Genomic DNA, 193,244 nt, shown 5'->3' on the forward strand with positions numbered 1-193,244 from the left:
TTGCACGTGGTTCGGCGCTACATCGAGCAGCAAGACAGGCCGGCGTAAGGGCGCGCAGTTCGCACGCCTCGCTATCCCTCCCCGCACTAAAGTACGGGGTATCTCGCGGAGAAAACCGATGAGCAGCGTGGACTATGCCGAGCTGCATTGCTTGTCCAACTTCAGCTTCCAGCGCGGCGCATCGAGCGCCGACGAGTTGTTTCAACGTGCCCGCGAGCAAGGCTACCAGGCCCTGGCAATCACCGACGAATGCACCCTGGCCGGGATCGTACGGGCCTGGCAGGCAGCCAGGGAGCACGGGCTACGGTTGATCGTCGGCAGCGAGGTGCGCGTGCACGGCGGGGCGAAACTGGTCCTGCTGGTGGAGAACCTGGCCGGCTACCAAAACCTCTGTGCCTTGATCACCCGGGCCCGGCGTCGAGCGGAAAAGGGCGATTACCAATTGCTGGCGGACGACCTGCAAGCACACCATCAAGGCTTGCTGGCGCTGTGGGTCGCCGACCCCGACAGCGATATCAGCGCAGGCCGGTCCTTGCTGACACTGTTCGGCGAGCGCTTGTGGCTGGCCGTGCACATGCACCGCGGCAGTGACGATCCGCAACGCCTGGCACGTGTGCGCATGCTGGCGGCGCAGTTGGGCATCCGCGCCGTCGCCTGTGGCGATGTGCACATGCATGTGCGGGGGCGCCGCGCTCTGCAAGATTGCATGGCTGCCTTGCGCCAGCACTGCGCCGTGGCCGAGGCGGGGCGCTTTCTGTTCGCCAATGGCGAGCGCCATCTGCGCAGCCGCGAGCAACTGGCCGAGCTCTATGCGCCAGACCTGCTGGCCGAGACCCTGGCGATCGCCGAGCGCTGCCAGTTCGACCTCGGCGAGCTGAAATACCAGTACCCCCGCGAACTCGTGCCCGAAGGCCATACGCCGGCCAGCTGGTTGCGCGAACTGTGCCAGCGTGGGTTGCCCATGCGCTGGCCGCAGGGCGCGAGCGACAAGGTGCGTGCGGTACTCGAAAGTGAGCTGACGCTGATCGAGGAACTGGGGTACGAAAGCTATTTCCTAACCGTCCACGATATCGTTGCCTACGCTCGCAGTGAGCATATCCTCTGCCAGGGGCGTGGCTCGGCGGCCAATTCGGTGGTCTGTTTCGTGCTGGGGATCACCGAGCTCGACCCCATGCAACACCGCCTGTTGTTCGAGCGATTCCTGTCCCGTGAGCGCAACGAACCTCCGGACATCGACGTGGACTTCGAGCATGATCGACGCGAACAGGTGATCCAATACGTGTTCCGTCGTTATGGCCGGCATCGCGCCGCGCTCACAGCGGTGGTCAGCACCTATCATGCCGCCGGCGCGGTGCGCGATGTGGCCCGTACCCTGGGGCTGCCTGCCGACCAGGTCGATGCCCTGGCCAAATGTTGCGGGCGTTGGAGCGACCGCATTCCCGATGCAGCGCGGTTGGCAGAGGCCGGTTTCGAGGCCGACAACCCTTCTTTGCGGCGCATCCTGGTGCTGGCAGGGCAGTTGATCGGTTTTCCCCGACACCTCTCCCAGCACCCGGGCGGTTTCGTCATCAGCGAGCAGCCGCTCGACCAACTGGTCCCGGTGGAAAACGCGGCGATGGCCGACCGTACGGTTATCCAGTGGGACAAGGACGATCTCGATATGGTCGGCCTGCTCAAGGTCGATGTGCTGGCCTTGGGCATGCTCAGTGCCTTGCGCCGTTGTTTCGAACTGGTGCAACGCCATCGTGGGCGCAGCCTGACGCTGGCCAGCATTCCCGCCGAGTGCCCGGCCACCTACGCGATGATCGGCCGCGCCGAGACCATGGGCGTGTTCCAGATCGAGTCGCGGGCGCAGATGGCCATGCTGCCACGGCTCAAGCCGCAGACGTTCTATGACCTGGTCATCGAGGTGGCGATCGTGCGTCCTGGGCCGATCCAGGGCGACATGGTTCATCCGTACCTGCGCCGGCGCCTGGGCGAGGAGCCGGTCAGCTATCCGTCGGCGGCGCTCGAAGCCGTATTCGAGCGGACCCTGGGCGTGCCCTTGTTCCAGGAGCAGGTCATGGAGCTGGCCATGGTCGCCGCCGACTACAGCCCCGGTGAAGCCGACCAGTTACGCCGCAGCATGGCCGCCTGGAAGCGTCACGGTGGTCTTGAGCCGCATCGCCTGCGGCTGATCCAGGGCATGTTGCGCAATGGCTATGAACAGGCCTTCGCCGAGCGGATCTTCGAGCAGATCAAGGGGTTCGGCAGCTATGGCTTCCCCGAGTCCCATGCCGCCAGTTTCGCCTTGCTGTGCTATGCCAGCAGTTGGCTGAAGTGCCATGAGCCGGCGATCTTCACCTGTGCGCTGGTCAACAGCTGGCCGATGGGGTTCTACAGCCCCGATCAGTTGTTGCAGGAAGCACGTCGTCAAGGGATCAGGGTGCATCCGGTGGATGTGTTGCACAGCGAGTGGGATTGCACCTTGGAGCCAGACCCAACGGGGGACCTCGCGATCCGCCTGGGGCTGCGGCAGATCCGTGGCTTTGCCGAGGGCGATGCGCGGCGCCTGGAGCAGGCGAGGGCGCAGCGCCCCTGGCGCGATGTCGAGGACCTGTGCCTGCGGGCCGGGCTCGACAGTCGTGCACGCGCTCGTCTGGCCGATGCGGGTGCCTTGCGCGCACTGGCCGGTAATCGCCACCAGGCGCGCTGGCAGGTGGCGGCGGTGCAGACGCAATTGCCGCTGTTCGCGCAGGTGGAACCGACGGCGGAAGTGGCAGTGGCGCTACCACCCCCCACGATCGCCCAAGACCTGTTTGCTGACTACCACACCCTGGGGACCACCCTGGGGCCGCATCCGTTGAAACTGCTGCGCGCCCGCCTGCGTGCACTGGGTTGCCGCAGTTCGGCGGAACTGGCCGGGCTGGAGCATGGCGATGCCATCGCCGTGGCCGGTCTGGTGGTTGGGCGCCAGCGTCCACAGACCGCCAGCGGAGTGACCTTCGTCACCCTCGAAGACGAATTCGGCATGCTCAACGTGGTGGTCTGGCGCGACCTGGCCGAACGGCAACGGCAGGCGCTGGTGGGTTCGCAACTGCTCAAGGTGAGCGGGCGCCTGGAGCAGGAGAACGGCGTGCGCCATTTGATCGCACGCCGGCTCGAGGATATCAGCGCATTACTCCAGGGGCTGGATGTGCGCAGCCGGGATTTTCACTGACGCCACCGATCAGACCATCGCCAGATGCTGCTTGCGCGTCGGCGCCGGAAACGCCCGGTCGATGGCGCGCAGATCCTCGCTGGTCAAGGCCAGAGCACCAGCCGCCGCATTCAGGCGAACGTGTTCCGGGGAAACCGCCTTAGGGATGGCGATCACGTCCTCGTCCCGGGTCACCCAGGCCAGGCTCACCTGCGCCGGGGTGGCCCCGTGGCGCTTGCCGATCTCGGCCAGGACGGGATGGTGCAACAATTGGCCGGCCTGGGCCAGCGGGCAATAGGCCATGGTCGGTATGGCGTGGTTGCGACTCCAGGGCAGCAGGTCGAACTCGATACCGCGCTGCGCCGGGTTGTACAGCACCTGATTGGTGGCGCACGGCAGGTCCTGCAGTTCACGCAAATCATCGGTGTCGAAGTTGGAAACGCCCCAATGGCGAATCTTGCCTTGCTCGCGCAGACGCTCGAAAGCTTCGACGGTTTCTTCCAGCGGATAACGGCCGCGCCAGTGCAGCAAGTACAGGTCGATGCAGTCGGTTCCCAGGCGCTCGAGGCTGCGCTCGCAGGCGGCTGGCACGCCGCGCAGGCTGGCGTTGTGGGGGTAGACCTTGCTGACCAGGAACACTTGGTCACGGCGGCCGGCGATCGCCTGGCCGACGACTTCTTCGGCACCGCCCTCGGCGTACATTTCGGCAGTGTCGATCAAGGTCAGCCCCAGTTCGATCCCCTGTTGCAGGGCCTTGACCTCGGCAGCTCTGTGGTCAGGGTCCTCACCCATGTACCAAGTTCCCTGGCCGATGGCCGGAACCCGCTCTCCTGCCAGTTTCACGTAGCGCATGTCACCTCCGGTATGCGGATATGGGTCAATAGAACTTCCAGCAGCGCCTGTGCTGCAGTGGACAGCGTATGGTCGCTCAGCGCGATGACACCGATGCGCCGTTCGACGATCGGCTCGACCAGCTTCACGCAGCGGGCGCCCAACTCCTGCATCTGGTTGATGCACAGTGCCGGCACCGCGCTGACGCCCAGGCCGCTGGCGACCATGCGGCCGACGGTCGCCAACTGATGGCTCTCGAACGCAACCGTGAGCTTGCCATGGTGTAACCCGACGTTCTGTTCCAGTAGCAGACGCACCGCCGATGGGCGCTGCAGGGCGACGAAATCCTCGGCCAGCAGTTGTGTCCAGGTGATGTGGGGCAGTTGCGCCAGCGGGCAGTCGGCTGGCACCACCGCGACGAAGCGGTCGTTGTACAGCGGATGGAAGTGCAGCCCCTCGGCGTTGTCCGGCTCGAAGCCGATACCCAGTTCGACGCGCCGGTGGCGCACCAGTTCCAGTACCTGCTCGTTGATCACATCGTGGACGGTGACGTTGACCTTGGGATAGCGCTGGCGAAACACCTTGAGCCCATGCGGCAACAGATTGCCGGCGAAGGCCGGCATGGCCGCTACCGACACCCGGCCCAACTGCAGCGTGAAGCGCTGGCGGAGCATTTCTTCGGTGTCGTCCCAGTCGGCCAGCAGCCGTCTGGCCAAAGGCAGCAACACTTCCCCCTCGGTGGTGAGGCTGACGCTACGGGTGGTCCGGGTCAGCAGGGCGCCGCCGAGGTTTTCCTCGAGGGCCTTGATGGTCAGGCTCAGCGCCGGCTGCGAGACATGCAGGTGCTCGCCGGCTTGGGCGAAGCTCTGGTACTTGGCCACGGTGACGAAGGCGCGCAGTTGCTTGACGTTCATGGCAGGCCCAATCGTTGTTTTGTAAAAGTTATTAATCGATGATTAAAACAAAATTAACAAATCAGTCGCCAGCGGTGAAGATGCCTGCACACGCTCGCCGACAGCCTCGTCGGTTAAACAACTACAAAAGGCGGATCAGCATGGCCGGACTGGACAAGCGCGTAGCAACCTATGAAGAGGCCCTCGAGGGCCTGACCGACGATATGACGGTGCTGGCCGGGGGCTTCGGCCTGTGCGGCATCCCAGAGAACCTCATCGCTGAGATCAAGCGGCGTGGCGTTAAGGGCCTGACGGTCGTGTCCAACAACTGCGGCGTCGACGGCTTCGGCCTTGGCGTGCTGCTCGAGGATCGGCAGATCCGCAAGATGATCGCTTCCTACGTGGGTGAAAACGCTGAGTTCGAGCGCCAGTTGCTCAGTGGCGAGCTGGAAGTCGAGCTCACCCCACAGGGCACCCTGGCCGAGAAGATGCGCGCCGGTGGCGCTGGCATCCCAGCCTTCTTCACCGCCACCGGCTACGGCACGCCAGTGGCCGAAGGTAAGGAAGTACGCGAGTTCAAGGGGCGCCAGTACATCCTCGAAGAGTCCATCACCGGTGATTTCGCCATCGTCAAAGGTTGGAAGGCCGATCACTACGGCAATGTCGTGTACCGCAACACCGCTCAGAACTTCAACCCGCTGGCTGCCACCGCCGGCAAGATCACTGTGGTCGAAGTCGAGGAAATCGTCGAGCCCGGCGTGCTGCTGCCCAGCGAGATCCACACCCCTGGCATCTTCGTCGATCGGGTGATCGTCGGTACCTTCGAAAAGCGTATCGAAAAGCGCACTGTCAAGGCCTGAGCGCCATCCATCAGAACAACAAAGAGATCCTGACCATGGCACTGACCCGCGAACAGATGGCTCAACGCGTTGCCCGCGAACTCAAGGACGGTTACTACGTCAACCTCGGCATCGGCATTCCTACCCTGGTGGCCAACTATGTCCCCGCCGACATGGATGTGATGCTGCAGTCGGAAAACGGCTTGCTTGGCATGGGCGAGTTTCCCACCGAAGGGACTATCGATGCCGACATGATCAATGCTGGCAAGCAGACCGTGACCGCGCGCCGCGGCGCCTCGATCTTCGACTCGGCGCAGTCGTTCGCCATGATCCGCGGTGGCCATGTCGATCTGACCGTGCTGGGCGCCTTCGAGGTCGATGTGCACGGCAACATCGCCTCCTGGATGATCCCCGGCAAGCTGGTCAAGGGCATGGGCGGGGCGATGGACCTGGTGGCCGGTGCCGAGAACATCATCGTCACCATGACCCATGCGTCCAAGGACGGTGAGTCCAAGCTGCTGCCCCAGTGCAGCCTGCCGCTGACCGGCGCTGGTTGCATTCGCAAGGTGCTGACCGACCTGGCCTATCTGGAAATCGAAGACGGCGCATTCATCCTGCGCGAGACTGCCCCAGGGGTCAGCGTCGAAGAAATCATCGAAAAGACTGCCGGCAAGCTGATCGTGCCAGACGATGTGAAGGAAATGACCTTCTGATTACACGGGCCGCAGGTTAACCCTGTGGGAGCGGGCTTGCCCGCGAATGCGTCGGTGATTTCACCTCTGCATTCGCGGGCAAGCCCGCTCCCACAGGGTTTTCGTGTTTAGCTTCAATCTGCGTTCAAATCGATAAAATCAATAAAAGGAAGATGTTGTGGCCGCTGAAATTCAAGACAGCCGCTCCGCCCGCTTTGCTCTGCGCTGTTCCAACTGGGCCGAACGCTGGTTCCCCGACTCCTGGGTGTTCGCTGCCTTGGCGGTGCTGCTGGTATGCATCGGTGCCCTGGCCATGGGCGCCAAGCCCCTCGACACTGCCAAGGCATTTGGCGATGGCTTCTGGAGCCTGATCCCCTTCACAATGCAGATGGCCTTCGTGGTCATTGGCGGCTATGTGGTCGCCAGCTCGCCGCCGGCAGCGCGATTGATCGACCGTCTGGCGCGCATACCGCGCAACGGCCGCTCGGCAGTATGCTGGGTGGCGCTGATCTCGATGCTCGCCTCGCTGCTCAATTGGGGCCTGTCGCTGGTCTTCGGCGGGCTGCTGGTGCGTGCCTTGGCGCGTCGTACCGACCTGAAGATGGACTACCGCGCCGCCGGTGCCGCGGCCTACCTGGGCCTGGGTGCGGTATGGGCGTTGGGCTTGTCTTCCTCGGCTGCACAGTTGCAGGCCAACCCGGCCAGCCTGCCACCCTCGATCCTGTCCATCACCGGGGTTATCCCATTCACCGAAACCATATTCCTGTGGCAGTCCGGTGTGATGCTGGCGGCGCTGGTACTGGTCTCGCTGGTCATCGCCTATGCCACCGCTCCAGGGCCGAACAGTGCGCGTAGCGCTCAGGACTGTGGCGTCGACCCGAGCTTCACCGCACCGCCAGCGCCCAAGCGCACCCGTCCAGGCGAATGGTTGGAGCACAGCCCGCTGTTGATCCTGTTGCTGGTGGTGCTCGCTGGCGGCTGGCTGTACCAGGAGTTCGCCACCAAGCCGGCGATCACCGCCATTTCCGGGCTGAACACCTATAACCTGCTGTTCATCATGGCCGGTGCCTTGCTGCACTGGCGTCCGCGCAGCTTCCTCGATGCGGTGGCGCGCGCCGTGCCAACCACCACCGGGGTGCTGATCCAGTTCCCGCTGTATGGTTCCATCGCGGCCATCCTGACTCAGGTCAAAGGCCTCGACGAGCAGACCCTGGCCCACCACATTTCGCTGTTCTTCACCCAGATCGCCACCCACGACACCTATGCCGTGCTGATGGGGGTGTACTCGGCGGTGTTGGGCTTCTTCATTCCCTCCGGTGGCGGCAAGTGGATCATCGAAGCGCCCTACGTGATGTTGGTGGCCAATGACCTGCAGTACCATCTGGGCTGGGCGGTGCAGATCTACAACGCCGCCGAGGCGCTGCCAAACCTGATCAATCCGTTCTACATGCTGCCACTGCTGGGTGTCCTGGGTCTCAAGGCCCGCGACCTGATCGGCTTCTCGTTCGTGCAGTTGTTGGTGCATGTGCCCTTGGTGCTGGTGCTGTTGTGGGCATTGGGGGCGACATTGCAGTATGTGCCACCGGTAATGCCATGAATTGAGAAAGGAGGAGGGCGATGATCGAGGTGTCACGGTTCTGGCGAGACGCGACATTGCCCTTCGTCGAAGCGCGCCGCGTGGGCGATGGACGGCAGGTGTGCTATGCCGCCCACTCCCACGAAAGCTTCTCCATCGGCGTCATAACCGGCGGGCGCAGTACCTATCTGAGCGGCGAACACCAGAGGGAAGTGGGAGCCGGGACCACGGTACTGATGAACCCGGGTGTGGTGCATACCTGCAACCCCCTCGCTGGCCAGGGCTGGTCATATCTGATGCTGTTCGTCGACATGCCCTGGTTGCAGGCGCGGGGTTTCAACCTGCCAGGGCAGACATGGAGCGACTCGGCGCCACTTTACAGTCGCATGCTGCAAATGTTCGCTGACCTGTTCGATGGTGGAATACCGGACAGGCAAGCGCGGTTGGCTGATTTCTTTGCCGAACTGCCTAGCTATCTGCGTCCAAGCCATCGACCCGATCCGGTCGAACACCCGCAGTTGGACGCGGCTGCCGCGTTCATTCGGGCTCACCGAACCGACCCATTGGTCCTGGAAGACATCTGCGCTGCCAGCGGTTTGTCGCGTGCCTACCTGATCCGAGCGTTCAGGCAACGCTTTGGCCTGACTCCGCACTGCTATCTGCTGGATCAGCGCGTGCAGCATGCCAGAGCCTTGCTACGCGGCGGGCTGCCCATCGCCGAGGTGGCATTGGCGTCCGGCTTTGCCGACCAGGCGCATCTGCAGCGGGCTTTCAAACGACATCTGGCAACGACGCCTGGGCATTATCGCGGGGCCACTGCTCGGGCAATGCCGGGACATGCTTCATCCGAGCACCAGATAGACGGTACTCAGCACCAGTAGTCCCGCCAATCCTCGATTCAGCCACCGCAGGTAGCGAGGATCCCTCAGGTAGTGCCGGATGACACTGCCTGCCCAGGCCCAGCAGGTCACCGAAAGGAAGCAGATCGGTGCGTAGATCCAGGTGAACAACCACAACAGCGAGTGTTCACCGCCGGTATAGGCCCCAACGCCCGCCACTGCTGCCAGCCAGGCCTTTGGGCTTAACCACTGCATCGCAGCCCCGTGCCAGGCCGACGGTGCTGGCTGCCGGCCTGTGCTGTCTAGTTCGCCGGTATCGTTGGCCAGCTTCCACGCCATGAACAGCAGAAAGGCCACGCCCCCCCAATGCAGGGCCAACCCGAACACTGGCCACTGCTGGAGTAGGGCATGCAAGCCCAGACCGGACAACACCAGTAGCAGGCAAAACCCCAATGTTGCGCCGGTGACATGCCCAAGACTCTTGCGCAGACCATGGCTGGCACCGCTGGCAAGGGCGACGACATTGACCGGTCCGGGGGAAATGGAGGCGGCCAGTGCAAAGGTGGCCATGGAAAGCGAGAGGCTCATCGAACGATCCTGGGAAGTGAACGGGGGCCACCATCGTGCGGCTGATTCTGGAGACGGTATTGAACAAAAGTCCCTCAAGGGCCTCGCTTACAGGTTTTGTAATAGTTTCCCACTATCGGTAAAAACCACAGTGCTTGTAGGATCAACTTCCCAATTTGCTATCAAGGTCCCTATGAGCACCTTCGCGGAGCCCCCCAGTTTCTGGTCGTCCTGGCCATCCTCCCCCCGTCTTCGTGACGCCGCACACGTGAGTACCCGCTAATGGAATGGCTAGCCGACCCCACGGCCTGGCTGGGCCTGCTGACGCTTATCGTCCTCGAGCTGGTACTGGGTATCGACAACCTGGTGTTCATCGCCATCCTCGCCGACAAGCTGCCGCCTCATCAGCGCGACCGCGCTCGGGTGATTGGTCTGAGCCTGGCATTGATCATGCGCCTTGGCCTGCTGGCCAGCATCTCGTGGATGGTCACGCTGACCGCGCCGTTGTTCGAAGTGTTCGACAAGAGCTTCTCAGGCCGTGACCTGATCATGCTGTTCGGCGGTGTGTTCCTGCTGTTCAAGGCGACAATGGAGTTGCACGAACGCCTCGAAGGGCATATCACCCAAGCCAGCGGTGCAGTGCGCCATGCCGCGTTCTGGCCAATCGTGGCGCAGATCGTCGTGCTCGATGCGGTGTTTTCGCTCGATGCGGTGATTACCGCCGTGGGCATGGTCGAGCACCTGTCGGTGATGATGATCGCCGTGATCTTCTCGATCGGCATCATGATCGTTGCCAGCAAGCCGCTGACCCGCTTCGTCAACGCCCACCCGACGGTGATCATGTTGTGCCTCGGCTTCCTGATGATGATCGGCTTCAGCCTGACCGCCGAAGGCCTGGGCTTCCATATTCCCAAGGGCTACCTGTACGCGGCCATCGGTTTCTCCCTGCTGATCGAGCTGTTCAACCAGTTGGCCCGTGCCCGCCGCAAGCGCAGTCTGCAACAGCACAAGCCGTTGCGGGAACGTACCGCGCACGCCGTGTTGCGTCTGCTCGGCGGGCGCCGGGTAGAGGCCGACGAAGTGGGCGAGGACATCGCTGACCTGGTCGAAGGAGGCGAAGAACAGGTGTTGTTCGACCGCCGTGAGCGCGTGATGATCAGTGGCGTGCTGAACCTGGCCGAGCGGCCAATTCGCACGGTCATGACCACCCGTACCGAAGTCGACGTGATCGAGCTGGCACAACCGCCTGCAGCCATCACCGAGGCCCTGGCCAACTCGCCATACTCGCGCCTGCCGCTGATTCGCGATGGCCGTATCGATGAACCATTGGGCTTCGTGCACAAGAAGGAACTGCTCAAGGAACTCCTGTCGGGCAACCAGCCGGACCTCGAGCGCATGGCACGGGCACCGTTGAACCTGCTGGAAAGCTTCAGCATCCTCAACGCTCTTGAGCAGATGCGCAGTCAGTCGACGCACATCGCCTTCGTGGTCAACGAGTTCGGTGACTTCACTGGCCTGCTGACCATGACCGACATCCTCGAATCGATCGCCGGCGAGTTGCCGGATGCCAGTGAGGTGGAAGGCCCGGCGATCGTCGAGGAAGGTGGAGAATTCGTCGTCAGTGGTGCCTTGAACCTCAGCCAGGTGCAGGCGCGTACCGGGTTCAGCGCCCGGGCCACCGAGGATTACCAGACCCTCGCGGGCCTGGTGATGAGCCTGCTCGACCGCCTGCCGATAGTCGGCGATCGCCTGGCCTGGAACGGTTGGACGCTGACCGTCGTAGCGGTAGAGGAGCGGCGGGTGCGCCAGGTGCGCCTTACACCGAGCGCCGGCGCTGACGCAGCAGGTGCTTGATGCCTTCGAGCACCAGCACCAGCACCGCGGCCCAGATCGGCAGGTAGGTCAGCCACTGATCGGGGCCGATGGTGGCGCCGAGCAGCAGTGACACACCGACCAGCAGCACCGGTTCCACGTAGCTGAGCAGTCCGAACAGACCGAAGGGCAGTTGGCGGCTCGCCAGCACGTAAGCGATCAGGGCCAGTGCGCTGATCGCTCCCAGCAGTGGTATCAGACCGTACAGGCCTGGGTGCGCGGCGAGATCGGCGCTGCCAAGTGGGCCCTGGATCACGAAATACAGGGCCCACGGCAGCAGCAGGCACATGTCGCACCACAGCCCGCCCAGATGGTCGGTACGGCAGCGGCGGCGCAGGACGAAGTAGATCGGATAGCCCGTCATCACCAAAAGGGTTTCCCAGGCAAAGCTGCCATGCTGGTAGAGCTCGTGCCCCACCCCAAGGGCTGCGCAGCAGACTGCCACGGTCTGCAGGCGCGAGAGGCGTTCTCCGTATACCAGCCGTCCGGTCATGACCATCGCCAGCGGTAGCAAAAAGTAACCCATCGACACTTCCAGGCTGCGTCCATGCAGCGGCGCCCATAGAAACAGCCACAGTTGCAGGCCCATCAACCACGAAGTGCCGAGCATGCCGAACACCAGCATGGGCGTCTGACGCACCCGCGCCAGAAGCCCGCCAACCAGCTTCCAGTCCTTGCTGGCCAACATGAACAGGGTCAGACAGGGAAGCGTCAGCAAAATACGCCAACCGAAGATTTCCTCGCCGTCCAATGGGGTGAGCAGGGAGGTATAGCCGTACATCACAGCGAACAAGCAGGACGCCAGGACCGATGAAACAATGCCTTTTGACACGAATGCCTCTAAACCAGGGGGAGCGGGGAAGTCAGTCGCGCATGATCTCAGGGGGCGCGTCGTGCGGCAACCGTGGGGCATCGGCGCGGGCGGCGAGTGCCTGGAGGAACTCCGCCACCGCCATCGGCTTGGCGAACAGATAGCCTTGTTGGAAGTCGACGCCGTGGCGAGCCAGGTAATCGCGTTGCTGCTCGGTTTCGACCCCTTCGGCGACGGTCTGCAGGCCCAGCTTGCCGGAAAGATCGATGACACTGTCGAGGATGTGCACCGACAGCGCATCGCCGCCGATCATGGCGACGAAGCTCTGGTCGATCTTCAGGTAATCCACCTTGAACTGACGCAAGTAGTTCAGGCTCGACTGGCCTGTGCCAAAGTCATCCAGGGCGATCATCACGCCCAGGCCGTGCAGTTTTTCGAACAGTTCCAGTGTCACCGGGGTGGGTTCGAGCAGCTTGCGTTCGGTGAGCTCCAGGGTCAGCACCACACGGCCAGGCGGGAAGTGCTGAAGGAAGGTCTGGCAGTCGTCGAGCAGGCTGAGGTCTCGGCAATGGTCGGCGGTGATGTTGATCGCTACCCGAAAACCTTCTTCCAGGAGCGCCGCATAGGGCGTCAGCGCCTGCGCGGTGTGCAGCAGCAAGGCGCGGGTCATGGCGACGATCTGCCCGCTGTGCTCGGCATAGGGGATGAACAGATCGGGGCGCACCAGGCCTTCGCGCGGGTGGTTCCAACGCATCAATACCTCGATGCCGGCCCAGCGGTAATCACCGGCACGCACCACCGGTTGGAAGTAGGGCAGAAATTCATCGGCTTCCAGGGCCCTGCGCAGTTCGGCACGCGGCGAGGAGGCGCGGCGAATCTGCCAGCGGCAGACCGAGCCTGCCAGGACACCGAGCACCACCAGCAAGCTGATCAGCGCCGGGTATTGGTTGCGCAGCATCCACTCTCCGGCGCCAGCGGCATATCCGCCGTGTACGCTGAACGGGTAGCGAGTCGATCCTTGGGTCGTCGGGGCATTGGCTGCCGGCGCCGGAGTGCCCTCACGAACCACGCCATCCACCCCCATCCAATGCTCGCCGACCTGCAGTTGCTGAATCTGGTGACCACCGATCAGGCGCAAGGCGGTCATCAGGTGTTCCCCGTCCACGGTGGTGATGGCGCCGCGGTCGCCTTCGCTTGCCCGGTAGACCAGCAGTGGATGCCGGGGGGTGATCGAATTGCCATCCATCAGCCAGAGCTTGCCGTCGGTGTAGTCCTCGGCATCGACATGCTCCGCGAAGTCGCCGAACAGCGAGCTGCAATAAAGGTTGTCGTGATCGAACAGATTGGTGGAGCGGACGAAGGCGTTACCGGTCACTTCTCGACGCAGGACCAGTTCGCTGTCCTGACAGGGCTGCCCGGCCAATGGCAGCAGGTTTTCGGCGACCCCGGCCAAGCTGTCGAGGATACGATCGATGTGCTCGACCACCTGCTGCGTGGTGGCCTGGCTGCTGGCCCGCAACTCGTGCTCCACCTGCCAGCGTATGACGGCCAGGCCGCACACCACCGGTAGCACCGCCACTCCCCAGGGCAGCAGGGCACGCCAGCTCCAGCGGGCGGGACGTTTAACCGAAAGGGGCATGCTGACCTAATCTTGTGGTAGGGAACCTGGGCAAGGATAGCCGCTTGTCGCCCGGGGGGGTGAACTAAAACGCGACAAAGCCAATTACGATAGGTAGAATCGATTTACGAATACAACAATAAGGCCCGCGTCGCCGCGGCCACCCACTCGCCGAGAATGCACACGCATGGCCTACCACGGGTTCAAACTCATCATTGGTGACTTCCTCGCCCGCAGTGTCCGAGGTATTCCCTGTTCGCCACCTGTTTCGTCCGATATCCCCAGCAATTAACCATTACCTGGCTGTAGATGAGGACACGAACATGGCAGATCTCTTTGATAACCCAATGGGCCTGATGGGCTTCGAATTCATCGAACTGGCGTCGCCAACCCCTGGTGTGCTGGAACCTGTGTTCCAGATGCTCGGCTTCACCAAGGTGGCCACCCACCGCTCCAAGGATGTGCACCTGTATCGTCAGGGTGGCATCAACCTGATCCTCAACAACGAACCGCGCAGCATCGCCTCCTACTTTGCCGCCGAGCACGGCCCGTCGGTGTGCGGCATGGCGTTTCGCGTCCGCAACTCCCATGAGGCCTATGCCCGTGCCCTGGAACTGGGCGCCCAGCCGGTGGAAATCGAAACCGGTCCGATGGAACTGCGTTTGCCTGCCATCAAAGGCATCGGCGGCGCCCCGCTGTACCTGATCGACCGTCATGAAGAAGGCAGCTCGATCTACGACATCGACTTCAACTTCATCGAAGGTGTCGATCGCCATCCGGTCGGTGCCGGGCTGAAGATCATCGACCACTTGACCCACAACGTCTATCGCGGACGCATGGCCTATTGGGCGGGGTTCTACGAGAAGCTGTTCAACTTCCGCGAGATCCGCTACTTCGACATCAAGGGCGAGTATACCGGCCTGACCTCGCGCGCGATGACTGCGCCGGACGGCATGATCCGCATCCCGCTGAACGAGGAATCCTCCAAGGGCGCCGGTCAGATCGAAGAGTTCCTGATGCAGTTCAACGGCGAAGGCATACAACACGTGGCGTTCCTCACCGATGACCTGCTCAAGACCTGGGACGCGCTCAAAGGGTTGGGCATGCGCTTCATGACACCGCCGCCGCAGACCTACTACGAAATGCTCGAAGAGCGCCTGCCTGGACACGGCGAGCCGGTAGATCAACTGCAGGCCCGCGGTATCCTGCTCGACGGCGCCGCCGACGCCGGCGACCAGCGTCTGCTATTGCAGATCTTCTCGGAAACCCTGCTCGGGCCGGTGTTCTTCGAGTTCATCCAGCGCAAGGGGGACGATGGCTTTGGCGAGGGCAACTTCAAGGCACTGTTCGAATCCATCGAGCGTGATCAGGTGCGCCGTGGCGTGCTGAACGTAGACTGATCCCCTTCAAACGCTGCCCTGAACGGTGCGCAAGCGGCGCGGCGACCTGGTCAGGCCCAGGTAGCCGGTCGCACCGGTCATGATGCTCACCAGCGCCAGCGAGGGTAATACCTGCAACATCGACTGGCGCGCCTGGCGTCCGGTATGCCCAGGGCTGTAACTGCCTTGAACGGTGTAGCCGTGCTTGCTGGAGTGGGCGTGCTGGAGAAACTCGCCGCGATAGGCCGGATGGCGGTCATCGTCGCCACGGTGGCCCCAGATGGCTATGCCGGCCAATTCGACTTGAAGCGTCAGGTCGCTGTTGGCCTGGGTGAGGCTTTGCAGGCGCAGGTCGCGTGCCAGTTCGGCCTGCAGGCCGGCCAGTGCCTCGGCTCCGCGATGGCCGGGCAGGACCAGCGCCTCCAGTCTGTTGACCTGCATCTGGTCGAGCAGTTGGTCGACCGCCTGCAACGTGTGGGCGACTGACTGGCGTACATTCGCTTCCAGCTGCCTGTCCAACTGCAGCGTCATCACCATGAATCCGAACACCAGCGGCAATACACCGATCGCCACGATCAACGCCGGTGCCAGCAAGCCACGGTGCGCCTTCAGCTCGATCGCCATCGGCCTTTGTCCTCGTATCCAATGAGTGCCCGACACGGGCACCGAAGAGAACACGAGCCTACGGTTGCACCTGGGTGGCGACTGTAATCCGTTTGACGCACGCGCCTCGGATTAGGAGCGCCGCCATGTAGGAGTCATTTCGCAGCCAGCGCTTTGAGCACCGCGTCGGCGACCCCGGCGCTTGACGCCGGGTTCTGCCCGGTGATCAGCCGGTCATCGCTGACCACGAAGGCTGCCCAGGGGTCCTCGTGCTTGACGTAGCGACCACCGCGGGCGACCAGTTCGTTTTCGGTGAGAAACGGCACGACCTTGTCCAGCTCCGCGAGCTTTTCTTCGGTATTGGAAAAACCGGTGATCTGTCGGTCGCGAAGCAGCAGGCTGTTGTCGCTTAGCTTGACGTTGAGCAGACCCGCGACGCCGTGGCAAACGGCGGCGACAACACCCTGGTCATCATAGATGCACCGGGCCAGGGCCTGCAGTGCGGCGTCTTCGGGGAAGTCATAGATGACGCCATGGCCGCCGGTGTAGTAGATGGCGCGGTATTGCTCAGCCTTGACCTGGCCGGGAGAAAGGGTTGCGCCCAGGCGGTTCATGAATGCTTTGTCGTCGTACCATTGCCAGTCCAACGCCGGGGCCATCTGCAAACTGTGCGGGTCGATCGGTACATAACCACCCCCGGGACTGACGTAGTCGACGCTGTAACCCGCTTGTTGCACGGTGTCGACAAAATGCACCGCCTCTCCCAGCCATAGCCCTGTGGCGCGGTTCAAACCGGGGTATTTCGCCGTATTGGTCAGTACCACCAGGATCTTCTTGCTCATGATCAGGTTCCCTTCGAATAGCGGGTGAGGGCGTCGTTGCAAGCAAGCGTGCAGGCTTGATGAGCATAGTCGTGGTTTCGCGTGCTGCCAGGGGAGGGTCTGCAACGGAGAAATGGGGGTACCCAGCGACATCGAGGCTTGCAGACCTGGCCATTGGCACCGATGATGCCAGAACTCCACTGGAATCGGACAAGGATCAGGGTTTGGCTGCTACCACTCCTACACCTAGGCCCAACGCCCCAGCCGTGCTGCTGGCACCCAACTCGACCAGCGGCGACCTGCCGGGCAAGTACCTGGCCGGGTTCGACTGGTCACGGACGCCTCTCGGACCACTGCCACGCTGGCCGGCCACGCTGCGCATCGCGGTGGACATGATGCTGGCTTCGCCCTTTCCCAGCGCAGTCGTCTGGGGCGGTGCGATGACCGTGGTGTGTAACGCGGCATACCTGGCGCTAGGCGGCGCTGCGTTCGATGCCTTGGGGCAACGCTTCGACGAGGTCTGGCGCGGTGCTTGGGAAAACATGGGGCCTTGGGTGTTCAAGGTGATGGAGGGGCAGTCGAGCTTCATCGAAGACCAGCCTGTGTGCATCGCGCTGAACGACAAAGGAGACACGGCCTATTTTGCCTTCAGCTATTCACCGGTGCGCGACGAAAACGGTGACGTAGCCGGCTTCCTGCACACCGTGATCGACAGCACCGCCAGCGTTGCCGCCCGTGAGGCCTGGCGCTGCCAGACGCAGAGTTTCGAGGCCCAGATCGCCCGTTACATGGCCGACCGTGAGCACATTTGGGAGCTATCGCGTGACGCGATGGTGATGGTCACTCGCGAACTCAAGTTCCATGCCGCCAACCCGGCGTTGTACCGGATCCTCGGTTGGAGCGAGGAGCAGATGATGGACCTGCCCATTCTCGACATGGTGCACCCGGCCGACCGAACGGAAGTCCAGGTGGCGGTGATCGACGTGGTGCACGGCAAGCTCGATGAGCCGATCGAGACACGCCTGCGGCACCAGGATGGGCATTACCGGCGGTTCCGCTGGACTGCCAAGTTCGATGGCGAGCGCTTCACCGCGGTTGGCCGGGATATCACCGCAGAGCGCGAAGAGGCGATGCGCCAGGCCGAAGCGCTGATTCGCGATAGTCAGCGGCTTGAAGCGGTCGGGCAATTGGCGGGCGGGATGGCCCATGAAATGAACAACCTGCTGTCGGGCATCGGCGGTAGCCTTGAGTTGCTGCAGCGCCGATTGGCGCAGGGCCGTACCGAGGGCCTGGAAAGCTACACCAGCCTGGCGCTCGATTCGGTGCAGCGAGCCATGGGGCTGACCCACCGCCTGCTGGCGTTTTCACGCAAGCAGCCCCTGGCACCCCGGCCTCTGGACATCAATCGGCACTTGTCGGGCGTGGAACCGTTGCTGCGCCAGACGCTCGGCGCCGAGATGCGCTTGCAATGGCAGCTCGATGTGTTGCCGTGGCCAGTCTTTCTGGATACCGGCCAATTGGACAACGCGTTGATCAACCTCTGCGCCAACGCCCGCGATGCCTGCCTGGAGCGGGGCAGCGTGACCATTCGCAGCGTCAACGAGCGTCTTGTCAGCGCTTTTCCGGAAGAGGGCGGCTTGCCGCCCGGGGACTACGTTGCCTTGCACATCGAAGACACCGGCCACGGTATGTCATCTGAAGAAATCAGTCGGGCGTTCGAGCCCTTCTTCACCAGCAAACCGGTCGGGCGGGGCGCCGGTCTGGGTCTGGCGATGGTCTACGGATTCGTGCGCCAGTCCGGTGGCTACGTGTGGATCGAGTCCAGCCCTGGCGCAGGCGCGCGGGTATCCATGCTGTTTCCCCGCAGCCCTGAAGTACTGCCGCCAGAGCCCAGCGTGCCGCCACCGAGTGACCGACCTGCCGAGGGACAACGGGTATTGCTCGTCGACGACGAACTCAATTTGCGCACATTGATGCGCGAGTACCTGGATGAACGCGGCTTCATCGTCGCTGATGCACTGGATGCCAACGGCGCCTTGGAGCGCTTTCAGCAGGACGGCCCGTTCGATCTGGTGATAACCGATATCGGGCTTCCCGGTGGCTTCAGTGGCCGTCAGTTGGCAAAGACCCTGCGCATGCTCAACCCGGAACAGAAGATCCTGTTCATCACCGGGTTCACCGACGCGCCGATCGAGCCGCGGCTGTTGGAACAACCCGGCACGGCGCTGATGCTCAAGCCGTTTTCACTGGAGAGCCTGGCATGCAAGGCGGTGAGCATGCTCGGTGGCTGAATGCGCGTCTACAGGCCTTGCTGAAGAATGGGATCATCCGGGTTCTGCCGCTCCAGTTCGGCCAGCAGCACCTGGACGTTCTGCAATTGGCCGGTTTCCTTCCAGTACTGGATCAGCAGTAGGCGCGCTTTGCGGTTGGCGGGTTGGTGGCTGAGCAGCGTTTCCAACTGCTTCTGCGCCGCGTCGACCAACTCCAGGGAATGCAGGGTGACCGCTAGCGTGTAGCGGTAGTCCGGATTGTCCGGCTTGAGTTCCACCGCCCGCGATAATGCCAGCAGCGCGTATTCCGCTTGTTGATGACGATTGAGCCAAAGCCCCAGTTCGTACTGCAGGAACGCGGAGTCAGGGCGCAGGGCCAGGGCTTTGGCCAGCACCTCACGCGATGCGTCATGCTGACCCTGGCGCTCGAGCAGCCTGACCTGGGTGGCCAGCGCTTCGAGGTTGTCGGGCGCCACGGCGAGACTGCGTTGCAGCGCCTGGGCTGCGTGGGCGTAGTCGTTCTCATGCAGGTACAGGCGAGCAAGGTGCACTTGTGCCGCGGCATCGTCCGGTTGTTGCTCCAGCGCTTGCTGATACTGTTCCAGGGCCGTCTGCAACGGCCCGAAGTAGAGGCCGATGGCGTCCGGATCGAGGCCGAGCAGGGCATCGACCGCGGCAAAGCGCACGCTCTGATCGTCATCATCGAGCAGCAATCCCAACACCAGGCTGCGCTGCGCGGCGGGCAGCAACCGGCGCACGCTGGCAATCGCGGCCCGACGTACCAGCGGATCATCGTTTGCCAGGTCATGGCGTGCCAGTTTCAAAGCCTGTGGCGACGGGTAGTTGGGCAACTCGGCGTAGAGCGCGGCGCGACGGATGGCGGTGAGGTCCTGGCGCTGCAACTGCTGGTACAGCACCCGTGCCGCACCGGGCAGACCGTCGTGCGCCTGGCGCAGCGCTTTGGCATAGCTGTGCGGCGGCAGGCTGGGCGTGGCCGCTGGCGGTGCGTGGCGCAGGTAGGCGATCGTGACCGATACCAGGATCAGCAGCAGCACGACGATCAGGTAACGGTGGCGTCTGGGCATCGGGTGGTCCATGACAGAAGAAGGGCAGAGCTTGGGGCAGAACGGCGCGTGCTGCAAGTTGTGCAGCCTGGCCGACGTCCAGTTCAGGTCTTGAGGTCTATGGAGCGTTGGAAACAAAAAAAAGCCCCGCTGGCAACAGCCCGCGGGGCAAACGGTTGGGGGAGGAGCCAACCAAAGGAGTCGTTGAATCAGTGCGCGCTGGCCACCGTCTCGGGTTGCCAGCCACCGCCCAGGGCCTTGTAGATGGCGACGATGCCGCGATACAACTCGACCTCGCCCTGGGCCTGGGCATCTTCGGCGCTCAGCCGTTCCCGCTCGGCGTCCAGCAGCACCAGGTAGTCGACGGTGCCTTCGCGATAGCGCACCGAGGCCAGGTCCGCGGCCTTGCGGCTGGCGTCGCTTTGGCGCATCAGCGACAGCAGGCGCTGCTGGCGCTTGCCATAGTCACTGAAGGCATTGGCCGATTCCTCCAGGGCCAGCAGCACCTGCTGCTCATAGCTGGCCAGCGCACCTTCGGCGTCGGCCTTGGCCCCGCGCAAGCGTGCCCGCACGCTGCCCAGGTCGAAAGCAGCCCAGGTGATACTTGGGCCCAGTGCCCAGGCATTGGCCGCCGATGATCCGATCTGCGAGCCGCGCGCCGCGGTGAAGCCCAGGAAACCGCTGAGGCTGACCCGTGGGAACAGGTCGGCGGTAGCCACGCCAACGTTGGCGGTGGCGGCGGCCAACCGGCGTTCGGCGCTGCGGATGTCCGGACGGCGGCGCAGCAGCTCGCCGGGATCGCCTACCGGCAGGGCCTTGGCGATGGCCGGCAACGCCCGAGGCGACAAATCGACGCTCAGCGCGTCCGGACGCTGGCCGAGCAGGGTGGCGATGCGGTTGCGCGCTCGCACCTGTTCGGCCTGCAGTTGCGGCACATTGGCTTCGACACCTGCCAGGCGGGCATCGGCGCGCACTACGTCGAGCTCGTTACCAACCCCGGCATCGCGCAGGCTAACGGTGATGGTGCGCGATTCCTGCTGGGTCTTGAGGTTGGCCAGGGCGATCTGTTCGCGCAGTTGCGCGCCACGCAGTTGCCCATAGGCGTCGACCAGCTCGGCGATCAGGCTGACCTGCAATTGCTGCAGGTCGGCCTGGGCCGCTGCTTCCTGGGCTTCGCTGGCTTCGATCTGGCGCTGGATGCGACCGAACAGGTCGAGCTCCCAGGCCATGTCCAGACCCAGGTCGTAGCGTTCGCTGTTGACCCGCTGTTCGGTTTCTCCCGGTACCTGGCCCTTGCCGATTTCGCTGCTGGCGCGGCTCGTCACTACCGGGAAGGTGTCGTTCTCGGCATCCTCGCGAATCGCCCGTGCCGACTTGAGCCTGGCAAACGCCACGCGCAGATCACGGTTACCGTCCAGTGAAGCCTGTACCAATTGGTTCAGCACAGGGTCGTCGAACTGCTTCCACCAGATGCTTTCGAAGTGGCTGCGGTCGAACGCCTTGGCTTGGGCGTCACTGCCCAGGCTGGCCGGCTCGGTGGCCGGGGCCTGGTAGTCCGGGCCCACTGCGCAGGCCGCCAAGGCCAGGGCCAGCAGGCTCGGGGTCAGGGGTTTGAGCAGGTTCATGCATGGCTCTCCAGCGATGGCGCGGACGCGGCCTTGCGGGCCTGGCGACGCTCCACGAAACGACGGATCAGGAAGAAGAACACCGGAGTCAGGAACAGCCCGAACACCGTCACGCCGATCATCCCCGAGAACACCGCCACACCCATGGCATGGCGCATTTCGGCACCGGCGCCGGAGGAGAACACCAGCGGTACCACCCCCATGATGAAGGCGATCGAGGTCATCAGGATCGGTCGCAGGCGCAGGCGGCACGCTTCCAGCACCGCGGCCAGTGGGTCGAGCCCCTTGGCTTGCTCGTCCTTGGCGAACTCGACGATCAGGATCGCGTTCTTGCACGCCAAGCCCACCAGTACGATCAGGCCGATCTGGGTGAAGATGTTGTTGTCACCGCCGGAGATGATCACCCCGGTGATGGCTGACAACAGGGTCATCGGCACGATCAGGATCACCGCCAACGGCAGGCTCCAGCTTTCGTATTGGGCCGCCAGCACCAGGAAGGCCAACAGCACGCACAGCGGGAACACCAGCAGTGCGGTATTGCCAGCGAGGATCTGCTGGTAGGTCAGGTCGGTCCATTCGTAGGTCATGCCATTGGGCAATTCCCGAGCCAGCAGTTTCTCGATAGCCGCCTCGGCCTGCCCGGAGCTGTAGCCTGGAGCTGCGGCGCCGTTGATCTCGGCGGTGATGAACCCGTTGTAGTGCATGACCCGATCAGGTCCGGAGGTGTCGCTGACCTTGAGGAAAGTCGCCAGCGGGATCATCTCGCCCAGGTTGTTGCGCACCTTCAACTGGCCGATCTGCTCGGCGTCGAGACGGAACTGCTGATCGGCCTGGACGTTGACCTGGTAGGTGCGGCCAAAGCGGTTGAAGTCGTTGGTATACAGCGAACCCAGATAGACCTGCAGGGTGTCGAAAATGTCGTTGATCGCCACGCCGTGGGTCTTGGCTTTTTCCCGATCGATGGCGGCATCGACCTGCGGCACGTTGACCTGATAGCTGGTGAACAGACCGGCAAGCTCCGGCACCTCGTGGCTCTTGGCGATGATGTTCTGGGTTTCCTTGTACAGCGCTTCGTAGCCCAGGTTGCCGCGATCCTCGATCTGCAGGCGGAATCCGCCGATGGTGCCCAGGCCCTGGACCGGTGGTGGGGGGAAGATCGCGATGTAGGCGTCCTGGATGTCGGCGAACTTGGCGTTCAGCGCCGCAGCGATGGCCGCAGCCGATTGGCTTGGATCCTTGCGCTCCTCGAACGGCTTGAGTGGGGTGAACACGATGCCGCTGTTGGGGCTGTTGGTGAAGCCGTTGATCGACAGACCAGGGAAGGCTACCGAGTCAGCCACCCCGGGCTGCTCCAGCGCGATTTCGCTCATCCGCTTGATCACCGCCTCGGTACGGTCAAGGCTGGCCGCGTCCGGCAACTGGGCGAAAGCCACCAGGTACTGTTTGTCCTGGGCCGGAACGAAGCCGGTCGGAGTCGATGAGAAGCCGAGGTAGGTGAGGCCCATCAACCCGGCATACACGAACAGAGCGATGCCGCTGGAGCGGATGACCCGACGCACGCCGACGACGTAACGGCCGGAGGCACGCTCGAAGAAGCGGTTGAACGGTGCGAACAGCCAACTACCCAGGAGTCGTTCCAGTATCCGCGAGAAGCGGTCCTTGGGCGCGTGATGGTCCTTGAGCAGTACGGCGGCCAACGCCGGCGACAGGGTCAGCGAGTTGAACGCGGAGATTACCGTGGAAATGGCGATGGTCAGGGCGAACTGCTTGTAGAACTGCCCGGTGAGGCCGGAAATGAACGCTGCCGGCACGAACACGGCGCACAGCACCAAGGCGGTGGCGATGATCGGACCGGTCACTTCGCTCATGGCCTTCTGGGTGGCTTGCAGTGGCTTGAGGCCCAGTCCGATGTTGCGCTCGACGTTCTCCACCACGACGATGGCGTCGTCCACAACGATGCCGATGGCCAGTACCAGACCGAACAATGACAAGGCGTTCAGCGAGAATCCGAACAAGTGCATCACCGCGAAGGTGCCGATCAGCGACACCGGTACGGCCATCAACGGGATGATCGAGGCGCGCCAGGTCTGCAGGAACAGGATCACCACCAGTACGACCAGCACCAGAGCCTCGAACAGCGTATGCACCACGGCTTCGATGGAACCGCGCACGAACACGGTCGGGTCATAGACGATGCTGTAGTCCATCCCTTCGGGGAAGTCCTTCTTCAGCTCGGCCATCTTCGCCCGCACTTCATCGGAGATTTCGATAGCGTTGGAGCCCGGGCGCTGGAAGATCGGAATGGCCACCGCCGGCTGGTTGTTCAGCAGCGAGCGCAGGGCGTACTGGCTGGAGCCCAGCTCGACCCGAGCGATGTCCTTCAGGCGAGTGATCTCGCCGTCGGCCCCGGCTCGGATGATGATGTTCTCGAACTCTTCTTCGTTGACCAGACGCCCCTGGGTGTTGATCGACAGCTGGAAACTGGTCGAGCCTGGTGCGGGTGGCGCCCCCAGTTGGCCAGCGGCGACTTGGCGGTTCTGCTCGCGAATGGCTGCGACCACGTCGCTGGCGGTCAGGTTGCGCGAAGCGGTCTTGTTCGGGTCGAGCCACACCCGCAGGGAATAGTCGCCCATGCCGAACAGCTGAACGTCGCCCACGCCGCCGAGACGCGCCAGTTCGTCCTTGATGTTGAGGATGGCGTAGTTGGAGAGGTAGAGCATGTCGTAGCGCTTATCCGGCGAGGTCAGGTGCACGACCATGGTCAGGTCGGGCGAGGCCTTGTCGACGGTGATACCGATACGGGTCACTTCCTCGGGCAGCTTGGGCTGGGTGCGGGTGACACGGTTCTGCACCTGGACCTGGGCGTTGTCCAGATCGGTACCCAGGGCGAAGGTGATGGTCAGGGTCAGCTTGCCATCGGCGGTGGACTGAGAGGACATGTAGAGCATGTTCTCGACACCGGTGATGGCCTGCTCCAGTGGCGCGGCCACGGTTTCGCCGATGACCTTTGGGTTGGCGCCGGGGAAGTTGGCGCGCACCACGACCGTGGGCGGAACCACTTCGGGGTATTCGCTGATCGGCAACTGGAACAGCGAGATGGCGCCGGCAATCAGCAGCACCAGCGACAGCACCGCGGCGAAGATCGGCCGGGTGATGAAAAAGGAGGAAAAATTCATCGGTGTGATCCCTTAACCGCGCGGCGTCTTGGCGCTGCTGGCTTTTTCGTTTGAGCCCGCCACGCTTGGCGACGGGTTGCTGGCCTCCAGGGCCTGGCGCTGCTGGGCGAGGGCGGCGAGGGTCTGCTCGCTGGCCATCGGTGCTTCTTCGGGGGTGACCGGCGAGCCCGGGCGTACCCGTTGCAGGCCCTTGACCACGATGCGGTCACCTTTGTCCAGGCCACTGCGCACGATGCGCAGTCCTTCGAGCTTGGGCCCCAGCTCCACGGCGCGGTAGGCAGCCTTGTTGTCCTTGTCCATGACCAACACGAACTTCTTGCCGAGGTCGGTACCGACCGCTTCGTCGTTGATCAGCACGGCGTCGTATTGGGCGCTGCCGACCAGTTTGAGGCGGGCATAGAGGCCGGGAGTGAACTGGCCGTCGCGGTTGTCGAACACCGCACGACCGCGGATGGTGCCGGTGCGTGGGTTGACCTGGTTGTCGACGAAGTTCATGTGGCCCAGGTGCGGATTGCCGGTTTCGTTGGTCAGGCCCAGATAGACCGGTGTGCTCTGACCACGTTGGCCTTCACGGGCCAACTGCGTGTATTTGAGGTATACGCGCTCGTCGGTGTCGAAATAGGCGTAGACCTTGTCGGTGGACACCACGCTGGTCAGCGGTGTGACATCGGCGGTGACGATGTTACCGGCGGTGTATTCGGCACGGCTGACGCGGCCGCTGATCGGCGCGGTGACACGGGTGAAGCTCAGGTTCAGGCGGGCCAGGTCGAGTTGTGCCTGGATCGCGTCGACCCCGGCACGGGCTTCGGCGGCAGCGCTGCTACGCGATTCGGCCAGCTCCGCGGAGATGGCGTTGCTGTCGCGCAGGCGCTCGCCACGGCGGGCTTCGTTGGCGCTGCGGATGGCGGTGGCCTTGGCCTGTTGCAGTTGGGCTTCGAGCCGACGCACCTCAGCCTGGAAGGGGCGTGGGTCGATCTGGAACAGCAGGTCACCTTTGTTGACCTGGGCACCTTCGGTGAAGGCGACACGATCGATCTGGCCCGAGACACGCGGACGTACTTCGACGGTTTCGGGCGCTTCCAGGCGGCCAGTGAACTCATCCCATTCGTTGATCGGTTGCTCGATGACCTTGGCCACGGTGACCTTGGGCGCGGCGGGAGCCTGCACGGCGTCGGGGGTTCGGCCGCAAGCGCTGACCATCACCACGGCCAGGGCGGCGAGGGGAAAGCGCAAGGGTTTGAGTGAGTGATCCATGGAGAACTCCGCCAATATATTAGTAGTGGGCGGAGTGTGAGTGTCTTGCGCGTGACGCACGAATCGAACGGAGCGAAGGTTATTATCACGCGCAATGATATGTCGGGCTGCATTATCGATGGCTAGGCATGCTCAACCCGGGCTAGCGCAGGGGAACGCGCTTCAGCCTTGGGCAAACGCCAGCAGTGTGTCGCCATCGAGGCGGTAACGCACCCACTCGTCCTGCGCCTCGGCCCCCAGCGACCGGTAGAAGCCGATTGCCGGTTCGTTCCAGTCCAGCACGCTCCATTCCAGACGCCCACACCGGTTCTTCACCGCCTCACGGGCAATGTGGCGCAACAGTTCACGTCCCGCGCCGCCGCCCCGTTGTTGCGGGGTGATATAGAGATCCTCGAGGTAGATACCGTTGCGCCCAAGCCAGGTCGAATAACTGTAGAAGTACACCGCGAAACCTATGGCCTGGCCTTCGCGCTCGCAGATCAGGCTGTGCACGGTGCTGCCCTCGTCGAACAGGCTGTGCTCGATGTCCTCTACGCTGGCCACGACCTCGTGACGGGCGCGCTCATAGTCGGCGAGTTCGGTGATGAAGGCGAGAATCTGCGCGGCGTCGCTACGCACGGCGGGACGAATGACAATGCTCATCGGGCTTCCTTAATACAGAGCAGATCGAATCAAGACGGCTAATCTACCGCAACTGACAGGGTGCAATGGCCGATTTTCGTGTCGGCTGATGCCAGGCAATGTCCCGATCGCCATGAATGAGTGATTTCGTTTCGCCTGTCGCTGTTTGTAGAATCGACGTTTTCCTGAACTGTTGAGTACACCAACCGATGCAGCTGATCCCCTGGTCCCACGACTGCTCCGAAGGCTTCACCTTGCGCGGCTGGCGATCGCCGGCCAGCGGCAGGCCGCTGCTGCACTTCCTGCATGGCAACGGGTTTTGCTGCCTGGTCTACCAACCGCTATTGGCGCGTCTGGCCGAGCACTTCGACCTGTGGCTGTGTGACGTCCAGGGGCATGGCGACAGCGACCACGGCGGACCCTTCCTTGGCTGGAACCGCACCGCGGCCCTGGCGCTGGAGGCTTTCGAGACAGGGCGGGGCGAGTACGGCGAGGTCGACCGCTACGCCATGGGCCACAGTTTCGGTGGCGTGCTCACCAGCTTGATCGTGGCCGCTGAGCCGCATCTGTTCCGCCGCGCTGTGCTGCTCGACCCGGTGTTGTTCAGCCGGCGCATGCTCAGTGTCATGGGCGCGGCCCGGTTGTTCGGCTTGCATCGCCAGCATGGCTTGGCGCGCATGGCCGCGCGTCGGCGCAGTCATTGGCCGGACCGCCAGGCGGCGCTGGTTTCGTTGCAGGGGCGCGGCATTTTCAAGGATTGGGCTGAAACTGCGTTGCATGCCTATGTCGAACATGCGATTGGTGAATGCGGCGAGCAGGTGGTACTCAAGTGCCGTCCAAGCCGCGAGGTGGAAGTCTTCAGCTCCTTCCCCAGGCGCTTATGGGCATCGCTCAAAAGCATCACCACCCCAACACGCATCCTGTATGGGGAGCAGACCTACCCCTTCGTGCGACAATCGGTCAGGTACCTGGCGCAACTCAATGGCGCCGTGAGCATTCTGGAGATGCCGGGTGGTCATTGCTTCATGCAGGAGCGACCGGGGCAGAGTGCGGAGCAGGTGCTGGACTTCCTGCAGCCTGACGCGACTCATTGTTCTGCTGGTGGAACGATCCATGCTATTTGAACACTCTACCGGGTGATTACAACCATTGGTAAGGTGGTATCCAGCCAAGAGAGGAGACTTCTCATGAAAAAGATCCTGGGTATTCACCGCAGTCCCAACGCCCATTGGGTCGGGGATGGTTTTCCGGTGCGCAGCCTGTTCACCTATGACGATCTGGCCAGCCAGATCAGTCCCTTCCTGTTACTGGATTACGCCGGGCCCCACGACTTCGGCCCCACTGAACAGCGACGGGGCGTCGGGGAACACCCCCACCGAGGTTTCGAAACCGTGACCATCGTCTATCAGGGTGAATTGGAGCACCGTGATTCGACCGGCGCCGGCGGCTTCATCGGACCCGGTGATGTGCAGTGGATGACGGCAGCCAACGGCATCATCCATGAAGAGTTCCATGCTCCATCCTTCGCCCGCAGTGGCGGCACCCTCGAGATGGTGCAGTTGTGGGTCAACCTGCCGTCGCAGCACAAACGTGCGCCGGCCGGTTATCAGACCTTGCTGGCCGCTGACATCCCCCAGGTACAGCTCGAAGGCGGCAAAGGTAGTCTGCGAGTGATCGCCGGTGACTACCAGGGGCACCGAGGTCCGGCACGAACGTTCACCCGCATGGATGTCTGGGATCTGCGCCTGAACGCGGGAGCAACGTTGCATCTGCCCGTTGCACCAGGGCGCAACGCGGCATTGGTGGTGTTGCGCGGTAGCGTGCGGGTCAACGGCGAGCGCGAGGCCGGCCCCGCCAGCCTGGTCCTGCTGCAGCGCGATGGCGCCGATGTCGCCGTCCAGGCGCTGGAAGATGTGAGCCTGCTGCTGCTCAGCGGTGAGCCGATCGACGAGCCCATCGTCGGTTATGGTCCTTTCGTCATGAACAGTCAGGCGGAGATCATCGAGTCGTTCGAGGATTTCCAGGCTGGCCGCTTCGGTCGAATGGCATAGGCGGGTAGTTGACCGCCCGTCGCCCGGTTGCCAGACCCGACCGAACGCCCGCCACGTTCGACCCTCTTCCACTAAGGTGCTAAAGGATTCTTCGCTCGATCATTGTCCTGGCGCATGGACGGCCGCTTGGGCATGGGCATTATCAATTGGCACTCCGCCCCATCAAGGCGTAACCACATACAACAGGCCATCCAGTACAGAGAGGGTCGTAACATGTCGTTGATAGGAGTTTCGATGCTAGAAATGCGGCAGATGATCGAACAGGCCTGCCTGCCGGATCGGTGTGAAGTCAGCTGCGCGGATGGCACCACCTTGACTATTCGCCTGGGCCAGGGTGATAACCTCGAAGAGGGTGTGATGCTGGCCGGCGTTCCACTGCACAGCCTCAACAGCTGCCGTGACCTGGTGAACCTGGTCGGGCAACTTCATGCCCTGCAGGCCAGTCAGAAACCACCGCTCAAGGCCATCGCCTGACACTGCCGCCGCCCGGTCAGTCATAACTGGCCGGGCACACGCACCAAGACCGCAACCGGCCGGATCGGAACGGGCCCTCTTCAGGGATCCCTCCGCTCCAGTCCAGTCATCGCAGTTCGAGCAACAGATTCAGCCCACCATCGCCGCACTTGCCGCGGTCACGCACCACGCCATGATAACTGCAACCTTCCCAGATGAAGGCGACGCTATGGGCGCGCTCGACCTTGTCCGGTAACGGCGGACAGATGTGCAGACGCAAGGCGGGGCGCCCTTGCAGGTTGACCGGAGCAAGCTGGCACTGGCACTCGACGCTCAAGGCCACTGGGCCGAACAAGGTGTCGCGTACGTAATCGAGTTTCAGATTGGCGTTAGGTGCTCGGCAAGGCATTTTCATGCGTTGGGCTCCAAAGCGAGTACGCAGAGGGGAGGGCTGTGGGTTCAAGGCAGACTCCGTGCGATGGGCGACGTGGATCAAGTTTGGAATCTTGCCTGGGGCGGACGTTCAAAATATTTCATCAAAGTTCATCCCCCTATTCGGGGCAACGGACTGGGGAATCCTCCCCAATTCGATTCGCTTGCAGACGTAACGTATTGAACTGAAAGATCTTTCCTGAATGGCATACACCTTGCTCACCTCCCAGCAGAGTTCCTGTGTCCCGGAGGTGCAGCATGTCGACCCCGACCAAAGGCTCCGTCCTGACATCCCTTGTGCTCGCCCTCCTGGGCTGGCAGGCCACCAGCGAAGCGGCGGTGCAGTGCCAGCGTAACTTGGTGGCCAATGTGGTGGCGCTGGACCAGCCGTTGATGTTCAACCGTCTTGGCGCACAGAACGCCAACGGCATGATCTTCGCCCTCCGTGAGGATGTGGTGGACGATAAGCAGATACCCCTGAGCATCGGCGGCGCCGCCGTACCCGGCAAGGTCACCCTGCGCCCGGACAAACGTCCGCGGCCTATCGTGCTGCGGGTCGCCGCCGGCGATTGCCTCACGGTCAACCTGACCAACTTGCTCGACTACCGGGCCAACCCTAATAAACACCGCATCGAAGCCGAAGGGCCGGATGTCGAAGGGCAGGAGGTCGAGAACGAAGCCGGCGAAGGCCTGGTCGCCGACGAGCAGGTCGCCGAGCGCATGGTCGGTTTCCAGGTCAATGGCATGCAGGCGGTCAATAGCATCGCCGATATCTCTGCCAACACCGGCCGCAACGGCAACTTCCTGGTCAGCCCGGGCAATACGCGCAGCTATACCTTGTACGCTGAGCGCGAAGGAGCCTTCGCTGCCACCAGCAAGGCGGCCACCTTCGGCGGTGAAGGCAATGCCGGCAACGTCTCCAATGGCCTGTTCGGTCAGGTAGTGGTGGTGCCCAAAAATGGTCGCACCTACCGCAACACCCTCACCGAAGAGGAAATGCGTCTGGCCACCATCGGCCGCGCGCCAACCGGCCAACCGGTGATCGATTACGAAGCGCGCTACCCGCAAAGCGAGCCGTGGATCAGCGAGGGCAAGGCCGGAAAGCCGATCATTGCCATGGTCTACAACAACCAGATCATCAACAGCGAGACCGATGCCATCGTCATGGGACCCAACCAGGACGGCAGCTTCCCGGCGTCGACCTATCCGCTGGAGAGCATCGGTAAACGCAACCCGGCGCTGCCCAACCGGCTCGAGGCGTTTCGTGACTTCGCCTCGCAGTTTGCCGACGAAGTCTCCGGTACCCAGGCCTTCCCCGGCTATTGGGCAGATCCGGTGATGGGGCACGTGCTGGAACCGGCGCGCGACTCGTTCATGATCAACTATGGTTCAGGCGGCATGGGCGCCGAAGTGGTGGCCAACCGGCTGGGGGTCGGGCCGATGCACGATTGCCTGTCGTGCGCTTACGAGGAATTCTTCCTCAGTGCCCACACGGTGGGCGATATCGGCACCCTGGTCGACGTACCGGCCAACGTTGGCCTCGAACACATTCGCCCGGGCGAGGTGCCGCCTGCCAGCGCCACGGGTGTGAAGGCGACCATGGCCCTGTACCCGGCTGAGCCTGCCAACGTGCACCACAGCTACATCGGCGATTTCACCAAGTTCCGCAATACCCACAATGGTCACGAGCAACACATCTTCCACCTCCATGGACACCAGTGGCTGTTCAACCCCAACGACGACAACTCCGACTACATCGATGCCCAAGGCATCGGCGCTGGCGTCGGCTACACCTATGAAATCGCCAACGGCGGCTCGGGCAACCGCAACCGTGTGGCCGGCGATGCGATTTATCACTGCCACTTCTACCCGCACTTCGCCCAGGGCATGTGGGCCATGTGGCGGGTGCACGATGTGTTCGAGGAGGGGACGCGCCTGGAGGTGAGCGGCCAGGGCGAGAACGGTTTCCATAGCACGCCGTTTGCCCTGCGCAGCGGCAAGCCGGCGATAGGTGCCCGGGCCTTGCCCGATGGCGAGATCATCGCCGGGACACCGATTCCCGCCATCGTCCCGCTGCCAGGCAAGGCCATGGCGCCGATGCCAGGCAAGGTGGTGGTGGTACCCAAACTGTCCGAAGCATTGGTCGCCAGCCACGAGGATGACGAGGAAGAGGACGAGGAGGGCGACGATCACGCCGATGAGCCTGCCGCCCGCCAGGCGATCGGGTCGCTGGCGCTGGTCGATCGTACCGACACCAACGCCGATGGCACCTTGAAGAACCAAGGCTATCCATTCTGGATCGGCGGCATGGAAAGCAGCGTCGGCAACCGGCCACCGACTCCACCACTGGACATGCTCGATCCGGACCTGGCACGTCAGCTCAAAGCTACCGGCAAGGCGCTGTGGGCCAACCTGGACGCCAACCAGGTCGATGGCTGGAACGGTGGCCTTGGCCGCCACGCCCTGGACGGCGTGTCTGCCGGCGGCGAGGCGGTGACCACGACCAACAAGCTCGATTTTTCCAAGGTGGTGCACAAGGCCAAGCCGATCTACCTGCCTGAAGAGGGCACCGATGTCGAACAGGCGGCCATGCAGTTCCATGCCATGGCCGAGCACCCCAGCTATGCCCTGGTACCTGGCGGCCAGCCTGTGCCCAAGGCATTTCGCACCAACGGTGGATTGCCCACTGCAGGCGCGCCGTTCTATGAGCCCTGCATGGATGACCGCGGCAAGCGCCTGACCCAATCTTCAGGGGCGGGTGAGTTCTTCAGTGGCGAAAGCCTCACCGGCGTCAGCTTCCGCGGCTCATCGGTCTTCACTGCCGACCGCCCACGCATCTACAAGGGTGCCAACATCCAGTTCGACGCGGTGTACAACAAGGTCGGCTACCACTTCCCGCAGGCGCGCATCATCGCTCTGTGGGAAGACGCCTGGCCGGTCATCACCAAGCAGCGCCCACCAGAGCCGCTGGTGATGCGCATGAACACCTTCGACTGCACCATGTACCAGCACACCAACCTGATCCCTTCGTTCTACGAAATGGACGACTACCAGGTGCGCACGCCGACTGACGTGATCGGCCAGCACATTCACCTGCCCAAGTGGGATCTGACCGCTGCCGACGGTTCGGCCAATGGCTGGAACTACGAGGACGGCATCCTCTCGCCCGGCAGCGTGGTCGAGCGTGTGCATGCCATTCGTGCCTTCAACGCTTGCACCGAAGGCGATGCCCGGGACGGTACGGCGGCTTGTCCGACCGCCAAGACGCACCCGTACTTCGGCCGTTTCGGTCGGGCCGACTGGCTGGGCGCTCGTACGGCCATGCAACGTTGGTTCGCCGACCCGCTGGTCAACGTGCACAACGTCGATCGGGGCCTGGGTACCATCTTCACCCATGACCACCTCGGCCCATCCACTCACCAGCAGTTGGGCCTGTATGCGACGGTGCTGGCAGAACCTGCCAATTCCATCTGGTATCACGCCGAAACCGGTGAGCAACTGTACAACCCGGCGACCCGTCAAGACGGTGGCCCGACCTCGTGGCAGGCGGTGATCCAGACCGGCGACCACGATGGCGATGGCAAGAACGACAGCTACCGTGAGTTCTTCCTCGAATACAGCGACTTCCAGCATGCCTACGAGGCCGGTGTGTATGTCGGCGCCGGCCCCGATGGCATTCCCAATGCCCAGTCGTACCCGGCCACTGCCGACAGCTTCCGCTACGCCATCAATCCGCCGGTGCGGGGCAAGGCCTCCAGCCTGCTCGAAGCCATCGTTGAGGAGCGCGGCGGACTCAACCCGGGCTGCCCAACCCGGCCTTGCCCGCAGGCGATCTCGGTGGACGACCCTGGCATGTTCGTCGTCAACTACCGCAACGAACCTTTGGCGCTGCGCGTGTTCGACCCGAACAAGGTCGGTCCGGACGGCAAGCGCGGCATGCAGGCCGATGGCCTGGCCGGCGACCTGAGCTATGCCTTGCAGACCCGCACCGACCGCGCCATCCCGGCGATGAACCTGGCGCCTTCGGCGATCACCTCGGCGGTCGGCCCCACCGGTGGCACCACGCTGTTCCCACCGCACATCAACCAGGGCAGCGAACCGGGTGATCCGTTCACACCGATGCTGCGCACCTACTCGGGCGATAACGTGCGCCTGCGCATGCACGCCGGGGGCCATGAAGAGGAGCACAACGTCACCCTGCACGGCGTGAAGTGGCTGCAGAACGGTTCGGGCTTTGGCAATAGCTCCAACTCGGGCTGGAAGTCGTCGCAGATGATCGGTATCTCCGAGCAACTGGGCTTCATGGCTCCGGTGTCGATGATTTCCAGTTCCGCTGCCACCAACGGCGACTACCTGTACTCGTTGGATGCCGCGCTGGAAGGCTATTGGAACGGAATCTGGGGGGTGATGCGCAACTACACCGCGCAGCGCCCAGACCTGTTCCCGCTGCCTAACAACCCGCAGCCGGTCGCCATGCGCAATACCGTGAACTTCGATGGGATCTGCCCGAAAACCACCGCCAACCCTAACGGCATCGGCACCCGCAGCACGGTCAAGCGCAGCTACGAGATCGTCGCGGCATTGGCCAACGACATCCTCGAGAACCGCAACGGGGTCAGCATCAATGACCCTGCCGGGATCGGCCAGCATGTCGGCGGGCCGCTCAACGCCAATGGCGGTACCCTGGTGTTCAACAACCGCAAGACCAGCATCCCGTTGGTCAGCGGCGTCGATGTCGAGGACGGTGTGGCGTTCACCATCGGCGGCCACAGTGCCCCGCTGCATGACCCGACCGCGATCCTCTACGTGCGCAAGGCCGACCTGGACCCGATCACCGGTAAGCTGAAGCCAGGTGTGCCGGTTGAGCCGCTGATCCTGCGGGCCACGGCGGGCGATTGCATCAGCATCACCCTGGAAAACCGGCTGCCGCTGGTGATGCCAGACCTGCCGACCACCGCCGTGATGCACAACGTGGTCAAGCGCGACCGGTTCGACAGCGAAGGCTCGACCGCCTTTGCCAACAACCTGATGCGCCCATCCAGCCATGTCGGCCTGCATGCCCAGTTGCTGGCCTACGACATCACCAAGTCCGATGGCGCCAACGTCGGGCTGAACCCGGTGCAGACCGTGCCGCCACGGGCCGGCAACAGCGGTGCCTACCCGAGCAAGGTGTACCAGTACTACGCCGGCCACCTGGAGCGTGACGGCAAACCGGTGCTGCAACTGGGGCGCACGGTGGACACCATCAACGCCACTGCGATCGAGTTCGGCGGTCTCAACCTGACGCCATCGGACTTCATCAAGCAACCGCAGAAAGGGTTGGTCGGTGCCATGAGCATCCTGCCGCAGACCGCGACCTGGACCGAGGACAGCGCCAGTCGTGCCCAGGCCACGGTCAAGGTCAGCGGCCAGGCCGACTACCGCGACTTCGTCACGGTCTGGCAGCGCTCGCTGAACATGCGTTGGGCCGATGGCCGGCCGGTGGAGAGCTTCAACAGCGAGGGCAATGGTGCGGCAGGCGATGCACAGGACAACGGCAACATGGCCGTCAACTATCGCACCGAACCGCTGTGGTTGCGCTTCGGCATGGCCCCGGACTCACCGTTCGGTCATGCCGATGGTCTGGGCTTCGCGGACGTTCCCAACGCCCACATGGCCTATGCCAATGCCCTGGTCGGTGGCGACCCGCTGACCCCGGTACTGTACGCCAAACCAGGGCAACCGGTGCGCAACCATATCGTCATGCCCAGCGGCGGCAGCCGCGGCATGGTCTATCAGCTGGACGGCCACCTGTGGCCGCTGCACAACCACCTGGCCGAGAAGAGCGACGCCAATGGCTTCCCGATGAGCCTGTCCGGCATCGGCTCGGTGCGCTTCGGCCTCAACCCGATGGCGATGTACATCGGTGCCCAGGAGAGCGTGCTGCCGGCGGCGCACTTCAGCTTCATGCTACCCAGCGCCGGCGGTGTCAATGCCGTGCCGGGGGACTACCTGTTCCGGGACTATGCCGCCTACGGCAATCTCTCGGGGCTGTGGGGAATTTTGCGGGTGACCAACGATGCGCCACCGGCAACCGCCCCGGCGCAGTGACAGAGAGGGAACGCGAGCATGAACAAGAAGACTCGCCCGGCGTACCTGGGGATGTTGTTGGGGGTGGCGCTGATCGGCCTAGGGGTGGCCTACGAAAAGCTCTGGTGCGACCCACGCGAGCTGTTGCAGGCGCCTGAGGATCCGCAGGCGCTGCATCGGCTCAGCCGGGATGGCCTGACCGTGGAGTTCGAGGCTCGACCCCTGGCGGGCAAGGTGTTGCGCGAGGGCGATTTCGCCAATATCCGCTTCAAGGTCAGCGATCAGGCCAGCGGCCAGCCGCTCTCCGGCATGGCGCCAGGAGCATGGATCGACCCGGCGCAAGCGGCGCCGCAGGCGGGCAGCCGTGACCAGAGCTGCAAAGCCCGGGTGGCGTTGTTTCTCAAGAGCAGCATCGGCGCACGGCCATTGCTGGACCTCAACAGTTACTTCCTGCTGGTGCTGAACAAGGACGCCAGTCTGACAGTGATCGACCCGACGGTGTCGGTGGGTGGCGTCACCAGCACCCTGGCGCGAATCGAACTGCCCGGTCAGCCAATGGACTGGGCCGCCACCAGTGACGACAAACAGGTGTTCGTGTCGATTCCCGAGCGCGGCAAGGTGGCGGTGATCGACACCGAAACCTTCACCCGCGTGGCCGACCTGGATGCCGGGGCGTACCCGCTGCGCGTGGCCCTGCAACCGAACCAGCACCGGTTGTGGGTCGGCAACAACAGCGACGATCCCGCCAAGAGTGGCGTTACCGTGATCGACGTGCCAGGGCGCACCACCCTCAAGACCTTCGCCACCGGCAGCGGGCATCACGAAATCGCCTTCAGTGGCGACTCGCGCTATGCCTTTGTCAGCAACCGCGACAGCGGCACCCTGAGCATCATCGACATCCCCGAGATGCGCCTGCTCAAGTCCATACCGGTAGGGCCGCATCCGCTTTCGGTCGCGTATTCGGCCCTTTCCGAGGCGGTGTACGTGGCCGATGGTCGGGAGGGTACGGTACGGGTGTTCGACGCCCGCAGCCACCAGCTGCGCCATATCGTCAAGGCTGAACAAGGCCTTGGACCGATGAGCTTCAGCCAGGACGGGCGCTATGGTATCGCTCTGAACACCTTGGAGAACCAGGCGCTGGTCATCGATGCCAGCACCGACCGGGTGATCCACCGCATCCCGGTGGCGGCCGAGCCCTACCAACTGGTGTTCACCCAAGCCTACGCCTATGTGCGCGGTCTGGCTTCGCCCAGGGTCAGCATGATCAACCTGAGCAGCCTCGGCGAAGGTCGTCAGCCCATCGTCCAGGGTTTCGAGGCTGGCCCCGCTGCGCCGCGCCAGGCCGGTGACCTGCCACTGGCCCAGGGCCTCTCGGTGTCGCGCGATGACAATTCGGTGTTCGTGGTCAACCCGGTGGATAACAACACCTACTTCTATGCCGAAGGCATGAATGCGCCGATGTCCAGCTACAACAACCGCGGCTATCAGGCCCGTGCGGCGATCGTCGTCGACCGCAGCCTGCGCGAGGTGGCACCGGGGGTGTATGGCTCGACGGTGAAGATGCCGGCGGCCGGTACCTTCGACGTGGCGTTTCTGCTCAACCAACCGCAGATCATCCATTGCTTCAGCACCGAGGTGGCCGCGGTATCGGATGCAGCAGGGCGGCGCGGCGGCCATGCCGAGTTCATCGGCATGGACAAACCCCTGGCGCAACACAGCACCTTCACCGCCCGCGTGCGCATCGTCGGTGCCGATGGGCAACCCCGGGCGGGCCTTCGCGATCTGCACCTGCGCTACTTCCTGGCGCCCTCGTCGATGCCCCGCGAGTTGCCGCTGGAGGAGGTCGAAACGGGGGTTTATCAGGTCGCGCTGACCTTGAACGACCCCGGCGCTTGGTACCTGCACGTGCAGTCGCCTTCGCTGGGGCGCAAGTTCGCCGAAGAAAACTACACCAGCCTGCGTGTGCTGCCGGCATCAGCCTCTAGCGCCGAACCCAGTGAAATCAGGAGTGTGCGATGAACATCAAGCCTGCTAGCAAGCTGCTGTCTCTGAGCCTGACCTTGCCGCTGTTGCTGTCCGCCCAGCTGGCATTCGCCCATGCCGGGCACGACCACACCGGCGGCGCGCCGCAGCCGCCGGCATTGCACCAGGAAAAGGCCAACGTACGCTTCGCCGATGTGTCGCTGCTCGACCAGGACGGCATGCCGGTACGCCTGGAAAAAGAGTTGGTGGGTGATCGGCTGGTGGTCATGGGCTTCATCTATACCAGCTGTACCACGGTGTGCCCGGTGGTCTCCTCGATCATGGGCAAGGTGCAGCAGCAACTGGGCGGTCGCGTAGGGGATGACGTCCAGCTGGTGTCGATCAGCGTCGATCCGCAACGCGATGACGCCAAGCGCTTGCAAGCCTATGCCAGAACCTTCCAGCACGGGCCTGGCTGGCGTTGGCTGACCGGCTCGCCCTACGCCATCACCGAAACCCTGAAAGGCCTCGGTAGCTTCAACGCCGACCTGAGTCAGCATCCGCCACTGATCCTTGTCGGCGACGGGCGCACGGGGCATTGGACCCGCTATTACGGTTTCACCGACCCGGCAGTGCTGGTCGAGGAGATCAATCGCCTCAGCGCCCGCCGAGTGCATGCCAAGAGCACCGCCATCGCCGAACACAACGAGGTGCAACCATGAACAGCACGACCGGCCGTACCACCTTGAGCGGCAGTGATTGGCTGGCCCTGGTGGCTTGCCTGTGGATCCTCAGTGCGGTGGCCTTCGCCCATGAGGGCCATGCACCTCAAGCGGTCGCGCCCAGCCCGCAGCCCGCGCCGCCGGCGATCACCCGGGGCGGCGGCACCCACGATGCCCAGGCTTGGTTCACCGACACCGTGCTCAAGGATCAGAACGGTCGCGAGGTGCGTTTCTACAGCGACGTGCTCAAGGACAAGGTGGTGATGCTCAACGTGATCTTCACCCACTGTACCGATGCCTGCCCGCTGATCACCCGCAAGCTGCGCGAAGTCCGCGAGGCGATGGGCCCGGCGCTGGCCGAACAGGTGACGTTCGTGTCGATCAGCAGCGACCCGCTCAACGATACCCCGCAGGTGCTCAAGGCTTTTGCCCAACAGCAGGGCGTCGATGGCCCCAACTGGCTGTTCCTCACGGGTGACAAGGAAAGTATCGATCTGGTGCTGGGTCGCATTGGCCAATTCTTGCCGAGCCCCGAACAGCATTCGACTCAATTGATCGCCGGGGACGTGGCGGGCAAGCGCTGGAGCAAGATTCGCCCGGATGCACCGCCTGTGGCGATCGCCCAGCGCATGCAGCTGCTGGCACAACCTCTGGCAGGGCGGTGATTGCCATGGGCATGCAGGCGGCGGTGACCCTGCCAGCACTGATGATGGGCCTTTGTCTGGCGCTGGGGGTTCCAGCCCAGGCCCTGGAACTGACACCGAACGAGCTGGCCGGCAAGCGCCTTTTTCGTCAGGGTATCTCCAGCAGCGACGTGCAGTTGCAGGCGCGCGTGGGCGTCAGCGACATGAGCGTGCCGGCTTCCGTGCTGCCTTGCGCCTGCTGTCATGGCAGCGATGGCCGGGGCCGTGCCGAAGGTGGGGTACGCCCGCCCAGCCTCGACTGGCAACGCTTGGCGCTCGGCCAGGACGAGCGTGAAGTCAATGGTCGCCGTTATCCCGCCTACCGGGAGAGCACGCTGGCCCGGGCCATCCAACAAGGCATCGACCCGGCCGGCAATCGCCTGGACCCGGCCATGCCACGCTTCGAGCTGACCCTGGCCGACCAACGCAACCTGACGGCCTACCTCAAGCGCCTGGCCGATGAGCGCGACCCGGGCGTGGAGGAGGGCGTGCTGCGCCTTGGCACCTTGCTCCCGAGCCAGGGTCCCATGGCCAGGCTCGGGCAGGTCGTGCGGGCGGTGTTGGAGGACGGCCTGGCCCAACTCAACCAGCACGGCGGTATCCACGGACGCCAGCTGCAGCTGGTGGTACTGGACCCCGGTGAAACCCAAGCCAGCGCCGAGCAGGCCCTGAACCGCCTGATCGGCGAGCAGCGGGCCTTCGCCTTGGTGGCCCCGATCGCCCCGATGCTCGATGAACGTCTTGCGCAGGTGCTGGAAACCCAGGCGGTACCGCTGGTCGGCAGTGCTCCGCCGGGCGCCAGCAGCGCGCAGATCTTCGATCCGATGCCTGCGCTACCGACCCAGTTGCTGAGCCTGGCGACCTATGCCCGTGAGGGCCTCGGCCTGGCAGAGGACGGCCTGCGCGTGGTGTATGCCGGCCTCGACCAGGCGGACCTTGCCGAACAGGTGCGGTCGCGCCTGCAAGCCCAGGGCTGGTCGGTGGCGCCGGTGACGATGTTCGACGGCCAGCCAGTAGAGACCCAGGGCATCGTCTTCCTCGGGCGCGCCCAAGCGTTTTCCGAGCTGGCGGCGAGCTTGCAGGCAGCCGGTCATCAGCCTTACCTGTTGGCGGCTTCAAGCCAGGTCGCGGGCGCGCTCTCAGGGCTGGCCGAGCCATGGTCGCAGCGGGTACTGCTGGCGTATCCCTATGTACCCGGTGACTGGACCGAGCAGGGCCTGGCGAGCCTGGCGGGCCTGCAGCAACGCCAGGGCCTGGATCGGCGCGAGGCAGCCTTGCAGGTCAACACCTTGTGCGCCTTGCGCCTGCTGACCGAGGCGCTCAAGCAAATCGGTCGCGACGCCAGTCGCGAGCGCCTGGTCAGCGCCTTGGAAGGCTTGCACGACATTGATACGGGGTTAACGCCTGCGCTGGCGTTCGGCCCGGGGCGTCGGGAGGCGCTGGCCGGTGCCCATGTCGTGAGCGTGTCGTTGCCTGGCCCGCGTTTCACGTCCATCCCCCCCTACCGTCGAGTGCCGGATGCCCGGTGAATGGAGGTTGCCATGCGGAGTCTGATGATGTGCCTGTTGCTGCTGGTGTCCGCAGCTGGTTGCGCCGAGGAAGTCGCCGTAGCCCGGGTCAATGGCGTGGAAATCGGCCTGTTGCGCCTGGAGCGTTACTTCAGTGAATACCTCGACGCCCAGGGGCGGGCCCTGGGCAGTATCCGTAACCCGACGTTGTACAAGCGTTTGCGCGACCAAGCCCTGGACGAGCTGATCGACAAGGAATTACTTTGGCAGGAGGCCCAGCGCCAGGGTATCAGCGTCAGCGATGAACAGGTCGGGGCGCAGGTCGGCCAAGTGGAGGCCGCGTTCGGTAGCCCGGCGATTTTCGAACGGAAGCTGGCGCAAGCAGGCTTCACTCGGGCAGAGTACGCTGACTATACCCGCCATGAGTTGGCTGCCCAGCAGGTCTACGCGCAACTCAGCGAGGTCGCCGAACCTACACAGGCGGACGTGGAAGCCTTTTATCAGGTCAATTGGGACAGGTTGCAAGGAATGCAGAACCAAAGTGATAACGCTTCTGTCATAACAGAACAGGGTCTGGCGCTGGCCAGGGCCGCGCTCATCGGTCAATTACAGGGCCAGGCACGTCAGGCGGTGCGCCAACGTTTGCGCCAATCCGCTACAGTGGAGGTTGCCGATTGAGCCCGCCGTCATGGATTGCCCCACTAATGGGGAATCGCGGTTTGGCAATGTGCCATCAGCTCCCCCGGATGTGGGGAACGGGGTGCTGGCGTGCGACAAAGACTCTGAGTAAAACGATAAGAATCAATCAGTTGCAAGTGATGTGCGATGACTATTCATGCCTGGCACGAAGCCTGCTCAAGCCTCTACAAGGCCGCACTTCGCAGATCGGGTAACCGGGAAGTTCTTGGGAGTGGGCCTTGGTGAACAGAGTATTGGTAGTCGATGACGAACAGACCCTTGCGCAGAATCTGCAAGCGTATCTGCAGGCGCAAGGCCTGGAAGTTGATGTCGCCCACGAGGGGGCCAGTGGTATCAGCCTGGCTGAGACGCTGGCACCGGATGTCATTGTGCTGGATTACCGTTTGCCCGACATGGAGGGTTTTCAGGTCCTCGAGACCGTGCGCAGGAGCAGGCAGTGCCATTTCGTGCTGATCACCGCTCACCCGACCGCCGAGGTCCGTGAGCGGGCCGCCGAACTGGGTGTCAGCCATGTCCTGTTCAAGCCGTTCCCCATGGTGGAACTGGCCCGCGCAGTCTTCGACCTGATGGGCATCGAGCATCAGCGCAGGGCCACGGACAACCCGGCCGAAGGGTTCGTCGAACGACGCCAGACCAGGAACGAATCGTTCCCCCTGCAGCTGTTCGATGGTAGCTGGGTCCTGGCCGACCGCCGCCGTAATGGCGGCAAGCCCCCTGGACCTGACGACGACCAACTGCTCACTGGGGAATAGCGGCGCCCGCAGCCCTGACCGAGCCAGCCTGCGACGCGCCCCTGAGCGGAGTCGCAGGCCATGTCCGAAGTCCTTCCACGCAGTGTTTCGGCCCAGCAGTTGTCCGGCTACCCCCGTGAGCTGTTGGCCCAGGCCCGCCTGCAAGCCGCCGACGAACGCCTGCTCAGCTGCCTGGAACGGCTGGCAGCCGACACTCCCGACACCTTCACTCACCGTCTGGGCGCCACCCTGCATTACCCCGTGCTCGATAGCCAGACCCTGCTGTGCAGCACGCCGTGCTTCGACAAGGTCAGCCTGGCCCAGTGCCTGAAGCGCGAATTCATTCTGGTCGAACAGGCCGGGCAGGTGCTCGGTGTGTTCGCCGACCCCTTCGACCACGCCCGCCTGGCCTGGATCGACGACGTGCTGCAAGGCGCGCCGCTGTACCTGGCCCACGCCGCCGACATCGCCACTTTTCTGGCCCGTCACGAAGAAAGCTTCCATGCCGTCGATGCACTCGACCACGACGCCGAGAGCGGGAGCGAAAGCGACCCCCTGCAGCGTCTGTCGCTGACCAGCATCAGCGAGGATCAGAGCCGCGTTGTCAAGCTGGTCAATTCGACGCTGTACGACGCGCTCAAGCAGCACGCCAGCGACATCCACCTAGGCATGACCGGACAGGGGCTGACCATCAAGTACCGCATCGACGGCGTGCTCAACGCCGCCGGCAAGGCCAGTGGCAGTGCCTTCGCCGACCAGGTGATCTCGCGGATCAAGGTCATGGCCGAACTCGACATTGGCGAGAAGCGTGTGCCCCAGGATGGCCGGTTCAAGGTAGCCGTGGGCGATCGCCAGATCGATTTTCGGGTTTCGATCATGCCCAGCATCTTCGGCGAAGACGCCGTCCTGCGGGTGCTCGACAAGCAGGACCTGTCCGATCGTGTCAGTGGTGTGCAATTGCAGGCCCTGGGCTTTGCCGAGCATACCCTCAAGGCCCTGCGCCGGCTCGCCGCCGAGCCCTACGGCATGATCTTGGTCACCGGCCCCACCGGCAGCGGCAAGACCACCACCCTGTACGCCATGATCAGCGAGATCAACCACGGCGTGGACAAGATCATCACCATCGAGGACCCGGTCGAGTACCAACTGCCCGGGGTGCTGCAGATTCCGGTCAACGAGAAGAAAGGCCTGACTTTCGCCCGAGGCCTGCGCTCGATCCTGCGCCATGACCCGGACAAGATCCTGGTCGGTGAGATCCGTGACCCGGACACCGCCCAGATCGCCGTGCAGTCGGCGCTCACCGGCCACCTGGTATTCACCACCATCCACGCCAACAACGTCTTCGATGTCATCGGCCGCTTCAGCCAGATGCAGGTCGATCCCTACAGCTTCGTTTCGGCGCTCAACGCCGTGCTCGCCCAGCGCCTGATCCGCCTGGCCTGCCCGCACTGCTGTACGCCCTGCGAAGTCGATGACGAGACTTTGACCGCCTCGGGCCTGACCCGCGAAGCGGTCGCCGGCTGGTCCTTCGTTCGCGCCCAAGGCTGTGGCCAATGCCGCGGCAGTGGCTATCGCGGACGCAGCGCCATCGCCGAACTGCTTCACCTGGACGACGACCTGCGGCAAATGATCGTCGAACGCCGCCCCCTGTCGCAGATCAAGTCGCTGGCCTGCCAGCGCGGCCTGCGTCTGCTGCGAGCCTCGGCCCTGGACTTGGTCCGCGAGGGTCGCACCACGCTTGAGGAGATCAACCGTGTCACATTTATCGCTTGATCGTGGCGCTTACCAATACAGCGCCGTACTGGGTGCCGAGGGCGTCGGTCTTGGGCTCTGGCATCACCACCGCCATCAGTGGCTGGGCAGCCGCGCATTTACCTGTGATGCCGGGCAACCGGCCTGGGAAACCGCGCTGCAGGCACTCGCCGAGCTGCTCGGCGAGCATGGAGTACGCCGTGGCCAGTTGCGGGTATTGCTGTCGGCCCGCTACAGCCGCTTCTGCCTGGTACCCTGGAGCGATGCCATCGGCCAGCCAGGTGAGCTGCAGGCCTATGCCCGCGGCTGCTTCGAGAACCTCTACGGCCAGCCCTTGGATGACTGGCGTATCGTGCTTTCGCCAGAGGCTGCCGGTGCCGCGCGTATCGCCACGGCAGTGCCCGAGGCGCTGTTGCAAGGCCTGCAGGCGCTGGGCCGGGAAAGCCACCTGCGCCTGCGTTCGGTGCAGCCTTATCTGATGGCGGCCTACAACCGCTGCTCGGCGCAGGTCGAGGAGGGCGACTTCCTCTTCGTGCTCGCCGAGCCACGCCGCAGCGTGCTCCTGCTCGCCGCCGGAGGGGTTTGGCAGCAGGTACTGGCCCAGGGAAGCGCGGACACCGACCAGGCCTTGCAGGCGCTCATCGAGCGTACCTGCGAGCTGTATGGCGATCACCTGCCGCGGGTCTATCTGCATGCGCCCGGCCGCCGCGACATGGCGCAACTGGCGGCGGTGCAGCTGTGCCAACCGGCGGCTGACAGCGACCCGCTGTGCGCCATGTGGCGGGCGGTGGCCTGAAATGCGCCGCCTTGACCTGGAGTTCCAGCCTCGACGCAGCGGGCCCTTGGCCTGGGCGCTGTTGGCCCTGGCGGGTGCCGGGCTAGTAGCGCTGATCCTGCTGCAGCAGCGCCTGCAGGCCGAGCAAGTCGCCCTGGAGGACCGTGTCCATGGCCTGGAGACGCAGTTGGGCCGGCGTCCAGCCACCGCCGCGCCGCAAAGCAGCGCAGCCAGCCGGGAACAGGCCGAGCAGTTGGCGCAGATGCGCAATGTCTCCCAACAACTGCAACGGCCCTGGCAGCAACTGTTCGCCATGCTCGAAGCGCAGCCCCAGGAAGACGTGGCGCTGCTCAGCCTCACCCCGGACGCACGCAAGGGCCAGATCCGCATCGCCGCCGAGGCGCGCAACCTCGAGGCCATGCTGGCCTATCACCAACGCCTGGAACGCAGCGCCGAGCTGAGTGACGTGTCGCTGCTCAACCATGAAGTGATGGCCAGCCAGCCCGAGCATCCCGTGCGCTTCACTCTCACCGCCACCTGGGAGACCCGCCATGCGCGTCCCTGATTCGTTGAACAGTCTGATTCTGCTCGAGCAGTTGCACCGGGTCGGCCCGGTCGGACTGGGTGCCGTCGCCGTTGCCACCTTGGCCTTGGGCGTGGCGTTGGCTGGAGTGCTGCCGCAGTGGCAGGCGGTGCGCGAACTGCGTGCCAGCGAGGCCGATGCCAGCGCCCAGGTGGAACGGGTCAAACGCGGCGAACTGAAGGTCGCCGTCAAGCCCGAACAACAGGCCCTGGACAACTTGCGCCAGCAGTTGCCCGGGCAGCCTGAGGCCAGCGAACTGATCGAGCGGCTCTACCACCTGGCCAGTGCCGAGCACATCAGCCTGGCCCGCGGCGAGTACGCACTGGGTGTCGATCCCAAGACCCAGCTGGCGCGTTATCAGATCGTGCTGCCGGTACGCGGCAGCTACCCGCAGATTCGCGGCTTCCTGCGCGGGCTGATCGGGCAGTTGCCGACCCTGGTCCTGGAGGATCTGGAGTTGCAACGCAAACGCATCGGTGACCGGGAACTCAATGGCCGCCTGCGCATGACCCTCTACCTGTCGAGGTCGTGATGAACACTCAACGAGTCCTGATGTGGGGCGGCTTCCTTGGCCTCAGCGCGGCACTGGCATGGGCGCCTGGGCATTGGTTTGGCAAAGGGCAGGAGGTGGCCCTGTTCGCGGGTAAACCCGCTCCTACAGGTGAGGCGTCGTCTGTAGCGGGTTCATCGGTGCGGCAAACCGCCGCGAATGGGCCGCAACAGGCCGCTCGCGATCTCTTCCCAGCCCAGCAATGGAGCAAACCCCAAACCCTGGCCACGGTCACCGAACAGCCGGTGGTGGTTGCGCCGCCCGTCGCGGTCGCACCGTCTGCGCCCTTGCTGCCATTCCAGTTCGTCGGCCGCATGGGCGACCGCGACGACCTGCAGATCTTTTTGCAAAGCGGCGAAAAGCTCTACGTCGTGCGCCAGGGCGACGTGATCGACGACACCTACCGCCTCGACAGAGTCTCGGCCAATGAGCTGGACCTGGTTTACCTGCCTTTGCATCAGTCACAGACCTTGTCTGTAGGGAGCGCACCATGAAGTCATCGAAGTCGTGCAGGACTGCTCCGTTCGTGCTCCTGGCGCTGTGTGCGGCGATTGCCGGCTGCGGCTCCAGTGCGGTCCGCGAGGACAGTGCCGAGTTGATCAAGGAAGGCCAGTACGAGGCCGGCATCGCCCGCCTCGAAGAGGCCCTGCGCGAAGACCCGCGCGACACCGAGCTCAACATCGCCCTGGCCCACGGCCGTCAGGCCGCGGTCGAGGCCCTGTTGACCCAGGCCGACAGCGACCGCATTCGCCACGACTTCGCCGGCGCCCGGATGGGCTATGGCCGGGTGCTGACCATCGAGCCGAACAACCGCCGCGCCCAGGAAGGCATCCGTCAGCTGGAACTGATGCGCACCCTCGACGAACGCGTGGCCCTGGGCCAGGCGGCGCTGCGTCAGGGCGACCTGTTCGGTGCCGAGCGCTACATGCGCGAAGTGCTGCGCCTGGACCCACAGAATCAGAAAGGCATGATGCTGCGCAGTGACATCGAGAACGTCCAGGCGCGCACCGCGCAGCCGTTTCCGCAACTGCGCAGCAAGCTCGAACGCCCGGTCACCTTGGAGTTCCGCGATGCCGGCCTGAAAACCATCTTCGAAGTGCTGTCCCAGGTCGCCGGCATCAACTTCATCTTCGACAAGGACCTGCGCCCCGACATGAAAGCCACCATCTTCGTGCGCGACGTGCGCATCGAGGACGCCGTGGCGCTGCTGCTGGAACAGAACCAGCTGCGCCAGAAGATCGTCAATGACAACACCCTGCTGATCTATCCCGATTCGCCGCAAAAGACCAAGGACTACCAGGAACTGGTCATGCGCACCTTCTACCTCACCAGCATCGACGCCAACACCGCGCTGAACATGGTCAAGACCATGCTCAAGACCCGCGATGTGTTCGTCGACGAGCGTCTCAACACCCTCACCATGCGTGACACCCTCGACGCCGTGCGCATGGCCGAGAAACTGCTGCAGTCCCAGGACCAGTCCAACCCCGAGGTGGTGCTGGAGGTGGAGGTGATGGAGGTCGCCACCCAGCGCATCCTCGACCTTGGCCTGCAGTGGCCGAACACCTTCGGCGTACTCACTTCCGATGGTCAATCGGTCAGCGTGCTCGATCAACTGCGCGGCATCGACTCCAGCCGCATCAGCATCTCGCCGGCTCCGCAAGCCAAGATCAACGCTCAGGACAAGGACATCAACACCCTGGCCAGCCCGGTGATCCGCGTCAGCAACCGCGAGCAGGCGCGCATCCACATCGGCCAGCGGGTGCCGATCATCAGCGCCACCTCGGTGCCCTCGACCCAAGGGCCGGTGATCACCGAAAGCGTCACCTACCTGGATGTCGGTCTCAAACTTGAAGTCCAACCGACCGTGCACCTGAACAACGAGGTGGCGATCAAGGTCGCGTTGGAAGTCAGCAACGCCACCCCCCTCGAAGCCACCCGTCAGGGCACCATCCCGGTTCAGGTCGATACCCGCAACGCCCAGACCAGCCTGCGCCTGCATGACGGCGAAACCCAGGTCCTGGCCGGCTTGGTGCGCAATGATCACAACGCCAGCGGCAACAAGATCCCGGGATTGGGCGACATCCCTGGCCTGGGTCGGCTGTTCGGCAGCAACAAGGACGACATGAGCAAGTCCGAGCTGGTGCTGGCGATCACCCCACGCATCGTGCGCAACTTGCCGTACCAGAGCCCGTCGGACATGGAGTTCGCAACCGGTACCGAGTCGAGCCTGCAGGTGCGCCAGGTGGCGCCGTTGCCCGTGCGTGACGTGCCCAGCGACGAGCATGACAACGCTCCGGTGGTCGACAGCCAGATGGCCGTGGTCCCGGCCCCCGTGAGTCCACGTCCATGAAACGGGCACAACGCGGTTTCAGCCTGATCGAAGTGGTGCTGACCCTGGCACTGCTCGGGCTGCTCGCCAGCATGGCCGCACCGCTGACCGAGACCGTGGTGCGCCGTGGCAAGGAACAACAGTTGCGCGAGGCGCTGTACCAGATCCGCGATGCCATCGATGCCTACAAGCGCGCGTTCGATGCCGGTTTCATCGAAAAGCGCCTCAATGCCAGCGGCTACCCGCCGAACCTGCAAGTGCTGGTCGATGGGGTTCGCGATGTCCGCAGCGCCAAGGGCGCCAAGTTCTACTTCCTGCGGCGTATACCCCACGATCCACTGCTGGCGGCCAAGGACGACGACCAGGGCGGCTGGGGCCTGCGCGCCTACGACAGCGAAGCGGACAACCCTCGCGAAGGCGAAGACGTGTTCGACGTGTACTCCAAGGCCCGTGGCAAAGGCCTCAACAATATTCCCTACGGGCAATGGTGACGGCCATGAAACGCAGCCGAGGCTTCACCCTGATCGAGTTGCTGGTGGTCATGGCGATCATCGCCACCCTGATGACCATCGCCATGCCGCGCTACTTCAGCAGTCTGGAAAGCTCCCGCGAGGCCACCTTGCGCCAGAGCCTGGCGGTGTTGCGTGAAGCGCTGGACCACTACTACGGCGACACCGGGCAGTATCCCGAATCGCTTGAGCAACTGGTGGAACGGCGCTACCTGCGCAACACCCCGGTGGATCCGATCACCGAGCGCAGCGACGCCTGGCAACTGGTGCCTCCGCCAGAGGGCGTGGCCGGCGGGGTGGCCGATATCAAGAGCGGTGCAACCGGGAGGGCGCGTGATGGCAGCCTCTATGCAGAGTGGTAAGGCCTGCGCCGGGTTCACCTACCTGGGCGTGTTGTTGCTGATCGCAGTCAGCAGTGTGGCCCTCGCCGCCAGTGGCACTCTCTGGAGCAGCGTCGCCCAGCGTGAGCACGAGCGCCAGCTGCTGTGGGTCGGCGGCCAGTACGCCCAGGCTCTGCGCCGCTACTACCGGGCCTCGCCGGGGTTGGCCCAGTACCCGCAGGAGCTCACCGATCTGCTGGTCGACAATCGTTTTCCCGAGGCCCGCCGGCACATCCGCAGGCTCTACCCGGATCCGATCACCGGCAGCGACGAATGGGGTGTGGTACGTGCCATCGATGGGCGTATCACTGGTGTCCACAGCCGCTCGGATGCGACCCCGTTCAAACGCAGCGGCTTCGACAGCCAATGGTCGGGGTTCGAAGGCCTGGAGCATTACAGTGACTGGCAATTCGTCGCCGAACAGGCCTTCGCCGCCAGCGCTGCCGACGCCCAGAGCCACAGCCGCAGTGGAGATGCACCATGAGCCGCCTGGTGATCCTGACTCTGGCCCTGGCTCTGCTGGTGCCGCTGCCGAGCCGCGCACAGGAAAACGGCGAGAGCGAGATGATGGGGTTCATCGTCGACAATACCATTTCGCACATCGGTCATGACTTCTACTACTACTTCGCCGACCGCCTGCGCGCGACCAGCCGCCTGGACTTCAACCTGGTGGTGCGCGAGCGCCCCGACGCCCGCTGGGGCAGCCTGGTGACCGTGGAGTACGAGCGCGACGTGCTGTACCGCCGCTTCCTGCCCCCCAACACCACCGAACTCAAAGACGAGGCCACCGCGGCCGCCGACCTGGTCAAGCAACAGATCATCCAGCGCAAGCTGCAACGCCTGCTGCAAGACACCACCGATCTGGAGAGGGACGAGCTATGAACACCTGCATTCCCCGCTGCATCGCTGCCTGCCTGCTGGCCACCGCGTGTGCGAGTCAGGCGACCGAGCTGGTGTACACCCCGGTCAACCCGGCCTTCGGTGGCAACCCGCTCAATGGCACGTGGCTGCTCAACAACGCCCAGGCCCAGAACGACTATGACGACCCCGACCTCAAGGACCGCTCCTCGGCATTCTCCGGCACGACTGCCTTGGAGCGTTTCAGCAACCAGTTGGAGTCGAGGATGTTGTCGCAGTTGCTGGACAACATCAGCAATGGCCAGACCGGGAGCATGGCGACCGATTCGTTTCTGATCGACGTGATCGACGACTCGGGTGCCCTGAGCATCAAGGTCACCGACCGGGCGACCGGGGAAATCTCGATCATCGAGGTCAGCGGCCTGAACCCCTGAGAGGGACTGGCCAGTTTTTTGGGGAGAGAACACCATGAAACGTCTGCTGAGCACCCTGCTGATCCTCGCCACCCTGCAAGGTTGCGGCCTGCGTGAGCCAATGCCGGCCGAGCAGGATTCGGAAACGCCTACCCTGACGCCGCGAGCCTCGACCTACTACGACCTGATCAATATGCCACGCCCCAAAGGTCGCCTGATGGCCGTGGTGTACGGCTTCCGTGACCAGACCGGGCAGTACAAGCCGACTCCGGCCAGCTCGTTCTCCACCAGCGTCACCCAGGGTGCGGCGAGCATGCTGATGGACGCCTTGAGTGCCAGTGGCTGGTTCGTGGTGCTGGAGCGTGAAGGGCTGCAGAACCTGCTGACCGAGCGCAAGATCATTCGCGCCTCGCAGAAGAAGCCCGACGTGCCTGAGAACATCATGGGCGAGCTACCGCCGCTGCAGGCGGCCAACCTGATGCTCGAAGGCGGCATCATCGCTTATGACACCAACGTGCGCAGCGGCGGGGAGGGCGCTCGCTACCTGGGCATCGACATCTCCCGCGAATACCGGGTCGATCAGGTGACGGTCAACCTGCGTGCGGTGGATGTGCGCACCGGGCAGGTGCTGGCCAACGTGATGACCAGCAAGACCATTTATTCGGTGGGCCGTAGCGCTGGGGTGTTCAAGTTCATCGAGTTCAAGAAGCTGCTGGAAGCGGAGGTCGGCTACACCACCAACGAGCCGGCGCAACTGTGCGTGCTTTCGGCCATCGAGGCGGCGGTGGGGCACCTGCTGGCTCAGGGGATCGAAAGGCGGTTGTGGCAGGTGGCGGGGGATACGGCAGATGGCAAGGCCACGGTGGACAAGTACCTGAGCCAGTACCAGCAAGAGTAGAGGGGCGACGGTTGCCTGCACCGCCCCATTCGCGGCCCGCTCCCACAGGTTCACCGCACGTTTAAAGAGTGCGCAGTACTTGTGGGAGCGGGCTTGCCCGGGAATGGGCCGAGAGCGACGCCGGAAATGTCTCTATCGAAATCCTTACCTTGAAACGCCTGGCCGACATGGGTAGTCTTTCCCGGCTGTTGCAAATTCAGCAGCCGGGTTTGGTAGCCCGCGATCAATCAAGGCGCATAAGCGCCCCCATTGCTATACAGTCGGCGCTTTTTTTGTGTCCGCTGTTTCGTTTTATGGCGGCTGTGCGTAGGGCGCCTTCGTGCGCGCCGGTTTCCTTGATTCCCGGTCTACCAACCTGCGTACAGCCGTCACCCATTCGTTTGGTAGCGATCTGTGGCGGCTCCATTGAATCAAGGAGCGACACAATGACAAAAGGCTTACCGGACCCTCCGAGCCGCGCCACCACCGTTTCTTCCGACTTCGGCAACTGTGAATGCAGTCATCCAGCGCTGTTCGCGGTGCGTTCGGGTGTGGATTTCGAGGATGCGCTGGTGCATTTATCCACGCTGCTCAAGGGCGCATTCGCCGCCAACCTGAAGGCGATGGAACTGGCTTCGGGCACCTGCCGTGACCTGCTGCTCGCGAATGATCACAGTCTGGATGCGGCGAAGGCTGTGATCGAAGCATTACTCGATGGGGTTGAACTGCAGCAGGTGGGCAGCCGCTGAGTTCACTGTTGCCTGTACTGGCCCTTTCGCGGGCAAGCCAGCTCCCACAAGTTCACCGCACGTTTGAAAGGGAGCGTAGTACTTGTGGGAGCGGGCTTGTCCCGCGAAAGGGCCGAGAGCGACGACGGAAATGTCTCTATCGAAATCCTTACCTTGAAACGCCTGGCCGACATGGGTAGTCTTTCCCGGCTGCTGCAAATTCAGCAGCCGGGTTTGGTCACCCGCAACTAATCAAGGCGCACAAGCGCCCCCATTGCGATACAGTCGGCGCTTTTTTTGTGTCCGCTGTCTCGTTCTATGGCGGCTGTGCGTGGGGCGCCTTCGTGCGCGCCGGTTTCCTTGATTCCCGGTTGACCAACCCGCGTACAGTCGCCTCCCATTCGTTTGGTCACGTTGTGTGGCGGCTCCATTGAATCAAGGAGCGACACAATGACAAAAGGCTTACCGGACCCTCCGAGCCGCGCCACCACCGTTTCTTCCGACTTCGGCAACTGTGAATGCAGTCATCCAGCGCTGTTCGCGGTGCGTTCGGGTGTGGATTTCGAGGATGCGCTGGTGCATTTATCCACGCTGCTCAAGGGCGCATTCGCCGCCAACCTGAAAGCGATGGAACTGGCTTCGGGCACCTGCCGTGACCTGCTGCTCGCGAATGATCACAGTCTGGATGCGGCGAAGGCTGTGATCGAAGCATTACTCGATGGGGTTGAACTGCAGCAGGTGGGCGGCCGCTGAGTTCATTGTTGCCTGCACTGGCCCTTTCGCGGGGCAAGCCCGCTCCCACAAAAAGGGAGCGTAGTACTTGTGGGAGCGGGCTTGTCCCGCGAATGGGCCGATGCAACCACAGCACTCACCCCGCCTTGCGCAGCGTCAGGTTGATCCGCCGCTCACCCATCCTCGGGTGCACACCGGGCTTGATCGGCAATACCCCATGAAAGCGCAACCGATCCTCGCCGCCCCAGACCAGCACGTCGCCATGGCTCAGCGGGATGCGCCGGGTGCGGTCTGAGCGTTGCAACCCGCCGAACAGGAATACCGCCGGCAATCCCAGTGAAATCGACACGATGGGTTGGCCGAAATCACGTTCGTCCTGATCCTGGTGCAGGCTCAGGCGAGTGCCGGGCAAATAGTGGTTGACCAGGCAGGCATCAGGCACGAAACCCTCGAACCCGGCCGCCGCAGCAGCGCGCCCGGCGAGATCGAGCAGTACCTGGGGCAGGGCGGGCCAAGGCTTGCCGCTGGCAGGATCGGTGGGACTATAGCGGTAGCCGCGTTCGTCACTGACCCAACCCAATTCACCGCAGTTGGTCAGTGCCACCGCCATGTGCAGGCCCCCGGGCGTGCGCATGTGCCGGAACGGCGCGACGCGCAGTACCGGGCGCAAGGCATCGAGCAATGGCTCGATCTCGGCCAAGGCGAAGCCGGACAGCAGCACGGTATGGCTGGCCAGGCGTTGCGGCTGGCTGCCGAACAGGTCGAGGTCGGACTGGATCATGGCGCAAGTGCAGTGCAGTGGGGTCAGCCATTGTAAGGCCTTCACACCCTTCCTTGTGTGTGGGGTAGATGAAAGGAAAGAAAAAGGGACCGCGGCGCCAGGGAGAGAATGCGTCGCGATCCAAGGGGAGAGGTTTACTGCTGGGTCACAGTCGCCATGTTGCCGTTGCCCTGCTGGGTAATGCTGGCGCTCTGGGCGTAGCCGCTCTGATCGACGGTCGCCTTGTTGTAGTTGCCGCCCTGGACCACGGTGGCGAGGTTGGCGCCATCGGTCTGGGTGATGGTGGCCTCGTTGCCGCTACCGTACAGCTGGTAGGTGAAGCTTTGGTTGGCATAGCCGGACTGATCCAGGGTGATCACGTTGGCAGTGCCCTGGGTGGAGCCATAGGCATACTGGTCGGTACCCCGTTGGTCGGCGACGAGGATGTTGTCGCTCCCGTTCTGCTCGAAATACAGCTCGTTGTTGCTATCGGCCTGGTTGGTCTGGGTCGAGTTGTTGGTGCCTTTCTGGCTCAATTGCGCTTTGTGCATGGCGCCTTCCTGGGTCAGGTTGGCTTTGTTTCCGGTACCGCGCTGATTGATCACGGCTGTCTGGCTTTCGCCGAACTGGCCGCCGAGTTTGTCGCCTTTCCAGTTGCTGGCCATGACCTGGTTACCATTGCCCTGGGTGGTCACGGTCAGGCTGTGATTGTCACCTTCCTGATAGGTGAAGCTGAGGTTGTTGTTACCGCCCTGGGAGATGGTCACGGTGGCATTGTTGGTCTCGTACTGATCCGACCAGCTGGCGTTGGCATTGCCGTGCTGATAGAGGCTGGCCATGTTGGCCTGGCCGAAACTCTGATCGATGTAGCCTTCGTTGTTGTTGACGTTCTGATCGACGCTGGCGGTGCTGCCGATCTGGTTGTCCTGCCAGACCTCGACCGAGTTGCCGGCGCCGTACTGGTCTATGCCGATGGTGCCCCCGAGGCCGTCGCGCTGGTCGCCATAGGCCCAGTTGCCTTGGCCCTCCTGGTAGATCTGCACGTTGCCATCGGTATAAGCCAGGTGCTCGGCTGCAGCATAGTTGTCGGCACCGCTCTGGGTCACAGCGCTGTTGTTGTTGGTGCCACCGAATTGTTGTTCGACGAACGCTTCGTTGCGGTCGCCGTACTGCGTGGTGGTAGCCTGGCTACCCATCTCGCTGTCCTGCCAGATCGTCGAGGCGTTGCCGTTCCCTTGCTGGGTCTGGGTGGCCTGGTTTTCCATGCCGAAGGATTGGCCGGTGAAGGCGTCGTTGAACTCGCCTTTGGCGGTCTGGGTGATGGTGCTGCCATTCTCCGTCCATTGCTCGGCGTAACCGGCGTTGTAGGAGCCGGTGGCACTTTGCTTGACGTCACTGGTGCTTTCGATCTGCACGGCCAGATGATTGTTACCCAGGCCCGACTGAGTCTGGGTGGCCGAGGCGTATGGTGCCAGCGTCTGCTGGACTTCGGCGATGTTTTCGGTACCGGTCTGGGACTGGTTCGAGGTGCTGTCGTCAGCCATGACCTGGCCGGCCAAGGCCAGGACGATAGCGGCACTGAGAGGGGCGAGCTTGAACATGGTGGAGCCTCCAGGTCTATCGGTATTGGGTGATCTGAACGTGCTGGCCATTGCCGGCTTGGGTCACGGCGCTGGTAAGCCCCGTGCCGGCCTGCTCGATGCTGGCGCTGTTGTTGTTGCCGATCTGCTCGATCGAGGCGCTGTTGCCACTGCCGCTCTGACGGATCGACGCGCTGTTGCCGTATCCCTGCTGGTTGACGCTGGCCATCAGGTCCGAACCCTCCTGCAGGATGTACGCTTCCTGTGCCCCCCCGGCCTGGACGATGCGGCCCAGCAAGGCCTGGCCGTTCTGGTCGAGGGCGGCGCGGTTGCCGTCACCCTGCTGCTCGATCACCGCCAACTGGCCGGCACCAACCGGCAACAGGCGGATGATCACCGGCTCACCCAGGTCGCTGCCGGCGGCGAGGTCGGCGTTGTCCATCAGGTCGTCGGCCCAGGCCTGGCCAGTGAGGGACAGGCAGAGCAGCAAGGGTGACAGGCGGTTCATGACGTTCTCCTGGCTTACTGCACGACCACGTTGATGGTGCGCGTGGTGCCTTGGCTGGTGGTCACGGTGGCCGTCGGGTTGGCGGTCGGGATCACCGTGGTGCTGTTGCTCACCGCAAGACGCCAGCGGCCTGTCACCGGTACCGCGACACTGCCCAGGGTCACCAAGCCGCTCTGGGTGGTCACCTGGATGGTGACGGTGTTACCCGTGGTCACCGACGAGGTACCGCTGAAGTCCCAGTTGAAGCGGTTGTTGGAGCGTGCCGTGACCGTGGCGGTGGTGATCGCCAGGGTTTCCGCCGCCGGGCGTGGCGAGACGTTGACCGTGACCGTTGCCGGTGCCGAGAGCGCGCCGAGCGTGTCACGTGCGACATAGGTGAAGGTCGTGGTGAACGCCGTGGTGACGGTGGTCGGCGGCGTGTAGGTGACCGTCGTGCCATCGGTGCTGACCGTGCCACGGCCTGCGGCTGGCTGTACCAGGTTGACCACGGTCAGCGGCACGTTGCCCTCAGGGTCGGTGTCGTTGGCCAATACGTTGATGGTCAGAGGCACGCCCAGGGTGGCAGCGGTATCAGGGTTGGCAGTGGGTGCCTGGTTGGGCGCGACGTTGATGGTCACGGTGGCAGGTTCCGACTTCAGCCCCTTGGCATCCATGGCCCGGTAGCTGAAGGTGGCGACCACAGGTTGCGTGGCATTGGCTGGCGGTGTGTAGACCACCGAGGTGCTGCCATTGAGTACCACGCCACCGAGGCCGGTGCCTGGCTGGGTGAGGTCGGTGATGGTCAGCGGTACATTGCCGTCCGGATCGCTGTCGTTTTGCAGCAGGTTCAGGGTCAGTGGGACGCCGACGCTGGTGCTGCCGGTGTCAGCTTGGGCCAGGGGGGGTTGGTTATCGGGTTCGATGGGCGCACTGCCGACCACGGTCACTGGCTCCACATCGCTGCCGCCGCGGCTCGACTTCACCGTGATGCTTGCCGGAGGCTGGGTGAGGTCGGCGACCGTGAGGGTCTGCAAGGTGCCGGACTTGGACAGGCGACCATAGCCTTGGGCGACCATGTCCGGGATCAGCACTTCGTCGCTGGAGCGGGCCTCGATCACCAGGCGCTTGTTGGCCCAGTCATAACGAGCGGTACTGATCTTGACCACATCTGAAAGCTTGCTGGAAATGGCAGTCGGCTGGGTCTGCAGGTCGCTTCCCGTGGCGGTCACCACGACCACCGAAGGCGGCTCGGACTGGCTCAGCTGTTGGCTGAAGAAGCGTCCTTCGTGGTCAGTGTCCAAGGTGAACTGGCAGGGCGAGGGTGGCGAGCCGATCAAGGCCAAGCCACTGCGCATGCACACGCTGGCATCGCTGGGGGCCTTGGCGAACACCTCGATGCGGGTACCGGTGCCGGTACGCGAGTAGGTGGCACGCTGGATCGACGCTGGCAGCTGCGGGCGCTGGTCGAGGACCTTGCCGGAAACGGTGAACTGGTCGGTGAAGATTTCACCCGCCGGGCCCTGGATGCGGATGAAGTTGGTGCCGAATGGGCTCCCCAGTACGCGTTCGGTGCGGTTGGGGTCACCGATGAAGGTATCGGTGGTGCCGGTGTCCGGGTTGATCGCGGTGTAGGGCGCGCCTTCGCCCTTCAGGAATGGGCCCAGGGCACCGTTGAGCGCGCCGGTGAAGACCCCAGGCGCGCCGATGCCGATGTCGCGGGTGATGTTGATCGCCCGCCGACCAGGCGTGGTGACGTTGACCGTCTCGACGCCATAGGGGTGGGTGATGGTGTATACGCCAGCGGTCGGGACCGAGACACGGATGCGAATCCGGGCGAAGCTTTGCTGGTCGCCGTCCACCGGGTTCTCCGAGGCGAACGCCGCTTCCAGGCCGGCCACATAGGCATCGAGCTCATAGCCGCTGTTGCCCACCGCGGGAATGGTCGCCTCGGCCAGGAACCAGAACATCTCCGGCGGCCAGTTGTCCGGGAACACCAGCGGCAAGGTGTCGTCGTAGACGCCCGGCTCCGGCAGCAGCGTGCACATGTAGGCGGGTGCGCCCGGTGCGCCGGCGACCAAGGTACTCACCGCGCGTGATCGGCACAGCTCCAGTGACGTACCGCCGGTTTCCAGGTCTTGATACCACAGCGGATAGCCCCCTGTGGCGAAGGTGTATGGGCCCGGATCGACATCGTACAGCGCAGCCCAGGCCGCACTGGTCAGGGAAAGAGAGAAACCGGCGGCGAACAGCGCACGGCGTGGCCAAGTGTTCATGCTGCCTCCTTGAAGGCTGAGCCTTTGTCTGTTCATGGCACCAGCACCACGTCTTCGATATCGCTACCGCCGTGGGTGCTGGTGACGCGCACCTGGGCTGGCGGTAGAGGTGTGATCGATTGGTTGAGCGTTTTCACTGGGCCGTCGCCGATGAGGTCACCGATTGGCACGCCGTCTGCGCTCTGGGCAGTGAAGGCCGGCGGGTCGGTTTCATCACTGCTGCTGGCTACCAGGCTGAGAGTGCCGGTTGCCAGGCTGTACTCGGCACGTGTGATGCTGACCAGATCGGTCAGCGGTAGGGCGGCCTCGGTGGCTTGGCTGGTCGCAATGGCCAGGCTGTTGTCGGCATTGATCAGAACGGTGGTGGGCAATGCCGGGCTCAGTGCCGACTGGGCGTACCAGGTGCCGGTGCCGTTGGCCTCGGTCAGCGCCAGGTTCGGCGTCTGGCTGGTCAGGGTGACAGTGGCGGGCGGCGGAGGTGCCAAAACGAAAATGTCTTGCTGGGCGAGCAGGTCGCCATTCTCGGTGCGCCGGGAGTAGGTGCTGCGCAGGGGAATCAGCGGGGTAGGGCGCGCTACCTCGGAGAGCTTCCCGGAGATCGCGAACAGATCGGTACGCAGGTCCAGGCCATTGGGGCCTTCGATGCGTACGAAGTTGGTGTTGAACGGGCTGCCTGTGACCGCCTCGTTCAAGTTGGGGTCGCCGATGAAGCGCTCCCCGGCTTCGGTGTAAGGGCCGTTGACGCTGCGCAGGAACGGCCCGACGTCACCCTTGAGCGCGCCGCTGAAGTCGCCCGCTGCGCCGATGCCGATATCGCGGGTCATATTGATCGCGCGGCGACCACCGGCAGGGACGTCGAACACTTCGACGCCGTAGGGGTGGGTGATGACGTAGGTGCCGGCGGTCGGCACATCGACACGAATGCGCACACGGGCGAAGCTGACCTGGTCGCCTTCGACCGGATCTCCCGAGGCGAATGCCGCTTCGATCGCGCTGCCATAGCTCAGGTCGATCCCGCGCGCCGCATCGACGATGGCGGCGTCGGCGGTGAACCAGAAGGCTTCATCGGGGAAGTTGCCGGGGAACGCGATGGGCTGGGTGTCATCGAAGACGCCGGGTGTCGGCAGCAGCGTGCACATGTAGGAAGGCGCTCCAGGAGCACCTGCGACCCTGGAACTGACGGCTTTGCTCAGGCACAGGTCCAAGGTGCGCCCATGACTGTCTTGATACCAGGCAGGGAAGTTGCCATGGTCTGAGGTGTATTCACCCGGGTCGACTGCGTACAGCGCAGCGTGTGCCGGGACCTGGAGCAGGCCGGCGACGATCGCCAGTGCCAGCGGGTGAAGTTTCGGTCGGTGCATGAGTCGATACCTCCTGCAAACGGGCCCATGGGACTTGGGGCGTCTGCAGGGACATCGGCAACAGCCGTGCCAAGTTTGGGAAGAATGTCTGCAAGCCTTGTGGCACAGCGCTTTCAGGAGGGAGGATGCGATTTCGCGGTGGGCGGTGTTCCCCAGGTTTGGGTGGGTGGTGGGGCTGAAAGGGGCTCGATTCTGGTGGTGTGGTGGAGCGCAGATCGAGCGCCGCTCGCGATGCGCCGCGCGGGCGGCGCCCGGTATATGCCACCCCGCTGAACCCAAGCCGAACACCTCGACGCCCATCAATTTCTCCCGCACACTGCGGAAAAAATACCAAGCACGCAGCCCCCAACCGAAAGGGGCCACAGCTGGAGCGAGAGATGGCGCGGCAACTCCCCACAACGAACGCCCAAGATCCTCTGCATCGGTCCCGGCAGGCGCGATTGCGCCTGGCCAGTGAGGGCGAATTGCCGTTGGGCGTGCTGCGCGATGAGATCGACGCCTCCTGGCGGCGTAGCCTCGGCCATGGCCTGGATTGCCTGCAAGGCGAACAGCTCGGTACGACCCTGGCCCAACGCCATGACTTGCGCCAATTGCTCGAGCAAAACCGCCTGCTGGTCGACGCCGTCACCCCCGAGCTCGATTACCTGGTCGCGCGCCAAGGCAAGGCCGGCATCGTCATCCTCGGCGATGCCCAGGCCAACCTGCTGGCCATCGAGGGGCAGACCCAGGTCCTCGACCGTGAAGGCCTGCGCGACCTGCACCCTGGTAGTTGCTGGAGCGAGTCACTGCGCGGTACCAATGCCATCGGCACCGCTGTAGTGGAAGGCCGGCCCACGCTGATCGACTGCGGCGAACACTACCTCGACCGGCTCAGCCCGTTCTCCTGTACCTCGGTGCCGCTGCGCGACCCCAGTGGCCAGGTGATCGGCGTGCTCGACATCACCCGCGAAGGAGCCCTGGGCCAGCCCCAGGACAGCCTGTCGATGCTGATGCTGGCCGCTGGCAACATCGAAAGCCGGATGTTCGGCCTGTGCTACCCGGAACACCTGGTGCTGGCCTTCCATAGCCGACCGCAATACCTCAACAGCGCCTGGCACGGTCTGCTCGCGTTGACCCTCGATGGCGAAGTGCTGGCGGCGAACGACAATGCCTGCCAGTTGCTGCAGATCGCCCGCCAGGACCTGCTGGGAAGGCGGAGCAGCGACTTGCTCGGCGAGCGTTCCCCAGCCTTTATCGCTCGCCTGTGGCAGGGTGGCACGAGCAGCGTGCACACGGCCCGGGGCGAGTTCTTCTTCCGCGCCCTGCAGCTACCGCGCCATAGCCAGATCCCAGGCGCGGCGGTGGCCAAGCCGACGCCTTCGGCCAAATCGCCGGCGCTCGACGCGCTGGCCGGTGGCGATGCGCGATTGGCGCGCAGTCTGCGCATGGCCCGGCAGGGGCTGGGCAACGGCCTGCCGGTGCTGCTTCTGGGCGAAACCGGCACCGGCAAGGAAGTGGTCGCCCGCGCCCTGCACCAGGCCAGCCAGCGCGCCGACAAGGCCTTCGTCGCAGTCAACTGCGCGGCGATTCCCGAAGGGCTGATCGAGTCCGAGCTGTTCGGCTACCGCGACGGCGCCTTTACCGGTTCCCGTCGCGGCGGCATGGTCGGGCGGTTGATGCAGGCCCATGGCGGTACGTTGTTCCTCGACGAGATCGGTGACATGCCGTTGGCGTTGCAGGCGCGGTTGTTGCGCGTGCTGCAGGAGCGCCGGGTGGCGCCGCTGGGCGCCGGCGAGGAACAGGACATCGACGTGGCGCTGATCTGCGCCACCCACCGCGACCTCAAGCGCCTGGTCAATGAGCAACACTTTCGCGAAGACCTCTACTACCGCGTCAACGGCGTATCGTTGCGCCTGCCGGCGCTGCGCGAACGCGAGGACCTGGTGGCCATCGTCCAGGGGGTGCTGGAGCGCTTCGGGGCAGGCAGCGTGACCCTCGACCCCGCCTTGGCGGCCTTGCTCGAAGGCTTCGACTGGCCGGGCAACATCCGCCAGCTGGAAATGGTCGTGCGCACCGCCCTGGCCATGCGCGAGGAGGACGAGCCGGTGCTGACCCTCGATCACCTGACCGACTGTCTGCTCGATGAGCTGACCTGTGGCAGTTCACCTTCGGGTAGCCTCAAGGACAACGAGCTGGAAATGATCCGCAGTGCATTGGCGCGCCATCAGGGCAACGTCACGGCCGCCGCCGAGGCGCTCGGCATCAGCCGGGCGACCCTGTATCGCAAGCTCAAACAGTTGCGCGGCTGACATGGGCGGACTGTTCGCAAGGCTGGTGGATTCCAGCGACCCATTGCTGATGCGCCAGGCCCTGGCCTGGCTGTATGGGTTCGTGCGCCCGCACCGTGCTGCCATCGCGGTCCTGCTCGGGTTGTCATTGGGGGCCACGATGCTGGCGCTGATACAACCCTGGCTGGTCAAGACACTGATCGACGAAGGCTTGTTGGCCAAGGATTACCAGACCCTCTGGCACATGGCCGCGGTGATGATCATCGCTGGCCTGTTCGGCACCGTGCTGGCAGGGGTCAACCGTTACCTGCACACGCGTTTGTCCGGGCGTATCCTGTTCGCCTTGCGCGATGACCTGTACCGGCATCTGCAGCAACTGTCACCGAGTTTCTACGGGCGGCGGCGCATCGGCGATATCCTCTCCCGGCTGGACGGCGACGTCGCCGAGATCCAGCGCTTTGCCGTCGACTCGCTGTTCTCGGCGGTGTCGGCGATCATCGGTCTGGTGGGCTCGGTGGTGCTGATGCTGACCCTGTCATGGCAGTTGTCGTTGCTGCTGGCGCTGCTGGTTCCGGTGCAGGTGGTCTGGCTGCGCTGGATGCGGCGCAAGGTCGAACGTGAGGTGCGCAGCCTGCGCGAGCGTTCGGCGGATGTGTCGTCGTTTCTGGTCGAGACATTGCCGGCGATGAAGTTCATCCAGGCCGCCGGCCAGCAAGGCCGTGAGGCCGGGCGCCTGGATCAGCTCGGACAGGGCTACATGCGCCAGTTGCTGAAACTCCAGGTGACCGAATTCTTCACCCAGGCGGTGCCCGGCACCCTGACGTCCTGGTGCCGCGCCTGTGCGTTCCTGGTGGGCGGCTGGTGGGTGATCCAGGGCCATTGGCAACTGGGGGCGTTGATCGCCTTTTCCACTTACATGGGCATGGCGGTAGGGCCGGTGCAGAGCCTGCTGGGCCTGTACGTGGCGGTGCAGCGCATGGCGGTGAGCCTGGGCCGGGTGATGGAGCTCAAGCGAGAAGCCGTGGCCGTGCGCGAAACCCAGACGCCCCGGCCAATGCCGGACGGGCCGGGCGAGTTGCGCCTGGAGGGCGTGCGCTTCACCCATGAGGGGCGCCAGGGCGCGGTCCTGGCCGACGTCGATGTCTGCCTTCCTGCGGGACTCAAGGTGGCGATCAGTGGCGCCTCGGGGGTCGGCAAGTCGACCCTGATCGACTTGTTGCAACGCTTCTACGATCCCGATGCCGGGCGTATCTTGCTCGATGGTGCCGATCTGCGCGAACTCGACCTGGCGGCCTTGCGTCGGCGCATCGCCGTGGTCAGTCAGGACATCGTGCTGTTTCGCGGTACCCTGGCACAGAACCTCGCCTATGGTGCGCCACAGGCCAGCCGCGAGGCACTCGAACAGGTGGTGCGCCTGGCGCACCTCGAGGGTCTGGTGGATAGCCTGCCGCTGGGCCTCGATGGTCTGCTCGGCGAGCGTGGGCAGCAGCTCTCCGGCGGGCAGAAGCAGCGCATTGCCATTGCCCGTGCGGTGCTCCAGGGGCCGTCGATCCTGGTGCTGGACGAAGCTACCTCGGCGGTGGACGAAGCCACCGAGCGCGAGGTGATCGCCGCCATCGACCAATTGTTCGCCGGGCGCACCCGAATCCTCATCAGTCACCGTCCCTCGACCCTGGCCGATGCCGATCTGCACCTGCATTTGCACAACGGCGCACTGGCTGTACGTCCCCACGAGGTGGTCCGGCATGAGCCATGACGTGCGTGTCGGCGTCATCGACAGCGGCTGCGCGCCCGGTCAGGCAGGCGCGGTCGTGCAAGGGCGGTGTTTCTGGCTGGAAGAAGGCGTGATGCACGAGGGCGCACTGCAGCCCGATCGGCTAGGGCACGGCAGCGCCGTAGTGGCCAGCCTGCAAGCCGAGGCCGGCCAGACGCCGCTCTTGCTGGCCCAGGTGTTCAACGGCCAGGGCAGCACCAGTGCCTTGCAGGTGGCCGCGGCATTGTTGTGGCTGGCAGAGCAGGGTGTGAGCGTGGTCAACCTGAGCCTCGGGCTGCAACAGGACCGCCCGGTGCTGCGCCAGGCCTGCGCCGAAGCGCAGGCATCTGGCGTGCTGCTCTGTGCCTCCAGCCCGGCGCGGGGTGGGCCGGTGTATCCGGCCAGCTACCCGGGTGTCATTCGCGTCACGGGCGATGCCCGTTGCGCACCGGGGCAATGGTCATGGCTGGGCAGCGCCCAGGCCGATTTCGGCGGCCACGTGGGGCAGCGCAACATGGCCGGAGCAAGCCTGGGCTGTGCGGCGTTGAGCGGACGCATCGCCGCCTTGCTGCGTCAGCAGCCAGACCTCGGACACGCTCAGGTGGTGGCGTGGCTGCGCGCCAATGCCACGTTCATCGGTCCTGAGCGGCGAGGTGCGGCAGATGTCTGAACCGCACATCCTGATCCTCGGCGCAGGCCCTGCCGGTGCCGCCACGGCCATCGGTCTGCGGCGCCTGGGCTACCCGGTCACCGTAATCTCCGACTGGCGCCGTTTCGCAGCTGTCGAAGGGGTATCGCAGCGTGTGTTGGAAGGGCTGCGCCATGCTGGGCTGGGTCAAGCGCTGACGCAAGCGGCGGTGCCGGCGTCGCGTCAAGTGCGTTGGAATGGCCAGCATTCGCGGTTGAACCAGGAGTTCCTACTGGACCGCCAGCGTTTCGACCTCGCTCTGCGCGATGACCTGAGGCGAGCTGGCGTGACCCTGGTGCACGGGCGAATTCGCGAGGTGACGCATGTCGCTGGATATCAGGTGCATCTGACTGACGGCCAGTTGCTGCAAGGCCGTTTCCTGGTCGAGGCGCGTGGTCGCCAGGCGCCGCTGGCCGCCGACCGCTTGCGCGGGCCGGAGACCGTCAGCCTGCTCAACCTCTGGCAGGGCGAACCTGGCGAGCCGGCCTCGGCGGTCGAGAGCCTGGACGATGGCTGGGCGTGGATGGCCCGCCTCGCCGACGGTCGTTGCTACTGGCAAGTGACCCTGGACGCCGAGCGTCTGCCGGGCAAGGTGGCATTGCCTGGCCACTGCGCCGAGCGCCGACGTGCTTCGGCACTGGTGGCCGAGCTGTTCGGCCTACAGGCCTTGGAGCCTGCCCAGGTGTATGCACGCAGCAGTACGGCGATTCTCGCCGGCGAGTGCATAGGGGACGACTGGCTGCGGGTGGGGGATGCCGCGATGGCGGTTGACCCACTGTCGGGTAATGGCATATTCCAGTCGCTGTCTTCGGCATTGCAGGCACCGGTGGTGATCAACACCTTGCTGCGTCGGCCTGAGCGAGCGGCGTTGGCCAAGCAGTTTCATCAGCAGCGTATCGAGCAACTGTTTCTGCGCTTTGCCCGCATGGGGCGCGACTTCTATGCCCAGGAAGCAACCCGTGTCGGGCAGCCATTCTGGGACCGCCGCCAGGTCTGGCCGGACGCCCAACCGATGCACCAGGCGGCGCATTGGCAGGCGATACAGGTGGCGCGGCGCCCCGTGCTACGTGACGGCCTGGTGGATGAGGCCGAAGTGGTGGTCACCGCGGACCAACCGCTTGGGGTGTGGCATCTGCATGGGATGGAGTTGGCGCCGGTGGTACGGCGATTGTGCCGCGGCGAATCGCTTGAAACCCTGTTGCATGACAGGCCTCAGGCGCAGCAGTTCATGCTCCGGCGATGGTTGGCTGAGCAGGGGTATCGCTGAAACCTTGGTGACCTTATCGCCGGCTTGCCAGCGATAAGGTCCGGGGATCAGAAGAAGGTCCCGACGATCAACTGCATGTAGGTCCCTGTATCTCGTCCACCCAGCTGCGTGCCGCCATTGGCTGCGCTGCGCTCCGGCTTGTAGAACCCCACCACCGGGCTGATCAGCAGATGATCGTTGACCATCCATTCCACATACAGGTCCAGCTCCCGACCGCCGAGGTTGCCCTGGTCGGTATCCAACGTATCGAAGTCGAAGTACAGCGCGCCGACGGTCAGATCGTCCCGTGGCTTGCCTTTGAGTGCCACGTGATGCACCTGACTGTTCTTGTTGAACGGCCCGGCGTAGTTGGCCGCCACTTCTCCCTGGAACCAGGTGCCGTAGCCACGGCTCAGTCCATAGAACAACGGGTCGAAGTCTTCGGAGAAACGGCTGTAGCGGTAGGTGGCGGTCGGTGACCAGGGTAGTTCCGAGAAGGTCCAGTTGCCCTCCAGGTACCAGGCGTTCTCGCGTCCGCCGGTCTTGTCCTGGGTCACGTACTCACCGGCCAGCTCCAGGTCTTTCACCCCCAGGTTGCCGCGCCCACGCAGGCTGGCGGTGTCCATGCCGTCGCGGTGTTCCAGGCCCATGATCTGCGCGTAGCGCTGGTCCACATCGAGACCGCGAATCCAGCTCAGGCCGACGGTGCCTGCGTCGGCGACATGCTCCAGGTTGGCCACCGCCAGCGAGGTATCGGCCTGGTAATGGTTATCGGACTTCAGCCACATCAGATCGCCGCGCCAGCCGTGGTTGCCGCCCAGGCGCAGCACGGCGGTGCGATCGAAGGCCTTGCGTGCGGCCAGGTAGTAGGCCCCGCCGCGGTCGAAGTTGGCGCCCAGGTCGACCTTGCCCAGGTTCACCGGGTCGCCTTGGATCAGGAATCCATCACCGAGGGTCACCACCTGGCGGCCACCGGAAATGTCCACGCCGTCCTCGCCCAGCGAGGGGAACAGGTTGGCCGAGCGCCAGCCCAGGTAAAGGTCTTCGATGGCGGTACGGCGCTCGTCGCCGAGGGTCAGGCCGGCGGCATCGCCATCGCCCCAGGTGGCGGAGCTCAGCAGGTTGAAGGCGCCGTAGAGCGTGCCGGCATCGGGCAGGGCCTGGCTCCCGCTGAGGCCGTACTTGACGTAGCCCTCCTGCCACGCGGTGCTGCCGGGTTGGCGGTTGCCGGCCTGGTTGAAGCTTTCGTCGCTGTGGAACACCCCGAACAGGGCTTCGAGGTCGGCGTTGAGGATGGTGCCGTCTTGGTTGTACAACTCATAGGCCTGGGCGGCGGGTGCGGCGAACAGCAGGGCCAATGTGCAGGCGAGTGCGTGCCTCATGGTGTGCTCCATGTTTTATTGTTGTTTTCGTGTTGCCTGTGCCGGCCTCTTCGCGGGTAAACCCGCTCCTACAAAGACCTCGCAGTTCGGTGATCCTGTAGGAGCGGGTTTACCCGCGAAGAGGCCGTCACAGGAAAAAGATCAGATCCTGATCAATACCGACTTGAGCTCGGTGTAGTGCTCGATGGCGGCGGCGCCCATTTCGCGGCCAACCCCCGACATCTTGTAGCCGCCGAACGGCAGCGCCGGGTCCAGCGCGCTGTGGCAATTGACCCACACCGAACCCGACTTGATGCGCGGAATCATCCGGTGCACGGCGCCCAGGTCGTTGGACCAGATACTGGCGCCCAGGCCGTAGGGGTTGTCATTGGCCATGGCGATCACTTCATCGACATCGTCGAAGGGCATGGCCACCAGCACTGGCCCGAAGATTTCCTCCTGGACCAGGCGGTGACGTTGGTCGACATCGACGATCACCGTCGGTTTGACGAAGTAACCCGGCCCGAAGCTCTCGCCACCGCAGGCAATGGTCGCACCCAGCTCGCGGCCCAGTTCGATGTAACCAGTGACCCGGTCCTGTTGCTTGGCCGAGATCAGCGGGCCCATCTGCACCGCAGGATCCAGACCGCTGCCCAGCTTCATGCCATTGGCGATCCCGGTGATGTCGCCGATGACATTGTCGAAGTGCTTGCGATGCACATACAGCCGGGACCCGGCGCAGCAGACCTGGCCTTGGTTGAAGAAGATCGCGGTGGCGGCACCCGCAGCAGCGTCCTGCAGGTTGGCGTCGGGCATGACGATGGTTGGCGACTTGCCGCCAAGCTCCAGGGTCACGCGGGTCATGTTGTCCATCGCCGCCTTGCCGATCAACTTGCCCACTTCGGTGGAGCCGGTGAAGGTCAGTTTGTCGACCCCGGGATGGCGGCTGAGCGCAGCGCCGACGTTCAGGCCAGTGCCGGTGATCACGTTGAACACACCCGCCGGGTAACCGGCTTCGTCCACCAGTTCGGCGAGTTTGAGCGCAGTCAGCGGAGTTTCGTCGGCGGGCTTGAGCACCATGGTGCAGCCGGTAGCCAGGGCCGGGCCGAGCTTCCAGCAGGCCAGCAACAGCGGGAAGTTCCAGGCGACGATGGCGCCGACCACACCGATTGCCTCACGCCGCACGAAGCCGTGGAACTGGTCGTTGGGCATCAACGGCATGGAGGCCTCGACGATGCTACCCTCGATCTTGGTGGCCCAGCCGGCCATGTAGCGCAGGAAGTCGATGGCCAGTTGCACGTCCATGACCTTGGCCACGACGGCGCTCTTGCCGTTGTTCAGGCATTCCAGCTCGGCCAGTTGCTGTGCGTCGCGCTCCATCAGGTCCGCCAGTCGCCACAGCAGGTTCTGCCGCTCGCGCGGGCGCAGTCGGCTCCAGGGCGAGTCGTCGAAGGCCTGACGTGCGGCGCGCACGGCACGGTCGACGTCTTCCTGCTCGGCGGCGGGCACCTCGCCGAGGACTTCACCGCTCGCCGGATTGCGGAACGCCAGGGTGTGGCCGCTGACAGCGTCCTGCCAGTCGGCGCCGATGCGCATTCTCAGTTTGCGTTCTAGGAAGGCGCGGGTGGCGGGCAGGATGGGCAGGTCGGAAAGCATGGGGCGGTGCCTCTTGTCGTTGGATGTGCCCAGGTCTGGCGCAATGGCCGTGCCAAGCTCGATCAATACGCGCAAGGTATTGAGCTGGCTGGGTTTTGTTCGGATGCAACGGGCAGCTTGCATCGCTGCGCTGTTGCACATTGAGACGCTGTGAGACGGTGATGAAACAGTGGTTGCGCTGGCCTTTTCGCCGGCAGCAGGCCCTGTCTCAGGATGAAACAGCCTGTCGCGAAATGGCACGCCCCAACCCATGGGGTAGCGCTTCATGGCCACCCCGAAAACCGGCTAAATAATTGAAATGCGACACTTTTAAGACACCTGGCACAGTTTCTGTATCGCAACCTGTCACATGCACACCGCTGTAACGAAGCGTGCAAGAACGATAATAACAACCGTGGAGGTCTGACCTTGAAGACGACTCGACTCCGGCGGCATGCGGGTAAACTGGCGTTGATCGCCGCCGCACTGCTGGGCACCCAGGCCATGGCGGCCGAGCAGGGCCCGAGCCTGTTGCAGAACAAGTGCATGGGGTGCCACATCCCCGAAGGCAATGACACCTACAGCCGTATCAGCCACCAGCGCAAGACTCCCGAAGGCTGGCTGATGAGCATCGCCCGCATGCAGATCATGCACGGCCTGCAGATCAGCGACGACGATCGCCGCACCCTGGTCAAGTACCTGGCCGACAAGCAGGGCCTGGCGCCGAGCGAAACCGACGGCGTGCGTTACGCCATGGAGCGCCGGCTCAATACCGTGGAGCACTTCGACACCCAGCTCAGCGAAACCTGCGGCCGTTGTCACTCAGGCGCACGTGTAGCCTTGCAACGACGCCCGGCACAGGAATGGGAGCACCTGGTCAACTTCCACCTCGGCCAGTGGCCGTCCCTCGAATACCAGGCCCAGGCACGCGACCGCGACTGGCTGGAAATCGCCCTCAAGCAGGTGGTGCCGGAACTGGCCAAGCGTTACCCGCTGCAAAGCCCGGCCTGGGCGGCCTGGGAGAAGGCCAAGCCCAAGGCCGATGCGCTGCCGGGGCAGTGGGCGTTCAGTGGCCACATGCTCGCCAAGGGCGATGTGCGTGGTGTGATGAGCGTCAGCCCGGATCAGGGCGATACCTTCAACGTCGAGGTCAAGGGCAGCTACGCCGATGGCACGCCCTTCAACGGCACTGGCTCGGCCATTCTCTACAACGGCTATGAATGGCGCGGCAACGTCAAGATCGGCGACAGCAACCTGCGTCAGGTGTTCGCGGCACTCGACGGTGAGATGAAAGGCCGCATGTTCGAAGCCGACCACGACGAACGTGGCCTGGACTTCACCGCGGTCAAGGAAGGCAAGGCACGCCTGCTGGCGGTACAACCGGCGTTCATCAAGGCTGGAGGTGAAAGCGAGATCACCCTGGTCGGCACCGGCCTGTCGGGCAAGCCCGCGCTGGGCGCCGGGGTCGAGGTGAGCGAGGTGCTGGAACAGACTCCGACCCTGGTGCGGGTCAAGGCCCGCGCCGCAGCCGATGCCAAGCCTGGCCTGCGCGAGGTCGCGGTGGGTGAGCTCAAGGGCGGCAGCCTGGCGGTCTACGACAAGGTCGACGAGGTCAAGGTGGTGCCGGCGTTCTCCATCGCCCGTATCGGCGAAAACGGCGCCAAGGTGCCGAAGGTCCAGGGCCGCTTCGAAGCCGAGGCCTGGGGCAAGGACGCCAACGGCCAGCCGCTGCGCATCGGTTACCTGCCGGCCACCTGGAAGGTCGAACCCTTCAACGAGCGTGCCGTGGAGGATGAAGACGTCAAGTTCGCCGGGCAGATGCAAGCTGACGGCGTGTTCGTGCCAGGCGGTGCAGGCCCCAACCCTGCGCGCAAGATGATGACCAACAACGCGGGCAACCTGAAAGTCATCGCCACGCTGGCCGACGGCGGCCAGACCGGCGAAGGCCACATGATCGTCACCGTACAACGCTGGAACAACCCGCCGTTGCCTTGAGGGCAGGGCGCAACGGTTTTTCCAACGGATCGATTATCGGAGGTCGCCATGGGCGCACTACTGAACCTGGTCGAACGCAACCTGCACGAAGTGCAGGTCGATGCCGACCGCATGTTGTTCCACATCCCCAGCAGTTCGCTGTTCACCGCCGATGCGGTGACCGGTGGCATCATCGACACCCTGCGCCAGCAAGGCTGCTCGGCAGAAGAATTGATGCAGCGTCTTGGCCAACGCTTCGCCGGCCAGGACATCGAAGAAACCCTGCATGAGCTCATCGCCCTGGAGCTGGTCAGCGACGGCTCACCGCTGACCCCGGAAATCGCCCTGCGCCAGGTCGAGCGCACCGCGCTCAATACCGTGGTGCTCAACGTCAACACCGGCTGCAACCTCAGCTGTACCTACTGCTACAAGGAAGACCTGGACAAACCCTCGGCGGGCAAGAAAATGAGCACCGACACCGCCGAGGCTTCGGTGGAGATGCTGCTCAAGGAGTCGCCCGATGAGCAGCGCTACAGCGTGGTGTTCTTCGGCGGCGAGCCGCTGTCCAATCGGCCATTGATCGAGCACATGGTGGCCTACTGCGAGCGGCGCTTCGCCGAGGCCGGCAAGCAGGTGGAATTCATCATGACCACCAACGCCACCCTGCTCACCGAAGAGATCATCGACTGGCTCAATGCCCACCGCTTCGGTCTCTCGATCAGCATCGACGGCCCCAAGACCGTGCACGACCGCAATCGCATCACCGTGGGCGGGCAGGGCACCTACGACGTGGTCCGGCGCAAGGCCGACCTGTTGCTGTCGCGCTACACCAGCCGCCCGGTGGGTGCGCGGGTGACCTTGACCCGTGGTATCACCGACGTCGAGACCATCTGGAACCACCTGTTCAACGAGATGGGCTTTGCCGAGGTCGGATTCGCTCCGGTCACCTCCGGCGACATGGCCGACTTCAACCTCACCGGCGAAGAACTGGTGCAGGTGTTCGCCAACATGAAGGCCCTCGGTCGTCGTTACCTGGAAGCGGCATTGGAGCACCGCAACATCGGCTTCTCCAACCTCCATCAGTTGATCACGGACATCCACGAGGGGCACAAGAAGGCCCTGCCATGTGGCGCCGGATTGAAGATGCTGGCCGTGGACCACGAGGGTGAGCTGAACCTGTGCCACCGCTTCACCGGCTCCAGCCTGCCGACCTTCGGCAACGTGCATCAGGGCGTCAGGCAAGCGCAGTTGAACGACTTCCTGTCGCAACGCCTGGATCGCAGCAACACCGGCTGCGACAGCTGTCACATCCGAAACCTGTGTTCCGGCGGTTGCTACCACGAAAGCTATGCCCGTTACGGCGATCCCCAGCACCCGACCTACCACTACTGCGAACTGATGCGTGACTGGGTCGACTTTGGCATCGAGGTCTATAGCCGCATCATGGCCGCCAACCCGGCCTTCATCGATCGCTACATCACTCCGCGGAAGGCGCACTGACATGAAGCACTTGAAGCCCCTGAACAACAAGGCGCGCATCCTCGAGCAGGCCGCCGCCGAAGACCGCGTCGAAGACGTCGTGGCGATGAGCGCGGTGGCCGGTTGCACTGCCACCACCGACCCGGGCTGGGAAGTGGACGCCTTTGGTGGCGTCAGCTCGTTGTGCCAGCCGATGGAAGCTGACCTGTATGGCTGCTCCGACCCTTGCTGGTGGCCGGCCCAGGTGCCGGACATGATGAGCACCTACCAGGATTGGAACGCCCAGGCGACCAACTCCCAGGAAGACTGGCGCAACCTGGGCACCGTGTTCCCGAAAGACAAGTGATCGGCCTGACAAGAATGACAAGGGGAAACCGCATGAATGCTGGACGTTGCGCGCAACTCGCGCTGACCATCGCCGCCTCGGCCTGCGCCTGGTCGGCCCAGGCCGACGACACCGGGCCCGCCCTCAAGGCCGGCCAGGAATATCTGATCACCACCAACTACCCGAACAACCTGCACGTCATCGATGTGGCCAGCGATACGCTGTACAAGAGCTGCCAGATGCCCGACAAGTTCGGCCCCGGCACGGCGATGATGGCGCCGGACAACCGCACCGCCTACGTGCTCAACAACCACTATGCCGACATCTACGGCATCGACCTGGACACCTGCAAAACCACCTTCCACGCCAACCTTTCCAGCGTGCCCGGCGAAGTCGGCAAGTCGATGTACTCCTTCGCCCTCAGCCCGGATGGCAAGGAGGTCTACGCCACGGTCAACCCGACCCAGCGCCTCAACGACCACTACGTGGTCAAACCACCGCGCCTGGAGGTGTTCAAGACCGCTGACGGTTTGCAGGCCAAACCGGTGCGGACCTTCCCGATGCCGCGCCAAGTCTACCTGATGCGCGCCGCCGACGACGGCAGCCTGTTCGTCGCCGGGCCCGACCTCTACAAGATGGACGTCAAGACCGGCAAGTACAGTGTCGCCTTGCCCCTGCGCAATTGGAATCGCAAGGGCTACAGCGCCCCGGACGTGCTGTACTTCTGGCCGCACCAGAGCCCGCGCCACGAGTTCTCGATGCTCTACACCATCGCCAAGTTCAAGGACGACAAGCAGGACCCGAACGAGGCAGAGCTGCTGTACGGCTACCTGAGCGTCGACCTCAAGACCGGCAAGACCCACACCCAGGAATTCGCCGACCTGACCGAGCTGTACTTCACCGGCCTGCGCTCGCCGAAAGACCCGAACCAGATGTACGGCGTGCTCAACCGTCTGGCGCGCTACGACATCAAGCAACGCAAGCTGATCAAGGCAGCCAACCTGGAACACACCTACTATTGTGTGACCTTCGACAAGAAGGGCGACAAGTTGTACCTGGGCGGGACGTTCAACGACCTGGCGGTGTTCGACCCTGAGACGCTGGAAAAGGTGAAGAACATCAAGCTGCCGGGCGGAGACATGTCAACTACCACGCCGCAGGTGTTCGTCCGTTAGTTGAGTGTTGTTTTCTTCGCGGGTAAACCCGCTCCTACAGGATGTGCAGTGCCCCCTGTAGGAGCGGGTTTACCCGCGAAAGGGCCGGAACAGACAAACAATAAGAGAACACCCATGCCCCAGCCAAGCTATTCCCTGGGCAACCAGGACAAACCGCTGCTCGACCAATGCATCGGAGATGCCTTCGACGCTACAGTCGCACGTTTCCCCGACCGCGAAGCGCTGGTGGTTCGCCACCAGGCCCTGCGCTACACATGGCGGCAACTGGCCGAAGCCGTCGATCAGCATGCTCGCGCCCTGATGGCCCTGGGCGTGCAACCCGGCGATCGCCTGGGGATCTGGGCGCCCAACTGCGCCGAGTGGTGCATCACCCAGTTCGCCAGCGCCAAGATCGGCGCGATCCTGGTCAACATCAATCCGGCTTATCGCAGCAGCGAACTGGACTACGCCCTGGGTCAGTCCGGTTGCAGCTGGGTCATCTGTGCCGATGCCTTCAAGACCTCCGACTACCATGCCATGCTGCTCGACCTGGTGCCGGGCCTGGCGCTGGCCCAGGAGGGTCAGCCAATGGACTGCGAGCGCTTCCCGCAGCTGCGCGGGTTGATCAGCCTGGCCAGTGCGCCACCCTCAGGTTTCCTCTCCTGGCAACAGTTGCAGACACGCGCCGAGGCCGTGAGTGCCCAGGCTCTGCGCGAGCGCCAGGCCCGGTTGCACCGGGACGACCCGATCAACATCCAGTACACCTCCGGCACCACGGGCTTCCCCAAGGGCGCCACGCTGAGCCACCACAACATCCTCAACAACGGCTATATGGTCGGCGAAAGCCTTGGCCTCACCGAGGATGACCGTCTGGTGGTGCCGGTGCCGTTGTACCACTGCTTTGGCATGGTCATGGCCAACCTCGGCTGCATGACCCATGGCAGCACGCTGATCTACCCCAATGATGCGTTCGATCCGCTGGCCACCCTGCGCGCCGTGGCCGAGGAGAAAGCCACCGCCCTCTACGGTGTGCCGACCATGTTCATCGCCGAGCTGGATCATCCGCAGCGTGCTGACTTCGATTTGTCTAGCCTGCGCACCGGGATCATGGCGGGTGCCACCTGCCCGATCGAGGTGATGCGCCGGGTGATCGGCGAAATGCACATGGCCGAAGTACAGATCGCCTATGGCATGACCGAAACCAGCCCGGTATCGCTGCAGACCGGCGCCGCAGACGATTTGGAGCGACGAGTCACCAGCGTTGGCCGGACCCAGCCGAGGTTGGAGAGCAAGGTGATCGACAGCGCTGGCGAGACTGTCCCTCGTGATGAGATCGGTGAGTTGTGCACCCGCGGCTACAGCGTGATGCTGGGGTATTGGAACAACCCTCAGGCTACCGGCGACAGCATCGATGCCGACGGCTGGATGCACACCGGTGACCTGGCGGTGATGGACGAACAGGGCTATGTGCGTATCGTCGGGCGCAGCAAGGACATGATCATCCGTGGTGGCGAGAATATCTACCCGCGTGAGCTGGAGGAGTTTTTCTTCACCCATCCGGCGGTGGCGGACGTGCAGGTGATCGGCGTGCCTTGCAGCAAGTACGGGGAGGAGATCGTCGCCTGGGTGCGCCTGCATCCGGGGCAGATGGCCAGCGAACAGGAGCTGCGCGAGTGGGCCAAGGCCCGGATCGCGCATTTCAAGGTGCCGCGGTATTTCCGCTTCGTCGAGGAATTCCCGATGACGGTGACGGGCAAGGTGCAGAAGTTCCGTATGCGCGAGATCAGTGTCGAGGAACTGTCAGCGGGTTGATGCACTGCCTGTTCCGGCCTCTTCGCGGCGCCGAACCGCCGCGAAGAGGCGGGTACAGACAGCCAACAACCTCAACCGCGCAGCAGCTCCGGACTATTGAAATTGCTCAACCGGCGATCCCCCTCGGCACAGTCCAACCCCACGACAGTCTCCCGCAGCAACGCCTTCTGCAAACTCCGCTCACCTGTCGCCCAGGCCTGCTCCAGCACCGGCAGCACCCGCCGTGGCAACACGCTGAACATCGGCTGCCAAAACCCACCCTGGCGCACCATCGCCGCGCAATCGTTGGCCACCGCCAAGCGCCGCAGATCGTCGATCAGCGCCTGGTCCACCAAGGGCGAATCGCACGCCAGCAGCACCACCCAGTCGTGCCGCACCGCAGCGAGGCCGGCGATAACGCCGGCCAACGGGCCGGGGAAATCTGCATCGGCATCTGCGACCAACCGATCGGCATAACCGGCATAGGACGCCTGGTTGCGATTGCAGGAAATCAGCAGATCGTCGGACAACGGCCTTACGGTACGCTGGACATGCGCGACCAGCGGCTCACCGCGCCAGTCCAGCAGGCCCTTGTCGCGCCCACCCATGCGTTGGCCGCGGCCACCGGCAAGTATCAATACGGAGCAGGGGGGCAGGGTGTCGGGCATGAACAAGGGTCCTGGGCAGTCGATGCCCGGAACCCTCTCATTCAACGCCTGGCTTGTCCAGTCAGGCTTCGCCGCTCAGCGGTTCGATTGCCCGGGATCCGCCCCGAGCCGCCAGGCGCATCACCACCACGAAGAACACCGGCACGAACACCACCGCCAGGGTCGCGCTGAGCATGCCACCGATCACGCCGGTACCGATCGCCTGCTGGCTCGCCGAGCTGGCGCCACTGGCGATGGCCAGGGGCACGACGCCGAGGATGAAGGCCAGCGAAGTCATCACGATCGGTCGCAGGCGCAGGCGGGCAGCCTGTACGGCGGCCTCGGCAACGTCCATGCCCTGGTCCACCAGATGCTTGGCGAACTCGATGATGAGGATGGCGTTCTTCGCCGACAGGCCGATCAGGGTGATCAGGCCGACCTTGAAGAACACGTCGTTGGGCATATCGCGCAGGGTCACCGCCAGCACTGCGCCGAGCACGCCCAGCGGCACCACCAGCAATACTGCGGTCGGGATCGACCAGCTCTCGTAGAGCGCCGCCAAGCACAGGAACACCACCAGCAGCGAAAGCGCCATCAGCATCGGCGCCTGGCTGCCGGACAGGCGCTCCTGCAGTGACAGCCCGGTCCACTCGAGCCCGGCACCGGCAGGCAACCGCGCGACCAGGCGCTCGATCTCGGCCATGGCTTCGCCGGAACTGCGGCCTGGCGCCGGTTCGCCGGAAATCGACACCGCCGGGTAGCCGTTGTAGCGGGTCAGTTGCACCGGGCCGCTGATCCATTTGGCCTGGACGAATGCGCCCAGGGGCACCATCTTGCCGCTGGCGTTGCGCACATGGATTTTCAGCAGATCTTCGACCTGGCTGCGTTGATCACCCTCGGCCTGCACCACCACCCGCTGCATGCGCCCCTGATTGGGGAAGTCGTTGACGTAGCGCGAGCCCACGGCCACATCCAGCACCGTACCGATGTCGTCGAACGTCACGCCCAGGGCGTTGGCCTGACGGCGGTCGACCTCCAATTCGACCTGCGGGCTTTCTGCCAGGGAGGCCTCCCGCACGTTGCTCAGCACCTGGCTCTTGCGCGCATTGGCCAGCAGCTCGTCGCGGGCAGCCATCAGCGCTGCGTGGCCCATGCCGCCACGATCCTGCAGGCGGAACTCGAACCCGGTCGATTCGCCCAGGCCATCGATGGGCGGCGGCAACACCGAGTAGGCGATGGCGTCCCTGAGCTGGCTGAAGGCTGCAGTGGCGCGGTCGGCGATCGACTGGGCGCTGTCATCGGCACCGCGCTCGGACCAGTCCTTGAGCGTGGTGAAGGTCAGCGCCGCATTCTGGCCGCTGCCCGAGAAGCTGAAGCCGAGAATCACCGTGGTGTTGCCGACGCCGGGTTCTTCGGCGTTGTGGGCCTCGATCTGCGCTGCTACCTGCTCGGTGCGCAGGCGGCTGGCGCCAGGCGGCAACTGGATGTCGGTGATGGTGTAGCCCTGGTCTTCGGTCGGCAGAAACGCCGTGGGCAGTTGGCTGAAACCATAGCCGAGCACCGCCAGCAGCACGCCATATACCAGCAGATAACGACCGCTGCGGGCCAACGCCCGCATCACCCAGCGCTGGTAGCCGTCGCTCATGGCCTCGAAGCGGCGGTTGAACCAGGCGAAGAAGCCCCGGTGCTGAGGGTGCTCGCCCTTGGCGACCGGTTTGAGCAAGGTGGCGCACAGGGCCGGGGTCAGGCTCAGGGCAAGGAACGCCGAGAACAGGATCGACACCGCCATCGACACCGAGAACTGCTGGTAGATCACCCCCACCGAACCTTTCATGAAGGCCATGGGCAGGAACACCGCCACCAGTACCACGGTGATACCGACGATGGCACCGCTGATCTGGCCCATGGCCTTGCCCGTGGCCTGCTTGGGCGGCAGGCCTTCCTCGGCCATGATCCGTTCGACGTTCTCCACCACCACGATGGCATCGTCGACCAGGATACCGATGGCCAGAACCATGCCGAACAGGGTCAACACGTTGACCGAGAAGCCCAGCGCCAGCATCACCGCGAAGGTGCCCATCAGCGCCACCGGCACCACCAGGGTGGGAATCAGCGTGTAGCGCAGGTTCTGCAGGAACAGGAACATCACCGCGAACACCAGCAACATGGCCTCGAACAGGGTACTGATGACCTGCTGGATCGATACCTTGACGAACGGCGAGGTGTCGTAGGGGATGTCGTACTTGACCCCCTCCGGGAAGTAGCGCGAAAGCTCCAGCATCTTGGCCCGCACCAGGGTGGCGGTTTCCATTGCGTTCGCCCCAGGGGCCAACTGTACGCTGAAGGCGCTGGCCGGTTTGCCGTTCAGGCGTGTGCCGTACTGGTATTCCTGGGCGCCGATCTCCACCCGGGCGACGTCGCCGACGGTCACGCTCGAGCCATCCGGGTTGGCCCGCAACACGATCGCGGCGAACGCCTCAGGCGTGCTCAACTGGCCCTTCACCACGACGTTGGCGGTGATTTCCTGGGTAGCGCGGGCCGGCAGGTCGCCGATGCTACCGGGTGCGACCTGGGCGTTCTGCGCAGCGATGGCGTCGGCCACGTCATTGGGCGTGAGGTTGAAACCGATCAACTTGCGAGGGTCGATCCAGATCCGCATGGCCCGCTCGGAACCATACAGCTGAGCCTTGCCCACACCCTTGAGGCGGCGTATCTCGTTCATCACGTTACGCGCGAGAATATCGGACAGCGCGGTTTCGTCGAGGCTGCCATCCTCCGAGGTGAGGGTGCCAAGCAGCAGGAAGCCGGTGGACACCTTTTCTACCTGCAGGCCTTGCTGGGTCACTGGACGCGGCAGGCGTGACTCGACCACCTTGAGGCGGTTCTGCACGTCGACCTGGGCCAGGTCGGGCAGGGTGCCGGGTTCGAAAGTGGCGGTGATGGTGGCGCTGCCCAGGCTGCTCTGCGACTCGAAGTACAGCAGGTTGTCGGCGCCGTTGAGTTCCTGTTCGATCAGGCTGACCACGCTCTCGTCCATGGTCTCTGCCGAGGCCCCAGGATAGACGGCATAGATCTCTACCTGCGGTGGTGCCACGTTGGGATATTGCGCCACTGGCAGTTGCGGGATGGCCAGGGCGCCGGCGAGCAGGATGAACAGGGCCACGACCCAGGCGAAGATCGGCCGCTCGATGAAGAACTGTGGCATGGCTCAGTCCCTCACTGTTCGAGGCGCTGGGCCACAGGCTGTGCCTGCGCCACTGTGTCGACCTGGACCTGGTCGCCAGCCTTGACATGCTGCAGGCCTTCGACAACCACCCGTTCGCCTGCGGCGAGCCCCTCGGTGACGCGCCAGCGGTCACCTTGCACGCTACCCAGCACCACCTGGCGCTCGCTGATGCGTGACTGGTCGTCGACCAGCAGGACTTTGGGCACCCCGGCGCTATCACGCAGGATGGCCCGTTGCGGCACGCTGATGCCCTTGGGTTGTACGGCCTGCTCCAGGCGCACCCGCACGTAGCTGCCAGGAAGCAGGTCGAGATCGGGGTTGGGGAATTCGCTGCGCAGGGTCACCTGATTGGTGCTGGGATCGACACTGATGTCGGAAAACAGCAGCGTGCCTGGCAGCGGATAGGTGCTACCGTCGTCCTGAACCAGGGTGGCGCGGGCCTGGCCGTCACCCACCTGTTGCAGCTCGCCGGCGCGCAGGGCTCGACGCAGTGCCGTGAGTTCGTGGGCTGACTGGGTGACATCGGCGTGGATCGGATCGAGCTGCTGGATGGTCGCCAGTGCGGTGTTCTCGTTCTGTCCGACCAAAGCCCCTTCGGTGACCAGGGCGCGGCCGATGCGGCCGGAGATCGGCGCGGTGACCGTGGCATAGCCCAGGTTCAGGCGCGTGCGCTGCAAGGCCGCCTTGGCCGCAGCCACCTCGGCTTCGGCCTGCAGGAAGCCGGCACGAGCGTTGTCGTACTCCTGACGGCTGACGGCCTTGTCGTCGACCAGTTGACGATAGCGTTGCTCCTGCAGGCGCGCCTGGTAGCGGTTGGCCTCGGCCTTGGCCAGGGCGGCGCGGGCGCTGTCGTGGTCAGCCTTGAACGGGGCCGGATCGATGAGAAACAGCACATCGCCCTGCTTGACGTCGCTGCCTTCGCGATACACGCGCTTGAGCACCACGCCGGCCACCCGCGCGCGGACTTCGGCGGTACGCGGCGCCAGCAGGCGGCCACTCAGTTCGCTGCTGATGGCCAGGGGCTGCAATCTCAGGGTCTCGACCCTTACCTGGGGTGTCGGTTGCTTGGCTGGCTGCTCGCTGCCGTCGTTGCAAGCGCTGAGGGGCAGGGTGATGAACGCCATGAGCGCCAATTGGCGCAGGCGGGTGGGGCGAATGATAGACATGCGGATCTTCCGATGATGACCGGAGGTATCCTAAGGCAACGCTGCCCCTGGAGGCTGTTACCAGCTGTAGGAGGTGTGTGAAAAAGTGTGAAGAATGGTCCTGTGTAGTTGTAGGGTTCTATATCCTGCATAGGCCTCTACCGGCTCCATCGTCGATGATTCCTTTCGCAAACGCCAGCCAAGCCCTCTATGCCGAACATTTTCCTGGTCGAAGACGACAGCGCGCTCTCCGAATTGATCGCCAGCTACCTGCAACGCAACGATTTCCACGTCCGGGTCATCGCCCGGGGTGATCAGGTGCTGGAGGCGTTCCGAGAGGAAAAGCCCGACCTGGTCATCCTCGATCTCATGCTCCCCGGCATGGATGGTTTGCAGGTCTGCCGCCTGCTGCGTCAGGCCTCGCCAAGCGTGCCGATTCTGATGCTCACCGCCCGTGACGACAGCCACGACCAGGTTCTGGGTCTGGAGATGGGCGCCGACGACTATGTCACCAAACCCTGCGAACCGCGGGTGCTGCTGGCCCGTGTGCGGACCTTGCTGCGCCGCAGTACGGTCAACGAACCCCGTCTGGACAATGAACGGATCGTTATCGGCGGCCTGTGTATCGAGCTGGCCGAGCGGACAGTGTGTTGGCGCGGTGATGAGGTCGAGTTGTCGAGCGGCGAGTACAACCTGTTGGTGGTGCTGGCACGCAACGCCGGCGAGGTGCTCAGCCGAGATCGCATCCTGCAGCAGCTGCGCGGTATCGAGTTCAACGGCACCGACCGCTCGGTGGATGTCGCCATTTCGAAACTGCGGCGCAAATTCGACGACCATGCCGGCGAAGCACGCAAGATCAAGACCGTCTGGGGCAAGGGCTACCTGTTCAGCCGTGTCGAGTGGGAGTGCTGAAGGTCGATGCTGAAACTTCTGGTGCGCCTGTATCTGGTGATCATCGTCGCCTATGCCGGCGCCATCCTGTTCATCCCCCAGGCTATCGTCGGCTTGTTCCATGAGCGCTATACCGCCTACAACCTGGATCAGGCCAAGGGTGTACAGGCGCTGATCGTGCGCCAGTTCCAACAGGCCCCACGCGAGCGCTGGCCTGTGCTGGAGCAGGAGTTGGCGCAAACCTTCGCGCCGCTTGAGGTCAAGCTGGTGACCATGGACCAGGCCGGGCTCAGCGCAGCCGAGCGTGGACGCCTGGAGCAGGGCCTGCACGCCGTGCGCATCGCTGAGTGGGGTTACTACGAAACCGTACTGGCGCCGCTGGGCGACGGTTGGCTGGTTCGCCTGCATTCGCCGCCCGATCCACTGGACATCAACCTGTTGTCATGGGGCGTGACCGTTCTGATCGGCGCTGCGATGCTGGGCTGCCTGCTGCTGTGGCTGTGGCCCCACTGGCGCGATCTGGAGCGGCTCAAGGAAACCGCTCGACGCCTCGGGCAAGGGCAGATGGCTGAGCGTACGCAGATCTCCCCGCATTCGAACATCGGCGAATTGGCTGGGGTCTTCGACACCATGGCCGAGGACCTTGAACGTCACGTCAACCAGCAGCGCGAATTGCTCGATGCTGTTTCCCACGAGCTGCGCACGCCGCTGACGCGCTTGGACTTCGGCTTGGTGCTGCTGTTCGACGAGGTGCCGCCAGCCAGCCGCAAGCGTCTGTTGGAACTGGTCGGCCATGTAAGGGAACTGGACGAGCTGGTGCTGGAGCTGCTTTCGTACAGCCGCCTGTACAACGCCGATCAAGCCCGAGAACGGGTCGAGGTGTCGTTGCTGGAGTTGGTCGACAGCGTGCTCGGTGGCTTCGCCGAAGAACTCGAAAGCCGCGATATTCGTTGGGAGGTGCGCGCCGAAAGCGAGCTGCCACGTTTCGTCCTCGACCCCAGGTTGACCGCTCGGGCGGTGCAGAACCTGGTGCGCAATGCCATGCGCTATTGCGATAGACGTCTGCTGCTGCGTCTGCGCCTGGACCAGAAGGGTGCCTGTCTGCTCACCGTGGAGGATGACGGGATCGGCATCCCCAGCGAAGAACGTGAGCGGATTTTCCAGCCCTTCTACCGCCTGGACCGTAGCCGCGATCGTGGCACCGGCGGTTTCGGCCTGGGCCTCGCGATCAGCCGGCGTGCCATCGAGGGACAGGGGGGCACTCTGGCCGTCACCCAGTCCGCGCTCGGCGGAGCGCAGTTCATCATCCGTCTGCCTGCAGGTCGGGCACCCGCCGCCTAGGGCGCGGTCCAGACGACGAACCTGTCCTTGCCGTTGTGCTTGGCTGTGTACAGCGCCTGGTCCGCCTTCACCAGCGCGGCGCTGAGGCTATCGCCGGCGTTGACCTGGACCAGCCCGATGCTGATGGTTACCGACGGCGTCCCTAGGTCTTCCCGCACCCGTCGGCACAACGCCCCCACTTCCTGTTCGGCCGCTGAGCCGGAAATGCCGTGGAACAGGATCGCGAATTCCTCGCCGCCCAGGCGTGCGTAGTCGTGGTCGGCCACCGCCAGCTTGATGTGGGTGGCCACGCGCTTGAGCACTTCATCGCCGACATCATGGCCAAAACGGTCGTTGACCTGCTTGAAGTTGTCGATGTCGATCATCGCCAGGTACTGCCCGGGGGCCGGCACCTGTATCTGTCGCTCGGCCTTGGCCATGAACGCACGTCGATTGGGGATTTCGGTCAGTGCATCGATATAGGCCTGGTCGAGCAGGACCTTGGACAGGTAGAAGTTGTGCAGCTTGGCCCGGCGCATCTGCAGGTAGCTGTAGGTGACCAGCCCGCTGAGGAACAAGGCGTAGCTGATCAGCATGGTGGCCTCGAGGTCGTCGAGGTCGATGCGGGTATGGTAGAACGGATTGAGCAGCGCCCAGGTGATGGCCACTGCACAGAAGAACGACCAGCGCCGCACCGGCAGTACCGATATCGCGTACAGCACGGTCGATACGCCCAATACCAGCCATACCGGACGCAACTGGATGGGTATGCCTTCGATCACCAGGCGCATGCCCAAGGTGATGATGCCGACGAACAACAGGTTGAGCACGTCGAAATGATGGCTGCGGCGGGTGAAGCGCAGGATCACCGTCAGGATGCCGAGCAGTGCCAGGAACATCCAGGAGCGCCACGTGAAACCCTGACCGCCGAGGAAGCTGACGATCAGGTCGAACACCAGCCAGATACCGATGCTGACGCAGAAGATCAACATGCAGAAGGGGCGTAGCAGGTCGAACTCGTGTTGACGGAATTCCGAGCGCAGGGCGGCGGGGGCGACCTGCTTGCGCACATAGGCTTCGATGGTCTTGAACATGGAGGCTCCGGCTGGTCAATCGCGCCGCAGAATGCCCTGCGCCCATGAACGATAGCTCAATGCGAACACGGCTTCGGCATGGCAGCCGCTACCGAGCAGCGGTTGCGCAGGCTCGGCGCGAAACGGCTGGCCGGGGGCGCTGACCTGGCGAAACGCTTCGCGAACCACCCCTACCTGACAGGGTAACGCTTGTTCGTAGCCCTGGCGTACCAGCGGTGACAGACGCCCGGTGCCGGCGCCGTCCTGCCACCATACCTGCAGCCCCAATCCGGCCAGTTGTTCCAGCCACTGGGCATTGACCCGAGGTGCCAGCTTGCCCGCACTGAAGGCGCTGATATGCACGGGCTTGTCCAACTGCCGGTTGAACGCTTGCAATTGACGCTGTAACGCTTCGCGGCGAGAGGCCTGGCGGAAATGCCAGTCATCGAGCTCCATGGGCAGGTACCAGCCGGCCACCTGCAGGTTCCAGTGCTCGCGTACCTTCTGATACTGCTCAAACGAACGCCCCAGTTGGGTTTTCCAGTAGTTGTTCAGGCCGTCGTCGTCGAGCGCTTCGATACGTTGGTAATAGTCCGGATCCATGTACAAGCCCAGCACCAGCTCCAGGCCCTGGGCGCGCGCTTCGCGCAGGCTGTTGGCCAGCCAGCCCTGGGCACCGCCGAAGTCACTGTCGCCGTAGGCGCTCCACTGCACCAGCAAGGTCTTGCCACCCTGGGCGACGGTGGCGCGCCAGAGCTGTTGCCACTGCGCCGGGGTGACGCTGGCGTCGCGGTTCAGCGGTTGGTAGAACAGGCGCTGGTCAGCCATCGCCGGCAGGCTCAACGCGAGCATGAGAATCGCCAGGATCGTCCGCATCAGAAGGTCAACTCCGCACCCAGCAGCACCCCATTGGCGCGTTCATAGAGATTGCCGCCCAGCGATTGCTGGTACTCGGCACGTACTTTCAACGAGCCGCGGTAGGCGTTGTAGCGATCGTCATCGAACCACCACTGCCAGCGCACACCGACCCCGGCACGGGCGTCCTGACGCCAGTCGTTGCTGGGATCCTGAGCGGAAAACTCGAGAAAACCGTAGGGCATGATGGTTTGTGGAGAGTTGCCGGGCAGCTTCCAGGCATGACCCTGCTGGTAGCGCGATAACCAGGCATGGTCACCGGCGCGGGTCCACCAGGCGGCGTCAAGGTACAGGAAGCGCTCGTTCCAGTCGTCTTCGTCGATGCGCCAATCGTTGCGCCACTCGCCCTGATCGAGGAACGAGGCGGTGGCGCGCAGCAGCAGGTCGTTGCTCGACTCGGCGTGGCCGCGCAGGTCGCCCCAGTTATCGCCGACCTTGCTCGGGCTAAGCAGTTCGCCCAGGCTCAGGCCGCTGTAGTGTTCGCTGTCGATCTGGCGTTGGTGATAGAGCTCGGCATAGAGATTGAGGTTGGCCTGACCGAAGGGCTTGTAGCGCAGGCCGATGCCGGTGCCCATGCTCTGGGCGTAGTCACTGCGGCTTTGCCCGCCGAACAGTACCCGGCCATACACCGATAGCGTGCGGCCGTTGCGGCTTGGCTCCTCGCCCAAGGCATGGTCCCACATGGCCAACTGCACGTTCTGCGATTGGGCGCGGCGGTCGCTGCCGCTGCGAAGGCCATTTTCCAGGAAGCGATCGTTGGTCGAGGTGCCCGCCGGTGACCAGGTGCTGGCCAGCGTTATGGTATCGCGACGCGAGAGGGCTTCGTGGGCCCGACGCTGGCGGTACTTGCGGGCTTCAAGGCTGCCGTATTCGTCGTCGCCATCCACCACGTTCTGTTCGACGTCGATGACCCGGCGCAGCTCACGGCGTGCCGCGGCGCTGTCCTCGACTTCGTCATAGCGCAGTGCCAGGGTCTCGCCGAGCCGGTAATCTTCCGGAAAGTCGCGGGTGGCGCGTTCCAGATAGGGGATCGACTGACGTCGCTGAGCCGGTTCCGCCGAGCTTGCCAGGCGCATGCCGTAGTCGGCGCGATAGCGCGGCTGGTCCGGCGCCAGGCGCACCGCCTCGGCCATCCAGGCGGTGCTCTGCGCGGTGTCCCCGGCCAGTTGCGCGGTATTGGCGGCGGCGTAGTAATGATCTGCGCGCGGCTGGTGAGTCAGGGCTTGGCGCTGCATGGCCAGGGCGCCTTGCAGATCACCCTGGCGTTGGGCAATGGCGGCGCCCAGGGCCCAGTCATCGGCGCTGTCATGGGCGGCGGCGTCCCAGTAGCGGCGGGCGGCTGCGGCGTCGCCTGCGTTGAGCGCACCGCTGGCGGCGGTCAGGCGGGCGTTGTCGTTCCAGGCCTCGGCCGGCAGGTTACGCCAGATCGGCAGCGCCGCTTCGGAGTCGCCGGCGGCTTCCAGGGCATAGGCGAGGGGCAGGGGACTCTGGCCAGGGTCCAGGCGTTCGGCGGCCTGATAATAGACCACGGCTTCCCCCGGCTGATCGGGCATGGCGCAACGGCCCAAGGCGCGATATTGCCCAGCTTCGCTCGGCGTGGCCGGTATCGCCTGGCGCACGGCCTGGCATTGCCCGGCCTCGGCCAGACGGCCCAGCAGTTGCCCTCGGGTGGCGGCGTCGACCCGAGGGATCAGGTCCAGCAAGCGCTTCGAGGCCAGTGGCCCGCCATCGCGTGCGTAGAGATTGCCCAGACGCTGCAGCAGAGAAGCGTTCAAACGACCCTGGCGACGATCATAGGCCTGTTCGAGCAACTGACGTGCACGGTTGTCCTGTCCGTTCTGCATCAACAGGTAGGTGGCTTGCTCGAGAGCTGCCAGATCGCCCGTCTGCCGATAGCGCGCTTCCCACTCTGGTGCGGTGCGCGGTTGCGGTGGGTCGCCGTACAGGCGCTGCTTGAGAATTGCGTAGCTGCGTGCATCGGCGCTGACGGTACAGTCCTTGAACTGGGCACGGGCCAGATCGCGATCGTGCCGCGACAGCCATTCCACCGTCTCCAGGCACGGGCGCTGCAATTCATTGCTCAGACGACGCACCAGCGGGGCATCGCCACCTTCTCGGGCCAACTCCCACAGTTGCTGGCGTTGCTCAGGTTGCTCCAGTTGATCGGCTGGCAGCGTTTGCAGCCAGCGCTTGGCTTGCTGGTTCTGGTCGACGGCGATCGCGCGGTTGGCCATGGCCAGGCGGGCCTGATTGGCTGCTTGCGGGGACGGCGCGCTGGGCAGCAGTTTTTCCAGCCCGGTTTCATCCACCTGCTGCACATAGGCATTGGCCAGGCGCTGCCAATCTTCGGCCGCAAGCTGGCCCTGAGCGGCCAGCGGCTCGAGCTGTTCGATGGTCTCGCTCCAATCGTGCAGCTGCTCGGCGAAATTGGCCCGGGCCAGGCGTAGCACCCGGCCATCGTTCTGGGGTGGCAAGTGGTTGAGCCAGTCCAGGGCCTTGGCTGCGCCTTCGGACTTGGCCAGGCGCAGGCTGTAGGCCTGCCAGAGTCGGACCCGTTGATTGCCGTCGCTGCTGGCCAGCCAGCTCTGCACTTGGTCAGCGGGCGGAGGCCCCTGCTCGATCCACGCCAGGCGCAGCTCCAGCAAGGCATCGGCGTGCTCGGGGCTGGCCTGCAACTGTTCGGCGAGCGCCTCGGCCTGGGCATAGCACCCTTGATGCGCCAGCGCCTGCACCAGCAGTGCACGGGCCTCGTCGTTGTTGGGCACGCGGCCCAGAACGTGCCGGGTCAAGCGCTCGACCTCCGCCCAGTTGTCCTTCTTCGCTTCGCGATAGCTCCTTTCCATGAACGGATAACTGGTGAAACGCTGGAAGTCGGTCATCGGCGCTGCCAGGGTCGGTAGTGCGGTGGAGCACAGCAGCAGGCCGGTGAAGGTCAGGGTAATACGCGGCGTCATGCCACCTCCCGGGTCAGGTCATAGGCGGCCTGCTGCTCGCGGGCCTGTTCTTCTAGCGCCTCTTGCAATACCTGCTCGGTGATGATGCCGCGCGCGACCAGGTGCTCGCCCAAGGTCTGCGACTCAGGGTCGAAGTCGATCAACGCCTGGTTGAACAAGGCCACGGGGACCATGCCGCGGACCTGCAGCAGGGTGCCCAGCAGCACCAAGTGTGCCGCCACCCGTTCGATCAGCTCGGCGTCATCCTGATTGCGCTGAAGTACGGCCAGCATTTGCCGGGTCTCAGCTTTTTGCCAGGGGCTTGGGTAGTGATGCAGCAGTCCCAGAGTCACCCGACCCTGGGGTGCCAGGCGGGCCCTGACCGGGCGTTTGAGCTGGCGGCTGATCACCCCTAGCGACACCTGGCTGACCGGGCTCTCGCTGGCCAGCACCAGGGTGTCGCCATCTTCGTCCACCGGTAGTACGCCATAGTGGGTGGCCAGGCGGCGCGGCAGCTTGGCGATCAGTTGCGGGTCGAGCTTGAACGGGTTCAGCAGCGCCCAAGGCATGTCGAACTGTTCGGCCAGGGCTTTGACCAGTTGCTCGCTGTTCAGCCAACCGCGCAGGAGCAGCTCATGCCCCAGGCGCCTGCGCACCGGGCTGGTGATGGCCGCTTGAAGCTGCTCTTCGTCGAGCAGCCCCTGGGCAACCAGGCGCTGGCCGAGAGGTTGCCGTGCCGGTTGGGTGAGCGCCGGGAACTCGTGGGTGGTCTTGTCCCAGGCCACGCGCCGCGAGTCGCCCATCTCCATGACCTGGCGCAGGGCGCGCAGGTTGGCGAAGAAATTGACGAAGTTGCTCCACATCATGCGCGGGGCCGACAGCAGACCCTCGCCGATACCGTAGTAGCGGGTCACGAACCAGCCGCGTTGGAACAGGCGGTTGACCAGCATCAGGCCGTTGAGCCAGAGCAGTGTCGATAACAGCCGGCTGTCGCCGAGGATCGACATGAAGTGCCAGGCATCCGGGGCGATGGCCGTCACCAGCCACATGGCCAATAACACCAATAGCAACAGGTTGACGAGAAAACTCAGCAGGTAGGCGAACAGCCCCCGGCGGTCGCGCCAGAGGAAGTAGTTGAGCGCGCCTTTGCGGCTCCAGCCCAGGTTGCTGGTGCCCTGGAACACGATGCCGACGATCCAGCGCGACTTCTGCCGGATGGCATGCTGCCAGTCGCGCGGGAAGTGCTCGCGTACGCAGATCACGTGGGAGAACTCGCGGCTCATGCCTGGGCGCCACTCCTGCTTGAGGGCCAGCGCCGGGTCGGTGATGGAATAGCGGGCGAAGATGCACTTCATGCCTTTCTGCTTCAGGCGGAAGCCGATGTCGTAGTCTTCGGTCAGACTCTGCACGTCGAAGGCGATGCCATCGCCGTCTTCGAGCAGGGCGGCGATGGCCCGACGGCTGAAGCAGGTGCCCACGCCCGCGCTGGGTACCTGGCCGGTCAGGGCTTCGCGCACGATGACGTCCTTGCCGTGGTTCTCGGCGAATTCGTCGACATAGTGCCCGGCAGTGAAGCCTTTCCACTCCGCTACGTACGGATACACCGGGATCTGGATCATGTCCTTGGCTGGCAGCAGGTAGTTGAACAGGCGCAGCTCCATGGGCGAGATGACGTCCTCGGCATCGTGGAGGATGAAACCGGCGAACTGGATTCGGGCGTCTTCCTGGAAGCGCAGGATGGTATCGATGATGTTGTTCAGGCAGTCGGCCTTGCTGGTAGGGCCAGGGCGTGCACAGACGACTTTGTGCACGTTGGGGTAGTGCAGGCAAACCGCGTCGACATCGGCCTGGGTCTGCGGATCGTTGGGGTAGGTGCCGACGAAGATCTGGTAGTTTTCGTAGTCGATGGTCGAGGCGGCCAGACGCGCCATCTCGCCGACCACACCCACCTCGTTCCAGGCCGGGACCATGATCGCCAGGGGCTTTTCGGGAATTTCGTAAAGACGCTTCTCGTCCGCCCGCTCGTACTTGTCGTAGATGCGGAATTGGCGGATCAGCTTGCGTCCCCAATAGCAGAGGTCGATGAACAGGTCATCGAGACCCAGCAGAAACATCAGCGTGGCCAGGATGATCGCGAGGATCTTCAGGCCGAACAGCACATAGGTGAGGAAATCGATGAAAGCCAGGCTCATGCGTCTACTCGTTGCTCAGCGGTTTCCTGGAACCAGCGGGTCAGGCGCTCGGCGATCTTGTGACTGGCCGTGCCGTCACCAAATGGCGTATACACCCGCGCCATGCGCTCGTAAGCGACCGGGTCGTCGAGCAGGCGGCTGGTTTGCTCGACGATGTGTTCGGTCTGGGTGCCCACCAGCTTGACCGTGCCGCCCTTAAGCACCGCGGGCCGTTCGGTGACCTTGCGTAGCACCAGCACGGGCTTGCCAAGGGCGGGGGCCTCTTCCTGGACGCCGCCAGAGTCGGTGAGAATGATGTGGGCGCGGGCCATCAGCCAGACGAAATGCTGATAGTCCTGCGGCGCGATGAGATGGATGTTGCCGCGGTTGGACAGCACGCCGTACACCGCTTTCTGTACTTGCGGATTGAGGTGAACCGGGTAGACGAACTGCACATCTGGGTAGCGTTCGGCCAACTGGGCCAGGGCCTGGCAGATACGCTCGAAGCCGGGACCGAAGTTTTCCCGGCGATGGCCGGTGATGAGCACCATGCGTTGCTCGTCGCGCAGAGCGCTCAACGGCGAATCGGCGGCCGGGCGCCATTGGTGTTCGGCCAGGTGGTCGCGCATCCACAGCAGTGCGTCGATCACGGTGTTGCCGGTCACTTCGACATGTTCTGGCGGCACGCCTTCGCGGATGAGGTTGGCGTCGGAGTCGCGGGTGGGCGTGAAGTGCAGGTCGGCAAGCACCCCGGTCAGGCGCCGGTTGGCTTCCTCTGGCCAAGGTTGCTGCAGATTGCCGGTGCGCAGGCCAGCCTCGACGTGACCGATGGGGATGTGCCGATGGAAAGCGGCGAGGGCGGCGATGAAACTGGTGGTGGTGTCGCCGTGGACCAGCACGATATCGGGCTTGACCTGTTCATAGGCGCTGTCGATCTTGTCCAGCAGGTCGCGGGACAGGCCGTTGAGCGTCTGGTTCTGGGTCATGACCCTGAGGTCCTGGTCCACGCTCAGGCCGAAGGCAGTGAGGACTTGTTCGAGCATTTCCCGGTGCTGGCCGGTGGAGCAGATATGCAGGTCGACGTCTGGCCACTGACGTAACACGCGGGCCAGTGGTGCCATCTTGATTGCTTCGGGGCGGGTGCCGAACACCATCATCACGGTATGGGGCATGCTGTACTCCTCGTCCTGGTCCCTGTCCGAGATCTGCACGCACACTGCAGGAAATTAGATACAAGCAGTGGACCTGCCGCTTGTCCAATCCGTTCAGGTCTTTGACGCCGGCTCGCTGACGTCGACAGCAGGAGGTTGATCGGCCTGGCCGGGCGGAGTACCGTTTGCGCTCTTCATCAACGGGAGCCCCGCATGCAAGGCAAGGCCCGCAAGATCGTCCAGGCCATTCTCTACGAAGCCATCGCCGTGGCGTGCGTCGCGCCTGCGTTATCGCTGATGTTCGACGCCGGGATGGCCCATTCGACGGTGCTGTCGGTATTGATGTCGGGCGTGGCCATGAGCTGGAACATGGGTTTCAACTGGGCGTTCGAGCGTTGGGAAGCGCGCCAACAGGTGCGCGAACGGACCTTTCTGCGGCGGTTGCTGCATGCCTTGGGCTTCGAGGGCGGACTGGTGGTGCTGTTGCTGCCGCTGGTGGCGTTCTGGCTGGACATCAGCCTGTGGGCCGCGCTGCTCACCAACCTGGCGCTGTTCGCGTTCTTCTTCGTCTATGCCTTCGTGTTCCAGTGGGGGTTCGACAAGGTTTTCGATGTGCCACTGTCGGCCCAGCAAGCCAAGTGTTGACTCAGGCCCAGGCGGCAGGATAACGTCTCGCTCCATGAACCCATTCCCGCACGTCCACGCCATTATTATTACCGCCATTATCAGCTTGGCGGGCTAGCGCGTACGTGCACCGAACCCGCCCTGGAGGCGGGTTTCTTCTCTCTGACTCCTGGGCAAATACGAAAACCGCCAGGAGTCATCGATGACCAACCTCAGTGTCAGCCCACGCAGCGCCTCAACTCCCCAGCAACTGCTGTCGGAGCAGGTGCGGCGCATTCTTGCAGCGCCTGTGTACGACCTGGCCATCGAAACCCCGCTGCAGGCCGCGCCGGCCCTATCGGCCAGTCTGGGCAACCAGGTGCTGCTCAAGCGCGAAGATCTGCAACCAACCTTTTCCTTCAAGATCCGCGGGGCCTATACCCGGCTTTCGCGCCTGAGCCAGGCCCAACGCGAGCGTGGCGTGGTGACTGCCTCGGCCGGCAACCATGCCCAGGGCGTGGCCCTGGCCGCTTCGCACCTGGGCATCAAGGCCACCATCGTCATGCCCACCACCACGCCGTCGTTGAAGATCGAGGGGGTGCGCTCGCGCGGTGGCCATGTCGTGCTGCACGGCGAGAGCTTCCCGCACGCCTTGGCTCACGCCTTGACACTGGCCGACAGCGAAGGCGCGACATTCGTGCCTCCCTATGACGATCCTGATGTCATCGCCGGGCAGGGCACCGTGGCCATGGAAGTGCTGCGCCAGCACCCGGGGCCACTGGATGCGATCTTCGTGCCGGTCGGCGGGGGTGGGTTGATCGCCGGCATCGCCGCCTACGTCAAGTACCTGCGCCCGGAGGTCAAGGTGATCGGGGTCGAGCCGGACGATTCCAATTGCCTGCAGGCGGCGATGGCCGCCGGTGAGCGGGTAATCCTGCCCCAGGTCGGGACCTTCGCCGATGGCGTTGCGGTGGCGCAGATCGGAGCCCACTGTTTCGAGCTGTGCCGGCATTTCGTCGATGAGGTGATCACAGTCAGCAGTGACGAATTGTGCGCGGCCATCAAGCACATCTATGACGATACCCGTTCGATCACCGAGCCTTCCGGGGCGTTGGCGGTTGCCGGGATCAAGAAGTACGTGGCCCGCGAGGCGGTGCAGGGACAGACCCTGGTGGCCATCGATTCCGGTGCCAACGTCAACTTCGACCGCCTGCGCCATGTTGCCGAACGTGCCGAGCTGGGTGAGCAGCGCGAGGCGATCATCGCGGTGACCATCCCCGAGCAGCCGGGGAGCTTTCGCAGTTTCTGCCAGGCCCTGGGCAAGCGTCAGATCACCGAGTTCAACTACCGCTACTACCCAGGCCAGGAGGCGCGCCTGTTCGTCGGCGTGCAGACTCACCCAGTACAGGATCCGCGCCAGCAGTTGCTGGCGGCCTTGCAAGGGCAGGGCTACAGCGTGCTCGACCTGACCGACAACGAACTGGCCAAGCTGCATGTGCGCCATACCGTGGGAGGGCATGCAGCGCCGGGGGTCAACGAGCGGGTGTTGCGTTTCGAGTTCCCTGAGCGCCCGGGGGCGCTACTGGGGTTCCTGGAGCGGTTGGGCAAGCGTTGGAACATCAGCCTGTTCCACTACCGCAACCACGGTGCGGCGGTGGCGCGGGTGTTCGCGGCGCTGGAGGTGCCGGAGGACGAACTGGCGGGGATGCCCCAAGCGCTGGGTGAAATGGGGTATGACTACTGGGATGAGACGGAGAATCCGGCGTACACGCTGTTTTTGGGCTGATGGTTTTTGTGTTTGGCGCTGGATGGATGGTGGGTGTGAGATCGAGCGCCCACCACCGCCCCCAAACCATGCACTCAGAAAATCCTTACAAACAATTGCCACAAATCAACATGCTGTTTATCGATCAGGCAGATGCTCGTTAGCCTACCGAACGCCAGGAGGATCCCGGCCATGAGCAGCACCTTCTTCATTCCACCCGTCAACATCATGGGTATCGATTGCCTGCAAGATGCCATGGCCGCGATTGCCGGCTATGGCTTGCGCAAGGCCTTGATCGTCACCGACGCGGGCCTGGCCAAGGCTGGTGTGGCCGAATGCATTGCCGGATTGCTGGCCGAGCGTGATATCCAATCGGTGTTGTTCGACGGCGCCAAGCCCAACCCCAGCATCGCCAACGTCGAGGCTGGTCTGGCCATCCTGCAGCGCGAAGGCTGCGATTGCGTGGTGTCGCTCGGTGGCGGCTCGCCCCACGATTGCGCCAAAGGCATCGCCCTGTGCGCCACCAACGGTGGTCATATCCGAGACTACGAAGGGGTCGATCGTTCAGCCAAACCGCAACTGCCGCTGATCGCGATCAATACCACCGCCGGCACTGCCAGCGAGATGACCCGTTTCTGCATCATCACCGACGAAGCGCGTCACGTGAAAATGGCCATCGTCGATCGCAACGTCACGCCGATCCTGTCGGTCAACGACCCGGCGTTGATGGTCGCCATGCCCAAGGGGCTGACCGCCGCCACCGGCATGGATGCACTCACTCACGCCATCGAGGCATACGTCTCGACCGCCGCCAACCCGATCACCGACGCTTGCGCCCTCAAGGCCATCACCCTGATCAGCGACAACCTGCGCCAGGCGGTAAACGACGGCAGCGATCTACAGGCCCGGGAAAACATGGCCTATGCACAGTTCCTTGCCGGCATGGCGTTCAACAACGCTTCGCTCGGCTATGTGCATGCCATGGCTCACCAACTGGGTGGCTACTACGACTTGCCCCATGGTGTCTGCAACGCCGTGCTACTGCCCCATGTGCAACGTTTCAACGCCAAGGTCAGCGCTGCGCGCTTGCGTGATGTCGCCAAGGCCATGGGCGTGAAGGTGTGCGGGCTGGACGCCGAGCAGGGCGCCGCTTCGGCGATCTCGGCCATCGAGCAGCTGGCCGCCGCGGTAGGTATACCGGCAGGGCTGGCCGAACTCGGCGCCAAGCTTGAGGATATCCCGGTGCTGGCGGAAAACGCCTTGAAGGACGCCTGCGGCCTGACCAATCCACGCCCGGCGAGCCAGGCGGAAATCGAGGCGATCTTCAGCGCCGCATTCTGATCGCCGTCGCGGCCGGCTTCAGCGCTCGCGCATGAAGAAGCCGGCCACGTACTTGCGGAAGGTCTCCAGGCTCTTGAAGTCGGCATAGCGCTTGAAGTTCTCGGCATCGGGTTCCGGGCCGATCGGTTGTTCCAGCAGGGATACCGAGAGCACCCGGTCCTGGTCCGAGGTGAGCACCAGTTCGTCCATCACCTCGCCGCCGATAACCGGCCGCCGCATCTGCACCTTGACGCCTTTGCCCGCCATCCAGTCGATCAATGACACCAGGGCTTTGAGCGGTTCGCGTTCCTCGTCGCGGTACACCGGGAACAGGTGCGCACGTGACAGCACCGGCACGCTGGCGACATGGATCAACTCATAGAAGTGGCTACCGGCACTGGTCGGTGAATACAGGGTCAGTGCCAGCAGTGGGCCGGAGGTTCGGCCACCGCCCCAGAACAGGTGGTGACCCTGGAAGTCGAAGCCATCGGCGCTGCGGTTGTTGAACAGCTTGCGTCCCTTGATCTGGTCGACACAGTCGAGCAGCAGGCCATGCCGCCGGTGATTGCCGAACACCGTGGCCTCGCGCAGGCGAACCTTGAGCATCATCATATGCTTCATGTCCAGGCGCGTTTCCAGGTAGTTGCTGGCCGGGACGCGTTCGAGCAACGGGTAACGGCTGGCAACACCGCGCAGTTCGGCAAACTGCTCGGTCAGGTCCCTCTTCAGGTGGGTGGCGTACAGGTTCAGGCCACTGATCTCGATCCAGGTCAGCAGCAGCGAAAGCAGGCGCTGCTGTTCGCGCCGCTCGCTGGCATCGCCTGGACCGCCTGCGCCTTCGTTGGCGCGACGAAAATCGCCGATCAGGCGCAGGGGCGTGTCAGGCGCCAGCCACGCGGCAGGAGACGGCGATTGCTCCTCGCGTTCAGCGGCCTCGCGCTCGTCCTTGGTGAAAGGGCAGCCCAGCGCATGCCCGGCGGTGCCGGGGTTGTTCTTGAGAAACAGCGTGCCCGTGCTGCCATTGAGCGTGACGTTGAGCACCGGCAGGGCATCCTTGCGGCAGTCGCAGGCCAACCATTGGTTGGCGCTGCGCACTTTCATCAGCAATTGGTTGGCTTGCAGCAGGCGTGGGCCATTCAGGCTACCGTCGGCGAAGCCGATCAGGAGTGCCTCTTCGGCGGGTGTGAGGCTGCGCACCTGCGCGGCGGTCTTGTCGATGATTCGCATGTCAGAGCAGCTCCAAGCTACGAGCCTCAAGCTTCAAGCAAAGTGGCGCGGCTTTCAACTCGAAGCGCATGGCTTTGGCGCTGCTCGGTGTCACTCACCGCCGAACAGTTTGGCGGCGCGGGCCCGGATCTGTTCTGGACTGAGGTCTTCCTTGTGGGTGGAGACAAACCACAGATTGCCGAAAGGATCCTTCAATGTGCCGCTGCGGTCGCCATAGAATTGGTCGGATACCGGATGCACCTGACTGGCACCTGCGGCAATGGCCTGGGCGTAGACCCTGTCGCTGTCCTCGACATACAGGTGCAACCCTACGGACGCGCCAGCGAGCGACTGGCTGGCGCGCAGGCCACCTTCCATGTCGCAGGGATCGGCGAGCATCAAGGAGGAGTCGCCGATCCTCAGTTCAGCGTGGCCGACGCGACCTCCAGGGCCTTCGAGGCGGAACATCTCAATGGCACCGAACGCTTGCTTGTAGAACGCAATAGCCTTGGCGGCGTCTGCAATGGCCAGGTAGGGGGTGATGCTGTGCTGGCCTTCGGGGATGGGTTTGGCGGTCATGGTCGAAACTCCTCCGTGGGGATGACGACGGGGCGCTCACATGGCGCCCTGTCGCCTAGAGTCGTTCAGGCTGGCGGCAAATCGACGGCGTCGTTAGACCAAATCCCTATAACGGCGCCCTTTCAGAAGATGTAATCGGTGGTCAGGAAGCTCGACTCGCGGTTTCGAATGATCTCGCTGATCAGTTCCTTGTTGGCCTCCTGGAAGCGAGTGGCGACCAACGTGCGGATGGAGAACACACGCAAGGCGTCATGCACCGACAACGTGCCCTCGGCGCTGTTCTTGCGTCCGTTGAACGGATAGGTGTCCGGCCCTCGCTGACACTGGGCGTTGATGTTGATGCGCCCGACCTGGTTGGCGAAGGTGTCGACTAGCGCACCGATAGAGGCTGGGTCGTTGCCGAACAGGCTCAATTGCTGCCCGTAGTCGGAGTCGAGCACGTACTCGACCACCGTTTCCAAGTCTCGGTAGGGCACGACCGGTACCACCGGGCCGAACTGTTCCTCGTGGTAGACGCGCATGTCACGGTTCACCGGGTAGAGCAGGGCAGGGTAGAAGAACGAACCGCGGCTCTGGCCACCGCCTGAATTGAGCACCCGGGCGCCTTTGCCGGTTGCGTCGGCCACCAGTCCATCGAGGTAGTCGATCTTGCCGGCTTCGGGCAGAGGTGTCAGCGCGACACCCGGTTCCCAGGGCATGCCGGGCTTGAGCGCGGCCAGCTTGCGCTGGAACTTGTCGAGAAACGCCTCGACCACGTCCTCATGCACGAACAGGATCTTCAATGCCGTGCAACGCTGGCCGTTGAACGACAGGGCGCCGGTGACCGATTCTTCGACGGCGTTGTCGAGGTCGACCTGGGGCAGCACGATGCCTGGGTTCTTGGCGTCCAGGCCGAGGGCCGCACGCAGCCGGTGCGGGCGCGGGTGCAGCTTCTTGAGGTCGCTGGCGGCCTTATGGGTGCCGATGAAGGCGAATACATCGATCTTGCCGCTGGCCATCAGTGCGCTCACGGTTTCCCGGCCACGGCCATAGATCACGTTGATCACCCCCGGCGGGAAGCTGTCACGGAACGCTTCGAGCAGCGGGCGAATCAGCAGAACGCCGAACTTGGCGGGCTTGAACACCACGGTGTTGCCCATGATCAGGGCCGGAATGAGGGTGGTGAAGGTTTCGTTCAGCGGGTAGTTGTAGGGCCCCATGCACAGCGCCACGCCCAGTGGCGCGCGGCGGATCTGGCCGAGGGTGCCTTGCTCGAGTTCGAAGCGGCTGGAGCGGCGGTCGAGGTCCTTGAGCGCATTGATGGTGTCGACGATGTAGTCGCAGGTTCGGTCGAACTCTTTCTCTGAGTCCTTGAGATTCTTGCCGATCTCCCACATCAGCAGCTTGACCACGGCCTGGCGTTGCTCGCGCATACGTGCCAGAAACGCCTCGACGTGCTGGATACGCTCAGCGACACGCATCGTCGGCCAGGCGCCGCGACCTTTGTCGTAGGCTTGCACGGCAGCATCCAGGGCGGTCAGCGCGGTGTCGGCATCCAGCAGCGGTGCACTGCCGAGAAGCACTTGTTGCTCGCCGCCTTCGTGTTTGAGCCAGACCGGACTGCGTACTGTTGCCAGGGGGCCGTCCCAGCGCCGCAAGGCACCGTCGACCAGATACTCGCGTTGTTCCATGGGCGCTTCGAGGCGCCAGGGCTCGGGAATGGCATCGGCATTGGGGAACAGCGAATCGAAGGTTGGATCCATGGCGATAGCACCTCATTAAGTTCAGGCTGATGAAACGCTTCAGCCACGAGCATGCGCTTGCCCGCAGAAAAACACCAGTCTGGCTCAATATTGCCTGCCTTGCGCCGATACAGGAGCAATAGCGTGTATCTGCAAGGCCTATGACCAGCTTTCATTCTCCCTTCCCCGACGACCCGGCGCGCACTCCCAACTGCCTGAGCCGCTACCTGCAACGCCTGTTGCCGGTCGGTTTTGCACTGGTGGGCGTCGGTTTGTCGATCGCGCTGGGGCACTTGGACACACAACGCCAGCGCGGCGAACAGGTGGCCCAGGTCAATGCGCGGCTGGCCGGTGTCCAGGGGGCCCTGGAAGCGCATTTGCGCGCCGCGTTCGGTGAAGCCGAGGGCATCGCCCAGCTGATTTCGGCTGATGGCACCATCAGTCGCGAGCACTTTCGTGGCATGGCCGAGGATGCGCTCGACTCGGTGAGCTACATGCGCACCATCGCCTTGGCCCCAGGCGATGTGGTGCGTGATATCTATCCTTTGCACGGCAACGAGGGCCTGATCGGCCTGGACTACCGAAGCCTGCCGCAACAGTTTCCCATGCTGCAATCGGCACGCGACCTGCAGCGTGCGGTGCTGGCCGGCCCGGTGGCGCTGATTCAGGGCGGAAGGGGGCTGATCTATCGACGCCCGGTGTTCATCAGCGGCAAGCGAAATGTTCTGTTCTATTGGGGCAACATTTCGATTGTCGCCGATATCGATCGTTTGTTGCTGGAGTCAGGCGTACGGCCCGACGCCGATTTCCAGCTCGCCGTGCGCGGCCACGACGGCCAAGGCGCCCAGGGCAAGATGATCTGGGGGGAATCTCGTCTGTTCGACGAACCGCATGCGACGATCGATGTCACTGTTCCCGGTGGGTTGTGGCAGATGGCGGGGGCGCCGCATGGTGGCTGGCCGGCGCTGAGCCTGTTCGGTTCGTCACTGTTCTGGATGGGGCTGGCCTGTACCGGACTGTTCAGCCTGTTCGTCGCCCAGCTCAGCCACAAGAAACGCCAGCTGCAAGTGGGCAACCGTGAGCTGCGCAGGTCTCAGGCGCGTTTCGAACGTCTGGCGCACTACGACACCATCACTGGCCTGCCAAACCGCTTGTTGTTCCAGCAACAACTGGCGCAAGCGATTGCCAATGGCCACGGCTTGGCCGTGCTGATGCTCGACATCGACGGCTTCAAGCAGGTCAACGATAGCCTGGGCCACGCCATGGGCGACCTGTTGCTGCAAAAGGCCACTGCACGCTTCTTGCAGGAGCTGGACAGCGCGGACCGTGTGTGTCGCTTGGGCGGCGATGAGTTCGTGTTCATGCTCCAAGGGACCCAGGGCCAGATCAATCACCAGGTCCGCCACTTGCTGCGTACGCTGCAGCGACCATTCGACCTCAATGGCAATGCCGCACTGGTTACCGGCAGCATTGGCCTGGCCTGGTGCCCGGAGCACGGGGAGGACGTCGGCAGCCTGTTGCGCCATGCCGACACCGCGATGTACGTGGCCAAGGAAAGCGGGCGCAACGCCTGGCGCCCCTACCACCCGGACATGACGCAGCGCCTGCAGCAGCGCCTGGAGCTCGAGCGCAATTTACGCCGTGCCCTGCAGCACAATGAATTCGAGTTGTGGTACCAACCCAAGCTGGACTTGTTCAGCGGTCGTCTGGAAGGTGTGGAGGCGCTGTTGCGCTGGCGCGACCCCGAGCACGGCCTGGTGCCGCCAGGCGAGTTCATCCCGCTGGCCGAGCGCACCGGCTTGATCATTCCCCTGGGGGAACGGGTGCTGGAACTGGCCTGCGCACAATTGGCCGCCTGGCGGACCGCCGATTGCCTGCCAGGTCCCCTGGCGATCAACGTGGCGGCCCTGCAGATCGAGCGAAGCGACTTCGTTTCGAGCCTGGCGGTGGCCCTGGAGCGCCATGGCCTGACCCCGAACCTGCTGGAGGTGGAAATCACCGAGAGCCTGTTGATGGAGAGTCAGCACCAGGCCTGCGCAGCCTTGGCCCAACTGCGTGCGATGGGGGTCGCGACGGCAGTGGACGACTTCGGCACCGGTTATTCTTCGCTGGCCTATCTGCGGGCCTTGCCGATCGACCATCTGAAGATCGACCGCGCCTTCATCAAAGACCTGCCCGCCGACGAAGGAGCTGTTGCGATCGTCCGGGCGATCATCGACCTTGGCCACGCCCTGGGCTACCGCATCACCGCCGAAGGCATCGAGACCCAGGAACAGTACGACTTCCTGCGCAATGCCGGCTGCAATCAGGGGCAGGGCTATCTGCTCGGTCGGCCGATGCCGGCCGAGGCATTGCAGGCGTGGTTGAGCAGCCAGTCACAGCGGATCCTGTGAGGGGCAGTCATAGCGGCTAAGTCAGGCGCTGGCTACTGACATTTTTACCAGTTGTGGTCTTTGCCGGCAGCGCCTGAAATGCAAGCTGCGTCGGCATTCGCGTGTAATGCCGGGTTCTTTCCAATGACACAGGACAGCCCGATGAACAAAAAAGAACTGATCGCCAGCGTCGCCAAAGCCGCCAACCTCGAACAGAGCAAGACCCGACGCGTGCTCGATGAGCTGCTCGAACGCATCACCGAGGCCCTGGAGAGCGGCAAACCCGTCACGTTGGTCAATTTCGGCTCGTTCAAGGTGCAGTCACGGGCGCCCCGGACCGGGCGTAACCCGCGCACCGGCGAAATGGTTCCGATTCCAGGGGCCCAGACAGCGAAGTTCACGGCCGGCAAAGGCCTGCGTAAGCGGGTAAATGCTTGACGCGGCCTGTGTCCGGGCGCGTCAAGCGGCATCCGGCACTGCCGCGTAGCTGATGCGTTTGACCTCACGCAAACTGTGCTCGATCAAAGCCTGCAACGACTCGCCTGACTCCAGGTAGGCATCGCCGAAGTCGCGACCGCCCAGTGCGCTGGGGTGGGCCACTACTTCCAGCACCCCGGTTGCCGGCGCCAGGCCGTCCTTGAGGTCGGCTGGCGTGCAGACATAGTCTGCCGTGGCACCGCTGAGCTGACGCAGGCGCAGGTTCAGCAGCGTCTTGAACGCGCGTTTCAACGGGCCGATGTTGTGTCCCAGGTTGCGCGCCAGGCGCACCGGTACGCCTTGCTCGCGGGCAAAGCGCGCGACCACCTCGCCGATGGGCCAGATGTTGTGCACATGCTGGTGGGAATCGAGGTGGCTGGGCAGTACACCGTGATCGAGGCATCGCTGCCATTGGGCGCGCAGCTCTTGCTCGACGGCTGCGCGTTCGCGGCGCGTCAGGCGCAAGGTCCTGCGCTTGATGCGCAGGTCGAACTCTCCATGGGGGGCACAAAAGCGCGGCTCGGCGAGGATCGCCTGGCTCAGTGGGCGGCCGTAGGTCAGGTTGAAATGCAGGCCAATGCGGCCCTTGAGCGTCGGTTGATGGGCCAGCACACAGGCCGCGGCGAAGGCTGGCATGTTGGCCATGACGGTGGCCGAACTGATCAGCCCTGCCTGGAACGCATGCAGGATCACCGCATTGGTATGGGCACTGAGGCCAAAATCGTCAGCGTTGACTATGACCTGGGATGGCATTCGGGCTCTCCTGTTGGGAATCTGGGGCATCGTTGTGGCGGGCGCTCGTGTTCTTGTCCCGGCGTGACCTCAGCCATCGCCAGGCGCGCAGGGCGTATCCCAGCAGCATGCCGTCGGGGCGCCAGCTGTAGCAGCTCAAGCGCCATTGTTCGATGCAACCTGTCATGCGTTCATGCAGTTGGTGACTGGAGTTGGCCAGGCTCACCCGTGAGGCGTCGACCCAGTCCCAGCCTTGCTCCAGCCCCCAATGGATGTATTCTTCGAGCAGCACCCGGCCACTGCCGAGGTCGCGATGTTCCGGGACGAAGGCGAGGTTGTAGTCGTAGACCCGGCCACGTTCGAGCAGGCCCAGGCGATAGCTGATGCAACGCCCGTCGAGCTCCAGCAGTACTGCACATACCAGGCCCTCGGCGGCCAGGGCCGTGAAGCCCTGGTATATCCACTGGCGGTGCTGAGCGCCGGAGAAGATGCCGACTTCGTCATCCCCTTTCCAGCTCAGCGCTTCGACCGCGCTGACCGCATCGAGCAGTGCCTGGATAGTGTCCGCCGTGGCCAGGACTCGTCGTATCCGGGCACCGCAGGCGTTGATCCGCTTGCGGGCGCGCCGCAGTTTGTAGCGAGGATCGCCGCTGACCTCCTGATGATCGGCCTCACTGATACGGTGCACGGGTACTTGGCAGGTCAGGCGCCGTTCGAAGGTCGAACTTTGCCCGGCCCACTCGCGTAGCCAGTCTTCGCCTGCGACGGGCACCTCGCTCAGTTGCATCAGCGCATGCGGCAGGCGTTGACGGATCGCGGCGAGGACCCGACCGGCGTGGATGGTGGGCAAATCGATGAGCAGGGCGATACGGTCGGCCAGAGGGTAGCCCAGGTGACGCACCACCGGTGCATGCAGCGGACCGAACGGCTCCCGGGCACGCACCAGCGGCAGGCACAGGCACAGACGCTCACCTTGGTAGCCCAGCAGCACCTGCAGCTGTTGCTCTGGTCCCAGGGCAGCCTCGGCGGCCCGCAGCCAGCCCAGGTGGTTGAACGGAGTGCTGCCGGGCAGGCGCTGGCGCAGCGCCTCGTAGTCGGCAGCAGGGAAGTCAGGGGTGCGCAGTGAGGCGCACCAGCTCAAGCGCAAGGCCATGGGTCAGGAAGCTGCAGCCGGGGCCGTTTCCGCTGCGGGCTTGCGCAGCGGCTCCAGACGCGACTCGGTATAGCGGCTTTCGCGGAAGAACTTCCAGCGGCCGAACAGGCAATAGACGTTCATGATGCGTCCCTGCTCCTGATAGCCCATGCGCAGGTGCAGCTTGAGCGCCGGGATATTGTGTTGCTCGCAGACATCCACCACCTTGGTGCAACCTTGGTCGGCCATGGCTTTCCACAAAGCCAACTGCAGGTCCACCGACAGCTCGGTGCCCCAATATTTGCGGGTCAGTTCGCCGCCGAATTCGAAGAACTCGCCTGGGCCCACCGGGAACCAGCATCCATAGAAATGCCGGTCGTGATAATGCCGGGCGCTGCCCCAGATGAACGCCACCACATCGCCGGCGTCGTCGAGGAACATCAGCCCGGTGTAGCCTTCGGCGGCCAGTTCGCGCATGGTTTCGACGCGGTCGCCGAAGTAGCGCGCGAAGGCCCTGACGTTGTTCACCGTGATCGGCTCGATGCGCAAGGGTGGATAGGGTTTGAGCCGGTGCGGCGGGACCGGGCTGACCAGGTCACGCTCCATCCACACCAGTTCCCAGTGATAGAACACGAAGCGCTTGTACGCTGCGCTGAGGGTATTGCGCAGTCCTTTGCGCTTGATACGGTCCTGGAGCTTGCTCAATACACGCATGGTGCCTCCTGTTTACGGCAGGTCGCGGTGCGTCCGCAGACGCGTTCCATGGCCGGGGCGCGTTGCATGCCCTGCTGGGGGCCGAGCAAGGTCTCGGCCCTGGGCGGGTGCGCCGGGGTGGTGGGTCGGTTCATCACGCCGGTCTCCGCTGCAGCATCTGGCGCAGGGGGGCGAAATCGCTGGGCAGGATGATCAAGGTCTGGCTCAGAGCGACGCCGCTGAGCCGGCAATAGAGCACCAGCATCGCCACGGTGACGGCGAGATAGGCGATCGACGAAGCCAGCGCGGCGCCGACGATGCCCAAGGTGGGAATCAGCAGTACGTTGAGCAACAGGTTCAGAGCGGCACCTGCACCCATCATCAATGACACCGTGCCGGGGCGATTCTTGCCCAGCAGGTCGAGCCGCAGGATGCTGGCGTAGCACAGCCCGAGCAGGCCGGGCAGCAGGGCCAAAAGGGCAGGGTAGGCAGGTTGGTAGGCCGCGCCGAACAACGTCACGATCAGCCATTGGCCGATCAACGCCATGCCCAGGCAGGCGCCGAGCATCACTGTGGCGGTCAAGCGCAAGGCCAGCGGGGTGAGCTTGTCCATGCCCGCGTCCTGCTGCAGCAGGCGTTTCATCAACGGAGTGGTGACGGCTTCGGGCACGATCAACAGCAGTTCTGCGGCGGCGCTGGCCATGGCGTAATGGCCCAGGGCGGTACTGCCGAGCAGAGCACCGATGAACAAGTAGTCCGAGCGCAGGATCAGCTGCTGGAACAGCAGGTCCGGGTGGCTCTTGGCGCTGTAGCTGAGCAGCTCGCGCTGGCCGCTGCGGTCCCACTTCAACCCCAGTCCGTGTGAGCGGCGCAGCCACCACAGGCCCAGCACCAGGACCAGGCCGATGCCTGCCAGCCAGCTGATCAAAGCGGCTTCCAAGGCCTGTTCGCGCCACATCCAGAACAATCCGAGAAACAGCAGCAGCGGGGCCAGCGACTCGCTCAGGCGCAAGGCGTTGAAGGCGCCGACGCCACCGCTGGCGTTGTGCAGGGTCAGCAGGCCACTCTTGAGCACGGTCATCGGCACCGCCAACAGCAACAGCCAGGCCAGCAGGCCGAGTTGCACGGTCACTTCCAGGTCCGCGCCGAAGGTGCGCACCAGCCACACACAGGCCAGCGTCAGAACGCCGGCCAGCAGGCAGCCATACACCAGGACCTGAGTCAGCAGCAGACCCATATCGCGCTGTTTGGCTGCCTGGTAGCCGACAGCACTGTTCAGGCCGCCGCTGGTGGCGGCGCTGATCAGGTCGGGCAGGGTGCTCAGCAGGGCGAACAGGCCGCGTTCGCTGGGGCCGAGTATGCGCGCCAGGAGCACATTGCGCAGCAGGCGCAAGGCGATCATGGCGAGCTTCGTGCCCATGCTCAGCACCAGGTGGCGCAGGTAGCTGTCGCGGCTCATGTGCGGGCTCCTCGGCTCATGCGCCAGGCCAGCAGCATTGGCCGACTGGCATTGCGCTGGCTGACGCCGATGCGCGGCAGCGCCAGGGGGTCGTCATGGCCCCGGCAGATACCGGGCCGGGTGCTCAGGGCGAATGGGTAGCGGTGCGCGGCGACGCGGGCCCGGACCCGCTCATCGTGGTCCCCGTTGGGATAGCAGTACACCGGCAGCGGGTCGCGGCAACCTGCCTGCAGGGCTGCCTGGCTGCGCTGCAGCTCCTCGTCCAGGCGGTGGTCGTCCAGTTGCGGCAGCAGGGCATGACTGGCACCGTGCGGGCCGAAACGCACCAGGCCGGAATTCTCCAACTCGCGCACATGTTGCCAATCCATGGCCTGGGGCATGGACTCCGCTGGGCAAGCGTCGGTCAGCAACTGCAAGGCCGGCTGGCTCAGGCTCTTGAGACTTTGCAGGTAGTGCGCCAGCGCATGGCTGCGCGCCTGCGGCCGCTCGGTCATGAAATAGGCGGCCGGCAGCGGCCTGCCCAACCTGTGCAACTGCTCGGTCAGGTGTTTGCGCGGGCCCTCTCCATGGCTGCCCCACAGGGTTTCGCCGACGCTTTCCCACCAGAACCGTTGGCGGCTGCCGATGAAGTCGGTGGACAGGAAGATGCTCGCCGGGACCTGGTGCTTGCGCAGCAGCGGGAAGGCGTTGAGCGCGTTGTCGCGCCAGCCGTCGTCGAACGTCAGGGCGACCTTGGGACGGCCGTCCCGACGTGGTGCGGCGTGGTCGTCGAGCAGGTCCATCAGTCCGACGCAGTCGAAATGTCTGGGTAGCCAGCGCAGCAGGCCCTCGAAAGCCTTGGGCCCGACGCACAGTTCGTTACGGTGGGGCAAAGCGGCGCTGGCGTCGTCGGCCAGCACGCGGTGCAGCATCAGGATCACCCCCGCGCCACGCAGTTCGGCACGGCCTTTGGGCGACTTGAAATACAGCCACCCGCTGGCTTGCTTGATTCGGGTCTTTATCGGCATGGGCGGCTGCTCATCGGTTCTGGTCCGGGTTCCATTGGCTGTAGCCCTGTCCGCGCAGGAACTGCCACAAGCCGACGCACATCCCGGCCAGGGTCACCAGGACGAAGGCTGCCAGGCGAAAGGGCTTTGGCAGGCGATGGCGCACGTCGAGCAGGCCGGCAATGGCGACGGCGTAGCCCAGCAACTGTGCGGCGAGGGTCAGGCGATACAGGCCGGGCTCGGCGGCCAGCCACAGGTTGGCCAGCAGCAGCGGCAGCAACAGGACCGGCGCCAGTCGGCGGATCAGCTTGTGGCTGATCAAGGCGATGGCATACAGGCCATGGCGCAGCGGATTGAGCAGCTCGCGGCGTGCGGCCAGGCTTTGCAGGCCGCCGACGGTGACCCGCTGACGTCGACGAAACTGCTTGTCGGCTTCATCGACGCCCTGGTCCATCACCACGGCCTCGGGGACATAGACGATGCGCTTGCCGGCTGCCGGGGCACAGGTGCTGATGAAGAAGTCGTCATTGACCCGGGGCGGAATGGCTTGGTACAGCTCCCGGCGCAGAGCCAGCAGGGCACCGTCGGCCGAGACCATGCAGCCGGTGCGGTTCTCGACCTTGCGTAACCAAGCTTCATAGTGCCGGTAGAGGCTGTCGCCCAAGCTCAGACCCTTGCCAGGGTTGGGGATGATCATGTGCCCTGCAGTGCCGCCGACCCGGGGATCGGCAAAAGGCGCCAGGAGCAGGCCGAGGGTGTCGCCTGCCCACTGGTTGTCAGCGTCGGTGAACACCAGGATATCGCCGCGGCAGACACTGACCGCCGTGTTCAGTACGGCGGTCTTGCCCAGGCGCGGCAGGTCCAGGACCTGCACCCGAGGGTCGCGCACGCCGCGTGCCAGTTCCACCGTGCGGTCGCTGGAGCCATCGCTGGCGACGATCACCTGCAGCTCGGCACTCTGGTAGTCCTGGTCCAGCACGCTGCGCAGCTTGTGCTCGATATGACGCGCTTCGTTGTGCGCGGCGATCACCACGCTGATGCGCTGTGGTGGCAGTGGCGGCGGGAGGTGCCGGCGAAACACCGGAGCTGCCAGGGTCAGCAGCACGGGGTAGCCGACCCAGGCATACAGAGGGAGCAGCAGGCACAGCCAGAAAATGATCTCAGCCACGGGCGGGCCTCCTTGCAGTGCGGTTGAACAGGCTGAGTACGAAGGCTGCCCCGGCCAGATGCAGGCGCAACCAGTGCAGGCCCCACAATTGCAGGCTCAGCAGCGGCTCACGATGCTTCAGGCTCTGACGCAGCGCCAAGCCGAGGGCAGGCAGGGCGCTGATCAGCAGGAACCCCAAGGCCAGGTGGGCGAAGCCATCGAGCAGGGCTGACAGCGCCAGGAAATCGAGTGCCCAGGCCACCAGCGACAGCAGCGGGAAACGCAGCAGACGCAGGCTCACGCCGTGGCTGCGCAGCAATTGCAGATGACTGCCTTGGCGCCACATTTCCTTGCCCAGCCATTCGCTCCAGGAGCCTTCGAAGCCCCAGTGCAGCACCACCGGCTGGCGCAGAACGCGCAAGCGCGCACCGGCCTGGCTCAGGCGCAGGGTGAAGTCCTTGTCCTCGCCGGTACGCAGGCGTTCGTCGAACCCCCCGACCTGCTCGAACCAATGGCGGCGCATCAATAGGTTGGGAGTCGGCAGCCAGGTGCAGTCCTGCACCGTTTGTCCGGTGCGCAGGGTACGGCGTTGCCAGGCATGGGCGAACCAGGGTGCCTGCCGCGGGGTGTCGCAGTCGAGGGCGAAGACATCGCCTTCACCGCGGCGTTGCAGGTCGAGCAACAGGCTCAGCCAGTTGCCAGGGACTTCGATGTCGGCATCGAGAAACGCCAGCCAGTCGCCTGAACAGGCTTGGGCGCCATGGTTGCGCAGGGCGCCGATACTCACACCGGGCAGGCTCAGCAGTGTGGCACCGTGCTCAAGGGCTATCTGCGGGCCGTTGTCGCGGGAACCGTTGTCGACCACTACCAGTTCGCAGCCGACCCCGGCAAAGCCGGCGGCGCGGCGGGCGGCATCGAGGGTGCGGCCAATATGCTGGGCCTCGTTGAACATGGGAATGACGATGCTCACCAGGTTCATCGAGCTACCTCCTTACCCCTGGGTTCCTGGGCCTGGCGCACGACCACGCTCGACAGCGCCAGCATCAGCCACAGGTACTTGTGCGCCGGGACGCTGAGGAACATCAGGAACAAACCGATGGCCAGCATGCTCATGGTCAAATGGGTCATAAGGTCGGCGTTGTCCCGATCACCGCTGGCGCGCAAGGTGGCGCGTGCGTGCCAGAAGTTGCGCACGGCCAGGACGATCATGCCGACGAACAACAATCCGGCCGGTATCCCTTGTTCGGTGAACACTTCCAGGTAGGTGTTATGGGCCCGTCGGTAGAGATCGGTGGTCTTCGCGCGGAAACCGGCGAACGCCTTGGAGAACCCGGTTTGCGCATAGTGCAGGGGGAAGGTGCCTGGCCCTGTACCGAGCACAGGGCTGTGGCTCAGCATTTCCTTGCCCACCACCAGGTAGGACGAGCGTCGACCCAGGGATTCGTCCTTGTGGGCGTTCACGCCGGCTTTGAGTTGAACCAGGGTCTGGATGCGCTCGATGTAGCCGGCAGGCATCACTGCGGCGCCCAGCGGCAGCACAATGGCCAGGCCGAGCATGGCGAAGCCGAGGTGACGCGGGCGAATGTGCGTCAGCTGCTCGCGATAGTTGTACAGCACGATGCCAGCGCTGATCAGCAGCACGATCAGACCCGAACGTGATTCGGTCTTGGTCATGCCGGCCAGCAACAGCAGGCAGCAGGCGATCCACAACAGGCGCAGCGCCAGGGGGCGGGTCTTGATCGCCAGCCACAGGGCGAGGGGCAGGGCGATGGTCACCAGCAGGGCGAAGGCGTTGGGGTCGAGCATGGCCGAGGCGCGGCCCTGCTCCTGGTAATGGGTGGAGAACAGCGCGAACAGGCAGATCACGCACACGCTGAGGGTTACCAGCCGCGCCAGCATCGGCAGGTTGAGGTCGCGCCCGGCCAACAGGGTGATGATGAACACCACCAGGCCCACCAGCAGTTCGCGCAAGTGGCCGACCGACAGTTGCAGGTTGTCGCTGGTCCACAGGCTCAGCAGATAGAGCGCCATGAACGGAACCAACAGCCGCCAGTGGCTACTGCGCAGGCGCTCGACCGGCAGTTGGCGGATGGCCAGTTGCAGGCTGAGGATCAGCACCAGGCCGATGCCGACCAGCTTGGCGGCCGACAGCAGGCTGTCCTTGAGCAGACCCTCCAACGGCACCAGGGTGGCGATCGCCAGCAAACCCCAGGCCGGCTTGCGGTACAGCACCAGGGCCCCGGCCAGGCCCAGCACCCCGGCCGGTGCCAGATAAGGATAGGGGCTGGCCAGCAGCCCCAGACATAGCAGGCCGACCAGGCCCACCAGCGACAGGGGGATGATCATGCGACAACCTCCTCGGGCGTGCCCCGGTATACCTGCGCCCAGCGCTGCGCCAGGGTCGGCAGGTGGTAGTGTTCGCGTTGTGTCTGACGGGCACTGGCCACCAGTTCTGCAGCCTGGGCCGGGTCTTCGAGCAGCGCGCGCAGGTGTTCGCCCAGTTCGTCCACCGCCAAGGGCGCGGCCAGCAATCCGCTGCGGCCATGCTCGATGACGTCAGGGATACCGCCCACGCCGAAGGCCACCACCGGCACGCCGTCCTGCATGGCTTCGAGCAGGATCATCGGCGTGCCTTCGGTTCGCGAGCTGATCACCAGGGCGTCGAGGCGTGTCATCCACGGCCGCATATCACGCTGGAAGCCGGGCAGGGTGATGCGGCCTGCGAGGCCGGCGGCTTCGATACGGGCCTGCAGCACATCGCGCTCCGGACCTTCGCCGAGCATCACGGCGTGGGCCTGGGGGTAGCGCTGGCACAAGGGGATCAACGCGTCGAGAAACAGGTCCGGGCCCTTTTCATGACTCAGGCGCCCGACGTAGGCCGCCAGCCAGGTACCGCCTGGCTGGCCCCAGTGCCGCTCATCGAAGGCATAGGGCGATGCCGGCAAGCCGTTGGGAATGACGTGCAGCTTGCGCGCCGGCACGCGTGCGTCGCGGTGAATGCGGGCAATGCTCTCGGCTACGCAGACGACCTGTCCGATGGTTGGCGTGCGGCACAGTTGCAAGCTCAACCAGGTGTAGAAGTGTTGCTTGCGGCTGCGTGGGGTGAATCCATGCTGGGTGGCGATCATCGGCACGCGCAACAGGCTCGCCGCCAGCCAGCCGTAAACCAGTCCCTTGAAGTTGTGGCTGTTGAGTAGCACGCCCTCGGCGCGCAGCCGGCGCAGATGCGCCAGCAACTCGCCAAGGTCCGCGCAGGCGTGGCAGTCCACCCCCGCTTCACGGAAACGGGCCACCAGCTCGGCCGGGGCATCGAGGAACAGCACCCGGTGCCGGCCTGGCGTGGCCAGGCAATGGTCCAGGAGCATGCGCTCGGCACCGTAGAACCCGCCGCTGCTGAGCAGGTGCAGGATCGGCCGGGCGCAGCCCTGCACGGCGGCGTTCAATTGCGCACCCAGTGCACCAGCCGCGGCAGAGTCCAGGCCTTGTGCGGGTTGGGCAGGGCCGGGGTCTGGTCGTTGATCACCAACAGCACGGGCAGGTCGAGCTGGTGGGTGATCTGCGCCGGATGCTTGAAGCGGCGGTCGAAGAACTCACGCACGTAGACGATGGCGATCGCCAGCAGCAGACCGGTCACCAGGCCGAACGGGATGATCAGGCCAGGCTTGGGGAACGCGGCTGCAGTTGGCTCGTAGGGCGCGCTGAGGATCCGTGCGTTGGACTGACTGCCGTCGAGCAGACCCTGGCCACGGCTCTCTTCGTAGCGTTGGGCATAGGTGGAGAAGGCTTTGTGCAGCGCCTCGATCTCGGTATCCAGCTGCCGGGTCTTGCTCTGGGTTTCACGCAGTTGGTGGATGCGGTCCTTGTACTCGGCGATGCGCTGGGTCTTCTGATCGATCACCTGCTGAGTCACAGCCAAGTCCTGTTGGCGTTCGCGGATGCGGTTGCCGACGATCTTGAGGAACTGGCCACGCAGCTTGGCGATCTGTTCGCGGGCCATCAGCATCTGCTCGGAGCCTGGCTGGAACACGGTCAGGTCGGCGTTGTAGCGTGCGGTCTGGGTGGTCAGTTGCTCGCCGAGCTGCTTGATCTCGCGGTCTTCGAAGGCGACGTTGTCGACGGTGGTGGTGAAGGTGTAGGGGAAGGCGTAGTCCAGCATCTTGGCTTTGCTGGCAGCGGCCAGGTTGGTCTGCAGGTAGTCGAGCCATTGGCTGTTCTGCAGTTGGCGATCGCGTTGCAGGTTGAGCGCTTGCTCCTCGGTGTTGATGGCGTTGAGGCGGAAAGTGATCTCTTCCTTGGGGTCGGACGAGCCAATGGCCGTGAGCAGACCCAGGCGCTGGCTTTCCAGGTCGCCGAGGCGCGCCTGGTAGTGCAGTTTTTTCTGCTCGTAGAACGCTTCGGGCAGTTCGTTGGACTGCAGGTCCTGGCGGTTTTTCAGGAAGTTGTCCAGCAGGCGGGCGACGAACAGCGTTCCGAGCTTGGGATCCTCGGCGCTGTACATCACCGAGATGACGTTCGATCCAGGCAGGGTCTCGACCGTGAGGTTCTTGACTGCCTGCTCGGTCAGCACGTCCAGCTCGGTGTCGCGGCTTTCCTCCGGCTTGCTGGCGAACAGACGCTCGACCGGCGCGACCACGGCATTGTGCAGCGGCGTGAAGAGCGTGCGCTGCAGCAGGCCGGGCTCGGTTTGATAGTGACCTTCCTTGCGCAACTGGTTGATGGTTTCACGGATCAACGTGGGCGAGCGCAGGATATTGCTCTCGGTCTCCATGTCGGCCAGCGATGGCGGGATGAACTGGTCGGCCTCCTGGGCCAGCGCCGAGCTGGTATCGCTTTGCGAGAGCTTCTTGGACTGTACGATGACCTCGGCGGTGACGTCGTAGCTCTGCTTGAGCAGCAACGGCAACAGCACCGCGATCACGGCGAAGGCCAGGAACACCCGCTTCACCAACTGGCGGTTGGCGAAGAAGATGCGGAAGAACTCGTGCACGTAGTTTTCTTTCGGTTGCGTGATCATGCCGGGCTCCCCCTGTCAGTTGTCGCTGTCTTTGTCGTCGACGCGGTAGCTGAAGCTGAAGCCCCAGCCCTGGAACAGCACGACATCGGCCAACTGCCGGGACAGCTCGGCGGCGCTGGCAAGTGTGGTCTTGGGTACGTACAGCATGTCTTCGGGCTGCAGGTAAGCGAGGTTCTGGCTACCGCCTGCCAAGGCCTTGTCGACGTCATAGTTCACGGCATGCACGGTGTTGCCCTCCCGGCGCATGATCACCACCGAGCCGAGCTTGGCCTTGAGGGTCGGGCCGCGGGCCAGGGTCAACGCCTCGAGTACCGAGACCGGACGGCGGATCGGGAAGGCGCCGGGCTGGCCGACTTCGCCGAGCACGTAGATCTCGTTGCCTGCGGTGGACTTGAGCAACACGTCGACGGTCATGCGCCCCGGCAGGCTGGCGTAGCGTTCATTGAGGTAGTCACGCAACTGGTTGACCGTCATGCCTTGCAGCGGCACGGAGCCGATCTCCGGGAAGGTCGCGCGGCCGTCGCTGCCCACCGTGATGTCCCGGCTCATGCCGGTGCCGGGGTGGGTGAGGGTGTTCTTGAGTTGCACCTCGCTGGTCATCGGGCTGAGTACCCGTACGGTGACCTGGTCGCGGTTGTTCTGGAACACCCGTTTGTTACGGTAGGCCTCACGGATCGCCGTCTCGGCGTCGGCAGTGGTCAAACCCTCGACCCGTACCGCCGAGTTGGTGCTGGGCAGGGTGATGGTGCCGTCGGGCTGCACCAACTGACTGCCGTTGAGGCCGCTGGCGGCCATGAAGTTGAGGTCGACGGTGTCGCCGGACTGGATACGGTATACCCCTGACGAGCTGTTGGGGATGTGGAAGATCACTTCCAGCACGTCCTGTGGGCGCAGTACCTGTTCGCGCTTGGCGACCTCGGTGGCCTGGCTTTCGGCCGCCGGGGCGGTGAGGATCTGTACCGGCATCTCGCGGGTCTGCTGGCTGGCGCAGCCGCCCAAGGCAAGCAGGCACAAGGCAATCGATGGGTATCTCATGGTCTTCTCCTGTATCGGCCTAGAGGTTGTCGTACAGCCACTTGGGCATGTAGTACTTGCGCTTGTTGAACACGCTGCCGATCAGCCGCGCACCGGCCTGGGTCAGGCGTTGGGCGGCGGCCTGGGCCACTTCCCAGCGGGTTTCTTCGGCGCACACCACCAGGATCACGCCATCGACCAGCGAACCGATCACCAGGCTGTCGGCACTGGCGTACACCGCCTCGCCGTCGATCACGACGAAGCGGTAGTGGTCACCGAGCTGCTGCAGCAGAATGCGCAGGCGTTCCGGGTCGAGCCGCTCGCGCCCTCTGCGGAAGATGCCGCCGGGCAGGATGTCGAACGGCTGGTCAGCCAGGCGCACGATGCAGTCCTGGGCCAGTGGCGGGGTGTCCTGGTCGAACAGCAGGTCGGTGAACCCGCGCAGCTTGCCCAGGCCCAATTGCTGACTGAGGCTGGCGCCGCTGTTGCTGCTGTCGATCAACAACACGCTGCCCGCGCTCATCATCGCCAACTGATTGGCGAAGACCAGGCTGCTGGTGCTGGTGCCGCTGCCGGTATTGGCCGCGGTCAGCAGCAAAGTGCGCTGGTCGAGGTCGAGGACAGTGGCGGTGAGGTTGGTCTCGCTCGGGGTGGCGACACTCAGGCTTCTCGAAGTAGAACCGTCCATCTCAACTTGCTCCGTGGCCAGTGAAGACTTTGAACGGAGTCTTGAGCAGGATCTTCAGATCCAGCACGGGGCTCTGTTCGTTGATGTAGCTCAGGTCGAGCTCGACGCGTTGGTCGAAGTCGATGTTGCTGCGCCCGGAGATCTGCCAGAGGCCGGTCATGCCGGGATGGATCGACAACCGCGCGAGGTGGTTGTCCTTGTAGCGGTAGGCGTTGAACGAGGTGGGGCGGGGGCCGACCAGGCGCATGTCGCCGGTGACCACATTGATCAGGTTGGGCAGCTCGTCCAGGCTGCTGCGGCGCAGCCAACTGCCCACCGAGGTGATGCGTGGATCCTTGTCGATCTTGAAGTCGATGGCGTCGGCGCCGTGCTTGTTCAGGTGGCGGACCGAGTCTTTCAGCGCTTCGGCGTTGGCGACCATGGTGCGAAACTTGAACATGCCGAACACGCGGCCGCGGTAGCCGGTGCGTTTCTGCACGAAGAACACCGGGCCTTCGCTGGAACCCTTGATCAGTGCAGCGAGCACGAGGAAGACCGGCGACAGCAGCAGTAGCAGGACAAGCGCCGCGAAGCACGACAACACCCGGTTGGTGCGCGACAGGGTCCAAGGCCGGCCACCGATGCGGCCGGTTAACCAGCCGCGGCCTTGCATGTGGATGGCAGCATCGATGCGCTGCCGATGCGCTGGGTCCATCCGTTTATCCTGGTACAGCGCCTGCAGTTGCGCGCTTCTGGGTTGTCCCGTCATACCGCCCTCCGTTGATCCGACTGCTCGCCTGCGCGGTTGGCCTGGGGGCCATTGGGCGAGTAGTAGTCTTGAAACCAGGCGACGAACCGCCTGAGCCCTTCATCCAGTGAAATACGTGGGGTAAAGCCGGTGACCTGGTCCAGGGTGGTGGCATCGGCGCAGGTCGCCAGTACATCGCCCGGTTGCAGAGGCAGCAGCTCGATCACGGCATCGCGCTGCAGGTGTTTTTCCAACAGCGCCAGGTAGTCGAGCAGTTCAACCGGTCGCTGTCCGCCGATATTGAACAGGCGCCAGGGTGCATGACTGGTGGACGGGTCCGGCTGCATCGCGTCCCAGTTCGAGTTGGCGCTCGGTGGGTGGGGCAACAGGCGTACCAGGCTCTCGACGATGTCATCGATGTAGGTGAAATCGCGCTGATGGCGACCGTAGTTGAACAGTTGGATCGCACGCCCCTGGCTGATCGCCCTGGCGAATTGCATCGGCGACATGTCCGGGCGCCCCCAGGGGCCGTAGACGGTGAAGAAGCGCAGGCCGCTGCACGGCACGCCGAACAAGTGGCTGTAGCTGTGGGCCATGGCCTCGTTGGCCTTCTTGGTCGCGGCGTACAAGGACAGGGGGTGGTCTACGGCGTCCTGGACTCGGTACGGGGTGCGCTGGTTGGCGCCGTATACAGAGCTGGACGAGGCGTACAGCAGGTGCTGTACCGGATGACGCCGACAGCCCTCGAGAATGTTGAGAAAGCCCGCAAGGTTGCTGTCGATATAGGCCTGGGGGTTCTGCAACGAATAACGCACGCCAGCCTGGGCGGCCAGGTGCACCACCACATCGGGGCGCTCCAGGGCGAACAGCCGGGCCACGCCGTCGCGGTCGCCCAGGTCCAGGTGATGCACCGCCAGGTCGCCGGCCTGTTCGCGGACCCAGCGCACCCGGTCATGTTTGAGGCTGGGGTCGTAATAGTCGTTGTAATTGTCCAGCCCCAGCACCTGATGGCCATCACCCAGCAGCCGCAGGCAGGTATGGGCACCGATGAAGCCGGCTGCGCCGGTGACCAGCACCTTCATGGCGCGCTGACCTGGGGCGTGACTTGGCGCAGGCCGATGCCACTGTAGAGCAGGCCATGGGCCGCCACCTGCTCGGGATTGTAGAGGTTGCGTCCGTCGATGATGACCCGCTCGCGCAACTTGCTGGCCAGCAGGGTGAAGTCGACCACCCGGAAGTTCTTCCACTCGGTGCAGATCACCAGGGCGTCGGCGTCCTGCAGGGTATCGTCACGGGTGGCGCACAGCTGCAGGTCGTCGCGGTAGCCGTAGAGGCGCCGGCATTCGTCCATCGCTTCCGGGTCGTAGGCACGTACCGTGGCACCTTCGGCCCAGAGCGCTTCCATCAGGTAGCGACTGGGTGCTTCGCGCATGTCGTCGGTGTTCGGTTTGAACGCCAGGCCCCACAGGGCGATCGACTTGCCGGCCAATTGACCGCCCAGGCGTTGCTTGAGCTTGGTGAAAGGCACCTGACGCTGTTGATCGTTGACGTCGTTGACGCTCTGCAACAGGCGCAGCGGCATGCCGCTGTGCGCGGCGGTATGCAGCAGAGCCTTGATGTCCTTGGGGAAACAGGAGCCGCCGAAGCCGCAGCCGGGGTAGATGAAGTGGTAGCCGATGCGCGGGTCGGAGCCGATGCCTTTGCGCACCGCTTCGATGTCGGCACCCAGGCGCTCGCTCAGGTTGGCCAGTTCGTTCATGAAGCTGATGCGCGTGGCGAGCATGGCATTGGCTGCGTACTTGGTCAGCTCGGCGCTGCGGTTGTCCATGAACATGAGCTTTTCATGGTTACGGCAGAACGGCGCGTAGAGTTCGGCGAGCTGGTCATGGGCCAGGGCATCGCGGGTGCCGACGATGATCCGGTCGGGTCGCATGCAGTCGGCGAGGGCGCTGCCTTCCTTGAGAAACTCCGGATTGGACACTACCCGCACCTGCAACTGCGCCTTGCCCAGTCGTTGCAACTCCTCCCGTGCCAGGGCCAGTACCTGGTCAGCGGTGCCGACCGGAACGGTGGACTTGATGATCAGGGTGCGGTCTTGCTCCATGAGTTCGGTGATCTGCCGAGTGACGCCCAGGACGTGGGAAAGGTCGGCCGAGCCGTCCTCGTCCGGTGGCGTGCCTACGGCGATGAAGATCAGTTCGGCATGGCTGACGGCATCGCTGGCTTGGGTGCTGAATGACAGACGCCCTTCGCGGATGTTGTCTTCGAGCATTTCCGACAGGCCTGGCTCGCTGATCGGCGGCACGCCCTGACGTAACTGGTTGATTTTGTGAGTATCAACGTCCACGCAGAGTACGCGGTGGCCTACGTCCGCCAACGCCGCCGCTTGTACCAGACCGACATAGCCGGTGCCAAAAACGCTCACGTCCATGCGCATCGCCTCGCTGGATGAGTAATGGGGATGAAACAGATGTGATTTGGGTATAGCTCAGCCTTTCGAAGTTGCGTCAAAGCAATGGCATGTTTCGTCTCATTTACAAGCGCTGAGCGATAGGGCGAAATGCCAGCAACCCGTTGTCAATCTGAGGGTTAGCGCTGAAAGCTAGTGGCAAATGGCCGAAGGAATAACCGATGAACGGCTGTAGGCCACGTAAAATGTGGCTTGTAGGTAATAGAGAGTGCCAAGGATGAGACACTGATGGCGCCAAATTCTGGCGTTGTGATATCGCCGGTAAATTGACATTTTCGACTTGTGGATTGTGTCTGGACTGCTACGGTTTGAGGAGAAATCGATGACCGTGAGGGTCCGGGACATGCGCGGCTGGGTAAAGATTCTGTCGGTGGTTGTGTATCTGGCCAGTTTCCAGGGGTATTACATCGAGCGCATCGAAGCTCTTGGCGTGGGCCTGCCGCTGCTGCTTTACCTGGGTGTATTCGCGGTTCTCGCGGCGGCGTTGCTGCTCGCTGCGTGGACGAGGCCGGCGCCGTTGCGCTGGGCGTTGGCGCTGGGATTTGCGCTGAGCGCCGTGTTCATCGACGCGTACACCCGCATTACCGACTCCTATATGACCTACAGCGCTTTCGTGTCCATGGTCTACGCTGGCGGTTTCGTACAGGAAGCCTTGCAGCAATACCACTACGCAATCGCCATGGCGCTGGCCAAGGCGCTGCTGTTGTTGTTGGGCCTTGGCCTGCGCCCAGGCCCTGCGCCCCGCTTGCTGCCAGCCTGGCTGCCGATTGCCGCGCCGGTGCTGGCACTGGCGCTGTTGGTGACCATCTTGTTCGTGCGCGCAGGCGAAGGCGCCCGGGGGCTGCCCGTGATGTACACACCGCTGGCCTACTTGAGCCTGATGGGTTACGAAACCTTGCATGCCAGTGTCGGTCCGCGCCAGCCGGTAAGCCTGCCGCGCACGACAGCTCCCCTGGCTCGCGACATCGTGCTGGTAATCGATGAAAGCATCGCTGGCAACTACCTGGACATCAACACCCCGGCCGGGGTGGGCAGCCACTTGAACCGACCACAGCCCGGCGTGGACATCGTCAATTTCGGCTATGCCGCCTCCATTGCCAACTGCAGCGCCGATACCAATGTCACGTTGCGCTACGGCGGCACCCGTGAGGATTACCTGCGCATCAACTCGACCCAGCCATCGATCTGGCAATATGCCAAGGCAGCGGGGCTAGGCACGGTCTATATCGACAGCCAGCGTACCGGTGGGTACCTGCAGAACCTGATGACCGAGGCGGAAAAGCGCGACATCGACCAATTCATCCAGTTCGACGACACCCCGGTGGTGCAACGCGACATGGCCGCGGTGGCGAGTCTGGTGGCGTTGCTGGCCGATGGCAAGCCGCAGCTGATCGTGATCAACAAGGTCGGCGCGCATTTCCCCGTGCATGACAAGTACCCCGACGATTTCATGACCTACCGGCCAGCGCTCCCCCGCGGGCGGTTTACCGACGTCACCGATATCGGCACCCGCGATGGGTTCGATGGCCGCCCCCAGGATTGGGTCTTGTATCGCAACAGTTACCGTAACAGCCTGCAATGGAACGTCGGCGAGTTCTTCCGGCGTCTGTTCGCTGCTGGTGACCTGAGCCAGGCAGTGGTGATCTACACCTCCGACCATGGGCAGGACCTGCATGAACGTGGCAACCCCGGGCTGAACACCCATTGCGACAGTGACCCTGTGCCGGAGGAAGGTTTGGTGCCGTTGCTGGTGATCCAGGGGCAAGGCCTCAAGACCCTGGACTGGCAGGCGCACCTGGCCCATAACCGCAATGCCTCCAGCCACTACAACATCTTCCCGACCTTGTTGCGCTTGATGGGCTACGACCGCACCGGGGTGGCAGCGGCCTATGGCAAGGCCCTGGATCAGGTGACCGACGATCCGTTCACCTTCAACGTGCGCTTCAATGCGCGTTTGGGGGCCAAGCCAGACTTCCGTCACATCGACCTGGGGCAGGTGGTGACCCCTGAGCCGGATCAGGGAGTGACGGCGGTGCGCTGACGTGTCATTGCCCGCCTTGGCGGCGATGTTCAGCCGCCATGCAGTGCCCGGAAACTGCTGGCCTCTTCAACCAGCCAGTCATGCACCGCCCGGGCACCCGGCTGGGTCAATCCGCCGGGTGAGTAGTGCAGCATGTAGCGCTTGTGGTTGGCGATGGGCACGCCGAACGGCACGATCAGCGCCCCGCGTTCCAACTCGTCGTTGAGCAGGGTTCGCCGGGCGATCGCCACACCGATGCCGGCGATGGCCGCTTCGATCGTCAGGTGGTTGCGGTTGAACGTGTGGCCCCGGCGGACGTCGAGCCCGTTGGCCCCGATGCCCTCCAGGTAGAACTCCCACTCGGCGTATTCCGAGCTGCCTCGCCAGGCGGTCATGTCGTGCAGCAACGGGTAATGCACCAGGTCCGCCGGACCATGTAGGGGCGGGCGGCCGCGGAGCAGGGCCGGCGAGCAGACTGGAAAGATCTGCTCATCCAGCAAGGGCGTCGACAACATGCCGGGGTAGCTGCCGTCGTTGAGGTCGATGGCCAGATCGAAATCTTCAGGATCCAGGGCTTGGGCGCTGTCTTCGGCCACCAGACGCAATTCGATATCCGGGTAGCGCTGCTGGAAGCGTGGCAGGCGCGGGGTCAGCCACTTGGCCAGGAACGAAGGGATCGAACGCAGGCGCAAGGTGCCGCGGATTTCGCCAGCGTCCAGGCGCAGCAACTCCGCCTCGATGCTGCCGTAGGCCTGGGTCACGGTCTGTGCCAGGCGCTGGCCTTCGGCACTCAGCTCCACGCCGCGTGGCCGGCGCAGGAACAATGGGTAGCCGAGGCGTTCTTCGAGTTGGCGCATTTGCTGGCTGACGGCACCGGGAGTGATATGCAGCTCCTCGGCGCAGCGGGTGAAGGACAAGTGCCGGGCAGCACAGGAAAACACGTGCAGCCAGACGAACATCTGGCCATTGAGTTGGCGTCGCATCGTTTAGCTCTGCTAATAGCTCGCTTAGGAAGTTTCGTTGGTCATTGCTGAAAGTGCGCGTCAGTATGGCGCCATTCGGCAATCCTGCCCAGATTTTCTACGGAATCGTCGCGGCCGAAAGTGGTCGACTCGATCAGGCATTAGTATGGCTATCAGTGTTTTTGATCTTTTCAAGATTGGCATCGGTCCTTCCAGTTCTCACACGGTGGGTCCGATGCGGGCTGCCGCGAGCTTTGCCCAGGCATTGCGTGAGCAGGATTTGTTGACCCAGGTTGGCCGCGTCGAAGTCTGTCTGTATGGCTCGTTGTCGGCTACCGGAGTCGGCCACGCGACCGACCGCGCCTGCCTGCTGGGGCTGATGGGGCAATGGCCGGACCGCATCGACCCTGCCAGCATCGATTCACGCATCGCCCAGGTGTTGCAGGAGCGCTGCCTGATCCTCGATGGTCGCCAGCCGGTGGTGTTCGATTATGACCGGGACATGCGCCTGCTCGGCGAAGACCTGCCGTACCACCCCAACGCCATGAGCCTGCACGCCTATCGCGGCGAGGTCTGCCTGTTCAGCCAGACCTACTACTCGATTGGTGGTGGCTTCATCGTCGAACAAGCCGAAATCGATAGCCCGCTGAACGACACGGCTGCAGTGCATCTGCCCTATGAATTCGCCAGTGGCGCCGAACTGCTGGCGCTGTGCAAGACCCACGGCCTGAGCGTGAGCCAGCTGATGCTGGCCAATGAGTGCGCCTGGCGCCCTGAGACCGAGGTGCGCGAGGGCCTGCTGCGCATCTGGGCGGCGATGAAGGAATGCGTGGTCAATGGCTTGCGCAACGAAGGCGTGTTGCCAGGTGGCTTGCAGGTCAAGCGACGTGCCGCGCGGCTGCACCGCAGCTTGCAGGAACTGGGCAAGCCCAACGTGATCGGCTCGACCCTGAGCGCCATGGAGTGGGTCAATTTGTATGCCCTGGCGGTCAATGAAGAAAACGCCGCCGGCGGGCGCATGGTCACCGCGCCGACCAATGGCGCTGCCGGCATCATCCCGGCAGTGCTGCATTACTACATGAAGTTCAATCCGCAGGCCTGCGACGACGATGTGGTGACCTTCCTGCTCGCGGCAGCGGCGGTGGGCATTCTGTGCAAGAAGAATGCGTCGATCTCCGGCGCCGAGGTCGGTTGCCAGGGGGAGGTGGGGTCGGCCTGCTCGATGGCCGCGGCGGGCCTGGCCGAGGTGTTGGGTGCGTCCCCGGCGCAATTGGAAAACGCCGCGGAAATCGCCCTGGAGCATAACCTGGGGTTGACCTGCGATCCTGTGGGCGGTCTGGTCCAGGTGCCGTGCATCGAGCGCAATGCGATCGCAGCGGTCAAGGCGATCAATGCGGTGCAAATGGCCCTGCGCGGCGATGGCGAACACTTCATTTCGCTCGACAGGGTCATTCGCACGATGCGTGATACCGGCGCGGACATGCATGCCAACTACAAGGAAACCTCCAGAGGCGGGCTGGCGGTCGCGTTCGTCGAGTGCTGAAGGGACGCCGAAGGGCGCCGCGCTATGTGGGTAGCCAATTTAATGGCGCCACTCGTGCTTCCTCTTCACAATGAATTGCCGGTCGTCGGTTTATTGACTTGCGCACTTGGCGCTTCTTTCTCATGAACGCTACACCTATAGGTGGCACATTGCCTTGACCGCCGTTCAGACGAAGGATTCGACCCATGCGCCAGGACAGTTATCGTTCGGATATCGATGGGTTGCGTGCCATCGCGGTGCTCGCGGTGTTCCTGCATCACCTGAGTCCTGGCTGGCTGCCTGGCGGTTTCATCGGGGTCGACATTTTTTTCGTCATCTCGGGCTACCTGATCACTTCGCAGGTCTTCCAGGAGCTGCGTGAAGGCAGTTTCTCGCTCAAACGTTTCTATCAGCGCCGGATCAATCGCATCGTGCCGGCGCTGTTCACGGTGCTGCTGGCCTGCGTGCTGGTGGGCAGCGTGCTGCTGTCGCCGGTCGACCTGATTCGTCTTTACCACAATGCCTTGTACGCTCTGCTGGGTGTTTCGAACCTGTTCATCTGGCTCAAGTACGGTAACTACTTTGCTGCCGATGCCAGTGAAGCGCCGCTGTTACACACCTGGTCTCTGGGTGTCGAGGAGCAGTTCTACCTGCTCTGGCCGCTGATGGTGCTGCTGGTGTACCGCTTCGCGCCGCGTTACCTGCTGTGGTTGCTGGGCGTCGGCGTGGTTCTGGCGGTCGGCTTTTCCGAGTACGCCACCGGTATTTTCGCCACCGCTGCCTATTACCTGCTGCCAACCCGGTTCTTCGAGTTGATGCTCGGTGGCTGGTTGGCGATCTGGCACGTGCAACATCGGCCAAAGGTCGGGGCAGGGCAGTCCCTCGCGTGCACGGTATCGGGCTACCTGGCGATCGCCGCGCCACTGTGGATGTTGAATGAGCAGTCGACCTTTCCAGGCTTCAACGCCCTGTGGCCGTGCCTGGGCACTTTGCTGCTGATCCAGGCGGGCAGTGGTGGCGGTCGCTCGCCGTTGCTGGCCAGTCGGCCCATGGTGTTCATCGGCCTGGTGTCGTATTCGCTGTACCTGTGGCATTGGCCGCTGATCGCCTATTTGAACTACCTGGAAGTGCCGATGAGCGTGGGCCTGGCGCTGCTGGTGATGGCGCTGGCGTTGCTGCTGGCTTGGTTGTCCTGGCGTTACGTGGAAAAGCCGTTTCGCCGTTCGGGTGTGCAGCTATCGTTCCCGCGGGTGGTTGTGCGGCGATTCGCCCTGCCGGTGCTGGGGCTAGCCGTGCTGGCGGGCGTTGGACAGTGGCTCGATGGCTTTCCCCAGCGGTTCAGTCCGCAAGTCCTGGCTCTGGAGGCCATGACGCTGGACAAACCGGCACAGAACCGGCGCGGCTGTCATGTGCCCAACGCCCTGTATCGCACCGAGCCGAATACCGACTGCCGCCTGGGCGCGAAAAAGGCGGACCTGGACGGGATCATGGTCGGTGACTCGTTCGCCAATCACTTCACCGGCATGGTCGACCTGTTGGCCAAGCGCGATAACATCAGCCTGATGGACTACACGCTGGACTCCTGTCCTCCGATCCTCGGTTACCGCGAGCGCATGCCGGCGGTGTACGCCGACCACTGCGCGTTGCGTAACCAGCGGGTATTCGAACTGATCGAACGCAACCGCTACCCCTACGTAGTCTTGGCCGGCAACTGGCCGCCAGACGAAGCGTCCGGAAGGTTGGTCGAGGCCAGCCTGGAGAAGGCGGTGGCAGCCAGCGGTGAGGTTATCGTCATCCTTGATAACCCCATGATCGAGAAGGGGGCGACCTGTCCGATCCGCCAGTTGATGTTCGGCTTGACCGATGCCTGCGCGGTGGCACAGCGCAGCCGGCCGCAATATTGGGGGCATGTCAAAGCGCGCTTCACGAATATCCGTTTCATCGACCCTGACCAGGTGATCTGCCAAGCAGGCCAGTGCTCTCCGATGATCGACGGCAAGCTGCTGTATCTGGACCCTGCGCACCTCAATGCGGTCGGCTCGCGCTTCATCGGACAGACCTTACTGGCGCGGGGCTATTCGCTGCTCAAGGATCCTGAAGAAAAGACCATTGAGAACAAGGGGTTGAAGGCGGCTCTTTAACCGATCTGGAAGCACCGTTGGAAGTTAAGGTAAATTATTAAGTTATCCGTAAAAACATATTAGAAACAGTAATTTACAAATCGTTTCTAATGTTATTTATTGGTTGTCAGCTCAGCATTTCCCTCATTCGATACCACAGCATTCCAAGCGCCAGCAGCGGTGAGCGCAACGCTTTGCCGCCGGGGAACGTCAGATGCGGTACCGCACTGAACACGTCCAGGCCCTGACTCTGGCCAACGGCGATCGCTTCGGCCAGCAGTTTTGCCGTCCAGTGTGTGACATTCAGGCCGTGCCCTGAATAGCCTTGGGCGTAGTACACGTTGGGATGCTGGCGCAAGCGCCCGACCTGGGGGAAGCGGTTGGCGGTGATGCCGATCATTCCACCCCACTGGTAGTCGATGCGCACCTCGGCCAGCTGTGGGAACACCTTGAGTACCTTGGGCCGCATGTACGCGGCGATGTCCTTCGGGTCTCGGCCCGAATAGTGGCAGGCGCCGCCGAACAGCAGGCGGCGGTCGGCGGTGAGGCGGTAGTAGTCCAGGCCGACCTTCTGATCGCACAGGGCCATGTTGCGCGGAATCAGCGAATCGGCGAGGGCTTCGGGCAATGGTTCGGTGGCCACCACATAACTGCCAGCGGGGAGCACCTTGCCGCTCAGGCGCGGCTCCAGTTCCTCGAGATGGGCGTTGCAGCCCAGTACCAGGCTCTGCGCACGCACCTTGCCGAGCGCCGTATGCAGCGTCACGCTGGACCCGTGGTCGATGCGCAGCACCGGACTCTGCTCGAAAATACGCACGCCCAAGCTTTGCGCTATGCGTGCTTCACCCTGTACCAGGTCCAGCGGATGCAGATGGCCTGAGCCCATGTCCACCAGGCCTCCGGCATAGAGGTCGCTGGCGACCACTTCGTGCACACGGTCGGCGGGGAGCAGTTGGGTTTCATGGCGATAGCCCATGTCCGCCAACGCCTCCTGCTCGGCGCGCAGCGCCTCGAATTGTGTGGGCGTGTTGGCCAGCTCGCAAAAGCCCCAGCGCAGGTCGCAGGCGATGTCGTACTGGGCGATGCGCCGAGCGACCAAGGCCACCGATTCGATACCGGCCTGCTGCAGGTACGCCACACCGTCTTGCCCGACATGCCGGGCGAAGCCGCTGACGTCGTGACCGATGCCGCGGATCAACTGCCCGCCGTTGCGTCCGCTGGCACCCCAGCCGATACGCCGGCCTTCGAGCAGAACCACCGACAGTCCACGCTCGGCCAGCTCCAGTGCCGCATTGACCCCGGTGAGGCCACCGCCGACCACGCACACGTCGGCCGTCAGCTCACTGTCCAAGCGGGGGTAGGAGGAAGCGTCACGCGCGCTGGCGGCATAGTAGGACGCAGTGTGTTGGGTGGCATGGGGCATGGTGGCTCACTCGGCTCAGCGGTTGGACTTGATCTTGCTCCAGGAGCGGGTCATCACCCGCATGATCTTCGGGCTCGGGGTGCTGGAGATGTAGAGCTTGTCGAGTACGTCTTGGGGCGGATAGATCTCGGGGTTGTTCACCAGCGAGGCGTCCATGTAGGCCTTGGCATCGGGGTTGGCGTTGGCGTAGCCGACGGTGGCGCTGATCTTGGCGATCACTTGTGGGTCGAGCAGGTAGTTGATGAATGCCAGGGCTTGCTCGGGGTTGTTGGCGTCCTTGGGGATGGCCAGTAGGTCGAACCACAGGTTGCTGCCTTCCTTGGGAATGCTGTAGGCGACTTTGATGCCGTTTTTCGCTTCCACGGCGCGGTTGGCCGCCTGGAAGACGTCGCCGGAGTAGCCGAAGGCCACGCAGACGTTGCCGTTGGCAAGGTCCGAGACATACTTGGAAGAGTGGAAGTAGGTGATGTAGGGACGCAGTTCGAGCAGGCGCGCCTCGGCCTTGGCATAGTCGGCAGGATTTTCGCTGCGTGGGTCGAGGCCAAGGTAGTTGAGCATGGCCGGGAACAGTTCGTCCGGCGAGTCCATGAATGCCACGCCGCATTGCTTGAGCTTTTTCAGGTTCTGCGGCTCGAACAGCACGGCCCAGGAGTCGATGCGGTCGATGCCCAGGGCGGCCTTGACCTTGTCGACGTTGTAGCCGATGCCGTTGGTGCCCCACAGGTAGGGCACGGCGTAGCGGTTGCCGGGGTCGTTCTGTTCGAGCTGCTTGAGCAGTTTGGGATCGAGGTGTTTCCAGTTCGGCAGCTTGCTGCGGTCAAGCGGCATGAACGCCCCGGCCTGGGCCTGACGACCGAGGAAGTGGTTGGAAGGCACCACTACGTCATAGCCCGTGCGTCCGGCCAGCAGTTTGCCTTCCAGGGTTTCGTTGGAGTCGAACACGTCGTACACCACTTTGATGCCGCTGCTGGCCTGGAAATCGGCCAACGTCGTATCGCCGATGTAGTCGGTCCAGTTATAGACGCTGACGCTCGGCTCGGCCTGGGCGGCCGCTGTGAACAGCAGGGTGAATGCTGCGGGAATCAGAGCTTGCAGTTGACGCATGACGACACCTCGTTGGTCTTGTTCTGGATGCACTGTGGGCGATGGGTTGGGATCAGACGCTGAGCAACAGGAACTCGCGCTCCCAAGAGCTGATCACCCGTTTGAAGTTCTCGTGCTCGGCGCGCTTGACCGCCACGTAGCCCTCGACGAAGGCGTTGCCGAGGTATTGGCGCACCACTTCGCAGTCTTCCATGTGCTGCAGGGCATCCTCGATGGTGATGGGCAGGCGCAGGTTGCGCCGCTCATAGGCACGACCCTGCACTGGGGCGCTTGGCTGTAGCTTTTCGATCATGCCCAGGTAGCCGCACAGCAGGCTCGCGGCAATCGCCAGATAAGGGTTGGCATCGGCGCCGGGCAGACGGTTTTCAACCCTCATCGACTCGGGGCTGGAGGTTGGCACGCGCAGGCCTGCGGTGCGGTTTTCCTCGCCCCACTCGACGTTGACCGGCGCCGACGTGTCCGGCAGGAAGCGGCGGAACGAGTTGACGTTGGGCGCGAACATCGGCAACAGCTTGGGGATGTACTTTTGCAGACCGCCGATGTGGTGCAGGAACAGCTCGCTCATGCTGCCGTCGGGGTTGGCGAAGATCGGCTGGCCGCTGGCGATGTCTACCACGCTCTGGTGCAGGTGCATGGCACTGCCCGGTTCGTCGGTGATCGGCTTGGCCATGAAGGTGGCGGTGACGTTGTGCTTGAGCGCCGCTTCGCGCATGGTGCGTTTGAACACCGTGATCTGGTCGGCCAGGTCCAGCGCGTCGCCATGGCGGAAGTTGATCTCCATCTGTGCCGGGCCGTCTTCGTGGATCAGCGTGTCCAGGTCCAGGCCCTGGAGCTCGCACCAGTCGTAGACGTCTTCGAACAGGGGGTCGAATTCGTTGGCAGCGTCGATCGAGAACGACTGCCGGCCACTTTCGGCGCGCCCGGAGCGGCCCAGCGGCACTTGCAGGGGCAGGTCGGGGTCTTCGCAGCGCTGAGTCAGGTAGAACTCCATCTCGGGGGCGACGATGGGCTGCCAGCCTTTGTCGGCGTAGAGCTTGAGCACCTTTTTCAGCACGTTGCGCGGCGACAGCTCGATGGGATTGCCCTGTTTGTCGAAGGTGTCGTGGATGACGATCGCAGTGGGCTCGATGGCCCAGGGAATCTGGTACACCGCAGCCGGGTCGGGGCGGCAGACCATGTCGATGTCGGCCGCATCGAGCAAGCTGTAGTAGATGTCGTCCTCGACATAGTCACCGGTGACCGTTTGCAGTAGCACGCTTTCAGGCAGGCGCATGCCGCGCTCGTGGAGGAACTTGGCAGTGGGCGCGATCTTGCCGCGGGCGATGCCGGTCAGGTCGCTGATCACGCATTCGACTTCGGTGATCCGGTGTTCTTTCAGCCAGGCGGAGAGCTGATCGAAAGGGGCGTTCATACAAACCTCGTGGTGTGGATTCGGAGGCGCGCAGGGGGGATGGCTTCCCAGCGGACGCGCTGAGGACTATCTTGGGCGTAGCTCGCCCAAGCGATCTATCCACTTTCTTCGGGTCATGAATGCACCAAAAGAGTGCAAATAGGACGATGCGTGACAACGCCCCATGCTTTGCAGGTCCAGGCTTTCCATACCACCGATGTGACGGAGCAGGTGCGTGCCACCCCTGGCTGGCAACAGCACTATCGGCAGATGTCGCCGGGGCATTTCAGTGGCCAGCTGCGTTGCCTCGGCCTGGATGGCGTGGACGTTTACGAAGAACGTCTGAACACACGGGTGGAGCAGTTCTTCCGGGCGCCGAGTGGCTCGTTGGCATTCTGCTTCGACCAGGTTGAAAACAGCCTTTACCTGCTGAACGAACAGAGCCGAAACATCTGGATCACGCCGGAGAACTACCAGGAAGTGGCGGTGGTGTTCGACCAAGCGTTCCTGGCGCGCCATGGCCTCGACCCGCAGCGGCTCGAAGGCCTGTTCATGGTGCCGCTGGGCAGCGGCCAGAACGCGTTGTTCGGCAGTTGGCTCAGCGCCACCCTGACGCGGCTGGGCCAGTCCGATAGCTCGCTGCAGGGCCAGGCACTGGCCGAACAGCTGCTGGAGGATTGCCTGTTCATTCTCGACAACGCGTGCCAGCGCCTGGACGGTGGTGCCTTGGGTCGACGCGGCGAGGAGCGGGCGATCATGCAGCGGGTTAGCGAGTGGTCGGCCGATTGCCCCGAGGAGACCCTCAACCTGGCGGAGTTGGCGAAAGTTGCCGGAGTCACCCTGCGTCAGTTGCAGCAGGCGTTCAAGGGCTATACCGGCATGCCGCCGGCGCATTGGCTGCGCTTGCGCCGGCTGAACGGCGCACGGCGTGATCTACTGCGCGGTGGCGCCACCGTGGCGGAGGTGGCCATGCGCTGGTCGTTCTGGCATTTGGGAAGGTTTTCAGAGAGTTACCGGCAGTTGTTCAAGGAATTTCCGAGCCAGACGTTAAAACGATGCAGGGATTGATGACTGCTATGGGGCGATGGTCTCTTGGCGGGTCGATCGCAGCGACGCTTCGCTCATACAGGTCGATCGCGGTCTTCTGTACACTCGCGACACATTCCCCCCGGAAAATTGCTAACCTGCCCGGCAGTTTCCACCCGAGGTCCCGATGTTCTACCTGCCTTTGTCCAGCGACCAGGCCGACCGCCTGGCCAGCGAGCCCGAACCCTGTGAATTCCTCGCCACCGCCAGCCTGCTGCAGGCGGCTGCGCTGCTGTTCGTACAGAACCTGCCACGCCAGCCGACTACCGCCTCCGCGGACGCACAGGAGCGCCGTTTCGCCGAGATCGTGCGGATCGCCCAAGCGCTCGAAAGCGCCGCGCCCGGACGTTTTCAGGAGCAGGTGGCACAACGCTTCGACCGCGAAGCGCTCGCCATGGGCTTGGGCATGCTCGGTGAGAACGGGATTGGCCTGCTGACGGCCGAGGTCGAGTACCCGGTCGATGAGCTGCTCGACGACGAAGGCCAGTGGAATTTCCTGTTCGCTGATAGCTACCGTCAGCGTGTCACACCCTTGCATGCGGCCTACGTGCCAGCGCTGGCCAGTGACCTGCTGCTCAGCGACCAACAGAATCGTCTGCTGCGCGAGTTCCTCTCCGGTATCGATGAGTCGGTGGCGGTGCAAGGCTTCGCCGGCACTGGCAAGACCTTTCTGATTCACCAGTTCGCACGCCTGCTCGATCCCCAGCGCACCTTGTTGCTTGCCTTGACCGAAGGCCAGCTGCGGGCACTGCAGGCCCGGGTCAAGGATGCGGCAGCGTACACGGCGATGACCTTCGGCCAGTTGGCCGACGACATTCTCAACCGTGACCTCACCAGCAATGGCTGGCGCTTGCGCGACCCTTACCGCACCAAACTGTCATGGCGGCCGCAGGATGCGCAGGTGGTGAAGTGGCTCGGCATCACCGACGTCGGCCCACTGCAGGCGCGAGATGTGGTGGGCCTGTGCATCAAGGCCGTGCGCAACTTTTGCCGCAGTGGCGACAGCCAGGTGCAGTTGCACCATTTGCCTTGGGCAGGCCTTGGTACCACCCCACTGGACCAGGAGGTACTGCTGGAAAAGGCCCGGCTGTACTGGCAGGAGCTGATTCGTCCGTCCGCTCGCGAGATCCAGCTGCCGGTGCGTGACTACCACCGGGTCAAGCTGTTGTCGCTGACCTCCCAGGTGATCGACAGCCGCTACACCCACGTCATCGTCGACGAAGCCCACGAGCTGTCGGCACCGATGCTGGCAGTACTCGACCGCAGTCCGCAGGCGGTCATTGCCCTGGGGGACGAATTACAGAACCTCAACGGCTTGAGTCCGCACCACGGCGGTTTCATTCGCCAACGCTACATCGACCACTCGCTACGGGCCGGGCCAGCCATGGACGGCGTGCTCAACCCGTTGATCCAGGCGCATCCTGCTTCGATCCAGGCCGCGTTCAGCGGAAGTGCCGAGCACTACACGCGGGTGAGCTTCTTCGACACGGTGACGGTCCCCGAGCAGCCCACAGCGCTGATCGTGGATGACGAATGGGGTCTGTTCGGCTGGTTCCAACGTCTGACCCACCAGGGCGTGCCGTTCGTCTTGCTGCACAGTGCACGCAAGGATTTCGAACTGTTCGTCGAGGACTGCATCGAGCTGTATCGCTACGGCACCCGGCCTCGTCACCCGATGTTGTTCCGCTATGCCAGCTGGCAGGCGCTGGAGCAGGACAAAGGGGACGACAAGGCCTTCGTCGCCGTGGCCAACATGCTACGCAAGGGCTATACCCCGGAGCACTTCGCCAAGGCCAAGAGCCGCTACCGCTGGGACAAGGCGCCCAAGTTGTTTCTCGGTCGGGTACGGGACGTCAAGAACATGGAATTCGCGCGGGTGATGGTGTCGCCAGAGCTGATGGTGGCACCGCTGGCGGCGGGCAATCGCAACGAGCGAGCGAGGCTGCTGGCTGGGTTGTACACCGCCTGTTCGCGAGCGCGGCATGAGTTGATCGTGCCAGGAGGAATGCTCGACTGGGTCAAGGACCAAGTAAGGGGTTGAAGCCATTGGGGCTGTTTTGCAGCCCTTCGCGGCGGTTCGGCGCCCCGACCAGCCCGCTACCCAGGTAGCGCACTGTACTCAAGGACAGTGGGATACCGGAAGGCGCCGACTTGCCGGGGCTGGGAGGGCCGATCAGTTACGATCCAGCCACACAGTCTGGGCATTGGTGAACTCACGGACACCAAAGTGCGACAGCTCACGGCCGAAACCACTCTTCTTCACCCCACCGAAGGCCACGCGGGGGTCGGAGGCACAATAGCCGTTGATGAACACGCCGCCGGTGTCCAGTGCTGCGGTCATGCGTTCGGCCAAGGCGTAGTCCGCCGTGTAGATGGTCGAAGCCAGGCCGAACTCGCTGTCGTTGGCCAGTTCTACCGCATGGTCGGCATCTCGGGCGGTGATGATCGCCGCCACGGGACCGAACAGTTCCTGCTTGAACGCGGTCATGTCCGGGGTCACGTTGGCGAACACGGTCGGTGCATAGAAGTTACCGACGCCTTCGAGCTTGTTGCCACCCAACAACAGTGTCGCGCCCTCGGCCAGGGTCGCCTGGACCTGCCCATCGAGTTCGTCACGCAGGTCATAGCGGGCCATTGGACCGATGTAGGTGTCGTCTTCGAGCGGGTTGCCGATTTTCAGCTGGCGCGTCGCTTCGACGAACTTGGCGGTGAACGCCTCGACGATGCTTTCCTCGATGATCAACCGCTTGGCTGCTGCGCAGACTTGGCCGGTGTTCTGGTACCGGCCAATGACGGCCGCTTGCACCGCCGCGTCCAGATCGGCATCGGCCAGCACGATGAAAGGGTCGGAGCCGCCGAGTTCGAGCACGCATTTCTTCAGCGCGGCACCGGCCTGGGCACCGATGGCCATGCCGGCGCGCACGCTGCCGGTCAGGGTCACCGCAGCGATGCGCGGATCATTGATGGCGCGGGTGACGCCTTCCGGGGTCACGTTCAATACTTCGAACACGCCTTGTGGCAGGCCGGCATCCTTGAACAGCTCACCCATCAGGTAAGCGCTGCCCATGACGTTGGGAGCGTGCTTGAGCACATAGGTGTTGCCGGCCAGGATCGCCGGTACCGCGCCGCGCAGCACCTGCCAGATCGGGAAGTTCCAAGGCATCACTGCCAGGATCGGACCGAGCGGACGGTACTCGATGCGGGCCTTCTCCACTTGGGTCGGCTCGGCGGCGAGCATCGCCGGGCCATGCTCGGCGTACCAGCGGCACAGGCCGACGCACTTGGCGACTTCACCGCGGGCCTGGCTGATTGGCTTGCCGATTTCGCGGCTGATCATCTGGGCGAAGACCTCGGCCTTGGCTTCGAGGGTGCTGGCCAGGGCGAGCAGGGCCTCACTGCGCTGTCCCAGCGACACCTGGCGCCACTGGCGATAGCCGGCCTTGGCGCGTTGCAGCGCCGCTTCCAGTGCGGCGTCGGTGTCGAAGGGGTAGCTGCCGATCTGCTCGCCGCTAAATGGGTCGATGGAGATGGCGTGGGTCAGGCTGCTGATCTCGCTCATGGCTGGGCACTCATTGTTGTTGATTCGTGACGCCAGACTAGTGGGCTACTGCTTTATTGAAAACTGAATAATAATGAGCGAAACATTCACGTTTGGAGAATGATCGTGGACCTCGTGCAATTGGAGATCTTCAAGGCGGTAGCAGAGCAGGGCAGCATCAGTGCCGCCGCCCAGCACATTCACCGCGTACCGTCGAACCTCACCACGCGCATCAAGCAGTTGGAGGAAGACCTCGGTGTCGAGCTGTTCATCCGCGAAAAAAGCCGACTGCGGCTGTCGCCGGCGGGTTGGAACTTCCTCGAGTACACCCGGCGCATTCTCGAGCTGGTCCATGAGGCGCGGCTGACCGTGGCGGGCGAGGATCCCCAGGGCACTTTCGCGCTGGGGTCTCTGGAAAGCACGGCGGCCGTGCGTATACCGGCGCTGTTGGCTGCCTACAATCAGCGTTACCCCAAGGTCGATCTGGATCTGTCCACCGGGCCATCGGGGACCATGCTCGAAGGGGTCCTGGCCGGGCGCCTGGTGGCCGCGTTCGTCGATGGTCCGGTGCTGCACCCGACGCTCGAAGGCATGCCGGTGTTCGAGGAGGAAATGGTGGTGATCTCGCCGCTCAACCACGCGCCGGTAACCCGTGCCCAGGACGTCAATGGTGCGAATATCTATGCATTCCGTGCCAATTGCTCGTATCGCCATCATTTCGAGAACTGGTTCGTCCAGGATCAGGCGGTGCCGGGCAAGATCCATGAGATGGAGTCCTACCATGGCATGCTCGCCTGCGTCAGTGCCGGCGCAGGCCTGGCCATGTTGCCGCGCAGCATGCTCGACAACATGCCCGGTTGCTCCACCGTCAGCGCCTGGCCGATGTCGGAGGACTTCCGTTACTTGAAAACCTGGCTGGTGTGGCGCCGCGGCACTGTTTCGCGCAGTCTGAGCATGTTCGTCAAACTGCTCGAGGAGCGTTTTGCGGCGTAGTCAGCCGACCCTATGTCCGAACGAGCGCCGGCGATGCGCGGGCATTGGATAATGGGCGAGCCATCCCTGCACACAGGAGCGTACCGCCATGGCCCTGGACACGCAGCTGCAAGCACTGGAAGAGCAAGGCTACGTGCTGCTTCCCGGTGTGCTGGAGCCTCTGCGCATCGCCTTGCTGCGTTGCGCCATCGACGATCTGCAGCCGATTCATTGGGACTATCAGGGGCTGCTGGAGCATTACAAGTGCGTCTTCAATCGCAACCCGCTGTGGCTACCGTTTCTCGACCTGCCACCTTTGATCGAACTGGCCGAGGCCGTCCTGGGCAGTGATTGCCACGTCATCGGCCAGACTGCCTGGCGTAGCCATCCAGGCTATGCCGGCACCGGTCTGCATGTGGACCACCTGCCGATGACGTTACCGGACTGGCTGAGCGAGCGCGGCGATTTCAGTCAACCGGCGCAGATTCTGACAGCGCAGCTTTACCTCAGTGACATCGACCACGACATCGGTCCGACCTGGATAGTACCGGGCAGCCACCGCGCGGGGCGCGTACCGCGGACCGAGGAAGACCGCTGGCGGGGCCAGGCCGCCCACGCGGTACTGTGCCAGGCCGGGGACGCGTTGGTGTTTCGCAGCGATGTCTGGCACAGCGGTGGCGCCAATCGCAGTTCCACGCGCCAACGCGACATGCTGCAGGTGCACTATGGGCGGCGGATGGTGGCTCAGAAGTTTTCACCCTACCTGGACTGGCGCTTCAACCCCCGGGTATTGGAGGAAGCCACACCGAGGCAACGCCGCTTGCTGGGCGACCACGAGGAGTCAGAATACGACTGAATCAGCCGGTGACGGGTGGCTGCGGTAGCAATAAGATGGCAAAACGATTCAACTTTCTGATTATCTAGACAATAATCAGAAAAGTATGACGATGTGTGACCGGTTGGATGCGCCGGTCCGCAAGAATACGAGGGGTTAGAGCCCCCAATTGCCAGTAGGCCTCGCGCCCTCGCGACGGCCTCCCGTGACCATCAGGAGATGTCATCGATGAAAACCCGTCTTGCCGCTTCGCTGGCGGCTGCCGCCCTGGCTTTTGCCTGCGCGGGCCTAGCACAGGCCGCACAGGTCTCCGGCGCCGTTGGCGCTACCAGTCAGGGCGACATGACCTACCGTCTGGGCATGTCGTTCGACTGGGACAACAAATGGCTGCAAAGCGACACCGGTTATGTGACTGGCTACTGGGATGCCGGCTACACCTATTGGGAAGGCGGTGAGGCCAGTGGTGCCCACTCGTTGTCGTTCAGCCCGGTGTTCACCTACGAGTTCAGCGGTTTCACCTATACCCCCTATATCGAGGCAGGCATCGGCCTGGCGGCGTTTTCCAAGACCGATGTGGGTGATCAGCGCCTGGGCTCGGCGGTCAACTTCGAGGACCGGATCGGCTTTGGCTTGAAGTTGCCTGGCGATCAGAAAATCGGCCTGCGGGCGATGCACTACTCCAACGCCGGCATCAAGCAGCCCAACGACGGGATCGAGTCGTACTCGTTGTTCTACAGCCGAGGATTCTGACCTTCGGCGGTTCCACCGTCACTCAACGCACCGCCTTGATCGCCAGCACATTGCACAGCGGATGTTCCACCACATGCGCTGTGGTCCCTCCCAGGAAGGTCTGCAGGGCGTCGTGGCGGTGGCTGCCCATCACGATCACATCCATGCGACTGTGAACGACGAACTGGGCGATGGCCCGTGTCGCGGGCCCTTCGAGGAAATGCCGCCGTTCCAGCGGCACCTGATGGCGGTCTCCCAGGTGGTTGAAGGCCGTACGCTGCGCCGTGCGCACGCTGCCCTCGAAGCCTGGCATGGTCACCGTTCCGGCTCCGAAGTCGGCGATGTGGGTCTTCGCCGCATCACAGACATGCAGCAGGTGCAGTTCGGCATTGCATTGCAACGCCAATGCATGGGCGCTGGCGATCACCTGATCGTCGAGATGCTCGCCCGCGCCGGCGCTGTGCAGGTCGACTGCCGCAGCGATCTGCCGGGGCAGCGGCAGACGGATATCGCTGACCAGGTGCACAGCCACGGGACTGTCCTTGAGCAATTGCCAATCCAGTGGCGTGACCAGCAAGCGCTTGAGGACAGGTTCGTGCTGAACGTCCTTGATCAGCAAATCGCAACCAAGCCGTTCGACCTGTTCGAGCGCGCTACGCAGCGGATCGCGGGTCAACAGTATCTCGGTGGAAACGTCCAGGCCGGCATTGCTCAGTTGCTCAGCTTCATCGGCGAGCCACTGACGGTTGTGTTCGAGCAGGCGCTCACGTTCGCGACTGTCGCTCATCAGGCCGAACGTGTCGACATCGTCGACGAAGACGTTTAGATCCAGCAATGCTCCACAGGTATCCGCCAAACCCGCGGCGCGTTGCAGGGCAGGGGAGTGACGCATTTGCGGACCCAGCATGACGAACAAACGCTTGAACTGGCTCATCTCAGACCTCCACGTGCGGTAGCCCCCCGGTTGAATGTCCATGTGTTCAGTCTAGAGCGTGCATCGCAGGTTGTCGGGTATGATGCCATTCCCATTCTTCACACGAGACCTGTCGCACATGCCGCTGAGCGCCGACCAGATCGTCGAATTCCGTACCTTTGCCGAGCAACTGGCCGACGCTGCCGCTTTGGCGATCGAGCCGTATTTCCGTGCCAGCCTGGACGTCGAGGACAAGGGCGGCCGGCTATACGACCCGGTGACCGTCGCCGACAAAGCGGCTGAAGACGCCATGCGTGCGTTGATTCAAGCCCGTTATCCGGAGCACGGCATCCTCGGCGAGGAAGCCGGTGTGGCGGTAGGCAGCAGTCCGTTGACCTGGGTGCTGGACCCCATCGACGGTACCCGCGCCTTCATCACGGGCCTGCCGCTGTGGGGCACGTTGATCGCCCTCAACGATGGCGAGCGCCCAGTGGTCGGCGTGATGAACCAGCCGTTCACCGGCGAGCGCTTCATCGGCACGCCGGAAGGTGCCTGGCGCGGCAGCACCGCGCTCAAGACCCGCGCTTGCGCAGGGCTGTCGGCAGCCACGCTGATGTGCACCACGCCAGACATGTTCGATACTGCGGCGCGCAAGGCGGCCTTCGAGACGGTGGCCGGTCAGGCACGGCTGATGCGTTACGGCGGGGATTGCTATGCCTACTGCATGTTGGCCTCGGGATTCGTCGACGTCATCGTCGAGGCGAGCCTGCAGCCTTATGACGTGCAGGCGCTGATGCCGATCATCGAGGGCGCTGGCGGAGTGATCACCGCTTGGGATGGCAGCTCGGCGCAAAATGGCGGCTGTGTGGTGGCCTGTGGCGATCCGGCGCTGCATGCACAGGTGGTGGCGCTGCTGCGCCATGCCATGTAATTGAGGCGGTTGGACCAGGCTAACGCCTACTGCCGCCGCACTTTTTCGCATTTCCGGGCTCTATCGATGGCCAGGCTGCGCCGACTCCCGGCGCGGCCGACGATTTCGACCCGGATCAATGCTTGCAAGCACGTTCTCATTGCCCTGCCGTCTGGCCCTGGCGGTAGCGCTTCTCTGCCTCGCGGCCTGCACCCAGCAGCAGGGCCGCGACATCGTTACTCAGCTCGGCAACGGCAAGCCCAGCGAGTTGTTCCAGACCAGTGTCGACCGCATGGCCACCCTGGCCATGCGCGACAACCTGCAGAGCCTGTATCTGCTGATGAACAAGCTCTACCTGCGCAATCCAAACCAGTGGAGGCTGTCCGGCTTCCTCGATGCCACTACCGCCGAGCGCCAGATCCGCGTGGCCATCGAGCAGCGTCAAGGGTTGCCGCAACTGGGTGATCGCCGCGACCTCGCCGCCTTGAGCTATGCCTTGAGTCCGGAGTTCCGAGGCGACCGCGTCGGTGCGTTCATCTACGCCATCGGGAGCATGCTCATCACCGCCCATGGCGGGCGTACCGAGTTCTACATGACCGATACCATCGACCCGCTGTTCATCAACAACGCTGCGCGCAACATCGAGAAGGCCACCTGGATGCTCAGCCAGCGCCAGGATGCCAATGGCGAACTGTTGCTGTTCTCCAACGAAATTTCCGATGCGGGCAGCAATTTGAGTTTCGCGGTGGAGTTCGGCAAGATCGTCGCGCGCCTGGACCTGTTGGCCGAATTGCTGGACGAACGTTACCGCCGCATCGGTCTGAACTATGCCCAAAGCCTGCTGCTGATGAACTTCCTGCCGGTGCAGTGACGCCACCGCTCTTGCTGTTAGAGGGCAGGTTCTGCCATCACCTGCGCGTTCGATTATCGGACGCTTCACGTTTTCGGCTATCCGTTATTCGCCCGGCGAATCCCTTCGTCGCATTGCTCCCTGTTGCGCTTTTACATACTGTGGGCACGCGTAAACTGGAAACACACAAAACATAACTACAAAACCGAGTGCCTGCCTTATGGAAAGCCGCCTGCTGAGCGAGCGCAGTAGCGTGTTCCATCACGCCGACCCTTATGCCGTGTCCGACTACGTGAACCGGCACCTGGGTCAGCATTGCATCGGGTTGTCCCCCAGTACCCGCCCGCAGTCCAGCCTCAGCCACCGCAAGTTCGCCGAACTCGATTTGTGCCGCATCAGCTACGGCGGAAGCGTACGTGTGACGTCGCCGGCGCTCGAGAGCATTTTCCACCTGCAGATCCTGCTCAACGGCAGTTGCCTGTGGCGTGGCCATCAGCGCGAGCATCATCTGGTGCCGGGCGAACTGCTGCTGATCAACCCCGACGATCCAGTCGATCTCACCTATTCCGAGGACTGCGAGAAATTCATCCTCAAGGTGCCGACTCATTTGCTCGAAGCGCTGTGCGATGAACAGCGCTGGCAGCGTCCGGCAGGCGGCGTGCGCTTTCTGCGAAACCATTACCGGCTGGAGGAACTGGAAGGTTTTTCCAGTCTGCTGGCCATGGTCTGCCAGGAGGCCGAGGCATCCGATCCATTGCCGCGGGTGCAGGGCCATTACAGCCAGATCGTCGCCAGCAAGCTGCTGACCCTGATGAATACCAACATCAGTCGCGAGGGGCGGGGCACCCCTGGAGCGAGCCTCGAACGAATCCTCGACTACATCGACCGCAACCTCAAGCTGGATCTGACCGCCGAAGTGCTGGCCGAGCAGTCGAACATGAGCCTGCGTTCGCTGTATGCATTGTTCGACCGCCACCTGAGCACCACCCCCAAGCAGTATGTGCGCCAACGCAAACTCGAACGCGTACATGCCTGTCTCAGCGATGCCAGTTGTAGGGTGCGCAGCGTCACCGAGCTGGCCATGGACTATGGCTTCCTGCATCTGGGGCGGTTTTCCGAGACCTACCGCCAGCGTTTTGGCGAGCTGCCCTCGGAGACCTTCAAGCTGCGTCGCTGAGCGTGCACAAAATGGATAGCACTCTGCACTGAGTGGATATTGCCTCTGGTCGATAATTCCTAACCTGACATGGCCTGAACAATAACAATGGAGGCCCTGGCCATGTCCCTGGGATTCGACTACCTCAATGCCATGCTCGAGGACGACCGCGAAAAGGGCGTCTACCGTTGCAAGCGTGAAATGTTCACTGACCCGCGCCTGTTCGACCTGGAGATGAAACACATCTTCGAGGGCAACTGGATCTACCTGGCCCATGAAAGCCAGATCCCCGAGAAAAACGATTTCATTACCCTGACCATGGGGCGCCAACCGATCTTCATCGCGCGCAACAAGGACGGGGAACTCAACGCTTTCCTCAACGCCTGCAGCCACCGTGGCGCCATGCTCTGCCGGCACAAGCGCGGCAACCGCTCCAGCTATACCTGCCCGTTCCACGGCTGGACGTTCAACAACAGCGGCAAACTGCTCAAGGTCAAGGATCCGAGCAATGCCGGTTATCCGCAAAGCTTCAACTGCGAGGGCTCCCACGACCTGACCAAGGTCGCCCGGTTCGAGTCGTACCGTGGGTTCCTGTTCGGCAGCCTGAATGCCGACGTCAAGCCGTTGATCGACCACCTGGGCGAATCGGCCAAGATCATCGACATGATCGTCGACCAGTCGCCAGAAGGCCTGGAAGTGCTGCGCGGGTCGAGTTCCTATATCTACGAAGGCAACTGGAAACTGACGGCCGAGAACGGTGCCGATGGCTACCACGTCAGCTCCGTGCACTGGAACTACGCCGCCACCCAGAATCAGCGCAAACAGCGCGAAGCGGGTGAAGAGATCAAGACCATGAGCGCCGGCGCCTGGGCCAAGCAGGGCGGGGGCTTCTACTCGTTCGACCATGGCCACCTGCTGCTCTGGACGCGCTGGGCCAACCCCGAGGACCGTCCGGCCTACGAGCGCCGTGAGCAACTGGCTTCGGATTTCGGCCAGGCTCGCGCCGACTGGATGATCGAGAACTCTCGCAACCTGTGCCTGTACCCGAACGTGTACCTGATGGACCAGTTCAGCTCGCAGATCCGCATCGCTCGCCCGATCTCGGTGAACAAGACCGAGATCACCATTTACTGCATCGCCCCGAAGGGTGAGAGCGCCGATGCCCGGGCCCAGCGTATCCGCCAGTACGAAGACTTCTTCAATGTCAGCGGCATGGCGACCCCGGATGACCTCGAGGAATTCCGCTCCTGCCAGACCGGCTACGGCGGCGGCACCGGCTGGAACGACATGTCCCGTGGGGCCACCCATTGGGTCGAGGGCGCCGATGAAGCGGCCAAGGAAATCGAGCTGCATCCACTGCTGTCGGGGGTTCGCACCGAGGACGAGGGGCTGTTCGTGCTGCAGCACAAGTACTGGCAGGACACCATGATCAAGGCCCTGGAGCAGGAACAGCAACTGATTCCCGTGGAGGCCGTGCAATGAGCCTCTATGAGACCGTGCGCGATTTCCTCTACCGCGAAGCGCGCTACCTGGATGACGCTGAATGGGACCAGTGGCTGGAACTGTATGCCGTGGACGCGAGCTTCTGGATGCCGTCCTGGGACGATGACGACACCCTGACCGAAGATCCGCAGAGCGAAATCTCGCTGATCTGGTACGGCAACCGTGGTGGCCTGGAAGACCGGATATTCCGCATCAAGACCGAGCGCTCCAGCGCGACCATGCCCGATACCCGTACATCCCACAACATCAGCAACATCGAGATCGTCGATCAAGGTGAGGGCTACTGCAAGGTGCGCTTCAACTGGCACACCCTGAGTTTCCGCTACAAGACCACCGACAGTTACTTCGGCAGTAGTTTCTACACCCTGGACCTGCGCGGCGAACAGCCGCTGATCAAGGCCAAGAAGGTGGTGCTGAAGAACGACTACGTGCGTCAGGTCATCGACATCTATCACATCTGATTCGAGGTCAAGCGAGCTGCTCGGTGCGCCAACAGGTGCGCCGTGGCCCGGCTCGCCCGCGAGGTGCAACATGAGTTTCCAGATCGCGCTGAATTTCGAAGACGGGGTTACCCGCTTCATCGAGGCCACGGGCTTCGAAACCGTAGCCGATGCCGCCTATCGCCAAGGCATCAACATTCCCTTGGACTGCCGTGACGGCGCTTGCGGTACCTGCAAGTGCAAGGCCGAATCAGGCCGTTATGAGCTGGGCGACAATTTCATCGACGATGCCTTGAGCGAAGACGAGATCGCCGAAGGCTACGTGCTGACCTGCCAGATGCGCGCCGAAAGCGACTGCGTGGTGCGCATCCCGGCATCGTCGCAAGTGTGCAAGACCGAGCAGGCCAGCTTCGAAGCGGCCATCAGCGAGGTACGCCAGCTTTCCGACAGCACCATCGCCTTGTCGATCAAGGGCGATGCCCTGAACAAACTGGCGTTTCTGCCGGGGCAGTACGTCAATCTGCAAGTGCCGGGCAGCGACCAGAGCCGTGCTTATTCCTTCAGCACGCTGCAGAAAGGCGGCGAGGTCAGCTTTCTGATCCGCAATGTGCCGGGCGGGCTGATGAGCCGCTTCCTGGCCACCCAGGCCAAGGCCGGCGAGCGCGTGAGCCTGACCGGGCCTTTGGGCAGCTTCTACCTGCGACCGATCCAGCGACCCTTGCTGCTGCTGGCTGGTGGCACGGGGCTGGCGCCATTCACGGCGATGCTGGAAAGGATCGCCGAGCAGGGCAGTGCGCATCCGTTGCACCTGATCTACGGGGTCACCAATGACTTCGATCTGGTCGAAATGGACCGCCTCGAAGCCCTGGCCGCACGCATTCCCAACTTCACTTTCAGCGCCTGCGTGGCCAATCCCGACAGCCAATACCCGCAAAAGGGCTACGTGACCCAGCACATCGCTCCGGGCCACCTGAATGATGGCGATGTCGACGTGTACCTGTGCGGCCCGCCACCGATGGTCGAGGCGGTCAGCCAGTACATCCGCGAGCAAGGCCTGACCCCGGCGAACTTCTATTACGAGAAATTCGCGGCAGCTGCCTGAGTTTGCTTGGGGCTGCCGGCATCGTGCGGGTAACGGCAGCCTCTTTTTCGGACCGAGGAGAGATCAACATGAACAACCGATTCCAAGGCAAGATCGCGCTGGTCACCGGTGCCGCCCAAGGCATCGGCCGTGGCGTGTGCTGGAGGCTCAAAGCCGAAGGCGCGAAAGTCGTGGCGGTGGACCGCTCCGAACTGGTTCACGAACTGGCCGGGGAGGGCATGCTGACCCTGATCGCCGATCTCGAGCAGCATGCCGATTGCGTCCAGGTCATGGCCAGCGCGGTGCAAGCCTTCGGCCGCCTCGACATTCTGGTCAACAACGTCGGCGGCACCATCTGGGCCAAACCGTTCGAGCACTACGAAGTCGAGCAGATCGAGACCGAGGTGCGCCGCTCGCTGTTCCCCACCCTCTGGTGCTGTCACGCCGCGTTGCCGTACATGCTCGAGCAGGGCGCCGGCGCCATCGTCAACGTTTCCTCCATCGCTACCCGAGGCGTCAATCGTGTGCCCTACGGCGCGGCCAAGGGCGGGGTCAACGCACTGACCGCGTGCCTGGCCTTCGAAACGGCCGGGCGCGGTATCCGCGTCAATGCCACCGCCCCGGGCGGCACCGAGGCGCCGCCACGGCGCGTGCCGCGCAACACGGACCAGCAGAGCGAGCAAGAAAAGATCTGGTACCAGCAGATCGTCGAGCAGACCCTCGACAGCAGCCTGATGCACCGCTACGGCAGCATCGACGAACAGGTCGGCGCGATTCTGTTCCTGGCCTCTGACGAGGCCTCCTACATCACCGGCGTAACCCTGCCGGTAGGTGGTGGTGATCTCGGCTGAGCACTGCCCCCGGCAAGGTTTTTTTAATGCCTGCTGTAAGGTAGTTGGCGCCTGTGAGATCGAGCGCCGCGCGGGCGGCGCTCGATCCCGGGGACACTAAAAAGCTCAAATCAAAGCCATGTCCACACCTGGAAACTATTCTGAGGCGGCTTGTCGTGGTCCGTGACACAATTTTTGCCACATAGCTGCATTTGCACCACAGGAGTTCGAGCGGTAGTTTCCCTGAACAGCCCATTCAGGAAACCTACCCTTGGACTCCATCACCCAGGCCGTGCTCGGTGCGGCCCTCCAGGGCACCGTGCTCGGTCGCATCCAGGGCCGCCGTGCGCTTGCCTATGGCGCAGCCCTCGGCAGCGTGCCGGACCTCGACGTGCTCATCCGCTACGCTGACCCGGTATCGCAGATGACTTATCACCGAGGTTTCTCCCATTCCATTTTCGTTCTCAGTGGCGTGGCGCTGTTGCTCGCCTTACTGGTCGACTGGCTGGGTCGCACACGATGGCCCGACAAGGGCTATCGCTTTACCCGATTGTTCGTCGCCTTCTGGCTGGTGCTGGTCACCCACCCACTGCTGGATTCGTTCACCGTCTACGGCACCCAGTTGTTCTGGCCTCTGCAGGTCACGCCGCTGAGTTGGGCGGCGGTGTTCATCATCGACCCGGTATACACCGTGCCGCTGCTGGTGGCGGTGATCTACGCGCTGCTCAGAGGTATGTCCGGTAAGGTCTTGCGCGGGTTGAGCCTTGCCTTGCTGTTCAGCACCGCCTACCTGGGTTTCGGCCTGGCCGGGCGCATGCTGGCCGAGCATCGCTTGCAAGCGGCGCTCGATCAGCAGGGCATTGCCGTCACCGAGGTGCGTGCCGTGCCGATCGCTTTCAACAGCCTGATCTGGCGAGTACTGGCCAAGACGCCGCAGGGCGATTACTACGAAGCCATCAGCAGTCTGTTCGATCGTAAGCCTCCGGAGATGGTCCGCCTCTCGCGTCACCTCGATGCGGCACGTCCACTTGCCGACTCGGCGTTGCACGAGCGCCTGCGTTGGTTCACCGATGACTGGCTGCGCTACGACGAAGTCGGCGATGCGTTGGTCGTGACCGACCTGCGCATGGGCGTGCCCGGTAACTACACCTTCCGCTTCGACATGGCCCGGCGCGATAGGCAGGGGCAGTGGCAGGCCCGAACGCCCACGGTCTGGGTCCAGGACGATGGCGTGTTGCGGATGGACGATGTGTTGTTGGTCTGGCGGCGCATCTTCGATCAGCAAACGCCGTTGCCGCTGTCGACCTGGGCCGCGCGGCAGGATCAGGCGGCGCTGGCCAACGGACATCCGCAGCGGAGTCGATGAAACATGCGGTCGGTGGGCCTGGACCTGGTCAAGTGGACAGCGATCGTGACGATGGTTGCCGACCACCTACGTTATCTGTGGCCTGGCGCCGATGGCCTGTTCGTCGTCGGCCGTCTGGCGTTCCCGCTGTTCTGTCTGGCGATCGCGGTGAACCTGGGACGCAGTCAGACCGATGCATCCGGCAGTGGGACCAACCTGCGCTATCTGGGCTGGATGCTGGTTTTCGCCCTGGTGTCGGAAATTCCCTACCGTTGGCTCGACGGTGGCACGCAGACTTTCAGTGTGATGCCGACCCTGCTTCTGGGGTTATTGGTGGCCCAGGGCGTACACCATCGGCACTGGCCTGTGCGTTGCCTGGGCGTGGCCAGCGCCATGCTGGCGGCGTGGTTCAGTCCTCAGTTGATGTACGGTTTGCCCGGTGTGTTGCTGCCGGCTGCGTGGCTGCTGGCGCGACGGCAGGGAGGAGTTGCCTGGGGTCTCCCTTGCCTATTGGCCGTTGCCGGCAACCTGACCAACAGCTGGCTGAGCCAGCATCTGCTGGCCCCGATCACTGTCTTCGCGCTGGGCTCGGCCGCGCTGGCGGTGCCTGTGGGGTGCCTGCTGCTGCAGGCCAGGACAGCGTGGGTGCCCAAAGTCGGTCGATGGGGCTACTTTTTCTATCCTGGGCATCTGGCGGTGATCAAGCTGCTGACTTGAGCGCTGCGCCAGGTAAGTCGAGTCACTTACCAACAGGCCCTGACACACCTGTGTCATCCGTGCATCAGATGTGCCTTGATTGATGCAAGCTGCGGCATTCTGCGAGCGGCTGCATTACGCCGCCCAAGCGCTCTAACACGGGCATCCAAGCGCTTCTTCCAAGCGGTGGCACAGCCATTGCTCTCCCTCTCGGCGACGCCTCACATCGTCGCCATAACAAGAAACGGAGAGCCCCCATGAAACGATCAGGTCCGCACTGCCGGCCCCTGTCCACCGCCTTGAGCTGCCTGGCTCTGGCGCTTGCCTGCATCACGCCTGCCTTCGCCGCCGAGGTCGATGGCCAGCGCATCATCAATGCCGACAAGGAGCCCGGTAACTGGATGAGCCACGGCCGTACATACGACGAGCAACGCTACAGCCCGCTCAAGGCCATCAACCAGGACAACGTGAACCAACTGGGCCTGGCCTGGAGCTACAAGCTTGACCTCGACCGGGGCGTCGAAGCTACGCCCATCGTCGTCGATGGCGTGATGTACACCACCGGTCCGTTCTCGGTGGTGTACGCCCTGGATGCGCGCAACGGCAAGCTGCTGTGGAAGTACGATCCGCAATCCGACCGTCATCGCGCTGGCGAGGCCTGTTGCGATGCCGTGAACCGAGGTGTGGCGGTGTGGCAGGGGAAAGTCTATGTGGGTGTGCTCGATGGCCGACTGGAGGCCATCGATGCCAAGACCGGCAAACGGGTCTGGTCGGTGGACACCCGTGCCGATCACCAGCGCAGTTACACCATCACCGGTGCGCCGCGGGTGGTCAACGGCAAGGTCGTCATCGGCAACGGCGGCGCCGAGTTCGGCGTGCGTGGCTACGTGACCGCCTATGACGCCGAGACCGGCAAGCAGGCCTGGCGGTTCTTCACCGTACCGGGCGATCCCAAGCTGCCCCCCGAGGACAAGGCCATGGAGATCGCCAGCAAGACCTGGCACGGCGATGCCTATGTCGAATGGGGCGGTGGTGGCACGGCCTGGGACTCGTTCGCCTACGATCCGGAACTGAACCTGCTGTACATCGGCGTCGGCAATGGTTCGATGTGGGACCCTAAATGGCGCAGTCAGGCCAAGGGCGACAACCTGTTCCTGTCGTCAATCGTGGCAGTCAATGCCGACACCGGTGAATACGCCTGGCACTATCAGACCACCCCGGGAGACGCCTGGGACTTCACCGCCACGCAGCACATGATCCTCGCCGAGCTGCCGATCGACGGCAAGCAGCGCAAGGTGCTGATGCAGGCGCCGAAGAACGGCTTCTTCTATGTGCTCGACCGTGCCACCGGGGAGTTGTTGTCGGCAAAGAACATCGTGCCGGTCAACTGGGCCAAGGGTATCGACATGAAGACGGGTCGGCCTATCCTCGACGACGAGGCGGCGGCCTACTGGAAGGACGGCAAGCGCAAGCTGGTGACCCCGGCGTTCTGGGGCGCCCATGACTGGCACCCGATGTCCTACAACCCCAACACCGGGTTGGTGTACATCCCGGCGCACATCATGTCTGCGTATTACGAGCACATCCCCGAGGCGCCCAAGCGCAATCCGTTCAAGAGCGTGTACCAACTCGGCCTGCGCACCGGGATGATGCCAGAGGGCGCCGACGGGCTGCTGGAAATGGCCAAGACCTGGTCGGGCAAGCTGATCGCCTGGGATCCGGTCAAGCAGGCACCGGCCTGGGAGGTGCCGTACATCACCATTTTCAACGGTGGCACCCTCAGCACCGCTGGCAACCTGGTGTTCGAAGGCAGCGCCGATGGGCGGGTCATCGCCTATGCGGCCGACAGCGGCAAGAAACTCTGGGAATCGCCCGCCGCCAGTGGGGTGATGGCTGCGCCCATCACCTATTCGGTCGACGGCGAGCAATACGTGACCTTCATGGCTGGCTGGGGTGGGGCATTCTCGACCTTTGCCGGAGCGCTGTCGCTGCGGGCCGGGGTACAACCGTTCTCGCAGGTGCTGACCTACAAGATCGGTGGTACCGCCCAACTGCGCGAACCGGCGCCGCCTGCCGATGCACCCGAGCCGCCAGCGCTGACGGCTGATGCCGAGACGGTAGCCGCCGGTGCCGCGCTGTATGACGGCAACTGCTCGCAATGCCATGGCATCCATGCAGTCAGCGGTGGCGTATTGCCTGACCTGCGCAAGCTCAGCGCGGAGAAACACCAGATGTTCCTCGGCATTCTCTATGGTGGCCGTGTGCCCGACGGCATGCCTTCGTTCGCCGACAACCTCAAGCCCGAGCAGGTGGAACAAGTGCATCAATACCTCATCAAGCGTGCCCACGACCTCAAGCGCGAAGGCAACGCCTGGCAGCAGTTCAGCGCCAAGCCGACAGCCCAGGCGCCGTTGGCCGACAACCATGCACAGGAGTGAAACGACCATGACTGACGTGACCTACCAGAACTTCATCGACAACGGCTTCGTCAGCAGCGAAAGCCTGCTCGAGGTGTACAACCCAGCCAATGGTGATTTGTTGGGCCGAGTGCCGGAGTCGCCGGCCGAGCAGGTCGAGCGCGCCATTGCCGCCGCACGCCGGGCGCAGAAAGGCTGGGCCGGTAGAACGGCCATAGAGCGGGCAAGCTATCTACGCCAGATCGCCACCAAGATCAGAGCCAATGCCCAGCGCCTGGCGCGGATCATTACCCAGGAAGGCGGCAAGGTGCCGGCGCTGGCAGAGGTCGAAGTCAACTTCACTGCCGACTACCTGGATTACATGGCCGAATGGGCGCGTCGGCTGGAAGGCGAGGTGCTGACCAGCGACCGTGTCGGCGAACACATCTTCCTCATGCGCAAGCCACTGGGGGTGGTGGCGGGTATCCTGCCGTGGAACTTCCCGTTCTTCCTGATCGCCCGCAAGATGGCGCCGGCGCTTGTCACCGGCAATACCATCGTCATCAAGCCCAGCGAGGAGACCCCGCTCAATTGTTATGAGTTCGCCAAACTGGTGGCAGAAACCGATTTGCCGGCCGGAGTGTTCAACGTGGTCGGTGGCCAGGGTGCAAGCGTAGGACATGGACTTTCCAGCCACGCCGGAGTCGATCTGGTGAGCTTCACCGGCAGCGTTGCGACCGGTGCGCGGATCATGGCCGCGGCGGCGCCGAACATCACCAAGCTCAACCTCGAACTTGGCGGCAAGGCACCGGCCATCGTGCTGGGCGATGCCGACCTGGACCTGGCGGTGAAGGCCATCGTCGCTTCTCGGGTGATCAATACCGGACAGGTGTGCAACTGCGCCGAGCGGGTGTATGTGCAACGCAATATCGCTGATGCTTTCGTCGACAAGGTGGCTCAGGCGATGGCTGCGACCCGCTATGGCGACCCATCACAGCAGGCGGACCTGGACATGGGGCCGCTGATCAACCAGGCCGGGCTCGACAAGGTCGCGCAGATGGTACGGACCGCGGTAGGGCAGGGTGCTCAAGTGGTCACCGGTGGCCAGGTGGCCGACCTCGGTGCGGGTTTCCACTACCAGCCGACGGTGCTGGCCGGTTGCTCCGCCGAAATGGAGATCATGCGCAAGGAAATCTTCGGACCGGTGCTACCGATCCAGGTGGTGGAGGATCTCGATGAGGCCATCGCCTTGGCCAACGACAGCGAATATGGCCTGACCTCGTCGCTCTACACCCGCGATCTGAATGCAGCGCTCAAAGCATGCCGCGAAATCGACTTTGGCGAGACCTACATCAACCGGGAGAACTTCGAGGCCATGCAGGGCTTCCACGCCGGGGCGCGCAAGTCGGGGATCGGCGGGGCCGATGGCAAGCATGGTTTGTATGAATATACGCGGACGCAGGTGGTGTATATGCAGGGGTGAGCAGGCCCGTCTGGAGAGCACCTCTGCTTGTGAGATCGAGCGCCGCCCGCGCGGCGCTCGATCTATGCGCTACTGCAAATCCATCGACGAACACTCCAAGCGCCTGCCAGCCTCGGCGTAATCACCCCACCAGATTCGGCTGCACGATCCCATACCGCTTCATCTTCCGATACAACGTCGAGCGCGATATCCCGGCGGCCTGGGCCGCCGCGCTCATGTTCCACCTTTCCCGTTTCAACACCTCAAGCAGATGCCGCGCCTCGGTATCCTCGACCTGCGCATCCAGCGCCGAGTGCGTTGTAGGGCCAGCCTGGTCAAGCAATTCTTCCGGCAGATCGGCCAGTTCGATCACTCCACCCTCGGCCAATGCCACCGCATAGCGCAGCGTGTTGAGCAACTGCCGCACATTACCCGGCCATGGATGGCCCAGCAGGCAGTGACGGGCCTCGCCGCTCAGGCGCAAGCCTTCGCCACCGGGCAATCCAGCCAGCAGCCGCTCGATCAATTCGGATCGGTCGCTACGTTCGCGCAGTGCCGGCAGCACCATGCGCATGCCACACAGGCGATAATACAGATCCTGGCGAAAACGCTTGTCGGCGATCATCGTCTGCAAGTCCTGGTGGGTGGCGGAGATCACCTGGATGTCCAGCGCCACGGGCGTATCAGCCCCCAGCGGCAACAACTCGCGCTCGGCGAGCACACGTAACAGGCGGGTTTGCAGATGGGCCGGCATGTCGCCGATTTCGTCGAGGAACAGCGTGCCGCCATTGGCCAGCTCCAGCTTGCCTTTCATGCCCTTGCGGTTGGCACCGGTGAAACTGCCGGCGCGGTAGCCGAACAACTCGCTCTCGATCAGCGTCTCGGGAATCGCCGCGCAGTTGAGCGCCACGAATGGCCCTGCCTGGCGCCGGCTGGCCTGATGCAGGGCGCGGGCAAACGCCTCTTTGCCGGTGCCGGTCTCGCCGCACAGGAGGATGGCGATGTCCTGGTCCAACACTTTGCGCAGCCGCCGGACGCCTTGCTGCAGTTGTGGGTCGCTACCGGCCAAGTGGTCCAGGCCCGGGTGACGGACGCCGGGAGCGCCGCTGGGGCGTACCGGGGCTTGGCGGTAGCCGGCAGGCACGCGCAGGCCAACGTCCAGCACTTGCTCGCCCTGGTTGCGCAGATGAGCACCGCGTGCGCCACCGCGGGTGAGCTCGAGCAAGGCATCGACGCTGGCCGGCAGCAGTTGGTCGATGCGTCGTCCCAACAAGGCATGGGCGTATGCAGCGAACGCCGCCTGGTTGGCACCGATCACCCGGCCACTCGGGTCAAGGGCGAGCAGTTGCTCGTTGGCCAGGTCGGCGTGGTCGTCGCGGGGGGTGACCGCCAGGGTCAGGCAGTCGCGGTAACGCTGGCGGAAGTGAGTGTTCTCGATCAGGCGCGCATACAACGTCACCAACTGCAGCGTCAGTTGCTGGGCTTGCTTGGGGCCTTCGTTATGCAGGCACGTAGCATTGAGACAACCCAGCAGTGGCCTTGCGCATCGAACAGCGGTGCGACCGAACAACTGAGGCGGGCATTGGCGGATAGGAAATGCTCCTGGCGGTGAATGGTCAACGCTTGGCGCGAAGCGAGGGCGGTGCCGATGCCGTTGGTGCCGGCGATGGACTCGTCCCAGCAGGCGCCGACGCGCAATCCGGAGCGGGTGTAGCGTTGTCTGTCGGCTGGCAGGCGTGCGTCCAGGGTGATGCCATCGGCATCGCTGAGCAACACGGCGAAGCCGGCATCGACCACACGCCGGGCCAATCCGTTGACGCCTTGACTGGCAATCGTCAGGTAAGCCTCGTGCTGGGCCTGGTGCTGGCGTACCTCGGCGGCACTTAGGATGTTGTCGACGTGGCGCAAGTCCGGGTCCAGACGATGCTGGTTGATGCTGCGATACCACGATTCGGCGATTACCGCCTCGGGCTGCAGCCCGCGGTCGGCGAAGTGGCAGTCGATGAACGCCGCCAGCTCGCTGGGGCGTGGGAGTGCTGGATACGCAGGCATGAGCGGTCCATGGCTTGTTATTGTATGCGGTGTGGCAACCATAGCTGGTTTTCGTCCGCTTGGCCCTGCAACGGGTCAGATCAGTGTCCGGGCCTCTGTCAGGCTCAGTGGCCGCTTCATGCGCTGCGACAGCTGGGCCATGGCATCGGAGTAGCCTTTGGCGATCACTGCCTCGACCTGATCGCCCACGCACTGCAGGGCAATGAAATCCCCCTGTTCCGGCTGGCCGACGAATTCGATGTGGTCCCAGTCGCGAGCATGGCCCAGCACTTCATAAGTCCGGCCGTGCTGATAGGTCCAGAAGAACGGCACATCGTCGTACTGGCGCTGTTCGCCGAGCATGTTGGCGGCAGCGATCACCGCGTGTTGTTGGGCCAGGCGCCAGTGTTCGATGCGCACAGGGCGGCCAGCCAGGGGAAAGGTCGCGATGTCACCTGCGGCCCACAGGCCGTCGGCGGCGCGCAACTGCGCATCGACGTTTACCGAACGGTCCTCTGCCAGGTCCAGGCCATGCAGGAAGGCGGTGGCCGGACTGACGCCGGTGCCGAGCAGCACCAAAGGCGTTGGCAAGCGCTCGCCATTGGCCAGTAGCACCGCCTCGACCTGATGCTCGCCCTCCAAGCGCAGCACTTGCGTGGGACCATGGAAGATCACGCCCTTGCCTTCGTGCAGTTGGCGGATGCTGCGGCCGATGCGTTCACCCAGTTGCTTGGCCAGGGGGACTTCGTGGCGGCTCACCACGTGCACCCTCAAGCCGTATTTGTGCAATGCCGCAGCGGCCTCCAGGCCGATGAAACCGTCGCCGACGATCACCACCGGTTGGCCGGGCTCGGCGGCATCGAGCAGGCGCGCAGCGTCCTCACGCGATCGCAAGGTCAGCACCCCGTCCAGGTCGGCGCCGGGAATGTCCGGGCGGCGCGGCTTGCCGCCGGTGGCGAGCAGCGCGGCGTCGTAGTCGATGCGCTGGCCGTCGGCGAGGGTGATGCTGCGCTTTTTCGCATCCAGACCGCGCACTTTGGCCTGGCGTCGCTCAAGACGGCCCTGACGCAAGTCATCCGCCTCCAGCAGTGCGGGCACTTCATCGGGCGGCATTTCCCCGGCGATGACGAATTTGCTAAGCGAGGTGCGGTCGTAAGCGGGCTGACGCTCCTGATCCAGCCACAGCAGGTGGCCGTTGAATCCATGACCCAGCAGGGTGGCCACCGCCGCCGAACCCGCCGCGCCGGCACCGACCACGACGAAACGACGGGCATCGCTGTGGCGCGGCGCTGTGGGTTTGGGCAGGGGCTGGTCGTCGACCCAGACTTGGCCGTTTTCGACCCAGGCCCGGTAGCGCCGCAGATCGGCCAGGGCAGGGGGTTCGCAGACGGTGCCTGCGTCGGTGGCGAAAGCCGCCTTGTGCCATGGACAGACCAACAGCCCCTTGCAGATCACGCCTTCCTCAAGCGGCGCGCCGGCGTGCGGACAGTTGGCCTGATACGCGTGCACCAGGTCGCCCTGGCGGACGAGGACGACTTCTTCGTTCCCGGCCTGCACGCGCAGAGGGCGTTTGCTATCGAGTTGCTCGAGGGTAGCCACGGCATGGCGGGTCATGGGCTTCTCCAAAGGGGCCTTTGGAACCATTTGACGCCTGGGCGTTGAAGAGGGTGCGTCGATCTGACGATCGGAAGGGAATTTGCGGGCAAGCCCGCTCCTACAGGGACAGCAGTGATCCTGTAGGAGCGAGGGGGTCAATTGGCCGGGGCGGTTTTCAGGACACCGGCGCGCGACACGCGCAGCGCCACCAGGCTCCCGACCATGATGAGGCCGGCCAGGGAGTACAGCGCGGCGTCGGTCGAGCCGGTCTGGTCCTTGATGAAACCGACCAGATAGGGGCTGAGGAAGCCGGCCATCTGTCCCACCGAGTTGATGATCGCCAGACCGGCAACGGCGGCGCCAGCGCTGAGCAGGGCGGTCGGCATCGGCCAGAACATCGGCAGCCCGGTCAGTGCGCCCATGGTGGCGATAGACAGGCCGAGGATGGCCACCGCAGGGGTGCCGGCGAAGTTGACGGCGATCAGCAGGCCAATGGCGCCCATCAACATCGGTACCACCAAATGCCAACGGCGTTCGTTGCGTAGGTCGGCAGAGCGGCCACAGAGGATCATGAACACACCGGCCAACAGGTACGGAATGGCGCTCAGCCAGCCGATCAGCAGCGGGTTGTCGAAGCCCATGTTCTTGATGATCGACGGCAGCCAGAAGTTGATGGCGTACACGCCACTCTGGATGCAGAAGTAGATGAAGCCGAAGGTCCAGATCAACGGGTTGGTCAGCACGGCGAGGATACCGTCGCCCATGGTGTTGGGCTTGCTGGCGGCATCGGCGTTGAGGTCCGCTTCGATCAGTTGGCGCTCGGCCGGGCTCAGCCACGCGGCCTTCTGGTAGCCGTCGCTGAGCAGGCCGATGGCCAGGACGCCCAGCGCCACGGTTGGCAGGCCCTGGATCAGGAACATCCATTGCCAGCCGGCCAGGCCGTGCTGGCCCGCCGCGAAGTGTTCGAGGATCCAGCCGGAGAACGGCCCGCCAAGCAGGCCCGAAACCGGGATCGCCGACATGAACAAGGCCATGATGCGGCCACGACGGTCTGCCGGGAACCAGCGCGAGAGGTACAGCACCACGCCCGGGAAGAAACCGGCTTCGGCGGCGCCGGTGAGCAGGCGCAGGGTGTAGAACTCGCTGGGGGTGGTGACGAACAGCAGGCAGGTCGACAGCGCGCCCCAGGCGATCATCATCGCCGCGATCCAGCGCCGCGGCCCGAAGCGGTTGAGCGCAAGGTTGCTGGGCAGGCCGCAAAGCACGTAGCCGATGAAGAAGATACCGGCACCGAGGCCGTACACGGTTTCGCTGAACTGCAGTGCATCGAGCATCTGCAGCTTGGCGAAGCCCACGTTGACGCGGTCCAAGTAATTGAACAGGTAGCAGATGAAGATGAACGGAATCAACCGCAGAGTGATGCGCCGATACAGCGCGTTGCGGGTGATGTCATTGCCTTGGTCAGGGGCAGGGCTGTGTGCCATGATCGAATTCTCTGTTGTTATGATTCTCGCCGCGTCGCCTGTACCGGCGCTCGCCCTGACGAGTCTCGGGGAGTGCGACGCGCCTGTCTTTGTGCTTTTGCACAGTCCGGAGGTTACGATGCTGTGCTACCTCACAATGCCCAACTGCTGAAGGATTCGTTGAATGTTCGAACTGGACCATGACCTGGCGCAGGATATCGTGGATCGGGCCATGGCCATCCTGCCCTGCAACGTCAACGTCATGGACAGCCAAGGCCTGATCCTGGGCAGTGGTGAGCCCGAACGTATCAATACCCGGCACGAGGGCGCGCAACTGGTGTTGGCCAATGGGCGCATCGTCGAGCTGGATGTCGATGCAGCCAAGTGCCTGAAGGGTGTGCAGCCCGGCGTCAACCTGCCATTGATGCTCGATGGCCGCCTGATCGGGGTACTGGGGCTGACGGGCGACCCGCTGCAACTGCGTACCTATGGCGAACTGGTGCGCATGACTGCCGAGATGCTCCTGGCCCAGCGCCACCTGCAGGTCGAGCAACAGTGGCGGCGTCAGCGCTGCGACGACCTGCTGGCGTTGTTGCTCGGCGCCAGCGGCGACTCACCAAGACTGCTCGACGAGGCGCAACAGCTAGGCCTCAAACCACAACTGCCCAGGGTGCCGTGCCTGTTCGAACTGCGCGCGGGGCCGCCTGCCGAAACGCTGTCGGCCTGGCTGTCGAGCCGCTACCCGGAAAGCTGGTGTGTCAGTCCATCGCGCGAATCCTTGCTGTGGTGCCGCCCCGCCAGCGTGGGGCTGGATGAGGTTCGCCTGCTCGAGCGTCTGCAACGCCATGGCTGGGAGGTCGAGCGCCTGGCGCTGGGTAGCGTCGCGCAGAGCCTTGAACAGTTGCGCCGGGGCTACCGGAGGGTACGCGACCTGCTGGCCTACGGGCGCGAAGTGCTACCCGGTGAGCGCCTGTTGAGCTTGTCCCGTTATCGCTTGCCGGCGTTGCTCTGGCGCCATCGCAACGACGATGCGCTGGATGAGCTGCTGGAGCCGTTGCTGCGTATCCGTGCCAAGGATGGCAGCGGCCAGTTGCTGCCGACCCTGCGCGCCTGGTGCGCGCACGATGGTCAGAGCCAAGCCTGCGCCGATGCGCTGGGGATCCACCGCAACAGCCTGCGTTATCGACTGGAGCGCGTAGCCGAACTGGGTGAGGTCGACCCACTGCGGCTGGAGGGGATGCTCAGCCTCTACCTTGGCTTGCAGCTCTTGCCAGCGGACTGAGGCACGTCGAGCCAGTCGGAAAATGCATTTGCCCAAACAAGCGCCACGGGCTTTTGTGCATTCGACCGAGGCCAGTGCGCAGCGCAACTGTCAGCATGCCCTCAACTGGACAGGAGAATCCCCATGAAAATCGTCATCGCCCCCGACTCGTTCAAGGACAGCCTGGACGCCGCCGGCGTGGCCCATGCCATCGCGGGCGGCCTGGCCGAAGCCTGGCCAGGCGCCGAGCTGGTCGAGTGCCCGATGGCCGATGGTGGAGAGGGCACCCTGGAGGCGATCGTCGCCGCCAGCCAGGGCGAGTTGCGTCGCCAGGTGGTGCGTGGCCCGCTGGGGCAGGGTGTCGAGGCCGCTTGGGGCTGGCTGGCCGACAGCCGTACCGCAGTCATCGAGATGGCCCAGGCCAGCGGCATTCAGTTGCTGCCCCGCGATCAGCGCGATGCCTGCCGCAGCAGCACCTGGGGCACTGGCGAGCTGATTGCAGCCGCCTTGGCCGCTGGCGCCCAGCGTATTGTCCTGGCGATCGGCGGCAGCGCCACCAATGACGGTGGTAGCGGTATGCTGCGTGCCCTAGGCCTGCGCCTTTTCGACGCCCAGGACCAGCCTCTGGCCGAGGGTGGCCTGGCCCTGGCCGGGCTGGCCCGCCTCGACGCCAGCGGTGTTGACCCGCGCTTGGCCGAGGTATGCGTCGAAGTGGCCGCCGATGTCGATAACCCCCTGTGTGGCGCCAATGGCGCATCGGCGATCTTTGGGCCGCAAAAAGGCGCCAGTGCCGAACAGGTGAAGGCGTTGGACCAGGCGCTTGGGCACTTCGCCGACCAATGCGCACAATTGCTCGGGAAAGACCTGCGCGACGCTCCAGGCAGCGGCGCGGCCGGCGGCATGGGCTTTGCCGCCAAGGCGTTCATGGGGGCGCGGTTTCGCCCCGGCGTTGAGGTGGTCGCGGAACTGGCCGACCTCGACAGCCTGGTACAGGGCGCCGATCTGGTGATCACCGGGGAAGGGCGTTTCGATGCCCAGACTCTGCGCGGCAAGACCCCGATGGGCGTGGCCAAGGTCGCCAAGCGCCATGGTGTGCCGGTGGTGGTACTGGCGGGCACGCTGGGTGAGGGCTATCAACAGCTGTATGGCCATGGCATCGATGCCGCGTTCGCACTGACCAGCGGGCCGATGAGCCTGGAGCAGGCCTGCGGCGAGGCTGCCACGCTGTTGCACGCTCGGGCCGGTGACATCGCCAGGCTGTGGCGGATTGCCCGGACAGCCTGATGACGGGCGTTCAAGGTGTTTGTCTGGCAGCCATTGGCGTCTGGATACGCGCCGTTTCATCTTCCAGGTAGTTGAGCAGGGCGGTGACCTCGGCGTCACCCAGGCGCATGTTGGGCATGGCCAGACCGTTGTATTGTTCGAGCAGCAGCATGGCCAGCGGGTCCTTCTCGGCGATCACCTGGTCCGGGGCCTTCAACCAGCGGACCAGCCACTGGATGTCACGTTGCCGTGTCACCCCCAACAGATCGGGGCCGATGCCGGGTTGGCTGCCGGACTCGGCGTTGCCCAGGGTATGGCAGGATGAGCAGCGGGTACGAAAGATCTGCTCGCCACTGCTGGGTGGGCGCACTTGCGGTGCACTGGCGTAATCATTGGCCGTGGCGCTGGCTTGGCGCCAATTGTGCAGGCTGTTGCCCAGGCGGTCGGCGAGGATGTACGGGCTTTCGAAGGGCGAGGCTTTCATCCAGCGCCCGGTGGCCTGGTTGCCGATGATCAGGCTCAGGTTGTGATCCTTGGAACGGCCGTTTTCCAAACCTTCTATGTAGAGGCCCAGACGCCGGCGCAGTTGCTCGATGTCGTCGGCTTCACCCGTGAGCAGGGTCCAGCCAGGGCCGATACCGAACTTTTCGGCGTAGCGCTTGAGGGTGGCGGGGGTATCGTTGTAGGGGTCGATGCTGATGGAATAGAGAAAAATGTCCTTGCCCACCCGATCGCCGAGAATTTTCTGCACCTGGCGCAGACGTGCAGTTTCCACCGGGCAGGAGTCGGAGCAGCCGGTGAAGATGAAGTTGATGGCCACCACCTTGTCCTTGATGAGGTCATCGAAGAAATGCACTTGCTTGCCATCCTGGGTGAGCAGCGGCGTATTGGGGAAGTAATCCGCACCCCAGGGCGTAGCTTCATCGTGCGGCGATGTGGCCAGCGCTTGAGGGACAGGCTTGAGTGGCCAGTAGTGAAGGCCGACGGCAAAGAGCAGGAGAGCGAGCAGCACACGCCATGACCAGGCCATGATGGCATCCTCTTCGAGATTGCAGGTGTTTGCTCGGCGGCGGGCCTGCGCCTACAGGTACCGAAGTACGCGTAGGCGCAGGCTTGCGCCGACGACGACTCACTTGACGCTGATCGGCGCTGTCACGCTGCCTCCCAGGGCGGATTTCACGGTGATCGTCGCTGGACTGGCCGGGCCGCTGCCGGTGGTGGTCACCGACAGCCGCCAGCGTGCGCCGCTGCCAGAGGCGCTGAGCGTGGCCTGGCCAAGGTTCAGCGGGCCTGCGGTGGTCGCTGCGATGACAGTGATGCTGTTGCCCGTGGCTACCGAGGTGGTGCCGGATAGATCCCAGGTGTAGCGGTTGTTGCTGCGCAACTGCACCGTCGCGCTGCTGACCTGGATCTGGTCGGCCACCACTGCTGGCGAGACAGCGACGCTGACCGTAGCCGGGGTCGTCGATTCCGCACCCTTGGCGTCTCGCGCCGAGTAAGTGAAGCGAGCGGTGAACGGCGTCGGCACGGTTTCAGGGGGGGTATAGGTCACTTTCACGCCGTCGCTGCTCACCACGCCTTGCCCGGAGTCCGGCTGGGCCAGGCCCACCACGCTCAACGGCAGATTGCCTTCGGGATCGGTATCGTTGGCCAGCACATTGATCTCGATCGGCTTGCCAGCGGTGGTCGCAGCACTGTCATTGACCGCCACCGGAGGCTTGTTGCTGGTGTCCTCGCCATTGTTGCTGCTGGGGCTGCGGAAGGTCGGCAAGCCCACTGAGGCCACGTATCCCACACCATCCCAGCCCGGCAGCGGGGTCGGCATGACCTGGAACTGGCCAGGGTGTTCCAGGTCCCACCGCAGCAGCATCGAGGAGTCTTCGTGCTGGGTATTGTGGCAATGCTCCATGTAGGTTCCGGCGAACTCGCGGAAGCGAATGGCCATTTCCACCTCTTGCGGTGAGTCGCTGTCCGGCCCGATGCGATAGACATCCTTGCGTGCCCATTTTTCCCATTCCGGGGGGGCCTTGCCGTCGCGGCTGAGGATCACGCCTTCCTCGAAATGCACGTGCACAGGATGGCTCCAGCCGTTACCGCCGTTCTTGATCTTCCACACTTCCAAGGTGCCGTCGCCGCTGAAGCCTCCGTCCGTGGCCTCGCTGGCCAGTTGCGGCGCGGCGGTGATGCGCCTTGGGTCCATGCTGTAGCCGAAGCCGCCGTCGGTCTTGATGGTCCAGGGCGTGGTATCGGTGCCATCGGAGCGACCGAAGAGGAACTCACGATGTCGCGCTGCCTTGAGCTTGTCCTTGTCGGCGACTGCGTTGCGGTCGATGGTCAGCGGGATCATTTTCAGGCCTTCAGCCTTGCCAGGCTTGGCCGGTTCATAGGCGGTCGGGTCCATGGCCTGGTCGACGCCGCTGTATGGTTGTACCAGCAGTTGCAGGAACTTGCCCACCACTGGGTCGCCTCTGTCCCATTCCGGACCTTTGCTGGTCTGCTTGATCTCAGCCTTGTACTTCTCCGACAACACATCGGCGAGCGAGATGACCTCGCCCGGGCCTTTGCCGGTGTCGTGTGCCTGAAGGTTGACGAAGTAGAGCTTGTCGCCCGCCTTGATGCCGTTCTTGGCGAAGTTGATGATGATGTCGTAGCGTTCGGCGATGCCTTGCAGGGGAAGGATGCCGTTGTTGTCCTCCAGTTTGCCGTCGCCATTGAGGTCCATGGTGCCGTCGAAGGGCACGGCGTGTTCCATGATGTTGCCGTCATTGGCGATCATATGGAACGGCACCCGTGCATAGGACAGGTTGGAACCCGAAGGGCCCTTGAACTCGCCGCTGTTGCCGGCGATCTCACGCACCACGGCGAATTTGAAGTACCGCGACACCGAGCCGTTGAGGATACGGAAGCGGTAGCTGCGTGCCCGCACCTTGAGCTTGGGCTGGTACTGCCAGTTGACCAGGATCTGGTCGCCGAGGAAACCATCGGTGTTGAACGGGTTGAACCACAATTGGCCATTTTCGTCCCAAGCCTTGTCGGCGATCACCAGGTTGACGTCATAGTCGCGGTTACCCCAGGGCAAGCCGGTGCCGCTCGGGAAGCGCAGGTTGACGCCGTCCTGAACGGCCTCGTTGCCACGGTCGATGGCGCTGTAGTAGTTCATCATCACCGCGTTGCCCTTGTAGACGTTCTGCGCCGTGAAATCGAGCATGTGGTCGTGGAACCAGTGGGTGCTCATGGTTTCGTGCCAGTCGCCACGGATCTTGATGGTGCCGTTTTCGCAGGTTTTCAGGCCTGGTGAGGCGTCGTTCACGTAGAGCGTTTCACCCGGTGAGCAGGGGAACGCTGCTCGTGGATCCTGCGCCCGAGTATTGATCGTGTCGTAGCCTGCCAACTGCACCGGCCAGCGGTAGTCGTAGTATTGGCCGGGGAAGAAATAGGCATTGGCGAAGCCGTCGCTCTCGGCCGGCGAGTGGCCGTTGTGCTCGTGGGTGGAAATGGTGTGCAGGCCGAATCCCCCGTTGGCCGAAGGATCGATCGGCAGCGCGTTGTAGTGGCGCATCAAAATCGGCTGGCCATAGCGCACCATCAGCAGCTTCGGCGGGAAGGTGCCGTCGAAGGTCCACAGCGATTTGTGATTCTGCACCGGGAAATTCGGGTGGAACCGTGTGTCGATGTTCTTGGTGGTGCCGAGCGTGGTCGGAATGTCCGATGTCTGGTAGTACAGCCCGCCGGGGGCGAACTCGCCAACGGCATAATTGTGCAGTTGCTTGCGGTCGCGCAGGCCCAGGTTGATGCGTGCTCCGGCCTGTGCGGTCTTGAACGCTGCCTGCGGGTAGAATTCGTTCCAACGCTGGTGTGACCAACCTTTTCCTGGCGGCCGGCCCTCGGCTGGCGATCCGACCGAGTTGCGGTTCAGGAACAGTTCGATCTGCGCCTTCCACGGGTTGCGGTCCAGGGTATTGGCGTACTGGCTAGGGAAGGGAAACAGCCCCGGTTGCTTGAGGAAGGCTTCCAGGGCACTGCCGCTGGGGCTGCTGCGTGCGACCACGTTGGGGTCTTGAGTGGGGGCCGGACCGAGGGTCGGCACCGGGAATGAAAGCTCAGGCGGCGGCAGATTGGGGTCGAGTTTTTCCAGACCGAATTCTTCGAACAGCAGCAACTGCTGGGTGAATGGTTGGGCACCGAACAGCGGGCTGGGCTTGCCGTTGGTGGGGTAGTTGCGCGAGGTCTGTTGAGCGGGCTGCAGGACGTTGTCGACACGCACGGTATTACGGTCGCCATACTCGCCGTCTGGCAACTCCAGCGCACCTTCGTTGGCCTCAGGCATATTGAACAGGTCGAGCAGGGCCGGAGTGGGGTCGTCTGGTTGATCGTTGTAAGCGGACGGATCCGTAGGCGGTGGCTGGCTTACATCGTCTAGAGAGGAGGCACTGGCGGAGATCAGTCCGAAGCCGAGCAACAGCGCGGTGACGGCGCACAGTGGGAACGCATGGCGATTGGGGTGGAACAGGTCAGGGGTTTTCATTGCCTGATGCCTCGCTTGCAAAATGGCTCTTGGCCATCAATGGCGTTTTGCCTGGTTCTACAAGGGCTCAGCAACGGGTGTGCCAATTCGAGGCTCAGTAATGCTTTGTTAAACAAATGCTTGTCAGGCCTGAGCTGCGCTAAATGACAGAGTGCCAATGAACAGGTGATTTCCCCGGCAGCGGGGCTTGGACGGACCCAACTGTGGTGATTGGGCCCCAGTGCAAATAAATCAAACTTTCGCCACGGATTAGCGCTCTTCCCTAGACATGTTCAAGGGAGATTTCCGTATGTCCAGGTCAGAGCAGCATCCCGATTTCAAGCAGGGCCCGCACTCTTCGGAGCATGCCGACGACCAGGCCGACCTGGGTTTCGACCCGGACTCGCCTGACCTCGAGGACCCGCAGGTCGATCCTCAAGGCCCCGCGAAGCCGCCTCGGGACCATGAGAAAGAGGGGTAAGGAAAGGGCCGCAGATGCGGCCCTTTTTTCAGCTCTCCAGCTGTTTCGCTGCATCGACCCCTGCAGCCGACAACTTGATCGGATAACTGACGCTGATCTGATGCTGGTCGTCCACACTGACGTGGGCGCCCTGGATCAGGCCATGCTCTTGCAGGGTCTTGAGCATGCCGGCCACGGCCTTCTCGCCGCGGTAGTTGTCCAGCACTTCCTTGCCCAACCCTTCAGGGTGAGCGTGCAACAGGCGGGTGAGGATTTCCGTGCGTAGGGCATCGTTGCTCATAGGTAGCCTCCGAGGGATATCACGTTACTTGTCATGCTTTGCCTTCAGTTCCTTGGCGTGCTGCAGGTGTTTCTCCAGCGTCGGCAGGGTTTTTGCGGCAAATGCTTTCAGCTCGTCCTTGTCGGAAGAATTGGCTTCTTTCTGGAACAACTCGACGGCCTTTTCATGGGCGTCGACCTGATTGTTCAGGTAGGACTTGTCGAACGAATCGTCGCGCCACTCAAGGATCATCTTCTTGACCTTGTCGGTAAGCGCGGCATCGTCGGGTACTTCGATGTCCAGCTTGCCGGCGAGGGCGGTGAGCTCCTCATTGGCCTTGGTATGGTCGGTGACCATTTGCTTGGCAAAAGCCTTGATCTCGGTGTTCTGGCTTTTCTCCTGAGCCAGGTTGCCGGTGACGATCTCGGCGATGCCCGCTTCGGTGGCGGCATCGACAAAATCGTTGGAGGAGGCTGCCATCGCTTGCCAGGAGGCCATGCCCAGTACCATCGACAGGCCGACGCGCTTGATGAAGAGGTTGTTCATGTCCCGCTCCTTAAGAGGTTGATGCGACTTCGGTGTCGCGTACGGTTGAGCCGGGGCGTGGGGCAAAGGTTTAATTTTTTTGCCATGGCCCAGCCTGGGCGGGTTTGCCGTTGAACGTTGTGCCGGGTCTGGGCTCACACATTCAAAGACCTGCAAGAGGAGTTGAGCCGATGAGCATCGAACGCAGCATTGCCGAGCTCGAAGCGTGGTACGCCCAATACGATGACGTCAGCTATCGCCGCGAATCGCCGGACGCCTACCACCATGAGTTGCTGCGCACTGCACAAGCCTTGCGCGACGATGGCGCCATCGATTGGGACGACTGGCTGGCACTCAAGCGCTTGGCCGATCAGGCCCATGCCCACGCCTTGGAAGACGCCGTGCAGGCCCACGTCAATGACCCCGACGCATGAAAGCGCTGAAGATTGCCACGTTCAACGTCAATGGCATTCGCAGTCGGCTGCCGGCGCTGCTGGACTGGCTGGCCCGTGAACAGCCGGATATCGCCTGCCTGCAGGAGCTCAAGGCGGCGGATCGGCAGTTTCCTCGCGGAGAACTGGAGGCCGCAGGTTATGGCTGCCTGTATCACGGCCAGCCATCATGGAACGGCGTTGCCATCCTTGCCCGAGGTGGCGAACCGCTGGAGGTCAGGCGCGGTTTGCCGGGGATGAAGGACGATCAGCAGAGCCGCTACCTGGAAGCGGCCGTACACGGCGTGCTGGTCGGTTGTTTGTACCTGCCCAATGGCAACCCACAGCCCGGCCCCAAGTTCGACTATAAGCTGCGCTGGTTTCATTGCCTGATCGAGCATGCCCGCACCCTGCTGGTGAGTGAGCACCCGACGCTGTTGGCGGGCGACTTCAACGTGGTGCCCACCGACCAGGACATTTACAACCCCAAATCATGGCGCAAGGACGCCTTGCTGCAGCCTGAGTCCCGCGCATGTTACGAGCGCTTGTTGGAGCAAGGCTGGACCGACGCCGTGCGCCACCTGCACCCGCAGGCGCAGGTCTATACCTTCTGGGATTACTTTCGCAATCATTGGGCACGCAACGCCGGACTGCGCATCGATCATCTGTTGCTCAATCCGCTGCTGGCCGACCACCTCAAGGCGGCGGGCGTCGATGCCTGGGTGCGCAACGAACCCAAGGCCAGTGACCATGCGCCGGTGTGGATCGAGTTGGGTACGCGCAAGCGACGCTGAACCCGCTTCAGCCACAACGCCCTGCAGTCGGTCACGACCACGTGGCAATGCGGGCGGGTAATCGGTACTCTTGCGCGATCGTTCAACCGCTGCCGGACCGTTTCATGCTGTTCAATCTCACCGTGCTGTGCGCCACCCTGGTGGCCATGGAGGGTGTCGGCACGCTGGCCCACAAGTACATCATGCATGGCTGGGGCTGGTGGCTGCACCGTTCGCACCACGAGCCGCACCTGGGCGTGCTCGAGACCAACGACCTGTACCTGGTGGCCTTGGCGCTGATCGCCGCGGCACTGGTGGCACTGGGCAAGGCTGGCCATGCACCGCTGCAATGGGTGGGGGCCGGTGTTGCTGGTTATGGGGTGCTGTACGTCGTGGCCCATGACGGTTTCTTCCACCGCCACTGGCCACGCAAGCCGCGACCGGTCAATCGCTATCTGCAACGCCTGCACCGCGCCCATCGGCTTCACCATGCCGTTAAGGGCCGCAATGGCAGTGTCTCGTTCGGGTTCTTCTATGCGCCGCCGCTGGACGTGCTCAAGCGCCAATTGCGAAAGCGGCGCGATCTGCGCTGAGTTCTCCTATGAGGAACGCGCCGGTGCCTGTTCGTTGCGCCGGCGACTGACCAACCAGCCAAACCCCGCCGCCGTAAAGAACATGATCAGGCTGTACAGCGCCGCCGGCACTGCCATGGTCGCGTTGTTGAGCAACGATGGACTCAGGGCGAGAGCGATGGCCAGCGTGCCATTGTGGATGCCGATCTCCATGCCGATGGCGATGGCCTGGCGCTTGGGGATGTTCAACAACCGGGGCACCCAGTAGCCCACTGCCAGGCTGAGCAGGTTGAACACCAAGGCTGCCAGGCCCACCACCGGCGCGTATTCGAGCACTGTCTGCCAGTCCTTGGCCAGCGCCAGGGCGATAGTGAACGCCAGGAACAATGCCGCTACCTGTTTCATCGGTTTTTCCATGCGGGCGGCGAAGCCTGGTGCCCAACGGCGAATCAGCATGCCCAGTGCCACCGGTAGCAGGACGATGGCGAACACCTGCATGACCTTGGCGAACTGCAGGGGAATGGCCTGGTCCGAGGCCATGAACCACATCAACGAAAGATTGACCAACAGTGGCATGGTCAGGATGGCGATCAGCGAGTTGACCGCCGTGAGGGTGATGTTCAGCGCCACGTCGCCATGGGCCAGGTGACTGAACAGGTTGGCGGTGGTGCCTCCCGGCGAAGCCGCGAGCAGCATCAGGCCCACCGCAAGCGCCGACTCCAGGCCGAAGCCATTGGCGATCAGGAAGCACACCAAGGGCAGCAGCAGGATCTGACAGGCCAAGCCAATGATCACCGGCTTGGGATATTTCACCACCCGGGCGAAATCGGCCAGGCTCAGGGACAGGCCGAGGCCAAGCATGATGATGCCCAAGGCGAGGGGTAGAACGGCGGTGAGCAGTGGCGACGCGGTCATGGGCGGTCTCTGGGCGAAGGGTTTGCAGCAGTGTAGGCCGGTCGTGGCCAAGCATTGAGGTCGCAGACCGGGCGTTAGTAACCTTTTGTTACCGCCCAGGGAATTTCCCGCCGTGTCAGTGCAAGCGGCTTCACTGGCCAAGGGCCTCAGGGCGCAGTAGCATTCCCGCTTTTGCCGAGGATCCGTCTCTCATGCCGTACCAGCAAGGTCTGCTTGCCACTCCGGTGCCTGTGCACGCCCGCCACCTGTTCTTCGCCATCGATTCGCTCGATGCGCTGCCTGCAGCCTTGCACGCACTGCAAGGCGAGGTCGATGGTCGTCGCTTGAGCCTGGGCGTCGGTGCGCCCCTGACCAAGGCCCTGGGCCGTGAGATCGAAGGGCTGCGACCGTTCCCGCAACTGGACGCGGTGGTGGAAAACCCGAGCACCCAGCATGCGCTGTGGCTCTGGCTGCGAGGCGAGGAGCGTGGTGACCTCTATTTGCGTGCCCAGGCACTGGAGCAAATGCTGAGCCCGGCGCTGCGCCTGGTGGACCACGTCGATGGCTTTCTGCACCGCGGCGGGCGTGACCTGACCGGTTATGAGGACGGTACCGAAAACCCCCGAGACGATGATGCAGTCGAGGCGGCGATCGTCCCTGGCGAAGTTGCCGGCCTGGCAGGCTCCAGCTTCGCCGCCGTGCAGTTGTGGAAGCATGATCTGAACTATTTCAAGTCGCTGCCGCAACCGGAGCAGGACGACATCATCGGCCGTCGTCTGAGCGATAACGAAGAACTCGAGGATGCGCCGGCATCCGCCCATGTCAAGCGCACTGCCCAGGAGAGTTTCAGCCCCGAGGCCTTCATGGTCCGCCGCTCGGTTTCCTGGGCCGACACCCGTGGCGCCGGCCTGGCCTTCGTCGCCCTGGGGCGTTCGTTCGATGCGTTCGAGATCCAGCTGCGCCGCATGAGCGGGCTGGAGGATGGCGTCATCGATGCCCTGTACCGGTTCAGCCGGCCCTTGACCGGCGGCTACTACTGGTGCCCGCCGATGGCCGATAACGGTATCGACCTGCGGCACCTACTGGGCTAAACATCCAGATACAGAATCTCGCGCCGGTGCGGGCCAGGCGGACTAGCCTTGAAGGTTTCCGAATGATGACGGGAGCTTTGCCATGTACGCACGCCGTGATGTCCTACGCGCAGGTGCGACCTTGGGTGCTTTGGCTGCAGTCAGTCCCTGGCTGCAGGCTGCAGCCCAGCGCAGTCTCCTGACCCGCGCCATCCCTTCGACCGGCGAAGCGCTGCCGGTCATTGGCGCGGGCACTTCAGGCAGCTTCGAGGTCGAGCCGGACTCTGCCCAGTACCAACAGCTCAAGGTCGTACTCAAGGCGTTCTTCGAAGGCGGTGGCAAGGTCATCGACACCTCCCCCAACTATGGAGGCGCCGACGCCATCCTGGGTCAGTTGCTGGAGGAGGGCGGGTGGCACGCGCGCTGCTTCCTCGCCACCAAAATCACCGCCGACAGCCTGGCCGATGCCAAGGCCCAGTGGGGCGGTAGTCTGGCAAGTCTGCGCACCGACAAGGTCGATCTGCTGCAGGTGCATAATCTGCGTGACTGGCGCACCCAGTTGCCCTATGCCCGAGAGCTCAAGCAACAGGGCAAGACCCGCTACATTGGCATCACTCACTACCTGCGAAGCGGCCAGGATGACGTGGCCCGTATCGTGCGCAGCGAGCCCTTGGACTTCATCCAGATCAACTACTCGGTCAATGCCCCAGAGGCGGCGCGCGAGCTGCTGCCCCTATGCCAGGACAAGGGCGTGGCCGTGTTGATCAACCGCGCGTTCGACGATGGCCGGTTGTTCGCCAAGGTCAAGGGCCAGGCACTGCCGGGCTGGGCTGCCGAGGCCGGGATCGGCAGCTGGGCTCAGCTTTTTCTCAAGTTCGCCATCAGCCACCCGGCGGTGACCACCGTGATACCGGCTACCAGCCGCCCCGATCGGCAAGTGGACCAGCTCAAGGCTGGCCATGAACCCTTGCTCACCCCGGCGCAACAGCAGGCGCTGATCAAGCAGTTCGAGTGACACCATGACCCACTGGCGGCGGCGCCTGCACCAGGGTTTTAACCTCCAGTCCGGTGAAGGCCCGGCGGTGGCGGCGGGGTTGCTGCTGTTCTACTTGTTGTTCACGGGTTATTTCATGTTGCGGCCGGTGCGCGAGACCATGGGGGTTGCCGCAGGGGTAGACAACCTGCAGTGGCTGTTCACCGGTACCTTCATCGCCACGCTGGCGTGCCTGCCACTATTCGGCTGGTTGGCCAGCAAGGCTCGGCGCCGGCACATTCTGCCGTGGACCTATGGATTCTTCGCCGGCAACCTGCTGTTGTTCGCCGTGTTGTTTCAGCGTAACCCTGAGCACATCGGATATGCGCGAGCGTTCTATATCTGGCTCTCGGTATTCAACCTGCTGACCATTTCGCTGGCCTGGAGCGTTCTGGCCGACCTGTTTTCCCCCGAGCAAGGCAAGCGCCTGTTCGGCCTGCTCGCCGCCGGTGCCAGCCTCGGCGGGCTGAGCGGACCGGTCCTCGGCACGGTGTTGGTCGCCCCCCTGGGCCATGCCGGCTTGTTGGTGCTGGCGGCTCTGGCACTGCTTGGCAGTATCGGCGCGACCGTATACCTGCAGCGCTGGCGCGATGCTCAGCCGCACACGCCTGACCAGGCGCGGGGCACCAGCCGCCCTCTGGGCGGCAACCCCTTCGCCGGTGCCAGCGCAGTCCTGCGCTCGCCCTACCTGATGGGTATCGCCTTGTTCGTGGTACTGCTGGCCAGCGTCAGTACGTTCCTGTATTTCGAGCAGGCACGGGTGATCAGCGAGGCATTCCCTGACCGCACACGGCAGACCCAGGTATTTGGCCTGATCGACACGGTGGTACAGGTACTGGCGATCCTCACCCAGTTATTCATCACCGGCCGCCTGGCTCGGCGTTTGGGCGTTGGCGTGCTGCTGGTGGCCGTGCCGCTGGTGATGGCCGTGGGTTTTCTGTGGCTTGCATTGGCCCCGGTGTTCGCCGTGTTCGTCGTGGTGATGGTGGTGCGCCGAGCTGGGGAGTACGCGTTGGTGCGTCCGGGGAGGGAAATGCTGTTCACGGTGATTCCGGCCGAGGACAAGTACAAGGCCAAGAACTTTATCGATACCGTGGTCTACCGGGGCGGCGACGCGCTCAGCGGATGGCTCAAGCGCGGTCTCGACGTGCTGGGCGAGCATCCACAGCTGGCGATGCTGATCGGCGCAGCGATTGCACTGGGTTGGGGGCTGACAGGAGGTTGGCTGGGCCGACGCCAACGGCGACTGGAGAGCAGTCAAGCAAGTCGTTAACCGTTCCAGCCATCGTCAACAGACCGCGGACCTCACCAGCCACCTGAGGCAGGGCGTAACCTGTCGCACCAAATACGCATTCGACCGGTATTTAACGCCACCGGTCCGAACCCGCCGCAATAAACCGAATCCGCCGTTATCGCCGAACTCCGATCCTATGTACGGGGCGAGCCCGTGCACCCTAAAGCCACACGAGGTGTCAGAACATGGACAAGAAAGACAACAGCCGCACCGGCAGCCAGGGCAGCAACAAGAACCCGGGCAACTTCGCCAACGACCGCGAGAAAGCTTCCGAAGCCGGCCGCAAAGGCGGCCAGCAGTCTGGAAGTGGCCGTAGCAGCGAGTCGGGCCGCAAGGGTGGCCGGTCGTAAGTGAGGCAGCGCGGTGCCAGGGTGACCTGGCACTGCATACCTATTCATGACGGAGGACATACCATGCGCCTGTTTCCCTTGATTGCCTTGTTGGGCAGCCTGACTTTGCTGGGGGGGTGCTTCGATCGGGACAACGATGATCATGCGACCCAGGGTAGCGACCAGAGTAAATCCTCGGTGCAAATGCAGAACACCGACAAACCTGCGCCACAGCCGGCGCCCGACCCCGAGCCGATGCCGCGGGAAGAGAATCGTTGATCGAGAGCCTGCCCAGGAGCCCTGCATGACGGTCATGACCTGCAACACCCCACAGCTGGTAACCCCACTAAGCGGCAATGATACGCTGCAACAGCGTTACCGCCGCTTGCTGCAGGGAGTAGAGGGAGACAGCCGAGCCTGGCTTGACAGGCAATTGGACCAGGCCGCGACCTTGTCCGATGACCTTCCATCCGATCCTGCACAGCTCCCGGCCTGGAGCCGCATGCATGCCAACCAGGTCGCCCAAGCCCATGCCGGTTATCTCGAACGACGTCGCCAAGGAGCGCCGCGGCGCTATTTCAGCAACCGTGCCCACGCGCTCTGGTTCATCCAGCAGGTGGCTCCGACCAAGGCGGTGGACGGTGCATGGCTGTATTCGACCTTGCCGCGATGGCGCGATCCCCGTTACCACGGATTGATTCGAACGTATCTCGAAGAGTTGGGCGACGGCGATCCTCGTTGCAACCATGTATTGATCTATCAGCGCCTGCTTAGCCGCCTTGGCTGCGTGGATACGCTTCCTCTTGCCGATGAGCGTTACCTCTCTGGTGCCTTGCAACTGGCGTTGGGCCAATATGGCGAGCACTACTTACCTGAGGTCATCGGCTATAACCTGGGTTACGAGCAACCGCCTTTGCACCTGCTGATCACCACCTACGAGCTGGCTGAACTGGGCATCGACGGACACTACTTTCAACTGCATGTCACGATCGACAACGCCGCCAGCGGCCATGCGCAGAAAGCCATACAAGCGCTGCACCTGCTGTGCCCAGAGGACGCTGGCGAAAGCTTTTATCGACGTGTACGCAATGGCTATCGGCTCAACGACCTGGGTACCGCCACCCCCGCGTTGATAGAGCGATTCGACCTGCAGGCCGAATTGCTCGCTGCGCTGGAGCGCAAGCGGGTGTTCGGTCAGTTCATGCATTGCGACCGCTGCCGGCTGCAGAAACGCACCATCAACCAATGGTTGGCCGAGCCAGGGTTGATGCCAGGCTTTCTCGCGGCCATGCAGGACCAAGGCTGGATCCAGCGCGGTTGCGACCCGGCGCAGAGCCGCTGGTGGCGTATGATCGAAGGCCCATCGGCGCCTATGTTCGGGGTATTCGACGCCTATGAGAAACAACTGTGGTACGACTGGATCGCCGCCGATTGGCAGGGCCAGACCCGCCGAGTCGCGCCGGGAAGCTGGGAAGCGCAGCTGGCGCTGGAGCCGTTGCCACCGACTGGGACGCACGACAGTGTCGACGCGCTGATCGAACGAATGAGCGGCAACCGTCATGCCTTGCCGGAAGGATTGCTCGCCACCCAGGCCTATATTCGCGCCACGGGCCTCGTCCAGGAGGTACCCCATTGATGCGACTGGACCCTGAACAGACCGAAGCGGACGCTGCGCTGTTGCAACTCGGGCGCCGCTTGCGTGCCGATGGCTACCGCTTCACGTGTGTCACGCCGGCAACCCACGCGTACAACAATGGGCGCCCTGGAGCCGAACAGGCGCACACGCTGCGTGACATCTTCGGCTGGAGCCGCCCCTTCGAACCGTCGCTGATTTCCGCTGACGAACTCGAGCAGTTGCGCTTGGCCCAGGTAATCGTGAACGAACCGGGCGGGCTGCTGAGCAGCTCGGTGCGCTGGTCCAGCCTCGACGATCTGCTGCTGGTGCATTCGGCATACCCGACCGATACCGCGGACGCGGTGTTCTTCGGTCCGGACAGCTACCGTTTCGCCGACGTTATCCACGATCATCTGCAAAGCCGCCCCAGCCGTGTCGAGCATGCGGTGGACATTGGCTGCGGCAGCGGCCTCGGTGCCATCCTGATCGCCCGTGCGGCGCAGCATGCGCAGGTCAGCGCTGTCGACATCAATCCCTTGGCCTTGCGCTATACCGCCATCAATGCTGCGCTCGCGGGGGTCGGCAACCTGTCGGTTGAGCCCAGCGACCTGCTCGACGGTATCGCCGGCAACTTCGATCTGATCGTGGCGAATCCACCCTACATGCTCGATGGCGGCGAGCGAACCTACCGTCATGGCGGCGGCGCCTTGGGCGCACAGTTATCCCTGAGGATCGTCGAGCAGGCCCGCGAGCGGCTCAGCCCAGGCGGTACGCTACTGTTGTATACGGGGGTGGCGATGGTCGAAGGTCGGGATGCGTTGCTCGAGGCAATCCGGCTGCGCCTGGCCGGCCCACGCTGGTCGTGGGTATACCGCGAGATTGACCCGGATGTGTTCGGTGAACAACTGCGCGAGCCGGGTTATCAGCAGGTCGAGCGCATCGCAGCGGTCGTACTGACGGTCACCCGCAACGGCTGAGGCCAGTGCGCACGCGCGTGATCAAGGCCTGTGACAGGGGGCCGACGTAGGATGTTACACAAGCGCTGCCAAGGGGTTTGCAGCCATCAGCAACGCCGTTTAGAGTGGCCGGGCGCCATTTACTGCGGAAAGAAAGCCCCATGATCCACATCGATGAACACACCAGCGTCGCGCTGGCAGACACCCTCTTTGTCTTTGCCCTGGAGGCCGAAGCGGCCGATGCTTTCAGCCATGTCGATGCGGTGTTCACCGGGATCGGCAAGGTCAATGCCGCCATCGCGTTGACCAAGGCGCTGCAGAGACGCAGGCCCAAGCTGATCGTCAACCTCGGCTCCGCTGGGAGTCCTCGTTATGGCAAGGGGCAATTGGTGTGCTGCACCCGCTTCGTGCAACGGGACATGGATGTGACGCCATTGGGTTTCGCCCGCTACGAAACACCTTTCGCGGATATCCCGGTGGTCCTGGAGCAAGGCCTGAGCATGCCGGGCCTGCCGTTGGGCATCTGCGGCACCGGCGACAATTTCGAGACCCAGCATGGCGAGGCGCCGTACGACGTGGTCGACATGGAGGCTTACGTATTGGCCTTGATCGCCCGCGAAGAAGGCATCCCCTTCATGTGTCTGAAATATGTCTCCGATGACGCCGGCAGCGATGCGGCAGACGACTGGTCGGTCCAGGTACACCTTGCCGCAGCGGCTTTCGCCAAGGCGCTGTTCGACTGATCAACCATTGGTCGGCCATGGGGGCGGCGCGAACAAACCTTGACGCCGATAGCCTTCTCGAAACCCTAGGTGGCCCGCTTTAGGAGCCACGACGGTTTTACTCAGAGGAGGCTCCCAATGGCCAGCAAACCCCAGGATCAGTTCAGCCTGCAGAATCCGCTGACGCAGTATCCCCATCCACCGTTTCCCTCCCAGGGCCAGTCCGCACCAGGCCTGGACGCGGACATGCAGCCCAAGCCGGACCATGGCGAAGCCACCTATAAAGGATTCGGCCGACTGGCAGGGCGCAAAGCGCTGATCACCGGCGCGGATTCCGGAATCGGCCGTGCAGTGGCGGTGGCATTCGCCCGTGAAGGGGCTGATATCGCACTCAACTACATGCCGATCGAGCAGGCCGATGCCCGCGAGGTGATCAAACTGATCGAGGCCGAAGGCCGCAAGGCCATAGCGATTCCTGGCGACCTCAAGGACGAGGCGTTCTGCAAGACCTTGGTCGACCAGGCCCACGAGCAGCTGGGTGGGCTGGATATTCTGGTCAACGTCGCAGGCAAGCAAGAAGCGCGCAAGGATATTGGCCAGATCAGCCACGAGCAGTTCGACCACACCATGAAGACCAATGTGTATGCGTTGTTCTGGTTGTGTCAGGCCGCAGTGCCGTTGATGCCGGCCGGTGCGACCATCATCAATACCGCTTCGATCCAATCCTACCAACCCTCGGCGACCTTGCTGGACTATGCCACCACCAAGGCGGCGATCGTCGCCTTCACCAAAGCTCTGTCCAAGCAGGTGATCGAGCGGGGTATCCGGGTCAATGCGGTGGCGCCTGGACCGATCTGGACGGTATTGCAGCCCAGCGGTGGCCAGCCGCCTGAGAAAATCCCTGAATTCGGCAGCCAAACGCCGATGAAACGCCCGGGCCAGCCTGCCGAATGCGCACCTCTGTATGTGCTGCTTGCCAGCCAGGAGTCGAGCTATATCACTGGCGAAGTGTTCGGCGTGACCGGCGGCAACCCTCTGCCGTAGGGCAGGCCGGCTAAACCTTCGTCACGGTGCGGAGTCTGCTGAGGAAAGCGCCCTGCGGGTCAGGGCGCCTACCATAGGAGCAATGAAATGGCTCGGGCAATCTGGAAAGGCGCGATCAGCTTCGGCCTGGTGCACATACCGGTGTCGCTCAATTCCGCGGTGCGCTCGGAGCGGGTCGATTTTGACTGGCTCGACAAGCGCAGCATGGAACCAGTGGGTTACAAGCGGATAAACAAGGTCACCGGCAAGGAAATCGATAAGGATGACATCGTCAAAGGCGTCGAATACGAAAAAGGGCGTTATGTGGTGATCAGCGAGCAGGAAATCCACGCGGCGCGGCCAGAAGCGACCCAGACCATCGATATCTTCTCGTTCGTCGATGCATCCGAAATACCGCTGCAGCACTTCGATACCCCCTATTACCTGAGCCCTGACAAGCGCGGCGGCAAGGTGTATGCCTTGCTGCGGGAAACCTTGGAAAGCACCGGCAAGGTAGCCCTGGCCACCGTGGTACTGCATACCAAGCAGCATCTGGCCTTGCTCCGCGCACTGGACGATGCGCTGGTGCTCATCACCCTGCGCTGGCCGGCAGAAGTGCGCGGCCTGGACACCTTGGAACTGGACAAGAGCGTGACCGATGCCAAGGTGGACAAACGTGAGCTGACCATGGCCAAGCGCCTGGTGGAGGACATGAGCGGTAGCTGGAGCCCCGATGACTACCACGATGCCTTCCGCGAGACCATCCTCGACCTGGTCGAGGAAAAGGCCAGCAAGGGCAAGATCAGCGTGGTGGAAAAAGGAGAGGGCGGCCAGGGGCAGAAAGGAGCCGACATCATCGATCTCACCGAGCTGCTCAAGCGCAGCCTGGGTGGCAAGAGCACCCCGGCTGCCAAGAAGAAGCCGGCCAAGCGCTCTCGTAAGGCCTCTTGAGCAGGGGCTCAGCTGATCATCGATTGCAAACCGGACAGGTAATCGCCAAAGCCTTCTCGCGCGCGACTGTCGGTCCGGCTGCTGGTCGCCACGCTGTGCCGGGCGGTCCACACGATCTGCGCGCCCAAGGCCTGCAGGTCGCTGATCAACCGCACGTCCTCATGGGCGGCCAGTGGCTGGAAACCTCCGGCCCGTTGATAGGCGCGTGCACAGATGCCAAGGTTGGCGCCGTGGATGTGTCGATGTCCTTCTTCGGCTCGATAGCGGCTCAGGTACAACTTGCGTAGCGAGGCTTTCTGCCAGGGTTGCCAGCGCGCCACATGCACGGTTCCGCAGACCGCATCGGCGTTGCAGGCCATCTGCGAGACCAGCCAGTGGGGCGGCACCTGGCTGTCGGCATCTGTGCAGGCCAACCAGTGTGCGCCGCGGTCCAGCATCCACTGAGCACCGGCTCGGCGGGCCATGCCGACATTTCCGGCATCGACCTCCAGGGTGTCCACCCCATGGTGACGGGCGATCATCGCGGTGCCATCGCTACAGCGGTCGAGCACTACCAAGGTCTGCACGTCGTGCCCTTCGCGCTCGGCCAGTGCCACTGCCGTGCGCAGCGCCTTGAGACAACGCCCCAGACGTCGGGCTTCGTTGTGCGCAGGAATGATCACGGCGATCATGGGCAGGTCTCGTCCAGGTCGATGACACTGGGCTGGCAGGCCCAGTACTCGAGCAGGAAGTCGCCTTCCTCGTGGCGGAACACCCGATACAGCGGCAGGTGCCGATCCAGCATGGCGTGCACTTCGCGACCGTCCTGGGGGCACCCGGCAATGGGGTGACGCCAGTGGCAGGCGAGCAGTCCGCCGTCGTAGGTCAGACTGCGGATCGACTGCTCGATCACTTGCAACCAGTCGGTCGGATCCAAGTAGTAACCCACCTCGCTGAGCACGATCAGGTCGAATCGCCCGCCTGGCCAATCCCCAGGCAGGCGACCCTGTGCAACCGATGTGTTGGGCATGTTCGCCAAGCGGTCGCTGGCCAAGCCGACTGCGGTGGGATCCAGGTCCTGGCATAGCAGCTCAGCGCACCGCTCGGCCAGTGCCGCGCTCAACTCTCCGTTGGCACAGGCCGGTTCGAACACCCGCTGATAGCACTGGCGCGGCAGGCTGGCCATGACCAAGTCGCGCTTGCGCCGCTCGTACCAGCGGGTGCGGAATGCCCAGGGGTCTTCGTCGGTGGCGTAAAGGTCGGCGAAATATTGCGCATCGAGGCTCATGGAAACTCCGTTCAAAGAAACACCAGTTCGAAAGGCTGCAGTAAGCAATCCAGTAGCGTTGCAGGCAGCACTGGCGGCTTGTCCTGGTCGGGTTGCAATTGGCTGACGTGGGCTGCCAAGGCCTGGCGCTTGCGGGCGACCTGGGCTTCGTCCAGTTGGACGCGGTGGGCGCGCGGCCAGGGCAGACGTGGGTCGTCCGGTTGTGCCCAATGCCAGGCCCAGACCGGTACTTCCACCAGGCGTGCCTGGCGCGCCTGACTGGCCTGGGCAGCTGCACGGCCCACGGCTTCGTGGTCGCAGTGGCCATCGCCGCGCCAGGTGGTCAGCACAACGTCGCCCGGCTTGAGCAACTGGTTGAGGTGATTGAGCAGAAACGCTTCGTTACGTGGCAGATCGCCATCCTTGAGGTTGAGGCGGCGCCAATCCAACTGGTTCAGGTCGAGGTCGAGTTGCGCAAGCGCGTGCCGGCTCTCCAAGGGGCGCTGGCGACGTAGGCGGTGTTCGGTCCACTGCTGCGAACCTGGGTGGCTGCCTTCGCCATCGGTGGCGGAGATCAACACCAGGTCCCGTTCACGGCCGCGAAATTCGCCGAGCAGGCCGCCGGCCATGAGAATCTCGTCATCGGGGTGGGGGGCCAGCAAGATCAGGCGCTGTCCAGGCGGACACAACTGTTCGGGGCTCATCCAACTGGCCCTGGCCAGGTGCGCGGAGTGTTGCCAGGCCGACCACGGAGTGCCGCTGCTGGCCTGGATCAGGTTTTCGGTCATAACTGCCAAGCTCCTGCAGGCATCTGTGCCAACTGTTGGCCGAGCCCGGCCAGATCCCGTTCGGCATGACTCTGGCGCAAAAATACCGGTAAGTCGGCGCTCAGGCGCGCAAAGTGCGGGCTGCGGCAGAACGGTGTGGCCCCTAGCGCCCGACCGACGTGATGGATGACCTGATCGACTGCCTGTTCGACCTGAGCCCGCGTCCGACGTACTTCGAAGCTGGCATCGGCAGTGGGTTGTTGGTCGATCCACGCCGCGCATTCGCGCAAGCTGGCGCGGGCACCGTACAAGGCGGCATCCACTGCACCCAGGTGTGCCTGGGCATGCGGATCGGGACGAGGCTTGCGGCAGTGCTCGCGCAGATAGTCGGCCAGCGCTTCGGCGGCACCGTACCAGCAGGCCGCGATACCCGCGCCGCCGTGCCAGAAGCCGGGGCGGGTCAGGTACTGCCCGGGACGGCCGATGGCGATCCCCGGCGCATCGTCGAATTCCAGTTCCACGCTGGTGGTCGTCGCCATGCCAAGGGCCTGCCAACGCTCGACCTGCAGCTGTTGGCCGCCATCAGCCAGGTCGATGGCCACCAGTTGTGGTTGGTCGTCGTCAGCCCAGGCGGTGATCAAGGCCCGGTCGATCTGCAGGGCGCCTGAGCACCAAGCCTTGCGCCCGGACAGGCGCACCTGTTCACCTTCCCGGGCGACGATCCTCGTGCGCGCATCGGGCGGCTCGGCAGCCCACACGCCCCAGATACCCGTGCGGGTGTGGTGGGCTGCACTGCATTCGGCGAGAATCGCCAGGGCATCGGTATGACCTTCATAGAGCTTGGCTAAGGCCAGGTCGCAGCCGGCCACGCGCGCCAAGGTCTGCCAGCGCCGCAGCGTATGGCCCTGACCAGGCAACGGCAGCAGGTCGAGTTGATCGGCTTGCAAGGCGTGCATCAGCTCGGGCAGCTGGGTATCGAGGTTCAGTGGCTGCGCACGCTGGGAAAAGCTGCGTAGCAGACGATCCAAATTGTTCAGGTCGAAGTCCTGGATGATGCTCATGTATACGGCTCCACTGCCATGGTCTGCTGCAACGATCGGATCCGGCGCGCCATCAGGTCAGCCCCATCTGCTTGCGCATGCGGGCGGTGATCGATTGGCGGGTCTTGGTCATGTCGGCCCAGGGGTCGTCGACCTCGGCCAGGCGCTCAGCGATGTTGCCGATGTGCCACTGGTTGGCGCCCTTGAGCTGGGTCAGTTCGTCACGCCAGATCGGCACCGATACCGGCAGCCCCTCGCGCGCGCGCAGCGAATAGGCGCTGACGGTGGTGGCGCCCTTGCCGTTACGCAGGTAGTCGATGAAGATTCGTCCCACGCGGTTCTTTGGCCCTGAAACGGCGCTGATGCGGTCGGGGAACAGCTTGGCCAGGTAGGTCACGATGGCATGGCTGAAATCCTTTACCTCGTCCCAGCCGGCTCGCCGACTCAACGGCACCACCAGATGGATCCCCTTGCCGCCGCTGGTCTTGATGAACACCTTCAAGCCCAGTTCGTCGAGCAGAGTGAGGGTCAGCTGGGTCGCCTCGAGCATGGCCTTCCAGGGCAACGCTGGATCCGGATCGAGATCGAGGACAAAGCGGTCGGGTTTGTCGAAGTCCTTGTCGGTGGCGTTCCAGGTGTGCAGTTCGAGCGTGTTCATCTGCACCGCGCCGAGCAGGGATTCGGGGCGGTTGATCACCATCGCTGCCTGGCCGGCTTCGGCTTTGTCATAGGTGAGCACGTTGGGAATGTGCAACTGGCCGGCGTTCTTCTGAAAGAACAGTTCGCCGGCCAAGCCGTCCGGGGCGCGTACCAGGGCCACGGGACGGTGCTTGAGGTGCGGCATCAACCAGGCACTGACCTCGGCGTAGTAGGCAGCGACGTCGCGCTTGGTCACGCCGGAGGTGGCGTCGATCACCCGATCGGGGTGGGTCAGGCGCAGCTTGCCCAGGTTCTTGTCGGCCGGCTTGGATGCGGTCTTGTGCGACATGGCGCGCTCCAGGTCGATATCGGTGGCAGGTTTGTCGTCGCGCAGGCCGTGGAACACCGAGTGGCGAACCACGCCGTCGCGGGTCATCTGGGCGTACGCGACCTCGGCCAACAGGTGTGGCTTGAGCCAGTGCACGCCACGTGCATCGGCCCCGGTCGGAGGCTTGGACAACGCCGACTTGGCGATTTCCAGCGGTTTGAGCCGTTCATGGATACTGGCCAGGGTGGTGGCGTTGAAGCCCGTACCGACTTTACCGGCATAACGCAGTTCGCCCTTGTCTGCGTCATGCAAGGCCAACAGCAGGGCGCCGAAGCCACTGCGGCTGCCCTTGGGGTCGGTGAAACCGATGATCACGAACTCCTGGCGCTGCTGACACTTGAGCTTGATCCAGTCAGCGCTGCGCTTGCCCTGATAGGGGCTGTCGACACGCTTGCCGATGAGACCTTCGAGCTTCAGCTGGCAGGCGCTGGCAAGCAGCGAGTCGACCGGTTGATCGAAGCTTTCCGAGTATTTGAGCAGCGCGCACGGTTTGTGTTGCAGCACCTGACGCAGGGCGTCGCGGCGCGCCTGTAGCGGTTGTTGCCGCAGGTCCTGGCCACCGAGGTAGGGCAGGTCGAACACGTAGTAGGTGATGCGCTCGTCGTCTTCGGTATCGAAGGCGTTCTGCAACGCCTGAAAGTCGGTGGCGCCGTGTTCGTCCATCACCACCATTTCGCCGTCCAACCACGCCGAGTCCAACCCCAGCGCACGTAGCGCAGCGACCTGATGCGGCATCTTGGCGCTCCAGTCGTGGCCATTGCGGGTGAACAGGCGCACCTGATCGCCATCGATACGGGCGAGAATGCGGTAACCATCGAACTTCACTTCGTAGCGCCAATCGCCGCTTGGCGGCGAGTCGACCAGTGTCGCCAACTGCGGTTGCAGGTGATCGGGCAGAGGGGCTTTCTTCGCAGGTTTCGCAGCTTTCGCAGCTGAGCGGCGGCGAGGCGCTGCTGGGATCTTGGCCTTGCGCGGGATCAGGGTACGGTCGCTGAGCACACTGTCCGGTTGCGCCTCGACAATACTGTAATCGGCTTCGCTGCGCGCCTCGCCGTCGTGCGACTTGACCAGCATCCATTGCTCCTTTTTACCGGCCAGACGGGTGCGGAACAGGTTCCAGATACCGGCAAGCTTCTCGCCCTGCAGGCGAAAGCGCAGCTTGCCTTTGGTGTAGGCGGCTTGGGGATCGCCCTCGGGCTCCCAGACGCCGCGGTCCCAGACGATGACATCGCCGGCACCATAGTGGCCTTCGGGGATATGGCCTTCGAAATCGGCGTAGTCCAGAGGATGGTCTTCGACGTGCACGGCCAAGCGGCGCACCTTGGGATCCAGAGACGGCCCCTTGGGAATGGCCCAGCTCTTGAGCGTGCCGTCGAGTTCCAGGCGAAAGTCGTAGTGCAGATGGCTGGCATCGTGCTTCTGGATACAAAAACGCAGCGCATGTTCACGCTTGCCGCGGCTACGAGCTCCACTGGGCTCGGGCGTGGCGTTGAAATCGCGTTTGCGGTTGTACTCCTGCAGGGGCTTGGCCATGACGGCTCCGAGACGGCTCGCGGTGTCTTCAATTGGGAGGCGAGAGCGCTCGGAGGAGTTCAATCTTTACGCAGCAGGAGACTGGCACGAAGAAACTCTGAATCATTGCCTGGACCAGATGGTCGACCGGTTATAGCCACCTGACGGAGAAACGAGATGTCTCGACCAGACGATCCCAAGACCTACGTTCCGAGCGAAATCGATGACACCGAGGACCGTATGGGCAGCGTTCACGAACTGGACTTCAGCGAACGCAACGACGAGCGCCAAGGCCGGGCGGGAGACGAACGGCCGGCACAGGAAGTTGCGCAAGAGTTTCCCAGCCGACGGGTTGCCGAAAGCGGCATGACCGGCGGCGAAGCCCTGAGCGACAGTCTGCATGAAGACAACGTCACCTATGACGATTTGAGCCCCGACACCTTGCTCGACGAAACCGGCGCTCGCGACCCTCATGAGCCAGGCGGTGCCGGGGGCCCGGCTGACAAGCGCTTGCGCCGGGTCGACGCTGAGGAAATTGGCGGCGGCATCGGCCTCGACGAGGCTGAACTGGCACGTTCGGCGCCGCTCGATGGCGAACCCTGGAGCGACGATGTGATCGATGAAGAAGGGAGTACCGACCGATGAGCGATGTACGTTGTGCCTGTAACCACTGCCACTGCACGGTCGATGGCAATACCGTGACCCAGGGCGACAAGGCTTATTGCTGCGAGGCATGCGCCACCGGCCACCGCAATGGCGAGCCGTGCCGCATGGCCGACTGCCATTGTGGTGAGGCGGAGCAGCCCAAGGAAACCAGCGTGGACAATGCGTTGGATGAGACTTTTCCCGCCAGTGATCCGATTTCGCCCTGACCCCGCCCCCCTCGCGAAAGACCCGGGCTTGGCCCGGGTTCGCGTGTAATCAGTGAGATTTTCGTAACGCTTCCAGCAACTGGGCCTTGTTCATCGTCGAACGACCGGTGATATCGCGCTTTCGCGCCCGATCCATCAACTCTGCCTTGGTCAGATCAGCCAACTGCTCGCCAGGTCGCGGTACCCCGCGCTTGGTGGCTACTGCGCGCTTGGCCGATGCCTCCCGCGACTTGGCCTTGGCCGCTGTACTTTTCTGGCGCCCCGAGCCTCCTTTGCGCTCACCACCACCGGACTGTTTGTTGACCGTGGCCCAGGCACGCGCCTCGGCCTCGTCTTTGGACAAGCCCTTGGCCTCGTACTCGTCCTCGATATGCTCGGCTTTGCGTTTTTGCTTGTCAGTGTATTTGTCCTTGTCTCCGCGAGGCATGGTCGGAATCTCCTTCAGGTTGGTTTGACGCGTTGGCGCATGGCCTTGGCGCGTTTTTCCAGCACCAGGTAGGTGAGGACGGCCAGCACCAGGGGAATCAGGTAGTACAACGTGCGATACCCCAGCAATGCGGCGACCAGGGTGCCTTGCTTGATCTGATCGTGCAGCAGGGCAAGGAACACGGTTTCCAGCACCCCGAGCCCCGCCGGGATATGTGCGACGACGCCGGCCACGCAACTGATCAGCAAGATGCCCAGGATCGATGGGTAGAACGCTTCGCCTGGCAGCAACCAGTAGATCAGAGCCGCCATCAGCGCCCAATTGCTGGCTCCCAGGGCGACCTGGCACAGCGCCAGGCGCAGCGAGGGCAATGTCACCTCGTGGTCACGCCAGCGCCACGTGCGTTTCTTGGCGAAGCCACAGGCCAGCAGGTAGCCCAAGGAGATGGCAAGCAGCACCACGCCGATCAACTGCAACCCGGTGGCGCCGACCGCCCAGTTCGCCGGTAATTCGACCAGGCGCAAGGCGAATACCGTGCCGGCCAGCAGCATGTAACCCATCCAATTGGTCAGCAGGCCGAGCGTGAGGATCCGGGTGATGGTCGGCGTGTCCAGGCCCAGGCGGCCATACAGTCGATAGCGTAAGGCCACGCCGCCGACCCAGGTGGTGAAATTGAGGTTGAACGCATAGCAGACGAACGCCACCGGCAGCACCTGCCGGGCCGGCAGGTTGTGGCCGGTATAGGTTCGGGCGAGCAGATCGTAGCTGGCGAAGGTGGCATAACTGCACAGCGCAAGTACCAGCCCGATGGCCAGGGTGCCCGGCTCGTATGCCAGCAATGACTGCCGTACTTCATTCCAATCAAGGTTGCGCGCCAGCAGATACAGCAACGTCGGGATCAGTATCACGAACAGCAGCGTGAGCAGCCGCTTGCCCCAAATGTGCCAAGCTTTGTGCGCCATCAGGTATTGCCCTCGTGCAGATCACCATGGGCCTCGCTCTCCGGCTGCACCGAACGCAGCCGCTGGCGGTGGGCAGGGAGCCAGCCGGCAATTCGCGGGAACTGGCGGATTGCGTGGAAGCAGGCAAAGATCAGCGGCGCACGCCACCAGTAGCCACGGACCATGCGTTCGAGGGTCACCGGTTTGCATTGCTGGGCGGCCAGGCTTTGCAGGTGCTGGGCAAGTTGCTGGTTGAAGGTGCGGTCGCGTATGAACAAATTGGCCTCCAGGTTCAGCGAAAGGCTCAGCGGGTCGAGGTTGCTCGACCCCACCGTAGCCCACTCGTCATCGACCAGCGCCACCTTGCCGTGCAGCGGGCGGCGGCAGTATTCGTGAATCTGAACGCCGTCGCGCAGCAGGTAGTTGTAAAGCAGTCGAGACAGGGCGCGGACCCAGCGCATGTCTGGCTGACCCTGCAGGATCAGGGTCACTTCCACGCCACGGCGGGCGGCGTTGCGCAGTTCGCGCAGCAAGCGATACCCGGGGAAGAAGTAGGCGTTGGCGACGATGATGCGTCGCTGCGCCCCGCGCAATGCTTCAAGATAGCGGGCCTCGATCGCGGTGCTGCGCTGGCCGTTGTCGCGCTCGACCATCACGGCGGTGACCTGGCCGGTCGCCTGGACCTGTGGGCGTACCTCGCTGGGAGGTTGCAGTACCGGCGACATCAGGCGCCGGCTAGCGGCGTGGATCTGCGCCACCACCGGGCCGGTCACTTCGACCGCGTAGTCCTGCTTGGCCATTGGACCGTAGTCCCCCAGATGATCGGCGCTGTAGTTGATGCCCCCGATGAATGCCCGGGCGCCGTCGATCACCACGATCTTGCGGTGCAACCTGCGGAATAGGTTGGTGCGCATGCCGGCCAGGCGCGGTTGCGGGTCGAAGGCATGGAAATTCACCCCGGCGTCGGTCATCGCGGCGATGAAGGGGTCGGGCAGGTCCGCGCTACCATAGCCGTCCACCACGACTTCCACCCGCACACCGCGGCGTGCGGCATCGATCAGCACCTGTTGCAGCTGCTGTCCGACCTTGTCATCGAAGAAAATGAAGGTTTCCAGGAGTATTTCCTCCTGGGCCTGGCTCATGGCCTCGAATACCCGCGGGTAATAGGCTTCGCCATTGATCAACAGCTCGACATTGTTGCCGTCCAGCCACGGTCGGTTCATAGGTTGATCTCCGCAGCCAAAGGGGCGTGGTCGGAGAGGTGCGACCACGGATATTTCGTCAGCACCTGCGCCTGGCAGGGCAGGGCGTTGCGCAGGTAGATGCGATCCAGGCGCAGCAGCGGCAGGCGGGCAGGGAAGCTGCGCGCTGGGCTGCCGAATCGCTCGCCGAACGCCTCGACCAGGTGTTCGGACAACACCGCATCGGCCTTCAACCGCCAATCGTTGAAGTCGCCGGCGATGATCACGGGGGCTTTGGCGGGTAGCTTGTCGAGCAATTCCAGCAGCAACCGGATCTGGCTTTGCCGATGGGCTTCGCGCAGGCCCAGATGCACGCAAATAGCATGTACCTGCGCGTGGCCGGGCACTTCCAGGCGGCAATGAAGCAAGCCGCGCTGTTCATTGCCGGCGACCGAAACGTCCAGATTGTGGTGCTCGATGATGGGGAATTTCGACAGCAAGGCATTGCCGTGGTCGCCATGGGGATACACGGCATTGCGGCCGTAAGCGAACTGCGGCCACATGCTGTCGGCGAGAAACTCGTACTGTGGCGCCTGCGGCCAAGTCGGATGACGCTCGGCATGCTGCTGGTGGCTGCCATGCACCTCTTGCAGGAACACCAGGTCGGCGCCGGTCGCACGCACCGCTTCGCGAAGTTCGGGGAGGATGAACTTACGGTTGAAGAAGGTGAATCCCTTGTGCACGTTGATCGTCAGCACGGTCAGGCGGTTCACCGAGGTGACCTTGTCGATGATGCAGCGAGGTGTGGTCAGGGTCGGGTTCACAGGGCCACCTCCGGCAAGGCGCCTGGCTCGGTGAGCAGGTCATGGTCGAGATCGAGCTTTTCCAGCAACCGACGGGCATCGTAGGGGGCATGGACCTTCTGGTCGTTGTCGAAATAGCAATACACATCCCGCGAAGCGCGTCGGGGGGCAGCCTTTGGGATGACCAATTGCGCATCGTCGGCTTGGCCGCCGCTGCTCCAGCACTGGATTCGCTGCTTCCAGCGACGCAGGGCCCGCGCGGTGTAGCCACTGCTGTAGAGTTCGACATCGCCATGCAGGCGCAGGTAGACGAAGTCGGCCGTCACATCCTCGACGTAGGGCCACTTACCGGCGCTGTCGGCCACCACCAGCGCCACCTTATGCTTGCGTAGCAGCTTGATGAAGCTCTCGCAGAGAAAGCTGTCATGACGGACTTCCACTGCATGTCGCAGTCGGGCATTGCCTTTTATCGCCGTGCCGCCATTGCCTTGCAGGCCCTCGGCACAGCGTTCGGCGCAACGGCGCGCGGCCCTGCGATCATGTGGCAGCAATTGCAGGAAATGGCTGAAGCGGGCTTCGTCGTAGCGCATGTTCGGGGGGAACTGCCAGAGAAACGGGCCGAGTTTGTCACCCAGCAGCAACGGCCCTGAGGCGAAGAAGTTGGCCAGGGGTTCTTCGATCTCTTTCAGGCGTCGCAGATGGGTGATGTAGCGAGGACCCTTTACCGAAAACACGAAGTCATCCGGGGTCTGCCGGTGCCATTGCAGATAGCGATCGGGGGTTTGCAGTGCGTAGAACGAGCCATTGATTTCGATGCTGTTGACCGCCCGCGAGGCAAACGCCAGCTCATCGTCCTGGCGCAGGCCCTTGGGGTAGAAATCCTTGCGCCACGGGCCATAGCGCCACCCGGATATGCCGATGCGGATATCGCTCACTACCTTCCTCCTCGAAGCTCTGCGAAACCTGCCTTTATCTGAGGGCCTTGCAAGCGTTGCCGTCGGCCCTTGAATTGCGACAGGTTGAGAGGGGCAAGGGTTCAGGTCGATTGATCGATGGCCGCAGCAGCACCGGCAAGTTGAACTTTGCTGTCGCCGGCGATTCCACCCATAAGCGGAGCACGCGATGGAGGACCGATGACATGAGATTCGAGCGTTTCGCCCAATGGCTGGCCAACTGGGCCGGACGGCCGCTGACCTTCGGTGTGGCCCTGGCATTGATCGTGATCTGGGCACTCAGCGGCGCCTTGTTCGACTACAACGACACCTGGCAATTGGTGATCAACACGTCGACCACCATCATCACTTTCCTCATGGTCTTCCTGATCCAGAACACACAGAACCGCGACAACGATGTCTTGCACATCAAGATCGACGAACTGCTGCGCACCACCAAGCGTGCCCACAAGGCGTTGTTGGATCTGGAGGACATGGATCCTGCGCAACTGCATGCGCTGCGGCAGCAGTATCAACGCTTGGGGGAAGACCAGGAGCATAAGCAGCGAAGCTCCGACCAGCCGACTCAAGACGCCGAATAAGCGTCTGCGCCAATTCGACAACGAACCGCCAAATCCGGAGGTCGCATGTCCAGACACATCATTCACTTCACCGGTCCGATCAATTCATCGACCTGCGGCAACCTGATCAGCACCTGTGCCAAGGTGTTGCATCAAGGGGCTGACGTACTTCAGCTCAATATCGCCACCATGGGTGGGGAATGCAGTTATGGCTTCACTCTTTACAACTTTCTGCGCACACTGCCGGTGCCTGTACACACCCATAACCTGGGTACGGTCGAGTCGATGGGCAACATCCTGTTCCTGGCAGGCGAGCGGCGTACGGCGTGCGCTCACAGCAAGTTTCTGTTCCATCCCTTCCATTGGACCCTGCATGGTTCGGTGGATCATTCGCGCATGGCCGAATATGCCATGAGCCTCGACTACGACTTGCAGTTGTATGCACAGATCGTCGCCGAACGGACCCAAGGCAGTAGCGAGGTTCTGGATGTGCAGCGGTACCTGATGGCATACCCGCGCATTCTCGGACCGCAGGAGGCGCTGCAGAGCGGGATGATTCATGCCATCGAAGACAAGCCCATCGAAACCGATGCCAGTCAGTGGAGCGTCCATGCCTGAGCATGGACGGCGGGGTACAGCTGCCGCGAAGTGACCTTGTCAGTACGGCAGCGAACCACTCAAGGTCTCGATGGCCACGACCAGATCGTCATAGCCCACAGGCTTGTTGAGGTGCCTGTCGAACCCGGATTCACGCGAGCGGTGCTGATCGGCACTGGCGCCGTAGCCGGTGAGGGCGATGGCGGGGGTGTGGCGCAAGTGGTGATACGCGCGCAGGGCCTTGATCAGGGTGTGTCCATCCATCACTGGCATGCCGATATCCGAGAGGATGATGTCGTATTCACCGCCTGCGGCTGCCTCGAGCGCTTTGCGCGGATCACTGAAGGCTTCGACGACGGCGCTTTCCATCTCTAGCAGTTGTTGCATGATTTCCAGGACTTCGACCGAGTCGTCGACCAGCAGCACGCGGATGCCCGCCAGGCGGCCTTCGCTCGGAGCCTGGACATCCTCGCCGCGCAATTGGAGCTCCGAAGCGCCCAGCGGCAGGCGTACCGTGAAGGTACAGCCTTGGTTGAGCCCCGCGGAGCTGGCCAGCACGCTACCGCCGTGTGCCTCGACCAACTGGCGCACCAGCGACAGACCGATCCCCAGGCCTTCGCGACTGTGGTTGGCCAACTGCGGCGCAGCCTGGCTGAACAAGTCGAAGATGTGCTCGATGCTATCGTGGTTCAGGCCGATACCGTGGTCGATGACGCGCAACACCGCTTCGTCGCCTTCGCGCGTCAATTGCAGGTGGATGTCGCTACCGGCCGGGCTGAACTTCAGGGCGTTGTTCAGCAGGTTCCAGATGATCTGCTCAAGACGGGTATAGTCGCCGATGATCAACAGGGCGCCGGCCTCGGCCTCTATGTCCAGATGGACGGGGCAGGGTTGTTGTTCGCTGGTCACGACGCTGTGGATGCCGCGCAGGATGTCGGTGAAATTCACAGGTTCGGTATTGAGCTTGAGTTTGCCGGTGCGGATGCGTGCCACGTCGAGCAGATCATCGATGATTCGTGCCTGGCTCGACACAGCCTCGCAGATGGTGCCCACGGCCTTGCTGGCGGCTGCGACGTTCTTCACCGAAGGCAGTCTGCGCAGGATTTCGGCATTGAGCTGAATCAGGTTCAGGGGGTGCTTGAGCTCATGGGACATGACGGCGAAGAACTCGTCCTTCATGTGGCTGGAGCTCTGCGACTCGGCCAGTTGCTTGCTTTGCTCGTCGTGCAGGCGCTTGTGGCCGGTCAGGTCGCGAGCAATCTTGACGTAGCCTCGTAGGCTATTGCCCTTGAGCAACGATACCTCGCCGCTGCAGTAGAAGCGGCTACCGTCCTTGCGCACGTGCCAGCGTTCGTCCTGCCCGCGGCCGTGTTGGCGGGCGCTGCGCAATTCCTGCTCCGGAACGCCGTTCTGGCGGTCCTCGTCGGTGAAGATCAGGGCATAGCTGGTGCCTAGCACTTCTTCCTTGGTGTAGCCGAAGATCAGCGTGGCACCGGTGTTCCAGTCGGTGACCAAACCTTGCTCGTCGAGCAGAATGATGGCGAAGTCATGGGTGCTCTCGGCCACCAGGCGCATGCGCTCTTCGCCCAGGCGCACGCGCTCCTCGGCTGCGCGGCTCTTGCTGATGTCGATGAACGTCAGCACTGTGCCGTCGATTTTCTGCTCGCTGGAGCGATAGGGCAGCAGACGTGCCAGGTACCAGCGCTGGCTGCTGCTACTGACTTCGCGCTCGACGATGGACTGGCCCTGGACCACGGCGCGGGCGTCGTCGGCGAGCTCGGGGTAGGCCAGGCGGTGGGTGATGTCGAGCAGTGATCGGCCGGTGTCCACCGGAAGCATGTTGAACAGATCGGTGGCGCGCGGCGTGAACCAGCGGATATGCAGATTGCGATCGACGAAGACCGTGGCGATGTCGGTCGAGGCGATGAGGTTGCTCAGGTAGTCGTTGACCTTGTCGGTTTCCTCGACCTTGGTCTTGAGCTCATAGTTGACGGTCAACAGTTCTTCATTGATCGACTGCAGCTCTTCCTTGCTGGTTTCAAGCTCTTCGCTGGCCGAGCGCAGCTCCTCGTTGATGGCTTGCATTTCCTGGTTCGAGGCGGTCAGTTCCTCACTGGAGATCTCCGATTGTTCGATCGTCTCCTGTAACTGCTGACGGGTACGTTGCAGCTCACGCTCCAGGTTGTTGAGGACCATGCTGTCAGTCTGGCGAATGCCTGCCGGCTCCGGCAAGGGGGCGTCGGCCTGGCGCAACTCGAACACCACTAGCAGGCAGTCGGTGCCGCTGGGTTCATCCTTGTGCAGTTGCACGGTGATTTCCACCTGGCACTTGAGCTGCCCTTCATCCAATTCGATGGGCCGCGAGGTGATCGGTTGCACGCCCTGACGTGCCTGGAACAGCGTGCTGCGCAGGGCCAGGCGCAGGGACGGCAGTACCAGGTTGATGAGGTTGCGGCTGGGCTCGCCACCGGCCAACTGCAGGAAGCGGCCGACGCCTTCGCTCATGTGCAGGATATTGCCGTCCAGATCGACCACCAGGCTCGGCGGCGTGCGGCGTGCCAGGGCCCGGTGGTGGATTTCGGCATAGACGAGCTTGCGCCCCGGTTTGGCGATCGTGCGTCTGTTCACCGGCGATGGCGCGGGCTCGGCGTCGGGCAGTTGCCGCCCAGAGCGACGCGTGGTGGGGCTGACGTCACGGGCGCGATAGATGCGGTTGCGCTTGTCGACCACGACGAACAGGTCTGCGGCGGCATCGGCCGACTCGGACGAGCCGAGGAACAGGTAGCCGCCGGGGCGCAAGGCGAAGTGGAACATCTGCAGGATTTCGCGCTGTACCTCGCGGTCGAGGTAGATCAGCAGGTTGCGGCAGACGATCAGGCCGATCTGTGAGAAAGGCGGGTCGGACAGTAGGTTATGACGAGCGAACAGGACCTTTTCGCGAATGTCCTTGCGCACTCGGTAGTGCTGGTCTTCGTTGACGAAGAACTGGCGCAGTCGCGCAGGCGGCACGTCGGTGAGAATGGCTTCGGGGTAAGTGCCGGAGCGGGCGATATCGATGGCGCGATCATCGAGGTCGGTGGCGAACACCTGCACCTTGGCCTCACGCTGCTCCAGCGCCAGTTGTTCGGACACCAGAATGGCCAGGCTATAGGCCTCCTCGCCAGTGGAACAGCCGGCTGACCATACGCGCACTTCGCCAGGTGCTTCATCGTCCTGCGGCTCGCTGACCAACTGCGGCAGCACATGGCGCTCGAGGGATTCGAACGCTTCGCGGTCACGGAAGAAGTTGGTCACACCGATCAGCATGTCGGCCAGTAGCGCGGCGGACTCTTCGGGATGTTGCTCAAGATAGCGAAGATAGGCTTCCAGGTCGGTCTGGCCGGTGACGTGCAGGCGCCGCTCCATGCGCCGCAGCACGGTAGCGCGCTTGTAGTGCTGGAAGTCGTGTCCGGTGTTGGCGCGCAGACGCTGGAGGATTTCCTCGAGCAGCGTTTCCGACATGTACGTGTGATCGACCGCGTGGCCCAGCGATGGCGGAAGGTTGTCATCACCGATATCGGGCAAGCGAACCTGCCGCGCGGTACGCCAGAGATCGAGCAGTTTCTGGGGGATTTCGGCAACCGGCAGGATCAGGTCGACCATGCCGGTTTCGATGGCGGCACGCGGCATGCCGTCGTACTGAGCATCGTCGGGGCTCTGGACCAGGGTAACGCCACCTTGCTCTTTGATTCGGGAAAGACCCACCGCGCCGTCGGCCCCGGTGCCGGACAGCACCACGCAGAAGGCGTGGCTCTTGTGCACGTCGGCCAGGTCGCGGAAGAACAGATCGATGGCGACGTGGTCGCCGCGCCGGCGGTTGGCAGGTGCGACCCGCAAGTAACCGTCATTGGTCGATAGCCGGTTGGCGGGCGAAATGACATAGACGTGGTTGCGCTGAATGGGGACCGGCTCACTGACCTGCCGCACAGGCATGGCAGTGGCTTCCTGGATGATGCGGTCGGCCACGCTCTGGTGGTCCGGAGACAGGTGCAGCACCACCACGAAGGCCATGCCGCAATCGCTGGGCATCTGCCGGAAAAACGTGCCGATAGCCTCCAGGCCGCCCGCCGACGCGCCGATGCCGACAACCGGGAAGTCCAGGTGGCTGGTGCTCAGGTGGGGGTTGTCGGGCCCGGATACGGGTTGCGAGGGGGACGACTTCATCTCATGACCTTCTGCATACCTGTCTGCGGCCCCGCGACCAAGCGCTGGGCATATGAGTGGCGATTATAGGCTTGGCGTTCCCCAGACTGCGAGCGCTCAAGGCCACGGTCTTGGTCAAAGCGGCGGAATACGGCGGTGCAGTGTTTGCCGCAACGCCAAACTTTGGTGCCACCTGTCCGACATCTGGCAAGGCGATGGAGCATTAGCTGGCAGCTCCGGCTCGGAGCTAAGGCAAGGTCCACCGACCTGAGCAAACTATCCCATCGCAAGGAGATACGATATGGCTCGTGATCAAGCCCAGCCCAGCCAACGTGGCGGTACCAAGGAAACCAACCCGGGCAATTTCGCCAACGACCGCGAAAAGGCATCCCGCGCCGGTCAGAAGGGTGGCCAGGCCTCTGGCGGCAACTTTGCCAACGACCGTGAGCGCGCTTCGCAAGCCGGCCGCAAGGGAGGCCAGAACAGCCATGGCGGCGGTCGCTCCAAGAGCCAGTGAACCGTCCGCCGCTACCCGCTAATGACTGGCGGGTAGCGGCGCAGTCCGGTCCCCGACGCCGTCGCCCTCCACCGTTCAGGCAACGGATTCGACGATTTATTGAATCTTCTGACGCGGGTGATACTCCATGAGGAAGTCATCCATGGAGAAGAGGAGGGCCCAGGGATGCCTAGTCCCCAGCTGTACATCATCGATTACCAACTGCACGGCAAGCCGCGCAGTTTCATCATACGCCTGGAGCGGATGGACAATGCCGAGGCGTGGCATTGGGCAAGCTGTGATGCGGGTATCGGTATCATTCCCAAGTTCGGTCGCGAGAAGATTCGCAAGGTCAGTCGGCCCATGGCGGAGCGCTACGGCATCACTGCCGTGAGTTGGCGGTTGTCCGGCGACAAGGCCAGCCAGGCCGCAGGTGATTCGCCGACCGGAGAAAAAGATCCCGCCACCCTGTAGTGTGTTGCCCCGGTCCTCCTTGTGGTGCCGGGGCAACTTGCATCAAGCCCCGGACTCCGGGTCGCTCGCCGGTACGCCGGGGCGGTTCTGGTCATCGTCAGTCAGATTGGGGTCGGCATCGGGATCATCGGCGTGATCGTTGCTCGGCATGGGTTCCAGTTCCGGCCAGTCGTCCTGCGCATTGCCGCCGCCCATATGGAATGAATGCATGCTGCTGTCCTCGCCTGAAGGAAAAAAAGGCCCGCGCGAGGGCAGGCCAATACAGGTGTGAGAGGCAAGCCCTGACCACCCCTCATCATGTGAGAGCTTTGCCAGTCGCCAGGGGTCATTGCGATCTCAGACCGAGCCGACCAATGGTATTCAGCCAGTGATAGCCTGGGTACGTTTGGTGACTGCTTCAGCGGCATTGCTCTTGTAGATCAGTACCAGCGCGACCGCGAGCAGGCCGATCGCGATCATGCGCGAGCTGCCAAGGTGGATGACGTGATTGCCGAACCAGCCGAAGTGATCGACCAGCAGACTCATCAGCAACTGGCCGCTGATCACTGCCACGGTAGCTGCCGCTGTGCCGACCCGCGGCATGGCGAAGACGATCAACAACATGTACAGCACGCCGAAGAAAGCCCCCGTGATTTGCCAACGCGGTACGCTGAACAGGGTCATCGCGTGCGGCGGCTCGAACAGGAAGGCATACAGGAAGCTGACGAGGGTACCCAGCGCGAAGGTGAGCCAAGCGCTTTCCAGTACGCCCACCTCTGCACCCAGACGGCCATTGATGGCCGATTGCGCGCAGAGCACGGCGCCGCTGAACACGACGAGCAAAAGCATGATGATGAGCACTGCGTGACTCCTTTCAGATATTGATGAACCACAGGGCGCCAAGAATCGCCACCAGGGCACCGACCCGGTAGTGGTCGACGGGCCGCTTTCCTGCGCCGAACCAGCCGAAATGATCGATGACCAAGCTGGCGGCCACCTGACCGAAGAGAATCCCGACCATGGTCAGGCCGACGCCGATATGCGGCGTGGCCAGGGTCAGTGCGCCCACGTAGACCGGTCCGAGTACGCCTCCGACGAGCATCCAACGCGGTTTGCCGAACAGCCGTCCAAGCCTAGGCCGTGCGAACACCAGGCCCAAGGTGAGCAGGAGCGTGCCCAGGCCAAAGATGCCGAGGGTGGCCCAACCGTGGCCGATCTGCTCGCCCAGCGGGCCCAGCAGGCCGGCCTCGACCGACAAACCCATGCCGGCCAGCACGACCAAGGGGAGAATCCATAGTTGTTGCATTGAGGTACCTCTGCGAAACGAAGTGCAGAGGCTAGGTCGATGCTTCAATAAGCACAATCCAGCACTTTTTCAAAACATCATTGCTATAATCGCAACTCAGTCCTTCAGCCGCGTGGCAGAGATGCATCTCAAAGCTCATCGCTATTTTGCCAAGGTGGCTGTGTCCGGAAGTTTCATCGCCACCGCTCGCCACTTCCAGGTTCCGCCTTCTTCGGTATCGCGGTTCATCGCCGCGTTGGAGCAGGAGCTTGGTCAGCAATTGCTGTATCGCAATACACGTGGGGTGACGCTTACCGAGGCTGGCGAGCGGTACTACAGTCAGATCCGTGAAGTCATCGATCTACTGGATGCGGCGGATGAATCGCTGCGGGCCAGACCGGAACATGTCCACGGTGTGGTGCGGCTCAATGCGCCCTTGGCGTTGGGGACTCTGCAGTTCGCCGGATTGCTCGACCGGCTGCATGACCGCTACCCAGGGATCACCGTCGAACTCACGTTGACCGATGCGTTCATCGACCCCGTACAAGAGGGCGCGGATATCACCGTGCGGGTTGGGCACATGGAGGCCTCCGGCCTGATCGGGCGCAAGGTCGCCGACCAACGTTACGTACTGGCGGCCAGCGCCACCTATGTGGCGCGCCATGGCAGGCCACAGTCACCGCAAGACCTCACCGGGCACGCATGTCTGGTATACAAGGGGCGGGCAGGGGCCCAACGCTGGTATTTCAGTCAGCCTGGCCAGGCCAAGGCGCAGATGGTCGAAGTTCAGGGACCGTTGCTCAGCAACAACGCTCAGGTGCTGGCCAGTGCGGCACGCGCAGGCCGGGGAATCGTGCTGTTTCCATCCTGGCTGTTCGCAAAGGACGATTTTTCGGAAGGAAAGCTCGTGCACCTGCTGCCAGATTGGCAGTGTGCCGTGGATGTTAATCCCAGTCCCATCCACCTGCTTTCGCCTGAAAATCGCTTGCGCTCGCTCAAGGTACAGGCGGTGACGGCGTTTCTGCTTGAAGCGATCAGAACGCCGCCGTACTGGGATGACCTGGGGATAGAGGCGCCCCGTCCGAAATGACCATCGTTGATATAACTACGCTAAATGACTATTTAGCGTAGTTATTATTTTAAAGCATATGAATCAGGGCAGGCGACGCGCCAGCCATACCGTTTGGCCCCCACATTCCGCATCTTCTGCGATGTGATCCAAGACTTCATAGCCATGATCGTGCAGTTGCTCGGTGTACTCCTGTGGGGCCAGGCTCGCGTGATACAGCGTTTCGCCCTCGAATACGCCCAAGGCTTCACCATGTGCAGGACCACTGGTGAACATTAGCAGTGCCCCTGGTGCTGCATGGCGTTGAAATATCGGGAGCATTCGACGCTGATCTTCGGGTTTGAGATGGAAAAAGCTGTTCCATGCCAGGATAGCGGTGAACTGCCGATCAAGGGCCAATGTGCGCATATCTGCTTGAATCCATTCCTGCGCAGGAAATCGCTCTGCGCATAAGGCAAGCATTTGCCTTGAGGAATCCACGCCGACCACAGAAGTTCCGGCTTCGATCAGATAACGCGCTACAGGCTGACCAGAACCACAGCCCAGATCAAGGACGGTTGAAGATGGCGGAAGCAATGAGCGGAAGCGCTCGATCCACTTGCGATCAACGAAGTGTTTGGCGCGGATATCATTCCAGGCTGAGGTGTGACGCTCAAGAAAAAATGACCGCACCCTCAACACCGTCTAGTTCAAGGTTTTCAGCGATCTCATCATCTGAAGGTGATCATTAACAGGGTTTCTATAGAGCATATGATCATCTTCAGGCGTGACATTGCTTGAGGCCAGGAGAAGTAACACTTGCAGCGATTTTGCCCGTGCGCTCAAAGATGATCATTTCGTAACCCCATGAAAATGCTGAATGGTTCGCCGCGCTAACGGAGGGTTGCCGGTAGCAAATAATCACTTTTATTTGAGCTTAAATCTGTCTATCTAAGTCCGCATCGATTTCCAAAAACTCCCTCGGGCGTTGCGTGAGACGTGAAACTCAGTCTGGATTACTTGATTTTTTTTCATGCAGTATCATCTGCGCATTAATTGTGCTCGTGTTCTCAGTAATATAGTAGAAATTGTTTTATTTTTCATATATTGACAGAGTGATTTTTTTTGTTGCAAAAAAGTCGCTTAGGCAGTGGCGTGGAATTTGCAAGGGTTTTAAGTGGGCGAGGCGCTGTCAATATTTAATTATTATTTTAAGAAATGTCGCTATCCGTCGGACTTTGACGTTACTGACTCGTTGGTTTAACTTCTGCGTGCATTGGATTGCTGGGGTTGAAAATGAAAAGACCGGTAAAAGAAGGTTGCCTGGTGACACATGACGAAAAAACTTTTCGAGTGATAGGGATCTCTCCAGACGGTTCTGTCACACTTCAAAATCTGGAGTTGAACAATGAATCGCCCCTGGTTTCCTAGACACTCTCCAAGCTCAGGAAATAGCGTTTCTCATACTCTATTGGAGACAGCTGCA

The 193,244-nt window shown here is 63.4% G+C and carries 165 protein-coding genes and 2 pseudogenes; 90 read left to right on the top strand and 77 right to left on the bottom strand.

Annotation, left to right across the window (positions count from 1 at the left end; translation table 11 throughout):
- Positions 1-118 precede the first annotated feature (118 nt).
- Complete coding sequence (locus KY379_RS05540) at positions 119-3,199, top strand: error-prone DNA polymerase (RefSeq protein ID WP_261239469.1); 3,081 nt, start codon at positions 119-121, stop codon at positions 3,197-3,199.
- Positions 3,200-3,208: 9 nt separating this feature from the next.
- Here the strand turns inward: KY379_RS05540 and KY379_RS05545 are convergent, their stop codons facing one another.
- Entirely contained in the window at positions 3,209-4,030 is an 822-nt protein-coding gene (locus KY379_RS05545) for an aldo/keto reductase (protein ID WP_261239468.1), read from the bottom strand.
- A complete protein-coding gene (locus KY379_RS05550) occupies positions 4,018-4,923 on the bottom strand; it encodes a LysR family transcriptional regulator (RefSeq protein WP_133324163.1) in 906 nt (301 codons plus the stop codon). Before KY379_RS05550 ends, KY379_RS05545 begins: the two co-directional genes overlap by 13 nt.
- A gap of 140 nt (positions 4,924-5,063) precedes the next feature.
- Here KY379_RS05550 and KY379_RS05555 point away from each other — a divergent pair, with 140 nt between their 5' ends.
- The 4 genes from KY379_RS05555 (at position 5,064) to KY379_RS05570 (ending at position 8,890) form a co-directional block, all read left to right on the top strand.
- Positions 5,064-5,762 (top strand): CoA transferase subunit A, encoded by a 699-nt coding sequence (locus KY379_RS05555; RefSeq protein WP_133324162.1) that lies wholly within the window; start codon positions 5,064-5,066, stop codon positions 5,760-5,762.
- A gap of 35 nt (positions 5,763-5,797) precedes the next feature.
- Positions 5,798-6,454 carry a CoA transferase subunit B gene (locus KY379_RS05560; RefSeq protein WP_196174315.1) on the top strand — a complete coding sequence of 219 codons (657 nt, stop codon included), beginning with the start codon at positions 5,798-5,800 and terminating at the stop codon, positions 6,452-6,454.
- Between the two features lie 157 nt (positions 6,455-6,611).
- Complete coding sequence (locus KY379_RS05565) at positions 6,612-8,030, top strand: short-chain fatty acid transporter (protein WP_133324160.1); 1,419 nt, start codon at positions 6,612-6,614, stop codon at positions 8,028-8,030.
- A 20-nt stretch (positions 8,031-8,050) separates the two neighbouring features.
- On the top strand, positions 8,051-8,890 hold the full coding sequence (locus KY379_RS05570) for an AraC family transcriptional regulator (protein ID WP_133324159.1): 840 nt from the start codon (positions 8,051-8,053) through the stop codon (positions 8,888-8,890).
- Here KY379_RS05570 and KY379_RS05575 read toward each other — a convergent pair.
- Entirely contained in the window at positions 8,852-9,436 is a 585-nt protein-coding gene (locus KY379_RS05575; protein WP_133324158.1) for a LysE family translocator, read from the bottom strand. The two genes, KY379_RS05570 and KY379_RS05575, sit on opposite strands and share 39 nt — an antisense overlap.
- 261 nt (positions 9,437-9,697) lie before the next feature.
- On the opposite strand from KY379_RS05575, the gene KY379_RS05580 reads away from it, so the two are divergent.
- On the top strand, positions 9,698-11,269 hold the full coding sequence (locus KY379_RS05580) for a TerC family protein (protein WP_196171670.1): 1,572 nt from the start codon (positions 9,698-9,700) through the stop codon (positions 11,267-11,269).
- Here KY379_RS05580 and rarD read toward each other — a convergent pair.
- Both rarD and KY379_RS05590 read right to left on the bottom strand, forming a co-directional pair.
- Positions 11,232-12,119 carry an EamA family transporter RarD gene (gene rarD, locus KY379_RS05585; protein ID WP_133324156.1) on the bottom strand — a complete coding sequence of 296 codons (888 nt, stop codon included), beginning with the start codon at positions 12,117-12,119 and terminating at the stop codon, positions 11,232-11,234. The two genes, KY379_RS05580 and rarD, sit on opposite strands and share 38 nt — an antisense overlap.
- Positions 12,120-12,150: 31 nt before the next feature.
- Entirely contained in the window at positions 12,151-13,737 is a 1,587-nt protein-coding gene (locus tag KY379_RS05590; RefSeq protein WP_261239467.1) for an EAL domain-containing protein, read from the bottom strand.
- Between the two features lie 302 nt (positions 13,738-14,039).
- Between KY379_RS05590 and hppD the strand changes: the two genes are divergently transcribed.
- Positions 14,040-15,116, top strand: coding sequence for a 4-hydroxyphenylpyruvate dioxygenase (gene hppD / locus KY379_RS05595; RefSeq protein WP_133324154.1), 1,077 nt, complete (start codon positions 14,040-14,042; stop codon positions 15,114-15,116).
- 6 nt (positions 15,117-15,122) lie between these two features.
- Here the strand turns inward: hppD and KY379_RS05600 are convergent, their stop codons facing one another.
- On the bottom strand, positions 15,123-15,719 hold the full coding sequence (locus tag KY379_RS05600; RefSeq protein ID WP_196171672.1) for a hypothetical protein: 597 nt from the start codon (positions 15,717-15,719) through the stop codon (positions 15,123-15,125).
- 134 nt (positions 15,720-15,853) lie between these two features.
- Positions 15,854-16,540 (bottom strand): type 1 glutamine amidotransferase domain-containing protein, encoded by a 687-nt coding sequence (locus KY379_RS05605; protein WP_261239466.1) that lies wholly within the window; start codon positions 16,538-16,540, stop codon positions 15,854-15,856.
- Positions 16,541-16,743: 203 nt separating this feature from the next.
- Between KY379_RS05605 and KY379_RS05610 the strand changes: the two genes are divergently transcribed.
- Positions 16,744-18,810, top strand: coding sequence for a PAS domain-containing sensor histidine kinase (locus KY379_RS05610; protein WP_133324151.1), 2,067 nt, complete (start codon positions 16,744-16,746; stop codon positions 18,808-18,810).
- A gap of 8 nt (positions 18,811-18,818) precedes the next feature.
- Here the strand turns inward: KY379_RS05610 and KY379_RS05615 are convergent, their stop codons facing one another.
- The 5 genes from KY379_RS05615 to KY379_RS05635 all read right to left on the bottom strand — a co-directional run bounded on the left by KY379_RS05615 (position 18,819) and on the right by KY379_RS05635 (position 26,550).
- On the bottom strand, positions 18,819-19,874 hold the full coding sequence (locus KY379_RS05615; protein ID WP_261239464.1) for a tetratricopeptide repeat protein: 1,056 nt from the start codon (positions 19,872-19,874) through the stop codon (positions 18,819-18,821).
- A 188-nt stretch (positions 19,875-20,062) separates the two neighbouring features.
- A complete protein-coding gene (locus KY379_RS05620; RefSeq protein ID WP_261239463.1) occupies positions 20,063-21,478 on the bottom strand; it encodes an efflux transporter outer membrane subunit in 1,416 nt (471 codons plus the stop codon).
- Positions 21,475-24,654 carry an efflux RND transporter permease subunit gene (locus KY379_RS05625; protein WP_133324148.1) on the bottom strand — a complete coding sequence of 1,060 codons (3,180 nt, stop codon included), beginning with the start codon at positions 24,652-24,654 and terminating at the stop codon, positions 21,475-21,477. Before KY379_RS05625 ends, KY379_RS05620 begins: the two co-directional genes overlap by 4 nt.
- A gap of 12 nt (positions 24,655-24,666) precedes the next feature.
- Entirely contained in the window at positions 24,667-25,908 is a 1,242-nt protein-coding gene (gene mexE, locus KY379_RS05630) for a multidrug efflux RND transporter periplasmic adaptor subunit MexE (protein ID WP_133324147.1), read from the bottom strand.
- Between the two features lie 162 nt (positions 25,909-26,070).
- Positions 26,071-26,550: a GNAT family N-acetyltransferase gene (locus KY379_RS05635; RefSeq protein WP_133324146.1), complete on the bottom strand. Its 480-nt coding sequence runs from the start codon at positions 26,548-26,550 to the stop codon at positions 26,071-26,073.
- Positions 26,551-26,738: 188 nt separating this feature from the next.
- Between KY379_RS05635 and KY379_RS05640 the strand changes: the two genes are divergently transcribed.
- The 3 genes from KY379_RS05640 to KY379_RS05650 all read left to right on the top strand — a co-directional run bounded on the left by KY379_RS05640 (position 26,739) and on the right by KY379_RS05650 (position 29,054).
- Complete coding sequence (locus KY379_RS05640) at positions 26,739-27,653, top strand: alpha/beta fold hydrolase (RefSeq protein ID WP_261239462.1); 915 nt, start codon at positions 26,739-26,741, stop codon at positions 27,651-27,653.
- Positions 27,654-27,716: 63 nt separating this feature from the next.
- The gene (locus KY379_RS05645; RefSeq protein ID WP_261239461.1) at positions 27,717-28,580 is read left to right on the top strand and encodes a pirin family protein; all 864 of its coding nucleotides are present in this window, start codon (positions 27,717-27,719) and stop codon (positions 28,578-28,580) included.
- A gap of 213 nt (positions 28,581-28,793) precedes the next feature.
- A complete protein-coding gene (locus tag KY379_RS05650; protein WP_133324143.1) occupies positions 28,794-29,054 on the top strand; it encodes a DUF1652 domain-containing protein in 261 nt (86 codons plus the stop codon).
- Between the two features lie 106 nt (positions 29,055-29,160).
- Here KY379_RS05650 and KY379_RS05655 read toward each other — a convergent pair whose 3' ends face one another.
- The gene (locus KY379_RS05655) at positions 29,161-29,448 is read right to left on the bottom strand and encodes a hypothetical protein (protein ID WP_133324142.1); all 288 of its coding nucleotides are present in this window, start codon (positions 29,446-29,448) and stop codon (positions 29,161-29,163) included.
- Between the two features lie 275 nt (positions 29,449-29,723).
- On the opposite strand from KY379_RS05655, the gene mnxG reads away from it, so the two are divergent.
- The 21 genes from mnxG (at position 29,724) to KY379_RS05760 (ending at position 52,349) form a co-directional block, all read left to right on the top strand.
- Complete coding sequence (gene mnxG / locus KY379_RS05660) at positions 29,724-35,555, top strand: manganese-oxidizing multicopper oxidase MnxG (protein ID WP_261239460.1); 5,832 nt, start codon at positions 29,724-29,726, stop codon at positions 35,553-35,555.
- A gap of 18 nt (positions 35,556-35,573) precedes the next feature.
- Positions 35,574-37,553 (top strand): cytochrome D1 domain-containing protein, encoded by a 1,980-nt coding sequence (locus KY379_RS05665; RefSeq protein ID WP_196171678.1) that lies wholly within the window; start codon positions 35,574-35,576, stop codon positions 37,551-37,553.
- Positions 37,550-38,218 (top strand): SCO family protein, encoded by a 669-nt coding sequence (locus tag KY379_RS05670; RefSeq protein ID WP_133324139.1) that lies wholly within the window; start codon positions 37,550-37,552, stop codon positions 38,216-38,218. Before KY379_RS05665 ends, KY379_RS05670 begins: the two co-directional genes overlap by 4 nt.
- Positions 38,215-38,883 carry an SCO family protein gene (locus KY379_RS05675; RefSeq protein WP_261239459.1) on the top strand — a complete coding sequence of 223 codons (669 nt, stop codon included), beginning with the start codon at positions 38,215-38,217 and terminating at the stop codon, positions 38,881-38,883. The genes KY379_RS05670 and KY379_RS05675 overlap by 4 nt, the downstream gene beginning before the upstream one ends.
- 41 nt (positions 38,884-38,924) lie before the next feature.
- Positions 38,925-40,430, top strand: a complete 1,506-nt coding sequence (locus tag KY379_RS05680; RefSeq protein WP_409977262.1) for an ABC transporter substrate-binding protein — start codon at positions 38,925-38,927, stop codon at positions 40,428-40,430.
- A 12-nt stretch (positions 40,431-40,442) separates the two neighbouring features.
- On the top strand, positions 40,443-41,087 hold the full coding sequence (locus KY379_RS05685; protein ID WP_261239458.1) for a SurA N-terminal domain-containing protein: 645 nt from the start codon (positions 40,443-40,445) through the stop codon (positions 41,085-41,087).
- 239 nt (positions 41,088-41,326) lie between these two features.
- Entirely contained in the window at positions 41,327-41,860 is a 534-nt protein-coding gene (locus KY379_RS05690; RefSeq protein ID WP_165976025.1) for a response regulator, read from the top strand.
- Positions 41,861-41,920: 60 nt separating this feature from the next.
- Positions 41,921-43,612, top strand: a complete 1,692-nt coding sequence (locus tag KY379_RS05695) for a GspE/PulE family protein (RefSeq protein ID WP_133324135.1) — start codon at positions 41,921-41,923, stop codon at positions 43,610-43,612.
- A complete protein-coding gene (locus KY379_RS05700; RefSeq protein ID WP_133324134.1) occupies positions 43,593-44,387 on the top strand; it encodes a hypothetical protein in 795 nt (264 codons plus the stop codon). The genes KY379_RS05695 and KY379_RS05700 overlap by 20 nt, the downstream gene beginning before the upstream one ends.
- 1 nt (position 44,388) lies before the next feature.
- Complete coding sequence (locus KY379_RS05705; protein WP_196171683.1) at positions 44,389-44,931, top strand: pilus assembly protein; 543 nt, start codon at positions 44,389-44,391, stop codon at positions 44,929-44,931.
- Entirely contained in the window at positions 44,918-45,481 is a 564-nt protein-coding gene (gene pilO / locus KY379_RS05710) for a type 4a pilus biogenesis protein PilO (RefSeq protein ID WP_133324132.1), read from the top strand. The genes KY379_RS05705 and pilO overlap by 14 nt, the downstream gene beginning before the upstream one ends.
- Positions 45,481-45,993, top strand: a complete 513-nt coding sequence (locus KY379_RS05715; RefSeq protein ID WP_133324131.1) for a hypothetical protein — start codon at positions 45,481-45,483, stop codon at positions 45,991-45,993. Before pilO ends, KY379_RS05715 begins: the two co-directional genes overlap by 1 nt.
- Positions 45,990-47,852 (top strand): secretin N-terminal domain-containing protein, encoded by a 1,863-nt coding sequence (locus KY379_RS05720; protein WP_133324130.1) that lies wholly within the window; start codon positions 45,990-45,992, stop codon positions 47,850-47,852. Before KY379_RS05715 ends, KY379_RS05720 begins: the two co-directional genes overlap by 4 nt.
- On the top strand, positions 47,849-48,322 hold the full coding sequence (locus KY379_RS05725; RefSeq protein ID WP_133324129.1) for a type II secretion system protein: 474 nt from the start codon (positions 47,849-47,851) through the stop codon (positions 48,320-48,322). Before KY379_RS05720 ends, KY379_RS05725 begins: the two co-directional genes overlap by 4 nt.
- 5 nt (positions 48,323-48,327) lie before the next feature.
- Positions 48,328-48,702, top strand: coding sequence for a type II secretion system protein (locus KY379_RS05730; protein ID WP_261239455.1), 375 nt, complete (start codon positions 48,328-48,330; stop codon positions 48,700-48,702).
- Positions 48,677-49,204 (top strand): type II secretion system protein, encoded by a 528-nt coding sequence (locus KY379_RS05735; protein ID WP_261239454.1) that lies wholly within the window; start codon positions 48,677-48,679, stop codon positions 49,202-49,204. The genes KY379_RS05730 and KY379_RS05735 overlap by 26 nt, the downstream gene beginning before the upstream one ends.
- A complete protein-coding gene (gene csgE, locus KY379_RS05740; protein ID WP_133324126.1) occupies positions 49,201-49,602 on the top strand; it encodes a curli production assembly/transport protein CsgE in 402 nt (133 codons plus the stop codon). The genes KY379_RS05735 and csgE overlap by 4 nt, the downstream gene beginning before the upstream one ends.
- Positions 49,599-50,012, top strand: a complete 414-nt coding sequence (locus tag KY379_RS05745; protein ID WP_133324125.1) for a curli assembly protein CsgF — start codon at positions 49,599-49,601, stop codon at positions 50,010-50,012. Before csgE ends, KY379_RS05745 begins: the two co-directional genes overlap by 4 nt.
- A gap of 34 nt (positions 50,013-50,046) precedes the next feature.
- The gene (locus tag KY379_RS05750; protein WP_133324124.1) at positions 50,047-50,889 is read left to right on the top strand and encodes a CsgG/HfaB family protein; all 843 of its coding nucleotides are present in this window, start codon (positions 50,047-50,049) and stop codon (positions 50,887-50,889) included.
- A 509-nt stretch (positions 50,890-51,398) separates the two neighbouring features.
- Positions 51,399-51,617, top strand: coding sequence for a hypothetical protein (locus KY379_RS27250; protein ID WP_306466420.1), 219 nt, complete (start codon positions 51,399-51,401; stop codon positions 51,615-51,617).
- Between the two features lie 513 nt (positions 51,618-52,130).
- Positions 52,131-52,349, top strand: a complete 219-nt coding sequence (locus KY379_RS05760; protein ID WP_196171766.1) for a hypothetical protein — start codon at positions 52,131-52,133, stop codon at positions 52,347-52,349.
- A 115-nt stretch (positions 52,350-52,464) separates the two neighbouring features.
- On the opposite strand, the gene alkB is transcribed toward KY379_RS05760, so the two are convergent.
- The 5 genes from alkB to KY379_RS05785 form a co-directional block, all read right to left on the bottom strand.
- Positions 52,465-53,109, bottom strand: a complete 645-nt coding sequence (gene alkB / locus KY379_RS05765) for a DNA oxidative demethylase AlkB (protein ID WP_261239473.1) — start codon at positions 53,107-53,109, stop codon at positions 52,465-52,467.
- Between the two features lie 134 nt (positions 53,110-53,243).
- Entirely contained in the window at positions 53,244-54,689 is a 1,446-nt protein-coding gene (locus KY379_RS05770) for a curlin (RefSeq protein WP_196171687.1), read from the bottom strand.
- 16 nt (positions 54,690-54,705) lie between these two features.
- A complete protein-coding gene (locus KY379_RS05775; protein ID WP_133324119.1) occupies positions 54,706-55,176 on the bottom strand; it encodes a curlin in 471 nt (156 codons plus the stop codon).
- A gap of 14 nt (positions 55,177-55,190) precedes the next feature.
- Positions 55,191-57,428 carry an Ig-like domain-containing protein gene (locus KY379_RS05780; RefSeq protein ID WP_133324118.1) on the bottom strand — a complete coding sequence of 746 codons (2,238 nt, stop codon included), beginning with the start codon at positions 57,426-57,428 and terminating at the stop codon, positions 55,191-55,193.
- 32 nt (positions 57,429-57,460) lie between these two features.
- Positions 57,461-58,789 (bottom strand): hypothetical protein, encoded by a 1,329-nt coding sequence (locus KY379_RS05785; RefSeq protein WP_196171689.1) that lies wholly within the window; start codon positions 58,787-58,789, stop codon positions 57,461-57,463.
- A 377-nt stretch (positions 58,790-59,166) separates the two neighbouring features.
- On the opposite strand from KY379_RS05785, the gene KY379_RS05790 reads away from it, so the two are divergent.
- The 4 genes from KY379_RS05790 to KY379_RS05805 are packed head-to-tail and all read left to right on the top strand — an operon-like array spanning position 59,167 to position 64,764.
- Positions 59,167-61,077, top strand: coding sequence for a sigma-54-dependent Fis family transcriptional regulator (locus KY379_RS05790; RefSeq protein ID WP_261239451.1), 1,911 nt, complete (start codon positions 59,167-59,169; stop codon positions 61,075-61,077).
- Between the two features lies 1 nt (position 61,078).
- On the top strand, positions 61,079-62,812 hold the full coding sequence (locus tag KY379_RS05795) for an ABC transporter ATP-binding protein (protein ID WP_196171691.1): 1,734 nt from the start codon (positions 61,079-61,081) through the stop codon (positions 62,810-62,812).
- Positions 62,802-63,479, top strand: a complete 678-nt coding sequence (locus tag KY379_RS05800; protein WP_261239450.1) for a S8 family serine peptidase — start codon at positions 62,802-62,804, stop codon at positions 63,477-63,479. Before KY379_RS05795 ends, KY379_RS05800 begins: the two co-directional genes overlap by 11 nt.
- Positions 63,472-64,764: an NAD(P)/FAD-dependent oxidoreductase gene (locus tag KY379_RS05805; protein ID WP_133324113.1), complete on the top strand. Its 1,293-nt coding sequence runs from the start codon at positions 63,472-63,474 to the stop codon at positions 64,762-64,764. Before KY379_RS05800 ends, KY379_RS05805 begins: the two co-directional genes overlap by 8 nt.
- Positions 64,765-64,811: 47 nt before the next feature.
- Here the strand turns inward: KY379_RS05805 and KY379_RS05810 are convergent, their stop codons facing one another.
- Together KY379_RS05810 and KY379_RS05815 are read right to left on the bottom strand one after the other, a co-directional pair.
- The gene (locus tag KY379_RS05810; protein WP_261239449.1) at positions 64,812-66,125 is read right to left on the bottom strand and encodes an alginate export family protein; all 1,314 of its coding nucleotides are present in this window, start codon (positions 66,123-66,125) and stop codon (positions 64,812-64,814) included.
- A 141-nt stretch (positions 66,126-66,266) separates the two neighbouring features.
- The gene (locus KY379_RS05815) at positions 66,267-67,760 is read right to left on the bottom strand and encodes an aldehyde dehydrogenase family protein (protein ID WP_261239448.1); all 1,494 of its coding nucleotides are present in this window, start codon (positions 67,758-67,760) and stop codon (positions 66,267-66,269) included.
- Positions 67,761-68,168: 408 nt separating this feature from the next.
- Between KY379_RS05815 and peaA the strand changes: the two genes are divergently transcribed.
- From peaA to KY379_RS05840, 5 genes are all read left to right on the top strand, one after another.
- The gene (gene peaA / locus KY379_RS05820; protein WP_133324110.1) at positions 68,169-69,734 is read left to right on the top strand and encodes a quinohemoprotein amine dehydrogenase subunit alpha; all 1,566 of its coding nucleotides are present in this window, start codon (positions 68,169-68,171) and stop codon (positions 69,732-69,734) included.
- A 48-nt stretch (positions 69,735-69,782) separates the two neighbouring features.
- The gene (gene peaB / locus KY379_RS05825; protein ID WP_261239447.1) at positions 69,783-71,213 is read left to right on the top strand and encodes a quinohemoprotein amine dehydrogenase maturation protein; all 1,431 of its coding nucleotides are present in this window, start codon (positions 69,783-69,785) and stop codon (positions 71,211-71,213) included.
- A 1-nt stretch (position 71,214) separates the two neighbouring features.
- Positions 71,215-71,538, top strand: a complete 324-nt coding sequence (gene qhpC, locus KY379_RS05830) for a quinohemoprotein amine dehydrogenase subunit gamma (RefSeq protein ID WP_133324108.1) — start codon at positions 71,215-71,217, stop codon at positions 71,536-71,538.
- A 32-nt stretch (positions 71,539-71,570) separates the two neighbouring features.
- The gene (peaD, locus tag KY379_RS05835; RefSeq protein WP_133324107.1) at positions 71,571-72,692 is read left to right on the top strand and encodes a quinohemoprotein amine dehydrogenase subunit beta; all 1,122 of its coding nucleotides are present in this window, start codon (positions 71,571-71,573) and stop codon (positions 72,690-72,692) included.
- 114 nt (positions 72,693-72,806) lie between these two features.
- Positions 72,807-74,483: a fatty acid CoA ligase family protein gene (locus tag KY379_RS05840; RefSeq protein WP_261239446.1), complete on the top strand. Its 1,677-nt coding sequence runs from the start codon at positions 72,807-72,809 to the stop codon at positions 74,481-74,483.
- A gap of 71 nt (positions 74,484-74,554) precedes the next feature.
- Here KY379_RS05840 and mobA read toward each other — a convergent pair whose 3' ends face one another.
- From mobA to KY379_RS05855, 3 genes are all read right to left on the bottom strand, one after another.
- Positions 74,555-75,130 carry a molybdenum cofactor guanylyltransferase MobA gene (mobA, locus tag KY379_RS05845; protein ID WP_133324105.1) on the bottom strand — a complete coding sequence of 192 codons (576 nt, stop codon included), beginning with the start codon at positions 75,128-75,130 and terminating at the stop codon, positions 74,555-74,557.
- A 61-nt stretch (positions 75,131-75,191) separates the two neighbouring features.
- Positions 75,192-78,314, bottom strand: coding sequence for an efflux RND transporter permease subunit (locus KY379_RS05850; protein ID WP_261239445.1), 3,123 nt, complete (start codon positions 78,312-78,314; stop codon positions 75,192-75,194).
- A gap of 11 nt (positions 78,315-78,325) precedes the next feature.
- A complete protein-coding gene (locus KY379_RS05855) occupies positions 78,326-79,501 on the bottom strand; it encodes an efflux RND transporter periplasmic adaptor subunit (protein ID WP_261239444.1) in 1,176 nt (391 codons plus the stop codon).
- A gap of 189 nt (positions 79,502-79,690) precedes the next feature.
- Here KY379_RS05855 and KY379_RS05860 point away from each other — a divergent pair, with 189 nt between their 5' ends.
- Together KY379_RS05860 and KY379_RS05865 are read left to right on the top strand one after the other, a co-directional pair.
- Positions 79,691-80,392, top strand: a complete 702-nt coding sequence (locus KY379_RS05860) for a response regulator transcription factor (protein WP_133324102.1) — start codon at positions 79,691-79,693, stop codon at positions 80,390-80,392.
- Between the two features lie 6 nt (positions 80,393-80,398).
- The gene (locus KY379_RS05865; RefSeq protein WP_261239443.1) at positions 80,399-81,712 is read left to right on the top strand and encodes an ATP-binding protein; all 1,314 of its coding nucleotides are present in this window, start codon (positions 80,399-80,401) and stop codon (positions 81,710-81,712) included.
- On the opposite strand, the gene KY379_RS05870 is transcribed toward KY379_RS05865, so the two are convergent.
- The 5 genes from KY379_RS05870 to wecB are packed head-to-tail and all read right to left on the bottom strand — an operon-like array spanning position 81,709 to position 89,955.
- Positions 81,709-82,785, bottom strand: coding sequence for a sensor domain-containing diguanylate cyclase (locus KY379_RS05870; RefSeq protein WP_133324100.1), 1,077 nt, complete (start codon positions 82,783-82,785; stop codon positions 81,709-81,711). The two genes, KY379_RS05865 and KY379_RS05870, sit on opposite strands and share 4 nt — an antisense overlap.
- A 15-nt stretch (positions 82,786-82,800) precedes the next feature.
- On the bottom strand, positions 82,801-83,640 hold the full coding sequence (locus tag KY379_RS05875; protein ID WP_261239442.1) for a DUF4434 family protein: 840 nt from the start codon (positions 83,638-83,640) through the stop codon (positions 82,801-82,803).
- Positions 83,640-86,633: a phage receptor gene (locus KY379_RS05880; RefSeq protein WP_261239441.1), complete on the bottom strand. Its 2,994-nt coding sequence runs from the start codon at positions 86,631-86,633 to the stop codon at positions 83,640-83,642. The genes KY379_RS05875 and KY379_RS05880 overlap by 1 nt, the downstream gene beginning before the upstream one ends.
- On the bottom strand, positions 86,630-88,804 hold the full coding sequence (nrfB, locus tag KY379_RS05885) for a cyclic di-3',5'-guanylate-activated glycosyltransferase NrfB (RefSeq protein WP_261239440.1): 2,175 nt from the start codon (positions 88,802-88,804) through the stop codon (positions 86,630-86,632). Before nrfB ends, KY379_RS05880 begins: the two co-directional genes overlap by 4 nt.
- Entirely contained in the window at positions 88,801-89,955 is a 1,155-nt protein-coding gene (wecB, locus tag KY379_RS05890; protein WP_196171701.1) for a non-hydrolyzing UDP-N-acetylglucosamine 2-epimerase, read from the bottom strand. Before wecB ends, nrfB begins: the two co-directional genes overlap by 4 nt.
- A 192-nt stretch (positions 89,956-90,147) precedes the next feature.
- Between wecB and KY379_RS05895 the strand changes: the two genes are divergently transcribed.
- From KY379_RS05895 to yiaY, 3 genes are all read left to right on the top strand, one after another.
- Complete coding sequence (locus tag KY379_RS05895; RefSeq protein ID WP_133324095.1) at positions 90,148-90,579, top strand: PACE efflux transporter; 432 nt, start codon at positions 90,148-90,150, stop codon at positions 90,577-90,579.
- A 181-nt stretch (positions 90,580-90,760) separates the two neighbouring features.
- Positions 90,761-92,323 carry a threonine ammonia-lyase, biosynthetic gene (ilvA, locus tag KY379_RS05900; protein ID WP_261239439.1) on the top strand — a complete coding sequence of 521 codons (1,563 nt, stop codon included), beginning with the start codon at positions 90,761-90,763 and terminating at the stop codon, positions 92,321-92,323.
- Positions 92,324-92,494: 171 nt separating this feature from the next.
- Positions 92,495-93,643, top strand: a complete 1,149-nt coding sequence (gene yiaY, locus KY379_RS05905; RefSeq protein ID WP_261239438.1) for an L-threonine dehydrogenase — start codon at positions 92,495-92,497, stop codon at positions 93,641-93,643.
- Positions 93,644-93,661: 18 nt separating this feature from the next.
- On the opposite strand, the gene KY379_RS05910 is transcribed toward yiaY, so the two are convergent.
- The 3 genes from KY379_RS05910 to KY379_RS05920 form a co-directional block, all read right to left on the bottom strand.
- A complete protein-coding gene (locus KY379_RS05910) occupies positions 93,662-94,849 on the bottom strand; it encodes a hypothetical protein (protein WP_261239437.1) in 1,188 nt (395 codons plus the stop codon).
- 90 nt (positions 94,850-94,939) lie between these two features.
- Positions 94,940-95,407 carry a VOC family protein gene (locus tag KY379_RS05915; protein WP_133324091.1) on the bottom strand — a complete coding sequence of 156 codons (468 nt, stop codon included), beginning with the start codon at positions 95,405-95,407 and terminating at the stop codon, positions 94,940-94,942.
- 122 nt (positions 95,408-95,529) lie between these two features.
- A complete protein-coding gene (locus KY379_RS05920; RefSeq protein ID WP_261239436.1) occupies positions 95,530-97,149 on the bottom strand; it encodes an NADP-dependent glyceraldehyde-3-phosphate dehydrogenase in 1,620 nt (539 codons plus the stop codon).
- Between the two features lie 140 nt (positions 97,150-97,289).
- Here KY379_RS05920 and KY379_RS05925 point away from each other — a divergent pair, with 140 nt between their 5' ends.
- Positions 97,290-99,521: a putative bifunctional diguanylate cyclase/phosphodiesterase gene (locus KY379_RS05925; protein ID WP_261239435.1), complete on the top strand. Its 2,232-nt coding sequence runs from the start codon at positions 97,290-97,292 to the stop codon at positions 99,519-99,521.
- 141 nt (positions 99,522-99,662) lie between these two features.
- Entirely contained in the window at positions 99,663-99,938 is a 276-nt protein-coding gene (locus KY379_RS05930) for an HU family DNA-binding protein (RefSeq protein WP_261239434.1), read from the top strand.
- A gap of 21 nt (positions 99,939-99,959) precedes the next feature.
- Here KY379_RS05930 and KY379_RS05935 read toward each other — a convergent pair whose 3' ends face one another.
- The 16 genes from KY379_RS05935 to KY379_RS06010 are packed head-to-tail and all read right to left on the bottom strand — an operon-like array spanning position 99,960 to position 116,000.
- Entirely contained in the window at positions 99,960-100,730 is a 771-nt protein-coding gene (locus KY379_RS05935) for a ChbG/HpnK family deacetylase (protein ID WP_261239433.1), read from the bottom strand.
- The gene (locus KY379_RS05940; protein WP_261239432.1) at positions 100,702-101,862 is read right to left on the bottom strand and encodes a GNAT family N-acetyltransferase; all 1,161 of its coding nucleotides are present in this window, start codon (positions 101,860-101,862) and stop codon (positions 100,702-100,704) included. The genes KY379_RS05935 and KY379_RS05940 overlap by 29 nt, the downstream gene beginning before the upstream one ends.
- A gap of 3 nt (positions 101,863-101,865) precedes the next feature.
- On the bottom strand, positions 101,866-102,555 hold the full coding sequence (locus KY379_RS05945) for a GNAT family N-acetyltransferase (RefSeq protein ID WP_133324084.1): 690 nt from the start codon (positions 102,553-102,555) through the stop codon (positions 101,866-101,868).
- A complete protein-coding gene (locus KY379_RS05950; protein WP_165976024.1) occupies positions 102,543-102,689 on the bottom strand; it encodes a hypothetical protein in 147 nt (48 codons plus the stop codon). Before KY379_RS05950 ends, KY379_RS05945 begins: the two co-directional genes overlap by 13 nt.
- Positions 102,689-103,993 (bottom strand): lipopolysaccharide biosynthesis protein, encoded by a 1,305-nt coding sequence (locus tag KY379_RS05955; protein ID WP_261239431.1) that lies wholly within the window; start codon positions 103,991-103,993, stop codon positions 102,689-102,691. The genes KY379_RS05950 and KY379_RS05955 overlap by 1 nt, the downstream gene beginning before the upstream one ends.
- Complete coding sequence (locus KY379_RS05960) at positions 103,990-105,000, bottom strand: polysaccharide deacetylase family protein (RefSeq protein ID WP_133324082.1); 1,011 nt, start codon at positions 104,998-105,000, stop codon at positions 103,990-103,992. Before KY379_RS05960 ends, KY379_RS05955 begins: the two co-directional genes overlap by 4 nt.
- A 10-nt stretch (positions 105,001-105,010) precedes the next feature.
- Positions 105,011-106,147 carry a glycosyltransferase family 2 protein gene (locus KY379_RS05965; RefSeq protein WP_261239429.1) on the bottom strand — a complete coding sequence of 379 codons (1,137 nt, stop codon included), beginning with the start codon at positions 106,145-106,147 and terminating at the stop codon, positions 105,011-105,013.
- Complete coding sequence (locus KY379_RS05970) at positions 106,140-107,105, bottom strand: glycosyltransferase (RefSeq protein ID WP_261239428.1); 966 nt, start codon at positions 107,103-107,105, stop codon at positions 106,140-106,142. Before KY379_RS05970 ends, KY379_RS05965 begins: the two co-directional genes overlap by 8 nt.
- Positions 107,102-108,472 carry an O-antigen ligase family protein gene (locus tag KY379_RS05975; RefSeq protein ID WP_261239427.1) on the bottom strand — a complete coding sequence of 457 codons (1,371 nt, stop codon included), beginning with the start codon at positions 108,470-108,472 and terminating at the stop codon, positions 107,102-107,104. Before KY379_RS05975 ends, KY379_RS05970 begins: the two co-directional genes overlap by 4 nt.
- Positions 108,469-109,569 (bottom strand): glycosyltransferase family 4 protein, encoded by a 1,101-nt coding sequence (locus KY379_RS05980; protein ID WP_230385259.1) that lies wholly within the window; start codon positions 109,567-109,569, stop codon positions 108,469-108,471. Before KY379_RS05980 ends, KY379_RS05975 begins: the two co-directional genes overlap by 4 nt.
- Positions 109,566-111,140, bottom strand: a complete 1,575-nt coding sequence (locus KY379_RS05985; protein ID WP_261239426.1) for a GumC family protein — start codon at positions 111,138-111,140, stop codon at positions 109,566-109,568. Before KY379_RS05985 ends, KY379_RS05980 begins: the two co-directional genes overlap by 4 nt.
- Positions 111,141-111,155: 15 nt before the next feature.
- Positions 111,156-112,175: a polysaccharide biosynthesis/export family protein gene (locus tag KY379_RS05990; protein ID WP_133324077.1), complete on the bottom strand. Its 1,020-nt coding sequence runs from the start codon at positions 112,173-112,175 to the stop codon at positions 111,156-111,158.
- A 19-nt stretch (positions 112,176-112,194) separates the two neighbouring features.
- Positions 112,195-112,842 (bottom strand): CpsD/CapB family tyrosine-protein kinase, encoded by a 648-nt coding sequence (locus KY379_RS05995; RefSeq protein WP_133324076.1) that lies wholly within the window; start codon positions 112,840-112,842, stop codon positions 112,195-112,197.
- A 1-nt stretch (position 112,843) separates the two neighbouring features.
- Complete coding sequence (locus KY379_RS06000; protein ID WP_133324075.1) at positions 112,844-113,590, bottom strand: sugar transferase; 747 nt, start codon at positions 113,588-113,590, stop codon at positions 112,844-112,846.
- A complete protein-coding gene (locus KY379_RS06005) occupies positions 113,587-114,651 on the bottom strand; it encodes an NAD-dependent epimerase (RefSeq protein ID WP_133324074.1) in 1,065 nt (354 codons plus the stop codon). Before KY379_RS06005 ends, KY379_RS06000 begins: the two co-directional genes overlap by 4 nt.
- On the bottom strand, positions 114,648-116,000 hold the full coding sequence (locus tag KY379_RS06010; protein WP_133324073.1) for a UDP-glucose dehydrogenase family protein: 1,353 nt from the start codon (positions 115,998-116,000) through the stop codon (positions 114,648-114,650). The genes KY379_RS06005 and KY379_RS06010 overlap by 4 nt, the downstream gene beginning before the upstream one ends.
- 382 nt (positions 116,001-116,382) lie before the next feature.
- Between KY379_RS06010 and KY379_RS06015 the strand changes: the two genes are divergently transcribed.
- Positions 116,383-118,080 carry a sulfatase-like hydrolase/transferase gene (locus KY379_RS06015; RefSeq protein WP_261239472.1) on the top strand — a complete coding sequence of 566 codons (1,698 nt, stop codon included), beginning with the start codon at positions 116,383-116,385 and terminating at the stop codon, positions 118,078-118,080.
- A gap of 29 nt (positions 118,081-118,109) precedes the next feature.
- On the opposite strand, the gene KY379_RS06020 is transcribed toward KY379_RS06015, so the two are convergent.
- Positions 118,110-119,042 (bottom strand): LysR substrate-binding domain-containing protein, encoded by a 933-nt coding sequence (locus tag KY379_RS06020; RefSeq protein ID WP_133324072.1) that lies wholly within the window; start codon positions 119,040-119,042, stop codon positions 118,110-118,112.
- Between the two features lie 145 nt (positions 119,043-119,187).
- Here KY379_RS06020 and KY379_RS06025 point away from each other — a divergent pair, with 145 nt between their 5' ends.
- Both KY379_RS06025 and KY379_RS06030 read left to right on the top strand, forming a co-directional pair.
- Positions 119,188-120,564 carry an L-serine ammonia-lyase gene (locus KY379_RS06025; RefSeq protein WP_261239425.1) on the top strand — a complete coding sequence of 459 codons (1,377 nt, stop codon included), beginning with the start codon at positions 119,188-119,190 and terminating at the stop codon, positions 120,562-120,564.
- 185 nt (positions 120,565-120,749) lie between these two features.
- A complete protein-coding gene (locus tag KY379_RS06030) occupies positions 120,750-122,684 on the top strand; it encodes an acyltransferase family protein (RefSeq protein WP_261239424.1) in 1,935 nt (644 codons plus the stop codon).
- 106 nt (positions 122,685-122,790) lie between these two features.
- On the opposite strand, the gene KY379_RS06035 is transcribed toward KY379_RS06030, so the two are convergent.
- Genes KY379_RS06035 through KY379_RS06045 form a run of 3 tightly spaced genes read right to left on the bottom strand, consistent with a single transcriptional unit; the run spans position 122,791 to position 126,601 of the window.
- A complete protein-coding gene (locus KY379_RS06035) occupies positions 122,791-124,086 on the bottom strand; it encodes an NAD(P)/FAD-dependent oxidoreductase (RefSeq protein WP_261239423.1) in 1,296 nt (431 codons plus the stop codon).
- A gap of 15 nt (positions 124,087-124,101) precedes the next feature.
- Positions 124,102-125,190, bottom strand: a complete 1,089-nt coding sequence (locus KY379_RS06040) for a polyamine ABC transporter substrate-binding protein (RefSeq protein ID WP_133324068.1) — start codon at positions 125,188-125,190, stop codon at positions 124,102-124,104.
- A 52-nt stretch (positions 125,191-125,242) separates the two neighbouring features.
- Positions 125,243-126,601: a glutamine synthetase family protein gene (locus tag KY379_RS06045; RefSeq protein ID WP_133324067.1), complete on the bottom strand. Its 1,359-nt coding sequence runs from the start codon at positions 126,599-126,601 to the stop codon at positions 125,243-125,245.
- 150 nt (positions 126,602-126,751) lie between these two features.
- Here KY379_RS06045 and KY379_RS06050 point away from each other — a divergent pair, with 150 nt between their 5' ends.
- Entirely contained in the window at positions 126,752-127,648 is an 897-nt protein-coding gene (locus KY379_RS06050) for a helix-turn-helix domain-containing protein (protein ID WP_261239422.1), read from the top strand.
- 145 nt (positions 127,649-127,793) lie between these two features.
- Positions 127,794-129,707 (top strand): AAA family ATPase, encoded by a 1,914-nt coding sequence (locus KY379_RS06055; RefSeq protein ID WP_261239421.1) that lies wholly within the window; start codon positions 127,794-127,796, stop codon positions 129,705-129,707.
- 132 nt (positions 129,708-129,839) lie between these two features.
- On the opposite strand, the gene KY379_RS06060 is transcribed toward KY379_RS06055, so the two are convergent.
- On the bottom strand, positions 129,840-131,225 hold the full coding sequence (locus KY379_RS06060) for an aldehyde dehydrogenase family protein (RefSeq protein ID WP_196171723.1): 1,386 nt from the start codon (positions 131,223-131,225) through the stop codon (positions 129,840-129,842).
- Positions 131,226-131,330: 105 nt separating this feature from the next.
- Between KY379_RS06060 and ptrR the strand changes: the two genes are divergently transcribed.
- The 3 genes from ptrR to KY379_RS06075 all read left to right on the top strand — a co-directional run bounded on the left by ptrR (position 131,331) and on the right by KY379_RS06075 (position 133,761).
- Positions 131,331-132,197, top strand: coding sequence for a putrescine utilization regulator PtrR (gene ptrR, locus KY379_RS06065; protein WP_196171724.1), 867 nt, complete (start codon positions 131,331-131,333; stop codon positions 132,195-132,197).
- A gap of 88 nt (positions 132,198-132,285) precedes the next feature.
- Complete coding sequence (locus KY379_RS06070) at positions 132,286-133,032, top strand: phytanoyl-CoA dioxygenase family protein (RefSeq protein WP_133324062.1); 747 nt, start codon at positions 132,286-132,288, stop codon at positions 133,030-133,032.
- 207 nt (positions 133,033-133,239) lie between these two features.
- Entirely contained in the window at positions 133,240-133,761 is a 522-nt protein-coding gene (locus KY379_RS06075; RefSeq protein ID WP_133324061.1) for an acyloxyacyl hydrolase, read from the top strand.
- Positions 133,762-133,783: 22 nt separating this feature from the next.
- Here the strand turns inward: KY379_RS06075 and KY379_RS06080 are convergent, their stop codons facing one another.
- A complete protein-coding gene (locus KY379_RS06080; RefSeq protein WP_261239420.1) occupies positions 133,784-134,674 on the bottom strand; it encodes a universal stress protein in 891 nt (296 codons plus the stop codon).
- Between the two features lie 118 nt (positions 134,675-134,792).
- On the opposite strand from KY379_RS06080, the gene hisN reads away from it, so the two are divergent.
- The 11 genes from hisN (at position 134,793) to aldA (ending at position 147,343) form a co-directional block, all read left to right on the top strand.
- Positions 134,793-135,584 (top strand): histidinol-phosphatase, encoded by a 792-nt coding sequence (gene hisN / locus KY379_RS06085; protein ID WP_133324400.1) that lies wholly within the window; start codon positions 134,793-134,795, stop codon positions 135,582-135,584.
- A gap of 118 nt (positions 135,585-135,702) precedes the next feature.
- Complete coding sequence (locus KY379_RS06090) at positions 135,703-136,434, top strand: hypothetical protein (RefSeq protein WP_133324059.1); 732 nt, start codon at positions 135,703-135,705, stop codon at positions 136,432-136,434.
- A gap of 199 nt (positions 136,435-136,633) precedes the next feature.
- On the top strand, positions 136,634-137,590 hold the full coding sequence (locus tag KY379_RS06095; protein WP_261239419.1) for an AraC family transcriptional regulator: 957 nt from the start codon (positions 136,634-136,636) through the stop codon (positions 137,588-137,590).
- A 102-nt stretch (positions 137,591-137,692) separates the two neighbouring features.
- Positions 137,693-139,051 carry a benzoate 1,2-dioxygenase large subunit gene (gene benA / locus KY379_RS06100; RefSeq protein WP_196171726.1) on the top strand — a complete coding sequence of 453 codons (1,359 nt, stop codon included), beginning with the start codon at positions 137,693-137,695 and terminating at the stop codon, positions 139,049-139,051.
- A complete protein-coding gene (gene benB, locus KY379_RS06105; RefSeq protein WP_261239418.1) occupies positions 139,048-139,533 on the top strand; it encodes a benzoate 1,2-dioxygenase small subunit in 486 nt (161 codons plus the stop codon). The genes benA and benB overlap by 4 nt, the downstream gene beginning before the upstream one ends.
- Positions 139,534-139,603: 70 nt before the next feature.
- Entirely contained in the window at positions 139,604-140,614 is a 1,011-nt protein-coding gene (benC, locus tag KY379_RS06110) for a benzoate 1,2-dioxygenase electron transfer component BenC (RefSeq protein WP_261239417.1), read from the top strand.
- 68 nt (positions 140,615-140,682) lie between these two features.
- A complete protein-coding gene (locus KY379_RS06115; protein WP_261239416.1) occupies positions 140,683-141,444 on the top strand; it encodes a 1,6-dihydroxycyclohexa-2,4-diene-1-carboxylate dehydrogenase in 762 nt (253 codons plus the stop codon).
- A 250-nt stretch (positions 141,445-141,694) separates the two neighbouring features.
- Positions 141,695-142,789 (top strand): metal-dependent hydrolase, encoded by a 1,095-nt coding sequence (locus KY379_RS06120; protein ID WP_261239415.1) that lies wholly within the window; start codon positions 141,695-141,697, stop codon positions 142,787-142,789.
- A gap of 3 nt (positions 142,790-142,792) precedes the next feature.
- Positions 142,793-143,485 carry a TraX family protein gene (locus tag KY379_RS06125; protein ID WP_133324052.1) on the top strand — a complete coding sequence of 231 codons (693 nt, stop codon included), beginning with the start codon at positions 142,793-142,795 and terminating at the stop codon, positions 143,483-143,485.
- A gap of 236 nt (positions 143,486-143,721) precedes the next feature.
- Positions 143,722-145,902, top strand: a complete 2,181-nt coding sequence (locus KY379_RS06130; RefSeq protein ID WP_261239414.1) for a PQQ-dependent dehydrogenase, methanol/ethanol family — start codon at positions 143,722-143,724, stop codon at positions 145,900-145,902.
- Between the two features lie 7 nt (positions 145,903-145,909).
- Positions 145,910-147,343 (top strand): aldehyde dehydrogenase, encoded by a 1,434-nt coding sequence (gene aldA / locus KY379_RS06135; protein WP_196171732.1) that lies wholly within the window; start codon positions 145,910-145,912, stop codon positions 147,341-147,343.
- A gap of 121 nt (positions 147,344-147,464) precedes the next feature.
- On the opposite strand, the gene KY379_RS06140 is transcribed toward aldA, so the two are convergent.
- The 4 genes from KY379_RS06140 to KY379_RS06150 form a co-directional block, all read right to left on the bottom strand.
- Positions 147,465-148,781 (bottom strand): sigma-54-dependent Fis family transcriptional regulator, encoded by a 1,317-nt coding sequence (locus KY379_RS06140; RefSeq protein ID WP_314733522.1) that lies wholly within the window; start codon positions 148,779-148,781, stop codon positions 147,465-147,467.
- A gap of 11 nt (positions 148,782-148,792) precedes the next feature.
- Positions 148,793-149,374, bottom strand: coding sequence for a GAF domain-containing protein (locus KY379_RS27255; RefSeq protein ID WP_306466408.1), 582 nt, complete (start codon positions 149,372-149,374; stop codon positions 148,793-148,795).
- 75 nt (positions 149,375-149,449) lie between these two features.
- Positions 149,450-150,967 (bottom strand): FAD-dependent oxidoreductase, encoded by a 1,518-nt coding sequence (locus KY379_RS06145; protein ID WP_261239413.1) that lies wholly within the window; start codon positions 150,965-150,967, stop codon positions 149,450-149,452.
- 137 nt (positions 150,968-151,104) lie between these two features.
- Positions 151,105-152,433: an MFS transporter gene (locus KY379_RS06150; protein WP_261239412.1), complete on the bottom strand. Its 1,329-nt coding sequence runs from the start codon at positions 152,431-152,433 to the stop codon at positions 151,105-151,107.
- 163 nt (positions 152,434-152,596) lie between these two features.
- On the opposite strand from KY379_RS06150, the gene KY379_RS06155 reads away from it, so the two are divergent.
- Together KY379_RS06155 and KY379_RS06160 are read left to right on the top strand one after the other, a co-directional pair.
- The gene (locus KY379_RS06155; protein ID WP_261239411.1) at positions 152,597-153,694 is read left to right on the top strand and encodes a sugar diacid recognition domain-containing protein; all 1,098 of its coding nucleotides are present in this window, start codon (positions 152,597-152,599) and stop codon (positions 153,692-153,694) included.
- A 123-nt stretch (positions 153,695-153,817) separates the two neighbouring features.
- Positions 153,818-154,957 (top strand): glycerate kinase, encoded by a 1,140-nt coding sequence (locus KY379_RS06160; protein ID WP_261239410.1) that lies wholly within the window; start codon positions 153,818-153,820, stop codon positions 154,955-154,957.
- 10 nt (positions 154,958-154,967) lie between these two features.
- Here KY379_RS06160 and KY379_RS06165 read toward each other — a convergent pair whose 3' ends face one another.
- Positions 154,968-155,966, bottom strand: a complete 999-nt coding sequence (locus KY379_RS06165; RefSeq protein WP_133324044.1) for an SCO family protein — start codon at positions 155,964-155,966, stop codon at positions 154,968-154,970.
- A gap of 99 nt (positions 155,967-156,065) precedes the next feature.
- Entirely contained in the window at positions 156,066-159,461 is a 3,396-nt protein-coding gene (locus KY379_RS06170) for an Ig-like domain-containing protein (protein ID WP_261239408.1), read from the bottom strand.
- A 289-nt stretch (positions 159,462-159,750) separates the two neighbouring features.
- Between KY379_RS06170 and KY379_RS06175 the strand changes: the two genes are divergently transcribed.
- Positions 159,751-159,921, top strand: a complete 171-nt coding sequence (locus KY379_RS06175; protein WP_261239407.1) for a DUF6021 family protein — start codon at positions 159,751-159,753, stop codon at positions 159,919-159,921.
- 28 nt (positions 159,922-159,949) lie between these two features.
- Here the strand turns inward: KY379_RS06175 and KY379_RS06180 are convergent, their stop codons facing one another.
- Positions 159,950-160,201 (bottom strand): hypothetical protein, encoded by a 252-nt coding sequence (locus tag KY379_RS06180; protein ID WP_133324042.1) that lies wholly within the window; start codon positions 160,199-160,201, stop codon positions 159,950-159,952.
- Positions 160,202-160,225: 24 nt separating this feature from the next.
- Positions 160,226-160,726 carry a DUF4142 domain-containing protein gene (locus KY379_RS06185; RefSeq protein WP_133324041.1) on the bottom strand — a complete coding sequence of 167 codons (501 nt, stop codon included), beginning with the start codon at positions 160,724-160,726 and terminating at the stop codon, positions 160,226-160,228.
- Between the two features lie 170 nt (positions 160,727-160,896).
- On the opposite strand from KY379_RS06185, the gene KY379_RS06190 reads away from it, so the two are divergent.
- The 3 genes from KY379_RS06190 (at position 160,897) to KY379_RS06200 (ending at position 162,502) form a co-directional block, all read left to right on the top strand.
- Positions 160,897-161,139, top strand: coding sequence for a hypothetical protein (locus KY379_RS06190; protein WP_133324040.1), 243 nt, complete (start codon positions 160,897-160,899; stop codon positions 161,137-161,139).
- Positions 161,136-161,930, top strand: coding sequence for an exodeoxyribonuclease III (gene xth, locus KY379_RS06195; RefSeq protein WP_261239405.1), 795 nt, complete (start codon positions 161,136-161,138; stop codon positions 161,928-161,930). The genes KY379_RS06190 and xth overlap by 4 nt, the downstream gene beginning before the upstream one ends.
- 104 nt (positions 161,931-162,034) lie before the next feature.
- Complete coding sequence (locus KY379_RS06200; protein ID WP_133324038.1) at positions 162,035-162,502, top strand: sterol desaturase family protein; 468 nt, start codon at positions 162,035-162,037, stop codon at positions 162,500-162,502.
- 6 nt (positions 162,503-162,508) lie between these two features.
- On the opposite strand, the gene KY379_RS06205 is transcribed toward KY379_RS06200, so the two are convergent.
- Complete coding sequence (locus KY379_RS06205) at positions 162,509-163,396, bottom strand: bile acid:sodium symporter family protein (protein WP_196171739.1); 888 nt, start codon at positions 163,394-163,396, stop codon at positions 162,509-162,511.
- Between the two features lie 191 nt (positions 163,397-163,587).
- Here KY379_RS06205 and KY379_RS06210 point away from each other — a divergent pair, with 191 nt between their 5' ends.
- The 10 genes and pseudogenes from KY379_RS06210 to KY379_RS06255 all read left to right on the top strand — a co-directional run bounded on the left by KY379_RS06210 (position 163,588) and on the right by KY379_RS06255 (position 172,368).
- Positions 163,588-164,466 carry a Dyp-type peroxidase gene (locus KY379_RS06210; RefSeq protein WP_261239404.1) on the top strand — a complete coding sequence of 293 codons (879 nt, stop codon included), beginning with the start codon at positions 163,588-163,590 and terminating at the stop codon, positions 164,464-164,466.
- An 82-nt stretch (positions 164,467-164,548) separates the two neighbouring features.
- Complete coding sequence (locus KY379_RS06215) at positions 164,549-165,460, top strand: aldo/keto reductase (RefSeq protein ID WP_261239403.1); 912 nt, start codon at positions 164,549-164,551, stop codon at positions 165,458-165,460.
- Positions 165,461-165,464: 4 nt separating this feature from the next.
- Positions 165,465-166,751 carry an NTP/NDP exchange transporter gene (locus tag KY379_RS06220; protein WP_133324034.1) on the top strand — a complete coding sequence of 429 codons (1,287 nt, stop codon included), beginning with the start codon at positions 165,465-165,467 and terminating at the stop codon, positions 166,749-166,751.
- A 257-nt stretch (positions 166,752-167,008) separates the two neighbouring features.
- Positions 167,009-167,122: pseudogene (locus tag KY379_RS06225) on the top strand (KGG domain-containing protein); the annotation flags it as partial.
- Positions 167,123-167,185: 63 nt separating this feature from the next.
- Entirely contained in the window at positions 167,186-167,380 is a 195-nt protein-coding gene (locus KY379_RS06230) for a hypothetical protein (protein WP_133324032.1), read from the top strand.
- Between the two features lie 25 nt (positions 167,381-167,405).
- Positions 167,406-168,737: an iron-containing redox enzyme family protein gene (locus KY379_RS06235; protein ID WP_196171741.1), complete on the top strand. Its 1,332-nt coding sequence runs from the start codon at positions 167,406-167,408 to the stop codon at positions 168,735-168,737.
- A complete protein-coding gene (locus KY379_RS06240) occupies positions 168,737-169,693 on the top strand; it encodes a methyltransferase (protein WP_133324030.1) in 957 nt (318 codons plus the stop codon). The genes KY379_RS06235 and KY379_RS06240 overlap by 1 nt, the downstream gene beginning before the upstream one ends.
- 140 nt (positions 169,694-169,833) lie before the next feature.
- On the top strand, positions 169,834-170,415 hold the full coding sequence (locus KY379_RS06245) for a nucleosidase (protein ID WP_261239401.1): 582 nt from the start codon (positions 169,834-169,836) through the stop codon (positions 170,413-170,415).
- 117 nt (positions 170,416-170,532) lie between these two features.
- Positions 170,533-171,438: an SDR family oxidoreductase gene (locus tag KY379_RS06250; RefSeq protein ID WP_261239400.1), complete on the top strand. Its 906-nt coding sequence runs from the start codon at positions 170,533-170,535 to the stop codon at positions 171,436-171,438.
- An 87-nt stretch (positions 171,439-171,525) separates the two neighbouring features.
- The gene (locus KY379_RS06255; protein ID WP_133324027.1) at positions 171,526-172,368 is read left to right on the top strand and encodes a Ku protein; all 843 of its coding nucleotides are present in this window, start codon (positions 171,526-171,528) and stop codon (positions 172,366-172,368) included.
- 8 nt (positions 172,369-172,376) lie between these two features.
- On the opposite strand, the gene KY379_RS06260 is transcribed toward KY379_RS06255, so the two are convergent.
- From KY379_RS06260 to ligD, 5 genes are read right to left on the bottom strand one after another with little or no spacing between them, the layout of a single operon-like run.
- Positions 172,377-173,039 carry a glycosyltransferase gene (locus KY379_RS06260; RefSeq protein WP_133324026.1) on the bottom strand — a complete coding sequence of 221 codons (663 nt, stop codon included), beginning with the start codon at positions 173,037-173,039 and terminating at the stop codon, positions 172,377-172,379.
- Entirely contained in the window at positions 173,036-173,635 is a 600-nt protein-coding gene (locus tag KY379_RS06265) for a class I SAM-dependent methyltransferase (RefSeq protein WP_133324025.1), read from the bottom strand. The genes KY379_RS06260 and KY379_RS06265 overlap by 4 nt, the downstream gene beginning before the upstream one ends.
- Before the next feature lie 11 nt (positions 173,636-173,646).
- Positions 173,647-174,402, bottom strand: coding sequence for a PIG-L deacetylase family protein (locus tag KY379_RS06270; protein WP_133324024.1), 756 nt, complete (start codon positions 174,400-174,402; stop codon positions 173,647-173,649).
- Complete coding sequence (locus tag KY379_RS06275) at positions 174,399-175,442, bottom strand: acyl-CoA dehydrogenase family protein (protein ID WP_261239398.1); 1,044 nt, start codon at positions 175,440-175,442, stop codon at positions 174,399-174,401. The genes KY379_RS06270 and KY379_RS06275 overlap by 4 nt, the downstream gene beginning before the upstream one ends.
- Positions 175,443-175,494: 52 nt before the next feature.
- Positions 175,495-177,981: a DNA ligase D gene (gene ligD, locus KY379_RS06280; RefSeq protein ID WP_261239397.1), complete on the bottom strand. Its 2,487-nt coding sequence runs from the start codon at positions 177,979-177,981 to the stop codon at positions 175,495-175,497.
- Positions 177,982-178,137: 156 nt separating this feature from the next.
- Here ligD and KY379_RS06285 point away from each other — a divergent pair, with 156 nt between their 5' ends.
- On the top strand, positions 178,138-178,605 hold the full coding sequence (locus KY379_RS06285) for a phosphotransferase system, HPr-related protein (RefSeq protein WP_133324021.1): 468 nt from the start codon (positions 178,138-178,140) through the stop codon (positions 178,603-178,605).
- Positions 178,602-178,832 (top strand): metallothionein, encoded by a 231-nt coding sequence (locus KY379_RS06290; RefSeq protein ID WP_133324020.1) that lies wholly within the window; start codon positions 178,602-178,604, stop codon positions 178,830-178,832. Before KY379_RS06285 ends, KY379_RS06290 begins: the two co-directional genes overlap by 4 nt.
- Before the next feature lie 49 nt (positions 178,833-178,881).
- On the opposite strand, the gene KY379_RS06295 is transcribed toward KY379_RS06290, so the two are convergent.
- The 5 genes from KY379_RS06295 to KY379_RS06315 are packed head-to-tail and all read right to left on the bottom strand — an operon-like array spanning position 178,882 to position 183,119.
- Positions 178,882-179,259: a termination factor Rho gene (locus KY379_RS06295; RefSeq protein WP_133324019.1), complete on the bottom strand. Its 378-nt coding sequence runs from the start codon at positions 179,257-179,259 to the stop codon at positions 178,882-178,884.
- Positions 179,260-179,273: 14 nt separating this feature from the next.
- A complete protein-coding gene (locus tag KY379_RS06300) occupies positions 179,274-180,221 on the bottom strand; it encodes a lysylphosphatidylglycerol synthase domain-containing protein (RefSeq protein ID WP_133324018.1) in 948 nt (315 codons plus the stop codon).
- On the bottom strand, positions 180,221-181,423 hold the full coding sequence (gene clsB / locus KY379_RS06305) for a cardiolipin synthase ClsB (RefSeq protein WP_261239396.1): 1,203 nt from the start codon (positions 181,421-181,423) through the stop codon (positions 180,221-180,223). The genes KY379_RS06300 and clsB overlap by 1 nt, the downstream gene beginning before the upstream one ends.
- Positions 181,420-182,205, bottom strand: a complete 786-nt coding sequence (locus tag KY379_RS06310; RefSeq protein WP_196171746.1) for an endonuclease/exonuclease/phosphatase family protein — start codon at positions 182,203-182,205, stop codon at positions 181,420-181,422. The genes clsB and KY379_RS06310 overlap by 4 nt, the downstream gene beginning before the upstream one ends.
- Positions 182,202-183,119, bottom strand: a complete 918-nt coding sequence (locus tag KY379_RS06315) for a DUF72 domain-containing protein (protein WP_133324015.1) — start codon at positions 183,117-183,119, stop codon at positions 182,202-182,204. Before KY379_RS06315 ends, KY379_RS06310 begins: the two co-directional genes overlap by 4 nt.
- Positions 183,120-183,322: 203 nt before the next feature.
- Between KY379_RS06315 and KY379_RS06320 the strand changes: the two genes are divergently transcribed.
- Both KY379_RS06320 and KY379_RS06325 read left to right on the top strand, forming a co-directional pair.
- Positions 183,323-183,718: a low affinity iron permease family protein gene (locus tag KY379_RS06320; protein WP_133324014.1), complete on the top strand. Its 396-nt coding sequence runs from the start codon at positions 183,323-183,325 to the stop codon at positions 183,716-183,718.
- A 45-nt stretch (positions 183,719-183,763) separates the two neighbouring features.
- On the top strand, positions 183,764-184,315 hold the full coding sequence (locus tag KY379_RS06325) for an ATP-dependent Clp protease proteolytic subunit (protein ID WP_133324013.1): 552 nt from the start codon (positions 183,764-183,766) through the stop codon (positions 184,313-184,315).
- A gap of 39 nt (positions 184,316-184,354) precedes the next feature.
- Here KY379_RS06325 and KY379_RS06330 read toward each other — a convergent pair whose 3' ends face one another.
- Positions 184,355-188,497: a CheR family methyltransferase gene (locus KY379_RS06330; RefSeq protein ID WP_261239395.1), complete on the bottom strand. Its 4,143-nt coding sequence runs from the start codon at positions 188,495-188,497 to the stop codon at positions 184,355-184,357.
- 334 nt (positions 188,498-188,831) lie between these two features.
- Here KY379_RS06330 and KY379_RS06335 point away from each other — a divergent pair.
- Together KY379_RS06335 and KY379_RS06340 are read left to right on the top strand one after the other, a co-directional pair.
- Positions 188,832-188,993: pseudogene (locus tag KY379_RS06335) on the top strand (general stress protein); the annotation flags it as partial.
- A 165-nt stretch (positions 188,994-189,158) separates the two neighbouring features.
- Complete coding sequence (locus KY379_RS06340) at positions 189,159-189,446, top strand: DUF6555 family protein (RefSeq protein WP_261239394.1); 288 nt, start codon at positions 189,159-189,161, stop codon at positions 189,444-189,446.
- A 42-nt stretch (positions 189,447-189,488) separates the two neighbouring features.
- On the opposite strand, the gene KY379_RS06345 is transcribed toward KY379_RS06340, so the two are convergent.
- The 3 genes from KY379_RS06345 to KY379_RS06355 all read right to left on the bottom strand — a co-directional run bounded on the left by KY379_RS06345 (position 189,489) and on the right by KY379_RS06355 (position 190,731).
- The gene (locus KY379_RS06345) at positions 189,489-189,656 is read right to left on the bottom strand and encodes a hypothetical protein (RefSeq protein ID WP_165976018.1); all 168 of its coding nucleotides are present in this window, start codon (positions 189,654-189,656) and stop codon (positions 189,489-189,491) included.
- A gap of 150 nt (positions 189,657-189,806) precedes the next feature.
- Complete coding sequence (locus tag KY379_RS06350) at positions 189,807-190,274, bottom strand: DMT family transporter (RefSeq protein WP_261239470.1); 468 nt, start codon at positions 190,272-190,274, stop codon at positions 189,807-189,809.
- 25 nt (positions 190,275-190,299) lie between these two features.
- Positions 190,300-190,731 (bottom strand): DMT family transporter, encoded by a 432-nt coding sequence (locus KY379_RS06355; RefSeq protein ID WP_133324008.1) that lies wholly within the window; start codon positions 190,729-190,731, stop codon positions 190,300-190,302.
- 121 nt (positions 190,732-190,852) lie between these two features.
- On the opposite strand from KY379_RS06355, the gene KY379_RS06360 reads away from it, so the two are divergent.
- On the top strand, positions 190,853-191,800 hold the full coding sequence (locus KY379_RS06360) for a LysR family transcriptional regulator (RefSeq protein WP_196171749.1): 948 nt from the start codon (positions 190,853-190,855) through the stop codon (positions 191,798-191,800).
- A 63-nt stretch (positions 191,801-191,863) separates the two neighbouring features.
- On the opposite strand, the gene KY379_RS06365 is transcribed toward KY379_RS06360, so the two are convergent.
- The gene (locus KY379_RS06365; RefSeq protein WP_261239393.1) at positions 191,864-192,451 is read right to left on the bottom strand and encodes a class I SAM-dependent methyltransferase; all 588 of its coding nucleotides are present in this window, start codon (positions 192,449-192,451) and stop codon (positions 191,864-191,866) included.
- Positions 192,452-193,244 lie beyond the last annotated feature (793 nt).

Source organism: Pseudomonas sp. HD6422, assembly GCF_025377065.1.
Lineage (GTDB): Bacteria > Pseudomonadota > Gammaproteobacteria > Pseudomonadales > Pseudomonadaceae > Aquipseudomonas > Aquipseudomonas putida_U.

Excerpts from the sequence above, each read along its gene's own strand:
- KY379_RS05540 (WP_261239469.1), top strand. The coding sequence starts at position 119 with ATGAGCAGCGTGGACTATGCCGAGCTGCATTGCTTGTCCAACTTCAGC.
- KY379_RS05545 (WP_261239468.1), bottom strand. The coding sequence starts at position 4,030 with ATGCGCTACGTGAAACTGGCAGGAGAGCGGGTTCCGGCCATCGGCCAG.
- KY379_RS05550 (WP_133324163.1), bottom strand. The coding sequence starts at position 4,923 with ATGAACGTCAAGCAACTGCGCGCCTTCGTCACCGTGGCCAAGTACCAG.
- KY379_RS05555 (WP_133324162.1), top strand. The coding sequence starts at position 5,064 with ATGGCCGGACTGGACAAGCGCGTAGCAACCTATGAAGAGGCCCTCGAG.
- KY379_RS05560 (WP_196174315.1), top strand. The coding sequence starts at position 5,798 with ATGGCACTGACCCGCGAACAGATGGCTCAACGCGTTGCCCGCGAACTC.
- KY379_RS05570 (WP_133324159.1), top strand. The coding sequence starts at position 8,051 with ATGATCGAGGTGTCACGGTTCTGGCGAGACGCGACATTGCCCTTCGTC.
- KY379_RS05575 (WP_133324158.1), bottom strand. The coding sequence starts at position 9,436 with ATGAGCCTCTCGCTTTCCATGGCCACCTTTGCACTGGCCGCCTCCATT.
- KY379_RS05580 (WP_196171670.1), top strand. The coding sequence starts at position 9,698 with ATGGAATGGCTAGCCGACCCCACGGCCTGGCTGGGCCTGCTGACGCTT.
- KY379_RS05590 (WP_261239467.1), bottom strand. The coding sequence starts at position 13,737 with ATGCCCCTTTCGGTTAAACGTCCCGCCCGCTGGAGCTGGCGTGCCCTG.
- hppD (WP_133324154.1), top strand. The coding sequence starts at position 14,040 with ATGGCAGATCTCTTTGATAACCCAATGGGCCTGATGGGCTTCGAATTC.
- KY379_RS05600 (WP_196171672.1), bottom strand. The coding sequence starts at position 15,719 with ATGGCGATCGAGCTGAAGGCGCACCGTGGCTTGCTGGCACCGGCGTTG.
- KY379_RS05605 (WP_261239466.1), bottom strand. The coding sequence starts at position 16,540 with ATGAGCAAGAAGATCCTGGTGGTACTGACCAATACGGCGAAATACCCC.
- KY379_RS05615 (WP_261239464.1), bottom strand. The coding sequence starts at position 19,874 with ATGCCCAGACGCCACCGTTACCTGATCGTCGTGCTGCTGCTGATCCTG.
- KY379_RS05620 (WP_261239463.1), bottom strand. The coding sequence starts at position 21,478 with ATGAACCTGCTCAAACCCCTGACCCCGAGCCTGCTGGCCCTGGCCTTG.
- KY379_RS05625 (WP_133324148.1), bottom strand. The coding sequence starts at position 24,654 with ATGAATTTTTCCTCCTTTTTCATCACCCGGCCGATCTTCGCCGCGGTG.
- mexE (WP_133324147.1), bottom strand. The coding sequence starts at position 25,908 with ATGGATCACTCACTCAAACCCTTGCGCTTTCCCCTCGCCGCCCTGGCC.
- KY379_RS05635 (WP_133324146.1), bottom strand. The coding sequence starts at position 26,550 with ATGAGCATTGTCATTCGTCCCGCCGTGCGTAGCGACGCCGCGCAGATT.
- KY379_RS05640 (WP_261239462.1), top strand. The coding sequence starts at position 26,739 with ATGCAGCTGATCCCCTGGTCCCACGACTGCTCCGAAGGCTTCACCTTG.
- KY379_RS05645 (WP_261239461.1), top strand. The coding sequence starts at position 27,717 with ATGAAAAAGATCCTGGGTATTCACCGCAGTCCCAACGCCCATTGGGTC.
- KY379_RS05650 (WP_133324143.1), top strand. The coding sequence starts at position 28,794 with ATGTCGTTGATAGGAGTTTCGATGCTAGAAATGCGGCAGATGATCGAA.
- KY379_RS05655 (WP_133324142.1), bottom strand. The coding sequence starts at position 29,448 with ATGAAAATGCCTTGCCGAGCACCTAACGCCAATCTGAAACTCGATTAC.
- mnxG (WP_261239460.1), top strand. The coding sequence starts at position 29,724 with ATGTCGACCCCGACCAAAGGCTCCGTCCTGACATCCCTTGTGCTCGCC.
- KY379_RS05665 (WP_196171678.1), top strand. The coding sequence starts at position 35,574 with ATGAACAAGAAGACTCGCCCGGCGTACCTGGGGATGTTGTTGGGGGTG.
- KY379_RS05670 (WP_133324139.1), top strand. The coding sequence starts at position 37,550 with ATGAACATCAAGCCTGCTAGCAAGCTGCTGTCTCTGAGCCTGACCTTG.
- KY379_RS05675 (WP_261239459.1), top strand. The coding sequence starts at position 38,215 with ATGAACAGCACGACCGGCCGTACCACCTTGAGCGGCAGTGATTGGCTG.
- KY379_RS05680 (WP_409977262.1), top strand. The coding sequence starts at position 38,925 with ATGATGGGCCTTTGTCTGGCGCTGGGGGTTCCAGCCCAGGCCCTGGAA.
- KY379_RS05685 (WP_261239458.1), top strand. The coding sequence starts at position 40,443 with ATGCGGAGTCTGATGATGTGCCTGTTGCTGCTGGTGTCCGCAGCTGGT.
- KY379_RS05695 (WP_133324135.1), top strand. The coding sequence starts at position 41,921 with ATGTCCGAAGTCCTTCCACGCAGTGTTTCGGCCCAGCAGTTGTCCGGC.
- KY379_RS05705 (WP_196171683.1), top strand. The coding sequence starts at position 44,389 with ATGCGCCGCCTTGACCTGGAGTTCCAGCCTCGACGCAGCGGGCCCTTG.
- pilO (WP_133324132.1), top strand. The coding sequence starts at position 44,918 with ATGCGCGTCCCTGATTCGTTGAACAGTCTGATTCTGCTCGAGCAGTTG.
- KY379_RS05715 (WP_133324131.1), top strand. The coding sequence starts at position 45,481 with ATGAACACTCAACGAGTCCTGATGTGGGGCGGCTTCCTTGGCCTCAGC.
- KY379_RS05720 (WP_133324130.1), top strand. The coding sequence starts at position 45,990 with ATGAAGTCATCGAAGTCGTGCAGGACTGCTCCGTTCGTGCTCCTGGCG.
- KY379_RS05725 (WP_133324129.1), top strand. The coding sequence starts at position 47,849 with ATGAAACGGGCACAACGCGGTTTCAGCCTGATCGAAGTGGTGCTGACC.
- KY379_RS05730 (WP_261239455.1), top strand. The coding sequence starts at position 48,328 with ATGAAACGCAGCCGAGGCTTCACCCTGATCGAGTTGCTGGTGGTCATG.
- KY379_RS05735 (WP_261239454.1), top strand. The coding sequence starts at position 48,677 with ATGGCAGCCTCTATGCAGAGTGGTAAGGCCTGCGCCGGGTTCACCTAC.
- csgE (WP_133324126.1), top strand. The coding sequence starts at position 49,201 with ATGAGCCGCCTGGTGATCCTGACTCTGGCCCTGGCTCTGCTGGTGCCG.
- KY379_RS05745 (WP_133324125.1), top strand. The coding sequence starts at position 49,599 with ATGAACACCTGCATTCCCCGCTGCATCGCTGCCTGCCTGCTGGCCACC.
- KY379_RS05750 (WP_133324124.1), top strand. The coding sequence starts at position 50,047 with ATGAAACGTCTGCTGAGCACCCTGCTGATCCTCGCCACCCTGCAAGGT.
- alkB (WP_261239473.1), bottom strand. The coding sequence starts at position 53,109 with ATGATCCAGTCCGACCTCGACCTGTTCGGCAGCCAGCCGCAACGCCTG.
- KY379_RS05770 (WP_196171687.1), bottom strand. The coding sequence starts at position 54,689 with ATGTTCAAGCTCGCCCCTCTCAGTGCCGCTATCGTCCTGGCCTTGGCC.
- KY379_RS05775 (WP_133324119.1), bottom strand. The coding sequence starts at position 55,176 with ATGAACCGCCTGTCACCCTTGCTGCTCTGCCTGTCCCTCACTGGCCAG.
- KY379_RS05780 (WP_133324118.1), bottom strand. The coding sequence starts at position 57,428 with ATGAACACTTGGCCACGCCGTGCGCTGTTCGCCGCCGGTTTCTCTCTT.
- KY379_RS05785 (WP_196171689.1), bottom strand. The coding sequence starts at position 58,789 with ATGCACCGACCGAAACTTCACCCGCTGGCACTGGCGATCGTCGCCGGC.
- KY379_RS05790 (WP_261239451.1), top strand. The coding sequence starts at position 59,167 with ATGGCGCGGCAACTCCCCACAACGAACGCCCAAGATCCTCTGCATCGG.
- KY379_RS05795 (WP_196171691.1), top strand. The coding sequence starts at position 61,079 with ATGGGCGGACTGTTCGCAAGGCTGGTGGATTCCAGCGACCCATTGCTG.
- KY379_RS05800 (WP_261239450.1), top strand. The coding sequence starts at position 62,802 with ATGAGCCATGACGTGCGTGTCGGCGTCATCGACAGCGGCTGCGCGCCC.
- KY379_RS05805 (WP_133324113.1), top strand. The coding sequence starts at position 63,472 with ATGTCTGAACCGCACATCCTGATCCTCGGCGCAGGCCCTGCCGGTGCC.
- KY379_RS05810 (WP_261239449.1), bottom strand. The coding sequence starts at position 66,125 with ATGAGGCACGCACTCGCCTGCACATTGGCCCTGCTGTTCGCCGCACCC.
- KY379_RS05815 (WP_261239448.1), bottom strand. The coding sequence starts at position 67,760 with ATGCTTTCCGACCTGCCCATCCTGCCCGCCACCCGCGCCTTCCTAGAA.
- peaB (WP_261239447.1), top strand. The coding sequence starts at position 69,783 with ATGGGCGCACTACTGAACCTGGTCGAACGCAACCTGCACGAAGTGCAG.
- qhpC (WP_133324108.1), top strand. The coding sequence starts at position 71,215 with ATGAAGCACTTGAAGCCCCTGAACAACAAGGCGCGCATCCTCGAGCAG.
- peaD (WP_133324107.1), top strand. The coding sequence starts at position 71,571 with ATGAATGCTGGACGTTGCGCGCAACTCGCGCTGACCATCGCCGCCTCG.
- KY379_RS05840 (WP_261239446.1), top strand. The coding sequence starts at position 72,807 with ATGCCCCAGCCAAGCTATTCCCTGGGCAACCAGGACAAACCGCTGCTC.
- mobA (WP_133324105.1), bottom strand. The coding sequence starts at position 75,130 with ATGCCCGACACCCTGCCCCCCTGCTCCGTATTGATACTTGCCGGTGGC.
- KY379_RS05850 (WP_261239445.1), bottom strand. The coding sequence starts at position 78,314 with ATGCCACAGTTCTTCATCGAGCGGCCGATCTTCGCCTGGGTCGTGGCC.
- KY379_RS05855 (WP_261239444.1), bottom strand. The coding sequence starts at position 79,501 with ATGTCTATCATTCGCCCCACCCGCCTGCGCCAATTGGCGCTCATGGCG.
- KY379_RS05860 (WP_133324102.1), top strand. The coding sequence starts at position 79,691 with ATGCCGAACATTTTCCTGGTCGAAGACGACAGCGCGCTCTCCGAATTG.
- KY379_RS05865 (WP_261239443.1), top strand. The coding sequence starts at position 80,399 with ATGCTGAAACTTCTGGTGCGCCTGTATCTGGTGATCATCGTCGCCTAT.
- KY379_RS05870 (WP_133324100.1), bottom strand. The coding sequence starts at position 82,785 with ATGTTCAAGACCATCGAAGCCTATGTGCGCAAGCAGGTCGCCCCCGCC.
- KY379_RS05875 (WP_261239442.1), bottom strand. The coding sequence starts at position 83,640 with ATGCGGACGATCCTGGCGATTCTCATGCTCGCGTTGAGCCTGCCGGCG.
- KY379_RS05880 (WP_261239441.1), bottom strand. The coding sequence starts at position 86,633 with ATGACGCCGCGTATTACCCTGACCTTCACCGGCCTGCTGCTGTGCTCC.
- nrfB (WP_261239440.1), bottom strand. The coding sequence starts at position 88,804 with ATGAGCCTGGCTTTCATCGATTTCCTCACCTATGTGCTGTTCGGCCTG.
- wecB (WP_196171701.1), bottom strand. The coding sequence starts at position 89,955 with ATGCCCCATACCGTGATGATGGTGTTCGGCACCCGCCCCGAAGCAATC.
- KY379_RS05895 (WP_133324095.1), top strand. The coding sequence starts at position 90,148 with ATGCAAGGCAAGGCCCGCAAGATCGTCCAGGCCATTCTCTACGAAGCC.
- ilvA (WP_261239439.1), top strand. The coding sequence starts at position 90,761 with ATGACCAACCTCAGTGTCAGCCCACGCAGCGCCTCAACTCCCCAGCAA.
- yiaY (WP_261239438.1), top strand. The coding sequence starts at position 92,495 with ATGAGCAGCACCTTCTTCATTCCACCCGTCAACATCATGGGTATCGAT.
- KY379_RS05910 (WP_261239437.1), bottom strand. The coding sequence starts at position 94,849 with ATGCGAATCATCGACAAGACCGCCGCGCAGGTGCGCAGCCTCACACCC.
- KY379_RS05915 (WP_133324091.1), bottom strand. The coding sequence starts at position 95,407 with ATGACCGCCAAACCCATCCCCGAAGGCCAGCACAGCATCACCCCCTAC.
- KY379_RS05920 (WP_261239436.1), bottom strand. The coding sequence starts at position 97,149 with ATGGATCCAACCTTCGATTCGCTGTTCCCCAATGCCGATGCCATTCCC.
- KY379_RS05925 (WP_261239435.1), top strand. The coding sequence starts at position 97,290 with ATGACCAGCTTTCATTCTCCCTTCCCCGACGACCCGGCGCGCACTCCC.
- KY379_RS05930 (WP_261239434.1), top strand. The coding sequence starts at position 99,663 with ATGAACAAAAAAGAACTGATCGCCAGCGTCGCCAAAGCCGCCAACCTC.
- KY379_RS05935 (WP_261239433.1), bottom strand. The coding sequence starts at position 100,730 with ATGCCATCCCAGGTCATAGTCAACGCTGACGATTTTGGCCTCAGTGCC.
- KY379_RS05940 (WP_261239432.1), bottom strand. The coding sequence starts at position 101,862 with ATGGCCTTGCGCTTGAGCTGGTGCGCCTCACTGCGCACCCCTGACTTC.
- KY379_RS05945 (WP_133324084.1), bottom strand. The coding sequence starts at position 102,555 with ATGCGTGTATTGAGCAAGCTCCAGGACCGTATCAAGCGCAAAGGACTG.
- KY379_RS05950 (WP_165976024.1), bottom strand. The coding sequence starts at position 102,689 with ATGAACCGACCCACCACCCCGGCGCACCCGCCCAGGGCCGAGACCTTG.
- KY379_RS05955 (WP_261239431.1), bottom strand. The coding sequence starts at position 103,993 with ATGAGCCGCGACAGCTACCTGCGCCACCTGGTGCTGAGCATGGGCACG.
- KY379_RS05960 (WP_133324082.1), bottom strand. The coding sequence starts at position 105,000 with ATGCCGATAAAGACCCGAATCAAGCAAGCCAGCGGGTGGCTGTATTTC.
- KY379_RS05970 (WP_261239428.1), bottom strand. The coding sequence starts at position 107,105 with ATGAACCTGGTGAGCATCGTCATTCCCATGTTCAACGAGGCCCAGCAT.
- KY379_RS05975 (WP_261239427.1), bottom strand. The coding sequence starts at position 108,472 with ATGATCATCCCCCTGTCGCTGGTGGGCCTGGTCGGCCTGCTATGTCTG.
- KY379_RS05985 (WP_261239426.1), bottom strand. The coding sequence starts at position 111,140 with ATGATCACGCAACCGAAAGAAAACTACGTGCACGAGTTCTTCCGCATC.
- KY379_RS05990 (WP_133324077.1), bottom strand. The coding sequence starts at position 112,175 with ATGAGATACCCATCGATTGCCTTGTGCCTGCTTGCCTTGGGCGGCTGC.
- KY379_RS05995 (WP_133324076.1), bottom strand. The coding sequence starts at position 112,842 with ATGGACGGTTCTACTTCGAGAAGCCTGAGTGTCGCCACCCCGAGCGAG.
- KY379_RS06000 (WP_133324075.1), bottom strand. The coding sequence starts at position 113,590 with ATGACGGGACAACCCAGAAGCGCGCAACTGCAGGCGCTGTACCAGGAT.
- KY379_RS06005 (WP_133324074.1), bottom strand. The coding sequence starts at position 114,651 with ATGAAGGTGCTGGTCACCGGCGCAGCCGGCTTCATCGGTGCCCATACC.
- KY379_RS06010 (WP_133324073.1), bottom strand. The coding sequence starts at position 116,000 with ATGGACGTGAGCGTTTTTGGCACCGGCTATGTCGGTCTGGTACAAGCG.
- KY379_RS06015 (WP_261239472.1), top strand. The coding sequence starts at position 116,383 with ATGCGCGGCTGGGTAAAGATTCTGTCGGTGGTTGTGTATCTGGCCAGT.
- KY379_RS06020 (WP_133324072.1), bottom strand. The coding sequence starts at position 119,042 with ATGCGACGCCAACTCAATGGCCAGATGTTCGTCTGGCTGCACGTGTTT.
- KY379_RS06025 (WP_261239425.1), top strand. The coding sequence starts at position 119,188 with ATGGCTATCAGTGTTTTTGATCTTTTCAAGATTGGCATCGGTCCTTCC.
- KY379_RS06030 (WP_261239424.1), top strand. The coding sequence starts at position 120,750 with ATGCGCCAGGACAGTTATCGTTCGGATATCGATGGGTTGCGTGCCATC.
- KY379_RS06035 (WP_261239423.1), bottom strand. The coding sequence starts at position 124,086 with ATGCCCCATGCCACCCAACACACTGCGTCCTACTATGCCGCCAGCGCG.
- KY379_RS06040 (WP_133324068.1), bottom strand. The coding sequence starts at position 125,190 with ATGCGTCAACTGCAAGCTCTGATTCCCGCAGCATTCACCCTGCTGTTC.
- KY379_RS06045 (WP_133324067.1), bottom strand. The coding sequence starts at position 126,601 with ATGAACGCCCCTTTCGATCAGCTCTCCGCCTGGCTGAAAGAACACCGG.
- KY379_RS06055 (WP_261239421.1), top strand. The coding sequence starts at position 127,794 with ATGTTCTACCTGCCTTTGTCCAGCGACCAGGCCGACCGCCTGGCCAGC.
- KY379_RS06060 (WP_196171723.1), bottom strand. The coding sequence starts at position 131,225 with ATGAGCGAGATCAGCAGCCTGACCCACGCCATCTCCATCGACCCATTT.
- KY379_RS06070 (WP_133324062.1), top strand. The coding sequence starts at position 132,286 with ATGGCCCTGGACACGCAGCTGCAAGCACTGGAAGAGCAAGGCTACGTG.
- KY379_RS06075 (WP_133324061.1), top strand. The coding sequence starts at position 133,240 with ATGAAAACCCGTCTTGCCGCTTCGCTGGCGGCTGCCGCCCTGGCTTTT.
- KY379_RS06080 (WP_261239420.1), bottom strand. The coding sequence starts at position 134,674 with ATGAGCCAGTTCAAGCGTTTGTTCGTCATGCTGGGTCCGCAAATGCGT.
- hisN (WP_133324400.1), top strand. The coding sequence starts at position 134,793 with ATGCCGCTGAGCGCCGACCAGATCGTCGAATTCCGTACCTTTGCCGAG.
- KY379_RS06090 (WP_133324059.1), top strand. The coding sequence starts at position 135,703 with ATGCTTGCAAGCACGTTCTCATTGCCCTGCCGTCTGGCCCTGGCGGTA.
- KY379_RS06095 (WP_261239419.1), top strand. The coding sequence starts at position 136,634 with ATGGAAAGCCGCCTGCTGAGCGAGCGCAGTAGCGTGTTCCATCACGCC.
- benA (WP_196171726.1), top strand. The coding sequence starts at position 137,693 with ATGTCCCTGGGATTCGACTACCTCAATGCCATGCTCGAGGACGACCGC.
- benB (WP_261239418.1), top strand. The coding sequence starts at position 139,048 with ATGAGCCTCTATGAGACCGTGCGCGATTTCCTCTACCGCGAAGCGCGC.
- benC (WP_261239417.1), top strand. The coding sequence starts at position 139,604 with ATGAGTTTCCAGATCGCGCTGAATTTCGAAGACGGGGTTACCCGCTTC.
- KY379_RS06115 (WP_261239416.1), top strand. The coding sequence starts at position 140,683 with ATGAACAACCGATTCCAAGGCAAGATCGCGCTGGTCACCGGTGCCGCC.
- KY379_RS06125 (WP_133324052.1), top strand. The coding sequence starts at position 142,793 with ATGCGGTCGGTGGGCCTGGACCTGGTCAAGTGGACAGCGATCGTGACG.
- KY379_RS06130 (WP_261239414.1), top strand. The coding sequence starts at position 143,722 with ATGAAACGATCAGGTCCGCACTGCCGGCCCCTGTCCACCGCCTTGAGC.
- aldA (WP_196171732.1), top strand. The coding sequence starts at position 145,910 with ATGACTGACGTGACCTACCAGAACTTCATCGACAACGGCTTCGTCAGC.
- KY379_RS27255 (WP_306466408.1), bottom strand. The coding sequence starts at position 149,374 with ATGCCTGCGTATCCAGCACTCCCACGCCCCAGCGAGCTGGCGGCGTTC.
- KY379_RS06145 (WP_261239413.1), bottom strand. The coding sequence starts at position 150,967 with ATGACCCGCCATGCCGTGGCTACCCTCGAGCAACTCGATAGCAAACGC.
- KY379_RS06150 (WP_261239412.1), bottom strand. The coding sequence starts at position 152,433 with ATGGCACACAGCCCTGCCCCTGACCAAGGCAATGACATCACCCGCAAC.
- KY379_RS06155 (WP_261239411.1), top strand. The coding sequence starts at position 152,597 with ATGTTCGAACTGGACCATGACCTGGCGCAGGATATCGTGGATCGGGCC.
- KY379_RS06160 (WP_261239410.1), top strand. The coding sequence starts at position 153,818 with ATGAAAATCGTCATCGCCCCCGACTCGTTCAAGGACAGCCTGGACGCC.
- KY379_RS06165 (WP_133324044.1), bottom strand. The coding sequence starts at position 155,966 with ATGGCCTGGTCATGGCGTGTGCTGCTCGCTCTCCTGCTCTTTGCCGTC.
- KY379_RS06170 (WP_261239408.1), bottom strand. The coding sequence starts at position 159,461 with ATGAAAACCCCTGACCTGTTCCACCCCAATCGCCATGCGTTCCCACTG.
- KY379_RS06175 (WP_261239407.1), top strand. The coding sequence starts at position 159,751 with ATGTCCAGGTCAGAGCAGCATCCCGATTTCAAGCAGGGCCCGCACTCT.
- KY379_RS06180 (WP_133324042.1), bottom strand. The coding sequence starts at position 160,201 with ATGAGCAACGATGCCCTACGCACGGAAATCCTCACCCGCCTGTTGCAC.
- KY379_RS06185 (WP_133324041.1), bottom strand. The coding sequence starts at position 160,726 with ATGAACAACCTCTTCATCAAGCGCGTCGGCCTGTCGATGGTACTGGGC.
- KY379_RS06190 (WP_133324040.1), top strand. The coding sequence starts at position 160,897 with ATGAGCATCGAACGCAGCATTGCCGAGCTCGAAGCGTGGTACGCCCAA.
- xth (WP_261239405.1), top strand. The coding sequence starts at position 161,136 with ATGAAAGCGCTGAAGATTGCCACGTTCAACGTCAATGGCATTCGCAGT.
- KY379_RS06200 (WP_133324038.1), top strand. The coding sequence starts at position 162,035 with ATGCTGTTCAATCTCACCGTGCTGTGCGCCACCCTGGTGGCCATGGAG.
- KY379_RS06205 (WP_196171739.1), bottom strand. The coding sequence starts at position 163,396 with ATGACCGCGTCGCCACTGCTCACCGCCGTTCTACCCCTCGCCTTGGGC.
- KY379_RS06210 (WP_261239404.1), top strand. The coding sequence starts at position 163,588 with ATGCCGTACCAGCAAGGTCTGCTTGCCACTCCGGTGCCTGTGCACGCC.
- KY379_RS06215 (WP_261239403.1), top strand. The coding sequence starts at position 164,549 with ATGTACGCACGCCGTGATGTCCTACGCGCAGGTGCGACCTTGGGTGCT.
- KY379_RS06220 (WP_133324034.1), top strand. The coding sequence starts at position 165,465 with ATGACCCACTGGCGGCGGCGCCTGCACCAGGGTTTTAACCTCCAGTCC.
- KY379_RS06230 (WP_133324032.1), top strand. The coding sequence starts at position 167,186 with ATGCGCCTGTTTCCCTTGATTGCCTTGTTGGGCAGCCTGACTTTGCTG.
- KY379_RS06235 (WP_196171741.1), top strand. The coding sequence starts at position 167,406 with ATGACGGTCATGACCTGCAACACCCCACAGCTGGTAACCCCACTAAGC.
- KY379_RS06240 (WP_133324030.1), top strand. The coding sequence starts at position 168,737 with ATGCGACTGGACCCTGAACAGACCGAAGCGGACGCTGCGCTGTTGCAA.
- KY379_RS06245 (WP_261239401.1), top strand. The coding sequence starts at position 169,834 with ATGATCCACATCGATGAACACACCAGCGTCGCGCTGGCAGACACCCTC.
- KY379_RS06250 (WP_261239400.1), top strand. The coding sequence starts at position 170,533 with ATGGCCAGCAAACCCCAGGATCAGTTCAGCCTGCAGAATCCGCTGACG.
- KY379_RS06255 (WP_133324027.1), top strand. The coding sequence starts at position 171,526 with ATGGCTCGGGCAATCTGGAAAGGCGCGATCAGCTTCGGCCTGGTGCAC.
- KY379_RS06260 (WP_133324026.1), bottom strand. The coding sequence starts at position 173,039 with ATGATCGCCGTGATCATTCCTGCGCACAACGAAGCCCGACGTCTGGGG.
- KY379_RS06265 (WP_133324025.1), bottom strand. The coding sequence starts at position 173,635 with ATGAGCCTCGATGCGCAATATTTCGCCGACCTTTACGCCACCGACGAA.
- KY379_RS06270 (WP_133324024.1), bottom strand. The coding sequence starts at position 174,402 with ATGACCGAAAACCTGATCCAGGCCAGCAGCGGCACTCCGTGGTCGGCC.
- KY379_RS06275 (WP_261239398.1), bottom strand. The coding sequence starts at position 175,442 with ATGAGCATCATCCAGGACTTCGACCTGAACAATTTGGATCGTCTGCTA.
- ligD (WP_261239397.1), bottom strand. The coding sequence starts at position 177,981 with ATGGCCAAGCCCCTGCAGGAGTACAACCGCAAACGCGATTTCAACGCC.
- KY379_RS06285 (WP_133324021.1), top strand. The coding sequence starts at position 178,138 with ATGTCTCGACCAGACGATCCCAAGACCTACGTTCCGAGCGAAATCGAT.
- KY379_RS06290 (WP_133324020.1), top strand. The coding sequence starts at position 178,602 with ATGAGCGATGTACGTTGTGCCTGTAACCACTGCCACTGCACGGTCGAT.
- KY379_RS06295 (WP_133324019.1), bottom strand. The coding sequence starts at position 179,259 with ATGCCTCGCGGAGACAAGGACAAATACACTGACAAGCAAAAACGCAAA.
- KY379_RS06300 (WP_133324018.1), bottom strand. The coding sequence starts at position 180,221 with ATGGCGCACAAAGCTTGGCACATTTGGGGCAAGCGGCTGCTCACGCTG.
- clsB (WP_261239396.1), bottom strand. The coding sequence starts at position 181,423 with ATGAACCGACCGTGGCTGGACGGCAACAATGTCGAGCTGTTGATCAAT.
- KY379_RS06320 (WP_133324014.1), top strand. The coding sequence starts at position 183,323 with ATGAGATTCGAGCGTTTCGCCCAATGGCTGGCCAACTGGGCCGGACGG.
- KY379_RS06325 (WP_133324013.1), top strand. The coding sequence starts at position 183,764 with ATGTCCAGACACATCATTCACTTCACCGGTCCGATCAATTCATCGACC.
- KY379_RS06330 (WP_261239395.1), bottom strand. The coding sequence starts at position 188,497 with ATGAAGTCGTCCCCCTCGCAACCCGTATCCGGGCCCGACAACCCCCAC.
- KY379_RS06340 (WP_261239394.1), top strand. The coding sequence starts at position 189,159 with ATGCCTAGTCCCCAGCTGTACATCATCGATTACCAACTGCACGGCAAG.
- KY379_RS06345 (WP_165976018.1), bottom strand. The coding sequence starts at position 189,656 with ATGCATTCATTCCATATGGGCGGCGGCAATGCGCAGGACGACTGGCCG.
- KY379_RS06350 (WP_261239470.1), bottom strand. The coding sequence starts at position 190,274 with ATGCTTTTGCTCGTCGTGTTCAGCGGCGCCGTGCTCTGCGCGCAATCG.
- KY379_RS06355 (WP_133324008.1), bottom strand. The coding sequence starts at position 190,731 with ATGCAACAACTATGGATTCTCCCCTTGGTCGTGCTGGCCGGCATGGGT.
- KY379_RS06360 (WP_196171749.1), top strand. The coding sequence starts at position 190,853 with ATGCATCTCAAAGCTCATCGCTATTTTGCCAAGGTGGCTGTGTCCGGA.